The organism is Trinickia dabaoshanensis, from assembly GCF_002879885.1.
Classification (GTDB): Bacteria; Pseudomonadota; Gammaproteobacteria; order Burkholderiales; family Burkholderiaceae; genus Trinickia; species Trinickia dabaoshanensis.
The window spans coordinates 57,672-285,981 of record NZ_PNYA01000001.1; the positions used below are offsets into that span (position 1 = coordinate 57,672).

A 228,310-nucleotide genomic window follows, 5' to 3' on the forward strand; every position below is an offset into this window, starting at 1 on the left:
GTCGTTGGCAGCAAGCCGATACCGAGCTTTCGCAAGTGCTCGCGGCGCATCCGAACAATGCGCACGCGCATTATCTGTACGGACAGGTGCTCGCGAAAGAAGGCCGGTATGCGGACGCGCTCGCGCAAATCGAGCAGGCCAAAACGCTGGACCCGCAAATCCGCTTCGCGAGCCCGGGGCGCTTCGCGCAGGTCGAGGCAAGCATTCGTTCGATGGCGGGCCGCTCGAGCGCACCGACCTCACCGACCCTCAGCGGCGGCAATTCGATCGCCACCGCGTTGCCCTCGGCCCCCGCACCGGCTCATCGCGGTCCGTCGATGGGCATGTGGATCGGGTTGGCGGTTCTGATCGTCGCCGTCGTCTTGATTCTGCGCTGGACGCTGCGGCGTGCGCGTTCGAGCGAAGACGGCCGCGCCGGCGAAGAACGGCGCGCGCAACTGAAACGCGCCACCGAGTTGCTGAATGCAACGCGTTCGCTGAAGCTCGATGCGCGGCTATCGAGCGCTGCGGGCCATGAAACGCTGGCGAGCGAAATCGAAAACGTCGAGAACCAACTGCGCACGCTCGTTGAGTCGTTGTCGAACAACGGCAATCCGGTGCCCGCTTACCAGCTCGACGACCTCGCGCGGCAGCTCGAAAGCTTGCGCGCGCGCGCCGAAGGCCGCCCCGATCCGAACGCGCAGGCGCCCGCGGGATCCTCGGCTTACGCGCAAGAAGCCGAACGGCTGCAGCAACAGCAGGCCCAGCAACAGGCGCCTTACGGCATGCAGCAGCCCTATCCGCCGCAACAACAGCCGCCGATCGTCGTGCAACAAGGCGGCAGCGGTATGGGCGGGCTGCTCACGGGCGTGCTGCTCGGCGAGGCGCTCTCGTCGCACGGCCGCGATCGCGTGATCGAACGCGACGTCTATATCGACGAGGACGAAGCGCGCCGCCGGGCCGCGGAACGCGGCGACGCCGGCAATGTCGATTTCGGCCAGGGCTCGAACGACTGGAATGACGGCGACGGCGGCGGCAGCGATGGCGGCGTCGATTTCGGCAGCAACGATTCCGGTGGATGGAGCGATAGCTGAGCGTGAGCGGTTCGAGCAAGATCGGGCTGCGGGTAGCGATCGTCGGCAGCGGGTTCGCCGGTATCGGCATGGCCATTCGGCTGCGGCGCATGGGCGTGGCCTCGGTGACGGTCTACGAAGCGGCACCCGCGATCGGCGGCACTTGGCGTGACAACGCCTACCCGGGTGCCGCCTGCGATATTCCCTCGCACCTGTACTCGTTCTCGTTCGCGCCGAACCCGTCGTGGTCGCGCACGTTCGCCTCGCAGCAAGAGATTCTCGAGTACTTGCGGCGCTGCGCGCGGGAGCACGGCATCGAGCCGCTGATCCGTTGCAACGCGCGCGTCACCGCTGCCCGCTTCGACGACGCGGCGCGCATCTGGCGGCTCGACGTATCGACGAAGCGAGCAGCAAACGATACTTCCCCTACTCAGGAAACAGTTGAAGCGGACGTGGTCGTCGCGGCGAGCGGCCCGCTCTCGCGTCCGGCCTTGCCGGACATTGCCGGCATCGATCGTTTTCGCGGCAGGCTCTTTCACTCGGCGCGTTGGGACCACGACTATCCACTCGAAGGCAAGACCGTGGCCGTCATCGGCACCGGGGCGAGCGCCGTGCAGTTCATTCCGCATCTGCAACGGCACGTGGCGCAATTGCACGTTTTTCAGCGCACGCCGCCTTGGATCATGCCGCGGCCGGACCGGCCCATCGGGGAGCATGCCCGGCGTGCCTTTCGCCTCGTGCCGCTCGCGCAGCGGCTTGCGCGTTGGTCCATCTATTGGCGCCATGAGCTGCGCGCCCTCGCCTTCGTCGTCAATCCGGCATGGATGCAGGCGCCGATGCGCTTCGCGTCGAGCTATCTCGCGCGGCGCGTGAAAGATCCGGCGCTGCGCGCGAAGCTCACGCCCGACTACCTGCTCGGCTGCAAACGCGTGCTGCTTTCTAGCGATTACTATCCCGCGCTCACGCAACCGAACGTCGAAGTCGTCACCACGCCGATACGGGAAATCGTCGAAGACGGCCTCGTCACCGCCGACGGCCGCCATATCCGTGCCGACGCCATCGTCTGCGGCACCGGCTTCGAGGTAGCCGACGCAGGCGCGCCCTTCCCCATCGTCGGCGCCCACGGCGTCGAGCTCGACGCCCTCTGGCGCAGCGAAGGTCCTCAAGCCTATCTCGGCGCGGCCATCGCCGGCTTTCCGAACTTGTTCATGATGATCGGCCCCAACACCGGGCTCGGCCACAATTCGATGGTCTACATGATCGAGTCGCACATCGCTTACATCGCGAGTTGCCTGCGCACGATGAGCCGGCGCGGCGCGCGCACGATGCAGGTGCGCGAAGACGTGCAGCGCGCGTTCAACGAGCACTTGCAGGAAGCGTTTCGTAAGACGGTGTGGTCGAGCGGTTGCCGCAGTTGGTATCTGTCCAAGCGCGGCAGAAACACGGCCCTGTGGCCCGGTTTTACGTTCGCATTCCGGTGGCTCACGCGACGCGTGCGCGCCGGCGATTACCGGTTCGACCGATGAACCGGCGCCGCTTACCCGTCACGGCCGCGCATACCCGATTAGGCCTCGAATTCCCGCTCTAAAGCACGACAAGCGCTTGCGTTCGCCGACACAATAGCGAGCCGGTTCGGCACGATATCGACGTACGTTCGCTCGAGCACCACGGGTTCGAGCACAGGGAGAGAACCATGCAAGCCACGCCGTCTCGCGCCGCGTTGCCGCGGCGCTCCTGGCTCGAACGCTTGGGGATGATCAGCCTTAAGCGCGACGAGCTCGTTCGCCGTCATGGCCGTTCGAATTCGCGCTTCCTCTCGTTCATGGGCGCGCGTGTCCACTATCTGGACGAGGGCGCGAGCGCGGCCGGCGGCGCGCCCATCGTGTTGCTGCATGGATTCGGCGCGTCGCTCGATACATGGGACGGCGTGGCCGCGGATCTCGCGCGCGAGCATCGCGTGATCCGGGTCGATCTTCCGCCGTTCGGTATCACCGGCCCGCTGCGCTCGGCATCGGGGGAAATCGCCACGATGGACCTGCCCGCGTACCGGGCCTTCATCGATGCTTTCGTCGCGGCGCTAGGTATCGAAGAACGCGCGACCTTCGTCGGCAACTCCCTCGGCGGCCTCATCGCATGGGACTACGCGCTGCGTCATCCGAAGGGGGTCGATAAGCTCGTGCTCGTGGATGCGGCGGGCTTTCGCATGAGGGTGCCGAAACACATCGCACTGTTCACGCACCCGCTCGTACGGCTGACCGTGTCGCATTGCATGCCCGACGCATTCGTGACCGATGCGATTCGCTCGGTGTACGGCGATCCGGCCCAGCCCGATGCCGCCACGCTGCGCCGTTATGCCGATTTCTTTCACGGCGAGGGCACGCGCGAAGCCGTAGTCAAAATGGTGCCGACGCTCGATTTCGCCGCGCTCGACGTCGAAGCGCTGGCGCGCCTTCACGTGCCTACGCTCGTGCTATGGGGCGGCAAGGACCGTTGGATTCCGCTCGCGCATGCGAACGAGTTCGTCCGGCGCATTCGGGGCGCGCGCTCGGTGGTCTACCCCGAACTCGGTCATATCCCGATGGAGGAAGCCCCTGCGCGCGTCCTAGCGGATTTGCACGCGTTCTTCGAACGCACGACCGGCGCCGCGCTGGGCGTCGCCGGCTAACCCCGCGCGCCGAACAGCCCGGCGCCCGGCTGCGCGGACTCTCAGCCCGCCAATACGGGTTGAGCGCCGAACGGCTCGCGCGCGAGGCGCGATGCCGCGGTACGAGACGACTGCGCCGCATGCCCCTGCACATGGAAAGCCGCGACGGCGGCGTCCAGTTGCGCCGCTTGCTCTTGCAGCGAAGCGGCAGCCGCCGCGGCCTGTTCGACGAGCGCGGCGTTTTGCTGCGTGACCGAATCCATCTGCACGACAGCCAAATTGATCTGCTCGATGCCGGTCGATTGCTCGCCCGATGCCGCGCTGATCTTGCCGATGATGTCCGTCACGCGATGCACGGCGGCCACGACCTGATCCATCGTCTCACCGGCCCGGCCCACGAGCGCGCTACCGTTGTGAACCTTGTCGGCCGAGGCCGCGATCAGCGATTTGATTTCCTTGGCCGCGCTCGCACTGCGTTGCGCTAGGCTGCGCACCTCGCCCGCCACCACCGCGAAGCCCCGCCCTTGCTCGCCGGCACGCGCCGCTTCCACGGCCGCGTTCAACGCCAGGATGTTCGTCTGGAACGCGATGCCTTCGATGACGCCGATGATGTCGCCGATCTGATGCGAGCTCGACGCGATGTCCTCCATCGTGCGCACGACGTCGCCCACGACTTCCCCGCCGCGCGTGGCCGTATCGGACGCATCGCGCGCCAGGTCGCTTGCTTCGATCGCGTGCGCCGCGTTGAGCTTCACCGTCGCCGTCAACTGCTCCATGCTGGAAGCCGTCTCTTGCAGCGATGCCGCTTGCTGTTCGGTGCGCTGGGACAAATCGGCGTTACCGGTGGCAATTTCCCGGGCGCCGTGCATGATGGCTTCAGAGCCCGTACGCACACGTGAGACGGTTGCCACGAGCGCGGCCTGCATGCCTTGCAGCGCGACGAGCAAGCGTCCCATTTCGTTTTGCCGATCGACCGTGATCGAGCCCGTCAGATCGCCGGCCGCAATGCGCTCGAAATGCTTGATCACGACGCCGATGGGCCGCACGACGGCCGATAGCAGCGCCCCTCGCGCAATGAAGCCGATGATCAGCGCGAGCACGGCGATTGCCGCGCCGCCCGTGGCTAGGGCGTGAAAGGTCGATTGAGCCGCGGCGTAGCGCGCCTCTTGATGCGAGACTTGCAAGGCTTCGAGTTCGACGATCGCCTTCTCGTAACGCCCGTACAGTTCGTTCGCGGTTTGCCCCTGAATCGTGCGGAACGTGTTGAAGTCGTTCTGCTCGAGCGCCTGAAATTCCGGATTGATGGCCTGCTGCACGAGCGCGGTGCGTGCCGAGCCGACCGCATCGGCCAATCGGGACTCGTTTTCGTCACGCGGCTTGGCCAGGTAATCGCCCCATTGCGTATCGCTGTCCTTCAGGACGGCATGGGCTTTGGGCAGCAGATCGTCGCCCGCTTTCCCCATCGAAAACAGGGTCTCATAGCTGCCCAGCGCGAGCCGCACTTGCAGCATGCGCTCGGAGCTCGTCTTCAAATGGGTCAGCGCGGCCGTATCGATCGAATACATGTTCTTGAGCGCATCGTTGCTTTTTTGCAGCCCAAGCATGCCTGCGCCCATCGCCGCCATCAGGGCGAGCGTATAGCCCGCGATCGTGAGCGTCAGCCCCGCGCGAATAGTGAAACGTTTAAACATGGCATTGCCGCGCGCGCTCGACGAGCCGTCGCACGGTCCCCTCCGTGGTGGTGGTGAAGCGCGCACATGCGGCTCTCTGCGGAGCGTCGGATGGACCCGGCCTGCTGCGAGTGGTGTCTGATCGGGCGCGTCGTGCGTGCGAAGGTTCAGCCGAAATCTAAGCGTTTCCCGCCGATTGCGCAATGGCAAAAAGCACTATCGTCATACTATCGTCATCCCCACTCAAGTCGAGGCTCGGATCGTCCGTTAACACAAAGGAGAGCCTGTCGACACGAGCGGTCAAGCCTGGTTTTTACCGAGCGACGATCGCCCTTGCGCACACGTACAACGCGTAAGTCCCGCGTAAGCCCAATCGGATAGATATGGGCCGCGGCCGCCGTCGGATCGCGGCGACACACAATGAATGAAGCGCGCGGCAAAAACGAATTCGCGCGAAGGAGACAACATCATGCGTTTGACCTTGCGTCGGCCGGGCGCCGCGCGTTCGATCGTCGGAGATATCGCCGAACACGCCGGCAAGCTCGGCATCGAGATCTGCGACGTATCGGGTCATGTCGAGGAGGTCGCGAATCGCGTGGCCCAACAGGCGAACGTGTGCCGCGCCCTGCGCGAGTCGGCCTCGGTGACGATGCAAGGCAACCACCGGATCGCCCAGGCCGCGCAGCAAGTTCGCGTGGTCAGCCGCGAAGCGTCGAGCGCCGTCGAGCAATCGCGTCAAACGCTCGATGCCTCGTTGGCCGATATCCACGGCCTGGTCGAAGGCGTGACGAGCATCGCGACGCAGATCGAGGCGCTGCGCGAAGCGCTCGATCACGTCAGTACCGTCTCCGAGGAGATCTCGTTGATCGCGCGGCAAACTCATCTGCTCGCGATCAACGCGGCAATCGAAGCCGCCCGCGCCGGCGAATCGGGCAAGAGCTTCGCCGTCGTGGCGGCCGAGGTCAAGAATCTCTCGAGCAAAACCGCGCAAGCGACCGCTCAGATCGAGGCGACGCTCGCGCGGCTGACGCAACAAACGGAACAGCTCATCGCCGACGGCACCGAAAACACGGCGCGGGCCCATCGCGTCAAGGAAGGCTCGGCGACGATCGGCGGCATCGTCGAATCGACGGGCACCGCGATCAACCAACTGCACGAAGAAGCCGAGCAGATCGCCACGTTGACGGGGGAGATCGAAACGCAATGTCACCACCTCGAAGAACAGGTCGGCGACATGGCGACCGGCGTCGAGCATTCCAGCGCGAATTTCATGCAAGCGAAAGACCGGCTCTCCTCGCTGCTGTCGGTATCGGAGACGCTCATCGAGTTGACGGCGGCCACGGGCGTCGAGACACCCGACACGAGCTTCATCGCGGCCGCGCAGAACACCGCCGCGGCGATCGGCAAGCGCTTCGAACAAGCGCTCGCGCGCGGGGAAATCACCGAGGCGGCGCTGTTCGACGCGCAGTACGTGCCGATTCCGGGCACCGACCCGCGGCAGTTCATGACGCAGTTCACGGCGTTCACCGATCGCGCGTTGCCCGAGATCCAAGAGCCGCTGCTTGCGCTCGATGCGCGCGTGGCGTTTTGCGCGGCCGTGGACGTGCGCGGCTATCTGCCCACGCACAATCGAAAATTCTCGCAGGCGCAACGCCCGGGCGACGCGGTGTGGAACGCCGCCAACTGCCGCAATCGCCGCATGTTCGCCGATCGGACGGGGCTCGCGGCCGCGACGCACACCAAGCCGTTCCTGCTGCAGACGTATCGGCGCGATATGGGGGGCGGCGCGTACGCGATGATGAAAGATGCCTCCGCGCCGATCTACGTAAATGGCCGCCATTGGGGCGGCTTGAGGCTCGCCTATAAGAGCTGACGCACGCGCGGCGCGCGAAAATTCCCCCCGTGACGGCCGGCCCTTCGCTATCATGGCCGCGATGGCATGCGCCTTGCGCGATCCACGCGATTCGCATGCATTCCCGTCAAGCAAGGAGGAAGAACAATATGGGCATCGTCAAGGAATTCAGGGAGTTCGCCGTCAAGGGCAACGTGATGGATCTGGCCGTCGGCGTGATCATCGGCGGCGCATTCTCGACCATCGTCAATTCGATCGTCAAAGATCTCATCATGCCGATCGTCGGCACGGCCACCGGCGGCCTCGATTTCTCGAACAAGTTCATTCGGCTCGGCGATATCCCCCCGTCTTTCAAAGGGAACCCCGATTCGTTCAAAGACCTGCAAACGGCCGGCGTGGCCGTGTTCGGCTACGGCTCGTTCATCACGGCCGTCATCAACTTTCTGATCCTCGCCGTGATCGTATTCGGCATCGTCAAGCTCATGAATACGATGCGCAAGCGCGCTGAAGAAGCACCGGCGGCACCGCCTCCCACGCCGGAAGACGTGCTGCTCCTGCGCGAAATCCGCGACTCGCTCAAGCAACGATAGGCCGGGCCCCTCGCGCGCGCCGGCTAAGGGCCGGCTCGATGCAGCGCGCCGCTACCGCCCGAGCATTTTGTTGTCGGCCGCGCGTTGAATCAGCACCTCCAACTGCGCGAAATTGACGGGTTTGGTCAAATGCGCCGTAAATCCGGCGGCGAGGCAGCGGCGTATGTCTTCGTCCGATCCGTATCCCGTCAATGCGATGGCCGGTATCTGCGAATGCTGGCGCACCGCGCTGACGAAGTCGAGCCCGGTTCCATCGGGTAAGCCGACATCGCTGACGATCAAATCGAAGTGGCGGGCCCGGGTGGCCGCCAATGCCTCGGCCACCGATACCGCAACGGCCACATCGTGCCCGAGCGAGCTGATCAAGTGCGCCATGACATCGGCCGTATCCGCGTGATCCTCCACGAGCAAGATCGAAATGCGCTCTTTTCCCGCTGCCTGCGAGGACAGCGCCTCCACGGGCTCGTGCGCGGGCAAAGTCGTCGTCGGCAACGCGATCGTGAAGGTGGCGCCGCAATGCGGTCCCGGGCTACGCGCGCTCACGGTGCCGCCGTGCGCATCGGTCAATGCCTTGGTGATGGCCAGGCCCAAGCCGAGCCCGCCGAACTGCTGCGTCATTCGCTGGCTGCCCTGCTCGAACGCATTGAACAGTTTGCCGATCTGTTCGGGCGCGATGCCGATTCCGGTATCCTCGATTTCGATTTCGATGCGCATGCGCGAATCGCGCGTACGCACGTAGATGTGACCGCCGTCGGGCGTGAACTTCGCCGCGTTGCGCACGAGGTTCCATAGCATCTGCTGCAGCCGGGCCGGATCGGCGAGCACGTAGTGATTTTCGGCCCGCTTTTCCACGTGAACGTCGAGCGCCTTGACTTGAATCTCGGCGCGAAAGAGCTCTAGCACGCTATCGACGACGTCATGTACGTCGACCGTCTCGAGCGCGAGGCGCAGTTTGCCGTTCGCGACGCGAGTCAAGTCGAGCAAGTCGTCGATCAGCCTCGCCTCGAGTTCGATGTTGCGCCGTATCATCTTCACGCTCGATTGCGCCGCGGCCGGCAGATCGGGCATCGTCTCGAGCACGCGCGTGCCCGCGAGCACCGGCGTGAGCGGCGTGCGCAGTTCATGCGAGAGCATGGCGAGGAAACGATCCTTGGCGCGATTGGCCTCCTCGGCTGTCTGCCGGGCGCATTGCTCGGCCGCGAGCAAGCGTTCGCGCTCCTCCATGGCCTCGCGCTGCGATTGGATGTCGGTGCAACTCGCGAACCACTTGCCGACGCGCCCGTTCGCATCGCGCACGTCGGCAATACGCATGTCGAACCAGCGATAGGTGCCGTCGATCGCGCGCAGGCGCAACTCGTGCCGATACCCCGCACCGACCGCACCGCCCACGGCGGCGAGCCACGATTGGCGCAGCGCGTCGCGATCGTCGGGATGAACGGCGGCGAGCCAGCCAAGCCCGCGCGAAGCCGCCTCGTCGAGCCCCGTGTACGCGTACCACTGTTTGGAGAAGAAATCGCACTGGCCTTGTGCGTTGCTCGTGAAGACGAGGTGCGGCAACGCCTCGGACAAACTGCGGTAATGCGCCTCGCGATCGCGCAGCAATAGCGCCTCGGCGGACGCGCGCTGCAGCCGCACCTGCGTCAATACGCGCTCGACGGCCTCGGGTAAGTACTCCAAGTAGCCGCCCGACTTGGGCACGACGTCCGAGATCCCCGCGCGCAGCGCCTCGATGACACGCGATTCGTCGGTGAAGCCCGTCACGAGAATCGCGGGCAACGCAGTGCCTTCGTCGCGCAGGCGCCGAAAGAAGTCGAGCCCGGTTTCGGCGCTATCCAGTTGGTAGTCGAGCACGAGCAGATCGGGCGCATCGGCAGGCAACCGCTCATGCGCCGCTCTCGCGCTCGAATACGCGAACACGCGGCAGCCCGCGCGTTCGAGCGACTTGCGCGCAAGCCGCAAAATGCCCTCGTCGTCGTCGACGATCAGCACGCGGGCGGACTCTTGGCGAGAAACGTCGGTCATTACAGGTTTATGAGTTCGTTCGGCGCCGCGCGCGGCGCGTCAAGTCATCCGCAAGGGTTGCTCGGGCAAGGTCACGTAAAAGGTCGAGCCGGCCCCCTCCGTCGATTCGACCCACGCGCGGCCCCCGTGCCGCTCGGTCACGCGGCGCACGAGCGCGAGGCCGATGCCGTCGCCCTTGGCCCGATCGCCATGCAACCGTTGAAATGCACTGAACATTTTCGGCATGCAGGCATCGGGAATCCCAAGACCGTTGTCGCGCACGAAATATGTACGCATTCTAGGCGCTCGCTCGCCACTTTCGCGCGGGGCCTGATCGAGGGTACCGATTTCAATGCGGCCGGCGCGCGACGTGTCGAGATAGTTCACGGCGTTGCCGATCAGATTGGCGAAGATCTGTTCGATCGCCGTGGGATCGCCCCATACCGGCGGCAGTTCGCCGACGGACACGGTCACACCGCGTTCGGCGATGGCTTGGTGCAGCGATTCGACGACACGCGCCACCGCGCGGGCGACGCTCACGCGCTGCCATTGATATTCGAGGCGCCCCGCGCGCGAAATGCGCAGCAGCGCATCGATGATCGATGCCGAGCGGGCTACCGCTGTGCGCAAAAAGTGCAAGGCTTCGCTCAGATTGCCGTCGAGCACGCTCGTGATGCGCGTCCGTTCGGCTTCGGGCAAGCGCGCCGCATCGAGCATCGAACGCAGCTCTTCGCAAGAAACCTGCAGTTCGCGCGAGAACCCTTGCAGGTTCACGAGCGGCGAGCGCAGATCGTGCGACACGCTATAGATGAACATGTCGTTGTCTTGCTTTTGCTGACGCAGGTTATCGTTCACCTGGGTCAACTCCTGCGCGCGCGACTCGAGCGTGGCCTGCAGCGCGGCCTGGTCGTGCTCCGACTCGGTGAGCAACACGCTCGTCCGGTGCAGCGCCGCATCGAGATCGGCGAGCTCGTCGTTGCCCACGAGCGGCGGACCCAGCGCCTGCGCGCGGCCGAGCCGTTGCGCATTGGCCGTGAGCGTACGCAGGCGGCGCCCGATGTTGCCCGCAAAGGCCAGCGCCGCGATGGCCCAGATCAGCATCGAGCCCGCGATCGCCGCGATGAGCGCGTCGCGTTGCTGCTCGCGCGTTGCCGCCAACTGCGCGCTACGCTCGCCGTCGAGCCGCGATTCGTCGGCAATGAATGCGCCCAGCTCATCGCGAAAGGCGGCGATCGCCGGCGGCAGCGGCGTATCGTCGAACGAAGCGGGGACGACGTTCTTGCCTTCTCGTAGCGAAGCGTAGGCCTGTTCGGTTTGCGCGCGGAACGCATCCACGGCCTCGCGCATACGCCGTACGCGCTCCACTTGGAGGGGATCGTCCGCCACGAGCTTTTCGAGACGCGTCAGGCGATCGCGCAAGTCGACCCACACGACCTGGTGATCGACGAAGGAGGCATCACCGAGGATCAGGCCCGAGCGTACGCGCGCGGCCTCGCGCAAAAGCGGATCGACGATGACCGATGCTTCGTAGAGCACCTGTTTGCTGTGGGACGCCCATTGCGCCGCCTGTGTCGCTTGCTCTTGCGTTTTCGACAACATGCCGACGAGCGCGAGCTCGACCAAGCTCGGCACGGCAATCAGCAGCAGCCCCTTCGTGAATAGTTTCATGCGTCCTTGGCGGCCCCCCTCTCGAGTCGCGTGCCTTCGCGCTGGCGCGGCACGGCGCTTGCGTTGCAACGACGTGCAACAGTGAAACCGAACCATTATCCGTGCTGTTCCGAGATATTTCAACGGACGATATAGAGGCGCGTGTGCGCACAGAAGTTGGCATTTTTTATGAGTTAGGTCAGCACTTCGGCGAAACTCGGGCCTATTATTGCCATAGATGTCGAGTTCGATGCGACGCACGCCATGCACGGCTTCGACATGACTGCCTACGAACGCTGCGAATATGGCCGAAAGGTTGTTCGGTCGTGAATGCGACGATTTCGTATGCTATAAAAGATCGGACGTGCGGCGCGCGAGAGCCGGGAGTGGTCGCATGAGGACGCTGTGTTTCTTGCAACTCTTTTTCAGGCGAATGTTTATGTCCTTCCCGAGAAAGCGCAGGCGCGCGAGTGCGGACAGCAAAGAATCGTTTCTCGCCGTCCTGCGCCAGTTCAAGCCCTTTGTTCAGCTCGATACGAAAATCGCCCGCGCGCGCGCGCAGGACGAGCCCGTGCTCTATGAGCACGCGCTACCGGGCCTCGACGTCCTGCTGTGTACCGTGCGCGGCGCACAGCCGCCCTATCCCGATGTCGACGAACTGCGGCGCCGGTGCATCGAATCGATCGCCAACGCGCTCGAACAGCCGCTCGAGGGCCTCGAGAACGGCGGGTATTGGTACGAGACCAACGGGTTCGGCTTCCTGGTGTTCGCGAGCCGCGCGCGCGCGAAGATCTTGCCCGAATTCGGCGCGGGCGCCGTCGCCCGCGGCACGCGCAAACAGAACGCCGGCGACGCGGCACCGCGCTCGTTGCGCTGACGGTTCGCGCGCGGTGCGTGTCGGAACCGTTATCGCTCGCGCGGGGCCGGCCTCGCTTGCGGCCGCACGATGTCGATAAATGCCGCCAAATCGCCTTGGCCGAGCCCCATCGCCGCGCCCAGGCGCAGCACCTGTTGAACCGCGCCCACGACAGGCATCACGGCACCGGTCGAGCGCGCGGCATCGGCCACCGTGTCGATATCCTTCTGAAACGTTCTTAGCGAACCGAGCGGCGCATGACCTCGCTCGGTCATCCGCGGCACGAACGTCTGAAGCAGGACCGAGTCGGCCCAGCCGCCCGCCAACGCCTGCGTAAGCCGCGAAGCATCGATGCCCGCTGCTTGCGCGAGCCCCACGGCTTCGGCAATCCCCGCCACGGTCGCGCAGACGATAGCCTGGTTGCACAGCTTCGTCATCTGCCCCGCCCCCGCCTCGCCCATATGCGTGACGCGCGCGGCATAGCTGCGGATGACGGGCTCCAATTGCGCGATATCCGCTGCGTCCCCACCGGCCATGACGGCGAGCGTACCGGCCTGCGCGCCAGGCACCCCGCCCGAGACCGGCGCGTCGATCCAGCCGATGCCGCGGCGCGCCGCCCGCGCCGCATACCGCCGCGTGGCGTCGGGTGCGATGCTCGAATGGTCGACGATCCAACGCACCGTGCCTGCATCGGCCGCCGCGTCGCCCAGCAATCCGGCAGGCCCGAAGACGACCTCCTCGACCGCTTGCGTATCCGACACGCACAGAAACACCGCCTCGCTGTGCGCCCGCAGGTCGCCGGGGGTATCCGCTACGCGCGCGCCGTCGGCGGCGAGCGCCTGCGCCTTGGCGCGGGTGCGGTTCCACACCCACACGGCGTGCCCGGCGTGCAGCAGATGCCGGATCATCGGCGCCCCCATGAGACCCGGTCCGCAAAATCCTATATCCATCGATGTTTTCCCTCGCGATGAAGATGATGCCTGTCACGGCACCGAAGGGCCGAGCCCTCGACAGCGCGCGGCGATCGGCATGCTCGAGCGTCGTTGCCTATACTGGTCTTTCCATTCTCGCCGAGAAACGGAGAACACTGATGAACGACCACGTCTACAAGTACATTGAACTGACCGGTTCGTCGACCAAGTCTTGCGACGACGCGGTGCGATGCGCGATCGAGCGCGCCTCTAAGACACTGCGCAATTTGAACTGGTTCGAGGTCACGGAAACGCGCGGGCACATCGAAAACGGCACCGTCGTGCACTGGCAGGTCACGCTCAAACTGGGCATGAGGCTGGAGGATTGAAAACGGGCGGGCGGGCGCGCGCGCCGCCCGCTCGGATGCGTCAGTGCGGCAGTGCGTCAGTGCGTCAGTGCGGCAGCGTGCCGTCCACGCCTTCGACGTACCAATTCAGACGTTGCAATTCGGCGTCGGTGAGCGTCTTGCCCGCGGCGACCTTGACCGCACCGGTCTGATCTTTGATCGGGCCGGTGAAGACGTCGCGTTTGCCGCTCGCGATCGCGCTGTGCGCGCTCTTTTCGTCGGCCAGCGCCCCGGCGGGCACGGTCGTGCTCAGGTCTTCGAGATCGACGGCCTGCTGCGGCAGCCCCCACCACACGGGGTCATTCTTCCACTTGCCGTCGAGCACCTGTTGAATCGCGGCTCGATAGTAGACGCCCCAGTGCGCCACCACCGAACCGAGCGCCGCGTCGGGTCCGAACTTCTTCATATCCGAGTCCCAGCCGAACGCATGCACGTGCTTCTCTTGCGCGGTCGCGAGCGTCGCGCTCGAATCCGTGTTCTGCAAGAGCACGTCGGCGCCCTGGCTGATCAGCGTTTCGGCCGCTTGCTTTTCCTTGCCCGGATCGAACCAGCTATTGATCCAGATGACCTTCGTATGCACCTTCGGGTTCACCGAACGCGCGCCGAGCGTGTACGCGTTGATGTTGCGCACCACTTCGGGGATCGGCACCGACGCGACGAACCCGAGCGTGTTCGTCTTCGTCATGTGGCCCGCAACGATGCCGGCGAGATAAGCGCCTTGGTACATGCGCACGTCATAGGTGCCGAAGTTCTTGCCCTTCTTGTAGCCCGTCGCATGCAGGAAGACCGTATCGGGGAAGTCCTTCGCGACCTTCAGTTCGAAGTCCTGATAACCGAAGCTCGTTCCGAAGATGATCTTGTTGCCCTTGCTGGCGAGATCGCGGAACACGCGCTCGGAATCGGCCGACTCGGGCACGTCCTCGACGCGCGTGATCTTGATCTTCTTGCCGAACTGCGCTTCGGCCTCTTTCGAACCTTGATCGTGCGCATAGGTCCAGCCGGCATCGCCCGGGTTGCCCAAATACACGAACGCGACGCCGGGTGCGTCGGCCGCCCGCGCGGCGGGCGCGAGTGCCGCGCCCAATGCGAGCGCGGCACCGGCGGCCAGCGAGGTCAAGGTCTTTCTTTTCATTGAGCTTCTCCAGTGGTGTGGGGTGAAACGGTCGATCGGCGCATTGGCGCGTTGGCGCCCGATTCAGCTCGCCGCGAAAAACGGCTTGCCGAGCGATGCGGGGGCATTGAGCTTGATCGTATTCGGGTTGCGCGAGATGACGGCCAGCACGACGACGGTCGCCACGTACGGCAGCATCGCGAGAAACTGCGTCGGCACGGGGACGCCCACGGCCTGGGCGTAGAACTGCAAACCGGTGACCGCGCCGAAGAGCAGCGCGCCGACGAGCAGCCGCGCGGGCCGCCACGTGGCGAACACGACGAGCGCGAGCGCGATCCAGCCGCGCCCCGAGGTCAATTGCTCCTGCCACAGATGCAGATAAACGATCGAATAATAGCCGCCGGCCAGCCCCGCCATGCCGCCGCCGAATAGCGTCGCGCCATAGCGCACGCCGATCACGGGGAAACCCACCGAATGCGCGACGCTCGGCGATTCGCCGACCGAGCGCAGCACGAGCCCGCCGCGCGTGCGATAGAGGAACCACGCCACGAGAGCGAAGGCGACGAACGCGAGATAGCCGAGCGGCGTCAAGGAAAACAGCGACGGCCCGAGCACGGGCACGTGCGCGAGGCCGGGGATCGGCCATGCCTCGATGGTGGCGCTGACCGACGCGGAGGTGTAGGGCTTGCCGACATAAGCGGACAAGCCGGTGCCGAAGATCGCGAGCGACAACCCCGTAGCCACTTGGTTGGCGAGCATCGTCAGCGTCAGAAACGCAAACAGCAGCGCCATCGCGACACCCGCGCCGATGGCCGCCGCCACGCCGAGCCACGGATGCCCCGTGGCGACGGTCACGGCGTAGCCTGTCACGGCGCCCATCAGCATCATGCCTTCGACGCCCAAGTTCAGTACGCCCGATTTTTCGGTGACGAGTTCGCCGAGGCCGGCGAACATCAGCGGAATGGCGGCGACGACCGCGCTCGAGGCAAGCGATCCGGCTTGTTGAATATCCATGGTCGTTCTATTTCGATGTGCGAATCATTCGTTGAGCAGGCATGCGTTCGATCGTTCCGGCGCGTTCAGCCGTGCGCGACACGGGACACCCGGCGTACGCGGTAATTGACGAACAGATCGGCCCCCAGCAAGCAGAACAGCAGCAGGCCTTGGAATACGCCCGAGAGCGCCTGCGGCAGTTGCATCGACGTCTGCACCGCTTCGCCGCCCAGGTAGAGCAAGGCCATCAGCAAGCTCGCGAGGACGATGCCGATCGGATGCAACCGGCCGACGAAGACGACGATGATCGCCGTAAAGCCGTAGCCGGGCGACCACGTCGCCTGCAATTGTCCGATCGGACCTGCGATCTCCCCCATTCCCGCTAGACCGGCCAACGCCCCGCTGATCAGCAGCGAGGTCCATACCGTGCGGGAATCTGAAAAACCCGCGTAGCGCGCGGCGAGCGGCGCAAGGCCACCCACGTTCATACGAAAACCCGCGAAGCTTTTACGCATGAAGAGCCATACGGCCGGAATCGCCGCGAGCGTCAGGAAGACGGACGCATTGAGCCGCGTTCCTTGCAGCCAGTGCCAACGCCAGTCGCCGCCGAAGGTCGGATAAAGGGCGTCGCCCGAGAACATCTCCGAGATCGGGAAGTTCATGCCTTGCGGATCGCGCCAAGGACCGCTGACGAGATAGATCAAAAGCTGCGCGGCCACATAGGTCAGCATGAGGCTCGTCAGGATTTCGTTCGTGTTGAAGCGCGTCTTCAACCAGGCCGGGATCGACGCCCATAGCATGCCGCCGACGATGCCCGCGCCCATCATCAAGAACAAGATCCAGGCACCGCTCGCCTGATCGAAATGGATCGCGACTCCGCTCGCGGCGATGCCCCCGGCGAGCATCTGTCCTTCGGCGCCGATGTTCCATACGTTCGCGCGATAGCCGACGGCCAGGCCCAGCCCGATCAGACACAACGGCGAGGCTTTGAGCAAAAGCTCCGACCACCCATTCACGTTAGCGAGCGGATCGATGAAGAACGCGCGCATGGCTTGCACCGGATCGCGCCCGACGAGGCCGAAGATCAGAAAGCCGATAGCCAACGTCAGCAACGCGGCGACGACAGGCACGGCGAGCCGCATCGTGCGCGAGGGAGCCGGCCGGGCTTCGAGTCGATAGGGAAAATACATGGTCAATTCAAGCGTGGGTTATGCGCGTCCGAAGCGCTGGACGGAAATCGATCGGCTCGGGCCATTCCGGGGCGCGGCGAAGCGCGACCTGAGCGTGCCCGAAGCGGCGTCAAGCATGCACAGGCTGCTCGGCGGCAGGCGGCGCCGCGCCGTGTTCGCCGAACATGCCCGCCATCCACAAGCCGATCTCCTCCGCATTCGTCTCGCCGGTCTTGCGCGCGGGCGACAGCCGGCCGCCTGCGAGCACGGCGATCCGGTCGCAGATATCGAACAGCTCGTCGAGTTCTTCCGAAATCACGAGCACCGCGACGCCCTTCGCCGACAAGTCGAGCAAGTGTTGCCGGATGAACGCGGATGCGCCCACGTCGACGCCCCAGGTCGGCTGGGCCACCACGAGCACCTTCGGCGCTTGCAGCAGTTCGCGCCCGACGATGTACTTTTGCAGATTGCCGCCCGAGAGCGATTGGGCCAGCGCGCCCGGCCCGCCACAGCGCACGTCGAATGCGCTGATACAGTGGGTCGCGAATGCACGCATCGCTCGGGCGCCGATCCATCCGTGGCGCACCATGCCGGGTTGACGGTGCGCCGTGAGCAGCGCATTTTCCTCGAGCGACATCGCGGGCACCGCGCCGCGTCCAAGCCGCTCCTCGGGCACGAAGGCGAATCCGAGACGGCGCCTTGCGCCGGCCGAGAGCCGCGCGGCGCCCTTGCCGCAGATCGTCACGGCATCGGCCTGCGCCGCGATACGTTTCTCGCCCGACAACGCCGCGAGCAACTCGGCCTGGCCGTTGCCCGAGACCCCCGCGATGCCGAGAATCTCTCCCGCGTGCACCTCGAACGTGACGTTCCGCAGCGAAGTACCGAAGGGATCGTCGCTCGGCACCGACAAGCGGTCAACGCCGAGCAGCACCTCACCCGGCGCGTGCGCCCGCCGCGTGTAATCGGGCAGCGCGTGTCCGACCATCAATTGCGCGAGCGACGCATGAGTCTGCTCGCGCGGCTTGACGTGCCCCGTCACTCGGCCCCCGCGCATGACGGTGGCCGTATCGCAGAGCTCGCGAATTTCATCGAGCTTGTGGCTGATATACAGCACGCTGCATCCCTGGGCCGCGAGCCGCTTGAGCGTCTCGAACAATTTACGGACCGCCTGCGGGGTCAGGACGGACGTGGGTTCGTCCATGATCAGCAAGCGCGGATGCTGGAGCAGGCAGCGCACGATCTCGACACGCTGGCGCTCGCCCACCGTGAGGCTGTGGACGTGCCGCTGCGGGTCGATATCAAGGCCGTACTCGGCGGAGACTTCGCGAATGCGTTTGCCGAGCGCGGCGAGATCGAACGGCTCGTCGAGCGCGAGCGCGATGTTCTCGCCGACAGTCAGCGTCTCGAACAGCGAGAAGTGCTGGAAGACCATGCCGATCCCGAGCTTGCGCGCCTGCGCGGGGCTCGCGATCTCCACGAGATCGCCTTCCCACCGGATTTCGCCCGCGTCGGGCCGCACCGAGCCGTAGATGATCTTCATCAACGTGCTCTTGCCGGCTCCGTTCTCCCCGAGCACCGCGTGGATCTCGCCCGGCGCGACGACGAGGTCCACGCCGTCGTTCGCCTTCACGGACGGATATTGCTTACTGATACCTGTCAACGCGAGCCGCGGCACCAGAGGTGAACCGGCGCCCGCCCGGTCGGTGTGAAATGAGTGATCGCCCATGAGATCCGCCAAACCTGTCTACTTATCTACTCCGATGCGGCACGCCGATGCGTCGATACGCGCACCGCGCCCCCCGTTACCGGCGCCGCTTCGCGCCGTCCCACCGCGCGGCCTGGCCCGACGATACCCAAATCGCGCGCGAGCGTCGAGCCGACAATATCGTACGAATACTCGATTCGGCCGATGCGCCACACGGGTATGTGCGCCCTTGACGCGACTGCATGCACATATTAAAAGTCTGATACCCGCACCCCTCGTCCATCAGCCGCAACGTATACCGGAGCAATTCATGAGTCAGCAACGCGAGGCGATCGACACGTATCTTTTGCGCGTCTTGCACACCCTCTTGATGGAACGAAGCGTCACGCGCGCCGCCGTCAAGCTCAATCAATCCCAACCCGCGATCAGTGCCGCGCTGCGCCGCCTGCGCGACATCACGGGCGATCCGCTGCTCGTGCGCGGCAAGTCCGGCATGGTGCCCACCGAATACGGCCTGCGCCTGCTCGAGCCGGTGCAGAACGCGTTGCGCGAAATCGAGCGGATTCGCTTTCAGCAGCACAACTTCGATCCGGCCACCTCGATTCGCTGCTACCGCATCGGTTGTCCCGACTACCTGAACGTCCTGTTCGTGCCGACCGTCGTCGAACGCTTTCGGCAAGCCGCGCCGAACGCCCAGCTCGAATTTCATTCGCTCGGCCCTTCCTTCGACTACGAGCTCGCGCTCGAGGACGGCAAACTCGACGTCGTGATCGGCAACTGGCCGGAGCCCCCCGAGCAACTGCATCTGTCGAACCTGTTCGTCGACGAGATCGTCTGCCTGATGAGCAATACGCATCCGTTCGCCAAGCGCGGCACGCTCACGCTCGATCAGTATCTGAACGCCCCGCACCTCGCGCCGACCCCTTACTCGGTGGGCCAGCGCGGTGCGATCGACGTTCACCTCGCGCGCGAACGGCTCAAGCGCCACGTCGTCGTCACGTTGCCGTACTTCAATCTGGCGCCGTACGTCCTCATCAAGTCGGATCTCATCTTCACGACGACCCGCTTGTTCGCCGATCACTACGCCAAGTACCTGCCGCTGACGGTCCTGCCCGCCCCGCTCGACTTCCCGCCGATGCAGTACTACCAGCTCTGGCACGAGCGCTGCCATTATTCCGACGAAGTGCGGTGGCTGCGCAGCCTCGTCGCCGACGCGACGCGCACACTCGTGGATCGCGCCTAGGCGCGCGGCGCGCGCTCGCCGTCAGGCGCCGCGCGCGGCCTCGGCCAGCGCGCCGGCGAGCGCGTTGTGACGCTCGAGCAGCGGCACCAAATCGAGCGTGGCCAAACGCCCTTCCTGCACGACCACCTTCCCGTTGATGACGCTCAACGCGACCTGAGACGGCGCGCAAAACACCAGCGCCGCCACCGGATCGTGCAGCGCACCCGCGAAATTGGGCTGACGCAGATCGAACGCGACGAAGTCGGCCGCCATGCCCGGCGCAAGCGCGCCGATGTCGTCGCGCCCCAGCACCGCTGCGCCGCCGAGCGTCGCGAGTTCCAGCGCTTCGCGCGCGCTCATCGCATCGGGACCGAACCCCACGCGTTGCAATAGCATCGCCTGCCGGGCCTCGCCGACGAGATGCGCGCCGTCGTTCGATGCCGAGCCATCGACGCCGAGCCCCACGGGCACCCCTGCATCGCGCATGCGCCGGATCGGGGCGATCCCCGAGGCGAGCCGCATGTTCGAGCACGGACAGTGCGCGACGCCGGTGCGCGTGCGCGCGAAGAGCGCGATGCCGGGCGCATCGAGTTGCACACAATGCGCATGCCAGACGTCGGCCCCCACCCATCCGAGGTCCTCGGCGTATTGCGCGGGCGTCATGCCGAAGCGCTCGCGGCTATAGGCCACGTCGTTGACGTTCTCGGCGAGATGCGTGTGCATCGAGACACCGTAGTGCCGCGCGAGCGTGGCCGATTCGCGCATCAGATCGCGGCTGACCGAGAACGGCGAACACGGCGCGACGACCACGCGCAACATCGCGTAACGCCCCTCGTCGTGATAGGTTTCGATCAATCGCTGGGTGTCGGCGAGGATGGCGTCTTCACGCTCCACGAGCGAATCGGGCGGTAGGCCGCCGTCCTTTTGTCCGACGCTCATGCTGCCCCGGCTCGCATGGAAACGCATGCCGATGCGTGCCGCGGCGGCAATGCTGTCGTCGAGCCGGCTGCCGTTCGGATAGAGATAAAGATGATCGCTGGAGGTCGTGCAGCCCGACAGCAGCAACTCGGCCATCGCGGTGAGCGTCGACACCTCGATCATCTCCGGCGTCAAATGGGCCCAGATCCGATACAGACTGGTCAACCAGCCGAAGAGCTCCGCGTTTTGCGCCGCCGGGACGGCGCGCGTCAAGCTCTGATACATGTGATGGTGCGTATTGACGAGCCCCGGCATGACGAGGTGCCCGCGCAGATCGAGCACTTGATCGGCCGTGCTCGGCAGTTCACTCGTCGGGCCCACGGCCAAGATCCGGTTGCCCTCGATGTAAAGCCCCGCGTCGCGCAGTTCGCGGCGCGCGCCATCCATGGTCACGAGCACGTCGGCGTGCTTAACGAGCATCGTCTTGGGTCGCGCCGCACCGCTTGCGTGCATGGACTCGTCGTTCGTCATTCTTTATTCCGCATTCATGTGTGGTGAAGGATTGGCATAACGATCAGGAGCCAAAATACCGCTGGCAATGTACGATGGAGCGATACTCGCCTTCACCGTTTCGATATATTGGTCGCATTTTCGTCGGCCGCACCGGGCGATGCCGCCGCCGCGGCACCCTCGCCTCATGCGGCCGCCCTTATCTTTCCTATCGCGCACGCGCGGGGCCCCGCCAACTTCTTAGAATGGCGACACGGCGCTCGCATCAAAATCGCCGACGGGTATGTAGCCACGCGACGTGGAGCCTCGATCCGCCGCTTGCGTATTGGATCGGGTTGCCCACGCCACTTTTCGCGTTCATCAAAAGGAAAACTGCGAATGGGAAAGCTCACTACCCACGTTTTGGACACGGCGCACGGCCGTCCCGGCGCCGGTATCGCGATCGAGTTGTACAAGCTCGACGGCGATACGCGCAGCCTCATCAAGCGCTCGCTCACCAATGACGACGGCCGGTGCGACCAGCCCCTGCTCGAAGGCGAAGCATTGGTCGCCGGCGAATACGAACTCGTCTTTCATGCGGGCGAGTACTTCGCCGCGGCCGGCGTGAGCGTACCGCAGCCGCGCTTCGTCGATCGCGTGGTGCTGCGCTTCGGCATCGCCGACGCCACCGCGCATTATCACGTGCCGCTCCTGGTCTCGCCGTGGGCTTACAGCACCTATCGCGGCAGTTGACGCAACTTATACCAACGATCATCAGGAGTTTGGAGGCGTTTCATGGAAGGCTTTATCACCGACTGGCTGAATCTCGCGATTCGCTGGCTCCACGTCGTTGCCGCGATCGCGTGGATCGGCGAATCGTTCTACTTCGTCGCACTCGACAATAGCTTGAAGAAGCCGAAAGATCCGGCCCTTGTCGAGCGCGGCGTGTTCGGCGAGCTGTGGCACGTTCACGGCGGCGGATTCTACAACATGCAAAAGTACATGGTCGCGCCGGCGCAGATGCCCGAGGACCTGCACTGGTCGAAATGGCCGTCGTACACCACGTGGATGTCCGGCTTCGGCTTGTTCACCGTGCTCTATCTGTTCTCGCCGAGCACCTACCTCATCGATCCGAACGTGCTCGACATGGGACCCGTCGTGGCCGTTGCCGCGGCGCTCGGCTTCCTCGCCGCGGGATGGATCGTGTACGACACGCTATGTCGAGTACTGGGCCACAACGATCGATTGCTCGGCGTCATCGTGGGTCTGTACGTGCTCGTCGCGGCCTGGCTCGCCTGCCATATATTCGCGGGACGTGCCGCCTATCTGATCGTCGGCGCGATGCTCGCCACCATCATGTCGGCCAACGTGTTCTTCGTGATCATCCCGGGCCAGCGCAAGATGGTGAACGCGATGCTCAAGGGCGAAGCGCCGAACCCGATCTATGGCAAACGCGGCAAGCAGCGCTCGGTGCACAACACCTACTTCACGCTGCCGGTGGTATTCGCGATGCTCTCGAACCACTACGCGATGACGTACACGCACCCGTACAACTGGGCAGTGCTGGCCGTCATCATGCTGGCCGGCGCGCTGATCCGTCAGTTCTTCGTCATGCGCCATCGAGGCCAGGTGCTCTGGTATCTGCCGGTGGGCGGCATCGCGCTCCTCTCGCTGGCTCTGGCGGTTACGCTACCGAAGCCGGTCGTGCCGCAAGCGCAAGCGGCGAATGCGCCCGTCATGAAGCTCGCCGATATTCAGCCGATCTTGCAGCAACGGTGCGTCGCCTGCCATTCGGCGCATCCCACGCTGATGGGCAGCGCCCCCGCCGGCGTGTTGTTCGACACGCCGCAGGAAATCTCGACGAACGCGCAGCGGCTGTACGAGCAGGCGGTCGTGCTCAAAGCGATGCCGCTTGGCAACGTCACGAAGATGACGCCCGACGAGCGCGAAAAAATCGCGGCCTGGTTCAACTCGGGCAAGCAGCAATAACGGTGCTGGGCGGCCGCCGATTCAAAGCAGGCCCATCGCCGATGCTTTGAGCGTGGCCGCGGCCCGCGTGGAGCATTCGAGTTTGCGAAATACGCTCTCGACATGAGTACGCACCGTGCTCGGGCTGATCGCCAATTCGCGCGCGGCTTCCTTATTGCTCGCGCCGCGCGAGATCGCGCGCAGCACTTCAGTTTCGCGCACGGATAACAGCGAGTTTTGGGTCGCGCTTTTTTGAGGCCGCCCGACCGAGCGCCCCGCTTCCGCGATGAGCGCATCGACCACGTCGCCGCTTAGCCTGCCGCTCGCCACTTCATGACGTAGCGTCTGCAAGGCGGCGTCGGACGGCAACGCGGCGCGCCAAGGACGCGTCGAGCGCAACGCAACCCACGCGACCGAAGCGGCCAGAATTTGCGCCTCCAGCGACAGCGCTCTAGCATCGGCGCCGCGGAAGTATCCCGAGCCGTCTTGCCGCTCGTATGCATAAGAAGCCAGTTCGGCCGCTTCTCGGAGCGTGCCGGTCTGTTTGCCGGCGCGAGCCGTCCAATACGGCACGAGCCGCACCCTTTCCCAAGCACCGGCCGGCAACGCGCACGGCCGATTCCATACCGCGTTGGGCACGGCGGCCCTGCCCACCCCGTGGATGAGCCCGGCGCGATAGATGCATGCCTGCGCCGCTTCGTCGAGACCAAGCCGCGCGCAACACGCAAGCGCCGTCATCGCGACCGCGCGCGAAAAACCGGTCATCCACGGCAATTTCAGATCGATCACATCGGCGATCAATTCGGCGCGCGCGTCCCGCCGCATGCCGGATGTGATCAGCGCGGCGTCGAAATCGGCCAACGACGCCTCGTCCATTGCACAGGACCAGTCGCGCGCATTACGCGCGGCAACGTCGGCAAGGAAAGCGGGATATCGCTTGCCCGAGCGCTGCTCGATCAACTCCAGCGCACGCTCGAGGCCGTACACGCGATTGAAAATCTCGAGGTCGCCCGCTAGCGCAACGACGAACACAGGCACCGGCACCTCCTCGCGAGCGATGCTTGCGGGCAGGCCCGCCCCGTCCCATGTTTCGAAAATATTGCGTAACGCGGTTTCGGTCGAAGTGGAAAGGCCCAAGATCCGCGCGATCTCGCCCGACACCTCACAGTGAGTTTGCGCGAGCGGCCGCATCAGGGCAGCGGCATCACCGGGGGCTTCTCGTGCTTCGGCCCAGCCGGGGCGCGCTTCGAGCATCGCCAGCCGAACCGCGACGTCATCGCCGAACACGTCCGCGAAACCGGCTGCGTTCGCCGTGCACCCAGACCAGCGCAGCAGCGCCACTTCGCGGACCGTATCGCCGATGCTCGCGTCGAGTCCCGCCGCCTCGGCAATGCGTGCGGCAATCCATCCCGTGCGCAGCGAATGATCCGTCGGCTGCCCCATGCTCAAATCGCCGACGAAAGCAAGCGCTCGGACCGAATCGAACACCGGCAACAAAATCCCACCGGATTGAACATCCAACATAGGCATCTGGCGCTCAAGAACGTATGAAACGACACGGAATCATACGCCGGGCGCCGAATACGCGGCCGGCGTAAGCGCGGTACCTAGCGCCTCCCCGGGGTCGGTCATTCGACCGATACCGCCATGCCCGGCGAGGCGCCATCCTTGTGTTCCGGCCAGACGAAACGAGATTGCCTTGACGCACACCACGATACATCCCGCATGGGTTCGCATCTTCCATTGGGTCAATGCGGCCGCGGCCGTCGTCATGTGCTTGAGCGGCTGGCAAGTGTACGACGCTTCGCCCATCTTCAAAGCGATTCGCTTTCCCGCCGCGATCACGTTGGGCGGCTGGCTAGGCGGCGCGCTGCTTTGGCATTTCGCGGCGATGTGGATATTGGCCGCAAATTTTTCGGGGTATCTGGCGATCGGCATCATGACCGGACGTTTGCGCACGAAATTCTTCCCCCTTCGGTTCCGCGCCATCGTCAATGACTTGGCAGCCGCGATGCGCGGCACACTCAGTCACGACGATCTGAGTCGATACAACGCGGTGCAGAAGCTCGCCTATCTGTTCGTTCTCGCCGACATCGCAGTGCTCGTGTTATCCGGATTGGCGATTTGGAAGCCGGTTCAATTACCGCTGCTACGCCTGCTGATGGGCGGTTTCGACAACGCGCGCGTCGTCCACTTCGTTGCGATGAGCGCACTCGTGGCCTTCTTGGCGATACATGTCGTCATGGTCGCGCTCGTGCCGCGTTCCTTGCTCACGATGATCCGGGGCCGATAGTCATGAATCGACGCAAACTCATTCGCCCGCTCGATGCCGCGTCGATCATCAAGGACACGCGCAAGGAATTGCACTCGTCCGCCCGGCGCCTATTCGGCAAGCGGCTGCTGACTTTGGGCGGACTTGCGCTGCTCTCGGGCTGCGACCTGACGGACGACAAGTCGGTCAACACGATGCTGCGCCGCGTGTCCACATTGAACGACCGCGCGCAAGCGCTGCTGTTCGATCCGAGCAAACTGGCGCCGACCTATCCTGAATCGATGCTGACGAGGCCGTTTCCATTCAACGCCTACTACGACATCGACCAGGTACCCGAGATCGACGCGCAAACCTACCGGCTGGAGCTCAGCGGCCTAGTCAAGCGCAAACGGATCTGGACGCTCGACGAATTGCACGCGCTGCCGCAACTGAGCCAAATTACCCGGCATATCTGCATCGAAGGCTGGAGCGCCATCGGCAAGTGGGGCGGCGTGCGGTTTGCCGACTTTCTCATGCTCGCGGGCGCCGATACTCAAGCCAAGTACGTCGCGCTGCATTGCGCCGACAGCTATTGGACGAGCATCGATATGCCAACCGCGCTGCATCCGCAGACCCTGCTCGCGTTGACGTATGACGGCGACGTCCTGCCCGCCAAGTACGGCTTTCCAATGAAGCTTCGCATACCCACGAAGCTCGGCTACAAAAACCCCAAGCACATCGTAGCGATTACGGTGACCAACGAATTCCCCGGCGGCTACTGGGAGAACCAGGGTTACAACTGGTTCGGCGGTTCCTGAGTCAGACGCCACACGCAGTTGCCCACCAACACCCATTTATTGGAGCTGTCATGCCCACCGGTTTCAGACTTGCCGTTTCGTTCGCCGCACTCGCGCTCGCCACCACGGCGTTCGCCCAATCCTCCGCCGTCAAGCCCGAGCGTATCCGGGGCGAAATCGTGTCGTTCGGCGGCAGCACGTTGAAGGTGCATCGGCGCAGCGGCGAGACCGTGACGATCGACATGCAAGCGTCGTCGGCCGTCAATGCCGTCAAGGCAATCTCGCTGTCGGATATCAAGCCCGGTTCTTACGTCGGCGCGGCCGCCATTCCGGGCCCCGACGGCAAGCTCACGGCCAAAGAAGTGCTGCTATTTCCGGAAGCCGCGCGCGGCACGGGCGAAGGCCACTATGCGTGGGATCTCGGCGCCAATAGCACGATGACGAATGCAAACGTGGACACCGTCGTGCAAGCGACCAGCGGCCGCGATCTCAAACTGTCATACAAGGGCGGCACCAACACGGTCACCGTACCGGCTGACGCGCCCGTAGTGACACTGATTCCGGCCACGCGCGCCGAGCTCACGACGGGGAAAAAAGTGTTCGTGGTAGCCACGCCGGCAACGGGCGGAACCTATCAAGGTAAGTTCGTCGTCGTCGAGAAGGACGGCGTTGCTCCGCCGATGTAAAGACGGCGCGAAAAAGAAAAACCCCGAGTTGCGATCGATCGCAACCCGGGGGGACAGAAAGTAAGGGTATCGACGGCGGTTACGCAGCTTGCGCGAGCAGTTCCTGGACGTGCGGCGCGCGCACGGCGGGCGCCGCCAGCGTGGAGAGCATCGAGCGGTCGTTGAAACGGAAGAAGCAAACGAGCTGATCGCAAGCGGCCAGCTTCAGCAGTTGCGGCCCCGAGAGATCGGCAATGACGTCCGCCACTTGCGTCGATAGGCCGAGCCGCTCCATACCCGCGGCGCGGTCGGCCCGCAAGAGGCGCTGCGCCAGCGAAAGGTAGGAGAGGTTGATTTCGCGGATCGATTCGAGGTTTTCGGAGCCGTTCATGACTTTCTCTGTCAGGGGTTTCGTGATTCGAATTTAAAAATCGGCCGGTAAGCGGTGATCCCGGGTAGATCGCTGTAGCTTGCCGTTGCCCAAAACGCGTTAGCGTGTGAAACGTTTGCTCGAGCGTGCGATCAGCAGCCGCCGCGCTCGTCGGCCACGCCCGCCGCGATCAAGCTGCAAGCGATCTCGCGCAGCAGATGCTGCGTCAACGCACCGGAACCGCCGAGGCAAAGGCGTTGAAGTTCGATGAGGTCTTTGGCGAAGCGGCTCATGGCGATCTCTCCGTGGCTCAAGGTTTGAAACGTTCGCGCCGTCATTCGTGGTACGAATCGTTCTCCTGTGACGAAAGTATCGGCCAGAGCCCTTCGGAAACAAATCAGCCGCCGCTGAACCTCGCGTAATATCTGGCAGCGCACTTGTCAGTCTTTTCCTACATCGTGCGTGTGCCAGGGCTACGGCCAAAATTACATGCAAAAACGCCCGTGTGGATTCACACGGGCGTTTCAATCGGCTCAAACGACAACGGGTTAACGGGGCACGTTGTCCAGGGCTTCTTGCGTCAGCCACAGCGACTCGGGCAGCGTTTGCTCATCGCAGTTGTGGCCCTCGCCGCCGCGGTCGACGACGATGAAATCGCTGACTGCATCGAGCGCGATCAACGGATGGTGCCAGACCCCTTTTGCGTAATTGACGCCTTGCCAACCATGCGTCACGAACGCCCGAACAGCATTGGGCTCCAGTCGCCCGGCCGGCGCGACGACGACGAGGTACGGCTTATCCGTTAGCGGCACGAAAGCCTGGGAACCCAACGGGTGGCGCTCGAGCATCGTCACTTCGAACGGCAGCAGGCGCGGCTGGCCGCGAAATAGATTGACGAGTGGCCGCCCCCCGGCCTCCTCCACATCGATGCGGGCCAGATCGTGGAAGCGGATCGTCGTGCCGAGGTTGATCGGAATTTGCCGCGCGCCATCGAGCTCGATGACGTCGCCGAACGGCGCGAACGCCTCGCGCGTCAGCGGCTCGATCGTCAGCGCTTTCATGAGCGCGCCGCTCATGCAAGCACGCCCCAAGCGCGCAAGCGCGACACGCCGCCGTCCGGAATGATGTTCAAGCGCAGGTGCGTGACCGGGCCGATCGCGGCCAACTCGGCCTCGAAAAAGTGCTGCTTGTCCATTTGGAGCTTCTGCTCGCCAAGCAGCGTCGCCCAGAACATGGCCTGCGTAATCAGGGAGCTATCGGTGCCGCCTTTGACGTAGGCCGCTTGAATCGAGCAACGGTCGGGATAGTTGCCCTTGAAGAACGCCGTATCGACTTCGATCTTCGTGATGGTGCCGGGCTGCGCGAGCGCGATGATGGTCCAGTCGTTGCCCGGCTCGCGCCGGCGGCGCGTTTCCCAGCCGTCGCCCATGTTCACGCCGCGGCCCGGCATCAGCAAATTCGACGCGGCCCCAAAATGCTGATTGTTGGCGGCAACGATATAGGCCCCGTTTTCCATTGCCGCCAAATCGACGGGCGCGCTGCGGCTCGCGCTCGCCCAGTCGACCTGCGGCTGCCCATAGACGCGCAAGCGCGCGACGCCGCCGTCCGGATACAAGTTCAAACGAATGTGCGTGAAAGCGCCTCCTGCGGCCACCTCGACGTAATGATGCGTATTGCCTTGCAGCGTCGTGGACGGGACGATCTCCTCCCATTGCGTCGCGCCGCTGGGCTGCTCGCCGGCCGGTACGCGCGCCGCCTCGACCGAAGCCGCGGGCGGGAAGTTGCCGGTGAAATGGCTCGTGTCGATATCGAGCCCTTTGATCACGCCCGCGCGCGCGAGCTTCACGATGCACCAGTCGTAGCCGGTCGTGCGCTTGCGGCGCGTTTCCCAGCCGTCCATCCATTTGCCGTTGTCATCGTATTTACCGGGAATGAACACGGCGGGCTCGGGACTGAGCATGCGCTCCTTCGGCGCGAAAAATTCGTCGCTCGCCTCGAGCGCCTGTGCCCCCAAGCGCGGATCGGCCAGGTTGACGTAGCGGCGTGTGAAATCGGGCGCGTTGGGGTCGAGAATCGGGAGAGCCATCGTTGTCGTCCTTCGTGTCTGTCAGTTCGTATTGCGAATCAAACGTCGTATCGCCGCGTCAAGCCGGCGTCAAGCGGGCATGAATCGCCCCGCATCGATGCGCTCGGGCCATCAAGCCGTCACGAGATCGTCGATGCGAAACCTTGCGATGCGGTAAATCTGCTCCAAGCTCGCGCGGAGCTCTTCGTCGCGCGTGTTGTTCACGCGCGCCTCGAAATTGGCGATGATGCCCGCGCGATCGTAGCCGCGGACGGCGAGAATGAACGGGAAGCCGAATTTCTCGCGATAGGTCGCGTTCAAGCGGTGCAGCTTGTCGAATTCGTCTTGCGTGCATGCGGCAAGGCCCGCGCCGCTTTGCTCGCGCGTGGATTCGGCCGTCAACTCGCCGCGCACCGCCGCCTTGCCCGCGAGTTCCGGGTGGGCGTTGATGAGCGCGAGCTGACGGGCATCGCCCGATTGCGCGACGATCTCGCGCATCTTTGCGTAAAGCGCATCGACGCTCGCGAACGGCCGCGCGTCGGCCGCTTGCTCGGCCACCCAAGGTGAATGCTCGAAGATGCCCGACAGCGCCGCCCCGAACGCATCGCGCGGCATCGAATTGAGTTGTTCAAGCGAGTATTGCATCGGCTTCATGCGCGTGAGCTGTTCGTCTGTGACGGATAGGGATGGTGGGCGCGCCAATGGCGCGCGATGTCGACGCGCCGCGTCACCCAGACGCGATCGTGCCGTTCGATGTGATCGAGAAACCGCTGCAACGCACGGAAACGGCCGGGCCGCCCAAGCAACCGGCAATGCATACCGATCGAAAGCATCTTCGGCGCCTCGGCCCCTTCTTCGTAAAGCACGTCGAAGGCGTCGCGCAGATAAGTGAAGAAGTGGTCGGCCGTGTTGAAACCTTGCGGCGTCGCGAATCGCATATCGTTCGTATCGAGCGTGTACGGCACGATCAGTTGCGCCCGCGTTTCACCGCCCGAAACCGGCACGTCCATCCAAAACGGCAGATCGTCGCCGTAGTAATCGGAGTCGTACAGGAAGCCGCCGTATTCGGCCACGAGCCGATGTGTATTCGGGCTATCGCGCCCCGTGTACCACCCGAGGGGCCGCACGCCCGTCACGCGCTCGATCGCCTCCATGCCAAGCCGCATATGTTCGGCCTCGCGCTCGGGCGACATATCCTGGTAATGGATCCAGCGCCACCCATGACAGGCGATCTCGTGCCCCAACTCGACGAATGCGCGGGCGAGCTCGGGATGCCGTTCGATCGCCATGCCGACGCCGAATACCGTCAGCGGCAAGCCGCGCTTCTCGAACTCGCGCAAAATGCGCCAGACACCCGCGCGCGAGCCGTATTCGTAGATCGACTCCATGCTCATGTGCCGGGCCGGATAAGCGGCTGCGCCCACGATCTCGGACAAAAACTGTTCCGAGCCCGGATCGCCGTGCAGCACGCAGTTTTCGCCGCCTTCTTCATAGTTGAGAACGAACTGGACGGCGACGCGTGCGCGGCCCGGCCAATCGGCCTGGACCGGTTGCCGGCCGTAGCCGATCAGATCGCGCGGATAGCGGGAGTCGGATGTCATGGCAAAGATTCGAGGCAAACGTTGATGGACGTCCACGCGGCGCCGCGCCGGCTGCGCGCGCGTCGCCGCAATGGGTCAATTCGGTGGAATCAGTGTATAGAAAACGCCGTGGCGCGCCCATACAGGCAGGCCGATAACGGGGGTCACCGCCAACGTATGTCGGCCGCCCCTCCCGCCCGGCACCGCCGCGGCAGGCACCGCAGCGCAGCGCGCATCAAGCGTCGCGCGGGCTGAAATCGGCCAACGGGCCGTCATAGCGCTTCGCGAGCGGACGCGCGTACTCGCCTCGCTTGGCCGTGGCGAGGCCCAAGCCAGCCAGCGCCTCGACCCACTTGAGCGCCGCCGTCACGCCTTCGACGACGGGCACGCCGATCTCGTCCTCGATCGCGCGTGCGAGGTCGGCCATCCCCGCGCAGCCCAGCACGATCGCGTCGGCCCCGTCGTCCTCGAGCGCGCGGCGGCATTCGTCCGCGATCAGCCGCCGCGCCGCGCTGCCCGGCCGATCGAGATCGAGCACGGCCACGTCGGTTGCGCGCACGTTGCGGCAAAACCGCGTCATGCCGTAACGCTCCGCCAAATGCCACGCCATGCCCGTAGTGCGCGCGAGCGTCGTCACCACGGCAAAGCTCGGGGCAATCACGCTGGCGGCGTGCATCGCCGCTTCGGCGATACCGATGACCGGGCCGCGCGCCAGTTCGCGCGCCGCGAAAAGCCCCGGGTCGCCGAAGCAGGCAATGACGTAGCCGTCCATGCCCTCGCGCTCGCCGGCCGCCACCTCGGCGAGCAAGCCCGGCAGCGCGAGCGACTCGTCGTACCAGCCTTCGATCGAAGGCGGCCCCATGCTCGACGTCGCGGCATATACCTCGGTCCCCGCTCCCGCCACGGCGCGCGCGCAGATCGCCATCGTCTCGGTCATGCGCGCCGTCGTGTTCGGATTGATGAGCTTGATCTTCATCGCCAGACCCTCCTATGCCTAAAACGTTGCACGTCACTTACGGGCCGAACGCGCCGCGAGTGCGTAGAACGTCCCGCCGAGCGCTACGCCGATGAACCACGAGAAGTTCGCGAGCGAGGCCAAAGCGGGCGTCATGACGCACGCCACCGCGATAACGGCCGCGGCCAATACGGCCAAGACCGCGCGCCGGTTCACGCCACCGCGATACCAATACTTGCCCGTCTCGGACATCGAATAGAGATCGTCCAAGACCACGCGCTGGCGTTTGACGAAGAAGTAATCGACGATCAGGACGCCATACAGCGGCCCGATGAACGAACCCAGCACATCGAGCGTGTAATGAATCACAGCCGGGTTGTTGAACAGGTTCCAGGGCGTGATGAACACCGAGGCGACCGCGGCCACCATGCCGCCGGCACGCCAACTGATGTGCTTGGGCGCGACGTTCGAAAAGTCGAACGCCGGCGATACGAAGTTCGCGACGATGTTGATGCCGATCGTGGCGATCATGAACGTCAACGCGCCGAGTACGACCGCGAATGGATGATCGATACGCGCAACCGTCGCGACCGGATCGGTGATCAGCTCGCCGAACACGGGCAGCGTGGCCGACGTGGTCACCACGGTGACGAGCGAAAACGCGAGGAAGTTGACGGGCAGGCCCCAAAAGTTGCCGAGCTTCACGCTTCGATAGCTTTCGCAGTACCGCGAGAAATCGCCGAAGTTGAGCATCGGGCCCGAGAAATACGACACCACGAGCGAGATCGCCGTGATCGTGACGGGCAACGCCTCCCAGCCGTGATACTTCACGGTGCCCAGGTTCAGCCGAATGTTCGAGATACCGGCGCGCGCCACCATGTAGCCGGCCAAGATGAACATCACGACATAAACCGCGGGGCCGGCGAAGTCGATGAACTTCTTGATCGTCTCCATGCCGTTCCAAAACACGAGCGCCTGCAGCACCCAGAGCACCATGAATCCGGCCCAGCCGAGCGTCGATAAGCCGAGCCAGCCATGCTGGTGGACATCGGCGTACGGCATCAACTGCGGGGCAAACTTCAGCAGCACGATAACGAACGCGCTCGATGCGAGATACGTTTGGATTCCGTACCATGCGACGGCGATCAAGCCGCGAATCACGGCCGGGATGTTGGCCCCGAGCACGCCGAACGTCGCCCGGCAAATGACCGGATAAGGCACGCCGTTGCGTTGGCTCGATTTGGCGATCAAGTTTGCGAATACGTTGACGATGCCGATCCCGACGAGCAACGCAATCAGCACTTGCCAACTGGTCAGGCCCAACGCGAAGAGGCTACCCGCGAAGACGTATCCGCCCACGCTGTGCACGTCCGACATCCAGAACGCAAAGATGTTGTAACTGCCCCAGTGCTGATCGCGCAGCGGAGCGAGATCGGCATTGCACAAGCGGTCGCTGTAACCGGCGGGAAGACGAGAATCGGTGGGGACGGCCGATGGGCCGACGGCGCCGGCATCGGTTGGAACGGTCAAGTCAGGCATGAGCGTCTCCGGTGAAAGACAAGAGCGGGCTCGCGCGGCACCTCTCATGCCGACGCGCGGTTGGGCGCCTGGATCGACTGGCCGCAGCCGGCGCATCTTGCGGCCATCACTTCGACTCTTACTTAGTTGTACTAAGCAAATACAGGAGAGCGCGCGCTCGTCGACGCGAGCGCGGCTTAAGCGCCGAACACCTCGCGCAAATCGGCCGCGCCGCGCGCGGGCCGATCGAGCATCTTCAATTCGACCGTTTCCAAATGCCGCGCCATCAACTCCGAGGCGCGGACCGAATCGCCCGCGCCGATCGCCTCGACGATCTCGGCATGTTCGTCGAACGAGCATGGGCTGCGTCCGAGCGATTCGTACAACGCGGAAATCAACGTCGAGCGCGCCACGAGACCCGACAAGCAATCGCAAAGCACCTCGTTGCCGGTCAATGCCGCGAGCGAGGTATGAAATTCGCCCGACAACCGAATCCAGGCCCGAAAGTCGCGCTGCTCGAACGCACTGCGCTCGCGCTCGATCATTTTTGCGATCGCCTTCAAATGCCCCGCCCCTTGTCCGCCGCGATCCCGGCAGACGCGCTCGATCACCGCCCGCTCGATGATGCGGCGCATTTCGAAGACCTCATGCACCTGCTTGAGCGACGGGCTGGCGACGAACGCGCCACGATTCGGCTCCAGATCGACCAGATGCTCGCTGGCCAACAGCGAGAGCGCTTGGCGCACGCTGCCGCGCTTCACGCCGAACACCTCGCACAATTGCGCCTCGGTCAGCTTCGCGCCGGGCTCGAGCCGATGCTCGAGGATCGCGTCGCGGACGCGTTCGGCGATCGTCGTGGGCGTTGCGGACTCGGACATTTTCGGCTTCGGCATGTTGGGTATAGTAGGTTCGACATAAAGATTGTCAACAATTTATTTATCGCAGCGCTATGTCGTTCATACCGCAAACCACCCGACAAATCCACGTGTGGTGCATGAATGCGCCATCTGTGAGCATTCGGCGGTAGCCCATGCACCGAATTCCCGCACAGCGTGGCGAGATAAATTGTTAACAATTTGGATTGCCGCAACGTGGCGGGATCGAGCGCGCGCGTCGCGCCACGGGGGCTTCAGCGCAACGTGGGATGTCCGTTGACGGTCAGCGCGAAGCCGTCGCGCCCGGCTCGTAGCCGCGCCTGTGCACCAAAGGGCAGCGTGACGAGATCCGCGCCATGACCGAAGCGCAAACCTTGGACGATCGGCAGCCCGCTGAAGGCGCGGACCTGCTCGAGCATGGTCGCGAAGTCGTAGCCGTTGTCGTAAGGCGAGAGCTTGCCGCCCGTGAAATCGCCGAGGACGAGCGCCCGCTGACGGGCGAGGATGCCGGCGAGATGCAGTTGATAAAGCATCCGCTCTAGACGGTACGGATGCTCGTTGATGTCTTCGAGAAAGAGGATGCCGCCGTCGATCCGCGGCATATAGGGCGTGCCCGCGAGCGCGGCGATCATGGCGAGATTGCCGCCCCAGAGCGTGCCCTCGACGTCGATGGAGCCGGGTTGGGCGAGCGTTTCGCTCACGGTGAATTCGGGCGATTCGAGCGCTCGCCAAAAATGCTCGGTCGTGAAGCCGCTTAGCTCGGGTGCCCCGAAATTGCCGGCCAGCATCGGGCCGCCGAACGTCACGAGGCCCGCGCGCGCATAGAGCGCCAGTTGAATTGCCGTGAAATCGCTATGGCCGCAAATCGCGATGGGCGCACCGCTCAGCCTGTGCGAGAGTCCTTCGTAATCGAGAGAGTCCAGAATCCGCACCGCGCCGTAACCGCCTCGCACCGCAAGGACGATATCAGGCAGCGGACGGTCCGGATCGGCCAGCCGGTTCAGATCGTTCGCGCGCTCGGCGTCGGTGCCGCCGAAACGCAAATGGCGCCGCTGCGCGAGCTCGTCGCCAAGCACGCGGTGACCGTCCGCCCGCAGCCGCGCAACAGCGCGTTCGAAGGCGGGTACATCGGGCGGATAGCCGGAGGGAGCGACGATTTCGATGGTGCGCGAACGGGTCATGCACGGCATTTTAGCCGATGTATCGTCCGTGCCGCCGCGCGGCGCGCTTAGACCGGCTGATGCGGGATGCAGGCTGCCGAGGCTGCCGCGGCCGCCTCGCGTTCGGCACGAATCGTCTGGCGCCGATGAGCGAAGAACGACTTCAGTGTGTCGCCGCATTCAGTCGCGAGCACGCCGCCCGCGACTTCGGTGTGGTGATTGAGCTGACGATTGGCGAAGGCATCGACGACGCTGCCGCACGCGCCCGTCTTCGGATCATGCGCACCGAACACGACGCGCGCGATCCGCGCGTGCATGATGGCCCCCGCGCACATGAGGCATGGCTCGAGCGTCACGTACAGCTCGCAGCCGGGCAGGCGGTAGTTCCGCAGGGATTGAGCGGCTGCGCGCAAGGCGGCCATTTCGGCATGGGCGGACGGGTCGTGCCCGCCGATAGGATGGTTGAAGCCCGTGGCGATGACCTCGTCGCCGCGCACCAACACGGCGCCGACAGGCACCTCGCCCGCCGCGCGCGCCGACTCGGCAGCCTCCAGTGCGAGCGTCATATAGCGCCGGTCGCGCTCGGACACCGCTACTTCAGGCCGCGGCTCGGCGTTAGCCGGGACGGCGGTGTCCTGCTTCGGCGAAAGAGGCGCCGCGAGCGGTTGGCTCACGAAAGCCCCGCTAGCTGAGTGCTAGCCGCGCCGTCCTCGCCGTCCTCGCCGGCAGACACGCGCTCGGAAAGACGCTCGGCGATACGCCGGCAATATTCGCGCGGCACCACGGTCGGCTCCCCACGCAGCGATTCGAGCGCCATATCGAGCGCGAGCAGCTTCGCTTGCACTTGGCAACGCGTCGCGTGATCGCCGGCGGCGTCGAGTTCGTCCTTCAGATGCCGCAACGAGCGCAACTGCTCGACCGCCGGCGGCACGAAACCTGCGTTTTTCAAAATCCGATTGGCGACGCGGACTTCCTCGGGCACGAGCAAGTCATCGTCTAGTTCCTGCGGCGCCCCTGCACCCGGCAAATCGTCGAACTCGCCACGCGCGGCGGCGGCGGCAATGCGCTGTTCGACTAAGGCATCAAGCAATTTCATCTGCGATCCACTACATTGCGGCGAGCGCATTTTACCAGGGAGTCGAGGCCGGTTTGGTGGAGCGAACGCTCGGGAAGCGGCCGCCGGGGTCCGAACGAACCCGCCGAGCCTTACGGGGCGGCGAGTTCGCGGGCGCCGTGCGACGCTCACCGCGCTCCTACGTGCGCTTTTCCCGGAGACAGGTCACTTGCCGACTTTCGCCCGCATTTCGCGCGCCGTCTCCAGCAAACCTTCGTAACCCGCCCGGGTATGCTCCGGCAGGTCCGGGTCGCCCACCAAAGCGCCGAGCGTCTCGATAAGGCTGTAAAGAATTCCCTTGGCGGCGCTGACGGCGATATTGCCCGACGAGAGCAACGTATCGACGTGATTCAGCGCATCGTTCAGATGGGCGAGATCGGGTGTTTTCGGATCTTCTTGCGGCCGGTTCGGGTCGGGAGTCATGATGGCATTCCTGTCGGTCTGATTTTGGCGAGCCAAGCTCGTTCGACTCTTATATACCGGGCGGGCGCCATCGTCCACTGCTGACGGGCAATGGCGTATCCGGTCGCCGCGCCGTGGAACGCTGCCCGCACCGCTCTCGGCGAATGGGACATGCGACCGTTTGCCGCGCAAGGGGCTCGGCAACGCGACCTAACCGTTCCGAGGGTTTTTAAAGGAACGAGCGCTCGCGCGTTCGGTCCTCGCCTCGATCGCCTTCACGACGGACACCATGTCCTGCCCGCCGAGTCCCAACTCGCGCGCTTCGCGATACAGGCTATGACAGACGTCGAGCAACGGCGCAGCGATGTTCGCGCCGCGCGCGGCCGCGGCAATGAGCCGATTGTTGTCCAAAACGTTCTCGATGCTGGCTTGCTCGTCGAAATCGCCGTGCAGCAGCTTCGCGGCTTTTACGCGCGACACATCGCTCGCCATGGGCCCCGCATCGACGATCGCGACGAATTGCGCAAGATCCAAACCGTGCTCGCGCGCGAAATGCATGGCCTCGGCGAGCCCCGTCACCATCGTGATCAGAAAGAGGTTCACGGCTAGCTTCATCGTCAATGCCGCGGGCACCTCGCCGCAATACTCCGAACGTTTGGCCATCGCCTCGAATAGCGGCCGTACCGCGGCTACCGCCTCTTGCTTGCCGGCCAGCATCGCCACGAGTTCGGCAGCCTGCGCGGGTTTGCGCGAGCCCGATACCGGCGCCTCGACATAACGGCCACCCGCCGCGCGGACGGCCTCGTCGAGCCCCCGCGAGTAGGCCGGCGACGTGGTTCCCATATGCACGATCGTGCGCCCCCGCACACGGTGTCGAAATTGCGGCTCGCCGCGCGCGAGGACCAGGTCGATGGCTTCGGCGTTGGCAAGCATCAGCAACACGGTTTCGCATTGCTCGAAGACATGGGCGCAATCATCGGCCACGCGCGCGCCCGCCTCGGCCAAGACGGCGCGCTTGAAAGCCGAGCGGTTCCATACGAGAAGATCGACTCCCGCTTTGCGCAGGTTGAGCGCCATCGGCTCCCCCATGGCACCGAGCCCGATAAAGCCGATGGGCGTATTCGACTGAACCATTGCATCGTCCCTTTGTAACGTTCTCGATCTCGTTGCCGTCTCGTTCGCGACGGAGCCCATACTAGGGATCTGCTACTGTTCTGAAAATCGAAATGTTCGAAACTCCCACTTCAGGAAATCGAAATTGAGCCAGCCCCTGAACTTCGATATGGATGCGCTGCGCACCATGGTCGTCGGCGTGGAGTTGGGCGGTTTCGCGCATGCGGCGACGCGTCTGCATCGCTCGCCCTCGGCGGTCAGCATGCAATTGCGAAAGCTCGAAGCGCAAGCCGGGCAGCGGCTGTTCGAGCGGCGCGGCCGCGGACTCGCGCTGACCGACGCCGGCCTCGTCTTGCTGCAGTATGCGCGCCGCGTTCTCGCACTGAACGACGAACTCGGCAATGCGCTCGGCGCGGCCGATACGCGCGCGGCTATCCGTCTCGGTATCCCCCAGGATTTCGCCGACGTGATGTTGCAAGACTTGCTGATCCGATACGCCGCCTCGCGGCCGCACGCGCAGCTAGAGATCAAGGCGGGACGAAACTTCGAACTCGCGGCCGACGTCGCGTGCGGCAAACTCGATGTCGCCGTTGCCTTCTCCGTCGCGCCCACACTCGGCGCGCAACGAATTGCCACCGTTCCGGCTGTCTGGCTCGGCTGCGCCTCGATGCTGCCGAGCGCAGGCGCGAGCCCGACCGTACCGCTGGCCGTCTTCGACGGGCCCTGCTTATTCCGCGACATGGCGATCGACGCACTTTCGCGCGCGGGCATCGGCTGGCGTCTCATGATGACGACCCCAAGTCTCGCCAGCCTCTGGTGCGGGATGCAAGCGGGTCTCGGCGTGACGGTGCGCACGGCGCTGGCCGTGCCCGAGCGCCTGTCCGTCCTTGCCGGCGGACCTGCGCTGGGGCCCGTCGATATCGTCGTGCATCGAGCGAGCCGCTGCAGCGAGGACGCCCATGCGCTCGGCGATTTATTGCAAGCGTCGATCCGCAAGCATTACGCCGCGCAGCCGCGTTAGGGTTCGTCGCCGACGCGAAGCCGGCGCGCTAACCGACCTAGCCCGCGATGGCGTCGTCTAATGCGCGATGGCGATCTTGCCGAAGTGCTGACCGCCTTGCGCGAGATAAGCATAGGCCTGAGGCACTTCGTCGATGCCGAAAGTCGTATCGACGACGGGCGCGATCTTGCTCGCGGCAACGGCTCGCGCCACGTCCCGCAGGTCGGAGACGGGCCCCGTATTGTTGCCCTGCACGTTCAGCGCTTTCGTCATGATCGCCATTAGATCGGCGGACGCCGTGGCGCCCGTCACGAAGCCGATGACGAAGACCGTTGCGCCGACCGCGGCCGCGTTGACCGAGCGACCGAACGTTTGCGTGCCGCCGGTCTCGATGATCAAGTCGGCCCCCTCGCCGTTCGTCAGTTCGAGCACGGCTTCGTCCCACGCCGGCGTACGGCGATAGTTGATGAGATGATCGGCGCCGAGTGCCTTCGCGCGCTCGAGCTTCTCGTCGGACGAGGATGTGATGATCACCGTCGCGCCGGCCGCTTTCGCTAGCTGCAGCGCGAATACGCTCACCCCGCCGGTGCCGATCAACGCCACCACCGAACCGGGGCGCACGTTCGCGGCCCGAAGGCCGCGCCAAGCCGTCGTCGCCGCGATCGGCAACGTTGCGGCCGCCGTGTCGCTCAAATGCGCCGGCGTCGGAACGAGCCCGCTCGCCGGCAACACCACGTATTCGGCCAACGAACCGGGCAACACGACACCCCGTGTGGCCGCACTGACCGATGCGCGCGCTGGGCCGCCAACCCAAAGCGGCTTCGAATGGGGAATCACACGGTCGCCGATCGCGAATTCGCCGACCCCGGCGCCGATCTCCGCGACTTCGCCCGCGCCGTCCGCAACGGGAACGATCGGGAAGTGCGGCACCTTGTACCGGCCCGTGGCAACGGCGAGGTCGATGAAATTCAGACTCGCCGCGCGCATCCGCACCAAGACCTCGCCGGGCCCCGGATGCGGTTGCGCCAACGTCACACTGCGCAAAGCCTCGAGCGTCGGGGCGGAAAGTTCGATTGCTCGCATGGTCGTGCTCCTGAGTGGGTATGACGTCAGATTACTCGTGCACGTATGCGGTATAAACTATCCGCACCACACGACACTCATGCACCCCATGCAGCAATGGCCAGACGGGAACGAAGTAGCCGAGATCGCGGCGTTTGCCGCTGTCGCGGAGCAAGGATCCTTTGCCAAGGCGGCCGCGGTACTCGGCCGCGATCCGACCGTGCTATCGCGCCGAGTGCAGTCGCTCGAACAGCGGTTAGGCGTGCGGCTGTTCACTCGAACCACGCGCCACGTCGCGTTGACCGAAGCGGGTACCGGCTTTCTCGCTCGGGCCCAGGCAATCGCGGCCGCTTTTGACGAGGCGCGGGAAGAAGCCGCCACGCATGGCCGCGGCGAGCCCCGCGGCACGCTCAGGTTGGCGCTGCCCGGGACGTTCGGACGAATGTGGATCGCCCCTTACCTTCCGGATTTTTTAGCGGCGTATCCGCGAGTGCGGATCGACGCCTCGTATTCGAATCAATTCGTCGATCTCGTGGCGGAAGGATTCGACGCGGCCGTTCGGCTGGCGGAGCTCGCCGATTCCAGGCTCGTCGCGCGGCGCATCGCGCCAAGACGGCGGCTCCTGTGCGCCTCGCCCGCGTTCCTCGAACGCTATGGCGCGCCCACCCGGCCCGAGGACTTGCAGCAACTGCCTTGCCTGGTCTTCACGGGCTTGGCCTCACACCCGAACTGGACCTTCGGCAACGAGCAAGGCGAACGCGTGACGGTACGCGCGGACGGCCCGCTGGTGTCGGACGATGCTCAAGGACTCGTGCAGGCGGCGGAACGGGGATTGGGCATCATGTTGAGCACCGACTGGCTCGTGGGCCGTGAGCTTGCACTAGGGACGCTAGTACCCGTTCTCCCCGAATGGCTGCCGCGCGACGAAGGCGCGATTTATACCGTGGTACCGTCCAACCGGTTGCTACCGGCCAAAACGCGAGCATTCATCGATTGGATCGCCTCTCGATTTTCCCCGGTAGCGCCCTGGCGCGCGGGGCTCAGTGTGCCCACGGATCGATGACGGCAATACCGCAATCGACGAAATCCTTCACGTTGCGCGTGGCCAGCGTGGCGCCCGTTGAGCGCGCGACCGCTGCGATCATCGCATCGAACTGGCTGATTTGTTTGCCCGCGCTTCGACGGGAGACGGCGATCGTGGCATACAGATCCGCCGCATCGCTGTCGAACGTCAGCAGCCGTCCGGCAAAGTCCTCTTCGAAAATGGCTTCGACAGCCGTGGACAACGCTTGCTTGCGAGGGCCGTCGGCCAAGAGGCCGAGGCCATAAAGAATCTCCGCGCGCGTAATCGTCGTCGTGAACAGGGCCGCCCGGCGTTGAGCGCGAAACCATTCGATTACGCGGGGATCCGGTGCCGACCTCAACGTTTCCGAGAGGACGTTCGTATCGAGAACGATCATGCGCCGAAATCCACTCGATCCGGAATCGTCTCCCGAGCCGGCAAGGCCAGATCGACACCGCCAAGCGGCGACATGCGCGAACGAATGGAGTCGATCAAGCTTTGCCGCGCGGCATCGGCTTGCGTCGAGAGCGCGGCGCGCAAAATGTCCCGCGCCTCGTCCTCCATCGAGCGCCCGTGATGCGCCGCCTGCACGCGCAAGCGGGATTTGAGTTGTTCGTCGATGTTGCGAATCGTCATACTCGCCATGCCGGGGCCCTCCATTAATCATTGATTGCATTTTAATCAATGATTGCAAATAGGACAACCGAAGCGGTCCGCCGCGTCCTTCCCACTGCGTCCGGCGGACGGTCCACGATGCCCGCGCAGCCGCGCTGGGCGTGAGCGCCAGGCATAATCGCAGTCGCGTCGACGCGCCGACGTCCGCTCCCGTGTGGCGCGCTTGGACAACGGTTTTCATCTCGTATTTCATCGCTCAATCGATCCTTGCCGGGTTGGGTTCATCGTGCCGGCCCTGAGCCCTGAGTCGCGAAGCACACGAAAGCAATGAGCCGACAGCCGATTCTCGCCCTGCGGCATTCGGCTCGATAGCCGTCCGAACGGCTAACGCAGCGTTGCGCCGCCAAGCAAGCCGTCGCGGTTTCGGCAAGCATGCGGCGCACTGCTCGTCCGGGGGAACGAGCAAGGGCTAAAGGAAAAGGGGACGCGAGCGCGCCGGCCGGGCCTACGCCCTAACCCGCTCGGTATCGGAAATGTGGTATTTGCGCATCTTTTCCCACAGCACTTTGCGGCTGATGCCTAGGTACTGCGCGGTGTCCTGGCGACGCCAGCCGTTGGTCGCCAGCGCATCGAGAACTCGCGTTCGATCGGCCATGTCCCATCGCTGATAGTCTTGCGAGCCCAGGGACAGCGCGGCTTGCGTCCTTTGCACATGCCCCAGCAGCGCCTGCAGCCGCTGCGGATCCCACGCGCGCATCTGCTTCACCGTCACACCGATACGTTCGGCCAGATTGCGCAACTCCCGCACATTGCCGGGAAAGCGCATTTTCGCGATCGCCTCGGTCAGCCACGGCGGCACATCGGGCAGTGTCCCCGCGAGTTCATCGCCAAAGAGCGAACTGATCACGGAGCGGAAGATACCGATCTTCTCGGCACTACCGCGTTCTTGGAGCGACGGCACGTACATCTCGATCACCGCCAGGCGATAGTAGAGATCGGCCCGGAACATCCCCGCCGCCACGAGGCGCGGCAAATCCTTATTGGTCGCCGCGAGCACGCGCAGATTCACGCTCATGGGCACGGACGAGCCGACTCGTGTCACGCACCCATCCTCGAGCACCCGCAAAAGCTTCACTTGCTGATGCAAGGGCAGATCGCCAATTTCGTCGAGAAACAGCGTGCCGTGATCGGCGCGCTCGAAGTACCCCTCGTGCGCACCGACGGCCCCCGTAAAGGCCCCCTTTGCATGGCCGAAAAAATGCGATTCGAATAAGCCGTCCGGTATTGCACCGCAATTCACCGCGACGAAGGCGCCGTGGCTGCGCCTCGCGTGCTTCGTATGCAGCAGTTTCGCGACGCGTTCCTTGCCGACGCCGGTTTCGCCGCGAATCAACACGTTCGTATCGCAATCGGCAAACATATCGACTTCGTGCAGTAAGGCTCGCATGCATTCGGAGTGAGCGATGAATGCCGTGGCGCCGGATCGATCGGCGGGGTTAGCACTGACGCGGGTAGCCCGTTTCGCGACCAGAGCGCGCAACGCAGCGCCGGTAAACGCGAGCGGCAATACGTCGAGACCGGCATGTGTCGCGCGCTCGCCCAACGGCTCCAAGTCTCCGACCCAAATCACGGGCATCACGCTCGCCCGCTGGCATTCTTCGAGTGTGGGAGCCGAGCACCCCACGGCATCCGTGCTGATGATGGCCACGCACGCGCGCGAGGCGGCTTGCGCCGGCGCGATCGTCAAATCGTCGATAGGAATGACGTTCACATCGATTCGATCGAAGCAACGCCGCACTCGGCTGACTAGACCGGTGCCGCCATCTAGAACGTAAAGATCCAGCGAACCGTTTTTTTCGACGCCTTTCATCGTGTTTCGCCAGTTGTACGGACTCGCCCGAGGCAAGCGAACCCCGCGCCCGGTCGTTGCACCGAAGCGCGGATCCGATTCGTCCGCTAAAGGTGGATGATTCGCGAATGCCTACCGGTTCGATTCGCGATTCGCCAACGCGTGCAAGGCGTTAAAACGCGCCGACCGGTATTCGACCGGGCTCACCCCGAATTGCTTGACGAAGTGCTTGCGAAGATGGTCCCCATTGAATAGACCGCAATGGCGCGCGATCTTATCGACGGGAAGCGCCGTCGTGACGAGCAGCTTCCGAGCGTTTTCGAGCCGCACCTTCGACAAATACTCGTGCGGCGTATGGCCCATCTCCGCACGGAACCGTCGCAAAAAATTCCGCTCGCTCATCAGGGCGTGTTCGGCCATCGCCGATATCGAAATGCGGCTACCGTAGTGCTCGTTGAGCCACTCGACCGTGGACCTGATCCGTTCGCTAGCCGACGGCTGATCGATCAACACGCCCGCCGCCGACGTCTCGGCCGTCGTGTCGCTGGGTCTCGCGGCTTGCGCGCTGTCCCAGCCGGTCCGCTCCGGGGCGGCGTCGGAACTGGCATCCGGCTTGCCATGGGAAGGCAGCGTCTGCGCATCAGCCGGAGGATGGGCGGGCATCGTCCCTACGGGACACGCATCGATCGCTAGCCCGATGATCTTCGCGCCGGCGCCGGCGCGGGCCAGCCACGCGACGATTTCGGGCCGAGGTTCGGGTGTGCCGCTACCCCCTTTCGGAACGACGAAGTAGTTGAAGTCCTGCGGGTCGACATCGCGAATCGCCTCGCACCATACCGGCAGACGCGCATTCTCCCGCAGCACGAAGCCGCTGCGGCCCGCGATCATGGTAATACTGAGCTCGCCGCTCTTGTGCGCGGCGCTTTGCTCTTCGCCGAAGTGCTCGCACGTCTTTGCGAGAGCCTTCGCGACGTCGCTCGGCGAGCAATCGTCGCTGATCACGACGCCGATCCGGCACCCGCTCCCACTGTCCGCGACTGCGTCGCGAAATTCATTCGCCTTGTCTTGCGATAAGTGCTGCCCCCTTGGAGTCACCGGCAGCGGATCAGTGTTGCCCAGAAACATGACTCCTCCGGTCAAATCGTGAATTTGCGTTGCTGAGCGGCATCAGTCTAGCGTCCACCATTTCCTCTCTGGAAAATTTGTCCGAAGCGTAGGCCTCGTTGTCGCGATTTTCGGGGCGCGCAGGCGCCCGCTTCGACAAACACCGGCCAAGGCGACGCGTGCGAGCTACGCATCGCCTCCCATGGAATTTCGTTACGTGCAGCCTTGCGCCCGCAACCGGAGCGCTCCCGCGCCTTCGCGTCATCGTGTGACGGGCACCTTCACATCGCGGCGGGCGCGCGTCCCTCCTCGCTGATCGATAGGCTCTGCAGTTCGTCCACGCGCGTTCGGTAACGCGCGACAACGGCTTGGCGATCGCCAGTCGAATCGGAAATCGGATCGAGGTATATCCGGGGCATCATGTCGAAGGAAGAGTCGAATCGTTTTCGTGCTCGCGCGCCGTGGCCCGACGTAGCGCCGCCGCGACTCGAGTGGAAGTACGCGGCAAATATCCCGTTTTGCCGGGTGCGGCGCAACATGGACACCGGAAATTGGCGAATAAGTCCTAGGCTTGCGGCCGCCGCCGGGTGGAATTAGAACGCCGCCACAATTTGAACGACAACCCGATCGACTAACGCGAACAGGTTCCAACGTCAGGAGCCGGCCGGCGATAAATGTTTTTTTTAGCCGCCCGGCACCGGTCGATACGCCCACCAGAGCAATGTTCGGCAGGTCGGGATAATTCTCACGAGAGCGAACAAAAGAATCCTGATTTCGGGCGGGCATCGCGGGACCCGCCCTTGGATTTTGTTTATCGATATGGTTATTCCGTCGTCATCGCCGAAAAGGCGAACGCCATCCGCAATGGCGGTCAAAACGTGAACATCAAAGGGGCGGAACTGCGAAGAAACGCGTAAGCTGGGCCACTACTGCCTGTGGCGCCTCTTCCGGCATGTAGTGCCCGCAATTGTCGAATATGCCGCCTTCGACCTCGTCGGCAACAAGCCGCATGGTGGCCAAAAGTGCGCCGCCGACACCGCCGTCGGCGCCGTACGCGAGCACCGGCATCGTCAACTTGCGCGCGCCGCGTGCCCGGTTCTGTTCCAGCCCTGCCGCGCTGAAACCATACCGGTAATAAGACAACGCCGCGCGGGTCGCGCCGGGCGCCTCGTTCACGCGAACGTATTCGTCGAGATCGGCGGAGTCGATCGTCCAAGGCCTCACCGCCTTGGCGCGGAACAGCCAGGTGAGGAATGCGCGTTCGCGCCCTTGCAACAGCAATTCGGGTAGATCGTCGAGACGGTTGAAACCGAAGTGCCAACTTTTGACGTTAGCCTGCTCCGAAGGAATTCCGCCGGGCGGTGGCACGCTCACGCCAGGTAGCGCGGCATCGAATACGGCAAGCCGCCTCGCGTCCGTCGGCCAGTCGGCCGCGAGCGCATACGCGATCCAAGTACCGATATCGTGACCGACTACGTCGATGCCGCCCGTGCCCGCGAGACCGAGCGCGCCGATCAATCCATGCAGTTCCGCCGCGACGGTCCGCAAATCGTAACCGTCGGCGGGCCGGTCCGAGTCGCCCATGCCGCGCGGATCGACGGCGATGACACGCCGGCCGGCCGCGGCGAGAAGCGGCATCACGTAACGCCATACGTACCAGCTTTGCGGCCAGCCCGGCAACAGCAACACCGGTTCGCCCTGCCCGCCTTCCACGTAGTGCAGCCGCACGCCGTCGACGCTTGCCGTGCCGTGCCTGAACTGCGTCCAGAACGTTTCGGAATGAAAGCGGGCGCATGTGTCGGCGTCGGATGTGGGAATCGAATCGTGTGTCATGTGGACTCCAGGTGGGACTCTCAAATTTGGGAGCGATCGCTTCCAAATTGATCAAAAAAATTTCAGTCGAGCAGCGCGAGCGCTCGCTCGGCAACGCCCATCATTTCAGGCCCCGAACGGCCCGTTTTGCCGAGTACGCGCATACCCTGCACCATGCAAAGCAGCAAGCGCCCCGTCGTGCCCGCATCGACGCGCGCGGACACCGACCCGTCGCCCTGTCCTTCTTCGATAAGCTCGACCAGCCGCTGCTCGAGCGTCGCGAACTGGTTGCGCACGCGCTCGGCCATTTCCGGATCGGTACTGGCTAGATCGACGGCACTACCGACCACGAGGCAGCCGCGGCGCCCCTGCTTGCCCGCGCTATCTTCCGCATACGCCGCGAGGACCGCCTTGATTTTGTCGCGGCCGGTTTTCACGGAGGCCAGCTTGCGCGCCAGGCGTTCGCCGCGCAAGCGCTGATACCGCTCGAACGCGGCGAGAAAGACCCCGCGCTTGTCTTGAAAAGCTTTGTACAGACTGCCCTCGGCAATTTCCATTGCGCTCGTGAGTTTGCCCAACGAGGTAGCGTGATAGCCCGACTCGCTGAACACACCGATCGCCTTGTCGAGCGCCTGCTCGAGATCGAACTCGCGAGGACGGCCGGGGCCGCGCGATGCGGTAGAGGAACCAGTGGGTGCTTTCATCGCGCCATTATAGGAAGCAAACGCTTCCAAATCAACCGCATGCGCTGCACACATAGTCGATAAACCGCAATAACAAAGGATTCGTATCGGCGCTGCGCCAGCAGACACCGACAGGCCACTTCGACGCAGGGCCGGTCAAGGCTTGTTGGTGGGTGCGGTCGCCCAATGCTTGAACCCCGTGCCACGGCAAGAACGCAGCGCCCAACCCCGCGGCCACGATCGAATGGACGGTGAGGATATCGTCGGCTCGTTGGACGATACGCGGCTCGAAGTGGGCGCAGGCGCACCATTGAGCGATCTACCCGTCCAGCCCAGGCCCGCGCGATGGAGAAAGCGCGACGAAACCGAGTTCATTCCAGGCCGGCATCCGGCGCCGCGATGGGATCTTGACGTCGCGAGGAAGGACCAACGCGAGCCGTTCATCGAGGATTCGTTTGAAGGACAACCCCTCGATTCTTTCGGGCGCCCGGCAAAAACCCAGATCGAGCCGGCCATCGAGCAAGCGCTCGTGTTGCTCCTTCGACGGTAGATCGTTGAGTGTGATCTGACTCTCGGGGGTGGTCTCCCGGAAGCCGGCGATCAATTTCGGCGCGACGATCAGCGTGGAAATGCCAAAACCGATATCGAGATTACCGGTGTTGCCCGTAATGGCACGCTGCATTTTGACGTCGATCTCATCGCTCAACCGCAATAACGCGCGCGCTTCTTGCAAGAGCAGTTTTCCCAACGGCGTCAGCTTCGCACCGTGCCGGCCCCGTTCGAATAATGCACCGCCGACCGCGACTTCCAGCGCGTGCATTTGTTTGGACAGCGTGGACTGCGTGACGAACAGCTTCGATGCCGCCTTGCCGTAATGGCCCGTGTCGGACAGATGGACAAAGGCTTGCAACAGTTTTATATCCATTCGATATCCGACTTTTTTGCGTCGAAAAAGTCATTTTACGAAACGACCTTCGCATGGTCAAATGAGCTTCGACGGACTCGATAACGTTCCTGCGATCGCAGGATCAATGAACGAAGCAATTCGATCGCCGGCCGGTGTTCGTCACTTGCAAGAGCCGGTAATAAACCAAATCGGCCGACATCGTTCAACAGGATGACTTGCGCGGCGCGCATACGGTCGCCTGCCTGGATAAGCAGTCGAACTACCCTGACGCAATTGGCTTTGCCCTATCTCTTCCACTGGTTTCCGAAGTGAGTCGTCCAATATCGCCGGATCATTCGGCGTCAACCAGAAACACGAAAGAAAGGTGATCGAACCATGCCGAACGTCGCAGTGCTCACCAACGATTTGCAGTACGAGTTCACCCACAAGATATCCAAAGATCCGCACGACTTGAGCCGGCTGCTCAAGCAGTTCAATACGTTCCTCGACGGCATCCGCGCCGCTGGACAACTCGTCGTGCACCTGCAACTGATTCACGATCCGAACGACCCGCAAGTGCAGAGCCGTTATCGTGGACGCGCCATTCCCGCCATCGCGGGCACGCCGGGAAATCGGCTGATCGAAGAAGTGGTGCATCCGTCGGACCTCGTCGTGGTGAAGGGCCGCGACAGCGGCTTTTACGAGACCAAGCTCGACGATACGTTGCGCGAGCAAGGCGTGAAAACGGTCGTGGTGACCGGTCTGCAGACCCATGTGTGCGTCCAGACCACGGCCGCCGATGCATTTTTCCGCGGCTATAAGATCTGGGTGCCGAGCGACGGCGTGTTCTCGCCGAAGCCCGAAGACACACAGCGCGCGCTCGAATGGCTGGCCAGCTATTGCGCCGTCATCGCTCCCTCGTCCGAGATCCTCGAACGGCTGAAGGATCACGACGATCTGCCGGGCCGCGGCGAGGAGATCGCCGCATGAGCGCCGATCAAACGCTGATCGATCGCGTAACGGGCGGCGCCGCCCCGGTTGCCGCCACGGCGAATCCGAACGAAACGGTCGTGCTGGATCACGGTACCGGCGCAAAACTGAGCCGGGAGTTGGTGGAGCGCATCTCCGAAACGCTTGGCGACGTCTACCTGGGCGCGATGGAAGACAGTGCGCTGTTAGAGCTGCCGACCAACCGGATCGCCTTCACCACCGATTCGTTCGTCGTCACGCCGATCATCTTCGGCAACGGGGATATCGGCAAGATCGCGGTGTGCGGCACCGTCAACGACCTGGCGGTCAGCGGCGCGCGCCCGCTCTATCTCACGCTGAGCCTCATCATCGAGACCGGCATGCCGATGGACGAGTTGCTCACGATCATTGCGTCCGTGCGCGATACCGCTTGCGCCGCCGGCGTGAAGATCGTCGCCGGCGACACGAAAGTGGTCCGTAAAGGCGACGCCGGCCGGCTCTTCATCAACACCGCCGGTGTGGGCGTGTTGGAGCGTCCGCCCACTTCCATCCAGAGCGTTCGCCCCGGACAGAAGATCCTTCTATCCGGCTATATCGGCAACCATTCGATCCATTTGCTTTCGATTCGAGAAGGACTGGGCTTCGAACGCAACGTTCTGAGCGATTGCGCGCCGCTCAATCACATGATCGACGCGGTGCTGAACGGCGTACCTGCCGGCAAGATCGCTTCGCTGCGCGATGTCACTCGCGGCGGTCTTTGCGCAGTGCTCCACGAGCATGCGCGCGCGAGCGAATGCTGCATCCGCTTCGAACGCAACGCGCTACCGATTTTGCCGGAAGCCGCGATGGCCGCGGACATGCTCGGAATCGACGTCATCCATCTCGCCAACGAAGGTTGCCTGTGCCTGTTCGTCGAGCCCGACGCGGCCGACGACGTACTCGCCATCTTGCACCGAGATCCCGCCGGCCAGTACGCGGCAATCATCGGCGAGGTCGGCGCAGCCACCGGTGCGCAGGTGCGCCTTGTCGAAGCGGATGGCAGCGAGATCACCATCGCGGAACTCCATGGCGCCGAACTGCCCCGACTCTGCTGAATGCCTCGCGACGCCGCCGACTCGCCGCTACCGGGTCTGCGGCATCGTGCAGGGCGTCGGCTTCCGGCCCTTCGTGCATCGGCTGGCGCGCAGCTACGGCGCCAACGGCTGGGTGCTCAACGATTCGGAAGGGGTCCTGCTCGAGGTGCAAGCCTCCGACCAGGCCATCGACGGCTTCATCGACGAACTCGTCTCGAGGCCGCCTCCGCTCGCGCGGATCACCGATGTGCGACAGGTGGCGCACGACGTACCCGTGCCTTGCTACGAGGGCTTCGAGATTCGCAAGAGCGTCGATCTGGCGTATATGGACACCATCATTCCGCCCGACTCGAACGTCTGCGACGAGTGCCTGAGCGAAATGCGCGATCCCAACGACCGGCGTTACCGGTATGCCTTCATCAATTGCACGCATTGCGGGCCACGTTACTCGATCATTCACGGCATGCCCTACGACCGCGCGCAAAGCACCATGCGCGCGTTCACCCTGTGCCCGCAATGCCATCGCGAGTACGAAGATATCGAGGACCGCGGGTATCACGCGCAGCCGAACGCGTGCCCTGTATGCGGGCCCCACCTGCAGTTGACCGACCGCGATGGCGTACCGGTCGAAACCGGCGACGTCGTGCGCGACACCATCGCCAGGCTGCGCAACGGCGCCATCGTCGCGATCAAAAGCCTGGGTGGTTTCCATCTCGTCGTGGACGCCCGCAACGAAACGGCGGTGCGCGAGTTGCGCCGGCGCAAGCGGCGCGACGCGAAGCCCTTTGCGGTGATGGTCGCCGACGCGGACGCAGCCGCCCGATGGGCACACGTCAACCCGCACGAGCGAGCCCTCCTCGAGAGCCCGCAGCGTCCCATCGTCTCGCTGCGCAAACGCGCCGAGACGCTGCCGGAAGCGATCGCGCCGCGCAACCCGAATCTTGGCGTGACGCTGCCCTCCACACCGCTGCAGCATCTGCTGCTCGAGGACCCGGCGTTGAGTGTGCTAGTCATGACGAGCGGCAATCTATCAGGGCATCCGATCGCCTACGAGAACCAAGCCGCGCTCGACCAGTTGCGTGAAATCGTGGACGCCTTCGTGCTCAATGACCGGGATATTCGCACGCGCGTGGACGATTCGGTCGTCCGAGTCATCGTACGCGAAGACAAGCATGTTCCGCTGATGTCGTTCATGCGCCGCTCGCGCAGCTATGCGCCGTATCCGATCCATTTGCCGTATTCGGTCGGCTCGATCGTGGCGCTCGGCGCCGAACTGAAAACCACGGTCGGCATCGGCAAAGCCAACCAGGTCTTCATCAGTCAGCACATCGGCGACTTGAAGAACGACACCACCTTCAAATCCCACACCGATTGCGCCGCGCATCTGCAAGCGCTGCTCGCCGTGCGGGCCGACACGCTCGCCTGCGACATGCATCCCGCGTTCCGCTCGACGCGCGCGGCGGTCGAGCAAACCGAGATGCAGGTCGTGCAAGTCCAGCATCATCATGCGCATATGGTCTCGTGCATGGCCGAGCACGGTCTGTCGGGCACCACCATCGGCGTGATCTTCGATGGCGCGGGCTACGGCCCCGACGGCACGATCTGGGGCGGTGAATTTTTACTGGGCGATGCCGCCGGATTCGAGCGTGTGGGACATCTGCGGCCTTTGTTGCTGTTGGGTGGGGACCAGGCCGTCAAAGAGCCCATTCGCGTGGCCATCGCTCTGCTGGTCGATACCTTCGGCGAACACGCCGCGCAACTGGCCCTGCCCGCATTGCTCGCGGTGGACGAACAACGACGCGACGTGTTCGCGAAGATGGCGGCCCGCAGGATCAACGCGACGACCACGACCAGCATGGGTCGATTGTTCGACGGCATCTCGGCGCTGCTCGGCATCTGTTCCAGAGTCGAATACGAAGCGCAAGCGGCGATCGAGATGGAAGCCCTGCTGCAGCGCGATTTTCATCGCGCGCGGCCATTCGAATATGCCATCGAGACGCGCGGCGAATGCCTCGAAGTCGACTATCGCCCGATGGTCCGTGAGGCGGTCGCACTGCTCCTTGGGCCCGGCGCCGACCTCGCCGAACTGAGCCGGCGCTTCCATTCGACGGTGGTCGAGATCATCGGCGACATGTGCGAGCGCCTCGTCGCGCGTTTCGGGGTCGAGCAAATCGTGATGAGCGGCGGTGTCTTCAGCAACGAATTCGTGCTGGTCAATGCGCTAAGCGCGCTCGAGTCGCGTGGATTCAAGCCTTACTGCCACCAACTGGTGCCGACCAACGATGGCGGCATCTCGCTGGGTCAGGTGGTCGTCGCCGCCGCTCGAGCCACCGCGGGCAGCGAGCTCCAATTGATCGAGGAAATGAGATGAGCCAGATGAGCCATTACGCAGCCAACGTATCGGCCGTGCTGTTCGACATGGACGGCGTACTGGTCGATTCGCGAGCGGTGATCGAGCGCGCATGGCGCGAGGCCGCGCAGCTCTACGGCCGCGTGATCACCGAGGACGACATCCACCGGCATATCCACGGACAGCCCGGGCCGCACACCATTCGCGCGCTGTTCCACGACTTGCCGCGCATCGACCAGGAGAAGGTCCAAGCGCACGTCATCCACGTCGAGAACACGGCTGACTACGAAACCATTCCCGGCGTGGCTCGCCTCGTCTCGCGCCTCGGGGAGGCCGGCATCACGATCGGTGTTGTCACGAGCGGCTGGCGCTACAAGATCGATCGCGTGATCGATATGCTGCGAGCGAAATCGTACTTTTCGGTCATCGTCGAGCGTGACGACGTGGCCCGCGGCAAACCGCATCCCGATCCGTATCTCCTGGCGGCGCACCGTCTCGGCATACCCCCGTCGCGCACCGTGGTCTTTGAGGATGCCGGCAGCGGCGTCACCTCGGCAGTCACCGCGGGCGCCTATTGCGTCGGCATCGGCGGTGAGGAGTTGTTACGCAACGGCGCGCAGCTCGCCATCCCCGACTTCCAGGGTGTCGAACTGCACACGAACGGCGAGGATGGTTCGATTCTCTCGTGCCGGCCGGGGCATCGGCTTTTCGTTGAGCGCTTAACCGCCGTGCAGGCGTGACGGTCCAAGCGGCCGGTTCGCCGTCGCTGCAATCCTTGCTCCGCGGACATTCGGATGCCGCTCCGGAGCAACGCCCGAGGACGACCATGTACAGAACGACTCGCACCTGTGCCGCAGGCGCGGCCCCGCCCGCCGACAGCGGCGGCCGCCCCAGCGCGCTGGACTCGTTAGCGCCCGCGGTTGCCGGCATGCTCGATCGCATCCGTGCAGTGACTCCCGAACTGTTCGGCGACCATGCGCGCCGTATCTTGCCGACAGCCGAGGCCGTTCTGATTCTTGCGTGCGGCGGTAGCTATCACTTAGCGCTGGTGGCCAAAGGCTGGATCGAGAGCCTGGCCGCGGTGCCCGTGAACATCGAACTCGCGAGCGAGTTCCGCTATCGGGAGAGCGTAGCGAACCCGGGCTCCGTCGTGGTGGCGTTATCGAGGAGCCGCGATCTCGACGACGTTTTGGGGGCGATCGAGCTTGCCGTACGAATGGGGATGCCCAATACCCTCGGTATCTGCGATAGCTCGAACCAGACGCTCGCGAGCGCTTGCCGGTTGGGTTTCACGATGAACGCGATACCCGACGGCGCGATGACGTCTGCGCGAACAGGCACGATGCAACTGATCGCCCTTTTCCTGCTGGCGCTGGTGCTCGCCCGCTCGCGCCGCGCGCTGACCGCGCAGCAGGAGCAAAGCCATCTGCAGGCGCTACACGAGTTGCCCGAGGTCGTCGCCGAAGCCGTGACGCTCACATCGGGCATCCAGGCTTGGGCCGAACGCCTCGCATCGAGCGACGACATGTTGTTCCTCGGCCGTGGGATGCACTACCCCGTAGCGCAGGAAGGCGCTTTGAACATGAAGGAAATCGCACGCGTTCATGCGGAGGCCTTTTCCGCCGGCGAGCTCAAGCATGGCCCGCTTGCGTTGGTAAGCGCCGATATACCGGTCGTAGTGACCGCGCCGGGCGACCGGCTCGCGGAAAAGCTCAACTCCAATCTTCAGGAAGTCAGCTCACGCAACGGCAAACTATTCGTCTTCGCGGACACGGATTGCAACGTGCCGGCCAACCTCGGCATCGAAGTCATGCGCGTTGGCCGGCACCGCGGACTGCTGACCCCTATCGTGCACACGATCCCGATGCAGCTTCTCGCCAGGTATACCGCGCTCGAGCGTCGTTGCCGCATCGAGGGAACGCGCGACACCGCCTGCGCCATAGAGGCCGGATAGCGCTTGTCATCGACACGAGGGAAACGAATGTCCGCTTCCGACGAGGCAAACCTATACGTTCCGACCGCCGTGGCGCCGGTGATCTCGAACGTGCGTTTTTACGATACGGCGGATCGTATGTTGAAACGCGCCGACATCGAGATCCGCGATGGCGAGATCGTCGATATCGCGCCGCCGGGAACGTTGTCGGCACACGAGCACGTCGACGGCAGCGGGTTCGTGTGTTTGCCCGGCCTCGTCAATGCCTGTCTCGCGGCCGACATCGCCCGCGATGACGAGCCAGCGGACGCCGCCGAGCTTCGCATTGGACAGCTCGGCGACATCTTGCTTCACGCTGTATCGACCGGCGTGACCGCCGTCGGCATGTTCGGATCGCGAGTGCAAGATTGTCTCGCCGCCGCGGCGCGGGTGGGCTTGCGAGCGAGCTTGTATCGAACGTACACGGACCTATGGCTCGGACCGGAGCCAGGACCCGTCGCGTGGAATATGGCCGAATGCCCCTGATATCAACTATTGCGAGACTGAGCGATGCACCCAAACTCGACCCCGCCGCATTCGGCGTCACCGATCCGATTGACCGCGGCAGGAGCACGCCGTGCGTAAATCGACTGTCGACACGCGCAAAGACTCACCTGCTTGGTACCCGACGGCCGCCATGTTTTTCTTGAACGGCGCGCTGATCGGCATGTGGGCTACGCAAATCCCGGTCTTCAAGGAGCGCCTCGGCCTCGCCCCTTTCGTGCTGAGCCTCATCTTGCTGATGCTGGGAGGCGGTACCGTCGTGGCCATGGTATTCAGCTCATGGTTGATCCAGCGAATGGGGGTGTCGAGATCCATACGCATCAGTGCCATCGTGTATTGCTGCCTTGCCAGTCTGATTCCACTGGCACCGGACGTCGCCACGCTGGCCGCGATCGTGTTGCTGTTCGGCGCATCGGGCGGCACGATGAACGTCGCAATGAACGCGCACGCAAGTGACGTCGAAATGCGCTTCAAGCGACCGTACATGTCGTCATTCCACGGCATGTGGAGCTTGGGGGGCTTATTGGCCGCCGGTGTTGGGGCGGTGCTCATGCGCGCATCCACCCCGGCCATCGAAGCGCTGGCGATCGCCAGCGCCATGTTCGCCCTCTTTCTATGGGCGCAGCGCGGTCTTCTCCCCCGCCAACAAACGGAGCCCGGCGAATCGGCACCTGCAAGAACGCGGCTGGCCCTAGTCGGCCCAGCGCTGCTTCTTGGGGTAGTCGCGACGTTTGCATTCGCTTGCGAAGGCGTCGTGCTCGATTGGGCGGCGGTGTATATGCGGCAAACGCTTGGCGCCGCCAACGAAGTGGCTTTGATGGCCTACGCCGTCTTCGCCGGTTTCATGGCGGCCATGCGTTTCGCTGGGGATCTTATTCGCCGCAGGTTCAGTTCGCGCGCGCTCGTGTGCGCGGGCGGCCTGATCGCCGCCATCGGATTGATGGCGGGCCCGCTCAGCCGCGACGCCGTCGTCATGATTACAGGCTGTGCAATTGCCGGCGCCGGTCTCGCCAATGTCGTGCCGGTTCTTTTCAGCATGGCGGGGGCGCTTCCTCGGCCAGCCGTGCAAATCGCCACCGTATCGACGATGGGATTCGCCGGGCTGCTCTCCGCCCCGCCGTTGCTCGGCCTCATCGGCCAGCATTTCGGCCTGGGTGCCATCTTCTACACGGGCGCCGCCGCCGCGATCGCCATTGCCGTTCTCACCCTATCGGGGATTCATGCTTCGTTGCCCCGCACGCCCATCGACGCGCGCGTTCATTCGCAAGAGTGACGATCGCTTTGGCTTGCGCAACTGAAAAACCCGGCAATCCGCAGGACGAGGCGGCTAGCCGTCTGAAATGCCGATGCATTTCCCAGGAATAAAGAAAAATCATCGATATTGCAGCATCGCGGCACCCCAGCCCCTTCGCATGAGATCAATCAACACAAGAGACTAAGCGAATTGGTTTTATGCATTTCAATCCTTAATATCAGATGGGAGGAATCATGCCGGAATCGATTCTTCGCGTAGCGTCCATTCAATTTCAGCATCGCGCCGGCGACAAGCGGTATAACCTGGCTCGGATCGCGGAATTTGCCGGCGCGGCGGCGGCTCAAGGTGCTCGTCTGGCGATTTGCCCCGAGATGTGCATCTGCGGCTACTGGCACGTCCCGAAGCTCGATAGAGCGGAACTCGCTGCGCTGGCGGAACCGGTCGATGGACCCTCGATTCGGGTGGTGCGGGACATGGCGGCCCGATACGATATTGCAATCGGCACGGGATTGCTCGAGACGGCGCCGGATGGGCAGCTTTTCAACACCTACGTTCTATGCATGCCCAATGGCGAATTACACAGCCACCGTAAATTGCATGCGTTCGAGCACGAGCTGATCAGCAGTGGAAACCGCTTCACGGTATTCGATACGCAGTGGGGAATCAAAATGGGAATCCTCATCTGCTGGGATAACAATCTCATCGAAAACGTTCGTGCCACCGCTCTATTGGGCGCGACGATTCTCATCGCGCCGCACCAGACAGGCGGCACGAACTCCAGAAGCCCTCATGCCATGAAGCCGATCCCTTTGGACAAATGGCACGACAGACATCGGAACCCCGATGCGCTAGTCGCCGAATTTCAAGGGCCGAACGGGCGTGAATGGCTGATGCGCTGGTTGCCGGCACGCGCCCACGATAGCGGAATCTTCGTCATCTTCAGCAATGGCGTGGGGCAAGATGAGGATGAGGTCCGGACCGGCAACGCCATGATTCTCGACCCTTACGGCCGCATTGTTGCCGAATCGACTGCATGCGAGGATGCGATGGTGGTAGCGGATCTCGACTTGCAACTCGTCGCGGCGAGCACCGGGCAGCGATGGATAAGGGGCCGCCGCCCCGAGCTGTACGGTTGCCTCGCGCAAGTGCGCGGCGACGAACTGGGCCCACGCGATACGCACTTCTTGGAGGTGCCGACGAAAGCGACGTGAGCGTCGGTTGGCATGCGATTTACTCACGGCGGCGCAGCAGCGGCCCGATTCGTTAGCATTCCGTAAGGCGCCGGCACTTGAAAACCGAAAACTCCGGCGCATTTGGTTGACGTCCGATTCGATCATCATCATTATCCCGTCGAGAATTCTTCTCTTAGCGGCATAATCGAACGGCTTTTCCCTACTTGGGAAGAACTGCCATCCGTATTCCGGAATGTATTGCGCCAACCGAAGGCCCACGTATAATTCGCCGCAGCCCCGCTATTGCGGGAATTACCGCCAGCCAATATCAGAACGATCGCACCACACTCGCGACTTCCCAGCATGTCTTCCGACGAGACCTTGCGCCGCTGGCGGTTGATCCTCGGCCACTACGCCAACCGTTCGCTCACTGGGGCGGCATTCTCAGCCGACGACTGGAAACTCGACCAGACGCTCGAATATCTGTACGGCCGCGAGTACGAAGGTCGCGGGCTCGCGCGCGGCAAACCGGGCGCCGGCGGTTCGCTCGATCCGAGCCAATTGCGCGCCATCGATTGGCTGTCGCGCTCGCGCAAGCTTTTTCCGCGCGAGGTGTTCGAGCGCATGCAGACTCAGGCGATCGAACGCTACGAACTCACAGAAATCCTCGAAGACCCTGCTGTACTGCGCTCGCTCGATGCGTCGCCGGCCCTGACCCGCGCATTGCTCGGCATGCGCGGCCGGTTGTCCGCCCAGATGCGCGACGCCGTGCGGGAAGTCATCCAGAAGACGGTAGACGAGATTACGCGCCGGATCAAAGGCGAGTTCGTCAACGCGCTGACGGGTCGGCGCAATCGGTCGCGCCGCTCGCTGACCCCGAGCGCCCAGAACTTCGATGCCGGTGCAACCATTGCGGCTAATTTGAGGCACTACAGCGTGGAGCGCCGGCAGATCGTCATCGAACGGCCGCGCTTCAATTCGCGCGTCAAGCCGCATCTCCCATGGGATGTCGTGCTTTGCGTCGACCAAAGCGGTTCGATGGCCGACTCCGTGATTTACAGCGCCGTCATCGCCGGCATCCTGTCCGGGTTGCCCGCGGTGCGTGTCCGGCTCGTCGTATTCGACACGAGCGTGGTCGACTTAACGCACCTCGCACACGACCCTGCCGAAGTGTTGCTGACCGTGCAGCTTGGCGGCGGGACCGATATCGGCCGTGCGGTAAGCTACTGCGAATCGCTGATCGCCAATCCGCGGCGCACCGTATTCGCAATGATCAGCGATTTCGAAGAAGGCGCGCCGCCAGGGCCGCTGCTGGCGGCGGTGCGGCGCCTTGCCGAGGCCCGCGTAACGCTGCTCGGCCTTGCCGCGCTGGACGAGGCGGCAATGCCGGTCTACGACCGTCAAATGGCGCAGCGTCTCGCCGACCGCGGGATGCAGGTTGCCTCGCTCACGCCGACACACTTCGCGCAGTGGCTGTCCGAAGTGATGAGTTGAGCGCACAAACATGCCCTGGTTCGACATATACCGCGCCTACGACGACGACACGCTGACCGCGCTCGCCAATGCCGGCCTGCTGCGGCGCGCCGCCAAGGACGTGGACGCAGGGAAAGTCGGATGGATCGAGCAGGAAGAGGCGCATGGCGTCGTCGATGCCGATGGCCAGCGCGTGCAACTCGACACGCGCGGTCCGCAGCAGGCGCGCTGCGATTGCCCTGCTCCGGGCCTGTGCAAGCACATCCTCGCCGCCGTTCTTTGGTTGCGGGCGTCGCCGGCGGCAACCGTCGGGCCGGCAAACGATACGGCTCGGCCCGAATCGGCGATGCCGGCAGCCGATTCGCCTGCGCCCACACCGGAGCCGTCCCGACCACAGGTCGTTACAAATGACCCGCTGAACGAAGTACTCACCTTGCCGGTTCCCGCTTTATTCAGGGCGGCCGGAGCGGCAGCAGTTCGCCGGGCTGCTGCCACACCCGCGGGCCGCCTGGAATGGCGGCAGCAAGGCGGCGTCCTCATCATGGAACTACCCGATCTCGGTCAGAGTTGCCGATGGATAGCCGGGGCAGGCTTTTCCGGCATGGTGTCCGATGTCCCTGCCGCAGAGCGCAAAGCAGTGCATCTGATGGCGCTCGTCGCGCTGCGCGAGGTCCATGGCCTTGCACCGGAGTGGCCGGCCGACGCTCAGCCGCCGGCCGCCGAAGACACGGCCGCGCTCACCGCGCGCGAGCAGACATTTCTCACGCAAGTGGAATCCACGCTGGCGGAGCTGCTGACAGGAGGGCTTTCGCATGTCAGCGAACTGACGGCCGCGCGGCTTCTTGCACTGAACATGTCCGCACGGGGCGAGGGTTTGCCGCGCCTCGCCGCCCTATTGCGCAACCTCGGCGGCACAGTCGATCTGCTGGTGCGCCGCGATCATCGCGCCGACGAACGAGACGCCCTGGCCGCAATGGCACGCATTCACGCGCTATGCAACGCACTGCGCACCGCGGACGGCGCACTGGCCGGCGCGCTGCGCGGCCGGTTGCGCAGGCAATTCGCCCCATCGCAAACGCTAGAGCTGCTACCGCTCGGCGCGCATTGGTGGCAGACCCGCGGAGGCGCGCGCGGACTGACGCTCGCGTTCTGGGACCCGCAGGAGACTCGGCTATTGCAGGCCACGCTCGCACGTCCCGACGGCAGCGATCAGTCGTTCACCCGCCAGGGCGCCTGGACCTCGCAAGCGGTGTGGCCCGGCGCCGGCGCTGCGCAACGAATCTGCGAGGCCGCTTGGCGCATCGAACAACCGCGGCTTGCCGACGATGGCCGGCTCGCCCTCGGCGGCGCCACGCGGGCGCAGTCCGAGCCGCTGTGGCATCTGGACGACCCGCGTCTGCAAGACGTCGGATTTTACGACTGGGCCGAACTCGGCGAGCGCCTGCGTGCTGCCGTCGGACTCGCAGGCGAACCGCTCGACACCGTGCTGCTGCGTCCCGTCGACACGCGCCCCCCGCGGCTCGACGAGGTCCGTCAGCAAGTCGAATGGACCGTTGAGGACACGAGTGGCCGCTGGTTGACGCTTGTCGTTCCGATTTCTCCCGAGTATCAACGGCGAGCCGACAATCTCGATCGCCTCTGCGCGAGGCGAGCCGGCGTGCTGGGGGTGCTCGTGCGCGTGGAGCGCGGCGCAGCCGAAACGGCGTTCATCCCGCTCGCCATCCTCAGCCGCGATGCGAAAAACCGGCTGCAGGTCATCTCTCTCGATTTCGCCGAAGAATCCGAGCGGCCGACTTCATTGGCGAACCGCATTTTGCGCATGTTGGAATCGCGCCGCGAGCAGGCGCCCCCGGCCGCGGCCCCGACGCTCGCGGCACGGCTGCTGGCGCCGGTGTACGAACTGCTCGAAACCCAGGCCGCAACCGGCCGTCTCGCGACGACCGCGTCTCAGATCGAACGTGCCGAGCGAGCTTGCGAGTCGATCGATTCGGTCGGACTCTCGACGGTTGCCGCAGCCCTCTTATCGCATCTGCGCAACCCGGACGCTCACGGCATGCTACGGCTGTACCGGTTGTGCGAATTACTGACCGAGCTCGATGGGCTACCGGGCATCGGCCGCTAACAGACGAGGACAACCCGTCCCGATTGAGGAGAACGCGTGGGGATTTTGGGAAAGATACTGGGAGTAGTGACGGGTAAAGCCGACAAACGGACGGCCGAAACCGGGGCATACGGCGGCTTGACCCACATGCAGGTCCAGCACCTCCGGGAAGCCTTCAAACCGCTCGGCTCGGCCAACGCAACCCTGCCCGAAAGGGCCCTCGAATTCGTGGTCGACGGCGCAGACGTGGATGTACTAATCGCTCTGCAGCACGCCGCTGCGTCGGAGCCCGGCCAGTTGCTTGGGGCACCCGGCCGGTTGCGCTGGAAATTTCAGTCGTGGCAGAACAAACCGCTCGAAGCAGCCGGTAACGGCAGTCTCGAGAATCGCGCGCGTTTCTACGCCAGCCTCGACAGCCAAACGGTGCCGCTCGAGTCCCTGGTTAGGCTCGGCAAGCTCCTGGCCGCCGCTGACGCCGGCAAGTCGCTCGACAAGTCGGGCGCCCCCGTGCCAGATTGGCTGCAGTACCTCGTCAACGACGCGATATTTGCGTCCTTTAACGATCACCGTTCGCAGACCGATCTCGTCAAAACCAGGCCGGCCTGGGACATCGCGCTGGTTGCAAGACTGCTCGAGCACGAAGCGCTAGACCCTATGCTCGCTCTGCAACTGATCTTCGAGCGCCGGGATATGTCGAGCTATGCCCGTAATCGGTACGACGGTCTGACCAACCTTCCCGCGGTCGCCGAGTTCATGCGGGCACATCGCGAAGCGACGAGCGTCCTTCCCGGTCAACTCTCGACGGCGGGCCGCATCGCCCTTGCTCAGCGCATCGGCAGCGACACGGCGTTGCTCAACGACTTCGCGTCCCTGTTCGTCCGGCTCGCCGTCGATGGTGCCAAAGGCGTGCGCGCCGAGGCCATTCCTTACCTCGAAGGCATCGCGCAAGCCGAGCGGCTCGAGTTGCTCGCCGCGCTACTGACCACCGGCGACACCACCGAGCGGGCCCAAGCCGCCGAGTTGATGGCGCGGCTGCCCGTCGAAGCCACACGCGAGCGGCTCGAAGCCGCGCTCTCAGCCGATGGCAGCAATACCGTTCGGCACGCGATCCGTGCCGCACTCGCGCGCATCGACGCCGCCAGCGACGCAAGCAACGTCGACCTGCCGGATCCTCCCACGTGGGAGTCCATCCCCGACGCTGCGCTGGGTGACGAGGCGATCCCGCTGTTGAACGCAAGCCATACCGAACTGCTGGAGCTTACGCGCCGACGGGCCGAAGAGGAAGTCGAGCTGAACAAGACGCAGCCGTTCAAACGCAAGTGGGCGCAGGAAGCCTACAAGCGCTGTCAAAAGATTCGTGACGACGATCTACGGGCCGTCGTGCGCGTATACAACGGCCAGGCCGGCAAAGGCGATCGCGAGCGCATGAGGGATCCGTTAATCCGGCAAATCGCGACCTACGGCAATCGGCTGCATGCGCTGCCGGGGTTCGGCGCGGCACACGTCATCCGCTGGACGGCGGCCACGACCAACTGGTCGTTCTGGTTTGCCAACGACTTCCAGCTGTGGCTTGCCCGCCAGCCCGAGGGCAGCCTCGATCTTCGTGCGCTCGCCGAACTGCTGCAGCGCGCCGGTCAATCGATCGACGATGTGGCAGGCGCGGCGCTTGTCCCGCACTGGAATCGCCCCACCGCATCGAAGCTGTTACCGCCCGAGCGCGTTTGGCCATTCTTTGCCGAACATCCGGAATTCATCGACGAGGGGCTGGGGCTGGCCGCGCCGGTCGAGCGTGAGCACAGGCGCATGGCATTTCACCTCGGCGCCACGCTCGAGACGCTAGGCACGTTTCCTACGATGCCGCCGCGATGGCTGCCGCGGGTCATGGAAATCGCATTGGGCGAAGGCAAAACGCATCGGGCCGCGGCGCAGCAGGCGCTGTCGAGGCTGCCCGACATCGGCCGGCGCGTGATCGAATCGCTGACGCATTCGAAAAGCGAGGTACGCATCGAGGCAGCCAACTGGCTGGCGCAATTGCGCCATACGCCGGCAATCGAGGCACTCACGGCGGCGCTCGACAAAGAAAGCCGAGAAACGGTACGCGCCGCCTTCCTCACCGCGCTCGAAGCGCTGGGCGACGATATCTCGCCGCGCATCGCGCCCGCGACCTTGCTCGCCGAGGCACGCAAAGGACTGAAGGCCAAGCTTCCCACAGGCCTCGCATGGTTCCCCTTCGATGCCTTGCCAGCTTGCCGGTGGGCGAATACAGATGCGGTCGAGCCCGACATCATCCGTTGGTGGATCGTGCTCGCCTGCAAGCTCAAGGAACCCGGCGGCAACGCGCTGTTGACGCGCTATATCGGACTGCTCGACGCAACAAGCCGCGAGGCGCTGGGCGCCATGGTGTTGCGCCAGTTCATCTGGCGCGACACCCTGCATCCTTCGCTCGAAGATGGTATTGCGTACGCGCAAGCCACGGCGCCGCAACGCTGGCAGAACAATCAGCAGCGCTGGCAAAACGCCAAGCCGGAGCACAAACAGTTTTACGAGGCCGAATACAACAAGTCGCAGGATCAGGTGTTCGAGGAGTGCAAGCGCCAGAAGATGAGCGAGTACCTCGGCAGCGCCATCGGCGAAAAGGGCGTCTTGGCACTTGCCGCATTCGCTCCCGCGCACGAGGCGGTCACGCTGCTTCGGCAGTACATGCGCGACCACTACCAGCGCCGAGCGCAGCTCGAAGCGATGCTAGAGGCCACGGCGGCCGGCAACCATCCGCTCGTGATCCAGTTGCTGCTCAGCGTGTCACGACGATACCGGACTGCATCGGTGCAAGAGAAGGCACGCGTGCTGGTACAGGAAATCGCCGAGCGCAACGGCTGGTCACAGGAACAACTGGCCGATCGAACCATTCCGAATGCCGGCCTGGACGACACGGGCACCATGACGCTGCAGTATGGTGAGCGCGTCTTTACCGTCGTGCTCGACTCTGCCATGAAAACCGAGTTGCGCAATGCCGACGGCAAGGTGATCAAGACCTTGCCCGAGCCGCGTCAAACGGACGACGAAGCGCTGATCAAGGCCGCGAAATCGCAGCTTTCGGCGCACAAAAAGGAACTGAAGCAGGTGATCGAACTGCAGACGGCTCGCCTGTTCGAAGCGATGTGCGCCGGCCGGGCATGGCCGCAATCCGAATGGCGTGAGTATCTGCAGCGCCATCCGATCGCGGGCCGCCTCATCCAGCGTCTCGTATGGCTCGAACTCGACGGGCAAGGCCAGGTTCGCACCAGTCTGCGCGCAACGGAAGACGGCAGCCTGATCGACACACAGGACGACGAGATCGAACTCGCCCCCGACAGCATGCTGCGCCTCGCGCATGCTTCGCTGACGGACGCTGAAACGATCGCCGCCTGGGTGCGCCATTTCAAGGATTACAAGATCGCGCCGCTGTTCCCTCAGATGACGCGCGTTACGCCTGCGCTCGACCTGCGCGATGACGCTGGCCGCGACGTTACCGAGATTCGTGCCCGCCTCGGCTGGATCAGCGACGCATTCACGCTACGCGGCGCCTTTACAAAGCTTGGCTACCAGCGGGCGCAAGCCGAGGATGGCGGCTTCTTCTATCAATACACCAAAGACTTCTCGAGTGTTGGAGTACGGGTGGCGATCGAATTCTCGGGCAATACGCTGCCGGAAGAAAACGTGCCGGCCGCGCTCAAGACGCTTAGCTTCGAAAATAGCAAGGCCCGCAACTGGAACGAGCGTGTCTTGCCGCTCGGGAAGGTACCGCCGGTCCTCCTGGCCGAGGCTTATTCGGACTACATTGCCATCGCCGACGCCTGCGCGGGCTTCGACGCCGACTGGGAAAAGAAGATGCCGTGGTAGCACCGCATCGGCATCCGACTCATCTCCATTGACGACATCGCCATGACTGAATCTTCCGCATCCGTAACCGGCCACGCTGTTCGCCTTCCCGCCGAACGGCGCTACGCCGATGAACTGGCGCGTCTCGCCGCGGCCGATCATGATGCCCGTCCGCCCGGCTGGAACCTTTCGCCGCGCGCCGTACGGCGTTTCATCATCGGCGACGAGGCGCAGCAGATTAGCCGGAAGTTCTATGGCGACGATCCACTGGTCGATCGCGCCATCGTTACGCTCATGGGCCACCAAGGTCTCATGCTGGTCGGCGAGCCAGGTACCGCGAAATCGCTGCTCTCCGAGCTTTTAGCAGCCGCGATCAGTGGCGACTCGGGCCTGACCGTACAAGGCACGGCCGGCACCACCGAGGATCAGATCAAATACAGCTGGAACTACGCGTTGCTGCTGGCCGAGGGGCCGAGCCAGCGTGCCCTTGTACCGTCGCCGATCCATCAGGCGATGCAGGCAGGCCGGATCGTGCGCTTCGAGGAAATCACACGCTGTCCGCCCGAGATTCAGGACGTCTTGATCTCGCTCATGAGCGACAAGCAAATGATGATCCCCGAACTGGCCCGCAGCGCCGGCGAGGACGCGCGCTTGCACGCGCAGCGCGGCTTCAACATCATTGCGACGGCCAATCTGCGCGACCGCGGCGTGCATGAAATGTCGTCTGCGCTGAAGCGTCGTTTCAACTTCGAGACAGTGCATCCGATTCGCGATCACCAGTTCGAAGTCGACCTCGTAATGGCACAACTGAAGCGCGAACTGGCCGGCAACGAGGCGCAGGTCGAAGTGCCGCGCGACGTGGTGGCGCTGCTCATCACCGCGTTCCAAGAATTGCGCGCGGGCCAAACCAAGGAAGGCACGGCCATCAAGGGGCTGGATGCGGTGATGTCGACCGCGGAAACCGTCAACGTTGCCTACGCCGCGGCCCTGCAGGCGCAGCATTTCAACGACGGCCGGCTCACCGCGCGCGAGATTGCCGGACAGCTCCAAGGCGTAGTACTCAAGGATAGTCAGGAGGACATCAAGCGAGTGCGTCACTACTTCGAGACCGTCGTGCGCGAGCGCGCCCGCCGCGACGCGCAGTGGAAATCGTTTCACGAGGCAGCGCGCACGTTATGGCAATAGAGCATGCGGCGGCTACACTGCCGCCGGCGTTGATCGAAGCCGCGACACGTCTTTTCGACGGCGAGCAGGAGGTCTATTTCGCCGGCATCCGGCACCACAGTCCGGCCTGCGCGCTCAATCTGCGTGCCATGCTGCATGAGATCAAGCCGACGGCCGTTCTCGTCGAAGGTCCCGACGATCTCGATCACCTGCTGCCACTGCTGCAGCATGAAGACACCCGTCCGCCGGTGGCCTTGCTATGCCAGAGCAACCACGATCGTCCGGCGTTGCCCGGGAGTGAAGCCGGCGACGGAGGACGCGCCGAAACGCGCAGTGCTTTCATTCCGTTTTGCGACTACAGCCCCGAATGGATCGCCCTGCGCGAGAGCAATGCATTGGGCGCGCAGGTCGCGTTTATCGATCTTTCCTGGCAAGACAAGGCGTGGCGCGAGCGCCGTGCGGAGGATGGCAATGACGCCGCGCGCAGCCTGATGGAAGAACGTCATTTTGCGCACAGCCGTTATCTTGGCACGATGGCGCAACGGCTCGGCTGCGTCGACCACCACGAGTTGTGGGACCGTTTGTTCGAACTGCGCGCACCGGCGGCGCAGCCCAACTGGCGGGCGTTCTTTGCGGATGTTTTCCATTGGTGCGCCATGGCGCGGCTGGACTACGAGCACGAGGTGCTGGAGACCGAAGGCAGCCTGCCACGCGAGCGCCATATGGCCGCACATATTCGTCGCTGGCGGGCCCGGTGCAGCGGTCCGATCGTCGTGGTCACGGGGGGCTTTCATACGCTCGAACTCGTGCAGCAATGGCAGCGGACGGAACCCTTGTCCGCCCCCGCCAACGCGAAGAATAACGCCGCCGCGTGGCTGATTCGCTACAGCTTCGACCGGCTCGATGCATTGAATGGCTATGCCTCCGGCATGCCCTCGCCGGGGTACTACCAGCAGGTGTGGGAACAACTCAGTGGCGGCAGCGTTCCGGGCACGAGCGGCGAGAGCCCCTACGCGACAGTCGCCGTCGAATGCCTGACGCGCTTCGCACGGCACACCCGCGCCGAAGATTATGCCGACTCGGTTTCGACCGCTCTGGTGCAGGCCGCAGTCGCACAGGCGGCGCGGCTGGCCGCACTGCGCGGCAACGCGGGGCCCGGCCGGCAGGACCTGCTCGACGCAATCCGCTCTTGCTTCATCAAAGGGCCGATCGATGAGGGACAGCGTGGCTTCACCGCCGACCTGAGGCGGTTCCTGAGCGGCTCGCAGGTGGGTGACATCCCGCCCTCGGCCGGCTCGCCGCCGCTGGTCGAAGACGCACGGCGCCTCGCCCGCAAGGTCGGACTGCGCCTCGACGACAGCACGCCGCGCGTGTCCCGTCTAGATCTTTACCGCAAGCCCTTGCACCAGGTCCGCAGCCGCTACTTCCACGCGATGGCGTATCTCGGCGCCCCACTGGCAACATGGCTGACCGGGCCCGATTTCCTGGGCAACAGCCGGCTGCAGTTGATGTTCGAGGAGTGGCAAGTTGCATGGTCGCCATTGGTGGAGGCACGATTGATCGAGCTGGCCTCGACTGGCGTGACGGTCGAGGCAGCCTGCATGTCCAGGTTACGCCGAGACGAGGACGCGCTAGCCGAACAGGGAAGCGCGCGTAGCGCGAGCGCCGCTGTGATGTTGTTATTGCGCGCGTGTCTGATCGGTCTGCAGGCACGGCTGCCACAATTGTTGGTCATGTTGGCTACGCATCTCGAAGAGGACAGCAACCTCGGGTCGGTCATCGAATGCGGGCACCGGCTCGTGACGCTATGGCGCGCTCGAGAACCGCTTGGCGTACAGCAGCACCCGGCGTTGCGGGCATTGCTCGAACAAGTCTGGCCGGCAGCGCTGTTTTTACTGCCCAACTTGTCGCAGGTGGATGAAGCCGATGAGGCCAGAGCGGTCACGCAGCTTACGTCACTTCGGGAATTGGGGCGCCTGTTGGCAGCGCTCGATCCGCACGAACGGATCGATACCGACGATGCCCGGCTGCACGCACAGCTTGAACGGTTTGCCACCGCGGTCGACACGCCGCCCGCAGTATGCGGCGCGGCGGCGGCGTTCCTGTTTCTCGATGGCCGTTGGGACGAGCTCGCGCTCGGGAGCCTCCTAGGCCGGCATTTCGGCGTCGGCGCAGACGCTGGGCAAGCGGTGCGCTTCCTGAACGGCCTGACGACGGCCGCCCCCGAACTGTTGCTGCGCGTACCGGTCTTGCTCGAAGGACTCGATCGGCTGGTACACCTCTGGGGTGCCGACGCCTTCATCGCCCACCTGCCCGATCTACGTCAGGCATTCACGCGCCTCAAGCCGCAGGAGACCGCCGCGCTTGCTAGCCGGATAGCTCGGCTACATGGCTTAGACGACGGTGCGGCATCGCTCGTGCAGATGCATGACGATACCAGCGAAGAAGATCTGCGCACGGGCTTGAAACTCCAGTCCGCCCTGACGGAATGCTTGCGTCGCGACGGGCTCGCCGGCTGGCTGGGGCAATTTTGAATTTATAGCGAATCGCCAATAAGGACGACGCCCCTTCGCGGAAGCGATCAAGTCTGCGTTGGCGGCCTGACTATGGTGCCGCACGCGTCTGTTCGCGCGCATAGCGCGCCGGCGGTAGCCCGACATGACGGGCGAATGCGACGCTGAACGCACTCGCCGATCCGTAGCCCACGCGCTCCGCGATCTCGGCGATTGAGCGGTTGGTCCGCCTGAGCATGTTCTTCGCCAGCGCCATGCGCCAGTTCAGCAAATAGGCCATCGGCGCGAGCCCCACCGCGCGGCTGAAACGCTCGAAAAACACCGAGCGCGAAAGTGCCGCCTCCTTGGAAAGCTCGGCGACGGTCCACGCCTTGGCCGGGCTTTCATGCATACGGCGTAGCGTCACGGCAAGGCGCTCGTCGGCAAGCCCCCGCACGAGGCCCGGGCATGCCGGTGCCCCGGCCGTGGAGCGCAGCGCTTCGATCAGGAGCACTTCGACGAGGTGGGCGAGGATCACCTCGCGTCCCGCGCGCCGGTCCTGGAACTCGTTTCTGATCAATTGGACGAGGGTAGCGAGTTGCGGCTCGCCCCTGACGTGTACAACGCGCGGAAGCAACGACACCAACAGGTCCGCGTCGGGCGAGCCAAAGCTGCAATGCCCGGCCAGCATGCTTACATCGGGCGGCCCTGACGAATCTCCGATCCTGAATTCGCCGGCGCCCAAGGCGACCGGCATCGCCTCGGGCGCGCCGGGCGGAACCGGCACGGCACTCGACATCGCGCCACCGTACGCGTCAGGGACGAGAATGAAGTCCCCGGAGCACAGTTCGATCGCTTCGCTTCCGTCAATGGCAATCCGGCAGGCTCCCGCGAGAACGACGCAATAAAGGGGCTGCCCGGCGTCCGAACGACGGATGTGCCAGGCGCCGGCCCCGACGACGAGCTTCGAATGCCGGGCACTCGGCTGCAGCAGCGTGACGACGTCCGCGAGCGGGTCGATCATACCCGGACTCCCACTAATAAAATCAGGACTCGCGATTATAGATAGTCCACCCACGGCGGTCTATCGTCTGAGCCTTGTCAGCCACTCCTGGGAGTCACATGAAAACCGTTCTGATCACCGGATGCTCGTCCGGCTTCGGCCTCGAAACCGCCCAATACTTCGCCGAGCGCGACTGGAAGGTTCTGGCAACGATGCGCACGCCTCGGGAAGATCTACTGCCTGCCCACGAAAATTTGCGTGTGCTCTCGCTGGACGTGACCGACCCGGACAGTATCCGGAAAGCGGTCGAGACCGCCGGATCGATCGACGCGCTCGTCAACAATGCGGGCTTCGGCGCCGCGGCGCCTTTCGAGGTCACGCCGATACAAACGATACGCGAAGTCTTCGAGACCAACGCGTTCGGCACGATGGCCGTGACGCAGGCGGTCCTGCCGCAATTCAGGCAGCGCAAGACCGGCGTGGTCGTGAACGTCTCGTCGAGCGTAACGTTGAAAGCGATCCCGCTGATTGGCGCGTATGCGGCGAGCAAGGCGGCGGTCAACGCATTCACCGAATCGATGGCGCTCGAACTCGGCGCCTTCGGCGTGCGAGCGCATCTCGTGCTGCCCGGGCGGGCGCCCGATACGCGCTTCGCGGAAAACGGCCGGCCCCACATGCACGGTCTCGATCACGCGGCCTATGCCGGGCTCGTGCAGGGCTTCATGGCGGGATTGAATGAGCCAGGACCGGTCACGCACGCGCGCGACGTGGCCGAAGCGGTATGGCGCGCAGTGACCGACCCGTCATCTCCGTTACGTATTCCCGCCGGCGCGGATGCCGTGCTCTGGGCCCAGGGGGGTTGAGCCGGAGCCTGCCCTCACCTATATCGCGCGCAAAAGACCGCCCCGGCCTCGATGCCGGGGCGACGCGCCGTCGCTTATGGGTAGTCGTCGCTTATTCGTATTCGTCGACTACCCAGTAGCGGGCAGGCCAGAAATAGAGCGAGACGAGCCCGCGCCGGCTTCCTCGACGAACCGCGGACGCCTTGCGCCCCCGAAACAAAAACGTATTGGAAACGACGGCAGTACCCCATTTCAAGTGCCTATCGAGCAGATCGCCGACCCCGGGCATGACGGACGGCATCAAATAGCAAACGATCGCGTGGGCGCCGCGAAGATGACTGCGATGGAAGTTGCCCCATCTGAGCCTAACGTTCGGCAATCCAGACGCTCTCAGTCGCGATATCAAATACGGCAACAGCGATATCTCGATCCCTTCGATCGTCGCTTCGGGAAATGCGCGTGCGAGTGCGACCACCAACGCACCCCACCCGCTTCCGAGATCGATGATCACGGCAGACCGGGCAAGCTTCGCGTGTTTGAGCAACGCGATGACGTCGGCGGCTTCGACGCCTCTCGAGGAAAGCGTCGGCACGCCCGTCAGCGCCGTGAAAATCACGAGACTGAGGCCCGCGAGCAGCGTCAGGACGACGGCTGCATACGGCAGCAGCGTCATCATCGATGCGCAATGCGCGGCAGCAACAGGTACGACCGATGTTCCCCACCGGTCGCGACCGTGTTCGTCCCGCCATACAGCGTGGCGCTGCGGTTCGGGTGAGCGGCGAAAAAGAGCCCTGAATGATGGGCGTCGGGAAGCGCGTAATCGTCGGCATGCACGATGTTCGCATTCGGTCCGTATCCGAAATCCTGGCCTTGGATCGTCAACGCAAGTCGATAGCCCCTGGGAATGACGATACTCGTCGGCTCGGTAAATTCGACGTCGACGGGATAGAGCTGCCCGGGCGTCATCGGCTCCGAAGCGACATGAGGATGGAAAAGCTCGTATGGCGTCGACCTCGTCCGATCGACGGCGCGGTGCGATACGCGCAGATAGCCGAGATCCAACGGCACGTTCGGATCGCTGTTGCCCACGAAAGTGACGTCCCGCCCCTGCGGATCGATCAGCCTGAGCGCCGCGAAGATATCCATGTCCGCCGTCGAAGAACCCACCCACAGCCTCACGCCGATCGGGCCGGTGAATTCCGTCTCCTCGCTGAAGGGCTGCGTCGTAAAAGTCAGCCCGTCCCCAAGTCCGGCGTAGGATTTCCGAGCGGCCGCCAGATGTTCTAGACCCGGCGCCATCGAAGCGTTCGCCGCATCGAGATAGTAGCGTTGCCAGTGCGTGCCCGGCAGCGGCCACGCGGCAGCGCTCCTCCAAACTGTTCCGTTGGGCCGGCGCACTTGCACCGCGACGCGCGGCTCTTTCTCCCAACCATTGTCCAGGCCCTTGAGGAAATGATCGAAGAAGCGTTTTTGCAGCGCAAGCGCCTCGTCCGAATAGAAAGGCGTCAGATGGTCGCCGGTTTGAATCCGCAGCCATTTGTCCTTGCTGGCGGCGAAGCGGTAGCCTGCCGTGCTCCAGTCCGTCCAATTGGCAACATCGAGTAGCGGTACCTCGATCCGGCTCGCGTCGGGCGTACGCTCTCGGTAGTAGGCGTCGTCAAAGGGGTGCTGCGCGAAGGCTTCGACGGGGTCGACGCGGTTTTGCTGCAAGGCGTCCGCGGCAAGCGGCACACCCGTATCCGTGCCGCCGTTGATGGAATCGAACAACGGTGTTTGCGCATTACCGTTCTGATTGGGGACGACCTGATGAGTCCACCAGAACTCCCATGCAACGTTCAAGATGCCGCCGTAGTAGGCGATTTCTCGATATGGATCGAACGCGCCTTCCCAGGGCAGTATCGCCGCAAGGCCTTCCGGCTGTAACGCGGCCACTTGATACTGATTGATCGCATGGAACGACGTGCCGAGCAGACCGACCCTTCCCGAACTCCAGGCCTGGCGGGCAGCCCACGTAATCAGCGTCGCGTAGTCTTCGGTCTCTCGCGGCGAGAAGGGATCGAGTACGCCCGGGGATGCGCCGGCCCCGCGAACGTCGGCGTGAATGACGATGTAACCGTCGGCTACCCACCGCTCGGGATCGGGCGCCTCGAATCGGAGGTAGCGGCAAGAGGATTCCTTGCATAAATCCGGATACTTGGCCATCAACTTCGCCCACGATGTTTTGTAGGCCGGCGCGTCCGCCATGCTCGTATCCTTGCCGTAGGGACCCATCAACATGAGCACGGGATATCGGCCGGACTTTTCGGGGCGATAGATATTGACGCGCAACTGCTCGCCGTCGGTCATCGCGACCGGCACGTCATGGTCGAAGATCATCCCTGGAACGCCGCTATCGACCTGCTTCGCCAGACAAGGCTGGGCCAATGCGATGTGCAAGGCCGCGATCCACGGCGCGATTCGCGTAAGACGCATGATGAGATTTCCTCATTGATCGATACGGCAATTGCGCCGTGTCATCGCGGTTCGGTAACCGCGGCAGGATACGGTTGGCGATCAACGGCCCCGATCGCTCAACGCGGCCGCAAGGTCGTTCATCAATGGAGCATGCCGTGGGGTCCAGCCCAGGCGCTCCTGCGTGAGCTGACTGGAAACCGGATTGTCCGTAGCGGCAAACGGCGCGAGCCAGCCGAAATGCTTTGCGCAGTCTTTGGCGAGCAAAGGCACCACAGGGATGTCGAGGTGGCGTCCGATCGCATCGGCGATATCGCGGAACGGCATTCCCTCCTCGGCCGCGCCGTGATAGCGGGCACCGGGCTCCCCGTTTTCGAGCGCCAGTCGAAAGAGCCGCGATGCGTCCAGCCTGTGCACGGCGGCCCATCGGTTGAGCCCATCGCCGGGATAGGCGGACATCCGCTTTTTCCGCGCGATCTCGATCAACCGCGTGACGAGCCCGAGCTTCGTCTCGTCATGTACCGAGGGCGGTAGCCGAACGACGGTGGCGTTCACGCCGCTACGTACAAGACCCAATGCGGCCTGCTCGGAATGCGCCCTCGCGCCGCCAACGGCACGGCGATCGGCATCGTCGGTCTCTTGCGCGGGCCGCCCTGCTGCCATCGCCATCGTTGGAAAGGCGATGACGAGCGAGCCCTTCCGCATTCCGAGCGCCTCGCCGAAGGTTTCGATAGCGCGCTGATCCACACCGACCGCCGCAGCCGCGAAGCGCTCGACGATACGCGCCGGCGGCCCGCCGAACAGTATCCGCGCGCGAATGCCGAGACTGGCGTGCGACAACGCGTGGAAGAAGGCAGTGTGGATCACACCGTCGGCGAGCGCTGCCTCCTGGCGCAAGATATCGAGGTCCTCGATCGTCCCGCGACGTGCCTTCGCCCCCATGCGCTCGAGTGCGGCGGCTGCATGCGCCGAACGCACGAGGCCTGTCACCGCGTGGCCCGCGGTGACCAGTTCGCGAACGACGGCGGAACCGATGAAGCCCGTCGCCCCTGTGATGAATATCCGCATCGCACCTCTCCCGTTCAAATTCGGGTACAGCTTAGGGCGTTGAATCGGAACGATCTATGCCTTAAAGTTCGCTTTTAGTATTCATTCGTTCGAACGACATCATGGATCCACTATCAGACGTCTTGTCGCTTTTAAAGCTCCGCAGCTATGTGTCCGGCGGCTTCGATGCGAGCGGGGATTGGGCCGTGCAATTCGGTCCATTCGAGGGGATCAAGTTTCATGCGGTGCTTCGAGGCCGGTGCTGGCTCTGCGTCGATGGCGAACCTGAGCCCTTGGAGGTTGCCGAAGGCGAGTGCTTTCTACTTGCGCGAGGCAAACCCTTTCGCATCGCGAGCGACCTTGCGGCAGAGCCGGTCGCGTTCGGCACGCTGGTGCCGCCGGCCAAGGACGGCCGCATCGTGACCCACAACGGCGGCGGCGAATTCCTGAGCGTCGGCGGATATTTCACGCTGGCCGACGGTCAGGCCGATCTGCTGTTAGACGTGCTCCCCGCGGTCATCCACGTGCGAGAGGAACCAGGCCCGTCAACGTTGCGATGGTGTATCGAGCGCATGAGAGAGGAATTGCGCGAACCGCAGCCGGGCGGCGGCATCGTCGCGCAGCAGTTAGCTACCCTCGTGCTCGTGCAAGCGTTGCGGCTACAGCTTGCAGGCGGGCGTAACGAACCCGGCGGCTGGCTTTTCGCGCTCGCGGATAAACGGATGCGCGCGGTGATCGACGCGATGCACGAGACGCCCGGCGCGAAATGGACCCTGCAGACGCTGGCCGAGCAGGCTGCCATGTCGCGTACGAGTTTCGCGCTCCGATTCAAAGAACTCGTCGGCCTCTCGCCGATGGACTATCTGACGCGGTGGCGTATGACCTTGGCCGCCGCCAAGCTGACGCAGTCGCGCGACTCGGTTGCTGAAATCGGGCTCGCGCTTGGGTATGAATCGGAAAAGTCCTTCAGCACGGCGTTCAAAAGGATCATGAAATGCGCCCCGCGCCAGTATGGCCGCCGGCAAATCAATGGGGGTGTGTCGAATTGATCACCGCGTACCGGAAACCCTGGCCAGCGTCTCTTCCAAAAGACCACGGTCCGCCGCGCGCTTGGCATCGGTGCGCTGCGCCAGGTTGTGAAGCTTGCGCCGCACAGCCGGCAAATCGGCCGCTTGCGGAAGCTCGATCAGATTGAAGTCCGGCCGCTGATCCTCGATGGATCGCAGGAACGCACACGAAGGTTCATCCAGCCAACCGGCCACACGCGCCAGCAACCGTTCATGGATGTCCAGTAAGTCCCCAACTTCAATAGGTTCAGCCGTCATGCCTTTGAAGTGCGCGTCGAAGGTCACTGCAAAATCTGCGGGCACGCGAGGCGCCAGCATTTCCCAGGCAGGCTTGGGGCTGCACGTCAGGTAGACAAGAAAAGTCCGCCAGAGCACCCGATCCGCCCGTTCGTCCTCCAGCAACAACCCGACATCGAAGAGATCGCGGGGATGCTGCCTCGACAGTGCCGCAGCTAGCTTGCCTGCATAGAGGTCGGCGAAGTGCAACACCTGAACCGAGGCGAAGCCAAAGGCGTCCTCGACCCTCGGGCGCACCACCATGTTCCGCGCCGGATGCACGGCACCGCGCATAACCGGCGTCGTTTCGATCTGCACGCGCGCGCGGCCGCGACTGGCTACCAGCCGCGTGACGTTCGCGCCCTCGCCTGCCGACAACTGCACCTGCAGTTGCGAAGGCCGGCCACGCAGCACCGCAGCCAGCCGCCCGAGCGCTTCGGCGATGAGTCTTGCGTCCTCGGCATAGTCATGCACGGGCAACCAGGCCAGATCGATGTCCACTGACAATCGGGGCAGATCGTGCTCGAACAGGTTGATCGCCGTGCCGCCTTTGAGCGCGAAGCGAGGCTCTTGCGCCAGGGCCGGCAGAATCTCGACAAGCAGCCGGACGCGGTCGGTGTAGCGCCGATCCCAATGATCAAGCCAGGTGTTCATCGAGGTCTCCCGGCAAGGTGATTTGGTAGATCGGGTGCAGGCGGCCGCCCGGCACCAGCGCGCGCTTTCCCCGGCCCAAATCGACGTTATCCAGCGGCACGTGCGGCAGCCAAGCATGCCGATGGCGCTCGGCCAATGCAAGGAACAGTCGTTTGCTCTTAATGCTGCGGCAGTGGCGCAGCAACAGACCGATCCGCTGAGGCCGCAGCGTGGTCATGGCCTGCATGAGCGCATCCACCTCGTAGATCAAGGCGGCGTCCGAAACGTCATCGCACAACTCCAACATGGCCCGCTCCGGCGAGGAACAAACCAAGGCATCGGAGCCGGGGGCAGCCTGGTACCACGCCAGGCCCTGGTCGGACAGGGCTGTCGCGGGGACATCCACTGTGAACGACACGGGCGGCCAATCGAAGGGTCCCTTGCCGCGATACTCGAAGCATTGCGCCAAAGACAAATTGCCGAGCCATGCCGGTGGCCGCTCCGACCCGTACAAGGTAATCGTGCCGGCATTGCCTAGCCGCAAGTAGTGCTCGTGCCCCTGCAGACTTAACGCAAAGCGTCCTCCCACGTGCAGCGGAATGCCTTCCCCGACCTGCAGACTGCGAACCACGCCCTCCCACTGCAGGCGCCCACCCTTGCGCATGTACACGCCGCGTGCGGGCGATACCAGCCATCCGCTACTCACATAGCGCGCGACGAGGCTGTTGGAATAGCCGTGTGCCCGCAGCCAGCGACTCGATATTAGGCGTGTGTCACCCAGTTCGGCCAGCAGAAGGTTTAGTTTTCTTGAATTTTGATCACCCATAGTGTTCAAAATACAGTCTTTATAAACCGTTGCCAAGCCCTCGATGGTTTAGCAGAGTGAGAAAAAGCTCACTAACAGTGAGCTTTTTCTCGGAATGGCAAACCAGGACGTGCGCCGCCGAGCGACGAGCCAGGCGCAAAGATAAGTTGCAGATCCTCATCGGTTTCCTAGTCCCGCAGGATGCGCTCGGTGATTTGCAGCAGCCGCCCCAATTCGATGAGCGCGGGAACCCCGGCGGGCACCGGCGCTTCGAACTCGTGTTCCCCGCTCCAGCGAAACCGCAAGGCGCCCAGACGCGTTTCATCGGCTACGCCCAATAAATTCGCAGCGCGCCATTGAGATCAATGTAGACGTCAACATCAGCCATGGTCACCCTTTCCTTTCATTCGCGGCAGACGCACACGCTGCGGCAGTGCCGCAGTCGCCAGCGCCTGTCCCGTCGTATCCCGATCGGCGCCGGCGGACTCGCTTAGCCCGTCAAGGAGCCCCAGCGCCTGCAGCACGGCCGCATAGATGCCGATGCTCACACCCGGATCTCCCGCCTCGACCCGCTGTAGCGTTCCGCGTGACGTGAAAGCCCGCTCGGCAATTACTGTCATGGTCAACTTGCGGCGGCGGCGTGCATCATGGATATCGGCGCCCAGTTTTCGCAATGCCCGCCGGACGGCAGCGGAAGGCGTGTGGGGAGTCGGCATTCTGTTATCTTCGTAATACTTTAAGTGGCATTAATGTATTGCGAAGATGACATTGCGTTCGAAAGCTGTCTGCGGATGACACGAGCACAGCGGACGTTTCTGGCACCTCGTCGACAAAGTGTGCACAGTAAACTTGAAAGAGTCCGAAGGAATCCAGCAGGCCAGTATCGTCAACGTTACCGAGATTCCCGCTTGGCGCTAGACCGCGTTTGGTGGGCTGCTCACGGTTTGTCAGAAATCAACATGCTTACTTACATTTATGTTACGTTTTGACCAATGGAACCACAGATCAACAGCATCCAATTGCGTGCCCAACGCCTATGCAACGAATGCATGGCGTCTCACGGCGTTCCTTAATCAGGCGTCCCCAAAAAAGCTGGACGCCCTCTTCAGCCCCTGCGGTGCCGCAGCATAATTCCAATCATCTACTATCGTGCACGAGATAGAAGAGAGGAGCGTACCCTGTGCAGCCGAATGCAACTGCAGCAGAACTTTTCAGGCATTTGGGCGCCGAGAAGTCCACGTTCTATCGATGCATCATGGATGTCTTCGCCGCAGCCAAGCGGCAATACAGGCTCCAGCTCCGCCCCGACGAGGTTCTCGCTGAGGCGAACTGGTCCGAAGGGATACCACGTATCGAGGAAGTCAACGCTGCACTGACCCAACTGACTGAATGGGGGAATCTCGAATCCCAGCCGGATACGGCACGCGTTTCTTCGCTCAGCGACTTTTACCGCGCACGCTTCCTTTACCGGCTTTCTCATGGAGGCGAAGCCGTGGAGACGAGCCTTGCCGTGTTCTTCCAGACACTACAGCGACGAGCCGAATTGCAAAGCGTGGCGCTGGAGGACATTGCCAGCCGCCTGCAGGCTCTACGGCAGCTGATCGACGACGACACTCCCGAAAATGGACTAGACGTCGCCAAGACGCACCAGCTCCTGCGCGATCTGGTCGCCGTCTTCCATGACCTTGCCGAGAACGCACAGGCATTCATGGCAGGCGTCGCGCGAAGCCTGGAGCTTCGGCAAGCCGAAGCAAATGCCGTCGTCGCGTACAAGCGCCGCCTCATCGATTACCTCGATCGCTTCCTTGGGGATCTGGTCCGACGCTCCGACTCCATCGCTCGGCTCATCGAGGAACTGGCCCCCCGCATCGACTCGGTCTTCCTTCTGGTCGCGGACCGAGAAGCTCAGGATGCCGCTCCGGAAGACACACAGAATCAAGCCGACGAAAAATTGAGACGCTGGCAGGCTTGGCGCGAACGCTGGAAAGGCCTACGCGGCTGGTTTTTGTCGACGGGACAGGAACCACCCCAAGCCGAGTTGCTGCGTGCACGCGCACGCGCCGCCATTCCGCTACTCTTGGGCGCTATCGCCACGTTGAACGAACGCCGCAGCGGACGTAGTGATCGCTCTGCCGACTTTCGCGTGCTCGCCTACTGGTTCGCCGCATGCAACAGCGACAGCGAAACGCATCGGATGGCACGGGCAGCTTTCGCACTTCATCCCGCTCGGCACTATTCCCTGAATCCCCAGGCCGACGACGACTTGCCTGCCAGCACGCCTTGGGCAGATGCGCCCCCGCTCCAAATCAACCCCCGCTTGCGCGAGTATGGCGAGGCCGCCCCTCGGGGGCCGCTCCCGAAGGTACGTGACCGCAGCGCGGAGCGCGCGCTCATGGCAGAGCAGTTGGCAGAGGAATCGCGCCAGGTCGATGCCGCTCGGCAACGCTTGGCCACCGGGCGTCCAATCCGGCTTTCGGAGCTGGGTGACCTGGACGTCCACGCCTTCGCCCTGTTTCTCAATCTCCTGGGAGAAGCATTGACCGAGCAAGCGCGTCCCGACCAGACGGTCGAGCGCCAAACGGGCGACGGTCTGCTCTATATCCGAATGGAGCCGCTCGACGCCACCACCGAGGCTCGCATCACGACCCCTGCTGGCGTTTTCGCGGGTCGGGATCACCTTCTCACGATCAAGCTAACGCAAGAGCCAACATGACTGCACGCTCATCATGGGGACACGATCGTCAGCGAATCGGTGAACTCCAACGTGTCCAGCAGCAAGACGAATTTCGCCGAGCGCTCCGTGCCCTGCTGTTGCAGCCGCTGATGGCACCGGATCATGACGCTTTCCCGGCGGTACGCCGGCAAGCCGAACGATTGCGCGACTGGTTTGCGCGAGAAACCGGCTGGCCCCTGCACGTCGAACGCGATGGCGCCCGGCTTTTCAAGCGACCCGCGAACCTTGCAGACGATACGCGTGGGCTGCCGAACTACGACCGGCAGCGCTATGTCTTGCTCTGCCTCGCGTGTGCCGTGCTCGAGAGAGCTGATCCGCAGATTACGTTGCAGTTGCTCGGCGAACGCCTGATGCAGTTGGCGTCCGATCCAACGTTGGTTTCTTGCGGCTTCCAGTTCACGCTCGGTAGCGTTGCCGAGCGGCGTGACCTCGTTGCCGTGTGTCGCACCCTGCTCGACATCGGCGTCTTACAACGCGTCGCTGGCGACGAGGATAATTTCGTCCATGAAAATGGCTGGACGCAGTCGGACGCGCTCTACGATGTCCAGCGGCGCATGCTGGCGGGCATGCTTGCGGCCGTGCGTGGACCGTCGACGTGGCGTATCGAAGATACACCGATCGACTTTGAGCATCGGTTGCGCTCATTGGTTGCGGAGCACGTCGCGGACAGCGAGCAGGGACACCGCGATGCTCTACGTCACCATCTGGCACGCCGGCTTCTGGACGATCCCGTGATCTACGGCGCCTCCTTGGATCCCGAGCATCTCGCGTATTTCACCAATCAGCGCGGCGCGATGGCGACCCGCCTTTGCGAAGCCACTGGACTAACCGCCGAGCAACGAGCCGAAGGGCTCGCATTGACCGACGAGTCGGGAGAACTCACCGACATCTCGATGCCTGCAGAAGGGACTGAAGCGCACATTACGCTGCTAGTCGCCGAATTTTTGGCCTCACGCCTGCGAGAAGTGCCGGAAATTGCGTTGACATCCCAGGGCGCTGTAGCTGCCTTCCTGCGCGGCGCCGCGGAGCAATATGGTCGCTACTGGCGCAAATCGGCACGCGAACCTGGTGCTGAAACAGAGCTGGCAGAAATCGCACTCGACCGATTGGAGCGGCTGCAACTGATTGTCCGAATCCATCGCGAGATTCGACCGCTGCCGGCCATCGCACGCTTCGCTCTGGGCGATCCCGAAGGTCGTTCGAAAGCAACCGGCGACGTCACTCCAGAATTACTGCTTACTAACGCATGACCGACACCCTCTTCGATTCGCCCCAAGCACTGCGTCCAGTATTGCCGGAACCCCGACACGAGCGGTGGCAGCCTCTGCGGATCGGTCTCGTGGAACTTTTTCACTACGACAGTGAGGAATTTTGGTTCCGCGACGGCCATTTGCTGCTACGTGGCAACAACGGCACCGGCAAGTCCAAAGTGCTTTCTCTCACGTTGCCCTTTCTCTTCGATGCCCAACTGCGTCCGTCGCGCATCGAACCGGACGGGGACAACGGCAAGAAGATGGCCTGGAACCTGCTTATGGACGGCTATAAACGCCGAATCGGCTACACGTGGATTGAGTTCGGCAGACGGCAAGCCGACGGCATGGCGCGCTATTTGACTCTGGGGGCCGGGTTATCAGCGGTGACCGGCAAAACGCAGGTCGATAGTTGGTTCTTTTTGATCGAAAGCTCGTCAGGTGAGCAAGATCCGCGTATCGGTCAAGATCTGTGGCTCACGAACGAACAGCGGATCGTGTTGACCCGCGAGCGTTTGCGCGATCTCCTGGAAGAGCGCGGCCATGGCACAGTCTTTGAGAACGGTCGCAACTATCGCCGGGCTGTGGATGAGCGGCTCTTCCACCTTGGCGAAAAGCGGTACGAAGCGCTCATGGACACTTTGATCCAACTGCGCCAGCCTCAATTGTCGAAGAAGCCCGACGAATCGGGCCTTTCCCACGCACTAACGGAAGCGCTCCCCCCTATGCCACAGGAATTGTTGGCGGACGTGGCGGACGCGTTGAATCAGTTGGAGGCGGATCGTGAGCAGTTGAACAACGCTCGTCAGCTCGAGCAGGCAGTCAGGCATTTCGAGCAAAGATACCGAACGTACGCTAGCACATTGACTCGACGCCAAGCGCGCGAACTTCGTCAGGCACAGACCGCATTCGACAATGCCAGCGTGGAGCGCAACGATGCACAGAACGTATTGCACGCGGCGAAGGAAGCAGAGGCTGAAGCGATTCGCGCTCGTGACGCCGCGAAGCATGCATTGACCGCGGCGCGAGAACGCCTGGAAACGCTGCAAAGCGATCCCGCCAATCAGGATGCCAACCGCCTGAGCCAAGCCGAGAGAGATGTCAGGGACCGAAAGGAGGAAGCGGCCAAGGCAGAGGAACAGCGCGAGGAAGCTCGGCGGCAACTGGAACGCGAAAAGGAACGCAGCCAGGCGTCCAACCAACGGGTCGAGGCAGCACGAAGGGAAGTCGCGTCCGCGCGCACGCAATGCGCGTCCGACGCGCAAACCGCAGGCACGGCCGTCGCGCTGTCCCGCAATCCGCTCGTCGCTATCACCCTTGACGAGCTCGCCGAGCTACCGGTGACGCAGTTCACGTCCGCAGTGACCGAGTTGCGCGATGCCGCAAACACGCGCCGCAAGAACATCCGGTATCTGGAACGGCGCCATGCTGCCGTGGCTACCAAACGGTCGACGCTTCAGACATTGCAGACAGCCCAAAACGATTGCCAAGCAGAACTCGAGGAAGCGATAGAGCGGCGGGCCGAGGCCGATCTGGATGCGGAAACGACAGGCAATGCGCTGATCGACGCCTGGACGGAATATTGCGCCGGTCTGGAACAGCTACGTTTCCAACAACAGAGCGCACTATCCGAGCTTGCAGGCTGGACAGCCCGTCCTGAGGGCATCAATCCGGTTCACTCGGCGCTGAACACTGCTTACTCTCAAGCATTGGAACAGCTCGCCACTCGCCAAACCGAACTGGCAACGCGCCAGCGTGATCTCGACCAGGAACGTCGTGTTCTGGCCGACGAACGGGAACAGCTCGCGGCAGGCCAGGACGCCATTCCGCCCGTTCCCGGGACTCGAGGCTCGAACGTTCGCGAGGGACGGGCAGGTGCCCCGCTCTGGCAGCTGATCGACTATCACTCCCATGTCACGCCGCAACAGCGTGCAGGTCTGGAGGCATCGCTGGAAGCATGCGGCCTGCTGGACGCATGGGTCGCGCCTGACGGCGACGTGTGCGATACGGCGGGAAGACCGATTTGGGACACGCATTGGCGGCAACGTCCCGCCGTCGCGGGCGAGAATCTGCTGAGTCTGCTGTCGCCGGCGGCACCGGAGGATTGCACGGTAGATCCAGCGCTGGTGGAAGCCTTGCTTGCCAGCATCGCCTGCGGACCGGAAGACAATCTCGCCACCGAATCCTGGATCGCTGCGGATGGGCGCTTCCGGCTAGGTGCACTTACAGGTGCGTGGGATAAACTGGAAGCCGTATACATCGGCCACACGGCCCGGACGCAAGCCCGACAGCGCCGGATGCAGGAAATTGCGCTACGGCTTCGGCAACTGGATGCTGAAGCCGCTATCCTGTCGCAGGCAGTTGAAGCGCTTGCCGCCGATCGCGCGAAAAGCAAGGAAGAGTTGGACTGCGCACCTACCGATACCTCGCTCCGTCAGGCCATTCTTGCCGCAGCAAGCGCCGAGCGTGACGTGCTCCAAGCTCGCGCTCGACTCGATCAAGCAGACAACCGATGCCGAGCAGCAGAGACCGAGCTCTACGCGGCACGCGAAGCGCTCGAGAACGATGCCGCCGACCTGCAACTGCCGCTCGACCAGGCAGGCCTCGCTCCGATCGACAGTGCCCTGGACCGATTCACCGATGCGCTCCACACCTTGTCCCAAGCCGGCCGGGAGTGGCGCAGCGCCTGGCCGGACCACCTGAAACAGCAGGAGCGTGAGACCGAAGCCCAAACCGGACTGGAACGCCGAGAGGAAGAACTCGGCACTGCGAATGAACGGACGGAGAAAGCCTTCGCGCGCTACGCAGTCCTCATGGAGGCGATTGGCGCGAAAGTTGAAACACTGCGCCTGCAACTGAACGAGGCAGCCCGCAACGCAACCGAAGCCTCGACCAACGCCGACGACAAACAAGCGGTCTTGATCAAAGCAGCCGAAGCCCGCGCCGTAGCTGATACTGAAGCCACCACCGCTAATCGTGTGCTGGCCGAGCGCGCGGACATTCGCACACTGGCTGTCGAGCGGCTGCAACGCTTTACTGAAAGCACGCTGCTGGCCTCTGCGCTGCCCGACCTGTCCCTCCCGCCCGCCGGCGTGCCCTGGACCATCGATCCAGCGCTGCAACTGGCGCGCAGAGCAGAACAAGCGCTTGCGCACATCGGAGATGACGACGTCAGTTGGACCCGCATCCAGCGCCAGGTGTCGGAGGGCCTGACCGAACTACAACGCTCGCTCAGCGCGCTCGGCCATCAGGCAGCCTCCGAACCCAACGATTGGGGATTCACAGTTCACGTCAATTATCAGAACCGCCCGGAGCGACCGGACACACTGGCCGCTCACCTGGCTGACGACATTGCGCAGCGCAGCGAACTGCTATCAGCCAGGGAGCGGGAGATTCTGGAGAACCACCTGCAAGCGGAGATCGCTGCGGAAATTCAGCGCTTGATGCGTGCAGCAGACAAACAGGTCAACGCGATCAATGATGAGCTGTACAAACGTCCCACCACGACCGGCGTTCGCTACCGCTTGCAATGGCAGCCTCTTGCGCCGGAAGAAGGTGGGCCCTTAGGCCTCGAGATCGCACGCGAACGGCTGCTCAATACGAGTTCGGACCTTTGGTCCGCAGAAGATCGTCGCGTGGTAGGTGTCATGTTGCAGCAGCAGATCGCCGTGGAGCGAGCCCGTGCTGAAGACGATGCCACTGCGTCCGGTTTCAGCCTGAACGATCAATTGGCGCGAGCGCTGGACTACCGCCGGTGGCATCGGTTTCGCGTCCAGCGTCAAAGAGACAAAAACAGCAGTTGGCAAAAACTCTCCGGCCCCGCGTCGAGCGGAGAACGTGCGCTTGGACTGACCGTTCCACTTTTCGCGGCCATCGCCAGCTTTTATGGTCGAGGAGGCAACCCGCACGCGCCCCGCCTGATGTTGCTGGACGAAGCCTTCGCCGGCATCGATGATGCAGCCCGTGCGCATTGTATGGGGCTCATCCGAGAATTCGATCTGGATTTCGTCATCACCAGCGAACGCGAATGGGCATGCTATGCAGAACTGCCCGGCGTGTCGATTTGCCAGTTGCAACGGCGCGAGGGTGTGGATGCTGTCTTCGTTTCGCGCTGGACATGGGATGGGCGAGCCAAGCGGCGCGAAAGCGATCCCGACCGGAGATTTCCCGATACATGATGCGGACAACCGACACACCAGCCAGCCCCGACGCCCGGCTGCAACGTTTGCTAGGTGGTGCTCAGCTAAACTCGCTCCGCCAGCGTATGCGGCGCTACTTCGAACGCGTCGACAACGGCACGGCGGGAAGTAGCCTGCTGCTGTCCCAGCTCAGTCTCGCGGAACAAGAAGCTTTGGAGTTGCTTATCGGCCGACCATCTCGCATTTCCCGCTCTGTACGGGTCGACATTGAACGACTAGATAGTGCGCTGCGAGAGGCCGGCATCGCCGATTCGCTGCGAGCAGCGCTCGAACGCATCGATGGTCCGATCGTGAGTCGCGCCGCCGTCAGGGCAAACACCAGCGCGCAGTGGACAAGCATGATTGCACTTGACTCCTGGCACGGCGTACTGCGCACCTGGCTCACGACTCCTGCGGCGCTGGGTCTGCTCAAACGCCTTTCCCGACAGGATCCGATGACGGGACAGCAATTGCTCGGACGAGCAGATGCCACGCTGCATCGGCTGCCGGCCCACGGTATCGCACGCTCACAACTCGCCGCAGAGACCCTAGGCAACGCACATGCACTCGACGGCGGTGAACCTACGGCCACGATCGTATTGTCCGCCTGGCGGCACATGGAACGAACAGCCAGCTATGACGACAATATGCGCGACGCAAAAGGCAATCCGGTTGAGCCGCCGCAACTCGACGATCGCGCGCGCGACATTTGGGCACGGGCGGGCGTGCTTGTCAACGAGCTGTCCCGCCCCGCCCTGTTTCTGAATCTTCCCGTCACCGCTGGCGACCCGGTAGGAGAATCTCCCGGCGAGCCAGGCTACGCATCGTTGCGCAGATTGTTGCGAACACCGCCGGCGTGGTCCGTACGTGGCACCACGGTGTTCGTCTGTGAAAATCCGAACTTGGTGGCCATCGCGGCCGACCAACTGGGGGCAGCAAGTGCACCGCTGGTCTGCACAGATGGTATGCCAGCAGCCGCGCAACGAACGCTATTGACCCAGTTGGCGTATGCGGGAGCTCATTTGACGTATCACGGGGATTTCGACTGGCCAGGCTTGCAGATCGGAAACCAAGTAATGAGCACATGGCAGGCGAGTCCATGGCGATTCGCGACCCACGACTATAAGGCCGCCGTGACAAATTCCCCTCCCGTAACGCACGAGCTGAGTGGCGCTTCGGTATCAGCCTCATGGGATGAATCATTGGCTGATGTGATGCAAAGCCATGGCATCGCCATTGCCGAAGAGGCGATGGCGGCGGTATTGCTCGAGGATTTGAGTCAAAGGTGCCGGTAGAAATTTCTCATTTTCAGTGACTTACGGACAGAATCTCGCAATTTAGAATGCAGTCGCGATCATTCGGAAATAACCGTAAGTCACTAATTTTTAAATAAATCCAGTTCCCCCTTCACTCCCACTCGATCGTCGCAGGCGGCTTCCCGGAGATGTCATAGACAACCCGATTGATCCCTCGCACCTCGTTGATGATGCGATTGGACACCTGCCCGAGCAGTTCATGCGGCAGATGCGCCCAATGCGCGGTCATGAAATCGAGCGTCTGCACCGCGCGCAGCGCGACGACATACTCGTAAGTCCGCCCATCGCCCATCACGCCAACGCTCTTGACCGGCAAGAACACGGCAAACGCCTGACTCGTCAGGTCGTACCACGACTTGCCCGTTTCCTTGTCGATCGTGTTACGCAGCGTCTCGATGAAAATCGCATCGGCGCGGCGCAGCAGATCGGCGAAATCGCGGCGCACCTCGCCGAGAATCCGCACGCCAAGCCCCGGTCCCGGGAACGGATGCCGGTACACCATCCCAGGCGGCAAACCGAGCTTCACGCCCAACTCGCGCACTTCGTCCTTGAACAGCTCGCGCAGCGGCTCGAGCAGCTTCAAATTCAACGTCTCCGGCAGGCCGCCGACGTTGTGGTGGCTCTTGATCGTGTGCGTCGCCTTCTTGCCCTTACCCGCCGATTCGATGACGTCCGGATAGATCGTGCCTTGCGCGAGCCACTTCGCATCGGTCAGCTTGCCCGCCTCGGCCTGGAACACTTCGACGAACTCTGCGCCGATGATCTTGCGCTTTTGTTCCGGATCGGTGACGCCGGCCAGCTTTGAGAGAAACGCCTCGCTCGCATCGACGTGAATCACGCGCACGCCCAAATGGTCGGCGAACGTCGCCATCACTTGCTCGGCCTCGTTCAAACGCAGCAAGCCGTGGTCGACGAACACGCACGTCAATTGATCGCCGATCGCACGATGCAACAACGCCGCGGCCACCGACGAATCGACACCACCCGACAAGCCCAAAATCACGTGCTCGCTACCCACCTGCTCGCGAATCTTCTCGACGGCTTCGTCGATGTAATGGCCCATCTCCCAATCCGCCCGCGCGCCGCAAATCTGCAGCACGAAACGCTCGAGCATGGCCCGGCCCTTGACCGTATGCGTGACCTCGGGATGCCACTGCAGACCGTAAAAGCGCCGTGCCTCGTCGGCCATCGCGGCGATCGGGCACGATTCGGTCGAAGCCATCAACGCGAAACCTTCCGGCATCTGCGTGACTTTGTCGCCATGGCTCATCCACACCTTGAGCATGCCGTGCCCTTCGGGCGTCACGAAATCCTCGATCCCTTCGAGCAAGCTCGTATGGTTGCGCGCGCGCACTTCCGCATAACCGAATTCCCGGACATGACCCAAGTCGACCTTGCCGCCCAACTGCTCGGCCATGGTTTGCATGCCGTAGCAAATGCCCAGCACCGGCACACCGAGTTCGAAGACGGCTTGCGGCGCACGAGGCGCGTCGGCCTCGGTCACGGAGCTCGGGCCGCCCGAGAGAATAATGCCCTTCGGGGCGAATTCGCGAATGAACGCGTCATCGACGTCGTACGGATGAATTTCGGAGTAGACGTGGGCTTCCCGAATACGGCGCGCAATCAGTTGAGTGACTTGCGAGCCCATGTCGAGGATCAGAATCTTGTCATGCATGGCAGGCACGGATCGATAGTGAATAAATACGGACGCAGCACGTATCGCGCTGCGAATGAGAGGTCGAACACGAAGCGCCGCGCGAGCAGCGCGCATGCGCTAAACAGCGTCGAGTCGAAAGTGCGCACCGAGCGCGCTCAACCATGAAACGGTGGCCGTGGCGCGGACTGGGTCCCGCGCACATCGCCGCTCCCGCTCGCCGCGCCGGCACTTGCCGATGCATCCGCGGTGCTGACACCCGGCACCGGCGACGCCGTAAAAGCGCGCTCCGCATGCGGGCCCGCGCCCGTCACGTCGCCGCGTTGCAGCGGCTGGGACGGCTGAGGCGGCTGAGACGGCCGCAGTACCGGCTCGGCGGGCACCACGGTAGCCGGTGCGGCCGAGGCGCGCGCCTTGGCGCCGTTGCCCGCAGCCTGCGCGGCTTTGCCGATTTCGCGCCGTCGTACCGCCCCGGCGAAGCGTGCGCCGCCAAGCCCGATAACGACGAGAAAGGCACCGATGAGCAGATTCGGCACGATGCCGAGCGCGGGCAACCAGAGCTCGTGCGGCCCGATCGTCCACGCCAGCACCAGCGCACCGGCCAACCACGTCACATGACCGACGATCTTGGCCGCGCCCACCGTCATGGCGCCATCCAGCGCGCCACGCAGCGAGAGCCACGCCAACCCGAGCAACGCGAGGCCCAGCATTTGTCCGACCATCGCCGGCTCGATCGCGGTCAGCAGCAGCGCGCGCTGCACGCCGCTGAGCGGCGACAGCAGCAACGCGGCACCGGAGCTCAAATAAAGCCCCGCATCGACGATCAAAACGGCGCGCAGTAGCGGTTTCATCGGCGTTTAGTCGACGTGATAGTTCGGCGCTTCCTTCGTGATCTGGACGTCGTGCACGTGGGACTCGCGCATGCCGGCAGCCGTGATCTGCACGAATTGCGCTTTCTCATGCATTTCGTCGATCGTGCGGCAGCCGCAATAACCCATGCTCGCGCGTACGCCACCAACCAATTGGAACAGGATCGCGCCGACGGAGCCCTTGTAGGCCACGCGCCCTTCGATCCCTTCGGGAACGAGCTTGTCGATGTTCGCCGAATTGTCTTGGAAGTAACGATCGGCGGCACCGTCCTTCATCGCGCCGACGGAACCCATGCCGCGGTACGACTTGTATTGCCGGCCCTGGAACAGGAACACATCGCCCGGCGCTTCTTCGGTGCCCGCGAACATGCTGCCCATCATGACCGCGTTCGCTCCGGCCGCCAGCGCCTTGCTGACGTCGCCCGAGAAACGCACACCGCCGTCGGCGATGACCGGGACACCCGTGCCCTTCAAGGCTTGCGCAACGTTGGCGATCGCCGTGATTTGCGGCACGCCCACGCCGGCCACGATCCGCGTCGTGCAGATCGAACCGGGGCCGATGCCGACCTTCACACCGTCCGCGCCGTACTCGACGAGCGCGCGTGCCGCGTCGGCCGTCGCGATGTTGCCGCCGATCACCTCGACGTGCGGGAAATTCTTCTTCACCCAACGCACGCGCTCGAGCACGCCCTTGCTATGGCCGTGCGCCGTATCGACGACGATCACGTCCACACCGGCCGCGGCCAGCGCCGCGACGCGCTCTTCGTTATCGGCACCCACGCCCACCGCCGCGCCCACGCGCAGCTTGCCGTGCTCGTCCTTGCACGCATCGGGGTGCTCGGTTTGCTTCGTGATGTCCTTGACCGTCATGAGGCCGCGCAGCTCGAAGGCGTCGTTCACGACGAGCACACGCTCGAGCCGGTGGCTATGCATCAGCGCCTTCGCCTCGGCCAGCGCCGTGCCTTCCTTCACCGTGATGAGCCGTTCGCGCGGCGTCATGATCGTACGTACCGGCTCGTCGAGCCGCGTTTCGAAACGCAGGTCGCGATTCGTGACGATACCCACCAACTGAGCGCCTTCCACCACCGGGAAGCCCGAAATGCCGTGCTGCAGCGACAGAGAGATGACGTCGCGCACCTTCATCTGCGGCGGAATCGTGATCGGATCGCGCACCACACCCGATTCGAAACGCTTGACCTTCGCCACTTCGCGCGCTTGTTCGTGGGCCGTCAGGTTCTTATGGATGATCCCGACGCCGCCTTGCTGCGCCATGGCAATCGCGAGGCGCGCTTCTGTGACCGTATCCATCGCGGCCGAAACGAGCGGCATATTCAGGGAAATGTTGCGGGTCAGCCGGGTTTTGAGGCTGGTGTCGCGCGGCAGAACGTCGGAGAACGCCGGGACGAGGAGCACGTCATCGAACGTGAGTGCTTTTTGGATCAGACGCATGGCAAATCCTATGGGCGCAAAAGCGAATTATACGCGATACCTCCCTGGTTTTTCACTGTGCGAACAGCGAGTTAGCGTTTTTTCTGTTCGGGGCGGGTGTCCCGTTTCGCTTTCCGGTTCGCGCGGTGTTCGCAAAAGTTTCGTTTGCCCAAGGCGCGCGTTCGAGCCGCCTGCCCCGTCGCGGCGAAGCGACAGCGAGTGCCGCGATGAGCGCAAACGGCGTGCCGCCGATTGCAGAATCGAACAAGACGGCACGCTCGCTCGGGACGTAAGCTGGCTCATCCAATCCATTTTCGAAGGGGAACGAGTATGCGGCGTGGGGTGATGTACGGGGTGATGGCGGGCGCGATTTGGGGCACGGTCTTTCTCGTGCCGCGCCTGCTGCCCGATTTCCCGCCGCTTTGGCTCGGCGCGGCGCGCTGCATGATGTACGGACTCGTTTCGATCGCGGCGGCGCTACCCATGATGCGCCGGCTCGCCCGCAAGGCGACGCGCGAAGACTTGTTCGCCGTCGGCAAGCTCGCGTTCGTCGGCAATCTCGTCTACTACATCTTTCTGACCGCCGGCGTCCACAGGGTCGGAATCGGACCGACCTCGCTCATCGTCGGCATCTTGCCCGTCACCGTGACGCTGGCGGGCCGCCGCGACGCGGGGGCCGTGCCGCTTGGGCGTCTTTATTGGCCGCTATTGCTCGTCGCGGCGGGCATCGTCTGCATCAACGTGGACGTGTTCGCGGCCGCCCCCTCGCCGTCCGGCCCGGGCGGCGCGCTGGACAAGCTCGCCGGCATCGCCTGCGCGAGCGGCGCACTGCTGAGCTGGACGTGGTTCGCCGTGGAAAACACCCGCTACTTGCGGCGCAACCCGCACTTCGACGGTAACGAATGGTCGGTCTTGCTGGGCCTCGCAACGGGCCTGTTCGGGGCGATCGCCTGGGCCGGCTGCATGCTGACTGCCGGCGCGACGCATACGACAGTCCACCTGGATGCGCGTTGGACCGTGTTCTGGGTATTGAATTTGGGATTGGCGATCGGCCCGTCCTGGCTGGGTACGGGCCTGTGGAACGCGGCGTCCAAACGGGTGCCGCTTACGCTCTCGGGCCAGTTGATCGTATTCGAGACGCTCTTCGCCCTGCTTTACGGCTTCGTCTACGATTGGCGGTTGCCGCGTCCGCTGGAAGCCGCGGCGATCGCGCTTTTACTGGCCGGCGTCACGTGGTCGGTCCGGCGGCACGACGACGGCGGCGGCTTTGGGCAGCCGGCGCCGATCGAAGCTCAGCTCAGCGCGAATCCTTAGGCAGCCATTTGCGGCCCTCGATCGAGCCGGCGCGCCGCGTTTTTTCCACACGGCGCTGACGAGCCAGCTTCGGATCGACGATCAGCGGACGATAGATCTCGACGCGATCGTGATCGGCAAGCGGCGCATCGAGCGACGCGAGCTTGCCGAAGATACCCACCTTCATCGAAGCCAGGTCGATTTCGGGATGCTTGCGCGCAATGTCGCTCGCCTCGAGCGCCTCGCGCACCGTGGCGCCGGCCGGGATCGTCACGGCAATCCGTGTCTGAGCGTCGGCGCGCGCGTAGCACACCTCGATGCAAAGGGTTGCGCTCATGGGCGGCCGTAGCGCTCGTCGGCGCGTTTGACGAACGATTCGACGAACGTGTTCGCGATGTGATTGAACACGGGCCCGATGATTTTTTCGAGAATCACGCTCGAAAACTCGTAATGCAGCGCGAACTCGATCTTGCAGGCATCGGTGCGCAGCGGCGTGAAGCGCCAGTAGCCCGTGAACTTGCGAAACGGACCGTCCGCGAACTCCATGTCGATCCGCGTGGGCCTGTCCTGCGTGTTATGCGTGGCGAAGTGCTGCTTGATGCCCTTGAAATTGATGTCGATGCGCGCCTCCATCTCGTGCTCCTCCTGCCGGCGTATGTCCACGCCTCCGCACCAGGGCAGGAAGTTGGGGTAGTCGGCCACGTCGGTGACGAGATCGAACATTCGCTCCGCCGAGTGGCGGATCAAGACGGTTTTTTGAACATCTGCCATAAAGAAGCACTGCGCGCGGCGGAAGTGGGGCGAGCTTGGCGGGCTCGATGGGCGCCGCTTTGCTAAAATCGTGATTTTAAACGAGTTGGGCGCCTTCCATATTCATGAGCATCATCGACAACAGAAAAGCCTTCTTCGATTACTCGATCGAGGAACGCTACGAAGCAGGGCTCGTGCTCGAGGGATGGGAAGTCAAGGCGCTTCGCGCCGGGCGCGGTCAGATCAAGGAAGGCTACGTCGTCATTCGTGCAGGCGAGCTGTTTCTGATCGGCGCGCACATCAGCCCGCTACCCGAGGCATCGACGCACATCACGCCCGATCCCGTGCGTACACGCAAGCTGCTCTTGCACGCGGACGAGATCAAGAAGCTGATCGGCAAGGTCGAGCAGCGCGGCTACACGCTCGTACCGCTGAACTTCCACTACAAGGGCGGGCGCGTCAAATGCGAAATCGGACTCGCCAAAGGCAAGAAGCTGCACGACAAACGCGAAGCCGAGAAGAAGCGCGACTGGGAGCGCGAGAAGGCACGGATCATGCGTTCCAACTGAACGAGTCGGGCGCGGCCGATCTGCGTCAATCGGCCGCGCCCTTTCGCACGTTCATCGCCCTTCCGCCACCGCCGTGCTCTTGCCGCGATTGACGATCGCCAGCGCCGACGCCACCATCGAACCCAAATCCGACAGATTGCCCGGCACGATCAACGTGTTACCGGCCTTGGCGAGGTTGCCGAAGGCATTGACGTACTGCTCGGCCACCTTGAGGTTGACGGCATCCATACCGCCCGTCGATTGAATCGCTTCGGCGATTTTTCGGATGGCCTGAGCGTTCGCTTCGGCCACCGCTAAAATCGCGGCCGCCTGCCCTTGCGCCTGATTGATGGCCGCTTGTTTCTCGCCTTCCGACTTCTGGATCGCCGCTTCGCGCCCGCCCGAGGCGATGTTGATCTGCTCCTGCTTACGCCCCTCCGACGCCGCGATCAACGCACGTTTCTCGCGCTCCGCCGTAATCTGCGCCTGCATGGCATGCAAGATCTCCTTGGGCGGCGTCAAATCCTTGATTTCATAGCGAAGCACTTTGACGCCCCAGCTGGAAGCCGCCTCGTCCAGCGCGGAAACCACGCTGTGGTTGATCAAGTCGCGCTCCTCGAACGTCTTGTCGAGTTCGAGCCGGCCGATCACCGAACGCAACGTCGTTTGCGATAGCTGCGTAATCGCCTGCACGTAATTGCTCGAACCGTACGAGGCCTTCATCGCATCGGTCACTTGGAAATACAGCACGCCGTCGACTTGCAGTTGCGTGTTGTCGCGCGTAATGCAAATTTGGCCCGGTACATCGAGCGGGATTTCTTTGAGTACGTGCCGGTAGGCGACGCGATCGGCGAACGGCAACACGATGTTCAGGCCGGGTACGAGCGTCGCGTGATAACGGCCGAAGCGTTCGAGAACCCATGCATGTTGCTGAGGCACGATCTTGATCGTCTGCGCGGCGATCGCGATCACGACGATGAGCAGCACAACCCCGACGATAGTCATATCCATTGTTCACTCCTTCGTTGTCGATACGGGATGATGAGAAGCATGCTTGCGCGCGACCAGCACGAGACGATTCGCGCGGACGGCCGCGATCTCGTACTCGCGCGCGTCCTCACGCTCGCCCGGCGCAAGCTCGACATCCCACTCGGCCCCGCGGTACGGCACGCGCGCGCGGCGATCGCGCCAGGCGCTGACTTCAACCGGCGCGCCGACGTCCAACACGACGTCGGGGTTCGTCGAGGTATCGCGTCGCTGCCGGTGGCCGAAACGCGAACGGCGCAGTACGACGACGGCGGCCAGCGCGACGAGCGCCGCCCACACGCACTGCGCGGCCAGGCTCGCGCCGTTCAGCTTCACGAGCGCGCCGGCGAGAAAGCCAAGCGCGATCATCAGCAAGTAAAACGTGCCCGTGAGCAACTCGGCAACGATCAGCGCCCCCGCACCGATCCACCACAGAAAATCGTTCGGCGCCATAACGGTCTCCTCGAAAAAAAACGCCCCGGATACACCGGGGCGTTATAGCACGAAGCAGGGTCCGACTTGGTGGTCGGGCCCTCGACTTCGGACCGTTACTTCGTCGTTTTAGCCAACGCTTGCCACGTATCGATGATCGTGTCGGGGTTCAGCGAAATCGACGCAATGCCTTCATCCGCCAGCCACTGCGCGAAATCGGGGTGATCCGACGGGCCTTGGCCGCAGATACCGACGTACTTGTCCATACGGCGGCACGTTTCGATCGCGCGCTTGAGCAGGAACTTGACGGCCTCGTCGCGCTCATCGAAGTCGACCGCCAGCAATTCCATGCCGGAATCGCGATCGAGGCCGAGCGTCAACTGCGTCAAGTCGTTCGAGCCGATCGAGAAGCCGTCGAAGTGCTGCAGGAACTGCTCGGCCAAAATCGCATTGGACGGCACTTCGCACATCATGATCAGCCGCAAGCCCTTTTCGCCGCGCTTCAGGCCGAACTTCTCGAGCAAACCGACCACGCGTTCCGCCTGCTTCACGGTACGGACGAACGGCACCATGATCTCGACGTTCGTAAGGCCCATGTCCTCGCGCACACGCTTGAGCGCCATGCATTCCATCTCGAACGCTTGCGCGAAATCCTGTGCGATGTAACGCGACGCGCCACGGAAGCCGAGCATCGGATTTTCTTCGTCCGGCTCGTAGCGCGAGCCGCCGATGAGCTTCTTGTACTCGTTCGACTTGAAGTCGGACAGACGCACGATCACGGGCCGCGGATAGAACGCCGCCGCGATCGTCGCAATGCCTTCGGTCAGCTTGTCGACGTAAAACGCCCGCGGCGATGCATGCCCGCGCGCCACGCTTTCCACCGCCTTCTTCAAATCCTGATCGACGTTCGGATACTCGAGGATCGCCTTCGGGTGTACGCCGATGTTGTTGTTGATGATGAACTCGAGCCGCGCGAGACCCACGCCCGCATTCGGCAGTTGCGAGAAGTCGAACGCGAGTTGCGGGTTGCCGACGTTCATCATGATCTTGACCGGGATCGGCGGCAATTCGCCGCGCGAGACTTCGGTCACTTCGGTTTCGAGCAGCCCGTCGTAGATCTTGCCTTCGTCGCCTTCGGCGCACGAAACCGTCACGAGCGAACCGTCCTTGAGGACGTCCGTCGCATCGCCGCAGCCCACGACCGCCGGCACGCCGAGTTCGCGGGCGATGATGGCCGCGTGGCACGTGCGGCCGCCGCGATTCGTGACGATCGCCGCCGCGCGCTTCATCACGGGCTCCCAGTTCGGGTCCGTCATGTCGGCCACGAGCACGTCGCCCGGTTGCACGCGTTCCATTTCCGACGGATCGTGGATCACGCGCACACGGCCCGCACCGATCTTTTGCCCGATCGCCCGGCCCGTCGCCAGCACTTGCGATTGGCCGCGCAGCTTGAAGCGCTGCTCGACCTTGCCCGCGCCTTGGCTCTTCACCGTTTCAGGGCGCGCCTGCAAGATGAAGATCTTGCCGTCGCGGCCGTCCTTGCCCCACTCGATGTCCATCGGACGCTGGTAGTGCTTTTCGATGATGACGGCGTACTTGGCCAATTCGATCACGTCTTCGTCGGTGATCGAGAAGCGGTTGCGCTGCTCGTGCGATACGTCGATCGTCTTCACGCGGCCCGGCTCGCCCGGCTTCGTGAACTCCATCTTGATCAGCTTGGAGCCGATCGAACGACGGATGATCGGGTACTTGCCTTGTTCCAGCGTGGTCTTGAACACGTAGAACTCGTCCGGATTCACGGCGCCTTGCACGACCGTTTCACCCAGGCCGTAGCTCGACGTGATGAACACGGCGTCTTTGAAACCCGATTCGGTATCGAGCGTGAACATGACGCCGGCCGCGCCGACGTCGGAACGCACCATACGCTGAACGCCCGCGGAGAGTGCGACTTCGGCGTGCGTGAAGCCCTTGTGGACGCGATACGAGATGGCGCGATCGTTATAGAGCGACGCGAAGACGTGCTTCATGCGATCGAGGACGTCCTCGATGCCGACCACGTTCAGATAGCTCTCCTGTTGCCCCGCGAACGACGCGTCGGGCAAATCCTCTGCCGTCGCCGACGAACGCACGGCGAACGACAGCTCTTCGGGGGAGCTTTTTTGGAGTGTCTCGAATTGAGCGCGGATCTCGGACTCGAGGCGCGGCTGCATCGGCGCATCGACGATCCACGCACGGATTTCCTTACCGGCGGCCGCGAGCGCCTTGACGTCGTCGACGTCCAGCGTTTCGAGGCGAGCGGCAATCCGTTCGGTCAAATTGTTGTGCTTGAGGAAATCGCGGAACGCGAGCGCGGTCGTCGCGAAGCCCGTGGGCACGCGTACACCCGCCTCAGCCAATTGGCTGATCATCTCGCCGAGCGACGCATTCTTGCCGCCCACGATCTCTACATCGGTCATCCGTAGCTGTTCAAACGGAATTACATACGCCTGATCCTTCGCGATGTTTGCTGCGTTAGTCATACAAGCCCCTAAGTGTGAAAAAAATACTCAGTCGCGCGTGTGGGCTTGGTGCGCGCGGGCCATTGGAACCCGGTGCGCAGCACGCGCAACCTGTTGGAGAAGCAATCGCCGCGCGCGGCCGATCGCAATTGCTTATCCAACAGGTTGTCCGCTATTCTACCCTGCTTCTATCTCCGCGCTTGCTCCGGCACGACCGCGAGATGACAAAATGACCCGCTAGGGGCACCGTTGCACGCGAAAACGCGCGACAATCGCGTTTTCTCCCGCAGCGCCCGCGCTGCTTCCGACGCGTTTGCCGATGCCGCCTACCGTATTTATCGTCTCCGACGGAACAGGGATCACCGCCGAAACGTTCGCGCACTCGATCCTGTCCCAATTCGACCAAAAGTTCCGCCTCGTGCGGGTCCCGTTCGTGGACTCGGTCGACAAAGCCTACGCCACGATCGAAAAGATCTCCGAATCGGCCGAACTCGACGGGCGCCGCCCGATCGTCTTCACGACGCTCGTCGACAGTGCGTCGAACGCGATCGTCAAAAACTCGAACGCGCTCGTACTCGACATCTTCCAGCAGTTCGTCGAACCGCTGGAGCAGGAACTCGAGATGAAGTCGACCCACGCGATAGGGCGCGGGCACCAGAACGCCGATACCGACGAGTACAAGACGCGGATCGAAGCGATCAACTTCTCGCTCGCGCACGACGACGGTCAGTCGAACCGCAATCTCGCCGATGCGGATGTGATCCTCGTCGGTGTCTCTCGTAGCGGAAAAACGCCGACGAGCCTGTACCTCGCCATGCAATACGGCGTGAAAGCGGCCAACTATCCGTTGATTCCCGAGGATTTCGAGCGCGGCAAGCTGCCTACGCCGCTCATCGCGCACCGGGACAAGCTGTTCGGGTTGTCGATCGATCCGCAGCGGCTCTCCGAGATTCGTAATGAGCGCCGCCCCGGCAGCAAGTACGCCGCGCCGGAGAATTGCCGCTATGAAATCAACGAGGCCGAAGCGCTGATGCGCAGAGAAGGGATCAAGTGGTTGTCGTCGACGCATAAGTCGATCGAGGAGATCGCCACCACGATCCTGCAGGAAATCAAGCTCGACCGGCCGACTTATTGAGATTGAAAGCGCGAGCGGGCGTTAACCGCCGCGTTGCGTTGGGCTTGCCGGCGGATTTTCGAGCCGCCGGGGCGATTCACCTCGGTGGACTCTGGACTCAACGCGCGGCGCGCTGCTGGCGGCACTGTTCGAACAAACAGATCGCCGCCGCTGCGGCCACGTTCAGCGACTCCATGCCGCCCGGCTGCGGAATCGTCAGACGATGCTCGACGGCGGCGCGCCACGGTGCCGATACGCCCGCCCCTTCGTTGCCGAACACCCAGGCGATCGGGCCTGTCAGATCGCAGTCGTAGAGGGCCTGGGGGCCATGCGAATCGGTGATGGCGGCCGGTACGGCCAGTCGCTCGATCAGCGTGGCAGCGTCGATGTCTTCATGGATATCGAGCAGGAAATGGGCGCCCATGCCCGAGCGGAGTACCTTCGACGACCAGGCGTAGGCCGTGCCGGGCGCGCAAAACACCTGTTTGACGCCGGCCGCCGCCGCGCTGCGCAGGATCGAGCCGACGTTGCCCGCGTCTTGAACGCCGTCGAGCACGACACAGGTCACCGCGACCCGCTCGGGTAGCGACGCGGCAAGCTTGCGCACGACCAACAGCATCCCTACGCCGTGCACCACGCTCGACAATTGCCCGAACAGTGTATCGGGCAGTACGACGACGCGCTCGGCCTCGAGCCTTGCAACGATGGCTTGCGCCTCGTCATGGCGCAATGCCCCTTCCGTCACGACACAGGTTTCGGGCTGCCCCGCCACGTCGAGATAGGCGCTCGCCAAATGAAAGCCCTCCAGCAACGCTTGGCCGCCCTTCTTTTGCTGATGGGTGGATGCGGCTAGCGCCTTGAGACGCTTGTACAGGGGGTTGTCGCGCGAGGTGATCGCTTTCACGGAAATAGGCTGAAAAGTGGCCGCCTAGTGGCAGGCGACGCGTTCGGATTGATGGGTCTATTGGTCGGCGCTTACGCCGGCTGCGCCCGACGCAAACGGATCGTTCAGGATAGCTTGCTCGCCGAACGCATCTGAGCCGATTTCAATCTCGAGCGCAATGGCGCCCGCGCTTGCCGGCGCTGTCGTGCCGATGCCGAGGCGCGCGAACGCGGCCCGCACCGGCGCGAACGAGCGGCGATGATGCTCGCACGGCCCATGCTCGGCCAGCGCCGCCAAATGCTGCGGCGTGCCGTAACCGGCGTGCGCATCGAAGCCATAAGCGGGAAACTGCGCGTGAAGCTCGAGCAGCATCCGGTCGCGCGTGACTTTCGCCAGAATCGACGCCGCCGAAATCGCCGGCACGAGCGCATCGCCGCCGATCACCGCTTCGCTCCGGACGGAAAGCTCGGGGCACCGGTTGCCGTCGATACGCGCAAGCGTCGGGGTCAGCGACAGCCCCTCTACCGCCCGCTTCATGGCCAGCATCGTCGCGTGCAGGATATTGAGCCGGTCGATTTCCTCGACACTCGCCGATGCCACGCAATAGCTCAGCGAACGCTCGACGATCTTCTCGTACAGCGCCTCGCGCTTTTTCGCGCTCAGCGCTTTCGAATCGTCGAGACCACGGATGCGGCGCTTCGGATCGAGAATGACGGCAGCGGCAACCACCGGCCCGGCCAACGGCCCGCGGCCCGCCTCGTCGACGCCGCAAACGATATCGAGCGGCGAATTGAAATCGAGCGCCCCTTGCGGCGAGAGACTACCGCCTCGAGCGCGACTCGAACCGGGCGCGCTCGCCGAGGCGGCATCGACCCGGGGCTCGGCGGATGCGCGCTTTGCGCGCGGCGGTCGCGAACTCGTCATGGGCGCGGCTTCCTCGCTTCGATGACGCGCGCAACCGCCTCGGCCGCGCGCTCGGCCGTGTTCCTGCGCAGCGTCAAATGCATCTGCGTGAACACCTCCGTGAGCGTGCGCCGGTTTGCGTCGTCGTGCAACTGCACGAGCGTCGCGTCGGCCAGCGCTTCCGGCGTGGCGAAGTGCTGAAGCAGCTCCGGCACGACAAAGCGCTCCGCCAAGATATTCGGCAGGCCGACGTACGGCAAGTACCCTTGCCGGCGCATGATTTGCCCCGTCAGCCAAGGCACCTTGTAGGAGATCACCATCGGCTTCTTGAGCAACGCCGCTTCGAGCGTAACCGTGCCGCTTTTGACGAGCACGGCATCGGCCGCGGTCATCGCGCGTTGCGCATCGCCGTCGGTCAGCGTGAGCGCGAGTTCGGGGTGCGCCGCGACGAGCGGCTGCAGCAGCTCGCGCAACGCGGGCGTGGCGGCCGGCATCACGAATCGCAAACCCGGCTCGCGGCGCTGCATGATCGCCATCGCGGCGAAGAACGTCGGACCGATCAGCCCGATTTCGGAGCGCCGGCTACCGGGCAACACGGCAACGATGGGCCCCGAGGCAGGCAGGCCCAGCGCTGCGCGGGCACCGGCGACGTCGGGCTCCAGGGGGATTTCGTCCGCGAGCGGATGACCCACGTAGCTGGCCGATACGCCGGCTTTTTCCAGCAACGCCGTCTCGAACGGGAACACGCAGAGCATATGATCGACGGCCTTGACGATCGTCTTGATGCGTCCGCCGCGCCACGCCCAAATCGAGGGGCACACGAAATGAATCGTCGGGATACCGGCCCCGCGCAGTGCCCGCTCCAACCCGAAATTGAAATCGGGGGCATCGACGCCGATAAACACGTGCGGCGGCTCGGCCAGCAATTGATGCTTGAGCTCGTTGCGGATACGAAGGATTTCGGGGATGTGCCGCAGCGCTTCGACGTAGCCGCGCACGGCGAGCTTGTCCATCGGCCAATGGGCCTCGAAGCCTTGAGCGGCCATGCGCGGACCGCCAATGCCGTAGTACCGTGAAGCCGGCGGCAAGACGCGCGTGAGACCGCCGAGCAGCGAAGCCGCCAGCAAATCGCCGGACGGCTCGCCCGCAACCATCGCGATACGCAACGCTTTCGATTGCAACGTCATCGCTTAGCGGATGATGCCGCGCTGCGACGTTTCGATGAAGGCAATCAGCTTTTGCACGTGCTCATCGCCGTCGCCGCCGGCGGACGCCAGATCGGCGAGCTGCGTCTTCGCTTCCTCGAGCGACAAGCCGTTCTTGTACAGCAGCCGGTAGGCGCTGCGCAGCGCGGAGATCGCGTCGGCCGAAAACCCGCGCCGCCGCAACCCTTCGACGTTGATGCCGTGCGGCTCCGCCTTGTTGCCGGCCGCGATGACGAAAGGCGGGATGTCCTGCACGAGCGCCGAAGCCCCGCCGAGCATCGAGTGCTCGCCGATTTTCACGAACTGGTGCACACCGGACATGCCGCCGACGATCGCCCAATCGCCGACGATGACGTGCCCCGCCATCTGCGCGTTGCTCGACAAAATCACGTGGTTGCCGACACGGCAATCATGGCCGATGTGCACGTATGCCATGACCCAATTGTCGTCGCCGACCGTCGTCACGCCGCCGTCTTGCACCGTCCCGGTGTGGATCGTCGTGAATTCGCGAATCGTGTTGCGATCGCCGATTTCGAGCCGCGTCGGCTCGCCTTGGTACTTCATGTCTTGCGGACGGCCGCCGACGTTCGCGTAATGGCCGATCCGATTATCGACCCCGATCGTCGTATGTCCTTCGATGACGCTGTGCGAACCGACGCTCGTGCGCGCGCCGATCGTGACGTTCGCGCCGACGATCGCATACGGTCCGATCTCGACGTCCTCGCCGAGCTGCGCGCCCGGCTCGATGACCGCTGTGGGATGAATCCTGCTCATGCGCTTATCGCCCTTCTCTATGCTCAGTTGCGACGTTTCGGCCGCCTCGGCTCGCCATGGTTGGGCATGGGCCGAATGGGCGTCCGCGACCGGCTGCGCTGGCGCAGCCGCGTCACTCGTTCGTGTGCTTCACCGTACACATTAGTTCGGCTTCGGCGGCGGTCACGCCGTCCACTTCCGCACGCGCCTTGAACTTCCAAATACCGCGCATATAACGCTCGAACGTTACGTTCAGAATCAGTTGATCGCCCGGCTCGACGACACGCTTGAAGCGCGCCCCATCGATTCCGACGAAGTAGTACAGCGTCGTTTCGGGATCGTGCGGTTCCTCGGCGAACGTCAGCAAAGCCGCCGTCTGCGCGAGCGCCTCGAGAATCAGGACCCCGGGCATCACCGGGCGTTGGGGGAAGTGCCCCATGAAGTACGGTTCGTTGATCGAGACGTTCTTCAATGCCTTGATGCTCTTGTGCGGCTCGAGCTCGAGCACCCTGTCCACGAGCAGGATCGGATAGCGATGCGGCAGCAGCGTGAGGATCTTATGGATGTCGAGATTGATTTTTTCAGTGCTCATGGTGTGTCTGCTCCACGCAATGGTCTCGCGCGGGTGATTGACTGCGGATGCTGATCGCGGCGGCAGGTAGGCCGCCTGCCGGGGCGCCGCCTTGCCAGGCGCAGCCCCGGTGCTTGCTCAAGCGTTGTCACCTCGCTCGGCAAGCGTTGCTTCGAGTGTCTTGATGCGTTCGCGCATCTTGTCCAGATTGCGTACGAGCGCGGCGCTCTTGTTCCATTCGGCATGACCGACGGCCGGGAACGCGCTCGTATAGATGCCCGGCTTGAGCAGCGACTTCGAGACGCCCGACTTCGCCGTCACGATGACGAAATCGCCGAGCGTCACATGTCCGGCAACGCCGACGGCCCCGCCGATCATGCAATGACGGCCGATCGTCGTGCTGCCCGCTATACCGGCACAGCCGGCGATCACCGTGTACGCACCGATCTTGCAATTGTGGCCGATCTGCACGAGGTTATCGATCTTTACGCACTCCTCGATGATCGTATCGGCCATCGCGCCGCGATCGATCGTAGTATTTGCGCCGATCTCGACGTCGGCGCCGATCGCGACGCCGCCCACTTGGGGAATCTTGACCCAACTGCCCGTGCGCGCCTCGCCCTCACCCTCGAAATCGGGGGCGAAACCGAAGCCGTCGGAACCGATGACCGCCCCGGCATGCACGATGGCACGTGGCCCGATGTTGCAGCCATGATAGACGGCGACGTTCGGATACAGATGCGAGTCTTCGCCGATGCGGGTGCCGCGCCCGATCGTCACGTTGGCGTCGATCCGCGCACGCGCGCCGATGACGGCACCTGCCTCGATGACGACGTGCGGCCCGATGACGGCGTCCGGTGCGACCTGCGCGCTCGGATCGATGACGGCGCTCGGATGCACGCCCGCCGGCGCCTTCGGCGAGGCCAGGTCGATGAACCACTGCGCCACGCGCGCGAAATAAGCGTACGGGTTGGGTGTGACGATGAAGCTACGCCCCTCGCGCGAGGCGAGTTTGGCCAGATCGCCCGGCGCGATGAGGACGGCGCCGGCTTGCGTCGTCTCGACTTGCGACAAATATTTCGGATTGGCCAGAAACGCCAATTGATGAGGCTGCGCCTGATCGAGCGGTGCCAGCCCTGCCACCTTCAGGGCCGCGTCGCCTACGACTTCGCCGCCGAAGCGCTGCGAGATTTGCTCGAGCGTCAATGCCATTCGCGTACCACTCCGTCGTTCAGTTCGTGGCGCTGGGGCTCGAGGCGGCCAGCGCCTTCAGCACCTGATCGGTGATGTCGATGCGCGGGCTCACGTAGACGGCTTCCTGCACGATCAAATCATAGTGCTGCTGCTCGGCGATCTGCTTGATCACCTTGTTCGCACGATCCAGCACGGCCGCCAACTCTTCGTTGCGGCGCTGATTCAAGTCTTCGCGAAACTCGCGCTGTTTGCGCTGGAATTCCGTGTCGAGATTCGACAATTGACTCTGCTTGCTGGCGCGGTCAGTTGGCGATAGCGACGCGGCGTTCTTGTCGAGCTGGTCGGACAAGGTCTTCAGGCGGCTCGCCATGTCTTGCAAATCTTTGTCGCGCTTCGCGAATTCCGCCTCGAGCTTGAGCTGGGCGGCCTTCGCCGCCGACGATTCGCGCAGGATGCGATCCGAATTGACCGCCGCGATGCGGGCCTCTTGCGCTTGAGCGGCGCCCGCCACGAGCGCCCCCGTCAACGCCACCACGCCCACTACACGTTTGAAAAACGTACCGGTTTGCAAAATCTTCCTCTCGATGCTGGACAGGGTATGGCGCGCAGTTAGAACGCCGTCCCGATCTGGAATTGGAATTTCTGGTATTGATCGCCCGTGTGTTTCTGAAGCGGGAAGCCCAAGCTCACCTTGAGCGGGCCGATCGGCGAAATCCACGCGAGACCCAGACCGTAGCCGTAACGCAAGCCGTTCGCGCCGGTGCTCGAGCCTTCCGTACCCCAGACATTGCCGCCGTCGAAGAACGTGAAGACGCGCAGCGTCCGGTCGTAACCGGTGCCCGGCAGCGGGAACGTCAACTCGATATTGCCGACGACCATCTTCGAGCCGCCGATCGGATCGTTCGTGGTCGCGTCGCGCGGACCGAGCGAGCTCGGCTGATAGCCCCGCACGGAGCCGATACCACCCGCGAAGTAGTTCTTGAAGATCGGGAACGGCTTGCCGCCCATGCCGTTGCCGTACCCGCCCTGGAAGTTCAAGCCCAACACGAAGCCGCGCGCGAACGAGTAGTAGTACTGCGCCTGCAAATCGGCCTTGTAATACTGGGCCGCACCCACCGGCGTGCCGTACTCGGCGTTCGCCTGAGTGAAATAGCCGCGGCTCGGCACGAGCGCGCTGTCACGCGCATCGCGCGACCAGCCCACCGTCAACGGAACGTTGTTCGACACGCGGCCGAAGTTCGACACGTAGTCTTTATAGACTTGCGGCGTCGTGCTGTCGATGTCGAGACGGTTCTGCTCGAAACCGGCGCCGAAGTACACCGTATCGACTTCCGAGAACGGAATCCCGAACTTCAAATCGCCGCCCGCCGTGATGATGCGGAAGCTCGAACTCGTCGAGTAGTACAGCGGCTGCGTGGTGCGGTAGTAAACGTCGGTGATCCGCTTGATGCCGTCGACCGTGAAGTACGGATCTACTTGCGTGACCGTCAGCGTGCGGTACGAACGGGCCGTATTGATGTTCACGGCCAAGCTCGTGCCGGAGCCGAACACGTTGTCTTGCGAAATGCCGGCGGAGAGCACCACCTTATCCGTCGAGGAGAAACCGGCGCCGAGCGTGATCGCGCCCGTCGGCTTTTCCTTGACGTTCACATCGACGTCCACCTGGTCGGCCGTACCCGCCACCGGGGTCGTGGTGACGTCCACATCGGTGAAGTAGCCGAGGCGGTTGATCCGGTCTTTCGAGAGCGCAAGGCGGCTCGAGTCGAACCACGAGCTTTCGAGCTGACGCATTTCGCGTCGAATCACCTCGTCGCGCGTGCGCGTATTGCCCGTCACGTTGATGTGGCGGACATAGACGCGCCGGCTCGGATCCACTTGCAGCGTCAGCGCGACCTTGTGGTGCACTTGATCGATATCGGGCTGCGCATTGACCGTCGCGAACGCATAGCCGTACTCGCCGAGCTTGTTGACGATGGCTTTGGTGGTGGCTTGCAGCTTTTCAGCCGAGAAACGCTGCCCCGGCTTGATCGTGACGAGCTTGCTCAGCTCGGCTTCGCGATCAAGCAGGTTGCCGGCCAGCTTGATGCCCGAGACCGTGTACGGCTCGCCCTCATGCACCGTCAACGTCAGGTACATGTCCTTTTTGTCGGGCGAAATCGACACCTGCGTCGACTCGATATTGAATTCGAGATAACCGCGATTCAGGTAGAACGAGCGGACGTTTTCGAGATCGCCCGTCAGCTTGTCCTTCGAGTACAGATCGTTCTTCGTGTACCAGGAGAACCAGTTCGGCGTGGACAGCTGCATTTCGTCGCGCAGCGTGCTCGTGCTGAACGCCTTGTTGCCGATGAAGTTCACCTGGCGGATCTTCGCGCTCGGGCCTTCGTTCACGGCGAACAGAATCGACACGCGGCTGTTGTCGATCGGCGTAACCGTGGTCGTGACTTCGGCGGCGTAAAACCCGCGCGTCAGGTACTGGCGCTTGAGTTCTTGCTCCGAGCGATCGACGAGCGACTTGTCGTAGTAGCGCCCCGGCGAGAGCCCGACGCTCTTGAGCGCCTTCGTGAGCGCGTCCTTATCGAACTCGTGCAAGCCGGAGAAGTCGATCTCGCCGATCGCCGGGCGTTCGGCCACGTTGACGATGACGACGTCGCCGTCCGTCGCAATGCGCACGTCGCTGAAGAAGCCCGTTGCGTACAGGGCGCGGATCGCCTCCGACGCTTTGTCGTCCGTGAACGTATCGCCCCGTTTGATCGGCAAGTACGAGAAAACCGTGCCGGGCTCGACCCGTTGCAAGCCCTCGATCCGGATGTCTTTCACCACGAAAGGCGCCGTCGCCGCATGAGCGACGAGCCCGTGAGCGGCAACCGCCGCGATGGCAACCGTCTTAGGAACAAAGCGATGAGGTTTGAACAACGTGCATCCCCAGAGTTTTTAGCTACATCTGTCCGCCGCGGCCGCGCACTTGCGAACCGCCGGACACTTTAGAAATGGATTAAACGAGCCAGATCGTTGAAGAGCGCGATCGCCGACAACACGACGATGCACACGAGACCCGCCCTTTGCAAAACGAGCTGCCAGCGTTCCGACACGGCTTTGCCGGTTGCGGCTTCAACCAAATAATATAACAGATGCCCCCCGTCCAATACCGGAATCGGCAATAAGTTCAACACGCCGAGGCTGATACTGACCAGCGACAGGAACGAGAGAAACGGCGCCCAGCCGAGTTGTGCGCTCTTTCCGGCGTAGTCCGCGATCGTCACCGGGCCCGACAAATTCTTCAGCGATGCCTGGCCCGTCAGCATGCGCCCGAACATGCGCAGCGAGTATACGGCGATGTCCCAGGTGCGCCGCGCGCTGCGTGCAACGCTCTCGGCCGGGCCGTAGCGCACACGCGCGGTTTGCACGTGCGTCTCGAGCGCCGCGCCGATGCGGCCCGCGGTCACACCCGTTTGCACGTCCTCGCGGGCATCGGGGACGACCGTCAGCGTGAGCCGCTGCGCCGGTGCGCCGCGCTCGATGCCGAGCGCGATCGGATGCCCCGCGCGCGCCTTGACGTATGCGATGAATGCCTGTGCGCCATCGATTGGCGAGCCGCCGGCCGTGCGCAACAGGTCGCCGGCTTGCAGCCCGGCGCGTTGCGCCGCGCTGCCCGCTTCGACGGCGGCAACCGTCAACGTGCCCCCTTCATCGAAACCGAGCTTGGCCAGAAAATCGTCGTCGAGATCCTGGCCGCGCACATTGCGCAGGTCGACCTGAAAGTCGTACGTGCCGCGGCCGTCATGCGCTTGCAGCACGACACGCCGGTGGTCGAAAGCCGCGTCGAGCAGTTTCCAACGTAGATCCGACCACGAGCGCACTGCTTCGACGTCGGCGCCGTGTTCGTCGCCGATCGCGACGACCGTTTCCCCACCTTCGAACCCCGCTCGGGCCGCGACACTGCCCGCCGGCGGTGTCGCGAGCGTCGCGACCGGCTCGGTGACACCCGTCACGAATACGACGGAAAAAAGGGCAATGGCCAGCACGAAGTTGGCAAGCGGCCCCGCCAAGACGATGGCGATGCGTTTCGCCACGTGCTGACGGTTGAACGCATACGGCAGGTCCGACGCGGTAATGCCGGGACCGGGATCGCGCTCGTCGAGCATTTTGACGTAGCCGCCCAGCGGCAACGCCGAAATCGTCCACTCGGTACCGGTTTTACGGCCGGTCCAGCTCAGAAGCGGCCGCCCGAAGCCGATCGAGAAACGCAACACCTTCACGCCGCAAAGTCGAGCCACGCTGTAGTGGCCGTACTCGTGAACCACCACGAGCACACCGATCGCTACGGCGAATGCGGCGACTTCGATCAGCAGGTTCATCGACGTCTCACTGCACCGCGCGATCGACGGAGCCGGTGCGCTGTGCCGTTTGCGTGACGAAGGCCCGGCCGGCGATGAACTCGCTCGCCGCACGCCGTGCATCGGCATCGGCGGCGAGGACGTCGTCGAGCCCGTTCGGCGTGCGGTTCGACAAGCCCTCGAGCACGAAGCCGACCGTACGGGCGATATCCATGAAGCCGATGCGGCGCTCGAGGAACGCGTCGACCGCGATCTCGTTCGCCGCATTCAAGGCGGCGCTGGCCACACCGCCCGCGGCCAGTGCCTGCATCGCCAGCGCAAGGCAAGGGAAACGCTCGTAATCGGGTTTCTCGAATTGAAGCATCGCGATCTGGGCGAGGTCGAGCTGGGCGACGCCCGAATCGACGCGGTCCGGGAACGCGAGCGCATGCGCGATCGGCGTGCGCATATCCGGATTGCCCAGTTGCGCGAGCACGGAGCCGTCCGCGTACGAAACGAGCGAATGGATAACGCTTTGCGGGTGAATCAGGACTTCGATGCGGTCGCCGGCGAGGCCGAACAGCCAATGCGCCTCGATGACCTCGAGCCCCTTGTTCATCATCGTCGCGGAATCGACCGAGATCTTGCGGCCCATCACCCAATTCGGATGCTTGCATGCTTCATCGGGCGTCACGCCCGCGAGCGTCGCGGGCTCGCGCGTGCGGAACGGGCCGCCCGAGGCGGTCAGAATGATTTTGCTCACGCCGCCATGTTCGGCGGCATCGCGCGGCAAACATTGGAAGATCGCGTTGTGCTCGCTGTCCACGGGCAGCAGCGTCGCGCCATGGTCGCGCACCGCATCCATGAAGATCGCGCCCGACATGACGAGCGCCTCCTTGTTTGCGAGCAAGATGCGCTTGCCGGCGCGGGCCGCCGCGAGCGTGGGCTCGAGACCGGCCGCGCCGACGATCGCCGCCACCACCGTGTCGCACTGCTCGCTACGGGCCACCTGCACGAGCGCGTCGCGGCCGTAGGCGACCTGCGTCCGGCAGCCGGCGGCCTTCAACTGGGCCGCGACACTCGCCGCAGTCTGCGCATCACCGACGACCGCCACCTCGGGGGAAAATCGCAAGCATTGGGCGACGAGCTTGTCGCCGTTGCGGTGCGCGGTCAGCGCATAGACCGAGAAGCGGTCAGGGTGACGGCCGACGACGTCGAGCGTGCTGTCGCCGATCGAGCCCGTCGAGCCGAGCAGTGTCAGACATTTCTTCATATCTCAGATCCTTTGCGCTCTAGCCAATGAGCAACATGGCCAGCGGCAGCACCGGCAGCAGTGCGTCGATGCGGTCCAGCACCCCGCCGTGTCCCGGCAACAGCGCGCTGGAATCTTTCACGCCCGCCTGACGCTTGAGCATCGATTCGAATAAGTCGCCGACGATGCTGAATGCGACCAGCACCGTCAGCACGAGCAGCGTGCGCGCCGTACCGATACGCTCGCCGAGCGCCGATACGAGCGTGGGCGCGAATGCGTGCGACGCCATGACGGCGAGCGCGACGATCATGACGGCCAGCCAGCCGCCGGCCGCGCCCTCCCACGTCTTGCCCGGGCTGATCGCCGGCGCGAGTTTATGCTTGCCAAACGCTTTGCCGGCAAAGTATGCGCCGATATCGGCCAGCCACACCACCAGCAGAACGGACAACACGAACGATACGCCTAGAATGCGCGCGGCGACGAGCGCGTGCCAGCAGGCCACGAGAACGACGAGGCCCGCGACGACGAGAAAGAGCCGCCAGGCGCCATGGGCAAGCGTGGGCTTACGAATCAGCACATACGGCCCCGCTAGCACCCAGAAGACGGCTGCCGCCTCGAGCAGCGGCCGCGACGCACGCGAGCCGAGGCCCAGGCGTGTGCTGGCCGCTAACGCGAGCGCGGCGACGAGGGCATAGGCGAGCGGTGCGCGACCCGGCAGTTTGAGCAGGCGAGCCCACTCCCAAGCGCCCAGGACGAGCGCCACCGCGATCAGTGCGCCGAAGGCCGCCACCGGCGCGAACAGCGTGACCGGTAGCAGCACCGCCAGCAGCACCACGGCGGTGATGACGCGGGTTTTCAGCATGGAAGGGAGTCGGCGTCTTGCGATTGAGGTTCGAGCTGCGCGCTGGTGCGACCGAAGCGGCGCTCGCGGCGGGCATACGACGCGATCGCATCGGAGAGCGTTTTGGCGTCGAAATCGGGCCAGTAGGCGTCCGTGAAGTAAAGCTCGGTATAAGCGAGCTGCCACAGCAGGAAGTTGCTGATACGCGTTTCGCCGCCCGTGCGAATGAACAGATCGGGCTCGGGTGCGTAGGAGAGCGCGAGGTGCTCGGCGAAACTCGCTTCGTCGATGGGTACGGCCTGCCCCGCGGCGGCCGATTGCTCGGCGAGCTTACGCGCAGCTTGCAAAATATCCCAGCGGCCGCCGTAATTCGCCGCGATCGTCAACGTCAACCGCGTATTGCGCGCGGTCTTGGTCTCCGCGCGGCGGATGAGGTCTTGCACACGGGTATCGAACAACGAGAGGTCGCCAACCACGCGCAACCGAATGCCGTTGGCGTGCAGCTTGCCGACTTCGCGTTCGAGCGCGGTGACGAAAAGGCGCATCAAGAACGACACTTCGTCGACGGGACGGCGCCAATTCTCGGAGCTGAACGCGAACAGCGTCAGATACTCGACGCCGGCGCGCGCGCATGCTTCGACGGCCGTGCGCACGGCTTCGACGCCGCGCGTGTGACCGGCCACGCGCGGCAAGCGACGCTGCGTGGCCCAACGGCCGTTGCCGTCCATGATGATCGCGATGTGCCGCGGTACTGCCGCGACATCAGGCACGCGAACGGTAGAGCTTGTATAGGTCATGGCCGCCGAGACTCAAACTGCGAAAAAGTGAAGGACGCGTCGAGACGGTGAAGCCTCAGACGGTCATGATCTCGGCTTCTTTCGAGTGGACGAGCTTATCGATTTCGGCGACGTATTTATCGGTGAGCTTTTGCACCTCGTCGCCTGCGCGACGCTCGTCGTCTTCCGAAATCTCTTTGTCTTTGACGAGCTTCTTGAGCTGTTCGTTCGCGTCGCGGCGCAAATTGCGCACGGCGACCTTCGCCGTCTCGCCCTCGCTCTTGACCACCTTCGTCAGTTCGCGACGGCGCTCTTCGGTCAGCGCGGGCATCGGCACGCGGATCAAATCGCCTTGCGTGGCGGGGTTCAGGCCCAGATCCGATTCGCGGATCGCCTTTTCGACGATCGCGACCATCTTCTTTTCCCACGGCTGCACGCCGATCGTGCGCGCATCGATGAGCGTCAGGTTGGCCACTTGCGAGATGGGCACGTTCGAGCCGTAATAGTCGACCTGGATGTGATCGAGCAGTCCCGTATGCGCACGTCCCGTGCGGATTTTCGCCAAATCGTTCTTGAACGCTTCGATCGAACGCTGCATCTTCTGATCGGCGCCTTTTTTGACGTCTGCTACGCTCATTTAGACCTCCAAAACTTCATCATTGTGCGGCTTCGCCCGCGCGGCGCCGGCTGGGCGCCTCGGGCAAAACACGCCCCGCTTCTCTCACGGGAGTTTACACGTGGACGAGAGTGCCCTCGTCCTCACCTTGTACGATCCGCTTGAGCGCGCCGGGCTTCACGATCGAGAACACGCGAATCGGCAGCTTCTGGTCGCGGCACAGTGCAAACGCCGTCGCATCCATCACTTGCAGATTGCGGCCGATCGCCTCGTCGAAGCTGATCGTCGAATAGCGCGTCGCGGCCGGATCCTTCTTCGGATCCGCGGAGTATACGCCGTCGACCTTGGTCGCCTTGAGCACGACCTCCGCACCGACTTCCGAGCCGCGCAGCGCGGCGGCCGTATCGGTCGTAAAGAACGGGTTACCGGTGCCGGCCGCGAAAATCACGACCTTGCCCTCTTCGAGCTGGCGAATCGCGCGCGGACGAATATACGGCTCGACGACCTGATCCATGCGCAGCGCCGATTGCACGCGCGCCTCGATCCCGGCGTGACGCATCGCGTCTTGCAAAGCGAGCGCATTCATCATCGTCGCGAGCATGCCCATGTAGTCGGCCGTCGCGCGATCCATCCCGGCCGCGCCGCCCGCCACACCACGGAAGATATTGCCGCCGCCGATCACGACGGCAAGCTGGGTGCCGAGCCGAACGACCTCGGCAATATCGGCCACCATACGTTCGATCGTCCCGCGATTGATGCCGAACGAATCGTCGCCCATCAGAGCTTCACCGGAGAGTTTGAGAAGAACGCGTTTGTAGGCTGTGGGCATAGCGGTATCCGATCGCGCCGAAGAGATCACGACAATGTGGAACTGTAGGGGTGAAACATAGCGCGGGGCAAGCTCGGCCGCCGTCGCGATGAAACTCGACGGCGGCTCGGGTTAACCCCGATCGGTTCGCGAGGCGAACCTGCCGCGGACGAGCATGGCGCCCGCCGCGGGTACGGCAAACCGCAAACTTACTGTTGCTTCGCCGCGGCGACTTGCGCAGCCACTTCGGCCGCGAAATCGTCTTGGCGCTTTTCGATGCCTTCGCCCACCACGAACAGCGTGAACTTTTGCACCGACGAGCCGGCCGCCTTCAGCATCTGCTCGATCGTCTGCTTGTCGTTCTTCACGAATTGCTGGTTCAGCAGCGACACTTCCTTCAGGTACTTCTGCACGCTGCCTTCGACCATCTTGGCGACGATTTCGGCCGGCTTGCCCGATTCGGCGGCCTTTTGCTCGGCGATGCTGCGTTCCTTGGCGATCAGATCGGCCGGAACGTCGTCCGACGACAGCGACACCGGCTTCATCGCCGCGATATGCATGGCGACGTCCTTACCGACTTGCTCGTCCGCACCCGTGTATTCCACGAGCACGCCGATGCGCGTGCCGTGCAGGTACGCGGCCAGCTTGTTCGCCGTGTCGAAACGCGCGAAGCGGCGGATCGACAGGTTTTCGCCGATCTTGCCGACGAGCGCGAGACGCACCGAGTCAACCGTCCCGTCGTTCAGCGGCAGGGCCGACAGCGCGGCCACGTCGGCCGGGTTTTGGGCAACGACGAGCTCGGCCACTTGCTTGGCGAACGCGAGGAAATCGTCGTTCTTCGCGACGAAGTCGGTTTCGCAGTTCAGCTCGACGAGCGCGCCGGCGTTGCCGCCGATGAACGAGGCGATGACGCCTTCGGCCGTGACGCGCGAGGCCGCCTTGCTGGCCTTGTTACCGAGCTTCACGCGCAGCAGCTCTTCGGCGCGCGCCATGTCGCCGTCGGCTTCCGTCAGCGCCTTCTTGCATTCCATCATCGGCGCGTCGGTCTTCGCGCGCAGTTCAGCCACCATGCTTGCGGTAATTGCCGCCATCATTCGCTCCTTGAGTCTGTCTTTCACACGCCGCTCGCATTCGATGCGAACGGCAAGCATTCGTTCGCGGCGCATCGATCGCGCCACACGTTTCGCCGGCACTTAAAAAAAGGGGGCCTATCGAGAGCCCCCTTTTTTGCCGGCGACGGGGTTGCTTTACTGCTCCCCGCCCACCTCGACGAACTCGTCGCCTTCGGCGCCGCGCGCAGCTTGCACGACTTCGTTGACCGCGTTCGCACGACCTTCGAGGATCGCGTCGGCCACGCCTTCGGCGTACAGCGCGACGGCCTTGCTCGCGTCGTCGTTACCCGGGATCACGTAATCGATGCCTTCGGGCGAGTGGTTCGTATCGACCACGGCGATGACCGGCACGCCGAGCTTGTTCGCTTCGGTCACGGCAATCTTGTGGTAGCCGACGTCCACGACGAAGATCGCGTCCGGAATGCCGCCCATGTCCTTCACGCCGCCGATCGACTTTTGCAGCTTGGCGATTTCGCGTTCGAACAGCAGCGCTTCCTTCTTGCTCATCTTCTCGAGCTCACCCGCCTCGACCGCGGCTTCCATGTCCTTCAGGCGTTTGATCGACACCTTCAGCGTCTTGAAGTTCGTCAGCATACCGCCGAGCCAACGCGCGTTGACGTACGGCATACCGGCGCGCTGCGCTTCTTGCGCGATCGTGTCGCGCGATTGACGCTTCGTGCCGACGAACAGGATCGTGCCGCGATTAGCCGCCAATTGACGCGCGTACTTCAGCGCGTCGTTGTACATCGGCAGCGTCTTTTCGAGGTTGATGATGTGAATCTTGTTGCGATGGCCGAAAATGAAGGGGGCCATCTTCGGGTTCCAGAAGCGCGTTTGGTGACCGAAGTGCACGCCGGCTTCCAGCATTTGACGCATGGTGACTGCCATGTAATTCTCCGCAAGGGTTGGGTCTTAAGCCGGCTGCCGTACCGGCCGTGCCCGCGAACGCCACTGCGTTGCAACGGACCGCGGCTCGGCACCCTGGGTGCGCCGGCTTGCGAATGGGTACTTCCGGGTACTTCTAAATACTTCCAGCCTACTTCCAGCCGCACCCGGGCTCACAATCAAAGCCCAGCAACGACTAGCCAGAAAGTATACCACGCATCGGGGCACTCCCTCAAGCCGCACCGCCACCGGAGCAAACGCTTGCCGCTGCGGCGCACCATTGCGCACCAGTGGCAAGCGCCGCGCACGCGCGAGCGGCGAACCGCGACGCGCTGCCACGGGCCGCATATGGTGCGATAATCGCGGCATTCACGTCCGTACACACCGCTTTCAGGCCCGTACCCATGGCTATCACGATCAAGAACGAAGACGACATCGCGAAAATGCGCGTCGCATGCCGTCTCGCGAGCGAAGTGCTCGATTACATTACCCCGTTCGTCAAGCCCGGCGTAACGACCGCAGAACTCGACCGGCTCTGCCACAACTACATGCTCGACGTGCAGGGAACGGTTCCCGCGCCGCTGAACTACCAGCCGCCGGGCTATCCGCCCTACCCCAAGGCCACGTGCATTTCGGTGAACGACGTTATTTGCCACGGTATCCCAGGCGATAAGGTCGTCAAGAACGGCGATGCGCTGAACATCGACATCACCGTCATCAAGGACGGCTACTTCGGCGACACGAGCCGCATGTTCATCGCAGGCGAGGGCTCGATCCTCGCCAAGCGTCTGGCACAAACGACCTACGAATGCATGTGGCTCGGGATCGAGCAGGTGCGCCCGGGCGCCCGGCTCGGCGACATCGGTCACGCGATCCAGCGGCACGCCGAGGCGAGCGGCTACAGCGTCGTGCGCGAGTACTGCGGCCACGGGATCGGCACGGTGTTCCACGAAGATCCGCAAATCCTGCATTACGGCCGCCCCGGCACCGGACTGGAACTGCAAAAAGGCATGATTTTCACGATCGAGCCGATGATCAACGCCGGACGTCGCGAAATCCGTACGATGCCCGACCAATGGACCGTCAAGACGAAGGACCGCAGTCTGTCCGCACAGTGGGAGCACACGGTGCTCGTAACCGATACGGGCTACGACGTGCTAACCGTCTCGGCGGGTACGCCGGCTAAGCCGTCGATCGCGGTCGCGGCCTAACCGTCCGCCCGGCTTAGCCGCAATCCGCGCATCGCCGCTCGCCTCGAGCGGCGGCGCGCTCGTCCTTTCACGTATCCATCGGCTTTTCGCCGTTCGCCTTGCCTATGAGCGCCCCCGCCGTCACCGCCGACCCCGCGTCGGTCAAAGCCGACTACCGCGCCGCCAAAGCGGAACTGCTCGCGCGCTTCAAGACGGCCAGCCGCGTCGACGCGCTGATGCAAACGCTCTCGCGCACGACCGACGACGCGCTTCGGCGGGCCTGGGAGGCTTGCGAGTTGCCGGCGTCGAGCGCGCTAGTCGCCGTGGGCGGTTACGGCCGGGGCGAGCTCGCACCGTTCTCGGACATCGACATCCTCGTGCTGCTGCCCGACGGCGCGCCGCCCGAACTCGACGCGCGCATCGAGCGCTTCATCGGCATGGCGTGGGATCTCGGCCTCGAGATCGGTAGCAGCGTGCGCACGGTCGCGCAGTGCATCGAGGAAGCGGCCAACGACATCACCGTTCGCACATCGCTGCTCGAGGCAAGGCGTATCACCGGCAGCACCGCCCTCTTTCAGCGCGTCGTCCTGCGCTTGAACGAGGCGCTCGATGCGCGCGCGTTCTTCCAGGCGAAGGTGCTCGAAATGCGCCAGCGCCATGCGAAATTCCAAGACACGCCGTACAGCCTCGAACCGAACGTGAAGGAAAGTCCCGGCGGCTTGCGCGATTTGCAATTGATTCTCTGGATCGCGCGCGCGGCCGGTTTCGGGCGCAGTTGGCGAGAACTCGACGAGCGCGGCCTCATCACACCGCGCGAAGCACGCGAGCTGCGGCGCAACGAAGCGTTCCTGAAGACGCTGCGCGCGCGGCTGCATGTGATCGCCGGGCGCCGCCAGGACGTACTCGTCTTCGATCTGCAAACGGCCGCGGCCGAAAGCTTCGGCTACAGCGCCACGCAAGCGCGCCGGGCCAGCGAGCAGCTGATGCGCCGCTACTATTGGGCAGCGAAGGCCGTCACGCAACTGGCGACGATTCTGATCCAGAACATCGAGGCGCAACTGTTCCCGCGCACGAGCGGAATCACGCGGGTGCTGTCGGAGCGCTTCGTCGAGAAGCAAGGGATGATCGAAATCGCCAGCGACGACGTGTTCGAGCGCACGCCCACGGCGATTCTCGAGGCGTTCCTGCTGTACGAAACGACGCGCGGTACGAAGGGGCTCTCGGCCCGCACGCTGCGTGCGCTGTACAACGCACGCGAAATCATGGATTCGCGCTGGCGGCGGGCCCCGGAGAATCGTCGACTCTTCATCGAGATCCTGAAGCAGCCGCAGGGCATCACGCACGCACTGCGGCTGATGAATCAAACGAGCGTGCTCGGCCGCTATCTGTTGAACTTCCGGCGCATCGTCGGACAGATGCAGCACGATCTCTACCACGTCTACACGGTCGACCAGCACATCCTGATGGTGCTGCGCAACCTGCGCCGCTTCGCCTTGGCCGAGCATGCCCACGAGTACCCGTTCTGCAGCCAGTTGATGGCCAATTTCGAGCGGCAATGGGTGCTTTACGTGGCAGCGCTCTTTCACGACATCGCCAAGGGGCGCGGCGGCGACCACTCGAAGCTCGGCATGGCCGATGCGCGCCGCTTCTGCCGCGATCACGGCATGACGAGCGACGACACCTCGCTCGTGGTCTGGCTCGTCGAGCACCATCTGACGATGAGCCAAGTCGCGCAAAAGCAAGATACGAGCGACCCGCAAGTCATCAAGCAATTCGCCGAGCTCGTCGGCAACGAACGCCGTCTCACGGCGCTCTACCTGTTGACGGTCGCCGACATCCGCGGCACGAGCCCGAAAGTCTGGAATACATGGAAAGGCAAGCTGCTCGAGGATCTGTACCGGATGACGCTCGCCGTACTCGGGGGGGCGCGTCCCGACGAGCATTCGGAACTGAAGACGCGGCAAGAAGAAGCGCTTGCCTTGCTGCGGCTCGAAACGGTGCCTGAGAACGCGCATCGCGCGCTGTGGAACGAACTCGACGTCGGCTATTTCTTGCGCCACGACGCCGCCGACATCGCCTGGCAAACGCGCGTGCTCTATCGTCACGTACAGACCGACGCCCCGATCGTGCGGGCGCGGCCTTCTCCGATCGGGGAAGCGCTGCAAGTGCTCGTGTACGTGCCGGACCGCTCCGATTTGTTCGCCGGCATTTGCGCCTATTTCGACCGCAACAGCCTCTCGGTGCTCGATGCGCGCATCAACACGACACGCCATGGCTACGCGCTCGATAACTTCATCGTCGCGCGCACCGAAGACGACGTGCAGTATCGCGACATCGCGAACCTCGTCGAGCAGCAGCTCGCCGCGCGCCTGTCGTCTGACGCGCCGCTGCCCGAACCGTCCAAGGGCCGCCTCTCGCGGCTGTCGCGGACGTTCCCGATTACCCCGCGCGTCGACTTGCGAGCCGACGAACGTGGGCAGTACTACATCCTGTCCGTGTCCGCCAACGACCGGCCGGGTCTTCTTTATTCGATCGCGCGCGTACTGGCGGAGCATCGGATCGGCGTGCATGCGGCGCGGATCAACACGCTCGGCGAGCGCGTCGAGGACGTGTTCCTGCTCGACGGACGCGGCCTTTCCGACAACCGCCTGCAAATTCAGCTAGAAACCGAATTGCTGCGTGCGATCGCAGTGTGAGATTTTATGCGCGCCAAACTAACAGCCAAGCATCCGCGTCCGGCCTCGCCGAGCCGCGCCCCCGTTCGCGCCGGCAGCCCGTCGGGCCGCAAACCGCCGCGCGCGAGCACGGCCCCCGCAGCCCCCGCGACGAAGACGGCCGCGCCGCGCGCAAGGGCTAAACCCGGCGGGGCTGCATCGGCCGCCCCGCGACGCGATGGCGCAACCGCGAAGCCGCGCGACGCCCGAGGCTCGAGCGAGGGCCGTGGCGCCCGCGACACGCGTGATACGCGTAACACCCGCGGTGGCAGCGATGCCCGAGGTGCACGAGGCGCACGTGACGACAGCGGACGCGAGGACGCGCGGCGTAGCCCTCGCACGAGCGGCTACAAGGGCGCCGCGCCCGAGCGCCGGGCCGACGATGCACCGCGCCGCGCCCCCCGTACCCCGGACGAACGCGGCCCGCGCGCCCCACGTGAAAATAGCGAACGTGCTCCGCGCGCCCGCGCCGGCGATCGACCCGGCGGCTTCGGCCGCGCGGCAGGTAGACCTGGCGACGATGAAGCTCGCCGCGCACCTCGCGGCGACCGCGGCGACCGCCCCACGCGCGGCGCCACGGAACGTCCGGCGCGGGGACCCGCCGCACGCACGGCGGGCAACGACGACACACGTAAGTTCGCACGCCCGGTGAAGGCCGATGCTGCTTCGCCGGGTGGGCGGGCACCGTCCGCCCCCCGCCGCGAAGGCAGCCCGTCCCGCTTCGGCGCTGGAGCGAAACCGGGCAATCGCGAGGGCCGTGCGCCGTCCGACGCGCGCGCACGCCCGTTCGCGGGCAAGCGAGCGGATACGGCGGACCGGAAAACCGCCGCGCCGCGCGTCGACAAACCGGTGAAGACGGCCCCGGCCCGGGTCGCTGCCAGCGAGCATTCGGACACCGCCGACGGTACGGTTCGCCTATCGAAGCGCATGTCCGAACTTGGCCTGTGCTCGCGCAGAGAAGCGGACGAATGGATCGAAAACGGCTGGGTGCGAGTCGACGGCGAACGCATCGATACGCTTGGCTCGCGCGTGCGTCCCGACCAGCACATCGAAGTCACGCGCGATGCACAAGCGGCGCAATCGCGCCAAGTCACCATCTTGCTGCACAAACCCGTGGGCTACGTCTCGGGCCAAGCGGAGGACGGCTATGAGCCGGCCATCACGTTGATCACGGCCGCCAACCATTGGGACGGCGACCGTGCGACGACCCGCTTCGCGCCTAGCCAATTGCGCGCGCTGGCTCCGGCGGGCCGCCTCGACATCGATTCCACGGGCTTGCTCGTCCTGACGCAAGACGGCCGCATTGCCAAGCAGTTGATCGGCGAAAACTCGAGTGTCGAAAAGGAATATCTCGTTCGGGTCACTTACGGCGACCATTCGACCGACGTAGCCGAACACTTCCCGGCCGAGAAGCTGGCCCTGCTGCGCTTCGGTCTTTCGCTCGACGGCGCGGCACTCAAAGCTGCGAAGGTCAGCTGGCAAAACGGCGAGCAACTGAGATTCGTCTTGCGCGAAGGCAAGAAGCGACAGATTCGCCGCATGTGCGAACTCGTGGGCCTGCACGTCGTCGGCCTCAAGCGAGTTCGGATGGGCAGCGTCGCCCTCGGCGCGTTGCCGCAAGGGAAATGGCGGTATTTGCTGCCCGACGAAGCGTTTTGACCGGCCTGACCGGCCGATGAGTCTCTAAGCCGGCCCCACCGTCGTATATCGCACCTTTGCCCCGCGTGGCGAAGGTGTGCGCGCCGTCGCCGAAGTCGTGCCTGCGTTCCTTACATCAATCGTCGCTATTCGGATCGAGATCCGGGAACAAGACTTCGGTAAAACCGAACTTCGAGAAATCGGTAATCCGCATCGGATAAAGCTTGCCGATCAAATGATCGCACTCGTGCTGGACGACACGAGCGTGAAAACCCTCGGCGACACGGTCGATCGGCTGTCCGTATTGATCGAAGCCGTGGTAGCGGATCATCGAAAAGCGGTTCACGACGCCGCGCATGCCCGGCACGGATAGACACCCTTCCCAGCCCTCTTCCATGTCTTGCGACACAGGCGTGATCGTCGGATTGATCAGCACGGTCTCGGGCACGGGTGGCGCCTCGGGATACCGGTCGTTATGGCCGAACCCGAAGATAACGACCTGCAAATCGACGCCGATTTGCGGCGCGGCCAATCCCGCACCGTTCGCATGGTGCATCGTCTCGAACATGTCCGCGATCAGCGCGTGCAATTCGGGCGTATCGAAATGCTCGACGGTCTGGGCGATGCGCAATAAACGCGGATCGCCCATTTTGAGAATGTCACGAATCATGGCTCATCGCCCTCCAAGAGCTTGCGCATACCGTCTTCGTCGAGAATCGCGATGCCGAGTTCCTCTGCCTTCGCCAGCTTGCTTCCCGCCTCGGCTCCCGCCACCACGTAATCGGTCTTTTTCGACACCGAGCCGGCCACCTTGGCACCCGCCGCTTCCAGCATTTCCTTCGCTTGCTCGCGCGCGAGCGTAGGCAAGGTGCCGGTCAACACGATCGTCTTGCCGGCCAGCACGCCTTGCGGCGCGCGTGGCGCGGGCGGCCCCTCGGGCCACGTCACGTTCGCGCGTAATTGCGCGATGACCGTGCGATTGTGCTCCTCGGCAAAGAACTGATGGATCGATTCGGCCACGATCGGACCAACCCCTTCGACTTCCATCAACGTCTCGACCGACGCGTCCATCACAGGATCGAGCGAGCCGAAATGGCGGGCAAGATCTTTCGCCGTCGATTCGCCGACGTCCGGGATGCCCAGCGCGAAGATGAACCGTTCGAGCTTCGTATGCTTGGCCTTCTCGATCGAATCGATGAGGTTTTGCGCCGATTTGTCGGCGAAACGTTCGAGCGCGACGAGCGTGGAGAACCCCAGATTGAACAAATCCGCCGGTGTCCGGACGAGATTGTGTTCGACGAGTTGATCGATGATCTTCTCCCCGAGCCCGTCGATGTCGAGCGCGCGCCGTTGCGCGAAGTGCTCGAGCGCGCGCTTGCGCTGCGCCGGGCATACGAGGCCGCCCGTGCAACGCGCCACGGCCTCGCCGGGCAGCCGCTCGATGGCGGAGCCGCATGCGGGGCACTGCGTCGGCATGACGAACGCTTGCGCCCCCTGCGGACGGCGTTCGAGTACCGGACCCACCACCTCGGGAATGACGTCGCCGGCGCGGCGCACGATCACGGTGTCGCCGGCGCGCAGATCCTTGCGATGAACTTCGTCTTCGTTGTGCAGCGTGGCGTTCGTCACCGTCACGCCGCCGACGAAAACGGGCGCCAAACGCGCCACCGGCGTGATCGCGCCGGTACGTCCGACGTTCACGCCGATCTCGAGCAACTCCGTCAGCGCTTCTTCCGGCGGAAATTTATGGGCCAATGCGAAACGCGGCGCACGCGAAACGAAGCCGAGCGCATCTTGATCGGCTTTGCGATTGACCTTGTAGACGACGCCGTCGATATCGTACGGCAACGACTTGCGCTTTTCGCCGATACGCCGATAAAAGGCCAGCAGCCCCTCGGCGCCCTCTACCGTTTCGCGCTCGCTACACACCGGCAGGCCGAGTTCCACGTACCAATCGAGTACCGCATCGTGCGTGTCGGGCATGTCCATCCCCTCCAGCACCCCGATACCGTAGGCGAAAAACGACAGCGGCCGGTGCGCCGTGATGCTCGAATCGAGCTGGCGCAAGCTGCCCGCCGCGGCATTTCGCGGATTGGCGAACTCGCGTTGGCCCGCTTCGCGCTGATGCGCATTGAGCCGATCGAAGTCTCGCCGGAACATCAGCACTTCGCCGCGCACTTCGAGCACGCGAGGAATCCGATCGCCTTTCAAGCGCAACGGAATCGAGCGCACGGTACGCACGTTCTGCGTCACGTCCTCGCCCGTCGAGCCGTCTCCGCGCGTGGCGGCCTGCACGAGCCGGCCGTCCTCGTAGCGCAGCGAGATCGCAAGGCCGTCGAACTTCAGTTCGCAGGAATACTCGACGCTCGCGCGGCCGAGCCGGTCGCTCACGCGCTTGTCGAATGCCGTCACGTCCTCGTCGGCGAAACCGTTGTTCAGCGAGAGCATCGGCAGCGCATGGACGACCGATGCGAAGCCGGTCGCGACTTGACCGCCGACGCGCTGCGTGGGCGACTCGGGCGTGATCAGATCGGGATGCTCGGCCTCGATCGACTGCAACTCCGAGAACAGCCGATCGTATTCGGCATCCGGAATTTGCGGCTGATCGAGGACGTAGTACTGATAATTCGCCCGCTCCAATTCCGTCCGTAGCCAGATTGCGCGTTCGGCCGGATTGTCGGCGGGCGGAGGCGATTGCGCGTGGTTGCGAGCCATGTCGTTCGTATTGTTGTGGATCGGTTCTCTAGCGAACGCGCGTTACTGGCTAAAGAGCCGCCGCGTCGCGGGCGAGCCGGCCGGAATACCGGCCTCCTCGAGCCGAGCGTACAGCGTCATGAGCTGCTTTTCGATCGCGAGCAACGCCTGCTCGGGTAACGGCCGGCGCTGATCGTCGACCACGCGGCCCCCAATGCGCTCCGCCAGCGACTTCGCGTAATCGCACATGAGCCTGAACGGCAAGATGTCTTCCTCGGCCACGGGCACATCGAGGATCAGCGTGATCATCTGACCGCCCTTGTAGGTCAAATCGTCGCGCAGGAAATTCGTATCGCCGAACTGCAGCATGAAGACGGGGCTTTGCTTGGCATCGAGCTTGACGAAGCGCGTACCGTCGCGCGAAAGCAGCAAGCCGTCTTGCGATGCGACCGCCTGCACGTAATTGGCCGACCACGGCGCGCCGTCGGACAACACGTTGATCGACAACTGCGCGTCGCACTGCGCCGCAAAGCCGTCGAGCTCACGCGCCATCGACACGGTTTCGAGCATGTCGGGAAATTCGGGGGCGCCGTCGATCGCATCGGCCAATTGCTGCACGCCCGATACGAACTCCGAGAATTCGAGCTCGTTCAAGGGACCGCCTCGGTTCGCAAGCTGGACTGCCGCTCGCAACTCTTCGTAGCGCTCCGCGTTTTGCAGCAACTCCCAGCCGCTACCGCCTTCGGGCTTGCCCTCGATATAGACGGGCTTGCTGCCCGCCCGGCGCAAGCGCTGAGCGAGCGGCGACGCTTTCTCGCCCGAGATCGGGCCGGCCAGCCGAATCGGCACCACGCAATCGATCCGGCGATCGACGATGTGCGGCGGCGCGGCCGAAATCGTCGTGGCGGCGGGCGTCACGGCTTCCGTATCGGCCGATGCGGTGGCCGCCTCCGATTGCGGCTCCGGTGTGAAGCCGTTGGGCGTCGTGGCCTCGGCCTGGATATCGGCCGGAATATCGAGCGGCGCCGCGACGCCGAAGCTCGGTTCGATCCGTGCGGCTTCGCCGTCGGGCGCCGCGTCCGGCATCGCGCTCTCGCGCCGCGCGGCGCCGCGAGCCGGCTCGATGAACGGCCGCTCTTCCTCGTGATCGTGACGCGCGAGCCCTTGCTCGGCATCGGTTGGCATCGGGCGCGGCATCCTGCGGCGCACCTTCGCACCTTGCCACGCGTTGTATACGACCACCCCTCCCACCACGACGGCGCCCGCGCCGATCAATCCGAGTGTCAACTCGTCCATGCACGCTCCATGAAGCATTCCTGTAGCGCGGCCCGCGCCCGCATCCCGCGGCGCGGCGCCGCTCGTTAGACGATATTCTGGGCGAAACCCGCGGCGGTTTCCATGTCCACGGCCACGATGCGCGAAACCCCTTGCTCTTGCATCGTCACGCCGATCAGTTGCTGCGCCATTTCCATCGCGATCTTGTTGTGCGAGATGAACAGGAACTGCGTCTTGTCGGACATCGCGCGTACGAGGTTCGCGAAGCGCTCGGTATTGGCATCGTCGAGCGGCGCGTCCACTTCGTCGAGCAGACAGAACGGCGCGGGATTGAGCTGGAACATCGCGAACACCAGCGCGGTGGCCGTCAGCGCCTTCTCCCCACCCGAAAGCAGGTGAATCGTCGAGTTCTTCTTGCCGGGCGGCTGCGCCATCACTTGGACGCCCGCATCGAGGATTTCATCGCCGGTCATGATCAGCTTCGCTTGCCCGCCGCCGAACAGGCGCGGGAACAGCTCGCCGAAATGCCGGTTCACTTCGTCGAACGTGCCTTGCAGCAGCGTTCTCGTTTCTTGGTCGATCTTGCGAATCGCGTCTTCGAGCGTTTCGATCGCGCGCGTCAAATCTTCCGACTGCGCGTCGAGGAACGTCTTGCGCTCCTTGGCCGCCGAGAGTTCGTCGAGCGCGGCCATATTCACGGGCCCGAGCGCCGTGATCGCGTTGTTGATGCGCGTGACTTCGCCTTGCAGATACGAGGGCTTCATATCGGGCGAGAGCTTCGCCTGCAGTTGCGCCTCGTCCACGCCCGCCGCCTGCAATTGCTCGATGAACTGCTCGCCGGCGATGCGGGCCGCCTGCTCCTTCAGTTGCAGCTCGGTGATTCGATCGCGCAGCGGTTGCAGCGAGCGCTCCGCGCTCAAGCGCGTTTCGTCGGCGTGGCGCAGCTTCGCCGTCAAATCGTCGAGTTCGAGCCGCGCCGCCGAGAGCGCCGCCTCTTTCTGCGCCCGCACTTCGAGCGCTTCCTGCAAGCCCGTATGCGTCGTTTGCTCGTTAATCGTTTCGAGTTCGGCGCGCGCATCCTCGAGCGTGCCCGCGATCCGTTCGCTTTGTTCGTGCGCGACTTGGATGCTGCGCTTCAACTCGTCGATACGTGCCGCCATATTGCGCGCGGCAAAGCGCGCATCGGTGGCTGCGCGTTCGAGATCGCGCGCTTGCGTGCGGGCGGCCGAGAGCGATTCGTCGAGGGATTCGAACGCGAGTTGGTTCTCCTCGAAGCGCGCCTGCAATTGCGCAAGCTCGCCGTCGTGGTGCTCGAAATTCGCCTCGGATTCGGCCCGCTGCGCGCGCTGCTCTTCGATCTGAGCCGTGATCTCTTCGAGTTCTTCGCGAATCTGCGTGCTGCGCTGCGTGTAGCGCTCGTATGCCTGCGTGAGCTTGAGCACCTCGAGCTGCAGACCATGCACGCGCTGCGTCGCGCGCTCGACTTGCGCGCGTGCATCGGTCACCGCTTGCGAGGCCTGCGTGTACGCCGCTTCGGCGCGGATCGCGGCCGTCTTGGCCTCGTCGGCGAGCAGCGTCTGCGCGCGCAATTGACGCGTGAGATTTTCGATCTCCTGTTGGCGCGCCAGCATGCCGGCTTGCTCGGAATCGGCCGCGTACAATTGCACGCCGACGCGCGTCACGACGTGGCCCGCCTTGACGACGAGCATCGCCCCTTCGGGCAATTGCGCACGCATGGCGAGCGCTTGCGTCAGATCGTCGGCGACATAAGCGCCGCCCAGCCACTCGTTCAAAACGGCCCGCAAACCCGCATCGTCGATGCGCACCAGCGAGAGCAGCGGCGTGAAGCCCGCCGGCGCTGCGCGCGGCGCACCGGCCGAAGGCGGCGCATAAAAGGCGAGCTTCGCCGGCGGCGCATCGGTCGCGAATGCGCGCACCCAGTCGAGATTGGATATCTCGAGGGCGGCCAGCCGCTCGCGCAAGATCGATTCGAGCGCGGCTTCCCAGCCGGCCTCCACGTGAAGCTTCTTCCACAAGCGCGGCAATGCGCCGAGCTCGTGCTTGTCCAGCCAGGGCTGGATCTTGCCCTCGGTCTGGACGTTCTCCTGCAACTGCTTGAGCGCTAAGAGCCGGGCCTCGAACTGATGGATCTGCGCGCTCTCGCTTTGCACGCGCTCTTGCGCCTCGCGGCGCTCGGCCTCGGCACGCGGCAGCGTCTCTTGGGCCGCCGTGAGGCGATCTTGCGCGTCGCGCAAGATCTCTTCCTGCTCGGCCAGTTGCATCCGCTGCTCGTCGAGCTGCGTTTCGTCCGGCACGTCGAGCCCGCCCGCCTCGGCTTTGAGCCGCTCGTGACGCTGTTGCAACTGCTGCAATTGCTGATCGGCGTTGCGCTGGTGCGCGGCCTCGAGCTTGAGCGCCTGCTCGGTCTGAGCGATGCCGGCGCGCTCCTCGTTCAGTTGAGTTTGCGCGTCGCGCCAACGCGCTTCGAGCGCGGGCAACTCGTCGTGCTTGGCTGCCGCTTCGTCTTCCGCGAGCGCCGCTTTTTCCTCGGCAACGGCCAGTTGCTCCTCGGCCTGCTCGAGATCGTCGCGCGCTTTTTCCGCCTGTGCCTGCCATTGTTCGCGCTGCGCCGTGAGCGCGGCGATCTGCGCCTGCACGCGATTGCGCGACTCGATGACGAACTTGATCTCGGCCTCGAGCCGGCTCACCTCGGAATTGGCCTCGTACAGCGAGCCCTGCGCGCCTTGCATGGCGTCGCTTGCCGCATAGTGCGCCACGCGCAGCGTTTCGAGGTCGGCCTCGACCTCGCGCAGCTTCGCCATCTGCGCTTCGAGATCGATTTGCGCCTCGGAGATGGCGCGCTGCTGACGGGCTTGCTCGGCCGCCGCCTCGTTCTTGCGCAGCAGCCACAGCAAACGCTGCTTCTCTTCGCCGTCGGTTTGCAGTTCCTTGAATTTGGTGGCGACGATCGCCTGCGCCTCGAGCTTTTCGAGGTTCGCGCCGAGTTCGCGCACGATGTCCTCGACGCGCGTCAAATTCTCGCGCGTGTCGTGCAAGCGGTTTTCGGTCTCGCGGCGGCGCTCCTTGTACTTCGATACGCCCGCGGCCTCCTCGAGAAACACGCGCAGCTCTTCCGGCTTCGCCTCGATGATGCGCGCGATCATGCCCTGCCCGATGATGGCGTACGCGCGCGGGCCGAGGCCCGTGCCGAGGAAAATGTCTTGGATGTCGCGCCGGCGCGCGGGCAAATTGTTGATGTAGTAGCTCGAGGTGCCGTCGCGCGTGAGCACGCGCTTCACGGCGATTTCGCCGTACTGCCCCCACTGGCCGGCCGCCCGCCCTTCGGAGTTGTCGAACACGAGTTCGACGCTCGCGCGGCTGCCCGGTTTGCGCGCCGTCGAGCCGTTGAAAATGACGTCCTGCATCGATTCGCCGCGCAGCTCCGAGGCGCGCGACTCGCCCAGCACCCAGCGCACGGCATCGATGATGTTCGACTTGCCGCACCCGTTCGGACCGACCACGCCGACGAGCTGGCCCGGTACCTGAAAATGCGTGGGATCGACGAAGGACTTGAAGCCAGCGAGTTTGATCGAGGTCAGACGCACGGCGATATCGCTGTATTGATGAGGGTCGAACAAAAACGCGGCCGGCCGAGCCCACGCGCGAGCATCGCAACGGACGCAACCGCGCCGCCGCGACGCACGCGCGGCGAGCCGCCGCCGCGATGCTTTTGGTGTCGCGAGACGCATGCTCGGCCGAGACCGGGCACGCGAGCCGCGAGCAAGTGGCAATCATACCATCGCGTGCCCGCCGCGCCCGCGCCGGCGCTCGCCCGCCACGCTATAATGACGCCCTTTTCCCGCGCGGGGACGGCTTGCGAAAATCACACGCAAGACAAGCCCTCGCAAACGTGCCCGCCGAGCCCGCCGTGAATCCTTTACTCGACCGCCTCCAGCCCTATCCGTTCGAAAAGTTGCGCGCGCTGTTCAAAGACGCGACACCGCCCGCCGGCTTGCCGCATATCAGCTTCGGCCTGGGCGAACCGAAACACGCGACGCCCGCCCTGATCCGCGAAGCCGTGGTCGGCGCGCTCGACACGCTGTCGAACTACCCCGCAACGATCGGCTCGGCCGCGCTGCGCGAGGCCATCTGCGCCTGGACGATGCGCCGCTACGGCCTGCCGGCGCTCGATCCGGCCACCGAGGTGCTGCCCGTTTCGGGTTCGCGCGAGGCGCTGTTCTCGCTCGCGCAGACGGTCGTGGACGGCTCCCGGCCCGGCGCGATCGTCTTGTGCCCGAACCCGTTCTACCAAATCTACGAAGGCGCGACCCTGCTCGCGGGCGCGCAGCCGTATTTCGCCAACAGCGATCCCGAACGCAACTTCGCCTGCGACTACGCGGCCGTGCCCGAGGACGTATGGGCGCGCACGCAGTTGCTGTTCGTCTGCTCGCCGGGCAACCCGACCGGCGCGGTCCTCACGCTCGACGATTGGCGCGAGCTATTCGCCCTTTCCGACAAACACGGCTTCGTGATCGCGTCCGACGAATGCTATTCGGAGATTTATTTCGACGAAGCGAATCCTCCCCTCGGCGGCCTGCAAGCCGCGCACGAACTGGGGCGCGGCTTCGAGCGGCTCATCATGCTCTCGAGCTTGTCCAAGCGCTCGAACGTGCCGGGTATGCGCTCGGGCTTCGTCGCGGGCGACGCGGCGCTCCTGAAGCGCTTTTTGCTGTACCGCACCTACCATGGCTCGGCGATGTCGCCGGTCTACCAAGCCGCGAGCGCCGCCGCCTGGAACGACGAAGCGCACGTGCGCGAAAATCGCGCCAAGTACGTGGCCAAGTTTTCGACGGTCACCCCGATGCTCGCGGAGGTACTCGACGTGCGCCTGCCCGACGCCGCGTTCTACCTTTGGGCGAACGTGGCCCGCACGGGTCTGACCGATACCGAGTTCGCCCAGCGCCTGTACGCCGACTATAATGTGACGGTTTTGCCCGGCTCATATCTGGCGCGCACCGCGCACGGCGTGAACCCCGGCCGCGATTTCGTTCGCCTGGCGCTCGTCGCCGACGTGGACGAGTGCGTCGATGGCGCCAAACGCATCGTCGATTTCTGCCGCAGCCTGGCGCGTTGATCCGCGCCCGCGGCACGCGCCGGCCCGAGGCCGCGGCAGGCGCCCCGCACGCCCCTTGCACCGCACCGTCATCATCAGACTTCATTTAGCGAAACTACCGACATGTCGCAACACATTCAGAGCATCATCGACAACGCCTGGGAAAACCGCGCCGAGCTCTCGCCGAAGGCAGCGCCCGCCGAAGTGCGCGATGCCGTCGCACACGCGATCGAGCAACTCGACAAGGGTCTTTTGCGCGTCGCCGAAAAGAAGGACGGCCAGTGGGTCGTCAATCAATGGCTGAAGAAGGCCGTCCTGCTTTCGTTCCGCCTCGAAGACAACGCGCCGATGGCCGCCGGCGGCTACTCGCAGTTCTATGACAAAGTGCCCTCGAAGTTCGCGAACTACACGGCCGAAGATTTCGCCGCGGGCGGCTTTCGCGTCGTGCCGCCGGCGATCGCGCGCCGCGGCTCGTTCATCGCTAAGAACGTCGTGCTGATGCCGTCTTACACGAACATCGGCGCGTATGTGGACGAAGGCACGATGGTCGATACGTGGGCGACCGTCGGCTCGTGCGCGCAGATCGGCAAGAACGTGCACCTGTCGGGCGGCGTCGGCATCGGCGGCGTACTCGAGCCGCTGCAAGCGAACCCGGTCATCATCGAGGACAACTGCTTCATCGGCGCGCGCTCCGAAGTCGTCGAGGGCGTGATCGTGGGCGAAAACTCGGTCATCTCGATGGGCGTTTATCTCGGCCAAAGCACGAAGATCTACGATCGCGAAACGGGCGAAGTCAGCTATGGCTACGTGCCGCCGGGTTCGGTCGTCGTGGCCGGTAATCTGCCCTCGAAGGACGGCACGCACAGCCTGTATTGCGCCGTCATCGTCAAGAAGGTCGATGCCAAGACGCGCGCGAAAGTCGGCCTGAACGAGTTGCTGCGAGGCGACTGATGAGCGCGGCGCGCACCGTCGTCTACGGCATCCCGAACTGCGACACCGTCAAGAAGGCCCGCACGTGGCTCGAATCGAACGGCGTCGCGTTCGAGTTTCACGACTTCAAAAAAGCGGGGCTCACGGCTGCCGTCGTGAAAGACTGGCTCAAGGACGTCCCGCTCGAAGTCCTGCTCAACCGTCGCGGCACGACCTGGCGCGCTTTGCCCGACGACGCGAAGGCCGCCGCCGACACGCAGCAAGGCGCGATCGCGCTGATGATCGAAAAGCCCTCCGTCGTCAAGCGGCCGGTCGTCGTCGTGGACGGCCGCGTCAAGTCGGTGGGCTTTTCCGCCGACGAATACGCAACGCTTTTCGCATAGCGGCCGCACCCTGGCCATTCGGTAGATTAGCCATCGCCTACCGGTCGCGAGACAATACGAGCATCGCCTGCCGGCGTCTGAGCGCCGGCATTTTTTTATCAAGAACGAATCGGCCTTTGAACCCATGTCCGGCACCCTTGCCCTCACCGAAGAACTGATTGCCCGCGCCTCGGTCACGCCCGACGATCAACACTGCCAAAAGCTGCTGATCGAGCGGCTCGACGCAGCCGGCTTCACCTGCGAAACCATCGAGTCGCACGGCGTGACGAATTTGTGGGCCGTCAAGCGCGGCACGGACGGCGCACGCGGCAAGCTGCTCGCGTTCGCGGGCCATACCGACGTCGTGCCCACGGGCCCGTTGGAACAATGGGCCTCGCCGCCGTTCGTGCCGACGCACCGCGACGGCAAGCTCTACGGCCGCGGCGCGGCCGACATGAAAACCTCGATCGCGGGCTTCATCGTCGCGAGCGAGGAATTCGTGGCCGCGCATCCGAACCATCGCGGCTCGCTCGCGCTGCTCATTACGAGCGACGAGGAAGGTCCCGCCACCGACGGTACGGTCAAAGTCGTGGAAGCCTTGAAGGCGCGCGGCGAGACGCTCGATTACTGCATCGTCGGTGAACCCACCTCCACGCATACGCTCGGAGACGTGGTCAAGAACGGCCGGCGCGGCTCGATGTCGGGCAAGCTCGTCGTCAAGGGCGTGCAAGGCCATATCGCCTACCCGCATCTCGCGCGCAATCCGATTCATCTGATGGCGCCGGCATTGGCCGAACTCGTGGCCCAGCATTGGGACGAAGGCAACGAATATTTCCCGCCCACCACCTGGCAAGTGTCTAATCTCCATAGCGGCACGGGGGCGAGCAACGTCATTCCGGGGCGAGCGGAACTGTCGTTCAACTTCCGTTTTTCGACGGCCAGCACGGTCGAGGGCCTGCAACAGCGCGTGCATGCGATCCTCGACAAGCACGGGCTCGAGTATGAACTCGACTGGACCGTCAGCGGGTTGCCGTTTCTCACGCCCCGCGGCGATTTGTCGGACGCGCTCGCGCAAGCGATCAAGGACGAAACGGGCGTATCCACCGAGCTCTCGACCACCGGCGGCACTTCCGATGGGCGCTTCATCGCGCGCATCTGCAAGCAAGTGGTCGAATTCGGGCCGCCGAACGGCAGCATCCATAAGATCGACGAACACATCGAACTCGCGTTCGTCGATCCGTTGAAAAACATTTACCGGCGCGTGCTCGAGGCGCTGATCGCATGACCGAAATCCGCACAGCACGAGGAGATGCCGCGATGACCACGCCGTTTCGCACCGTTCGCGACTTGCTGCGTTATGCGGTGTCGCGCTTCAATCAAGCTCAGCTCGCGTTCGGGCACGGCAGCGCGAACGCTTATGACGAAGCCGCTTACCTGGTTCTGCATACGCTGCACCTGCCGCTCGATACGCTCGATCCGTTCTTGGATGCACGTTTGCTCGACGACGAAATCGACGCCGTCATGAAGGTGATCGAGCGCCGGGCGACGGGGCACGTTCCGGCCGCCTATATCACGCGCGAAGCGTGGATGCATGGGCTGCGCTTTTACGTCGACGAGCGCGTGATCGTGCCGCGTTCGTTCATCGGCGAGTTGCTCGAGGACGGATTGCAGCCCTATGTGGCCGATCCCGACGAAGTGAGCGCGGTGCTCGAGTTGTGCACGGGCTCCGGCTGTCTGGCGATCCTGGCCGCGCAAGCATTTCCGAACGCCGACATCGACGCTGTCGATATTTCGGCCGATGCGTTGGAAGTCGCGCACATCAACGTCGCCGATTACGCGCTCGACGATCGCATCGCGCTTTTCGAGGGAGACTTGTTCGCGCCGCTGCCCGAGCGGCGCTACGACGTCATCATCGCCAATCCGCCGTATGTGAACAGCAGCTCGATGGACGCGCTGCCGGATGAGTATCGCCACGAGCCCGAGCTTGCGCTCGCCGGCGGCGAGGACGGCATGGACGTCGTGCGCCGCATCATCAAAGAAGCGCGCAACTGGTTGACCGAGGATGGTCTGCTCGTCGTCGAAATCGGCAACGAGCGGCCCAACGTCGAGGCGGCCTTCGGCGGGCTCGATCTGGTCTGGCTCTCGACCAGCGCCGGCGACGATACCGTATTCCTCATTCAAGCCAGCGATCTGCCGGCGGTCTGATCGAGCCCATGTCCGTGCCCGAATCGACGCCCGCCGGGCCCAACGAGGAAAGCAAAGAAGACGCGGCACTTTCAAGCCGCGGCGCGCCGCTGGAAAGTGCCGCGTCGCAAACCCGGCGGCTTTGGATGGTCGCGGCCGGCGCCGCGCTGGCATACGGCGTATCGCTGCGAGGCGCGCCCTATCCCGATCAAGCCGCGGCCAAGGTGCTGATGTGCGCCCTGCTGTTTCTGGCGTGCGCGCGCCATGAGCCGCCCGGCGAACGGGTTCGCTTGATGGCGGCGCTGGCCGCCTCGGCGGCCGGCGATGCTTTACTCGCACTGCCGCAGCTCGCGTTTTCGTTCATGGGCGGACTCGGCGCGTTTCTAGTCGCGCACTTGGCATACTGCGCGCTGCTCGCGCCGCGCGCTTTCGGGCCGGCCGGACTGTGGCGGGGCGTGCCTTTCTGGCGGAGAGCGGCCGTCCCGTTGCTAGGCGCATGCGCCGCCGCGATGTATGCCGTCTTCTTCCCGCATCTGGGCCCGCTCGCGGTCGCCGTCGCCATCTATATGCTGGCGTTGTGCGCGATGGCGAGTTTGGCGCTACTGGCGAAGCCCGGCGGGATCGCGCTATCGCTGGGCGCGCTCGCGTTCGTCGCCTCCGATGCCATGATCGGCATCGATCGCTTCCTGAGCCCCTTCCAGGGCAGCGATTATGCGATCTGGTTTTCCTATGCCGCCGCGCAGCTTTCGCTGACAGCCGGCATCCTCCTCTTCGAGGCCCCTGAACGCCCGGACGGGTTTCCCACGGCCAATACCCCCGATTGATTCCGGATACCCCCTGCCGCCCAATCCGGCCCTTAGGTAAGATGCTGGCGGACGGCGTGCCCCGCGCGCCGCGCATCCGCATCGGACGCACGCCTCATCAACCGCTCATGCAATTCGACTGGCTTTCTCTAGGCAGCCTGATTTTCGCCGCGCACGCCTTGGGCGTGATCGCCGCCGGGCATGCCATCTTGAATACGCGCACATCGCAAGGCGCCATCGCCTGGGCCGTGTCGCTCGTGGCCGTCCCCTACGTCACCCTCATCCCGTATTTGTTTTTGGGGCGCAGCAAATTTTCGGGCTATGTCGACAAGCGCCGCATCGAAAGCGAATTGCTGCGCACGCGCGCGCATCCGAGCGCCTGGGATACCAGCGCTTCGTCCATGGGGCGTCCGGCCGATGCGCTCGGCCATTCCGTCGTGCGCGCCCTGACGCGCCTTTCGGGCATGCCGTTCCTGCCCGGCAACCACGTGCGCACGCTCGTGAACGGCGAAGCAACCTTCGCCGCGATCCTCGATGCGATCGTGCACGCGCGCCACTATGTCTTGATCCAGTTTTTCATCGTCCGCGACGACGAACTCGGCGAGCGGCTCAAAGCCTTGCTGCTGGCGAAAGCGGCGCAAGGCGTGCGGATCTGCTTCCTGTACGACAGCATCGGCAGTTTCGACTTGCCGCAACGATACATCTCGGCGCTTCGCGAGGGCGGCGTACAGATGCATCCGTTCGCGACCAATCGGCGCTTCGTCAACCGTTTCCAGTTGAACTTCCGCAATCACCGCAAAATCGTCGTGGTCGACGGGGAGCGCGCGTTCGTCGGCGGTCATAACGTCGGCGTCGAGTATCTCGGCGGTAATCCGCGCCTATCGCCCTGGCGCGACACGCACATCGAGTTGCGCGGTCCCGTGGTGGCGAGCGTGCAGTTCGTGTTCATCGAGGATTGGCATTGGGCGACGCAAAGCCTGCCGCGGCTCGAGCCTTCGCAAGCGGAGCAACCCGAACGCGTCGAAGACGCCGACATGCATTGCCTCGTCGTGGCGCCGGGACCGGCCGACAAGGACGAGACGGGTTCGCTGTTTTTCGTCGAGGCGATCAATGCGGCGCAAACGCGGATTTGGATCACCACGCCCTACTTGGTGCCCGACGAAGCGGTCATATCGGCGTTGCGTCTCGCCGTGATGCGCGGGGTCGACGTACGCATTTTGATCCCAAGCCGGCGCGACCACTACGTCGTATTCGAAGCCTCGAAGCTCTATGCGTACGATCTTATCCGAGCCGGCGTGCGAATCTTCCGCTACCGGCCGGGGTTCTTGCACCAGAAGGTGGTGTTGATCGACGACGTGGCCGCCGCGATCGGCAGTGCCAATCTCGACAACCGCTCCTTCCGCCTGAACTTCGAGATCATGGTGCTCACGATCGACCATGCCTTCGCCTCGGAGGTGGAGGCTATGCTCGCGCGCGATTTCGGCGAGGCATGGGAAGTCGAGCGCCACGAGTACCGCAACGCGTCGGCGCTGCGACGCATCGTGATGCATGTGGCGCGGTTGTTCTCCCCGATTCTTTGAAGTGCTAGCCCCCACCGGCCATTGGCCTGAAAAGGCTCGAAGGCCTCAAAGCAGCCGTTCGATGTCTGCCGCTATCGCCTCGGGAGGCGTCTTCGGCGCGTAGCGTTTGAGGACGTTGCCGTCGCGATCGACCAGGAACTTCGTGAAGTTCCACTTGACGGCCTTCGTGCCGAGAATCCCCCGTCGCTCCGCCGACAGATAGGCAAACAGCGGATGCGCGTGGGGGCCCTTCACGTCGATCTTTTCGAACATCGGGAACGAGATGCCGAAATTCTTCTGGCAGAAGCTGCCGATCTGCGCCGCGTCGCCGGGCTCCTGCTTGCCGAACTGATTGCAAGGGAAGCCCAGCACCTCGAAACCGCGCGCGGCAAACCGTTCGTGAAGCTGCTGCAACCCGGCATACTGCGGCGTGAACCCGCATTCGCTGGCCGTGTTGACGATCAGCAGAACCTTGCCGCGATAGCGCTCGAGGCCGAGCGCCTCGCCGCCTAGCGTGCGTGCGGAAAACGTGTAAACCGTGCTCACCGGGTTGCCTCCAATGGAAAACCGCAAGTCTATGCGAAAGCTTCGCGCGATGTCCGGCACAGACCGTGCTCGCGAACGTCTAAAATAGCGCTTTTCGTGCAGCCGGCCCCGCCCGTGATCCGTTTCAATCAATTCAGCCTCGCCCGCGGCGTCAAGCCGCTCTTCGACGCCACCACGTTCACGCTGAACCCGGGCGAAAAGGCCGGTCTCGTCGGCGCCAACGGGGCCGGCAAGTCCACCCTCTTTTCCGTGCTGCGCGGCGAGTTGCATCCGGACGCCGGCGACTTCTCGCTGCCGCCGTCGTGGCGCATCGCCCACGTCGCCCAGGAAACGCCCGCCGCGGAGAAAACCGCCCTCGAGTACACGCTCGACGGCGATGCGGCGCTGCGCGAGATCGAGGCCCAGATTGCGCAGGCGGAGGCCAGCCACGACGGCGAAGCGCTTGCGCACGCACACGCGGCCTTCGCCGATGCCGACGGCTACACGGCCCCGGCCCGCGCCGAGGCGCTATTGCTGGGCCTAGGTTTCACACTCGCGCAAACGCGCGAACAGGTGGCAAGCTTCTCGGGCGGCTGGCGCATGCGGCTCAATCTGGCGCAAGCGCTCATGTGCCGCTCCGATCTGCTGCTGCTCGACGAGCCGACGAACCACTTGGATCTCGACGCGATCGTCTGGCTCGAAGACTGGCTCGGACGCTATCCCGGCACGCTCGTAATCATCTCGCACGACCGCGAATTTCTCGATGCGGTCTGCAACGTCACGCTGCACCTCGAAAATCGCCAGGTAAAACGCTACGGGGGCAATTACTCGCAGTTCGAAATTTTGCGCGCGCAGCAGTTGGCGCTTCAGCAAAACGCCTTCGAAAAGCAGCAAAAGACGATTGCCCATCTGCAGAGCTTCATCGATCGCTTCAAGGCCAAGGCGACCAAGGCGCGTCAAGCCCAGAGCCGGATGAAAGCGCTCGAAAAAATGGAGCGCATCGCCCCCGCGCACGCGGCCTCGCCGTTCACGTTCGAGTTCCGCACGCCCGACGCCGCGCCGAACCCGATGCTCGTCATGGAAGACGTGCGCTGCGGCTACCGGACCGACGCGGGCGTTGAGATTCCGATTCTCGACGGCGTCACGCTGTCCGTGCAAAACGGCCAACGTATCGGCCTACTGGGGGCCAACGGCCAGGGCAAGTCGACGCTCGTCAAGACGCTCGCCGGCACCCTCGAGCCGCTCGGAGGCACCATGCGGGCGGGGCGCGGCCTCGTCATCGGCTATTTCGCCCAGCATCAGCTCGAAACCTTGCGGCCCGACGATTCGCCGCTCGCCCATCTCGCCCGCATCGCGCCGGACACGCGCGAGCAGGAATTGCGCGACTTCCTCGGCGGCTTCAATTTCTCGGGCGACATGGCGAGTTCGCCGATCGGCCCGTTCTCGGGTGGCGAAAAAGCGCGGCTCGCGCTTGCGTTGATCATTTGGCAAAAGCCGAATCTGCTGCTGCTCGACGAACCGACGAACCACTTGGATCTCGAAACGCGGCACGCGCTAACGATGGCGCTGGCGCAATTCGAAGGCACGCTGATTCTCGTCTCGCACGATCGCCACTTGCTGCGCGCGAGCACCGATCAATTCATGCTCGTCGCCAAGCATCGCCTGCAGCCTTTCGACGGCGACCTCGACGACTATCGCGACTGGCTGCTGCAGCATGCCGCCGAAACGCGCGCCGCGGCCAAGGCGGCAAGCCAAGCGGCAGCGCCTGGAGACGCCGCACGCGACAGCGAGGCGCCGGCCGGCAATCGCAAGGACCAACGGCGCCAGGAAGCGGAAGTTCGCCAAAAGCTTTCTCAGCTCAAAAAGCCGCTGCAAACGCGCATCGCCAAACTCGAAAAGGAGATGGATGCCTTGAACGCCGAGAAGGCGACGCTCGATGCGTTCGTCGCCGACTCGGCGAGCTACGAACCGGCCATGAAGACCAAGCTGACCGATGCACTCAAGCGGCAGGCCGAAGTCCACGCGCGTCTCGAAGCGCTAGAAGCCGAATGGCTCGATGCGCAAGAGGAACTCGAACAGATCGGCTAGGGTGCGCCGCGCGAAGCGGTGCTCGCGGCCCTTTCGCGCAAGGGCCGAGCCGTGACGGATCGACTGGAGGTGTACGTTGACGACCGACGCTCCGCTGCAAGGCTTGCGCGTACTCGATCTCTCGCGTTTGCTGCCGGGCCCGCTCGCGACGTTGCGGCTCGCGGAACTCGGTGCCGACGTGCTCAAGATCGAGGAGCCCGGCGCCGGCGATGGCGCGCGCGCGATGATGCAAGCGCCGGCCGATCGCGCGAGCGGCGTGCCGAGCAGCTTTTATCGTCTCGTCAATCGCGGCAAGCGCGAAACGCGGCTCGATCTAAAGTCCGAGACGGGCCGCACCGTCTTGCGCGCGCTCGTGCGCGAATCGCACGTTCTAGTCGAGAGCTTTCGCCCCGGCGTCATGGAAAAGCTCGGGCTCGACTACCGGAGCCTCGTCAAGGTCAACCCGAAGCTCGTCTATTGCGCGATCACGGGTTACGGCTCGAGCGGCCCATTCTCGCAGCGGCCCGGGCATGACCTGAATTATCTGGCTTACGCCGGGGTCCTCGATCAAATCGCCGCGCCGGACGGCAAGCCGGTCGTCCCCAACATCCAAATCGCCGATTTGCTCGGGGGCGCGCTGCCCGCGGTCACCCGCATCCTCGCCGCGCTGTGGCAAGTCTCGCGCAGCTCGGAGGGTGCCTTCATCGACATCTCGATGACGCATTCGATCCACGCGAGCAACATCGTGGCGCGGGCGACGCTCGAAAACGCCGATCGCGGCGCGCCGGCCGGTCGCGACGCACTGCGCGCGGGCAATGGGCTGCTCAACGGCGGCGTGCCCTGCTACAACGTCTACCAAACGGCCGACGGCCGCTGGCTCGCGGTAGGCGCGCTCGAGTTGAAGTTCTGGGAACGGTTGTGCGGGGCGTTGGGCCGCCCGGACTGGGCCGCGCGGCACTGGAGCCTGGGCCAGGTCATTGGCGGTCCCGATGCCGTCGCGCTGGCCCAAGAGATGGCCGAGCACATCGCCACTCATCGCCTCAAAACATGGATCGAGTTACTCGAACCCCGCGATTGCTGCGTAGCGCCGGTGCTCACCGTCGATGAGGCCCGCGAGCACGTGCTGTTTCAAACGGAACCGGACAAGCGCGCGCCGGCGGTGCCGCCGGCCCATCCGGCACCATCGAGCCGGCCCCGCGACGACGTTTGAGCGCGGCGCCCGCCCTTCGTTATTCGAGTTCCTTGATGCGGTCGATCGCTTGCTCGATACGATCGACGGCGAGCACCTGAAGCCCGTCGATCGGCTGTTTCGGCGCATTGGCCTTCGGGATCAAGGCGGCCGTGAACCCAAGCTTGGCGGCTTCTTTCAGCCGCTCCTGCCCCCGGGGCGACGGCCTGATCTCGCCCGCGAGCCCCACTTCGCCGAATACGATCAACCCCTTGGGCAAGGGCTTGTTGCGCATCGACGAATGAATGGCGAGCAGCACGGCCAAATCCGCCGCCGGCTCGGCGATCTTCACACCGCCCACGGCGTTCAAGAACACGTCTTGATCGAAACAGCCGATCCCGGCGTGCCGATGCAACACGGCCAGTAGCATCGCAAGCCGGTTCTGCTCGAGCCCGACGGCCAGCCGCCGAGGATTGGGCACCTGAGCCGTATCGACAAGCGCCTGGATCTCGACGAGCAACGGCCGCGAGCCCTCTTGCGTGACGAGCACGCACGAGCCGGGAACGATCTGTTCGTGCTGCGACAAGAACAGCGCCGACGGATTTGCGACTCCCCTCAGCCCGCGCTCGGTCATCGCGAATACGCCGAGTTCGTTGACGGCGCCGAAGCGGTTCTTGAACGCGCGCACGAGCCGGAACGACGAATGTGTATCGCCCTCGAAATAGAGCACGGTATCGACGATATGCTCGAGCACGCGCGGGCCCGCCAAGCTCCCTTCCTTCGTCACATGCCCGACCATGACGATGGTCGTGCCCGATTGCTTGGCGATGCGCGTCAGTTGCGCCGCGCATTCGCGCACCTGCGCGACCGAACCCGGCGCCGAGGTCAGCGCGTCGGAGTAGATCGTCTGGATCGAATCGACGACGGCAACGTCGGGCCGTTCAGCCTCGATCGCGGCTTGGATCTTCTCGAGCTGAATTTCGGCGAGCAGCTTGAGATCGGCCGCATGCGAACCTGGCTCGACCAAGGCCAGGCGCTGAGCGCGCAGGCCGATCTGCGCCGCCGACTCTTCCCCGCTGATGTAAAGCGCCGTGCGCTCTTGCGCCAGTGAAGCCAGCGATTGCAACAGCAGCGTCGACTTGCCGATACCCGGATCGCCGCCGATCAGCACCACCCCGCCCGCAACGAAACCGCCGCCCAACACGCGGTCGAACTCGCCGATGCCCGTCGAAAAACGCGGGACGTCGGCCGCCTCGATGTCGGCCAACCGCTGCACCGGCGCACTCTTGGCGAGCGACTGGAAGCGATGCGCGCCCGCGCTGGGCGCAGCGGCTTCGACCAACGTATTCCAAGCGTGGCACGAAGGACACTGCCCTTGCCACTTCGGCATCTGACCGCCGCATTCCGTACAGCTATAAACCGTCTTTTGTTTCGCCACGCGCGGTGCCTCACTCGGCCAAAACCGGCACGCGCTGCGCGACCGCGCACATCAGCTCGTAGCCGATCGTGCCGCAGGCGCGCGCCACGTCGTCGATCGGCAACTGCGCGCCCCAAAGCTCGACGCGCGAACCGACGTTCGCCGTAGGGCAAGGCGTCAAGTCGACGGTCAGCATATCCATCGAGACCCGCCCGACCAGACGAGTGCGCACCCCATCGACGATGATCGGCGTGCCCTCCGGCGCGCATCGCAGGTATCCGTCCGCATAACCGCAGGCCACGACGCCGATGCGCATCGGCGCCGGCGCCGTGAACATCGATCCGTACCCGACGGTCTGTCCCTTTGCAAGGGTTTGGACGGCGATGAGTTCGGATGCCAGCGTCATGGCGGGCTGCAACCCAACGTCTGCGACAGAGGCCGTCACACCGGACGGCGATGCGCCATACAGAATGATGCCCGGGCGCACCCAGTCGAAATGCGCGCGCGGATGCCAGAGCGTAGCCGCGGAGTTCGACAAACTGCGCGCGCCGGCGATGCCTTCCGCCCCGCGCTCGAACGCGTCGATCTGGTAGTCGATGCCACGCTCCCCGTCCGCATCCGAAAAATGGGTCATGAGCACGATTTGCCCGACGCCAGGACACGCGCGCGCACGCTCCCAGGCTGCACGAAACTTCTCCGGCGTGTAGCCTAGGCGGTTCATGCCGCTGTTCATCTTCAACTGGATATTGACCGGCTTGGACAAGCGGGCCATTTCGAGCATGCGCAACTGTTCGTCGCTGTGCACCGTCGTGGTCAGGCTATACCGGTCGATGACGTCGATGTCCGTCGGACGGAAGAACCCTTCCAGCAGAAGAATGGGACCGGCCCAACCGAGCTCGCGCAGCTTGACGGCCTCTTCGAGGTCGAGCAAGCCGAACCCGTCGGTCGCTCGCAAGCCGGGGAATGCCCGGGCGAGTCCGTGGCCATATGCGTTGGCCTTGACGACGGCCCACACTTTGGATTTGGGGGCGCGCTGGCGGACACAAGCGAGATTGTTGGCCAGAGCTGCGGTGTGGATGGTGGCGAGAAGCGGGCGCGGCATGACGTTTTCGTATGAGGCACGAGGCCATATCAGGATGGGATGGCGCGTAATCGGACGCAAGGCGGATAGCAATGCGCCGCTCGGGCGGCGCGCCGGCCGTCCGAAGCCACCTATTTTCGTGATATAAAGCCGTGCGCACAACCCATTTCGAACGGCCTAAGTCCTAACGCGTCACTCGCGTCCGGGGAGGACGCGCCGCAAAGGACCGCACCGCATCAGATGAAAAAAGGTTTTTACTCCATCATGGCCGCGCAGTTTTTCTCGTCGCTGGCCGATAGCGCCCTTCTGATTGCCGCCATTGCTCTGCTCAAAGACCTCCATGCCCCGAACTGGATGACGCCGCTGCTCAAGCTGTTCTTCGTCCTGTCGTACGTCGTCCTTGCCGCGTTCGTCGGCGCTTTCGCCGATTCGCGGCCCAAGGGCCGGGTCATGTTCGTGACCAACACGATCAAGATCGTAGGTTGCTTCTTCATGATGGTCGGCGCGCACCCGCTCGCGGCCTACGGTATCGTCGGCTTCGGCGCGGCCGCCTATTCGCCGGCCAAATACGGCATCCTCACGGAGCTGTTGCCGCCCGAGCGGCTCGTCGCCGCGAACGGCTGGATCGAAGGCACCACGGTCGCCTCCATCATCCTCGGCACGGTGCTGGGAGGGGCGCTGATCAGTCCGCACATCGCCGCGCACGTGCTCAGGCATCACATACCCCTCGTTCATACGCCGGCCGAAGCCGCGATGCTCGTCATCATGGGCATCTACGTCACCGCCGCGGTCTTCAACCTGAGCATTCCGGACACGGGTGCCCGCTATCCCAAGCAGCAACACGGGCCGATCAAACTCGTGACCGATTTCGCCGATTGCTTCCTGGCGCTGTGGCACGACAAGCTGGGCCAAATCTCGCTCGCCGTCACCACCCTGTTCTGGGGCGCCGGGGCCACGCTGCAATTCATCGTACTGAAGTGGGCCGAGGTGTCGCTCGGGATGTCGCTGTCGGAAGGCGCGATCTTGCAGGCAATCGTCGCCGTCGGAGTGGCCGGCGGCGCGATCATGGCGGCGGCGCGCGTGCCGCTAAAGAAATCGCTGACGGTTCTGCCGGTCGGGATCATCATGGGCCTCGCCGTGATGGCGATGGCGTTCTATACGCGGCAACTGATTCCCGCCAATTGGGGCTTTTATTTCGGCCGCTTGCACGTGCCGGGCTACTTGATCATCGCGTACCTATTCCTGATGTTCGTCGGCGCCCTGTCCGGCTTTTTCGTCGTACCGATGAATGCGCTGTTGCAGCATCGCGGGCACGTGTTGCTGTCGGCGGGCCACTCGATCGCGGTGCAAAATTTCAACGAGAACCTGTCGGTGCTCGTCATGCTGTGCCTGTATGCGGTGCTCGTGTGGCTCGACGTGCCGGTTTCGGTCGTCATCGTCTTGTTCGGTACGTTCGTCTGCCTCATGATGTGGGTTGTCATGCGCCGCCATCAGGCGAACCAGCGCGCGTTCGATTCGGTTGCGCTGATCGGCGAAGTCAAACACTGAGTCGCATGGCCGCACCGGCGGCCGCCTGCCATGACCCACCTCGTCCACAACGTATTGACGATCGCCGGCTCGGATAGCGGCGGCGGCGCCGGCATACAAGCCGACCTCAAGACGTTCTCGGCGCTCGGCGTGTACGGCGCTAGCGTCGTCACGGCGTTGACGGCGCAAAACACGCACGGCGTGCGCGCCGTGCATGCTCCTGATGGCGCGTTCGTCTCGGCGCAGCTCGACGCCGTATTCGAGGACATCCGTATCGATGCCGTCAAGATCGGCATGCTGGCGAACGCCGGCATCGTTCGCGCCGTCGCGGCGGCGTTGCGGCGCTATGCCCCGGAGCGCGTCGTGCTCGACACCGTCATCTTGTCGAAGAACGGTCACCCGCTGCTCGGCGCCGACGCGGTGGCGGCCCTGCGCGAAGAGCTGATCCCGATCGCGGCGCTCGTGACGCCGAATCTTGACGAAGCCGCGGTGCTCGTCGGCGCCGACGCCCTGGCCGCCGACGAAACCGCCATGCGGCAACAAGGCGAGGCCCTGCGCGCACTGGGCGCGCGGGCTGTCCTCATGAAAGGCGGACATCTCGGCGGGTCGCAAAGCCCCGATTGGCTCATCGACGAAACCGGCCATCACCGCCTAGGCGGCGAGCGCATCGACGTGAAAGATACGCACGGCACCGGCTGCACGCTATCGGCCGCGATCGCGGCGCTCAGCCCGCAACGGCAGGACTGGCTCAGCGCCGTCACCGATGCGAAGGCCTATCTCGCCCAGGCGCTACGCGAAAGCACCCGGCTTCAAGTCGGCAGCGGTATCGGCCCGCTCCATCATTTTCATCGTTGGTGGTGACGGCGGAGCGCCGCCAGAGTACGAATTACACGACGGCCCGCGCGTAGGCCCACGCCTGCTCGGGCCATTCGTCCGGTACGACGAACCCCCGATCCGTCTCGCGCCAATGACCGAGACCAGGCGGCTGGCGCTCGAACGCGGCAATCATGATCGGCCCGGTTTGCTGCGCCAGCCGTTCGGTCAGCGCATCGGCGGTCGATAAACCCGCGGCATCGGCGTCCTCGTGCGCGACGGGCGGCCGACGAGCGAGCCACGCCAGGCGCGGCAGCACGGCCCAGCGAGCGCCGGCGCGGCTTGCGCCGAGCGCCGGCCATTCGGCGCGCGAAGCCCAAAATCCCCGGCAATGCGAAGGATCGACGGCTTGCGCGATCGGCGGCGCATCGTTCCAGCGGTAGAACAACCAGCCTTTGACGAACATCTGGGGATGCCAGGGCCCCATGTGACCGAGTGCCGCGAACTCCTCGCGCGCCGAGAGCGGCAACTGATGTCCGAGCAAATGCGTGAGTTTGAGATCGAATCGATCCTGCAAATTGGGGCCGACGTAATCGGCCAATTCGGCACGATCGCCGCCTGCGTGCAAATAGCATTTGACGGCGAGTTCCCAGTGCAGCCTGCGTCCGCTCGCACTCTCCACGAGGAAATCGCATTCGCCGATCGTTCTGCCGGCGAGCCGCAGCGCGACATTCGCGGCGACGAGCCGCGCCGCCGGACCATATTGGAGAAAAAAGCCCAGCAGACACTCGGCGTAACGTCCGAGGCGGGCAATGCGCGTAGCGGTGACCGCTTGCCTTAACGCGCTCGGATCGCGATCGAGTTCGCGCAGCCAAGCCACCGCGGCAACGCTTTGCTGCCGCGTTTCGAACACGGTCGCCAATTCGCCGACAGGCGCAAACGCCCGCAGCAAAGGGCTGCTCGCGAGCAGCCAAGTCAGATCGCGAACGGTGGGATCGGACAACGCGTCTTGCAGCGCATCGAGCGCGGCGGCACTTTCGGCAGCCGGCTCGAGCGCGCTCATGACGTTGCCTCGTCCTCGGCCAGCGCTTGCCGGTAGGTATCGTGAGCAAGGCACAAATCGACCCATGCCTTGGCCTTGTCCGGTAAGCTGCGCAGCAAGTACGCCGGATGGTAAGTCACGATGACGGGCACGTCCTCGTAGCGATGCACGCGACCGCGCAGCGACGAAATGCTCGCATCGGTCTTGAGCAGATTTTGTGCGGCGACGCGACCCAGCGCAATGATGAGCTTCGGTTTGACGAGCGCCACTTGCCGCTGCAAATACGGTTCGCAGCGCGCCACTTCATCGGGCTCGGGATTGCGGTTGCCGGGCGGCCTGCATTTGACGACGTTGGCGATATAGACGTTCTCGCCACGCGCGAGCGACACCGCGCGCAGCATGCTGTCGAGCAGCTTGCCGGCCTGGCCGACGAAGGGCTCGCCTTGCTTGTCCTCGTTTTCGCCGGGACCCTCGCCGATCAACATCCAATTGGCCGCGCGGTCGCCGACGCCGAACACCGTGTTCGTGCGCTTCTCGCAGAGCCGGCAGCGTTCGCACGACGACACGCGCTGCTCGAGAGCGTCCCAATCGAGCGTGGCGATCTCGCCGGCGCCGCCCGGCGCTTGCTGCAATTCGCGCTCGCGTGGCACGGGTTCGGCTATCGCGACCTCGGCGACCTCCGCAACTTCGGCAACTTCGGCAACTTGCGCGCGCGCCGCCGAGCGTTCGGCGTCAAGCGCCATTACGCTCGGCTCATCTAGCGCGGGTTCGTCCTCGGCGAGCGCTTGGCCGCCGGGCGCCCCGCGCCGCACCCACATCGTCCCGAGACCGAGGGTCTCGAGCGCGGCTTGATCGAGCGGCATCAGTCGCCCTCCTTCGCAAACGTATAGCGCATGACGAGCGCGTCCTCGCGGCCATGACGCCGCGCCGGGTAGTAGTTCTTGCGCCGGCCGATCGTCGCGAATCCGAAACGCTCGTACAAACGCAGGGCGCGCAGATTGGACGGCCGCACCTCGAGCAGCAGCCCGCTCAACCCCTTGCCCTGCGTGATGCGCACGGCCTCGCGCAACAAGGCGAGACCCGCCCCCGAGCCTTGCGCCCTCGGCGCGACGCATAGATTGAGCAAATGCATTTCGTCGACCACGGGCATCAGCACGCAATAGCCGACGAGCACGCCGGTCAAGTGACGCATGCATATCCCGAAATAGCCGTTACGCAGAGAATCTTCGAAATTCCCGCGTGACCAGGGGAACTCGTAGGCTTCGCGCTCGACGGCCGCGACCTCGTCGAGATCGGCTTCCGTCATGGGCGACAAGTAGCGTTCGGTCAACAGCACCCCGCTCATTGCGCCTCCCGCGCACCTCGCGCGGCGCGTTCGGCCAGCCGTTCGGCACTCGTTTGGGCGACTTTGTCGCGCACGTATTCGGGCGCCGCGTGCTCGGGCGCGACGGTACGTCCCGCTCGATACGCGCGCAGTGCCGCCCACGCCAGGGGTTCCGCGTGCGGCAGCGCTGCGCGATCGACGCTGCGCGCCAGCCCCGCCACATCGAGGCGCTCGCCGAATGCGTCGGCGGCGTTGCCGGCGAGCGCGAACGGCGCCGGCGGAGCGACCAACGCTTCGGGCGCTCCGAGGGCGGGCGGCGAGAGCGTTTGCCATTCGCCGCTCGCGCCGTCCCATGCGTATTCGGCCCAATAGACTTCGTCCATGCGCGCATCGAGCACGGCCAGCACGTGCTCGATCGACGGATCGCGCCGCCGCGCGTGCTCGGCGCATACGAGCAGCGTACTGACCGGCACGACGGGCACTTGGAGTCCGAAGGCGAGCCCTTGCGCCACGCCGGTGGCAGTGCGCAAGCCCGTGAACGAGCCCGGGCCCGATCCGAACGCCACTGCGTTGCATTGCCCGATGGAAAGGCCCGCTTCGTCGAAGAGTTCGCGCACGGCAGGCAGCACGCGAGCACTGGACACGGCGCCGGTCATTTCGTGGCGCGTCCAAACGCGCGCAGCCGCGGGGTTGGAGGCGGCTTGCGACGCCTCGGCGCAAAGCAAGGCGACCGAGCAATATTCGGTCGATGTATCTAGAGCAAGCAGCACAGTTGATGTCATGGGCGCTATTGTAATGCGGGTCATGCGCGAATCCGCCGCCTAGCGTGGGTCCGTTGCGTTTGGAAGCATCGCTCGAGCTTTCGGGCGCGAACGCTTGTTATGATCGGCAGCCTTGATATCGTCGCACTGGAGAAATGGATCGTGAGCACCGTCGATGCGCAGTTCGAGCAAGCCCAAGTAGACGTAAAAGCCCTGCCCGAAAAGCCGGGCAACATGACGCTGCTGCGTCTTTACGCCTTGTTCAAGCAAGCCACGGAAGGCGACGTCCACGGCGATAAGCCCGGGTTCGCCGATATCGTCGGCAAGTACAAATACGATGCGTGGGCCGCGCTCAAGGGCACCGCGCAAGAGGTCGCGAAGCAGCAATACGTGGAACTCGTCGAGTCGCTGAAAAACGGCACGGCGAGCTGAACCCAGCGCCCCGGGCGGCACCGCCCGGCTCGTCCCGCTCCGGCGTGCGACGGGCCGCGGCCGCCATGCGTATATGGGGTGACGCATATAGAGGGTGGCGCGCTGCAGCAAAAACCCTTATAATGCGGTCTGCGTTTCACCTGCCGGCTAGATTTTGGCGCGTGCGGCGCACCGTAGCGTTTTGCTCCAATCTAGTTTAGAACCTGTCCCCTTCCGCCTAGGCCCTCACAGGCCGTCTCATACCAGGCTGACGGCGAGGCCATAAAGGCGTCCCGTATCCGATACAGCTTCTAACGAAAAGCTCGCACCGATTTGCGAGCTGCCCCCGTTTTTCGATTTGCTCGCGTGCGCCCGTGCATGCTGAATCCGACGACTTGGGTGATGCCGATTGGCGCCGACGCCTTATTTGCCGTCTTCTTAGGATTCTCATGACTTCGAGCTTCGATTCCAGCCCGCTAAACGCCATTGCCGATCTCGCTCTCGGCCTTCCCGCCGAGGCCGCCGCTACCGATGCAGCAGCCCCCGTGGACGAAACGGCCGCGGCGCCGTCGGGCCCCACCTTCGCCTCGCTCGGCCTGTCGCCCGAAATCGTTTCGGCGCTGACGGCCGCGGGCTACGCAGCTCCCACCCCGGTCCAGCAGCGTGCGATTCCCGCCGCTATCGCCGGTCGCGACCTGCTCGTCTCGAGCCCCACGGGCTCGGGCAAAACGGCAGCCTTCATGCTGCCGGCCATCGAACGATTCGCCCAAGTGCAAAAGACGCAAGCCGCCCAACCGCGCGACGCCGGTGGCGATCGCCGTCAGCGCCGCGGCCCGCCCGTTGCCCGTCCCGGTCTGCTCGTGCTGACGCCGACGCGCGAACTCGCCATGCAGGTCACGACCGCCGCTTCGACGTACGGCAAGCATCTGCGCCGTCTGCGCACGGTCAGCATCCTGGGCGGCGTGGCATACGGCCAGCAATTGATGTTGCTCGCGAAGAACCCTGAAATCCTCGTGGCCACGCCGGGCCGCCTGCTCGATCACCTCGAGCGTGGCCGTATCGACCTGTCGGAATTGCAAATGCTCGTGCTCGACGAAGCCGATCGGATGCTCGACATGGGCTTCATCGACGATATCGAAACGATCGTCGCCGCCACGCCCGCCTCGCGCCAAACGATGCTGTTCTCGGCCACGCTCGACGGCAAGATCGGCTCGCTCACGAACCGGCTGTTGAAAGATCCCGAGCGCATCGAAATCGTGCAGCGCCTGGAATCGCGCACGAACATCGCTCAGACCGTCCATTACGTCGACGACCGCGATCACAAGGATCGCCTGCTCGATCACCTGTTGCGCGACTCGGCGCTCGATCAAGCGATCGTTTTCACGGCCACGAAGAGCGATGCCGACCAATTGGCCGGCCGTCTCGCCGATGCCGGCTTCTCGTCGGCCGCGCTGCACGGCGACCTGCCCCAAGGCGCGCGTAACCGTACGATTCGCGCTCTGCGCGAGCGTCGCGTGCGTGTGCTCGTCGCGACCGACGTCGCGGCGCGCGGCATCGACATCCCGGGCATCACGCACGTCTTCAACTACGACTTGCCGAAGTTCGCGGAAGACTACGTGCACCGTATCGGCCGCACGGGCCGCGCGGGCCGTTCCGGCATCGCCGTGAGCCTCGTGCATCACGCCGAACAAGGCGCGCTCAAGCGCATCGAGCGTTTCGTTCGCTCGCCGCTGCCGGTCAACGTCGTCGAAGGCTACGAGCCGCGTAAGGCACCGCCGGCACGCACGGGTAACGGCCGCGGCCGTCCGGGCGGCAACAGCAACGGCGGCCGGCGCTTTGGCTCGGGCGGCGGCACCGGCGCTCCGCGCAGCAACGGCGATAGCCGTGGCGGCAACGGCTACGCCGGACGCAGCTCGAACGGCTCGAACGGATCGCGTGGGTACGGCTCGCGTGACGGTTTCGGTTCGCGCGAGGGCTACGGCGCTCGCGACGGCCAAGGCCGCCGCCCAGACGGTCAACGCAGCGGCGCACGTCGTAGCAGCGGGCAGTAATCCGCTAGGCGCCATCGCGTCAGTGTGAAAAACCGGTGCTCGCACCGGTTTTTTTTCGTCCAAATCAAACGACTCACCGGGCGGTACGTCGCGTTTCCGCCCCTTTTTCACGATACGAAAAGTTTTTTTGCGTCGTAAAAATCTGTGTTGCGTGGCACAACGGGAGGCGTTGCAACATGGGAAATGCCATTTCTCATCGTGAGATGAAAATCATAAATATTTGATTTTGAAACACAAAATACATCTAAAAAACGTTTGAATGGCCCTATTCCGAGGGCTTCGAATTGCCTAGACTCTTATATAAGAGTTCGCGACCAAAACGGTTGCGACAAGCGAGATCACGCCCTTCTCTCTTTTAGGTACCAAGGAGTCCACCATGTCACGCCAACAGCAAGCACAGCAACTGCAACAACAATGGGAAACCGATCCGCGCTGGAAGGGGATCAAGCGCGGCTATACGGCCGAGGACGTCGTTCGCCTGCGCGGATCGATCCAGCCGGAACACACGCTTGCCAAGCGCGGCGCCGAAAAGCTGTGGAACCTCGTCAACAACGAGCCGTTCGTCAACGCGCTTGGCGCGCTGACGGGCAACCAGGCGATGCAACAAGTGAAGGCCGGCCTGAAGGCCATCTACTTGTCGGGCTGGCAGGTGGCAGGCGATGCGAACGTGGCCGGCGAAATGTACCCGGACCAGTCGCTGTACCCGGCCAACTCGGTGCCGCTCGTCGTCAAGCGTATCAACAATACGCTGACGCGCGCCGACCAAATTCAATGGTCCGAAGGTAAGAACCCCGGCGACGAAGGTTATATCGACTTCTTCGCCCCGATCGTGGCCGATGCCGAAGCCGGCTTCGGCGGCGTGCTGAACGCGTTCGAACTGATGAAGGCGATGATCGAGGCCGGCGCATCGGGCGTGCACTTCGAGGATCAACTGGCGTCCGTCAAGAAATGCGGTCATATGGGCGGCAAAGTGCTCGTGCCGACGCGCGAAGCCGTTGCAAAGCTGTCGGCAGCGCGTCTCGCGGCCGACGTGTGCGGCGTGCCGACCGTGCTGGTGGCACGTACCGACGCCGAAGCGGCCGACCTGATCACGTCCGACGTCGATGAAAACGATCGTCCGTTCCTGACGGGTGAGCGCACGGTGGAAGGCTTCTTCCGCACGACGCCGGGTCTCGAACAAGCGATCTCGCGCGGTCTCGCCTATGCCCCGTACGCCGATCTGATCTGGTGCGAAACGGGCAAGCCGGATCTCGAGTACGCCAAGAAGTTCGCCGAGGCGATCCACAAGCAATTCCCCGGCAAATTGCTGTCGTACAACTGCTCGCCGTCGTTCAACTGGAAGAAGAACCTCGATGATGCGACGATCGCGAAGTTCCAGAAGGAGCTGGGCGCGATGGGTTACAAGTTCCAATTCATCACGCTGGCGGGTTTCCATGCGCTCAACTACTCGATGTTCAACCTCGCGCACGGCTATGCCCGTTCGCAGATGAGCGCATTCGTCGAACTCCAGCAAGCCGAGTTCGCCGCCGCCGAAAAGGGCTTTACCGCGGTGAAGCATCAGCGCGAAGTCGGTACGGGCTACTTCGACGCCGTGACGCAGACGGTCGAGCGCGAAGCCTCGACGACGGCGCTGCACGGCTCGACCGAAGACGAGCAGTTCTTCGACACGAAGAAGGTTGCCTAAACGAAGGGCTAAACGAAGGGACTCGCGAGAGGGGCCAGGGGGGACGCGAGCCCCGCATGCGATCGGCATGCGGGGCTCGGCGTTTCATCGTCGAAAGCAGGAAAGCGTGCAACCCGCGCGGGCTCAGCCGGGCTCAGCGATAGACGATCACGGGTATCTTGGTATGGGTGAGCACGCGTTGCGTCTCGCTGCCGATCAATAGGCTGCCGAGCCCTTTGCGCCCGTGCGAGGCCATGAAGATCACGTCGCATCCCCCGCTCTCCGCGGCTTCGATGATGCCGAGATACGGTGACGGATGCACGCTGGTTCGACTCGTACACACCACCCCGGCGCGCTGCGCGGCCTGCTCCACTTCAACGAGATGCTCGCGCGCTTCGCGCTCGCTGCGCTGCAGAAAGTCGACGGGTTGTTCGACGACGACCTCCGCGAACGGCGAGTACGGATACTGAGGCAAGCAGGCATATGCGGTGATGCGAGCGCCGACTGTACGCGCGAGATCGATCGCACCGTCGATCGCCTTTTGCGACAGCTCGGAGCCGTCGGTCGGGACCAGGATGTGCTTGAACATAACGCCCCTCCTCGACATAAGCCGTATTTGGCACCCAACCTCGCTCATGGGCCTGCGGCGCGACGCTCGGCGCGATCGTGCGGTGCAGCGCGAGCGGACTCAAATCGATTGTAGTGCCGCCCGCGCCACGCGGCGAGCGCGCCTCGGGTGTGTCCGCATATCGGAAACCCGCGCGTGGCCGCCGCGCCGGTCATTGCCAGTAGCCGGGACGCTCATACGTATGTTTAAGGAAATCGAGAAAAAGCCTCACACGCAGCGGCAAATGCCTGCGCTGCGGAAACACGGCGTGGATCCCGATCGGCGGCGCGGCGAACGCATCGAGCACCGTGACGAGCCGGCCGGCGGCGATATCTTCCCCGGCTTCCCACGCCGAACGCCAGGCGAGACCATGCCCCGCGAGACACCATTCGTGCAAGACGGCGCCGTCCGAGCATTCGAGCGTGCCCGATACCTTGATCGACACCACTTTGCCGTCTTCTTGGAACGTCCAGCCGCGCTGCTGATTCACGCCCGCCGCCAGGGCCAGACAATTGTGATGGGCGAGGTCGGCCAACGTTCGAGGCATGCCGTGGCGCTCCAGATAAGCGGGCGCGGCCACGCAGACGCGGCGGTTTTCCGCGAGCCGCAACGATACGAGCGAGGAATCGGGCAATTCTCCGAAGCGCACGGCGCAGTCGAAGCCCTCGTTGACGAGATCGACCATCCGATCGGACAAATCGAGCGCGATCGACACTTCGGGATGCGCCGAAGCGAACGCGGGGATCACCGGGGCCACGTGCTTGCGACCGAACCCGGCGGGCGCCGAAATCCGCACATGACCGCTCGCCTTCACCCCACCCGCGGAGACGCTCGATTCGGCGTTTTGCATGTCGTTCACGATCCGCTGACAGTCCTCCAAGAACGCCGAGCCCTCGAACGTAAGGGTCAGCTTACGCGTGGTGCGGATCAGGAGCTTCACGCCGAGCCGCTCCTCCAGCGCATCGAGCCGGCGGCCGATAACGGCGGGCGCGACGCCCTCGGCTTGCGCGGCGGCCGAGAGACTGCCCTTCATCGCCACGGCCACGAAAGTTTCGATTTGTTTGAAGCGCGACATGCGGCCCGTCCGAGGGAAAACGATCGATCGGCCGATTATGTACTAAAAAGTCAAAGATCAAGTGACAATGCGTGCCTTTTTCGATCCATCAGGTCACAAATAGAATACGGTACTGACCTTAAGTACAGGGGGATGCGGCCATGACATCGTTACGACGTTTTCCGAAAGCCGTGCTGTTCGACGCGTACGGCACGCTGTTCGACGTGCACTCGGTGGTGGCCGCCGCGGAGCAGTTGTTCCCCGGACAGGGTGACGCGCTCTCGCAGTTGTGGCGCCTCAAGCAGATCGAATACTCGCAATTGCGCACGTTGGCCGATCCGAACGGCTCTCACTACAAGCCGTTCTGGGACGTGACGCTCGATGCGTTGCGTCACGCCGCGCGCCGATTGCGCTTGCCGCTGGACGCAGCCGGCGAGAAGCGCCTCATGGATCAATACGCGTGCCTCTCCGCTTTTCCCGACACCGCCCCGGCACTGCGCGCGCTGCGCGAGTACGGCGCTGCGCCGGACGGCCGTGCGCTCGGGTTGGGGATTCTGTCGAACGGCAATCCGGGGATGCTCGAAATCGCCGTTAAAAGCGCCGGGATCGCCGACTTGTTCGATCACGTCCTCTCGGTGCACTCGGCCCATGCTTACAAGCCGGCACCCGCCGCATACGCGCTCGGTACGCGCGCTTTCGATGCGAGCGCGCGCGAGATCGTCTTCGTCTCGTCGAACGGCTGGGATGTAGCCGGTGCCGGCTGGTTCGGCTACACCACTTATTGGATCAATCGATCCGGCGCGCCGCTCGAGGAACTCGGATCGAAACCGCGCGGCATCGGCACCGGCATGGCCGAACTCGTCGATTTCGTCAAAACCCTCGCATTGACCGAAAAGGATTGAAGCGCATGGTCTCGCCCGCCCTTGCCCCGACGTGCGAGAACGTCGCCCCTATCGTTGCCATCTGACCGACCAAAAGGAGACTTTCCATGGCGAACACGTTGTCGTTGCCCCAAGGCATGCAAATCACCGGCGCTATCGAGCCCGGCTTCGAAACGATCCTGACGCCCGAGGCGCTGGCGCTGGTCGCCGATCTGCACCGGACGTTCGAGGCCCGCCGCCGCGAACTGCTGCAAGCGCGCATCGAGCGCACGAAGCGGCTCGACGCCGGCGAGCGCCCCGATTTCCTCGCGCAGACGAAGGCCGTGCGCGACGGCGATTGGACGATCGCACCGCTGCCGAAGGATCTCGAATGCCGCCGCGTCGAAATCACGGGCCCGGTCGAGCGCAAGATGATCATCAACGCGCTGAACTCGGGGGCGGACTCGTACATGACCGACTTCGAGGATTCGAACACGCCCAACTGGCACAACCAGATCACGGGCCAACTGAATCTGAAAGATGCCGTGCGCCGCACGATTTCGCTCGAGCAAAACGGCAAGACGTACAAGCTGAACGATAAGGTCGCGACGCTCGTGGTGCGCCCGCGCGGCTGGCATCTCGACGAAAAGCACGTGACGGTGGACGGTCAGCGTGTCTCGGGCGGCATCTTCGACTTCGCGCTGTTCCTGTTCCATAACGCGAAGGAATTGCTCGCGCGCGGCAGCGGCCCCTACTTCTATCTGCCCAAGATGGAAAGCCATCTCGAGGCGCGCCTGTGGAACGACATCTTCTTGGCGGCGCAAGAGGCGGTTGGCGTGCCGCGTGGGACCATCCGCGCGACGGTGCTGATCGAGACGATTCTCGCGGCGTTCGAGATGGACGAAATCCTCTATGAACTGCGCGAGCATAGCGCGGGCTTGAACGCGGGACGTTGGGATTACATCTTCTCTGCGATCAAGAAGTTCAAGAACGACCAAGCGTTCTGCCTGGCCGACCGTTCGCAAATCACGATGACCGTGCCGTTCATGCGCGCTTATGCGCTGCATCTGCTCAAGACCTGCCATAAGCGCAACGCGCCCGCGATCGGCGGCATGAGCGCACTGATCCCCAACAAGAACGATGCGGCGGCGAACGAGAAAGCCATGGCGGGCGTGCGCTCCGACAAGAAGCGCGATGCCACCGACGGTTACGACGGCGGCTGGGTGGCGCACCCGGGCCTCGTGCCCGTGGCGATGGAAGAGTTCGTCGCCGTGCTCGGCGACAAACCCAATCAGATCGGGAAGCAGCGCGAGGACGTGCAAGTCACCGCCAAGGATTTGCTCGACTTCCGTCCCGAAGCGCCGATCACCGAAGCCGGGTTGCGCAACAACATCAACGTCGGCATCCACTACCTCGGCTCTTGGCTCACGGGCAACGGCTGCGTGCCGATCCACAACCTGATGGAAGATGCCGCCACCGCGGAAATCTCGCGCTCGCAAGTGTGGCAATGGATCCGCTCGCCGAAGGGCAAGCTCGAGGATGGCCGCAAGGTCACGGCCGAGCTCGTGCGCGCGCTGATCGCCGAGGAACTGCCGAAGGTGAAGCAGGCGGTCGGCGGCAACACCGACTCGTACGATCGGGCCGGGACGATCTTCGAGAAGATGTCGACGTCGGAAACGTTCACCGACTTCCTGACGCTGCCGCTTTACGAAGAAGTCTAAACACATTGGAAACAAAACGGCGGCCCGCATCGATGCACGGCCGCCGCCTTGGCCGGGCCGTCGCGAACGCGATGCTCCGGCCGCTCTTCCCGTGGAACGCTGCTAGTCGCCGTAGTTAGTGGCCGTATTCCAGCATGGCGACCGAGTCGCGCGCGAGGCGATAACTGATCCAATCGCCCGCTTCGATTCGAGTGCGACCGCTCACGGACACATCGTCGACCGGATAGAAAAAGCAGCGCAGCTCGCGATCGGCGACGGTCACCGTCAACTCGCGCGATTTGAAAACACCCTCCCCCCCGGGCTCGATACCCTCGATCCGATCGAGCACCGGTACCAGCGCATCGTCGATTTCATAGACATCTCCACGCACCGGACCCGCCGCCTCGTCTTGCACGAGTCCCGGATAGTCGCCCAGATCGTATAGCCGCCCCGTTACCGCCGCCCGGCCCACCAGCCGTGGCGTGCTGATTCCATTGCGCGCGGCGGCCGCCCCGATGTCGTTGATTTCACCCGCACGTAGCGTGCCGTAAACAAATACGTGTTTCATTTGCCCTCGTCCTTTTGTTGTATGGATTTGCGCGTCGCCGATTGCATGGCTCGGTTCCATGCTTTTAACTTCGCCGGCGATCGTTAGGCACCGGCACGACGCGGCGACGAAGCTCGTCCCGCCCATGCCCGGCAAGCGCATTATGCATGTCGAATGAGCCGTCCGCGAGCGTGGTGCGCAAGCCGTTCGACAGCGTCGCCGCGCGCTGGCCAGCGCGAAGCCGGGCCGGCAGGTCGTCTCCGTCGTCCGGGCAAGAGAGCGAGACGCACATACAATATCGATCGCCGTCCGCTTTGTTGATGCGGGCATCGTTAAATCTTTCATTTTGCCTACGAAGCGCCGCCGTGAACCCGAACGAACTCGCCGCGCCGGCGTCCACCGCGCGGGTGCGCCTGATCGATATCCCCGCGTCAGTCGCACCCACTGCCACGCATCCGATTCGCGTGCGGGCTCGGCCCATGCCGGCTGGGGAAAGCATCGCCCTGCACCTGCATGCGTGGGCGCAACTCGCGTATGCCTCGCGCGGCGTCATGCGCGTCGCCGTCGAAAGCTGCACGTGGATGGTGCCTCCGTCCCGCGCGATCTGGGTCCCGCCCCACGTGCCGCATGAAGTCGTCATCATCGAGGACGCCTACCTGCGTACGCTGTATATCGACGAATCCGTGGTGCCCGCGGGACTCGATGCCTGCCGCGTCGTCGACGTGTCCGGCCTGCTTCGAGAAGCGATCGCCGCGCTCGATGCCGACGAGTTGGACTCCTCGCGCGAACGGCTGCTCGGCGCGCTCGCGCTCGATGAGATCACGCGCTCGGAGCCGCTGCCGCTGTCGGTGCCCATGCCGGCGGAAAAACGCTTGCGGGCGCTTTGCGAGGCGCTGTTGAAAGATCCCGGCAGCAACGATTCGCTCGAGTACTGGGCCGAAAGCGTCGGCGCGAGCACGCGCACGATCGCACGGCTGTTTCGCCAAGAACTCGGCTTGAGCTTTTCACAGTGGCGCCAACAGGCCGTGCTGGCGCGAGCGATCCCGCTGCTCAATCGCGGCCGGGCCCTATCGCAGATCGCTCATGAACTCGGGTATCAAAGCCAAAGTGCCTTCTCGGCGATGTTCCGGCGTGCGTTCGGGGAAAGCCCGCGCGCATTCATGATGCGCGACGGCGAGGCAGCCCCTGAACGGTCGGGCACCGACGATGATTGAGACGCGCTTGCGCCGCCTGACAATCCTTGAATGCCTCGAGCCCCGGTACGATAGCCTCGTCGCCGCGCCTTGGATACAGCGCATCAAACTCGGCGCGTCATATGGCGGATGGCACTGAGTTGACCCAACCGGGGCCCCGCCACGCGATAGCCCATACGCAGGTACAAACGCGCGGCGGGGTTATCGACGAATACACGCAATTGCAATTCTTGTAGGCCGCGCTCGCGGGCCCACTGGTGCGACGTCTCGAGCAGGAACGTCCCTGCCCCTTCGCCGCGATGCCCTTCGGCGATTTGTACATCGCGGATATGCAGCGAGTCCCCTTCCTCGGTCAGCCGCAAGACGCCGATCGGCTCGTTATCGATTTCGAGGATGAAGTTTTCGGATTCCTGCCAGCTCGCCAAAAACAAATCGGCTCTCCAAGCCAACCGATGCCGCTCGTAGTAGCGGCCCATGTTGGTGCGGGTCAACGCCTCAGCGAAGGCGAAATCGCTCATCGATGCTTGGCGCAGGTGGAACGGCGATGGCGCGTGGCGTGAAGGCGCGTCGGTCGGATCGAACATCGTAGCCGGAACGAAGAGAAACCGTGATCACAGTAAGGCAGCATCGTACGACTTGCAATGGCGGATTGTCCGGGCGCGCACGAAGAGGCGACTGTCCGTCTGAAGCGACGCTGCGGGCGAGGCATGGGGAGAAGAAAAAAGCCCGTTCGAATCAGATTCGAACGGGCTTCTTATTTGGCGGAGTGGACGGGACTCGAACCCGCGACCCCCGGCGTGACAGGCCGGTATTCTAACCGACTGAACTACCACTCCAGTCTTGCATCTTCGCTCGCGAACGTCGGTTGTTTCCGCAAGCTGCAGCGCTTCGATCACGAAGCACCGCCGATGTTTTGGCGTCCCCTAGGGGATTCGAACCCCTGTACTCACCGTGAAAGGGTGATGTCCTAGGCCTCTAGACGAAGGGGACAACAGGTACTGCTCAATATACTGCTTACACTTTTATTAAAAAAGCCCGTTCAAGGAACCCTGAACGGGCTTTGTCTGGCGGAGTGGACGGGACTCGAACCCGCGACCCCCGGCGTGACAGGCCGGTATTCTAACCGACTGAACTACCACTCCATAACAACTCATCATACTCACGAGCGTCGGTCTCGTCTCGTAAGCTGCGATGCTTCTTCACCGAAGCACCGCCGATGTTTGGCGTCCCCTAGGGGATTCGAACCCCTGTACTCACCGTGAAAGGGTGATGTCCTAGGCCTCTAGACGAAGGGGACAAAATCTTTTCACTACCGCGATTCGCTTTTCAACTTTCGTCAACAGCGAAGAACGCTATTCTAACTCGTCGATCAGCGTTTGTGAAGTTTTTTCTTTCAGTCACTGCACTTCGAAAGCACTTCACAACCGCCTTCCGACCATATCGCGCAATATACCGCTAAACGCGACACCTCGAACAGCAGAGCCTCGCATTATACGCATACGTCGCACGGCCATGCAAGCGGTTTTCATTGGGGATGGCTAAAGTATGGAAGGAATGTCTAGCGGAAGCTCGTTGAAGTAAGTCAACGTTCCGATGTGTGCCGCCTTCGGCGCCGGTTGGATGTCCGCTCTCCCGATGACCTTGCGAGCGAGCGAGCGAGCGATCGATCGATTCGGCAGCGACACCACTTGGGCACAACGGCGGAAACAGGAGGGAGGAAATCTACGAGCCGTAGAAAAAGAAAAAGCCCTGGAAACCAGAGCTTTTCTTTGATTCTGTCTGCGATGTTTGGTGGAGGTAAGCGGGATCGAACCGCTGACCTCTTGCATGCCATGCAAGCGCTCTCCCAGCTGAGCTATACCCCCTTGCAGAACAGAAATGAGATTATATGGACCCTTTTCCGTCTTGTAAATACCCTTCCCTGATCTTTTTGCATTTTTTCGCGAGGCGATCAGGAATGCCGCGGCAATGACCGCCGGTCAGATCGAGAGCCCCGCTTCGATACGGCTCACGACACACTCGCGCCCGAACAACACCAAGACCGCGTCGATCGACGGCGTATGCGTCGTGCCGGCCACGAACAAACGCACGGGCATCGCCAGTTGCGGCATCTTGAGTTTGTGCGCGGCCAGGGTAGCCTTCAGCGCGGCGGCCACGCCCTCCTTCGTCCACTCACACGTGCGCAGCGCGGCGGCGAGTTCGGCGAGCGCCGGGCGCACCGCATCGGTCACGTGCTGTGCAAGCGCTTCGGGTTCCGGTGCCGGAGCGCGATAGAACATCGCCGCGTTTTCGACGATCTCCTTGACGGTCGTCGCGCGATCTTTCATCAGCCCGATGACCGATGCCGCGTCAGGACCGCTAGCAAGCGCGGCATCATCGATACCGAGTTCGGCAAAGAACGGCACCGCCAACTGCGCGAGCCGTGCGTTGTCCGCCTCTTTGATGTAGTGATTGTTGAGCCAGTTCAGCTTGCTGTGATCGTACTGCGCGGGCGACTTGCCCAGATGCTCGAGGTCGAACCACTCGACGAACTGCTCGCGCGAAAAGATCTCGGCGTCGCCGTGCGACCAGCCCAGACGCGCCAAGTAGTTCAGCACCGCCTCGGGCAAATAACCGGCATCGCGGTAGCCCATCACGCTCATGGCGCCGTGCCGCTTGCTCATCTTCTCGCCCGCTTCGTTCAGCACGGTCGGCAAGTGCGCGTACACGGGCGTTTCGCCGCCGAGCGCACGCAGGATGTTGATCTGCCGCGGCGTGTTGTTGACATGATCGTCGCCGCGAATCACGTGCGTGATGCGCATATCGAGATCGTCCACCACGACGCAGAAGTTGTAGGTCGGCGTACCGTCGGGACGCGCGATCACCAAGTCGTCGAGCTCGTCGTTCGAGATTTCGACGCGCCCTTTGACCGCGTCGTCCCAAGCAACGACGCCGTCGAGCGGATTCTTGAAACGGATCACCGGCTCCACGCCGGCGGGCGGCGCCGGCAGCGTCTTACCCGGCTCCGGACGCCACGTGCCGTCATAGCGCGGCTTCTCTCCCGCGGCACGCTGGCGCTCGCGCAAAACTTCGAGCTCTTCCATCGACATATAGCAGCGATACGCGAGCCCTTGATCGAGCATTTGGGCGATGACCTCGCGATACCGGTCCATGCGCTGCATCTGATAGAACGGACCTTCGTCGAAGTCCAGACCGAGCCACTTCATCCCTTCGAGAATCGCATCGACCGACGCGGCGGTGGAGCGCTCGACGTCCGTATCCTCGATGCGCAGGATGAACGCGCCATGCATCTTGCGCGCGAACGCCCACGGATAGAGCGCGGAGCGGATGTTGCCGAGATGGATGAAACCGGTGGGACTCGGAGCGAAGCGGGTACGGACGGTGGTCATAGATAGCGTCGATGGTTCGATGGCGTGTACGCGGGCGGCATGCCGTCGAGCGAACAGAAATAGAGCGCAATTATACCCGGCGCCTCGCGTTGCTCGCCCGGCGACGGCCAAGCGGCGAGCGCCGCGTCCGAACGCTTTGCCGTATGATGTGCCCGCGCCGCCTTCGCGAGCGGCGTGCCGGCGGGTGCACAGGTCCCAGTCCGGCGATCGATGCGCGCCAATCCCGGCGCGCCGCTGGAGATATCGTTGAAACCGTCTTCCCCTCGCCTCACCCGCCGCGGCTTTTCGATTGCTTGCGCATCGGCCCTCCTCGCCGCCTGCGCATCGCCCGCCACGCGTACGAACGAATCGAACATCTCCCCGGCTCAGCCGCCGGCCGCGCCGCCCAAACCGCTTCGCATCGGACTCGCGCTCGGCGGCGGCGCCGCCCGCGGCTTCTCGCATATCGGCGTAATCAAGGCGCTCGAGGCACGTGGCCTACAGATCGACATCGTCTGCGGCACGAGCGCGGGCTCGGTCGTGGGCGCGCTTTACGCGTCGGGAATGAGCGGCTTGCAAATCAACAAGCTCGCGTTGACGATGGACGAAGCGTCGATCAGCGATTGGGCCATGCCGTTTCGCACGCGCGGGTTCTTGCAAGGGCTCGCGCTGCAGAACTACGTGGACACGACGCTGCAGCATCGCACGATCGAGAAAATGGCCAAGCCGCTCGGCATCGTCGCCACCGATCTTCGCAACGGCCAGCCGATCCTGTTCCAGCGTGGCGATACCGGTATCGCCGTGCGCGCTTCGTGCAGCGTTCCGTCTATCTTCGAGCCGGTCAAAATCGGCGGCCACGAGTATGTGGACGGCGGCCTCGTCAGCCCCGTGCCGGCCTCGTTCGCGCGCAAGATGGGCGCAGACTTCGTCATCGCCGTAGATATCTCGGCCAATCCGGAAAGCGCTGCGACGCAGAACTCGTTCGACGTACTGCTACAAACGTTCACGATCATGGGTCAGACGATCAAGACGTATGAACTCGAGAAGTACGCCGACTTCGTCATTCGCCCGAACCTGGCGGCCATGAGCGGCAGCAACTTCGGCCAACGCAACGAAGCGATCCTCGCTGGTGAAGCAGCCGTCGCGCGGCTGTACCCCGAACTGCAACGCAAGCTCGCCGAGCGGCGCGCGGGCGTGGCAGCGGCCGCTTGACCGCGCGAAGCCTCGGACCCAATAGCAAAAGCCCGCTCTAAGGCGGGCTTTCTAGCGGCAAGGACGAAATCCATACCGCGTCGTTCGATTGCCGGACGTATTCACGCCCGGCCGGATGCCGCTCAGTTGCTGCCGGTGCCGGTCCCGGCGGATGCGTCGCCGCCCATCGTCGCACTCACGCGCTTGCGCAGATCTTCGACGTTCACGGGGAACTGCGTTTCGATCCGCCGCGCGCCCGTGAAGCGCTTCTCCCAATAGCCGTCATCGAGATCGTCGACACGGATCGTGCTGCCCGTCGAGGGCGAATGCACGAACTTGTTGCCGCCGATGTAGATGCCGACGTGCGAGAACGTACGGCGCATCGTGTTGAAAAAGACGAGATCGCCCGGTTTCAAATCGGCCATCCGGACCTTTTCTCCCACGCGGCTCATTTCCTCGGCACGGCGCGGCAGCGCCATTCCGAGCGTGTCTTGGAACACGTAGCGCACGAAACCGCTGCAATCGAGACCCGAATCGGGCGAACTGCCGCCCCAACGGTAGCGCACGCCGATCATGTTCAGCGCGCCGACGACCACGTCGCCGGCCTTGCCCGCGACGCCCGAGAGGAACGCCTTGGCACGACCGCTCGTGCTCGTATCCGCTGCGGGGAGGTTGCTCGTATTAGAAGCGAGAGAAGAAGACGATGCGGAAGACGACCCATCCGACTCGAGGTGAGCCGGAATGGGGGAAGCGATTTGCGGGGAGCTACTCGTTTCGTCTGCGAACGCGCCGGTAGCTGCCGTCATCAACACGCCAATGAACATCCCGGCGACGACGCGCGTACAAGCCTGGGCAAAATTTCGGTGCTGCATTGGTCGGTAGGTTTTGCTTAAGAATCAGAGAACTGCGGAAAGTTTGGACGATACTAGCCACGATATAACTGATTGTCAAAACAAATTAAAAAAAACAATCGGGGTACCGTCATAATTGCCGGGATTCACCCTTGCAGGCTCGCATTCAAGAGTTTTCGCGTATACGGATGGGCCGGATTGGAGAAGATTTTTTCGACGTCCCCTGTTTCGACGATGACCCCGTTTTGCATCACGGCAACGCGGTGCGCCATCGCGCCGATGACGGCCAGGTCATGGCTGATGAATACGAAACCGAGGTTGTACTTGTGCTGCAGTGTCGCGAGCAGGGTCAGAACCTGCTGCTGAATCGAGACGTCGAGCGCACTCGTCGGCTCATCGAGCACTAATAAGCGAGGCTCCAGCACGAGCGCACGGGCAATCGCGATCCGTTGCCGCTGACCGCCCGAGAACTCGTGCGGATAACGCGTGAGTGCCGTACGATCGATCCCCACTTCTTTCAATACCGTGGAGACCTTTTCGCGCCGAGCCGCCGCATCGAGCTGCGGCCGATGCAACGCAAGCCCCTCCCCGACGATGCGCTCGATCGTCTGCCGAGGCGAAAGCGAACTGAAGGGATCTTGGAAGACGACCTGCATATTCGAGCGCAACGTCGTCTGCTCCCGCCCCCGGTAGCTCGCAAGCGGCCGGCCCTGGAACTCGATCGACCCGCCGGCCGTGCGTTGCAGACCGAGCAGCGCCATCGCGAGCGTCGATTTGCCCGAGCCGGATTCCCCGACGACGCCAAGCGTCTCGCCCTGCCGAACGTCGAGCGTGGCATTCGAGACGGCTTCGAATCGGTCGGAGCGAAACCAACCGCGAATACCCGGCGCTTGCGTCGGGAACGACACCGACACCTCGCGCGCATCGAGCAGCACCGGCGCGATCGGCAACACGGGCGTCACCTGCCTTCGCGGACGGCTGGCGATCAGCTTGCGCGTATACGGATGCTGCGGCGATTCGAAGATGCGCTCCACCGGACCGCTTTCGACGAGCACGCCCCGCTCCATGACCGCGACGCGCTGCGCGAAGCGCTTGACTAGGTTCAGATCGTGCGTGATCAAGAGCACGGCCATGCCGCGCTTTTGCGCTTCGTCGCGCTGGATTTCGAGCAGCAGATCGACGATTTGCGCGCGGATCGTGACGTCGAGCGCGGTGGTCGGCTCGTCCGCCAGCAACAAACGCGGACGGCAAGCGAGGGCCATCGCGATCATCGCTCGCTGGCGTTGACCGCCCGAGAGCTGATGCGGATAGCTCAGAACCCGCTTTTCCGGTTCGGTCACCCCCGTTCGCGCCAGTAACTGGACGGCGCGAATGCGGCCCTGCTGCGGCGAGACGCCCTCATGCGCGACGATCGTCTCCGCGATCTGCTCCCCGACCGTGAAGAGCGGATTAAGGGCCGTCATCGGCTCCTGAAAGATCATTGCGATATCGGATCCGCGCAGGCCCTGCATGGCCCGCTCGCTTTTCCCGAGCAGGTCCTCGCCGGCAAAGCGCACCGCCCCCGTCACGCGCGCCTCGCCAAGGAGGCGCAGGATCGCGAGCGCGGTGACCGTCTTGCCCGAACCTGATTCGCCCACGAGCGCCACCCGCTCGCCCTGCTCGATCGCGAACGTGAGGTCGTCGACGGCAACCGTCTCGCCGAACGTCACGTGCAGATGCTCGAGCTCGAGCAACGGAGCGCCTCCGCTTTCGCGAGCGTCATGAGCCGTCGTCGATGCGTTCATTGGTTGCCCCCTGCGCGCATCGCGTCCGCGATCCGCGTGTCCATCGCGTTACGCAATGCGTCGCCCATGAACGTGAGCAAGAGCAGCGTGACGACCAGTACGCCGAACGTCGAGAGCGAGATCCACCAGGCATCGAGATTCGCTTTGCCCTCGGAGAGCAATTCGCCGAGGCTCGGCGTGGGCGCCGGCACGCCCAAGCCAAGGAAATCCAGACTCGTCAACGCGAGAATCGATCCGCTCATGCGAAACGGTAGGAACGTGATGACCGGCGTCATACTGTTGGGCAGCACATGCCGCCAAATGATCTGCCAATTCGATAGCCCGATGGCCCGCGCGGCGCGCACGTAGTCCTGGGAGCGATTGCGTAAGCATTCCGCGCGGACGTAATCGGACAAGCCGATCCATCCGAATAGCGACAACAGCACCACGAGGAGCAAAAAACTCGGCTCGAAGATCGATGCGAAGATGATGAGCAGGTAAAGCTCGGGCAGTGCGCTCCAAATTTCGATCAGACGCTGCCCCACGATATCGATACGGCCGCCGAAGTACCCTTGCACGGCGCCCGCGGCAATGCCGAGCACGCTGCCGATCAGCGTCAGCACCAAGGCGAATTCGACCGACACGCGAAAGCCGTACAACAGCCGGGCGAATACGTCGCGCCCTTGGGCATCCGTGCCCAGCCAGTTCTCGCGTGAAGGTGGCGCCGGGTTGGGCGCGCGCGAGAAGTAGTTCAGGGTATCGTAGTAGTAGTGGTTCGGCGGGTACAGCGCGAAATTGCCCGGCAACGCGAGCCGCTGGCGAACATAGGGGTCGAGGTAGTCGGCCGGGGCCGGGAAATCGCCGCCGAACGTCGTTTCGGCGTAGGTCTTCGCGATCGGAAAGTAATAATGGCCGTCGTATCGAACGACGAGCGGCTTGTCGTTCGACCAGAGGGGGCCGGCCAAACTCGCGGCGAATGCAACGACGAACAGGACGAGACTCCAATAGCCGAGGCGCTGCGCCTTGAAGCGTTGCCAAACGCGCCGCATGGGCGAGCGCGAAGCGAGGACGCTAGGCAGCGCGCTGCGCGCCACGGCATCGGCCCCGGTTCGGGGACGGGCTTGACTCAACGTTAGCGCTCCAGTCGTTCGAATTGAATGCGCGGATCGACCCAGACGTAGCACAAGTCCGAGACGAGCTTCGTCGCGAGCCCGATCAGCGTGAAGAGGTACAGCGTGCCCAGCACGACGGGATAATCGCGGCGCACGACCGATTCATAGGAAAGCAGCCCGAGGCCGTCGAGCGAAAACAGCGTTTCGATCAGCAAGCTGCCCGTGAAGAACGCGCCGATGAATGCGGCCGGGAAACCCACCACGAGGGGCAACATCGCATTGCGGAATACGTGTTTCCATAGCACGCGTTTTTCGCTCAAGCCTTTGGCGCGCGCCGTCAGCACGTATTGCTTTTTGATCTCGTCGAGAAACGCGTTCTTGGTCAGCATCGTCACGACCGCAAAGCTGCCGACGACCGACGCCGTCACGGGCAGCGCGATGTGCCAGAGGTAATCGACGATCTTGCCGGGCACGCTCAACTGCGCGAAGTTATCGGAGACCAAACCGCGCAGCGGGAAGATCTGCAAGAACGAACCACCGCCGAAGAGCACGAGCAACAACACGCCCAGCACGAAGCCGGGTATCGCATAGCCCACGAGCACGATCAGGCTCGTGGCGACGTCGAATGTCGAGCCGTTGCGGATCGCCTTCGCGATGCCGAGCGGCACCGAGATGAGATAGGTCAGAAAGAACGTCCACAAGCCAATGCTGATCGAGACGGGCAGCTTCGATACGACGAGCGACCATACGCTTTGATGATGGAAGTAGCTTTGCCCGAGATCGAACCGCGCGAAACGCGACAGCATGAGCCCATAGCGCGTGAGCGGCGGCTTATCGAAGCCGTAGAGCGCCTTCAATTGAGCGAGTTGCTGCGCATCGACGCCCGAATGGGCGCGCAAACCGAACGGCGGGGCCTGCCCTTCCAACTGCGTGCCCTTGCGCAATTCGTAGGCCGCCTGCTCGACCGGGCCGCCCGGCACGAACTGAATGACGACGAACGTCACGGTCAGCACGCCGAGCAACGTCGGGATCATCAGCAGCAGCCGTTTGAGGATGTAGCTCCACATTGTCGTGCACCCGTGGATAAGCGAAAACCATGCATGAAATGGCCGCGACAGGCCGCGGCCCGCGATTAGCGCTGCGCGGCGCCTGCCCCCGACCACCACGTCGAGACGATCCAATCTTCCGCCGAATAGTACAGCGGCAGCGTGGCCGGATAACGCAGCGCTCGTTTGTACGCGATCCGATGCGTGGTGCTATACCACTGCGGCACGACGTAATAGCCGTGCATGAGCACCCGATCGAGCGCGCGCGCCGTATCGACGAGCTGCGCCTTCGTCTGTGCATGAACGAGCGAGCGCAAGATCGCATCGATGGCCGGCGACTTGAGGCCCATCAGGTTGTCCGAGCCCTGCTCGTCGGCCGATTTGCTGCCGAAGCGCGAGACCTGTTCGGTGCCCGGCACCTGCACGCCGGGGTAACGCAGCATCGTCATGTCGAACTCGAACGCGTCATAGCGCTTTTGGATCAAGGCGAAGTCGACCGCGCGATAGGTCGCTTCGATGCCGAGCTTGCTCAGGTTGCGAATATAGGCGCTCATGATCGGCTGGGTTGCCGCGCTTTGTCCCGAGTCGTCGAGAATCTCGAACCTGAACGGCTGCCCTTGCGCGTTGCGCAATGCGCCGTCGCGATAATGCCAGCCGGCCTGGGCGAGCAGCGCTCGCGCCTGCAGCAGATTGGAGCGCAACGATCCGGGAGGATCGGTGTCGGGCTGCACGGTCATCGGCCCGAACACCGCCGGGTCCAGTTGCGCGCGCAACGGATTCAAGACGGCGAGCTCCCCCTCGCTCGGCATGCCCGTGGCTTGCAGCGGGCTGTCGGCGAAGTAGCTGTCGAGCCGCGTATAGGCGCCGAAAAACAATTGCCGGTTCAGCCACTCGAAGTCGAACGCGAGGTCGAGCGCCCGGCGCACGCGCACGTCCTGAAACAGCGGCCGCCGCAAGTTCATGACGAGACCTTGCATGCCCGCACCGTTGTGCTGGCGGAACTCGCGTTTGACGAGTTCGCCGTTATCGAAGCGCTTGCCCACGTCGCGCCGCGCCCAATTGCGCGCGACATATTCGACGAGCGCGTCGTACTTGCCGGCCTTGAACGCTTCGAGCCGCGCCGTGCTATCGGCGTACAGCTTGTAGGTGATGTAGTCGAAGTTATCCGTGCCGACACGCACCGGCAGCGCCGCGCCCCAGTACGCCGGGTTGCGTCGATAGGTGATCGTATGGCCGCCGTCGTATCGATCGATCAGGTACGGGCCGCTGCCGATCGGCTGTTCGAACGCGAGTTGATCGAGCGGCACGTGCGTGCCGTCGGGCTTGAGCCCCCATTTGTGCGAGAAGACCGGGATCGCCCCCGCGATCAGCGGCAATTCCCGGTTCGGCTGCCGGAACTCGAAGCGGATCGTCGCCGGATCGACGACGACCGCGCGCGCGATCTCGCTATAGAACGCGGCGAATTGCGGCGCCGCCCGCGGGCTCTTGAGCGTGTCGAACGAGTATTTGACGTCGTCGGCAGTCACCGCATCGCCGTTCGAGAACCGCGCGCGCGGATTGATGTGGTACGTGACGGAGAGTCGATCGGGCGCGATGCGGATATCGTCCGCCAAGAGCCCGTAGGCCGAGGCCACCTCGTCGCTGCTGCCCGTCGTCAAGCTTTCGAACAGCATGTCGACGCCGGGCGCCGTATTTCCGCGCAGCGTGAACGGATTGAACTTGTCGAAGCTCGTGAGCCGGCTCGGATTGGACAGCACGAGCGTGCCGCCTTTCGGCGCATCGGGATTCACATAGTCGAAATGCTTGAAATCGGGCGCGTATTTCGGCTCGCCGAACTGGGCGATCGCATAGACGGCATGGGCCGGCGTGGCGCAGCCAAGCAGCCAAGCGAGACAGCACGCCAACAGCAGGGGCCGGGGCCCAACCGCGCGCTCGCGGGGCGGCGCGGGTGTGTGCCTAACAATCGTCGTCGCCTTCATCAGGAGTTCGGGAGTGGCAATGTGAGAGAATTCTACCCAAACCCGTACCCGCCCCCCGTGTGCAGCGCCTCCGCGCGCGGCGGGAGGCACCGATAACGCTAGGAGAATTCATGGGCTTTCTCGCTGGAAAACGCATTTTGCTGACCGGTCTGCTGTCGAACCGCTCGATCGCCTACGGCATCGCGCAAGCTTGCAAGCGCGAAGGCGCCGAGCTCGCTTTCACGTATGTCGGCGATCGCTTCAAAGACCGCATCACCGAATTCGCCGCGGAATTCGGCAGCGAACTCGTCTTTCCGTGCGACGTCGCCGACGACGCGCAAATCGAAGCGCTCTTCGCCTCGCTGGGCCAGCACTGGCCGAAGCTCGACGGCCTCGTGCATTCGATCGGCTTCGCGCCGCGCGAAGCGATTGCCGGCGATTTCCTCGACGGCATGACGCGCGAAAACTTCCGCATCGCGCACGACATCTCGGCCTACAGCTTCGCGGCTTTGGGTAAAGCCGCACTGCCGCTGCTCTCGGAAAACGCTTCGTTGCTGACGTTGTCGTACCTCGGCGCGGAACGCGTCATTCCGAACTACAACACGATGGGTGTCGCCAAGGCCTCGCTCGAAGCCTGCGTACGTTACATGGCAAGCTCGGTCGGCCCGAAGGGCATGCGCGTCAACGCGATTTCGGCCGGTCCGATCAAGACGTTGGCCGCGAGCGGCATCAAAGGCTTCGGCAAGATCCTCGACTTCGTCGAAGCGAACGCTCCGCTCAAGCGCAATGTGACGATCGAGCAAGTGGGCAATGCGGCCGCCTTCTTGCTGTCGGATCTGGCGAGCGGCGTGACCGCCGAAGTCATGCACGTCGACAGCGGGTTCAGCACCGTCGTCGGCGGCATGGTGCCCGAAGCGGCCGAGTAAGCCGCGCCGGCATGCGCCCGCGCGGCTCGCCGCACACCTGCGCGAGGTCACTGCGGGCCACGCATAACAAAAAACCGCCTTGGCAAACGCCAAGGCGGTTTATTTTCGTTGTCTCGTTGCGTAGCGCTACGCCTTCCCTGATTGCCTGTCGTTAGGGATCCTAACGATACTTCGATACCACCTTCGCTTTAGTGATCCCACCCGTGACCATGGCCGTGGTCATGGTCACGTCCCCAGCCATGGCCGCGATCGTGATCCCATCCGCCATGGTGCCGCCATTCGTCGCGATCCCACCAACGGCGGCCGTCCCAATACCGGTCGCCATGCCAGCCGATGATGACTGCCGGTGCCACATAGACCGGTGCCGGCTGATAGACGACCGGCGGCGGCGGCGGCGGCGCATAAACGGGTGCCGGCGCGACATAGACTGGCGCCGGAATGCCGATGTTGACTCCGATGTCCACCCGCGCCATCGCCGTGGTGGAAACGCCGATGGCAAGCGCGCCGACGGCCAGAGCAGCGAGATGTGCAAGCGATTTCATGGTGTCACCTTCGAATACATAGCGTGGTTGCGTGCAACTATAGCGCGCGCTATCCGATAGGCGTATTTCAAACTTGTAACTGTTGCTGCAGAACATCCCGAGCACGCGAATACCGTACAAATACGCGTGCTCCGTAGTCAACGCGCCGTGCGTCGCAATACCGCACCACCGCTGGCATTCGTCGAGACCGTGACGAGTGCGTCGTTATCGAACAGCGCCGCACTGGCGTTTTCCCCGATCTGTCGCGACGAGGCCACATCGCCGGTTGCCAAATCGATGCCGAGCAGCAGCGTCGCATGCTCGTCCTTGCACGACTCGCCCACGACTTGCAACGCGGCGCCTTCGATTCCGAGCGCATCGACGCCGCAGATCATCTTGGGTCGGGCAAATCGGTTGGCGACGTGCCCCGACGAATCGAGCAGCGAAACGATTTGCTGACGATCGCTCAAACCGATGAAAACGGTCCGGCCATCGGGCAAAAAGAGCGCGTCCACGGCTTCGGTCTTCGCCGGATAAACCCGCGTCGACCAGACATATCGCGCGTTGCGCAGATTGATCTTCGAGACCGCGTACCCCGCGTTCGCCGATGCGGCCGTACCCTCGTTCGGCAGGAACTCGCCCGCGATTGCGAGGTTCTCGCCGTCGCGCTTCGCACGCGTCCCGCTCCAAAACGCGCCGGTCGGCAACACCGTCAGTTGCTTGCGCGCAAGATCTCGATCGAACACAGTCCAAAATAGGCTTCGCTTGCCGCTCTGGTCGAGCGATTGCGTGCTCATTCCCCCCACGATCGACAGCCCGTCGGGTCCCGCCTCGAACTGGTTCGCCCAAACGTCGACATCGATATCGACATGCTGTTGCTTGATCAGCCTTCCCGTTGCGGCGAGACGATTCAACACGAGTTCGGTTCGATTTTGGTTCGCGAAGGAATCGGTATGCTCCTCGGTGAGGACGTAGTACGCATCCCCGTCCCGCAGACACGACGTAGCAACGTTTTCGAAATGATCCTTCGCATACGGAATGTCCGTCTTCCATACGACGCGACGCTCGCGACTATCGACGAGCATCGCCAACGCGCTTTCGTTGGGCACCTCGTCGTGATAGACGGAGCCCGTCACGCAATAGAGCCCCGGACCGACGCCTGCGATCGCGCGAGCCGTGAAGGGTTGCGACACGTTCAGCGCGATATCGGCCGACGGCGGCGGCGCGCCGATGGCCCCACCCGCGGCGAAGGACGCGAGCACGCCGAGCATCATCCAAGTTGATCGTTTCATGTCCTCTTTCTCTTTGTTCTCGCGAAGGTGGTCGTGATTGTCTCGTCCGCCTTGCGCCGTCAGTCTTGCGCGGGCTTCGTCAAAGCGGTGGCGTAGCGGCCGACCGCATTCGCGATTCGCTCCGACATCGCCGGGTCGCGCACGGCACGCGCGAGCGTCACGCCGCCCGCGAGTAGCGAAAGAAGCGCGATCGCGCGGTCGTCGTGATCGTTGCCGGGCAGATCGCCAAGGCCGGAGGATACCTCGTCGATGATGGACGAGAGTATCTTTTCAAACGCCTCGCGCGTCTCGTCGTCGGCGCGCATCACCTCGGGCGTCAAGCTTTGAAGCGCGCAGCTTTCGCCCAGCTCGCAGGTGCGACGCTGGCCGAGATAAAACGTCACGAACGAGCCGCGCCAGCGCTTGCCCTGCTCCGCCTTCAGCGACGCAATCGCGTCCCGCAACTGTCCCATGCCCGATACCACCACCGCGCGAAACGCTTCGCTCTTCGACTTGAAATGGCCGTAGAACGCGCCGTTGGTCACGCCGGCTTCCTTCGTGAGCGGCCCGATGCCGGACCCGCCGTAGCCCTCGCGACGAAAAAGCCGCGCGGCCGCGTCCAAAATCCGCTCGCGGGTTTCGTGCTTGTGTTCGATCGTATAGCGCATAAAAAAACCTAACGGAGCATCTGCTCTCTATTGCATAGAGAGCAAGTGGTATGTATTCTATAGAGAGCGATCGCTATTTATAACATGTCCCAGTCAACCGACCTGGAGGTATTGCTATGCCGATCACACTAACCGTACCGGAAGACGTTCTCGATCGCGAGACCGAGGCGAAAGTTTTCGCTCAGTTGACCGATACCCTACTCGACATCGAAGGGCTGCGAGATAACGCGTTCATGGTGCCCAACGTAGTGGGAACGCTGCACACGCTGCCGCGCAACCGGATTTTTTCAGGAGGGGCCGCCGCGCTGGCGGCTTTCGTGGAGCTCAAACTACCGGCCGTTGCGCTGGCCTCGTCCGACTCGAAGCGACGCTTCATCGAACGCGCCACGCAGATCGTCGCGCGAGCGTCGGGCGGACAGATCCCGCCCGAACGCGTATGGGTCAATGTCGTTTATGCCGCCGATGGCGCGTGGGGCATCGCCGGGCAGGCCTATGACAACGCGGCATTGGGCGATGCGATCGGGGCGGCCGCGATCGCGCGGTAACGTCTAACCGCCCGGGCGCGCTTTGCATATCTTCGCCCGTCGTTCGGCGGCGAGAATGAGTGCGCCCTGCAACGCAGCGCCGGCCCCGAACGTCGAACGCTCGACCTCGGGAGGAAAAGGCACGGCCTGCGCGAGTGCTGAGCGAATCGCTTCGTGGATTCGAACGATATGCGACATACCGCCGCCGATCACGATCTTCGATGGATCGAGCAGCAACGTGTCGTTGGCCCGTTTGGGCATTCCCGCGCTAATCGCCAACGATCGCGATCACGCCCAGCACGACGAACAGCGTGCCAGCGAAAAACTGGCCGAACCGCAGCGCCTGGGCGCCCGGCGACAAGCGGGCGCGCAACGGATGAGCGAGCACAATGCAGAACACGTCGGCGGCGGAAAACAGGAGGTTCGCGCACGCGCCGAGCAGGAACAATTGCCAGCCGAGCCCAAGCGACGCGTCCGGATCTGTGAATTGCAGCAGGAACGAAAAATAGAACAGCGCCGACTTCGGATTCGAAGCCTCGATGAATGCGCTCGACGACACGACGTTGCGCGGCACGTCGATCACCTCCCCCTGCCCGACGGGCGCGCGGATGCGCAGAATACCGAGCCACACCAGATAGGCGCCGCCGACCACCTTGAGCACGTGATACAGCATCGGGGACGTCTTCAGCACGGCGACCGCACCGAGCGCCACGATGCATATCTGGAAAAAGGCGCCGAGATGAATGCCGAGCGCGGATAGGAGGCCGGCCCGCCGCCCGTGCTGCAGCGTCAACGACACCGTCTGCAGCAGCGCGGGCCCCGGGATGAAACCGAAGCCGATACAGGTCAAGCCGAAAAACAGCGCTTGCTCGGGCGACATCAGAGATCGTTGCCGACCACGATCGCGATATGCGAATCGATGGATTTGACCGCGCGGGCGATCCTGATCGCGGCTTCGTAATTGGCCGTGATCACGCTGAGGCAGACGGCAAGCGTACGATTGGCCCGCTCGCGGACAGCCGCGAGGATACGGCCGAGCGAATGAATCACACCATCGACGTAATAGCCTTCGAAGCGCGGCAACCGATCGACATGAGAAGCCAGCGACAGGATACCGAGATGCGGGAAATTGGCCCAGTCGGTATGTTGAATGCCCTTCGATACGACGATGTCATTCGCTTCGCCCACGCCGCCCGCATCCAGATCGTTGCTGTTCGGCGGATCGATGAAAAATACGATGGCCCTCGGCTCGCTCATGAGGCGGTTCTCTCCGTATTGTGGATCTGGTCTGGCAGAACAATCGGCCGGCGCACGCCTTTGCAGGAAGGGCCACCCTCGATTTCGCTAATGTAAGAGAAAGCCCTTGAACCGGAACCTATCAGTTATGCCGGGTTCGGAAACCGGATATCTCGCGTAGGGCTCGCGTCATTTTCCGTACAACGACAGTTCACCCGTTTCACCGGACATTTTTGCTGTTTGACGGAAAGCTTGGGCTGCTCGCCCCACACGCCTAGGCGCGAGGGCGCCCTTTGGACATCGCCGCCCGTCGTTCGGCGGCGAGAATGAGCGCGCCCTGCAACGCAGCGCCGGCCCCGAACGTCGAACGCTCGACCTCGGGAGGATAAGGCACGGCCTGCGCGAGTGCTGAACGAATCGCTTCGTGGATTCGAACGATATGCGACATACCGCCGCCGATCACGATCTTCGATGGATCGAGCAGCAACGCCATATTGGCGACCTGCACGCCAAGGTAGCTTAGCGTTTCGTCGATGAGACTCGCGAAGCGTGCGTCGTCACGACTCAACTCGAACGCCTCCCGCGTGCCGATCGGCCGGCCGGCGATCGCGCTCGCACGGTCGCTGATCGCGCGGCCGGATGCCACGTTTTCGAACGGTGCGCCGCCTTGCGCGAACGGCACTTCTCCGTGCGTCCCGCGACATTGGTAGGCGATCTCGCCGGCCGCGCCATGCGCGCCCCTCAGCACCTGCCCGCCGATCACGGCCGCGGCGGCAAGACCGGTCCCGAGATTGAGGTACAGACCGCAATCCACTCCTGCGAGTGCGCCCTTGCGCGCCTCGGCCAGTGCCGCGGCTTTGACGTCGGTTTCCACGCCGATGCTTTGAACCTCGAATCCTCGCCGCAAAACGTCGGCGAGCGCCAATCGATCCCAGCCGGGATTGTTCGGTGCGAGCTTGATGCCGTGCGCTTCGACGATTCCGGGCGTGACCGCCGCCACCGCAACGAGCGTAGTGCCGGCGCGCGCAACCGTCTCGGCAACGAGCGCCTTCGCCGCGTCGAACATCCGACTGATGACCGCGTCGGCGCCTTCATGCGCCTCGGTGGGAATGTGCGCTACGTCGAACACATCGCCCTCGACGCTCGCCGTCGCCATGGCGATCTTGGTTCCGCCGAAGTCGATCCCGAGCACGCATCCGCTCGAAGCGGCGCAGGTGCCGGCATCGGCATGCTCGACCGGAGAGAGTTCAAGTTCGAGACGATCCATCGTATTCGCAGGTGTTAGCGGCTGCTCGCATCTTGCCGCTCGACGAATACTTCGCGGATGTCTTTCGGGCCGAACGGCCATTGACGCTGGACCCGAGCCCAGAAAAGAAACGCCACGAGTCCGATCGCCAGCCATGCGCTCGATAAGACCTGCGACTGCCGGTCCGTCGCGTAGAGCACATAGAGCCAGCCGACCAACGCAATCACGCTCGGCAACGGGTAGAGCCACTGCCGATAGGGCCGCGCGAGTCGAGGCTGGCGCTTGCGCAACACGGTGAGCGCCGCGATCTGCGCCACCGATTGCAGCAGCACGGAGACCGCGACCAGCATGTTGATCACGGTGGTCAGATCGAAGAACGTACCGGCCGCTGTCACGAGACCCATGGCCAGCAGCGCGACATGCGGGAAATCGTGTTTTGGGTGCAGCTTGCCGAATGCCGATAGAAACACGCCGTCACGCGCCGCGTAGAACGGCACGCGCGAGCCCCCGAGCAGCCCCGCGAACACCGAGGCGAAGGCGGCCACCAAAATCAACGCAGTCACGATCGATGCGGCCGCATGGCCCCAGTTGCGCGAGACGACGAGCGAGGCCACCGAGGTCGACTTCGCGACGTCTTGCCACGGCACCGTGCCGATCACCCCGATGTTCATCGCCAGATAAAACACCATCATGGCGATGATCGAAATGATGATCGAGCGCGGCATGACCCTGCCCGGATTCTTCAATTCGTCGCCCATGTAGGCCGTGGTGTTGTAGCCCGCGTAGTCGTAAATGGCAATGATGAGGCCGGCGCCCAGTCCGGTGAAGAACTTGCCCATATCGCCCGATTGCGCGGGCAGCGTCATGGCGAGAACGAGGTGATAGTCCGAATAAGCGGCCGCCGTCGTGAGACCTACCGCAAGCACCATAACGATCCAAAGGCCGGCGCTCAACGCGCGAATCGATTCGATCCGCCGATACAGGGCGAATACGACGAACGCCACCACGACCAGTCCGATCACATGAGACTGCAGCGCAGTGAGCCCCGGCAAGAAGAATCCCAGGTACTGCACGAACCCGATGATGCCCGTGCTCATGATGAGCGGGATGGAGAGCATCGCCGTCCAGACGAATAAAAACGGCATCAGCTTGCCGGTGCGGTATTGGAAGGCTTCACGCAGATAGAGATACGTGCCGCCCGCGCCGGGCATCGCCGCGCCGAGTTCGGCCCACACCAGACCGTCGGCCATCGCCAGCACGGCCCCCAAGATCCAACCGATGACGGCAAGCGGCCCGTTCATGACGGCCACGATCGTGGGGATCGTGAGGAACGGCCCCACCCCGCAAATCTGAATCATGTTGATCGCGATCGCCGGCGCCAGTCCGATCGAGCGGCGAAAGTGCGTAGTGGATTCGGCGGCTGCTGCTGCGGCTGCGCGCGGCCGCGCGCTGTCCGCCCCTTCCGTCAGTGCGGGGTCACTCATCGGGTGTCTCCATGCGGCGAATGCCGCGTTCTCGTCGATGCCGTACTCGGGTTCGCGCGGGTCTTCGCCGCCGTTGGGAACGAATGATAGGAAAGATTCTTTACGAATACAAATCTCTGTCAAAATTCCGTCGAGCCCACGATGTTTCTCGACCGCGTATGAACGACCCGAGCAAGCCCGACCTTCGTCCCGCCACCGTCACGCGGGGCCCCGCGTTCGTGCGGCAAGGCAATGAGTGGGCAATCTATCGGCACCTTTTGTCGCTCGCCCCTGCTTCAAGCCCGCAACTCGCGCAAAGCACCGGCTTGTCGAAGGTGACCGTGACCGCGGCGCTCGGCAACATGGAACGTCTAGGGCTCGTCGAGCAAACGGGCGTACGCGCGGGCAATGCCGGCCGTTCGCCGCGGCTCTATGCGCCGCGGGCGCGCGCCGGATTCGTCGTTGCCGTCGATGTGGGCGCCGAGTGGATTCGCGTTGCGGTGGCCGATCTCACGGCGTCGATCGTCGCGCGCGTGGAGCGCAGGACGCCCGCGCGAGCCGCGCAGTTGGTGGACAAAATCGTCGAACTCGTCGAGTCGGCGCTTGCGGAGACCGGCGCGCCCCGCCACGATGTACTCGTCACGGTGCTGGGCTCGCCCGGGGTGCTGGACGCCGCGAGCAATCGCTTGCGGCTTGCGCCTAACCTGCCGAATTGGGAACGGTCCGATTTGATTGGGTCGCTGCGCGAGGCGCTCGGCGCGGATCTCGTCTTCGAGAACGACATCAATCTCGCTACGCTTGGCGAGCAGACGCACGGCGTCGGGCGTGAGGTGCAAAACTTCGTTTTTATGTCTGTGGGCACGGGCATCGGGCTCGGTATCGTGGCCAATGGTCGCCTATACCGCGGCGCGCGCGGCTTCGCGGGAGAGATAGCGATCATGCCCCCTGCACGGCCGCGCGACGGTCGGTCGAACGATCCAACGCCCGCCAACTTCGAGGCATCGGCCGCCGCGAAGGGCATCGTGGCATCGGCTCACGCGCTCGGGCTCACGGTGGACACCGCTGAAGCGGTTTTTGCGGGTGCTAAGGCGGGAGACGCAAAAGCGCTGGCCTGCGTTGCCGAGGAAGCGCGACAAATCGCTTGGGGGCTCGCCTCGATCATTCCTGTGCTCGACCCGGCGCTCGTCGTATTCGGCGGCGGTATCGGCCGCAGCGCATCGCTTTTGCTACCGGCGGTGCAGGACCATTTGACGCAATGGCTGCCGATCGAACTTCCGCGATTCGCCGTTTCGACGACAGGCACTGATGCCGTCTTGCTCGGGGCCATCGTGCACGGCATCGAGCGTGCACGCACGAAGGCGTTCGAGCGCGTGGGGTATGCGCCGTGAATTGGCTCGGCCGTCCTAATGCTCAGGCCCGTCGATGGCGATCCGATCCATCAATCCAAGCTCGTCGGCCATTGCTGTCGGCGGTGCGCTGGTCTTTGCCCTATCGCGGCAGCGCTGACACGCTTCACACAGAGAATTCCCGATACATCCTCTGAAGTCGCCTTCTTCATGGCTAGGCCGATATCTTCGTAGCACGCCTCTCATTTGTGTCTCGATGCATGGCGGCATCGGCGGGCTGCCGCCAGTTTTCCACCAGCGACAACAACCCCGGAAAGCGCGCGTCGATATCTTCGCGGCGCAGCCGACTCCGCCGTTCGAGCCCATATTGCCGCTGGCGGATGACTCCGGCTTCCCGCAGCGCCTTGAAATGGTGGGTCAACGACGACTTGGGTCGATCGAGTCCGAACCAGCCGCAAGGATGGTCGTAGGCATCGGACTCCACCATCAGCTTGTGGACGATGAACAGTCGCAGCGGATCGGCCAGCACAGCCAGAACGTTCTCGAGCCGCAGATCTTCGACGGCCGGCTCGTCCAGCGGCGGCGGGAGTTCGGCCGACGTGACAGGCAGCGCCCCTGCTCGGAGCTTCGTGGTTTCTTTCCTCATGGTGCGTCACACTATAGCACCTGTACGAGTTTTTTCGAACTAAGATATAGTACGAAAAAACTCGTACAAGAGGATCGTCATGCCAATTTCTTCCACTTCCGCTTGCGCACGCTCATCGCGCGTTCCCGCTCAATCCCCGGCACGCATGTGGCCGGTGGCCTGGATGATCACCGCCGTTTTCATGTTGTCGAATTCGACCACGCCGCTTTACGTCCATTGGCAGGAGCGGTTGGGGTTTTCCTCCGGCATGCTGACTGTGATCTTCGCCCTCTACATAGTCGGCCTGCTGGGGACCCTGCTGGTTGCCGGCCAGTTGTCGGATCACTACGGGCGCAGGCCGGTGCTGCTTCCCGGCTTGCTTGCGGCGCTGGTTGCCTGCGGCCTGTTCGCCTGTGCCAGCTCAATCGCCATGCTCGCAGTGGGTCGACTGCTGGCGGGTGTCTCCGTTGGGGTCATCGTCTCGGCGGGCATGGCGGCGGTCGTCGACGCAGGCGGCCCGGAGCGCAAGCCGAAGGCGGCCTTGTTGGCGTCGATCGCCATGGTGCTGGGCGCTGGTCTCGGACCGTTGTGCGCGGGCGCAGCGGCCCAGTGGCTGGCGCACCCCGTGCCGCCCATCTTCGCTGTGGAGGCGCTGATCTTGTTCAGTGCGCTGGGGGTGGCGTCGCGTTTGCCGGCACGCCGCAAGGCAGATAGTCCGCTTCGGTTGCGTCTGCCGTACGTGCCGGTCTCGAACCGACGCCACATCCTAGGCGGCATCGCCACGTTCGGTCCGGGTATCACCGGGACATCGTTCGTGCTTGCGTTGGGGCCGTCGTTGCTGGCCCGGCTGCTCGAAATCCGCAGCCCGTTGCTGGCGGGCAGCATGGCCTGCGCGATGTTCCTCACCGCGGTCGGCGTGCAGTTCGCCGTACGGAAATGGCCAGTCGCTCGCGTTTTTGCGGCGAGTGCGTTGGCCACGATCTTGTCGATGATGTGCCTCGTGCTGGCGATTCACGCTTCGCTGGTTCCGGCATTGATCGCATCCGCATTGCTTGCCGGCGCCGGGCAGGGGCTCGGGCAATTGGGCGGATTGACGCTGATCGGCCTGCACGTGCCCGATACCCATCGAGCACAGGCCAATGCCGTACTCAACATCGGCGGCTATATTCCCGCAGGCCTGCTGCCGGTCGCGACCGGTTATCTGATCGACCACGTGGGATTGGCATCCGCCGGGACCTCGTTTGCACTGGTGCTGGCCGTCACCGCATTGGTTGGAGGCACGTGGGCGATGCGTCGAGCCGAACAGCACGACGCATAATCGTTTCGTTGGCGGGACCGGGGTGCTTCTCGTGCGCCATGAGCTTGCGAACAGATCCGATGCTCACTGTTTCAACGCAGCCGTGGGAGGTACAAGAACAGCCCTCGCATTGGATGCTCCCCGATAGGCCAGTGCGGCATCGATCTCCTCGAAACGAAACGCCCTGCCGATGCTCGTGCGGAACAAGGGATCTGCGATGACATCGCGCAGGTCCGCCATCGCCGCAGCGAGCCGTGCCGGGTCCTTGGCCGTGGCGCTGTTGAAATTACTGAATCGTCTCACGGCCAAATTCCTGCTCAGGAAGAGCCGCGACGGAATCGTCACCGGCACGGAGCCATCCAGCGTTCCGTAGATGTAGACCGAGGTATTCATCGGCACATGCGGCGCAATTCGGTTAATCAGGGCGCCGCCCAGCCCGTCGAAGACCGCTGTGGTTCCGAGGGTTTCGGCCGCTTGTCCCAGCTTGTCCTCGAACCCTTCGCCATCCGTCGTTATGACATGTTCAAGACCCAGCCGTCGCATTTCCTCGTATTGCGCTTCCGAGCGCACAAGATGGATCACCGGAACCCGGCGTTTTTTCGCCAGCGCGGCCAGCGCCAGTGCGGTCGCCGAGGCTCCCGCCGTTGCGATCACGCCGCGATGGCCCGCCGCCGCGATTTCCTCCAAGAAGGCATAGGACGTGAACGCATTGACCAGGGAGCCGCAGTAGTCGCGCGCCGGCACATGATCGGGCAGGACCACGCAACTGGTGTAAGACACCTGCGCCTTTTCAGACCACACGCCGACCGTCCAGGCACTTGTGTCGAGTGAGCGATAGAGCGCCACGGACTTCCCGAGGAACGACGCAGGGACGCCCTCGCCGATCGCGGCCACTTTGCCGGCCGCGGATACGCCCCACGCCCTGTTCGATCCATTGAGCGCGCCGCCTGCCGCACCGGGCATCGCTAAGAACAACTTGTCGCCGTGGTTGATGCCGCAGGCCTCGATATCTACGATCACATGACCGGGCGGCGGCGTATCGGGTGCGGGCAGGTCCAGCACCTCCAGCCTACGGCTGGATGCGTTGATGCAAATGGCTTTCATACAGGTTCCTGATGTACCGGCGTAGCGGAGGAGAAAAATGCCGGGGCTGGATACATGAGAAACCAGACACTTACTTTTTACAAGTACGGAATTATTTGTTAGTGTAGCAGCTATGAAACTTGAAACGAAATGCCCTGTGGCATTCACCTCACGCATTCTGGGCGGCAAATGGAAAGCCCGAATCGTGTGGGCGCTAATCCGGAATGAGCCATTGCGGTTCTCGGAAATTCGACGAGCTTGCCCACCCGTCAGCGATCGCATTCTGACCAAGGAACTGCGAGAACTGGAGCACTGCGGCCTGATCTCGCGCGAAGAGTTCCCCGTGATTCCGCCGAAAACGGAATATCGACTGACCGCCTTGGGTCAGACGCTTCGTCCAGTCATGGCGGTAATGGCGGACTGGGGCAACGCCAATCGCGAGAAAGTGATCGAACCTTCGAGAGACACCGATCCTGCCACGTCTTCTCAAGGCCGGAAATGACGCGTGACGATGCGGCATTCGGCATGATCTGTGGAACGCAAAGGGAAGCACTAACAGAAAATTCCGCACTTGTGGATGACTAGCCCACGGCTTTATCTTCCGGATGCCATTCGGGTCAAAAAACGGCCCCCACTCTCGTTTGCCCCGCTGCGATCAATATGAAACAGATTCTGGTGTACGCCGACTCGCTATCTTGGGGCATCGTTCCCGGAACCCGTCAACGCTTGACGTTCGACGCCCGCTGGCCCGGCGTGATGGAAAACACTCTACGGGTGCGAGGAGTCGCGACACGCGTGTTCGAGGACTGCCTGAATGGCCGCACGACAGCATGGGACGATCCTTTCAGGCCCGGACGCAACGGCATCATGGGCATTGAGCAAGTGATCGAGATGCATTCTCCTCTCGACTTGGTGATCGTGATGCTGGGCACTAACGATTTCCAGACGGGCCGCGCCCACGCCGCACGGCATTCGGCAGAAGGCATCGGTGCATTAATCGATTCGGTCCGCCGCGCCCCGGTAGAACCGGGCATGCCGATCCCCCCCGTGCTGATCGTTGTCCCGCCGGCGATTGCCATGCCCGACGGTCCAGTCATGCCAAAGTTCGTCGGCGGCCAAGACCGCTGCGTCGGTCTGGCAGCGGCGTATGGCGATATCGCACGAGCTCACGGCTGCTTGGTTTTCGACGCGGGTACGGTGACGACAACTAGCCGCCGAGACGGCGTTCATCTCGATGCCGATCAGCATATCGCGCTCGGTGAAGCCATTGCAGACATTGTGCAGGCCATGCTGGACCGGGAAGAAAGCGAGTCGATCGCCGCCGAGATCCCCGCGACGAGATCGTCCGACGTCAGCAGTCGATAGGCCAATAGCTACTTGGGTGAGCCAAAAAAGAAAAAGCCCCACGAGTCCTAAAACTCGCGGGGCTTTGTCACCGCCTATTGGCGGAGACGGAGGGATTCGAACCCTCGATCCAGGTTTTGGCCCAGATGCTCCCTTAGCAGGGGAGTGCCTTCGACCTCTCGGCCACGTCTCCCAAAATCGCCGTTGCACCGGGAGGCAGTGCAACGAGACCAAGATATTAACGGGAATGATTACGTAGGTCAAATGATGCGGCGCATTTTTTTATCGCCCCGCCAATTTGCCCCACCCGGCCGCATCGGCCCACTCCCGTTCGGCGGCTACCTTACGCCTGCTCGAGCTCGAACGCTTTATGCAGCGAGCGCACGGCCAGCTCCATATACTTCTCGTCGATCAACACCGAAATCTTGATTTCCGAGGTCGAGATCATCTGAATGTTGATGCCCTCTTCCGACAGCGTGCGGAACATCTTGCTCGCGATACCGACGTGCGAGCGCATGCCCACGCCGACGACCGAAACCTTCGACACGCGCGGATCACCCACGACTTCCTCGGCATTGACGTGACCCTTCACGTGATTGACGAGGATATCCATCGCGCGTTGGTAATCGCCGCGGCCCACCGTGAACGTGAAATCGGTCTTGCCGTGCACGCTCTGGTTTTGAATGATCATGTCGACGTCGATGTTCGCGTCGGCAACCGGGCCGAGGATCTGGTAGGCGATGCCCGGCTTGTCGGGCACGCCGCGCACGGCGATGCGCGCTTCGTCGCGTTGGAACGCGATGCCGGAGATGACTGCTTTTTCCATGGTCTCGTCTTCTTCAAAGGTGATCAGCGTGCCCGATTTCATTTCTTCCTGGACCGGAATCATCGGGTCGGTCAGGCTCGATAGCACGCGCGTTTTCACACGATACTTGCCTGCGAATTCGACCGAGCGGATCTGCAGCACCTTCGAGCCGAGGCTGGCCATTTCCAGCATTTCCTCGAAGGTGACGCGATCGAGCCGGCGCGCCTCTTCCACCACGCGCGGGTCGGTCGTGTACACGCCGTCCACGTCGGTGAAAATCAAACATTCGTCCGCTTCGAGCGCGGCCGCCACCGCCACCGCCGACGTATCCGAACCGCCACGGCCCAGCGTGGTGATATGGCCTTCGGGATCGACGCCTTGGAAGCCCGTGATCACCACGACCTTACCTTCGTCGAGATCGCGCATCACGCGTTCGTCGTCGATCTCGCTGATACGCGCCTTCGTGAACGCGCTGTCGGTCTTGATCGGCACTTGCCAGCCGGCATAGCTCACGGCTTGCACGCCGATCTCTTGCAACGCGATGGACAACAGCCCCACGCTGACTTGTTCGCCCGTCGCCGCAATGACGTCGAGCTCGCGCGGGCTCGGTTGGCTCGAAATCTCTTTGGCGAGACCGAGCAAGCGATTGGTTTCGCCCGACATCGCCGAGGGCACGACGACCATCTTGTGCCCGGCCTGATGCCATTTCGCGACGCGCTTGGCGACGTTCTTGATGCGCTCGACCGAGCCCATCGAAGTGCCGCCGTATTTATGTACGATGAGTGCCATTGTCGTTCTGAACTGGAGGAGAAACCGCACCGATGCGTCAGGAGCAGAACCGCAAGACTGCCGTTCGGTCTCGCGGCCTCGTGAGCACTACGACGACGAAGGATGGCTGCGAAAGCGTGAGCGCAGCGTGCGCGGATTGCCCAGATGCGAAGCGCCTGCTGCTGGAGCCGATTGCCGGTGCGGGTAGCGCGGCAATAAGCGACGAATGCGCAAGACGCGCGCAAACGGCTGCGAAAGCGGATCGGGCGAGCCTTCGAGCGTACTTGATCGAGGGCGAAAAGACAAGCGTGGGAAGCCGCCGGTGTCAATCGGGCGCGACGACAAGGGGACGCATCCCGATAGCGGCAGGCAAGGCACCAGGGCCGAGCAAGGGAGCGCCGAGTACGACGCCGCTAGATCGGCCGAAGCGCTAGGCGATCAGCAAGTCCTCGCGCCACTCGAGCCGCCAGCGCGCGCCGCCGCGGCGCGACGACGCGAGCGCCTGCTCGGCGGCGCCGTTCACTCCCACGCGCGGCACGTAAAGCAGCGCGTCCCCCACGTAAATCAGCGGCACGTCGCGCTCCCAGGCGGGCACGCCAAGCTCCTGGAACAGGTTCTTCAAGGTGCGCGCCGCGCCCCCCGGCATCCGTTGCATGCGCTCTCCGCCCGTGCGGGCGCGCGCCGAGAGCGGTGCACTAGCGAGCAACGCCTCGGGCACCGTCTCGGGGCCGGTGTCGTCGTCGGCCGCTTGCACGAATACGATCGACCCGCGCCATTGCGGCAAATGCCAGACTTGCTGGCCATTCCAAGCCAGCTGCTCGGTGCGCTTCATCGCCTCGCCCATTTCGAGCCCCGCGTCATTCATATCGAACGCCCCGTTGCCTCCCTCGCCGTCTTGCCGCGCGGGACGCTCGCCGGGCCTTATCGGCCGCAGCGCGCGTTCGACGGAACGCTTCTCCCAGTAGATCTTGTCCCGATACATTCGCAAGCAGGCGCCGGCATGCATCGCGCTGAGCCCGTGCCCGTCGCGCGCCTCACGCAACTGACGCAACATGTCGGCCAAGCGCGCGGCCGATGGCGCCGGCAATGCAGACGAGCGAATCCAGACCCGCATGACATTGGTCGCACGCGCATCGTCGAGCGCCATCAACGCCTTGCGCGAAAGCCCATCGTCGCGCGCGATCGTGCGCAGATCGATCCGCGCCAAATCGTCGAGCAGACGCTGTGCCGTGGCGGCATGACGCGCCGTACGCGCGAGTGCGTCGCGAAAGCCCGGAAAGCGCGTACTCAACGCCGGCATCACCTCGTGCCGCAGCGCATTGCGCGCGTAACGCGTATCGGCGTTCGACTCGTCCTCGATCCAGCGCAAGCCGCGCACGAAGGCGTAGCGTTCGAGTTGCGCGCGCAGCAGCGGAAGAAAGGGGCGCATGCGCCGCGCGGCCGAAGACTCGTCGACCCGCTGCGGGGCCATCGCCGCGAGCCCCGCCACACCGGCACCGCGCAGCAGTTGAAGCAGCACCGTCTCGGCTTGATCGTCGGCGTGATGTGCGAGGCAAAGCACCTCGGCGCCGTCTCGTGCGCACATCGCGTCGAGCGCGCGATAGCGAGCCTCGCGCGCAGCCGCCTCCAGGCTCTCGCCATTCTCACGCCGCACGCGTACCTGTTCGACGTGAAAGCGCACGCCCATCGAAATCGCCGAGGCCTCGCAATGGGAGACCCACCGATCGGCGTTCGGACTGAGACCGTGATGCACGTGCAAGGCGACACAGCGTGCCGCACCCACGACCCGAACGGCCGCATCGAGCAGCACGGTGGAATCGAGCCCGCCGCTGTAGGCGATCGCAATGGTCGCGCCGGGGGCAACCGCGGAAAGCACGCCGCCGAGGGCATCGAGAACGATGCGCTCGGCGGCGATATCGACGGAGACGTTCACGTCAGGATTAAGCAGTGGAAGCCGCACTCGGCAAAGCATGCCGGGCGCGGCCCCGGGCTCGGCTTACGCACCCGGGAACGATTCCTTGTATTTGCCATAGCTCATCAGGCGCTCGAAACGGCGTTGCCGCAAGTCGGGCACGCTCATGCCCTGGAACTGGCGCAGCGTATCGGCCAGCGCACGGCGCAGCAGCGCCGCCATGCCCTTCATGTCGCGATGCGCGCCGCCGAGGGGCTCGTTGACGATCTTATCGATGAGGCCGAGCGCCTTCAATCGATGCGCCGTCAAGCCAAGCGCTTCCGCTGCCTCGGGCGCCTTTGTCGCGCTCTTCCAGAGGATCGACGCGCAACCCTCGGGCGAGATCACCGAGTACGTCGAAAACTGCAGCATCAGCACACTGTCGGCCACGGCGATCGCGAGCGCACCGCCCGAACCGCCCTCGCCGATCACCGTCGCGATGATGGGCGTCTTCAACTCTGCCATGACGTACAGATTGCGGCCGATCGCCTCCGATTGCCCCCGCTCCTCGGCGCCGACGCCGGGGTACGCACCGGGCGTGTCGATGAACGTAAAGATCGGCAAGCTGAACTTTTCGGCAAGGCGCATCAGCCGCTCGGCCTTGCGATAGCCTTCCGGACGCGGCATGCCGAAGTTGCGCGCCGCGCGCTCTTTCGTGTCGCGGCCCTTCTGATGGCCGATCACCATGCACGGATGACCGTTGAAGCGAGCCAAGCCGCCGATGATCGACAAGTCGTCCGCATACGAGCGGTCGCCGTGCAACTCGTGGAAATCGGTGAACAGTTCGCTCACGTAATCGAGCGTGTAGGGGCGCTGCGGGTGTCGCGCGATTTGCGATACCTGCCACGGAGACAGATTCGCATAGAGGTCTTTGGTGAGCTGTTGGCTCTTCTTCGACAACCGCTCGATCTCTTCCGAAATATCGACCGCCGAGTCGTCTTGCACAAAGCGCAATTCTTCGATTTTCGCTTCGAGCTCCGCGATGGGCTGTTCGAAATCCAGAAAGGTCGTTTTCATATGTTCGTTCCTAGAATCTTGCGGCAGCGCGTATTCTAACCGCGCGGGCCCCGTTCTCAATCGAGCAAATCTATCGGATATAAAAATCGATAGACTATTCAGCCAGCCCGTCGAGACTGCGCCACATATACCACGTTGCTACCGTGCGCCAGGGCTCCCAGTTGGCCGCGACTTCTCTCGCTTCGCTGCGCGTCACCGGCTCGCCGCTGAAATAATTCACGCTGATCGCCCGGATGAGGCCGAGATCGTCGAGCGGCAACACATCGGGGCGCGAGAGGTTGAAAATCAAGAACATCTCGGCCGTCCATCTGCCGATGCCGCGAATCTGCGTGAGCTCGGCGATCACGGCTTCGTCGTCCATCGACATCCACTTGTCGACGTGCAACGCGCCCGACAGGAAATGCTCCGCGAGGTCGAGCAGATAGTCCGACTTACGTTTGGACAACCCGCAAGCGGCGAGCTTTTCCTGTCCGAGCTTTTTGAATTGCTGCGGCGATAGTTTCGGGCACGCCGATTCGATGCGCTCCCACACCGCTTGCGCGACCTGAACCGAGACCTGCTGCCCCACGACGGAGCGCGCGAGCGTCACGAACGGATCGCTGCCGTTCACGAGGTGCACGGGGCCGAACTTCGGGATGAGCCGCTTCAAAATCCGGTCGCGTTTCACGAGATCCGCGCACGCGCGATCCCAGTACGCGGGCCGAGTGACCGCGGGCTCGAGCCCGCCGATCTGAACAGGCGCCGCGGCGCCGTTCGGCTTGGCCGCGACACCACTGTCCTTCTTCGTGCCGGCGGCGCGCTTGGCGGCCGCCTTCTCGGTCGTATCACTCGGTGCCGACGCCACCGTCGCGCGCGTGTCGCCCTTGCGACTGGCGCGTGCGGGCGCCTTCCTGGCCGTTGCCATCTTGCCTCCTGCCTGGCGAGTCGATCAGCGCGACGTGCGGTGCACGGTCGTCATACGCGGCGCCATTCGGTCAGCCCGCCCGGTTTGTCTTCAAGCGCAACACCGGCATCGAGCAATTCGGCTCGAATCCGATCTGCCTCGGCGTAGTTTTTCGCATGCTTGGCGGCGGTGCGCGCGGCGATCTTCGCTTCGATCGCGGCCGCATCGAGCCCTTCGGCCTCGAGCGAGCCCGCTCCCGTCTGCAAAAATTCGCGCGGCTCGCGCCCAAGCAATCCCAAAATCCCCGCGAGCGCGCGCAGTTGTCGTGCCAAGCCCGCGTCGCGCGTGCGATTGACCTCGGTGGCGAGTTCGAACAGCACGGCCACGGCAACGGGCGTATTGAAGTCGTCGTTCATCGCTTCGCGGAAACGCAGCGCATGCGCCTCGCTCCAATCGAGCGGCGCGCTATCGGGCTGCACGTCTTTCAACGACGTGTACAGCCGGGTCAGCGCGGCACGCGCATCGTCGAGATGGACGTCGCTGTAATTGATCGGCGAACGGTAATGCGCCCGTGCGAGGAAAAAACGAACGACCTCGGGATCGTACTTCGCGATCACCTCGCGAATCGTGAAGAAGTTGCCGAGCGATTTCGACATCTTCTCGTTATCGATCTGCACGAAGCCGTTGTGCATCCAATAGTTGACGAACGTTTGCCCCGTCGCGCCCTCGCTTTGGGCGATCTCGTTCTCATGGTGCGGAAACTGCAAATCCTGCCCGCCGCCATGCAGGTCGAAATGCTCGCCGAGCAGCGCGCATCCCATCGCGGAACATTCGATGTGCCAGCCCGGCCGCCCGGGGCCGTATTTCGAATCCCACGTGCATTCGGGCGGCTCCCCTTCTTTCGCGTGCTTCCACAACACGAAATCGAGCGGGTCTTGCTTCGCGCCGCTCGTCGCGACACGCTCGCCCGCGCGCAGGTCTTCCAACGACTTGCCGGACAGCGCGCCGTAATGGGCGAATTTGCGCACGGCGTAATTGACGTCGCCGTCCTTGCCTTGATATGCGTAGCCGTTCGCCACGAGCGCGTCGATCATGCCCAGCATCTGCGGAATGTAATCGGTGGCGCGCGGCTCGATATCGGGGCGCATGACGCCGAGCGCATCGGCATCTTCATACATCGCCGCGATGTAGCGATCGGTGACCGTCTTGATCGTCTCGCCGTTTTGAACGGCGCGCCGAATGATCTTGTCATCGACGTCGGTAATGTTGCGCACGTATGTCACACGATAGCCGAGCGTGCGCAGCCAACGCTGCACCAAATCGAATACGACGAGCAACCGCGCGTGCCCGATATGGCAGTAGTCGTAGACGGTGATCCCACAGACGTACATCCGCACTTCGCCTGCACGGCGCGGCACGAACGATTGCTTGTCACGCGCGAGCGTGTTGTAGATGCGCAGTGATTCCATAGAGACGATGCGTGAGCCTTGAGCAGTCCGCACTCGGCGCCGCGCGCTTCGCATCACCTTCGCGATGAAGCGCAAACGGTTTGCGCGGTGCGAATGTCTTCGCGCGACGAATGCTTCGAGCGAGCGGCGCGAAAGGCGACCACGACGGGCGGAGGACCGTTTGCCGTTGGAGGAAACCAGCAAACGTTTTGTTAGAATGGGCCGGAGTATAACACCCTGACACGAGCCTATGAAACCTTCCAGCGGCCGCACGCACCGTCGCGCGGCCCTCTTCGCCGCCTCTGTTCTGAGCCTTGCGCTCGCGGCTTTCACGAGCCCGCCGGCCCATGCGCAAACCTCGACGGCGGTGGCCGACGGCACCCCGCAAATCGACGCCTCGATCGCCGCCCATAACTGGAGCGCGGCGCTCGTCGAACTCGATGCGCGCATCGCCTCGCACCCGCGCGATACCCAAGCGAAATTCAAGCGCGGCACCGTGCTCGCCCGCCTGAATCGCGACGACGATGCGATCCGGCAGTTCACCGAACTCACGCAGTTGTACCCCGAGCTGCCCGAGCCGTATAACAATCTCGCCACGCTCTACGCCAAGCAAGGGCGCTATCAGGACGCGCTCACCGCGCTCGAAACGGCCGTGAAGGCCAACCCGAGCTACGGGCTCGCCTACGAAAATCTCGGCGACCTTTACCTGCATTTGGCCGAACAATCGTATCGTCGCGCCCAAAGCCTGGGACAAGCGAGTCCGGCGGCCGCGCAGCGCGTCGCGCAAATCGATAAGATCGTGTCGCCGCCCGCTTCCACGCCCGCTGCCGCCCCCGCCGCGGCGCCCAACAAAGCCGCGGTGACCGAGCCGCGCGAGGTGGTGCCCGCACTGAGCTCGCCGGCCGTCGAATTCGGCGGATCGAACGGTCCGTTCCCCGCTCAGCCTTACGTCGCGCCGTCGAACTAGCGCGTCTTTCGCTCCGATCTCATCCACGTTGAGGACACACATGAAAAGCTTTTGGTTGGCGCTCGGCAGCGCCGCTCTCATCGCGAACGCACCCGCCTTCGCGCAAACGAATGCCGCTGCCGCGCACCCGCAAGTGCTGCTGAAGACGACGGACGGCGACATCAAGCTCGAGCTCTATCCCGAGCAATCGCCCAAGACGGTCGCGAACTTCCTCGACTACGTGAAATCCGGCCAATACAGCGGCACGATCTTTCATCGCGTGATCAAGGGCTTCATGATCCAGGGCGGCGGCTACACGGCGAGCTACGCGGAAAAGCCCACGCGGGCGCCGATTCCGCTCGAAAGCCGCAACGGCTTGAAGAACACCCTGGGCACGATCGCGATGGCGCGCACGAGCGATCCGAACTCCGCGACGGCGCAGTTCTTCATCAATACGGTCGATAACGCCGGGCTCGACTATCCGAACCCGGACGGCAACGGCTATGCCGTGTTCGGCAAGGTCGTATCGGGCATGGACGTTGTAAAGAAGATCGAGGCGACGCCCACCACGTCGCGCGGACCGATGTCCGACGTGCCGCAGCAGCCGATCGTCATCGAATCGGCAACCGTCGTTTCGAAATAACGCATTCCGGCGCCGGCGCGAGCCAGGCCGGCCCGGCTCTTCATCCAGTTTGGATAGTCAGAAAGGAAAGGAATTCATCATGGTCGAACTGCATACGAACCACGGCGTGATCAAGATCGCGCTCGACACCGAAAAGGCCCCGAAGACGGTCGAAAATTTCCTCAATTACGTGAAGAAAGGTCATTACGACAACACGGTGTTTCACCGCGTGATCGACGGCTTCATGATTCAGGGCGGCGGTTTCGAGCCCGGCATGAAGCAAAAGCCGACGGACGCCCCGATCGACAACGAAGCGAACAACGGCCTGAAGAACGTCAAGGGCTCGGTGGCGATGGCGCGCACGAACGACCCGCACTCGGCCACGGCGCAGTTTTTCATCAACGTGAACGACAACGACTTCCTCAATCACACGTCGCCGACGCCGCAAGGCTGGGGCTACGCGGTGTTCGGCAATGTCGTCGAAGGCCTGGACGTCGTCGAGAAGATCAAGAAGGTCCGCACGGGCTCGAAGGGCTTTCACCAGGACGTGCCGCTCGATGACGTCGTCATCGAGAAAGCGGTCGTGGTCGATTGAACACGAGCATCATCCGAGATGCCGGCATCTCGGCGCGGCAAGACGCGGGGCCTCGCAACGTCGAGGCCAGCGTGCCGCACGAGCACGGCCACGCGCGCCCTCATGCGCCGCGGCCGCTCTTGCTCATCTCCGATCTGCATCTGAGCACGTCGATCCCTCGCACGGTCGACGCGTTCGAGCATTTCATCCGCGTCACCGCGGACAGTGCCGATTCCGTGTTCGTTCTGGGCGATTTGTTCGAATACTGGATCGGCGACGATATGCTTCGGGCCGATCCGTTCGCCGCCCGCATCGCGGCGATATTGCACACGTTGTCGGAGCGCGGCATCGCGCTGTACGTCATGCACGGCAATCGCGATTTTCTGCTTGGCAAACGCTTCATGAAGGCGGCCGGCGCCATTTGGCTGCCCGACCCGTTCGTGATGACGGCATTCGGCGCGCGCATCGTACTCGCGCATGGCGACGCCCTTTGCACGGCCGATCGGAAGTATCAAACGTTCCGGCGCGTTGCACGCTGGCGCGCCGCGCAGCTTTTATTTCTCGCTTGGCCGTTCAGATGGCGCCACGCGCTGGCCGAACGCATGCGCGCCTCGAGCGAGGAAGGCCGCACGCGGCCGCCCTCGCCGCTTTACGACGTGACGCATCAAGGCGTTGAAGCGCTGTTTCGCACGAGTCATACGACGACGATGATCCATGGGCACACGCACAAGCCCGCACGTCATTTGGAAACGAGCGGCACGCGCTGGGTCCTGCCCGATTGGGATCTCGATCACGGTACGCGCCGCGGCGGCTATCTGCGCATCGACGCCGAGGGCATCCACGCGTTCCCGCTCGATTGAGCGCGCACGGCCCCTATGAGCATCGAGGGCAACGATCGACGCGTTGCCCTCGCCGCCTGTTCACGTAAAGCCTGGAAGCCGCGATCGATCTTCGCGTCAGCCGACGCTTGTGCGTGCCTCGGCGGACGCATGCGCGGCGCCTTGGATCGCGGCGGACAGGCGCTGCAAGTCCACCACCGCATCGGCGCCTTGTAGCGCCTCGAGCCGAGCGCCCAAACGCTCGAGCGCCGCGACGATCTCGTCCACGCGCTGCTTCTCGTTCGCCGCGTGATCGATCAACCCATGCAGCGCGAGAGAGACGGGATCTTCGGCATTGGGTGTGATCCCATACGCGCAAAACGCCGCGTGTTCGGGTGAGCGCTTGCGATCCGCGGGTTGGACGACCCGGGCCGGGTTGCCGACCGCCGTAGCGCCGGCGGGCACCGGTTTGACGACGACCGCATTCGAGCCGATTTTCGCGTTTTCGCCGATCGTGAAACCACCGAGCACCTTCGCTCCCGCGCCGACGATGACGCCGCGCTCGAGGGTCGGGTGGCGTTTCGCGCCGCGCGTGAGCAACGTGCCGCCCAGCGTCACGCCTTGGTAGATCGTGCAATCGTCGCCGATCTCGGCCGTCTCGCCCACGACGACGCCCATGCCGTGATCGATGAAGACGCGCCGCCCCACGGTGGCGCCCGGGTGGATTTCGATTCCGGTCATGAATCGGGCCACTTGCGAAATGAACCGTGCGAGCCAACGCCGGCGCGCGCGCCAGCAAGCGTGCGAGAGCCGATGGGCCACGAGCGCGTGCAGCCCCGGATAACAGGTGAGCACTTCCCAAGCACTGCGAGCGGCGGGGTCCCGCTCACGAATCGTGGCAATGTCTTCGCGAAGTCTCTCGAACATAGTGGGGCTCGCTAGGTGAAGGGCCGTTGGTTGGACGCGACAGTGGGCACGTCGATATGACGTTGCGCGATTTACTTATTCGGCGCCGTTCGATTGTAGGAGCTAGACGCGAAACGTGCAGAGGGTATGACGATCCACCCTGCCCGCAACAGGGACATTGGCGGCCGCAATCGCCAACCTTCGGTGTTTTTCAGCCGCCCGGCGCCTCAGGACGAGGAGGAGCGGTCTCCGGCGCGCGCCTTGAGCAGGATGTGCTTGGCGATGCCGCGCACGATGTTGACCTCTTCTCGTTCCAGGCCAGAGCGCGCGAACAGCCGGCGCAAGCGCGACATCAGCTTCTTCGGATTGGCCGGATCGAGAAACTCGAGCGCGATCAGGGCGTTTTCGAGGTGGACGTACATGCGCTCGATGTCGTCGTTCGGCGCCCGGCTGCTGGCGAGTTCGGCACCGGCCGGCGCGGCCGCCGCCGGCGCGGATTCGGGCGCCAAATACGCGATGCGTAGCTCGTAAGCCAGCACTTGGATCGCCTGCGCGAGATTGAGCGAGCTATAGGCGGGATTGGCCGGAATGTGAGCAAGCGCGCTGCAGCGCTCGACGTGCTCGTTGGACAGACCGGTGCGCTCGTTGCCGAAGACGAATGCGATGTCGCCGCCCTGCGCATGCCGGCGAGCCTCGCTTGCGGCCTCGCGCGGCGCGAGTTGCGGCGGCCCGTATTCGCGCATGCGCGCCGTCAGCGCGACGGACCACGTCACACCGGCCAGCGCATCGGCAATGGTGGGGACGATGCGCGCCGAGGCGAGCACGTCCTCCGCGCCGCTTGCCATGGCAATCGCTTCGGGATCGGTTTGCACGTGAGCGAGGCGCGGCGCGACGAGCACGAGCCGCGAAAAACCCATCGTTTTGAGCGCGCGCGCGGCCGCGCCGACGTTGCCGGGATGGCTGGGCTCGACGAGCACGAACAACGTCGAGGTGAAACCGCCCTGGGGGCCCGACGCACAGGTATGGACGGTGACCGACGGCGAATGCGAGATTGACTGATTCAAGGTGACTGACTGGATGAAAACCGGAAACGGGCAATGGCGTAAGTACGCGCTACCGCCATAGTATCGCGCCCGCCCCTCCGATGCGAACGGCGGGCTCGATGGACGCCGGCGACCCGCGGGCCGCGGCGGACCGCCCCGTCCCCGACGTTCGAGCCGGGAAGGCCCGGACTCAGGTAAAATCCCGGTATTCGTGTCTTGCGCGCGTGCAATCGTCCGCCGCGCGCACGCACATTGCTCTTCTTCAATTCGCTTTCGTCGACGGAATGCCCGCGCATTCCGGGCGGTTTGGCCCACCCGTCGCAGCGCTTGCAACGCCGCGGTACAAGGAATCCGTTTTATGCACCCGATGCTCAACATTGCAGTCAAGGCCGCCCGCCGCGCCGGACAAATCATCAACCGCGCCTCGCTCGATTTGGAACTGGTCCAAGTCAGCAAGAAGCAGCACAACGATTTTGTGACGGAAGTCGACAAAGCAGCCGAAGCGGCCATCATCGATACGCTCAAAACCGCCTACCCCGATCATGCGATTCTGGCGGAGGAATCGGGCCGCTCCGAAAACGAATCCGATTACGTCTGGATCATCGATCCGCTCGACGGCACCACCAACTTCATCCACGGCCTGCCCTATTACGGCGTGTCGATCGCGCTGGCGCACCGCGGCGTCGTGACGCAAGCCGTCGTCTACGATCCCAACAGCAACGATCTGTTCACCGCCTCGCGCGGCCGCGGCGCCTATCTGAACGACCGGCGTATTCGTGTCGGCCGGCGCGATCGTCTCGGCGACGCGCTGATCGGCACGGGCTTCCCGTTCCGCGAAGACGATCGAATCGAAGCGTACTGCCGCCTGTTTGCCGAAATGACGCGCGCATGCACGGGGCTGCGCCGCCCCGGCGCGGCGGCGCTCGATCTTGCCAACGTCGCGGCCGGTCGCCTCGACGGATTCTTCGAACAAGGTTTGAGTCCGTGGGACATGGCGGCAGGCAGCCTGCTGATCACGGAAGCCGGCGGTCTCGTCGGCAACTACACGGGCGACTCGGAGTTCCTGGAGGTCGGCGAAATCGTCGCGGGCAATCCCAAGATCTATGCGCAGATGGTGCAGATCTTGAACGCCTACAGCCGCACGGTGCAGAAGGACTAAGCGCTGCCCACGAACGGGCGGCCCGCGCTCGCCGCATGACGCGAGCGCGGCGCGGTGCATGACCAAAGGCGGCTCAGGCCGCCTTTTTCCTTACGAGTCTTCCTTTTTTTCCGAGCGCCCTCACGGCTCGGCCCGTCGGATGAAAAAAGGCTTTTACACCATCATCGCCGCGCAGTTCGTTTCGTCGCTGGCCGACAACGCACTGCTGATCGCCGCGATCGCGCTGCTCGGCGCGATGCATGCGGCCAATTGGTTCACGCCCCTGCTGCAAATCCTGTTCACGACGTCGTACGTCGTGCTGGCGCCGTTTGCGGGCGCGTTCGCCGATGCCATGCAAAAGCGCCACGTGATGTTTGCGGCCAACGCGCTCAAGGCGCTCGGCTGCGCGATGATGCTCGCGGGCGTGCATCCGATGCTCGCGTACGGCGTGGTCGGTATCGGCGCGGCCGCTTATTCGCCCGCCAAGTACGGCATTCTGACCGAATTGCTGCCTGCCGCACGGCTCGTCGCCGCCAACGCGTGGCTCGAATCCGCGACAGTGTTGTCGACGATCCTCGGCACCGCGCTCGGCGGTGCGCTCATTAGCCCGATCGCGCAGCGTCTAGTGAGCGGACGGCATTGGCCATTGGTTCACGACGCCCCCGATTTCGCGATGTTCGCGGTCATGCTCGTCTACGCGCTCGCGGCGCTCATCAACATCGGCATTCCCGATACCGGCGCGCGCTACGCGAACCGCCTGCGCGAGCCGCAGCGGCTCGTGGGCGAGTTCGTGGACTGCTTCAACTTGCTGTGGCGCGACGAGCTCGCGCAAATCGCGCTATGGGTCACGACGCTCATGTGGGGTGCCGCCGTCACGCTGCAATTGCTCGTGCTGAAATGGGCCAACGTGAATCTCGGGCTGTCGCTCTCGAAGGCCGCGCTCATGCAAGGCGCCACGGGTATCGGGATCGCGCTCGGCGCGGCGGCCGCCGCAGCCCTCGTGCCGCTCGCGCGCTCGTTGAAGGTCCTGCCCGTCGGCATCGCGGCGGGCGTCGTCGCGGGGGCCATGGCGTTCTACGGCAAATGGCTGTTCCCGCCCACGGCCGGGCTTCATGTGGCCGATCACTTCATCGCCGCGTATATCCTCATGGCCTACCCGGTCATGATCGCGCTCGGCGGCTTGGCCGGGTATTTCATCGTGCCGATGAACGCGCTGTTGCAGCATCGCGGGGCCACGCTCATCACGGCCGGGCACTCTATCGCCGTGCAAAACTTCAATCAGAATCTCGCGGTGTTGTTGATGCTCGGCGCGTATGCGTTGCTGTTGCGCGCGAACATGCCGGTGCAATGGATCATCGTGACGTTCGGCACGTTCGTCTGCACGATGATTTGGCTCGCCAAACGGCGCAGTACAGTCAACGCGAGAAAGGTCGACGTGCGGGCGATGATCGGCGAGTGAGGAGGCCCACGCGGTTCAAAACGCGGATTGTCCGATTAGGACCATCTCGGAAATGTTCTTATCGCTCCGCAATCACGTCGCAAGCCGATAGCCCCACCCCGACTCGCTGTCAGCCCAAGGACCGCATCCCGCGCCGCTCAACGTCAGTCTCCCGCCATAATGCGCATCGCTAACCAGCACAGGGGCCAAGCTACGGCTTCGGTCACCACCTCTTGCGCCAAAATATCACCTTGACGTAATATCACGCGGAGATGATTATTGAATCCAGACAACTGGACTGTCGTGTTCCACGAGGAATTCGAGCCCGAGTTTCGGCGACTTGATCCGGCAGTACGAAGAGAGCTGCTCTCGACCGCGTTGGCGGTCCAGCAAATGGGTCCGGAAGCCGGCAGGCCTTACGTGGGAACGCTGTCCAACGCTAAGCATCCGAACATGAAAGAACTGCGTTTCATCGCAAACGGCGCAGTAGAGGTTTGGAGAGTAGCGTTCGCTTTCGATCCAATGCGCAAGGCCATCATGCTGGTTGCGGGAGACAAGCAAGGTATCAACGAAAAGTTGTTCTACAAAAGGCTGCTCCAAGTCGCGAACGCTCGATTCGATCGTCATTTGGCCAGTTTGATCAACGTCGGGAAGGCGGCCAACGTGGCAGTGAAACGGCCCGCTTGAATGCAAAAAAGGGAAGCGAAGATGGGACGGACACTGAACGAGATACTGAACGAACTGCCCGAAGCGGAGCAGGCCGAAATCCGTGCCGCAGCAAACAGCAAGATCGAAGAAATGCTGCGTGAGGCAGGCAATCTGGGCGCCATCCGCAAGGCCTTGGGCAAAACCCAGGTGCATGTGGCAGAAAAGTTGGGCGTCAAGCAAAACGCTATCTCCCAACTAGAAAAGCGCCAGGACATCTATCTCTCGACGTTCAAGAAGTTCCTCAAGACGCTGGGAATGGAACTTGAAATGGTCCTCGTCGCGAAAAACGGGGACCGTTATGCGCTGACCAACTTCGATCCATCGAAAGGCATCGAGAACCTCCTCGCTGAAAATGGCGGATCGGCCCAAGCGAGCGTCCGGCGCGCGCCGCCCAACTCCACCGTTCGCAAAGCGGCTGCGGCGACCAAACATGCTCCGCGTAGGCGAGCCACCACCTCCGCGACTCCCGCGAAAAAGAAAGTAACCGCTCGACGCGCTCGTTGATCATCTAGCCGCCAGCACAGGTAACCGTCTCCTGCGGGCGCAATAGTCAGCAACCCTTCCGGGACTGGATGCCGCTCTGGGCGGCGCGCCCTATCGGCCAGTTTGGGCGCCAGGGCAAAACCAAGGTTCTCGATCCTCGAATCCCCTAAAATACGGATCTTGCTCTGGACCTCGCTTCGACCACCGGCGCCTAACCTGTTCGATCGCGCGCCTGCGTTCACCCGCAAGGCAAAGATAGGCCGTTCGAACGACTACGGCTCACGCCAGCGAAGAAGTAGAGTGAGTCGGATTGCCCCGCCCATCGCCCACTCGCCACACCGTCGAGCGCGCAAGCCCGAACATCGAAACCGAGAGTCCGCATCCGAACACGTTTTTCCGATAGCTACGAATGAAAACCGAAACCAGCGTCGATGCTCCGGCGGAATCCACGCTCGCGAAGCACACGCCCTACATGCAGCAGTACTTGCGGATCAAAGCCGATCACCCCGGCACGCTGCTGTTCTTCCGCATGGGCGACTTCTACGAGCTCTTTTTCGAAGACGCGGAGAAAGCCGCGCGCCTGCTCGACCTCACGCTCACGCAGCGCGGTGCATCCGCGGGCAATCCGATCAAGATGGCGGGCGTCCCCTATCACGCCGTGGAGCAGTACCTCGCCAAGCTCGTGAAGTTCGGCGAATCGGTCGCGATCTGCGAACAGATCGGCGATCCTGCCACGTCCAAAGGGCCGGTCGAACGCAAGGTCGTGCGCATCGTCACGCCGGGCACGCTGACCGATGCCGCCCTGCTCTCCGACAAAAGCGACGTCTACCTGTTGGCCGCCTGCCCCGCGCATAACAAGCGCGGCGTCGTCACGGCGATCGGCCTGGCTTGGCTCAACCTGGCAAGCGGCGCGCTGCGGCTCGCGGAAGTGGCCCCCGGCGAAGTCGGCGCTGCCCTCGAGCGCATCCGTCCGGCCGAAGTGCTCGTGGCCGATGGCGCAGGCGAAGCGCTGGCGGGCATCGCAAGCGGCATAGTCACGCGCGTGCCGGTATGGCACTTCGACGTCGCCTCGGGCGTGCAACGGCTCTGCGACCAGTTGAACGTCGCGAGCCTCGACGGCTTCGGCGCCGAAGGACTCACGAGCGCCTGCGGCGCCGCGGGTGCCGTCCTGCTTTACGCAGCCTCGACGCAGGGCCAGCAGTTGCGGCACGTGCGCAGCCTGAAAGTGGAAACCGAGTCGGAGTACATCGGCCTCGATCCGGCCACGCGCCGCAATCTCGAGCTCACCGAGACATTGCGCGGGGGCGAATCGCCGACGCTGTGCTCGCTGCTCGATACCTGTTGCTCGACGATGGGTAGCCGCTTGTTACGCCACTGGCTCCATCACCCGCCGCGTGCGTCCGTCATCGCGCAAACGCGCCAACAAGCGATCGGCGCGCTGCTCGATGCGCCGCACGGTGCCAGCCTCGATATGCTGCGCGGCGCGCTGCGCAAGATTGCCGACGTCGAACGTATCACGGGCCGCCTCGCCCTGCTCTCGGCGCGCCCGCGCGATTTGTCGAGCCTGCGCGATACGTTCGCCACATTGCCCGCCTTGCGCGAACTCGTCATCGCGATGGCGGCCGGCACGCCGGCGCTCGAGCGCATCGGCATGGGGCTCGAGCCGCCGGCCGGCTGCGTCGATCTGCTCACGCGCGCGGTTGCCGAAGAGCCGGCCGCGATGGTGCGCGACGGCGGTGTAATTGCACGCGGCTACGATGCCGAACTCGACGAGCTGCGCGACATATCGGAAAACTGCGGACAGTTCCTGATCGATCTCGAAGCGCGCGAGCGCGCTCGCACGGGCATCAACAACCTGCGCGTCGAGTACAACAAGGTCCATGGCTTTTACATCGAAGTCACGCGCGGCCAAACGGACAAAGTCCCCGACGACTATCGCCGCCGCCAAACTCTGAAAAACGCCGAGCGTTACATCACGCCCGAGCTCAAAGCGTTCGAGGACAAAGCGTTGTCGGCACAAGAGCGCGCGCTTGCTCGCGAGCGCGCGCTGTACGACGCGCTGTTGCAAACGCTGCTGCCGTTCATCGAAGACTGCCAACGCGTTGCGGGCGCCCTTGCCGAACTCGATTTGCTCGCGGCCTTCGCGGAGCGCGCGCAAGCGCTGAACTGGGTCGCGCCGGAATTCACCGAAGACGGCGGGATCGACATCGAGCAAGGCCGCCATCCGGTCGTGCAAGCCCAAGTCGAGCAGTTCGTCGCCAACGATTGCCGCTTGAACGCGGAGCGCAAACTGCTGCTGATCACCGGCCCGAACATGGGCGGTAAGTCGACCTTCATGCGGCAAACGGCGTTGATCGCACTGATGGCCTATGTCGGCAGTTACGTCCCGGCGCAGCGTGCCTGCTTCGGGCCGATCGACCGCATCTTCACGCGCATCGGCGCGGCGGACGATCTGGCGGGCGGCCGCTCGACATTCATGGTGGAAATGACCGAGGCCGCCGCGATCCTGAACGACGCCACCGAGCGAAGCCTCGTGCTGATGGACGAAATCGGCCGGGGCACCTCGACGTTCGACGGCCTCGCGCTCGCTTGGGCCATTGCGCGGCACCTGCTCTCGGCCAACGGCTGCTACACGCTGTTCGCGACGCACTACTTCGAGTTGACGCAGTTGCCCGCCGAGTTCGCGCAAGCGGCCAACGTCCATTTGTCCGCCGTCGAGCATGGGCATGGCATCGTGTTCCTGCACGCGGTCAGCGAGGGGCCGGCAAGTCAAAGCTACGGCTTGCAGGTCGCCCAATTGGCCGGCGTCCCGACGGCCGTCATCCGCGCCGCGCGCAAGCATTTGGCCCACCTCGAACAACAGTCGGTCGCGCACAGCACGCCGCAGCTCGACTTGTTCTCCGCGCCGGTCTATGCCGAAGACGCATCCGACGACCATGACGCGCCTACCGGCGCCCACGCATTCGCCGAACATCCCGCACTCGAGCGGCTCAAAGGCATCGATCCGAACGAGCTGCGCGCCCGTGAGGCGCTCGATCTCATCTACGAACTGCATGAGCTCGCGACCGCCGCGAACGAGCGCGGCGTCGGGGAGGTCGAGCAGTGACGAAGCGCCGGCAGGCGCTTGCGCGGTGGGGGCAACTGGCCATCGCCTCTTTCGGGCTGGCACTCGCCTCGGCGCAGCCCGTGCATGCCGCCGAGCCGCGCTTCGCGTTCGCCGTCGTCTCGGGCGTGATGTCGAGCACGGCGGACGAGCCGTCGGCGCAGCGTCTGATCGAAGCGATCGGGCTCGATCAGCGCCTGTCGTTCATGGTGTACGACGGCAATATCAAGGGGCACGCCGAGCGCTGTGCCGATGCCCTGTTCGCACGGCGCCAGCAATTGCTCGAGGCCGCGGCGGTACCGGTCGTCGTCATCCCCGGCCAGTATGATTGGGCCGACTGCGCGAGCGCCGCCGGCGGCCGCTACGACGCGGCGGAGCGGCTGGATTTTCTGCGGCAAACGCTCTATTCGGACACGGCCTCGCTAGGCCGCCCGACGTTGACGTTGACTCGCGAAAGCGAGGTGGCCCGCTTCCGTGCATTTCGCGAGAACGTCCGCTGGGAAGCGAACGATACGGTCTTCGTCGGATTGAACGTGGTGGGCGGCAACAACCATTACTCCGATGCGGGCGGACGCAACGGCGAATTCGACGATCGGGCGATCGCCTCCGCATTTTGGCTCGAACACGCGGCTGAATACGCGAAGCGGCGGCACGCCAAGGCGCTCGTAGTTTTTGTCGAGGCCGATCCGAATTTCTCGCGCTACGAAGAGCACGTCGATCGGTTTCCGTGGCTGCGCTTCGCTCGGCGACGCAAGCCCGACGGCTACCTGGAATTCAAGCGCAGCTTGGTGAAAGCCACGCAAACGTTCCGTGGACCGGTCGTCGTGGTCCATCACGACACGTACGCGCTCCCGAGCGGGTTCGCCATCGATCAACCGTTGTACGACGATAAGGGCGAGCGCATCGCCAATTTGACGCGCATTGCCATTGCTCCGCGCGAACCCGCGACGCAATGGATCGTGGTGGATGTGAATTACGGGCGGCCCGCGCCGTTTCGCGTAAGCGTGCGCGTCATACCGAAGATGCTGCCGATTGCACCGACCGCACCGAGCGCACCGGCCGCGCCGGCGAGTCCGACGCAAGCCCCCGGGCCGGCGAGCAGCACGCTGGGCCCTTTGAACGAACCGCTTCCGGGGATCCAATACGTCATGCCTGCACCGCCTGCATCGGCACCGCCCGCGCAGCAGCAGGAGCCGCCGTTGCTGCCGGATGCGGCCAGCGCGGGGTCGGCACCGACTCTGCCGACGCAGCCGGCACCCGCGGCGCCGGCGTCGCCCGCCTCTCCCGCTAATACATCGCCGGCGCCCGACGGCACGGCGCCGGGCGCCGGACGTTACTCAGTGCAGGGTGGGGGCTCCTGACGCGCTCGGCTCATCGTCGTCGTCTTCATCGACGACTTCGATGCCTTCGGCACCATGCACGTGCGCATGCTCGATCTCGTCGGCCGTCGCTTCACGCACTTCCTTGACCGTCAGCGCAAAGCGCAAGGCCATACCGGCCAACGGATGATTGCCGTCCAGCACGACTTTGTCTTCCGCCAAATCGGTGACCGTGTAGATGAGCGAATCCATCTCGTCGTCGCCGTCCTCGGGTGTGCCTTCGAATTGCATGCCGACTTCGAGCGGCTCGGGGAAGCGGTTGCGCGGTTCGATCTTCACGAGTTCGGGGTCGTATTCGCCGAACGCGTCTTGAGGGTCGAGCTGGATCTGCGTCTCGAAGCCCGCCTCGTGCCCATCGAGCTCTTCCTCGATTTTAGGGAACGTGCCATCATAGCCGCCGTGCAGATAGACCATCGGCTCGTCGCTTTCCTCGATGAGATTGCCCTGGGCATCCGAGAGCTTGTAAGCGACCGAAACAACGGTGTTCTTTGCGATTTTCATTCGAGTCTCCAAAATACGGTTCCATTATACGATGCCCAAGCGGCCCCTCGACGATCGGGCCGGTACGGCCGCCACGTCCACCCCATCCGTGGCGCTCGCCGCGCCCCCTTCCCCCGACGTGCCGACGCCGCTGCTAGGCGGTCTGACGCCGTCGCAATTCATGCGGCGTTATTGGCAAAAAAAGCCTCTGTTGATTCGTGGCGCCATCGCGGATGTCACGCCCCCGCTCTCGCGCGATGCCCTTTTCGAACTCGCTTGCGGCGATGATGCCGAAGCACGCCTGATCTCTCAGGTGCGCGGCCGCTGGAGTCTCGAACACGGCCCGTTCGATCTCGACGCGTTGCCGAGTATCAAGCGCCGCGAATGGACGCTGCTCGTTCAAGGCGTCGATCTTCACGACGATCGCGCCCGCGCCCTGCTCGAACGCTTTCGCTTCGTACCCGACGCCCGCCTCGACGATCTGATGATCTCGTATGCGACGGACGGTGGCGGCGTAGGCCCGCATTTCGATTCGTACGACGTCTTTCTGCTGCAGGTGCACGGCAAGCGCCGCTGGCGCATCTCGGCCCAGCGCGATTTGACGTTAAAACCAGGACTGCCGTTGAAGGTTTTACAGCATTTCGAAGCCGACGAGGAGTGGGTGCTCGAGCCCGGCGACATGCTGTACCTGCCACCGCACATCGCGCATGACGGCGTGGCCGAGGGCGAGTGCATGACCTGCTCGATCGGCTTTCGCGCGCCCTCGGCGAACGAGTTGATCGGCCAGTTTTTGTACTATTTGGCGGAACGAGGCGAGGTTGCGCATTCGCAAGCAGGCGAGCGGCTCTATCGCGATCCCAAGCAAGCCGCCGTCGCGCATCCGGCCAAGCTGCCCGGTGCCATGGTGGAGGAACTTGGCGCGATCCTTGCGAGGCTGCGATGGACACAACGCGACTTGGTTTCGTTCCTCGGCAGCTATCTGAGCGAGCCCAAGTCGCAAGTGGTGTTCGACGCGCCCGATCGGCCGCTTGCCGAAGCGGCATTCATCCGGCGCGCGCAAGCGTCGGGCATCCGGCTCGACAACAAGACGGCGCTCCTGTATGGCGAGCGGACCTACTTTATCAACGGCGAGGAATCGGCCTTTGGGCATAGCCGAAAATGGCTCTGCGAATTGGCCGATGTTCGGCGCATTGAGGGGAAACGCTTTGTAACACTCTCGGCCGATCGATCGATGACAGCGTTGCTATACGAGTGGTATCGTGCCGGCTGGGTTCGAGTCGGCGCAATTTCATGAAGCTGGCCGCCCCAACCTATCGATTACGGTTAAATTCTGTATGAGAAAGGCAACGTATTGACCCTGCTTTGTCGACGGTCGGTACGAAAGTGCATATAATTTCCGCCCAAGCCGTGGGGAAGATTCACGCTCTGAAGTGCATCCCACCAGCGGCCTAGGTTGGTGTTGGAGCACATTACCGGTATTATTTCGCGCTGTTGCTTACCTTTAACCATAAAAGGACGTGATCATGAAGAAATCCCTCCTCGTAGCATCCCTGTTGGCTGCTGTAGCACTTGCTGCGTGCAACAAGAGCAGCGACCAAAACGCTGCCGCTCCGGCTAGCGACGCCGCTGCTGCTTCGGCTCCCGCCGCTGCCGCTTCGGACGCAGGCACGGCTGCTTCGGGCGCTGCTGCTGCTGCGAGCGATGCCACGGCTGCTGCGAGCGATGCTGGCGCTGCTGCTTCGAGCGCTGCTGCTGCTTCGGACGCTGGCGCTTCGGCCGCTGCTCCTGCTTCGGGCGCAAGCCAGTAAGCATCTGCCTGTTTCAAGGCAACAAAAAACCGGCCATGTGCCGGTTTTTTGTTGCCCGCTCGTTCCTCACATACGCTAAAACCGCCTGCCGCTCCCTTCCCCCGCCCTAGCCTGCGCCACAACCGAGCCAGTCGAACCCGAGCTCCTGCGTCGCAACCATGACCTCTTCGGTCGCGGAACCCAATACGTGCGCGAGCGCGGCTTGCGCGAGCTCAGGCGAATTATTTTGCTGACTCAAATGAGCGGCGACGACGTGCGTCAGTCGCGTTCTATCCAACGCCGACAAAATTTGCGCCGCGGCATCGTTGCTCAAATGCCCGTGATTGCCGCCGATACGCGCCTTCAGCGACTGCGGATAACGGCTCGTGGCGAGCATGCGCGTATCGTGATTGCATTCGAGGACGAGCGCATCGCAACCAGTCAGCATCGCCGTGATATGCGGCGTGGAGGTACCGACGTCAGTCAGGACTCCTAATCGACGCGCGCCGTCGGAGAAAACGAATTGGAGCGGCTCGCGGGCGTCGTGAGGCACGGTGTAGGGCCGCACCTCGAGATCGCCGATCGAGACCGTCTCGTCGCCCCACAGCACGTGCAAATCGATATCGGCGTTGTCCGCGCCGACCGCTTTGGCCGTGCCCCAGCTCATATAGAGCGGCAACGACCACTTGCGGGCGAGCGTGAGCGCGCTGCCGATATGGTCGCTATGTTCGTGAGTGATGACGATGGCATCGAGCGCGTCGATGCCGTATTGGAGCCGCGCTAGGCGCCGCTCGAGTTCCTTTGCGGAGAATCCGCAATCGAGCAGCACGCGTGTGGTGGTGTGGCCGCTGGCGGCCTCGACGACGAGGGCATTGCCCTCGCTACCGCTGCCGAGGCTAGCAAAACGCATGGCGTGGAGATTAGTTCAATTGCGCGTGAAGCAGCGAGATGATGTTTTTGGCCTCGGCCGACGCGTCGATCTGGCCATTGGCGTCGAGCACCGATACCTCGGTGCCGGACCCGTTGCCGCGCACGTTCACCAGGAATTCCTTGCCGGTCTTTTGCTTCGGCGCGCTGCTGAAGAACAGCTTGCCGAACAGCCCATCGCGCTTGAGTTCTTCCGTCGAGTCGGCGTAACGAACGTAGTAGAGGCCCTTTTCGCGATCGCGATTGTCGACCGTGAAGTTCGTGCGATCGAGCGCAAGACCCACGCGCAACCAGGCGACGTCGAATCGATCGGCGAGCGCGAGCGTCGTTGCCCCGCCGCTCATATCGACCGTGGCAGGCGCCGACGCGGACCGCGCATCGGTCAGCAACTGCTTCGATTGCGCATCGGTCAAGCCGAATTGCTCCATCAGCTTGGCGAGGAACACGGCTTCGAGCACCGGGTTGCGCGGACGCTCGACCCAGCGCGAGGAATCTTTGTCCTGCCCCGTCAACATCTCTTCGAGCGCGCTATGCGTGATCGAGATATCGGTCGAGCCGTCGGCCCCGCGTACGACCAGGGTACGGAAGCGGTCGCGCGTGCCAGACGAGTACGCGAAATCGATCAAGTGGCCGATCGTGCGGCGGAACCAGTCGTCCGGAATGTTGGCGCGGTTCTCGGCCCAATCGGTCGTCATGATGCCCGTTGCCGGGGTATCGGTCTTGAGCACGAAGCCGTTGTTCTTCCAGAACTCTTCGAGCTGCGGCCACAACTGCTCGGGCGAGCGCCCGTCGACGACGAGCCAACGGCGATCGCCGTCGCGTTCGACATGCATGCCGAGCGGATCGTGCGCCGTCGGCACACCCTCGCTCGAATTGCCGGCCGCGGTGACGTTACGCGTGGGCGCGCCGCCCAACGCGGCGCTGACCGGCGGCGCGGTGTACTGCGGCTGCGTCTTCGCTTCTTGCAGGTCGCTCGGCACCTTCAGCGGCGGGGCCGAACCCGTCGTCTTGTAATCGACGCGGTCGGAGGCGAACCAATCGTTGAGCGTATCGCAGCCCGCGAGCGAGGAAATCGCGAGCACGAGCGCGGCTGCGCGGATGGCATGGATGGAGAAAGCGGAACGTTTCATGAGGTCCTTCGTGATGCGCAACCGACGGCGCCGAGCGTATGACTCAGACACGGTATCGACGTCGATGAATGCAATGAATCCGATGCGGCCGCGACGCTGCCCGCTCGGCCCTGTTAGGCCAACAGGCCCGCTTCGGCGAGCGCGGCGCGTACCGTCTCGTGGCACCGCGAATCGAGCGGCGTGAGCGGCAGCCGAATGCCGCCCTTCATCCGCCCCATCTGCTCGAGCGCCCATTTCACCGGAATCGGATTCGATTCGATGAACAGGTGCTTGTGCAGCGAGAGCAGCTTGAAATGAATATCGCGCGCCGTCTTCACGTCGCCCGCGAGCGCCGCCTTGCACAGCTCGCTCATCGCGCGCGGCGCGACGTTCGCCGTCACGGAGATGTTGCCGTGCCCGCCCAGGAGCATCAGCGCGATCGCCGTCGGGTCGTCGCCGCTGAAAATCGAGAAATGCGCGGGGGCGGCTTTGATCAGTTGCGCCGCGCGGTCGATGTTGCCCGTGGCGTCCTTGATACCGATGATGCCGGGCACTTGCGCGAGGCGCAGCGCCGTCTCGTTCGACATATCGGCAACGGTGCGGCCCGGCACGTTGTACAGGATGACGGGGAGATCGACCGATTCCGCGATTTTCGCGAAATGGCGATAGATCCCCTCTTGCGTCGGCTTGTTGTAGTACGGCACGACTTGCAGCGTGGCATCCGCGCCGACGGCCTTCGCTTGTTTCGTCAGCTCGACCGCCTCGACGGTCGAATTGCCGCCCGCGCCGGCGATGACGGGGATGCGCCCGGCCGTATGTTCCACGGCCGTCTTGATCATGAGAATGTGCTCTTCGACCGACAACGTGGCCGATTCGCCGCTCGTTCCGACGACCACGAGCGCGTCGGTCCCTTCGTCGATATGCCAGTCGATCAGCTTGCGAAACGCCGGCAGATCGAGCCCGCCGTCTTCGAGCATCGGCGTGACGATCGCAGGAATGCTGCCGCGAATGCGCAGGCCGCCTTGGGTGCCGCTGGATGTGCCGTTAGCCATGAAACGCCATGAATTCAAACGTGAAAGCGCGATTGTAGCGGATTAGCCGCCCAAATCGTAACGTGCGAGCGCCGCGCCTTCGATCGCGCTCTCGCCGCGCGGCAGAACCGGCAGCGCGGCGCAGATGCGCTGGACGAAAGCGGGCCGCGGCAATGCCACGTAACCGTCTTCGTACGCGACGACCGTCAACTGCCCGTGAACGGCTTCCAGCAACTCGCCGGGAGCCAGCAAGAACGCCGGATTCGACGGCTTTCCGAGCGTCTCGTTGCCGCGGGCGAACGTCTCGTAGAGCAAAATCCCGCCCGGCGCCAGCCACTGAGCAAGCCGCGGCAGCAGCGGCCGGTACAGGTAGTTCGTGACGACGACCGCCGAAAAGCGCTGCGCCGGCGGCAGCGGCCAAGCGCTGCCGTCCTCGAGGTCGGCGCAGACGGTATGCACGCCGTCGATCGAGGCCAGCGCGGCGAGCGCGGGCTGTGCGCGATCGATCGCGACGACCGGATGCCCTCGGCTCGCGAACCAGCGCGCATGGCGGCCGCTGCCGGCCGCGATATCGAGCACCGCGCCACCCGGCGCGACGAGGTGGGACCAGCGCGCGATCCACGGCGAAGGCTCGCTCCCGCCTTCGTTAGGCGAGCGCGGCGCGCTATCGTGAATACCGGGGATGTCGTGCGTGGCGCTCATCCGCGCCCGCTCCCGCCTCGCTGCCCCCGCGACGGCCTCATGAGTACGACAGCCCCATCGCCTCGCGCACGTCGCGCATCGTTTCCGTCGCGAACTTGCGCGCCTTGTCGCAGCCGTCGGCGACGATCGCGCGAAGCAAAGACGGATCGTCCATGTATTTCTGCGCGCGTTCGAGCATCGGCTGTTGTTCGCGCAAAATGCCTTCGATCACGGGCTGCTTGCATTCGAGGCAGCCGATCCCGGCTGAGCGGCAACCCTTTTGCACCCATTCGTGCGTCGATTCGTCGGAATAGACCTGATGCAGTTGCCAAACCGGGCACTTGTCCGGATCGCCCGGATCGGTGCGGCGCACACGCGCCGGGTCGGTCGGCATCGTGCGGACCTTCTTCGTGATCGTCTCGGCATCCTCACGCAGACCGATCGTGTTGCCGTAAGACTTCGACATTTTCTGCCCGTCGAGACCCGGCATGCGCGACGCCTTCGTCAGCATCACTTGCGGCTCGACGAGGATGATCTTGCGCGAACCTTCGAGATAGCCGAACAGCCGCTCGCGATCGCTCATCGACAGGCTTTGCGACTCTTGCAGCATCGCGCGTGCTTGCTCGAGCGCCTCGTCGTCCCCGTCCTGCTGATACGCGACGCGCAACTCGTGATAGAGCTTGGCGCGCTTGCCGCCGAGCTTTTTCGCCGCTTCGAGCGCCTTTTCCTCGAAGCCCGGCTCGCGCCCATACAGGTGGTTGAAACGGCGGGCGATCTCGCGCGTCATCTCGACGTGCGGCACCTGGTCCTCGCCCACGGGCACGAGCGAAGCGCGGTACAGCAAAATGTCGGCGGCCATCAGCACCGGATAGCCGAGGAAGCCGTACGTGGACAAGTCTTTGTCCTTGAGCTTCTCCATCTGCTCCTTATAGGTCGGCACGCGTTCGAGCCAGCCAAGCGGCGCGCTCATGCCGAGCAGCAGCGCCAGTTCGGCGTGCTCGGGCACGCGGCTCTGGATGAACAGCGTCGCCTGCGCCGGATCGATACCGGAGGCCAGCCAATCGATCAGCACTTCCCAAACGTTCTTTTCGATGACCTCGGGCGTTTCGTAGTGCGTGGTGAGCGCGTGCCAATCGACGACGCAAAAGAAACACGGGTATTCCGATTGGAGCCGGACCCAGTTCTTGAGGACACCGTGGTAGTGGCCGAGGTGGAGCGACCCGGTGGGGCGCATGCCGGAGAAGATGCGGTCTGGAAACATGGTGTCAGTTCAGAAGCGAAGCAAGAGGAGTCAGGATGGTCGTGACGGCATCGTAGCCGATCGATACGAGCGGACGCAGCCAAATCTTCGTCAACAGGCCCGTCATGACGAGCGCCATGACGATGAAAAACCCGTACGGTTCCAAGCGCGCCAGCGCGATCGCGGGGCGCGGCGGCAACAGCGCCGTCAGCACGCGCCCGCCGTCGAGCGGCGGCAGCGGAAAGAGGTTCAGCACGCACAGCACCAGATTGACGACGACACCGGCCTCGGCCATGCGCGTGAAAAACGGCTCGTCGACGCCGGCCGCGATCAGCAGCACGCCGAGCAAGCGCCACAAAAGCGCTTGAATGAAGTTGCAAAGCGGTCCGGCCAGCGCGACCCAAAACGTGCCCCAGCGCGGATTGCGCAGATTGCGAAACGCGACGGGAACGGGCTTCGCATACCCGAACATGAATGCGCCGCCCGTGGCGAAATAAAGCAGCAGCGGGATCGCGATCGTACCGAGCGGGTCGATGTGCCGCATCGGATTGAACGAGACGCGCCCCATCAGATAGGCGGTGTTGTCGCCCAACATGCGCGCGACGTAACCATGCGCGGCCTCGTGCAGCGTAATCGCGAAGATCACCGGCAACGCGTAGACGACGATCGTCTGGATCAAAGAAGGATTCATGGGAGCATTGTAACAAGCACCGGGTCGCGTCCCGCCGCCGGGCTCACTTCGCCACCAGCCCGAACGGCTCGAGCGCCCCGCGTCCGGCCCGCACCAGCATCGGTTCTTCGCCCGTCAGATCGATAACGCTCGACGGTTCGCGCGGACAGGCGCCACCATCGATAACGAGATCGATCTGCTTTTCGAGACGAGACCGGATCTCTTCCGGATCGTTGAGCGGCTCTTGCTCGCCGGGCAAGATCAGTGTGGTCGCGATCAAAGGCTCGCCCAACGCCTCGAGTAGCGCGAGCGTGATCGCGTGATCGGGAACGCGCAGGCCGATCGTCTTGCGCGACGGGTGCGAGAGACGCCGCGGCACCTCTTTTGTCGCCAGCAGGATGAAGACGTAAGGGCCCGGCGTGACGGACTTGATAAGCCTGAACTGGCGATTGTCGACCATCGCGAACGTGGCAAGCTCCGACAGATCGCGCACGAGCAGCGACAAGTTCTGCCGCTCGTCGAGCCCCCGAATGCGCCGCAAGCGCGTCACGGCGTCTTTATCGTCGAGCCGGCACGCCAGCGCGTAGCTCGAATCGGTCGGCAGCGCGATCACGCCGCCATCCTTCACGATTTGGATGGCCTGCGCGATCAGCCGAGGCTGCGGATTGTCTGGATGAATCCTAAAAAATTGGGACATGAGCGAGCAGTCGGTGAGCCGGCGGAAATCGCGACGCCCGGGTATGGGCCTCGCGCGGCGTGGCAACCGATCGAGCGGGCCACGCGCGCTTCTCGAGCGAAGGCGTTAAAGCCAACGCTCCCAAACCGGCGTGAGATCGGACGGCAACGACGGCAGCTTGCCGAGTTCGGTGCGCCCTTCCGACGGCGCGTGGAAGTCGGAGCCGCGCGATGCCTCGAAACCGAAGCGGCGCGCGACGTCGGCATATTCTCGGTATTGATCGGGCGTATGGCTGCCCGTGACGACTTCGATGGCCTTGCCGCCCAAATCCAGGAATTGGCCGAACAGCGTGTCGAACTCGAGCTGCGTGTATTTATAGCGGCCGGGGTGGGCAATCACGGCCACGCCGCCCGCGGCATGAATCCACCGCGCGGCGTCTTCGAGCGTTGCCCACCGATGCGGCACGTAGCCCGGCTTGCCTTCGCCGAGGTAGCGGTCGAAAACGTCGGGCGTCGAGGCGGCATACCCGCGCTCCACGAGGAAACGCGCGAAGTGCGTGCGCGAAATCAGCTCGGGATTCGACACGTAACGCAGCGCGCCCTCGTAGGCGCCCTCGATTCCGAGCTCGGCAAGCGCATCGCTCATGGCCCGCGCGCGCGCGCCGCGTCCGTTGCGCGTGGCATGGAGCCCCGCGAGAAGTTCGGCGCACGACGGATCGATACCGAGGCCGACGACGTGCAGGGTGCGCGACGCCCACGTGACCGATATTTCGACCCCGCACACGTAGCGCATGCCGAGCGATTCGGCTTCGCCGCGCGCCTGCGCCTGCCCCGACACCTCGTCGTGATCGGTCAACGCCCACAGCGTGACCCCGCCCGCGTGCGCGCGGCGCGCGACTTCGGCAGGCGTAAGCTGACCGTCGGAGACGTTCGAATGGCAATGGAGATCGGCGTTCATGCTGTAGGGATCGAGTGATAACGCTATTTTACCCGCAACGCCCGAAATCAGCCGCTAGCCATTCTGTCGACGACGCGCCGCGACGCGACGCGAAATGCCACCCCACCGGCCTCGTCGCTTTCCTTATGCGCAAAAAGCCTCGATCAGTGCTGCCACTTGCTCCGGTTGATCGTGGTGAACCATATGGCCGGCATCCTCGATCAATTTTTCCCGCCAGTCGGGGAACGCCGAGAAACGCGCTTTGTACTCGGGCAGCGGGATGGCGCCGGCCAACATCGCCAAGGTCGGCGAGGCGACGGCCTCGACGTGCAGCACTTTCGCGGCAACGCGCGACCACACCGCCATGACTTCGTCCAAGCGGTACAACATCGGCCCATGATGTTTGTGCGCCGGATCGGCGAGCAACATATAGCGGCCGTCCTCGCCGAGCTTGGACCAGTGGCGCGCCAAAAACAGCGCGCGTTCGGGGGCGAGCCTCGGATTGGTCTTCATCAAGCGCGCGGCCACTTCGTCGAGCGTGGCGTAGGTCTTGAGACGGGCAGGCTCGCGGATATCGTCGAGCCAGCTCGCCAAGCGGCGCGGCCATTCGCTCGGGTGGGCGGGCGCCAGCCCGAACCCCTCCAAATCGACGACCCGCCGCACGCGCTCGGGACGCGCCCCCGCGTACAAGCAGACGACATTGGCGCCCATGCTGTGCCCGACGAGGTTGACTTGTCCCGAAGGCGCGTAATGGTCGAGCAGCGCATCGAGGTCGGCCAGATAGTCGTGAAACCAGTAATGGCCGCCGCCCCGCTCGGCCACCGGCCAATCGGACAACCCGAAGCCCCGCGCGTCCGGCGCGATGACCTGCCAATCGCCGCCGAGCGCGTCGACGACGAATTGGAACGACGCCGAAACGTCCATCCAGCCGTGCAGCATGAAAAGCGCGGGCGCGTCGGGGCTTCCCCAACGCCGAACGTGAAGCTTGACGCCACGGACGGTGACGAAATCGGATTGCGGGTGGTTCATGGGCAGTGTCGACGAACATCGAAAAAAAGAATGATCGTTCGATTATAGCGCCGCGCTCGGATCGTGCGCCGCCAAGGCCGCCAGTTCCACTTCGTCGAACCCCGCCTCGCGCCGCGCGTCGAAATTGAAAGGGCCGCGCAACCGGGGCGCGCGGTACGTCTCGGAGAGCCGCGCATAGGTCGCATGCGGCTCGAGCCCTCTTTGGTCGCACAAGTACCGGAACCAATGATTGCCGATACGCACGTGCCCGATCTCGTCGCGCAAGATGACATCCAAAATCGCCGCGGACGCCTCGTCTCCGGCCTGCACGAGGCGTGCGCGGATCGGCGGCGAAGCGTCGAGCCCGCGTGCCTCCAACGTGCGGGGCACGAGCGCGATCCGCGCGAGCACGTCGTCGCGCGTGCGCGCGCACATGTCCCACAACCCGTCGTGGGCCGGGAAATCGCCGTAGCAGTGGCCGAACTCGAGCAATCGTGCTTGCAGCAATCCGAAATGGCGCGCTTCCTCGGCGGCGACGCGCAGCCAGTCGGCGTAAAACGCGTCCGGCATGCCGGCAAAGCGCCAGATCGCGTCGAGCGCCAAGTTGATTGCATTGAATTCGATATGCGCGATCGCGTGCAGCAAGACGGCGCGCCCCGCTTCCGTTTGCATGCCGCGGTGACGCAGCGACCGCGGCTCGACAAGTTCGGGCTTCGCGGGGCGCCCCGGCAAGCCGGGCGGCTCCTCGAGCGATACCTCCGGCAGGCACACCGCTCGCCCGGCCCGATACCGGTCGTGCAACGCCTCCACGGCGGCGATCTTGGCGCCGGGTTCGCTTTCGCCAAGCGCGGCCAGCGCCGAGCGGCGCAGGTCGGAATCGTCGAGAGGAACAGGGGTGGAGCGAGGGCGATTCATCGATAAAGGATCACGTAGCGGGATACAGGGCAAGATTCGGGGCGACGGCCGGCGCGCGGATAGCGGCGCGAGCGCAACGAGGCATGAGCGGACCGTTTACAATATGCGATTCGACACCTGCGCGTGGCCGGGCCGATGCCGCGGCATTGTACCGCCGAGCCCCGCCCGACCAAGGAGATATTGTGCCGATCTACAAGCTGGGAGAACACGCCCCGACGATTCATGAAAGCGTCTTCGTGGCCGATACCGCCACGATCGTCGGCAAGGTAACGCTCGAGGAAAACGCGAGCGTGTGGTTCGGCGCCGCCATTCGCGGCGACAACGAACCGATCGCAATCGGCTGCGGCAGCAACGTGCAAGAAGGCGCGGTCCTGCACACCGACCCCGGCCGACCGCTGTCGATCGGCCGCGACGTGACGGTCGGACACCAAGCCATGCTGCATGGATGCACGATCGGAGACGGTTCCCTAGTGGGTATTCAAGCGGTGGTCTTGAATGGAGCGGTGATCGGCCGCAACTGTCTGATCGGTGCGGGCAGTGTCGTCACCGAAAACAAGACGTTCCCCGAGCGTTCGCTGATTCTGGGCGCGCCCGCGCGCGTGGCCCGTGAATTGACGGACGAGGAGGTCGAACGCCTCGCCCAGAGCGCCAAAAGCTATGTCGAACGTCGCGAGCTGTTCAAGGCACAGCTCGTGCGGATCGGCTGATACGAGGCGCCGCTTCGCCGCCGATCTTTCGGCGGCATCGATGATTGAAGGATGAGTTGTGGACGATCAGCTGCAAAAATTTCTGTTCGCCGCCGCGCCCGTGCGCGGTGAAATCGTGTCCCTGCGCAACACCTGGCAGGAGGTACTCGCACGCCGGCAATACCCCACGGCCGTGCGCGAGATTCTCGGCGAGATGATGGCGGCGTGTGCGCTGCTGTCGGCGAACCTGAAGTTCGACGGCACGATGATCATGCAGATCTTCGGAGACGGACCGATCAAGATGCTCGTCGTGCAATGCAGCTCGTCGCTTACGATGCGTGCGACGGCAAAGATTTCGACCGAGTTCGATCCGACGCTCAGCGAAAGCCTGTCATTCGTCGAATTGCTCAACGCGAGCGGCCACGGCCGGTGCGTGATCACGCTCGATCCAAACGACAAATTGCCAGGCCAACAGCCGTATCAAGGCATCGTGCCGCTGAACGGCATGGACGGCCCCTTGGCATCGATCGCGCAAGTGCTCGAGCACTACATGCATCACTCCGAACAGCTCGATACGCGGCTATGGCTCGCGGCCAATACCGAGCGTGCCGTCGGCATGCTGCTGCAAAAGCTGCCCGGTGACGGCGGCATCGTCCCCCATGCGGGCGAGCACGACGCCGATACCTGGGAGCGCGTTTGCGTGCTTGGCGGCACGCTCTCGCAAGACGAGTTGCTCAAGGAAGAACCGCAAACGCTGTTCCGGCGCCTGTTCTGGCAAGAGAACGTGCAGCACTTCGCACCGACGCTCACGCGCTTCGAATGCAGCTGCTCGCGCGAACGCGTGGGGTCGATGCTCAAGTTGCTGGGGCGCGGCGAAGTCGACAGCGTGATCGTCGAACAAGGCCGAGTGGAAATCCACTGCGAATACTGCAATCAGCGCTACGAGTTCGATCCTGTCGACGTCGCGCAATTGTTCGCAGCCACCGAGGTTGCCTCCGGGGTCGCACCGGTTCAGTCGCAGCGGCACTGAGCGCTGGCTGCCCACACGTTGCCTCTGTCGGGTACGCCCAAGTTCACATGAGTTCGCATCCGGAGTTCGCCCTATGAATGCTTCGCTCCGTCCGCTTCACTCGTTCGCGTCAGCGCTTGCGCTCGCGCCAAATCGCATTGGCATGCGGGCCGCCGGCGCCGTCGTCGTCCTTGCGTTGTCGGGGTGCGTCGTCGCCCCGCCGCCCGGGCCCATTTTGAGCCGTCTCGCGCCCGGCCAGCCCGGCGCGGCCGAAAGCGCCCACCCGCTCAGTCCCGAGGAGCAAAAGCGCTACGCCGAGATCGACAAGCAAGTGATCCGCGAGCAAAACGAGGCGATCGCCGCCGATGCATGGGTGCGCTACTACGCACCGAGCTACTACTCGGCGCCGGTTACGTTCGGCGGGTATTACGGTGGATATGGCGGATGGAACAGCGGGTGGGGAATGAGTTACTACAGCCCCGGCTACTATCCGGGCTGGTGGTGGTGAGCGGTAAACCGTAGCCGCGGCGCACTCCAAGCGCGCTTCGATCGCGCGCCGTTCCACGGTCGACGCAAAACACCCTAGCGGTGCTTCGGTTCGGCACCGTGCTTTGCCTTCTCGGCAGCGTGCTTCTTGTCCCCGCGTTTCGGCTTCTCGCGCGAAACGGGATTAGGCACGACACTGACGGGTGCGGCCGATACTTCGCCGCGCGTCGAGGTATTACTCGGGACGAGCGTGGCCGGCACACTCGAGTTGGCGTTCGGCGAGACGAATTGAACGAACACTTCGCCGCCCTTCACCATCCCCATCTCATAGCGCGCGCGCTCCTCGACGGCGGCCGTGCCGTTTTGCAAATCTTGAACTTCACCCTCGATCCGTTCGTTACGCAGTTTTTCGTCCGCGTTCTTTTGTAGCTGGGCCGCCAATTCGCCGCGCAACTCGTGAACACTCAACCATCCGCCGTGGCCCCACCAAAGCGGATACTGAATCATCGCGAGCAGAGCGAGAAGGACAACAGTGACGATGCGCATTCGAAAGGCCGCGGATTCAAAATCGCCCCGGCTGCCCCGAAGGATATCCCCTCGGGGGTCGAGCACGGGGCGCAATGCTAAACGAACGAGCTAGGCTGCGAGCGCGTCAACGCAAGTTATAGAACGTCGACTTGCCCGGGTAGCTGGCGATATCGCCGAGATCTTCCTCGATACGCAGCAATTGGTTGTACTTCGAGATGCGATCGCTGCGCGAGAGCGAACCGGTCTTGATCTGGCCGGCATTCAGGCCCACGGCGATATCGGCGATCGTCGAGTCTTCCGTCTCGCCCGAACGGTGCGAAATCACGGCCGTGTAGCCGGCGCGCTTGGCCATCTCGATCGCAGCGAACGTTTCCGTCAGCGTACCGATTTGGTTGATCTTGATCAGGATCGAGTTCGCGATGCCCTTCTCGATGCCTTCTTTCAGAATGCGCGTGTTCGTCACGAACAGATCGTCGCCCACGAGCTGAATCTTCTTGCCGAGCTTGTCGGTCAGGAGCTTCCAGCCGTCCCAGTCGCTTTCGTGCATGCCGTCCTCGATCGAGACGATCGGGAATTTGTCGGCGAGCGTGGCGAGGTAATCGGTGAACTCGGCCGACGACAGTTGCAGGCCTTCGCCCGCCAACTGGTACTTGCCGTCATGGTAGAACTCGCTGGCCGCGCAATCGAGCGCGAGCAGCACGTCTTCACCGGCGCGGTAGCCAGCCTTCTCGATCGCTTGCAGGATCGCCGACAGGCATTCGGCGTTGCTGCCGAAGTTCGGTGCGAAGCCGCCTTCGTCGCCCACCGCCGTGCTCATGCCGCGGTCGGACAAAATCTTCTTCAGTGCGTGGAACACTTCCGCGCCGCAACGCAGCGCTTCGCGGAACGTCGGCTGGCTGACCGGGACGATCATGAACTCTTGAATGTCCAGGCTATTGTTCGCGTGCGCGCCGCCGTTGACGATGTTCATCATCGGCACCGGCAATTGCATCGCGCCCGAACCGCCGAAGTAACGGTAGAGCGGCAGGCCTGCTTCTTCGGCGGCAGCCTTCGCAACCGCCATCGACACGGCCAGCATCGCGTTCGCGCCCAGGCGCGACTTGTTGTCGGTACCGTCGAGCTCGAGCAGCGTCTTGTCGAGGAACGCTTGCTCCGATGCGTCGAGCCCCATGATCGCTTCGGAAATCTCGGTGTTGATATGCTCGACCGCCTTGAGCACGCCTTTGCCGTTATAGCGGCCGGCTTCGCCGTCACGCAACTCGATCGCTTCGCGCGAGCCCGTGGACGCGCCCGACGGCACGGCCGCACGGCCCATCGTGCCCGATTCGAGCAGCACATCGCATTCGACGGTCGGGTTGCCTCGCGAATCCAAAATCTCACGGCCGATGATATCTACGATTGCACTCATGATTTCCTCTTAGATAACGATGACTTCTCTTCTTTCTTGACGGGTGCAGTCAGTTGAAATCGCGCTCGATGAACGGAGTGCGTTTCACGACGGTATCCAAAGCGACCAGCGTCTCCAGCAAGTCGCTCATGCGCCGCAGCGGAACGGCATTGGGGCCGTCCGACAGCGCGCAGGCGGGATCGGGGTGCGTCTCCATGAACAGGCCCGCGACGCCCACGGCCACGGCCGCGCGCGACAGCACGGGCACGAACTCGCGCTGGCCGCCCGAGCTCGTACCCTGCCCGCCCGGCAACTGCACCGAGTGGGTGGCGTCGAACACCACGGGCGCGCCCGTCTCGCGCATGATCGCGAGCGAACGCATATCGGAAACGAGATTGTTGTAGCCGAACGAGACGCCACGCTCGCAGGCGAGGAAGCGGTCTTCCGACAGACCGGCGTCACGCGCCGCATCGCGCGCCTTGTCGATCACGTTCTTCATGTCGTGCGGCGCGAGAAACTGGCCCTTCTTGATGTTCACGGGCTTGCCCGAGCGCGCGCAAGCATGGATGAAATCGGTCTGGCGGCACAGGAACGCCGGCGTTTGCAGCACATCGACGACCGAAGCGACTTGCTCGATCTCGTCGATGGCGTGCACGTCCGTCAGGACGGGCACCGCCAGCTGGCGTTTGACCTCGGACAGAATGCGCAGACCCTCGTCCATCCCGAGTCCGCGGAACGACTTGCCCGAGCTGCGATTGGCCTTGTCGTACGAGGATTTGTAGATGAACGGGATGCCGAGCTTGGCGCAAATCTCCTTGAGCCGGCCCGCCGTATCGATGGTCATTTGCTCGGATTCGACGACACAGGTGCCCGCGATCAGAAAAAACGGCTTATCGAGGCCGACCTCGAAGTCGCACAGCTTCATGCCTTCTCCTTGCGCGCTTCGTGACAGGCCAGTGCCGCTTCGACGAACGACTTGAACAGCGGATGGCCGTCGCGCGGCGTCGACGTGAATTCGGGGTGGAACTGCACGCCGACGAACCAGGGATGCATGCTGCGCGGCAGCTCCATCATTTCCGGCAAGTCTTCGCTCGGCGTGCGCGCGCTGATGATAAGGCCGCCGGATTCGAGTTGCGGCACGTAGCGGTTATTGACTTCATAACGGTGGCGATGGCGCTCGTTCACATCCTTGCCGTAAATTTCCTCGGCGAGCGTGCCGGCCTTGACCGGGCAACGTTGGGAACCCAAGCGCATCGTGCCGCCGAGATCCGAGTCGTCCGAACGTTTCTCGACACGGCCTTCGCGGTCGTACCATTCGGTGATCAGCGCAACGACGCGGTGGGCCGTGGCGGCATCGAACTCCGTGCTGTTGGCGCCTTGCAGACCGACGACGTCACGGGCGAATTCGATGACGGCCAATTGCATGCCGAGACAGATGCCGAGATACGGCACTTTCGCTTCACGCGCATAGCGGATCGCCGCGATCTTGCCTTCCGTGCCGCGACGGCCGAAGCCGCCCGGCACCAGCACGGCGTCGAGGTGCTTGAGGCTATCCACGCCCTGCGCTTCGATCTCTTCCGAATCGATGTACTCGATATTGACCTTCGTCGACGTATGCACCGACGCATGGCGCAGCGCTTCGATCAGCGATTTGTACGATTCGGTCAGATCGACGTATTTACCGACCATGCCGATCGTGACTTCGTGCTTTGGATGCTCGAGCTTGTCGACGATCGACGACCACATCGTCAAATCGGCCGGCTTCGGTTGAAGCTTCAGTTCGTCGCAAATAATGCTGTCGAGCCCCTGGTCGTGCAGCATTTGCGGAATCTTATAGATGCTATCGGCGTCCCATACCGAAATGACGGCTTCTTCGGGCACGTTCGAGAACATCGAGATCTTCTTGCGCTCGTCGTCCGGAATCGGTCGATCGGCACGGCACAGCAGCACGTGCGGCAAGATCCCGATCTCGCGCAGCTTTTGCACGCTGTGCTGGGTCGGCTTGGTCTTGAGCTCGCCGGCCGTCGCGATGAACGGCACGAGCGTGAGGTGCACGAAGCAGGCGCTATTGCGGCCCAGGCGCAAGCTCATTTGGCGCGCAGCCTCGAGGAACGGCAACGATTCGATGTCGCCCACCGTCCCGCCGATTTCGACGATCGCCACGTCGGGCTCGCCGCACGTGGCCGATGCCGCGCCGCGCTCGATAAACGCCTGGATCTCGTTCGTGATGTGCGGAATCACCTGCACCGTCTTGCCGAGGTAATCGCCCCGGCGCTCCTTGCGGATCACCGATTCGTAGATCTGCCCGGTCGTGAAGTTGTTCGCGCGGCGCATCTTCGTACTGATGAACCGCTCGTAGTGGCCGAGGTCCAGATCCGTCTCCGCGCCGTCTTCGGTCACGAATACTTCCCCGTGTTGGAACGGGCTCATCGTGCCGGGATCGACGTTGATGTAGGGATCGAGTTTGAGGAGGGTGACTTTCAGACCGCGCGATTCGAGGATCGCGGCGAGAGAAGCGGCGGCAATGCCCTTGCCGAGGGACGACACTACGCCGCCGGTGACGAAAACAAATTTGGTCATCGCTGGATGCTCGCGGGAAAAACGGATTATACCTTAGGGTCCGCCCTCAGTTGGAACACACGTGCGTTGTCCCGAGAACACAGTTCCGAGCCCGCTTGCACGTTGAGCACCCGCTGCCCTACTGCGCCTCGCGCAGCGCCCGCAGCATCCGTTGCAACGCTCGCGCCGTCTCGATCGGACGCTCCATCGGGAACAAATGGCTACCCTCCATCCATTCGATACGGCCGCGCGCGGCACGCTGCGTCGCGTCGAGCCCGACCTGGCGAATTTCCTTCGAATGGGTGCCCGCTATAAAGCCGAGCGGCACCGGCGCGCCGTGCGCAAGCCGCGGGCCGAGCGTCCGGGGCAATGTCCGGTAAATCCGGTATTCGATGTCCCGATCGAACGCGAGTGTGCGTTTGCCGTCCGGCGAGCATGGCGGAATGCCGAAATCGATGTAATCGGACAACACGCGCTCGTCCCAACGGGCGAAGGCGCTCTTCGCATGAAAATGGCGCCACGCCTCTTCGCGGCTCGCCCAGTGGGTGCGCCGCTTGCGCGTGGCCGCCGCCGGAGAGAGCCGCTCGTCGAGCCCCGTCCATTGTGTGAAACGCAGCACGTTCGCGCGCCAGCCGGCGATGACCGGCGAGTCGAGCATGACGACCCCGCGTACCCATTGCGGATGCTTGAGCGCGGCCATCAGCGACAGATACCCGCCCAGCGAATGGCCGACGAGCCACACGGGACGCTCATAGCGCCGGCCGATATCGGCCAGCAATTCCTCGACGAGATGCGGCCAATCGCTCGTGACCGGATAATGGGGATCGTGGCCGATTCGCTCGATGTAGCGAAGCTCGTAATCATCGGAGAGTTCGGCGAACATCGTCCGGTAGATCGACGCCGGAAAACCGTTCGCATGCGAAAAGTGGATGATGTCTTTCAAGCGTCGCCGCCTCCAGGTTCGTTGGTCTTTTATCGGCCCATCCAATAGCGGGCGTGCGACGTTCGGTAGCGCTCGAGCATCAGCCGGCCGTTGCTCGATGCAATCCGCACCGCGCCGTCGCGATCGGTCCGCGCAAGCGCGATGCCGCGCGCCTGAAAGCGAGACCAGACGCCCGGATGGGGATGGCGAAAGCGATTGCGATAGCCTACCTGAAATACGGCCACGCGCGGATCGACCGAGTCGAGGAAAGGCTCGGTCGACGAAGTCTTGCTCCCGTGATGGGCGACAAGCAATACGTCCGCGCGCAGCGCCTCGGGCGCGCGGCGTACCAACACGCGCTCGGTGGGCGCGCCGATGTCGCCCGTCAGCAACGCGCTCATGCCCGGGGCGCTGATCTTCAGCACGCACGATTGCTCGTTCGAGCGCCGCGGCAGCGGGCCCGGATCGGGCCAGAGCACCTCGAAATCCACGCCGTCCCAATGCCAGCGCTGGCCCGCCGCGCACCGCAGGTGCCCGGCGCGTGCCTCGCGGGCCTTGTCCCACACACGGTGCCGGCCCGGCAATGCTCCCACCACTTGCGCGACCTCCGAGGAGTCGAGCACCGCGGGTACGCCGCCCGCATGGTCGGCGTCGCCATGGCTCACCATCAGCGCATCGAGCCGAGCGACGCCATCCGCGCGCAGATAGGGCACGACGATACGCGCGCCCGCGTTGGTCGATTCGGGTCCCGTGCCCGCATCGAACAACAGAGTGCGGCGCTGTGTCTCGACGACGATCGCCGCACCTTGGCCGACGTCGAGCGCCGTGAGCCGAAATGCGCCCTGCTCGACGCCGGAAGGCGGCGGCACGGCCAGCGGCAGCCATGCAAGCGGCGCGGCCCAGCGCAACGGCCACCCACGCGGCATCAAACAAAGCGCGACGCCGGCGAGTGCCGATGCGAGTGCCCAAAGCGACGGCTGCGGCGGATACACCTCGGCCCACGACGCTTGCGCAAGCGCGGTCAACAGCCGCATCAGCGGCACCAAGAGCGTATGCGCAAGCTCGTAGGCGAGCGCATCGAGCGGCGCGGGCAGCGCCAACGCGACCAGGATGACCGGCACGACGAACACGCCGACCCACGGCACCGCCACCGCGTTGGCGAGCGGGCCGGCCAGCGAGACTTGCGAGAACCAAAACGCCGTCAGCGGCGCCAAACCGATCGTCACGGCCCATTGCGCGCGAGCCGCTTCGCCGCCTCGTCGGCGCACGGTCGCGAGACGGCGGCGCCACGACGCTCGCGCGCCCCGATCCGAGCGCGCGAGCGCCAGCGGCCAAGCCGGGTCCGTCGCACGGGCGGATTCGCAGGCGTCGTCGATCCCCTGCTCTTGCTCGCGCAGGCGCAGCCGGCCCCGCATGGCGAACGCGATGCACGCTACCGCGCCGAACGACAACCAGAACCCGGCCGCCGTCACCGCCCATGGATCGACGGCGAGCACGAGCGCCGCCGCCCATGCCAACACGAGAGAGAAGGCGACGCCCCGCCCCAGCAAAAACGCCGCGTTCACGACGACGAGCATCCAAAGCGCGCGCTGCGCCGGCACGTTGAATCCGGCCAGCGCGGCATAGCCCGCCGCGCTGGCCGCGGCAGCCACGGCCGCGACGATCGGCGTGGGCACGAGCAGCGGCCATTCTCGCGCGCCGCGACGGGCGAGCATCGCGCCCAATCCGCACGAGCGGCGCCAGACCCATGCTGCGAGCGCGGCGCAAAGCCCCGCGACGAACCCGATATGCAATCCCGAAACCGCGACCAAATGGCTCGTTCCCGTGCGGCGCAATGCAACGCGATCGGCTTCGGCGATCATGTCCTGCGCGCCGATGGCGAGCGCCGTTACCATACCGCGATGCGGGGCATCCGCGAGCGTCTGCGCCACCCGCTCACGCAACGCGAAGCGCAGGCGGTCGATGGCCGCGCCGCCGCCTGCGGCGTCCGGCAGCCTCCGCGTGCCGGCGCTCGCCACGACGTAGCCCGTTGCGCGAATACCGCGCGCGAGCCATGCGGCCTCGGCGTCGTAGCCGCCGAAGTTCGCGTAACCATGAGGGCGTTTGAGGCGGACCGTGAGGCGCCATCGGTCGCCCGGCTTCAATAGCGGCACGTCGCGCGCACCGGCGCGGGCCCAACTGAGTTGCACCATCGACGGAAAGCGTTCGATGCCCGTCGCGCGCCGAACGTCGTCGAGGTCGTGCGCATCGAGGACGAACGAGAATCGCGTGCTCCCAGCGCCCTGCACCGGCAGACCACGTACGTGCCCGCTCAGCGTGAGATCACGCAATTCCCAGGCACTCGGCAGCGCTTCGGCGATCCGCAGTTCGGCGCGCATCGCGGCGTAGCCGTAACCTGCGATGACGGCGGCAGCGAAGAGCGCGGCGCCCATCAAGCGCGATCCCGACCGCCCCCACGCATACCGGGCCGCTCCCAACGCGGCAGCGAGCGACGCGCCGAGCACGATCCATTGCCCCTGCCCCGGCAATGCCGCGCACTGCTGCAGCCCCATGATGCCGAGCGCGAATCCGATCAGCATCGCCCGCATTTGCCTCCCCTTCGATCAACGCGCCGGCATGCGAAATCGCCCCGTGAGCCGCGGCCCGGGGTTCAATGCATCGAACGGCGCGAACGAAGGTCGATTATGCGCAAGCGAGCGCGAGACGGGGCAACGCACCATGAGCGTTGGCCATTGTGCCTACCGCAAGCTCATCGATCGCCATGTCGCGCAATTCGGCGATCACTGCGCCGATGCGCGGTACTTGATCGGGCGTGTTGCGCTGCTTATAGAGCCAGGAGGGGGAAATATCGGGCGCATCGGTTTCCACGACGATCGCCTCGAGCGGCAGTTGCGCGGCGAGCCGCCGGATTTGCCGCGAACGCTCGAACGTCACATTGCCGCCGAAACCGAGCCGCATACCTTGATCGATAAACGCGCCCGCTTGCTGAAAGCTGCCGTTGAACGCGTGCGCGATGCCGCCTTTGACCGCGTACCGGCGCAAGCCTTTGAGCACGAGATCCTGCGACTTGCGCACGTGGCAAATAACGGGCAATTCGAACTCGCGCGCCAGCTTCAGTTGCGCATCGTAGAAATAACGCTGGCGGGTATCGTCGAGATCCGGCACGAAGTAGTCGAGGCCGATTTCTCCGATGCCGACGAAACGCGAATCGGACAAACTCGCCTCGATCTCGCTACGCAATATATCGAGATCGGCCTCGTTCGCGTGCCGGGTAAACAGCGGATGAATGCCGAGTGCGTAGACGCCGCCCGCCGTCCGATGCGCGAGCGCGCGCACGACCGAGAAATTCTCGCGCGACACCGCCGGAATGACGATGCGCGCGACACCGCTCGCCTGCGCCGCCAGTGCGACCGCTTCACGATCGCCGTCGAACTCGCCGGCGTCCAGATGACAGTGCGTATCGATCCACATGGCGGCTATCGCGGCGGGCGGGTTAGACGGGCACGGACGGCTCTTCGTGGAGAAGCCCGTCGCGCAATCGCATGATCCGATCGCAACGTGCGGCCAAGTCCACGTCGTGCGTGACGATGACGAAGCTCGTCTCCAGCGTGGCGGAGAGCTCGAGCATGAGATTGAAGACGTTGTCGGCTGTGGCGCCGTCGAGATTGCCGGTGGGCTCGTCGGCCAGCACGCAAGCGGGCTTCGTCACGAGCGCACGCGCGATCGCCACGCGCTGCCGCTCGCCGCCCGAAAGCTCGCCCGGCCGATGCTTCGCGCGGTGCGCTAGACCCACGCGCTCGAGCATCGCGAGCGCTTCGCGGCGCGCTGCCTCGGGGGCGAGGCGGCGAATGCGCAACGGCATCGCGACGTTGTCCAGCGCGCTGAATTCGGCAAGCAAATGATGAAACTGATAAACGAAGCCGAGCGCGCGGTTGCGCAGATCGTTGCGCTCGCGTTCGCCCAGTTCCGTGAACGGCCGCCCCAAGATGGACACCCTGCCGGCGCTCGGCTCGTCGAGGCCGCCCAGTACGTGCAACAGCGTGCTCTTGCCGGAGCCCGACGCACCGACGATCGCCAGCTTCTCGCCGCGCCGCACGCAAAGGTCGGCGCCGCTGAGCACCGGTACGTTGAGCCCGCCTTGTACGAACGCCTTCGAGATGGCGTGCGCCTCCAAGACATATTGCGACGATTGCGGCGATTGCGGCGATTGGCCGGATTGTCCGGATTGCGGCGTGCTCGATGCGGCGCGTCGCTGGTCGATCATGAATTCGTTACTCATAGCGCAATGCCTCCGCCGGACGCACCTTCGCGCCGCGCCAGCTCGGGTACAGCGTAGCCAGGGCCGACAAGACGAATGCGATGACGCCGATCCTCGCCACGTCGGCCGGGACGAGCTCCGAGGGCAGCTCGCTGATGAAATAGACCGACGGCGGCAAGAACTGCACGCCGAGCAGATGTTCGATCATCGGCACGAGCCACGGAATGCTCCAGGCGATCAGGCAACCGAGCGCGACGCCCGAGGCCGTTCCCACGAAGCCGATCGTGATCCCCTGCACGAAAAAGATCTTCATGATCGAGCCGGGCTGCGCACCGAGCGTGCGTAGGATCGCGATATCGGCCTGCTTGTTCGTCACGGTCATCACGAGCGACGAAACGAGATTGAACGCGGCCACGGCAATGATCAGCGTCAGGATCACGAACATCATGCGCTTTTCGATCTTGACGGCCGAGAACCAGGTCTTGTTCTGCTGCGTCCAGTCGCGAATGTAAAGATCGCCCGAGAGCGTATGCGAGAGTTCGCGCGCGACGCGCGGCGCCTCTTGCATATCCTTGAGCCTCAGTCTCACGCCCGTGGGCGCGGCGGTGCGAAACAGCACCTCGGCATCATGGATGTTGATGAGCGCCAGCGAGCTGTCGTATTCGTAGTGGCCCGATTGGAACACCCCGCTCACGTTGAACTGCTTCAAGCGCGGCAACATGCCGGCCGGCGTGAGCGAACCCTCGGGTGCGACGAGCGTGATCTTGTCGCCGACCGCCACGCCGAGATTAGCCGCCAAATCGGCCCCGAGCACGATGTTGAACTGCCCTGGCATCAGATCCGTCAAGCGGCCGGCTTTCATATCCTTGCCGATGTCCGATACCTGCGGTTCGAGCGAAGGCTCGACCCCGCGCAGCGCCACACCGCTCACGGCGTCCTGACGCGTCAGCAGCGCTTGGGCGTCGACGTAAGGGGCCGCGCCGATCACGGCGGGATTGCGGCGCGCCTCGAAGGCGGTGCGCTGCCAATCGGGCATCGAGCCGGTCGGCGAAAAGATCTCGACGTGCGCAAGCACCGAGAGCATGCGGTCGCGCACTTCTTTCTGAAAACCGTTCATGACGGAAAGCACGACGATCAGCGCCGCGACACCGAGTGCGATACCCGACATCGACACGAGGGCGATGAAAGAAATGAAGCCGTTGCCTGTCGTGCGCTTGCCGGCGCGCGTATAGCGCCAGCCGATTTGCCATTCGTAAGGGAGTTTCAAGCGAATCCTTCAATTTTTTGCAGCCACCGCAGCCAACACACGCACCGCCGGGTAAGCGGCGCGCCGACCGGCTCGCAATGCGCGTGCCGCGCGAGCGCGGCGCCGATCAAGCGCGCAGTTTGCCATACAATGCGCACCATCATGCATCCCAACCGTCTTCATCTCCTGTTGCCGTTCGCGCTGCCCGCGGCGGCCGATGCCTCCAGCGCGCTGCACGAATTGCGCAGCCCGGCGCTCGACAAACTGCTGGCGCGCGCCACGCTCGTCGAGCGCGTGGCCGGCGAGGACTTCCAGCGCACGTTGCCCCACGAGCGATGGGTCGCCCGTCAATTCGGCGCCGTTGCCTCGAACGCGGCCGACGAAGCGCCGCTCGCGCCCTATATGCTACTCGCCGACGGCGGCACGCCCGGCACCGCCGAGTGGGCCTGCGTCGAACCCGTGCACGTACGCATTGCGCACGACCATCTCGTGCTGATCGATCCGTCGGCGCTCGATCTGTCAGAGCAGGACGCCGGCGCGCTGCTTGCCGTGGCCAAGCCGTTGATCGAGGAATTGGGGGTGCGCATCGAGGCGCCCAGCGCCCGCCGCTGGTACCTCTCGGGCGACGTACTCGGCAAGCTCGCGGGCGCTTCGCCGCTGCGCGCGAGCGGCCGCAGCATCGAGATCTGGCTGCCCCACGATGCGCATTCAGGGCAACGCTCGCGCATGTGGATGAAGCTGCAAAACGAAGTGCAGATGGGATGGTTCGAACACCCCGTCAACGAGGCGCGGGAGGCGCGCGGCTTGCCTGCCGTCAATTCGATCTGGCTGCACGCGCAAGGCACCGAGCAAGCGGTGCGCAGCCCGTTCGCCCGGGTGCTCTCCGATGCACCCGCCACGCGCGGGCTCGCGCTGGCCGCCGCCGTCGAAAATGCCGCCGCCCCGGGCTCGTTCAAGACCATGCCGCCGCTCGGCGCCGGTACGACCCTCGTCGAATTGAACCCGTTCGCGGCGCCGTTCATCGCCCAGGACTGGGCAGCGTGGCAAGCGGTGCTCGACCGGCTCGAGGACGAGTGGTTCGCGCCCGCGCTCGCCGCGCTCGACGCGGGTACCCTCGGCGCACTAACCTTGACGTTGGCGAGCGACACCGGCTCGATTACGCTCGCGGCAACGCGAGGCGACCTGCGCAAGTTTTGGCGCCGGCGCGTGCTCGCGTCGCTTCTCGAATGACGCCGCCCGCCTCGCTGTACGGCCGGACGCCGCCACGCGCGGCCCGGCACCGAGCGCCCCTCCTTCCGACTTTGCCTGCATGACTCGAATCGTCAACCGCCCGTGTTCGCCCGCCGATGAAGCCGCGCTGATCCGCCACGGCCTGCACCCGATTTTGGCTCGTCTTTATGCCGCCCGCGGCGTACGGCTGCCCGATGAGATCGAAACCGCCCTCACCCGGCTCGTGCCGCCCGTCGAACTGAAGGGGACGGACGAGGCGGCCGCGTTGCTAGCCGATGCGATCGCGCAAAGAAAACGCATGCTCGTCGTGGCCGATTACGATTGCGACGGCGCAACGGCTTGCGCGGTTGCCGTGCGGGGCCTGCGGATGTTCGGCGCGCACGTCGACTATCTCGTGCCGAACCGATTCGAATACGGCTATGGCCTCACGCCCGAGATCGTCGAGCTGGCGGCGAGCCGTAAGCCCGATCTCTTGATCACGGTGGACAACGGCATCGCCAGCGTGGACGGCGTGGCCGCGGCCAACGCACGCGGCATCGACGTGCTCGTGACGGATCACCACTTGCCCGGCGAGACGCTGCCCGCCGCGCGGGCGATCGTCAATCCGAACCAACCGGGCTGCGCCTTTCCGAGCAAGTGCATCGCCGGGGTGGGCGTCATGTTTTACGTGCTGCTCGCGCTACGGGCGCGGCTGCGCGAGAGCGGCGCGTTCGCCGCGGGCGGCCCGGCCGAGCCTCGGCTCGACGGCTTGCTCGATCTCGTCGCGCTCGGCACCGTTGCCGACGTCGTCAAGCTCGACGGCAACAATCGCGTGCTGGTGGCGCAAGGGCTCACGCGTATTCGCCGCGGCCGCATGCAGCCGGGCATCGCCGCTCTCTTCCGCGCGGCCGGGCGCGATGCGCGCAACGCCTCGGGCTTCGACCTCGGCTTCGCACTGGGGCCGCGCTTGAACGCCGCGGGGCGGCTCTCGGACATGTCGCTCGGGATCGAGTGCCTAACCACGGACGACGTCGGCCGCGCCTGGGAGCTCGCGCAACAACTCGACGCCATGAACCGCGAGCGGCGCGAAATCGAAGCCGGTATGCAACAGCAGGCGCTCGAAGAAATCGCCACGCTCGATCCCGATGGCCGTGCGACGATCACACTATTCAACGAAAGCTGGCACCAAGGCGTGATCGGCATCGTCGCGGGCCGCCTCAAGGAAAAATATCACCGGCCGGCATTCACGTTCGCGCTCGCGGACGATAAGGGAGAACTCGTCAAGGGTTCCGGCCGCTCGATCCCGGGATTTCATCTGCGCGACGCCCTCGATCTGATGGCCAAACGCGAGCCCGATCTGCTCGCCAAGTTCGGTGGTCATGCGATGGCGGCGGGCGTGACGCTGGCCGCGCGTGACGTGCCGCGCTTCGCGGCCGCGTTCGAGGCGGTCGCCCGTGACGCGTTGGACGAGGACGCCCTCGCCCGCGTCGTCGTAACGGACGGCGAGTTGGAGGAAGCGTATTTCACGCCGCAAATCGTCGAAATGATCGACGCCGCCGTCT

General features: G+C 63.9%; 201 protein-coding genes, 6 tRNA genes and 2 pseudogenes (2 of these 209 only partly in view). 81 read left to right on the top strand and 128 right to left on the bottom strand.

The features are described 5' to 3' along the window. The 3 genes from C0Z18_RS00250 to C0Z18_RS00260 form a co-directional block, all read left to right on the top strand. Positions 1 to 1,073, top strand: partial view of a tetratricopeptide repeat protein gene (locus C0Z18_RS00250; RefSeq protein ID WP_102643367.1) — the 3' portion only. Its footprint begins 103 nt before the window's first position; the window shows 1,073 of its 1,176 coding nt (coding positions 104-1,176); the start codon falls outside the window, past its left edge; the stop codon is at positions 1,071 to 1,073. A gap of 2 nt (positions 1,074 to 1,075) precedes the next feature. After that, a complete protein-coding gene (locus tag C0Z18_RS00255) occupies positions 1,076 to 2,578 on the top strand; it encodes a flavin-containing monooxygenase (RefSeq protein WP_233216762.1) in 1,503 nt (500 codons plus the stop codon). Positions 2,579 to 2,745: 167 nt separating this feature from the next. Continuing rightward, a complete protein-coding gene (locus tag C0Z18_RS00260; protein ID WP_102643368.1) occupies positions 2,746 to 3,717 on the top strand; it encodes an alpha/beta fold hydrolase in 972 nt (323 codons plus the stop codon). Positions 3,718 to 3,758: 41 nt separating this feature from the next. Here C0Z18_RS00260 and C0Z18_RS00265 read toward each other — a convergent pair whose 3' ends face one another. Continuing rightward, a complete protein-coding gene (locus C0Z18_RS00265; RefSeq protein WP_102643369.1) occupies positions 3,759 to 5,387 on the bottom strand; it encodes a methyl-accepting chemotaxis protein in 1,629 nt (542 codons plus the stop codon). A 448-nt stretch (positions 5,388 to 5,835) separates the two neighbouring features. Here C0Z18_RS00265 and C0Z18_RS00270 point away from each other — a divergent pair, with 448 nt between their 5' ends. Continuing rightward, positions 5,836 to 7,239, top strand: a complete 1,404-nt coding sequence (locus C0Z18_RS00270; RefSeq protein ID WP_102643661.1) for a methyl-accepting chemotaxis protein — start codon at positions 5,836 to 5,838, stop codon at positions 7,237 to 7,239. 128 nt (positions 7,240 to 7,367) lie between these two features. Then, positions 7,368 to 7,808 (top strand): large conductance mechanosensitive channel protein MscL, encoded by a 441-nt coding sequence (mscL, locus tag C0Z18_RS00275; RefSeq protein WP_102643370.1) that lies wholly within the window; start codon positions 7,368 to 7,370, stop codon positions 7,806 to 7,808. A gap of 51 nt (positions 7,809 to 7,859) precedes the next feature. Here mscL and C0Z18_RS00280 read toward each other — a convergent pair whose 3' ends face one another. After that, positions 7,860 to 9,830: a hybrid sensor histidine kinase/response regulator gene (locus C0Z18_RS00280; RefSeq protein ID WP_102643371.1), complete on the bottom strand. Its 1,971-nt coding sequence runs from the start codon at positions 9,828 to 9,830 to the stop codon at positions 7,860 to 7,862. Between the two features lie 39 nt (positions 9,831 to 9,869). Further along, positions 9,870 to 11,477 carry a sensor histidine kinase gene (locus C0Z18_RS00285; RefSeq protein ID WP_102643372.1) on the bottom strand — a complete coding sequence of 536 codons (1,608 nt, stop codon included), beginning with the start codon at positions 11,475 to 11,477 and terminating at the stop codon, positions 9,870 to 9,872. 373 nt (positions 11,478 to 11,850) lie between these two features. Between C0Z18_RS00285 and C0Z18_RS00290 the strand changes: the two genes are divergently transcribed. Beyond that, on the top strand, positions 11,851 to 12,333 hold the full coding sequence (locus tag C0Z18_RS00290) for a hypothetical protein (protein ID WP_102643662.1): 483 nt from the start codon (positions 11,851 to 11,853) through the stop codon (positions 12,331 to 12,333). Between the two features lie 29 nt (positions 12,334 to 12,362). On the opposite strand, the gene C0Z18_RS00295 is transcribed toward C0Z18_RS00290, so the two are convergent. Further along, positions 12,363 to 13,262, bottom strand: coding sequence for an NAD(P)-dependent oxidoreductase (locus C0Z18_RS00295; RefSeq protein WP_102643373.1), 900 nt, complete (start codon positions 13,260 to 13,262; stop codon positions 12,363 to 12,365). A 140-nt stretch (positions 13,263 to 13,402) separates the two neighbouring features. On the opposite strand from C0Z18_RS00295, the gene C0Z18_RS00300 reads away from it, so the two are divergent. Next, positions 13,403 to 13,612: a dodecin gene (locus C0Z18_RS00300; RefSeq protein ID WP_102643663.1), complete on the top strand. Its 210-nt coding sequence runs from the start codon at positions 13,403 to 13,405 to the stop codon at positions 13,610 to 13,612. A gap of 64 nt (positions 13,613 to 13,676) precedes the next feature. On the opposite strand, the gene C0Z18_RS00305 is transcribed toward C0Z18_RS00300, so the two are convergent. The 4 genes from C0Z18_RS00305 to C0Z18_RS00320 form a co-directional block, all read right to left on the bottom strand. Then, entirely contained in the window at positions 13,677 to 14,762 is a 1,086-nt protein-coding gene (locus tag C0Z18_RS00305) for a BMP family ABC transporter substrate-binding protein (protein WP_102643374.1), read from the bottom strand. A 63-nt stretch (positions 14,763 to 14,825) separates the two neighbouring features. Continuing rightward, a complete protein-coding gene (locus tag C0Z18_RS00310) occupies positions 14,826 to 15,755 on the bottom strand; it encodes an ABC transporter permease (protein WP_102643375.1) in 930 nt (309 codons plus the stop codon). A 65-nt stretch (positions 15,756 to 15,820) separates the two neighbouring features. After that, positions 15,821 to 16,924 carry an ABC transporter permease gene (locus tag C0Z18_RS00315; RefSeq protein WP_102643376.1) on the bottom strand — a complete coding sequence of 368 codons (1,104 nt, stop codon included), beginning with the start codon at positions 16,922 to 16,924 and terminating at the stop codon, positions 15,821 to 15,823. Positions 16,925 to 17,033: 109 nt separating this feature from the next. Continuing rightward, positions 17,034 to 18,629: an ABC transporter ATP-binding protein gene (locus tag C0Z18_RS00320; RefSeq protein WP_102643377.1), complete on the bottom strand. Its 1,596-nt coding sequence runs from the start codon at positions 18,627 to 18,629 to the stop codon at positions 17,034 to 17,036. Between the two features lie 289 nt (positions 18,630 to 18,918). Between C0Z18_RS00320 and C0Z18_RS00325 the strand changes: the two genes are divergently transcribed. Beyond that, positions 18,919 to 19,851 carry a LysR substrate-binding domain-containing protein gene (locus C0Z18_RS00325; protein ID WP_102643378.1) on the top strand — a complete coding sequence of 311 codons (933 nt, stop codon included), beginning with the start codon at positions 18,919 to 18,921 and terminating at the stop codon, positions 19,849 to 19,851. Between the two features lie 21 nt (positions 19,852 to 19,872). On the opposite strand, the gene C0Z18_RS00330 is transcribed toward C0Z18_RS00325, so the two are convergent. Further along, positions 19,873 to 21,279 carry an 8-oxoguanine deaminase gene (locus tag C0Z18_RS00330; RefSeq protein ID WP_102643379.1) on the bottom strand — a complete coding sequence of 469 codons (1,407 nt, stop codon included), beginning with the start codon at positions 21,277 to 21,279 and terminating at the stop codon, positions 19,873 to 19,875. Between the two features lie 357 nt (positions 21,280 to 21,636). Here C0Z18_RS00330 and uraH point away from each other — a divergent pair, with 357 nt between their 5' ends. Together uraH and C0Z18_RS00340 are read left to right on the top strand one after the other, a co-directional pair. Then, on the top strand, positions 21,637 to 21,990 hold the full coding sequence (gene uraH, locus C0Z18_RS00335) for a hydroxyisourate hydrolase (RefSeq protein ID WP_102643380.1): 354 nt from the start codon (positions 21,637 to 21,639) through the stop codon (positions 21,988 to 21,990). Between the two features lie 42 nt (positions 21,991 to 22,032). Further along, positions 22,033 to 23,226, top strand: coding sequence for a urate hydroxylase PuuD (locus tag C0Z18_RS00340; protein ID WP_102643381.1), 1,194 nt, complete (start codon positions 22,033 to 22,035; stop codon positions 23,224 to 23,226). A 21-nt stretch (positions 23,227 to 23,247) separates the two neighbouring features. Here the strand turns inward: C0Z18_RS00340 and C0Z18_RS00345 are convergent, their stop codons facing one another. Then, the gene (locus C0Z18_RS00345) at positions 23,248 to 24,729 is read right to left on the bottom strand and encodes an HD domain-containing phosphohydrolase (protein WP_102643382.1); all 1,482 of its coding nucleotides are present in this window, start codon (positions 24,727 to 24,729) and stop codon (positions 23,248 to 23,250) included. Positions 24,730 to 24,904: 175 nt separating this feature from the next. Here C0Z18_RS00345 and C0Z18_RS00350 point away from each other — a divergent pair, with 175 nt between their 5' ends. From C0Z18_RS00350 to C0Z18_RS00360, 3 genes are read left to right on the top strand one after another with little or no spacing between them, the layout of a single operon-like run. Next, complete coding sequence (locus tag C0Z18_RS00350) at positions 24,905 to 25,498, top strand: cytochrome b/b6 domain-containing protein (RefSeq protein ID WP_102643383.1); 594 nt, start codon at positions 24,905 to 24,907, stop codon at positions 25,496 to 25,498. 2 nt (positions 25,499 to 25,500) lie between these two features. Further along, a complete protein-coding gene (locus C0Z18_RS00355) occupies positions 25,501 to 26,274 on the top strand; it encodes a molybdopterin-dependent oxidoreductase (RefSeq protein ID WP_102643384.1) in 774 nt (257 codons plus the stop codon). Positions 26,275 to 26,324: 50 nt separating this feature from the next. Further along, positions 26,325 to 26,939, top strand: a complete 615-nt coding sequence (locus C0Z18_RS00360) for a hypothetical protein (RefSeq protein WP_102643385.1) — start codon at positions 26,325 to 26,327, stop codon at positions 26,937 to 26,939. A gap of 79 nt (positions 26,940 to 27,018) precedes the next feature. On the opposite strand, the gene flhD is transcribed toward C0Z18_RS00360, so the two are convergent. From flhD to C0Z18_RS00430, 14 genes and pseudogenes are all read right to left on the bottom strand, one after another. Next, entirely contained in the window at positions 27,019 to 27,309 is a 291-nt protein-coding gene (gene flhD, locus C0Z18_RS00365) for a flagellar transcriptional regulator FlhD (protein WP_102643386.1), read from the bottom strand. A 131-nt stretch (positions 27,310 to 27,440) separates the two neighbouring features. Further along, positions 27,441 to 27,581 (bottom strand): hypothetical protein, encoded by a 141-nt coding sequence (locus C0Z18_RS33120; RefSeq protein ID WP_162878237.1) that lies wholly within the window; start codon positions 27,579 to 27,581, stop codon positions 27,441 to 27,443. Positions 27,582 to 27,836: 255 nt separating this feature from the next. Further along, complete coding sequence (locus C0Z18_RS00375; RefSeq protein WP_102643664.1) at positions 27,837 to 28,349, bottom strand: ureidoglycolate lyase; 513 nt, start codon at positions 28,347 to 28,349, stop codon at positions 27,837 to 27,839. Between the two features lie 11 nt (positions 28,350 to 28,360). Further along, positions 28,361 to 29,374, bottom strand: coding sequence for an allantoicase (gene alc / locus C0Z18_RS00380; protein WP_102643388.1), 1,014 nt, complete (start codon positions 29,372 to 29,374; stop codon positions 28,361 to 28,363). Between the two features lie 111 nt (positions 29,375 to 29,485). Beyond that, complete coding sequence (gene uraD / locus C0Z18_RS00385) at positions 29,486 to 30,007, bottom strand: 2-oxo-4-hydroxy-4-carboxy-5-ureidoimidazoline decarboxylase (protein WP_102643389.1); 522 nt, start codon at positions 30,005 to 30,007, stop codon at positions 29,486 to 29,488. Beyond that, a complete protein-coding gene (puuE, locus tag C0Z18_RS00390; RefSeq protein WP_102643390.1) occupies positions 30,004 to 30,954 on the bottom strand; it encodes an allantoinase PuuE in 951 nt (316 codons plus the stop codon). Before puuE ends, uraD begins: the two co-directional genes overlap by 4 nt. A gap of 217 nt (positions 30,955 to 31,171) precedes the next feature. Then, positions 31,172 to 31,909 (bottom strand): annotated as a pseudogene (locus C0Z18_RS00395) (aspartate/glutamate racemase family protein); the annotation flags it as partial. Positions 31,910 to 31,942: 33 nt separating this feature from the next. Further along, positions 31,943 to 33,427 carry an NCS1 family nucleobase:cation symporter-1 gene (locus tag C0Z18_RS00400; protein ID WP_102643392.1) on the bottom strand — a complete coding sequence of 495 codons (1,485 nt, stop codon included), beginning with the start codon at positions 33,425 to 33,427 and terminating at the stop codon, positions 31,943 to 31,945. Between the two features lie 176 nt (positions 33,428 to 33,603). Beyond that, on the bottom strand, positions 33,604 to 34,284 hold the full coding sequence (locus tag C0Z18_RS00405) for a GntR family transcriptional regulator (protein WP_233216764.1): 681 nt from the start codon (positions 34,282 to 34,284) through the stop codon (positions 33,604 to 33,606). Between the two features lie 251 nt (positions 34,285 to 34,535). Then, entirely contained in the window at positions 34,536 to 35,462 is a 927-nt protein-coding gene (ldcA, locus tag C0Z18_RS00410; protein WP_102643394.1) for a muramoyltetrapeptide carboxypeptidase, read from the bottom strand. A 47-nt stretch (positions 35,463 to 35,509) separates the two neighbouring features. Next, positions 35,510 to 36,115, bottom strand: a complete 606-nt coding sequence (gene tadA, locus C0Z18_RS00415) for a tRNA adenosine(34) deaminase TadA (RefSeq protein ID WP_102643395.1) — start codon at positions 36,113 to 36,115, stop codon at positions 35,510 to 35,512. Further along, positions 36,112 to 36,537 carry a DnaJ family domain-containing protein gene (locus C0Z18_RS00420; RefSeq protein ID WP_102643396.1) on the bottom strand — a complete coding sequence of 142 codons (426 nt, stop codon included), beginning with the start codon at positions 36,535 to 36,537 and terminating at the stop codon, positions 36,112 to 36,114. Before C0Z18_RS00420 ends, tadA begins: the two co-directional genes overlap by 4 nt. A 183-nt stretch (positions 36,538 to 36,720) precedes the next feature. Next, positions 36,721 to 36,978 (bottom strand): hypothetical protein, encoded by a 258-nt coding sequence (locus tag C0Z18_RS00425; RefSeq protein WP_102643397.1) that lies wholly within the window; start codon positions 36,976 to 36,978, stop codon positions 36,721 to 36,723. A gap of 189 nt (positions 36,979 to 37,167) precedes the next feature. Beyond that, on the bottom strand, positions 37,168 to 38,091 hold the full coding sequence (locus C0Z18_RS00430) for an NAD(P)-dependent oxidoreductase (protein ID WP_102643398.1): 924 nt from the start codon (positions 38,089 to 38,091) through the stop codon (positions 37,168 to 37,170). 124 nt (positions 38,092 to 38,215) lie between these two features. Here C0Z18_RS00430 and C0Z18_RS00435 point away from each other — a divergent pair, with 124 nt between their 5' ends. Beyond that, complete coding sequence (locus C0Z18_RS00435; protein ID WP_146013900.1) at positions 38,216 to 39,091, top strand: LysR family transcriptional regulator; 876 nt, start codon at positions 38,216 to 38,218, stop codon at positions 39,089 to 39,091. 57 nt (positions 39,092 to 39,148) lie between these two features. On the opposite strand, the gene C0Z18_RS00440 is transcribed toward C0Z18_RS00435, so the two are convergent. Beyond that, complete coding sequence (locus C0Z18_RS00440; protein WP_102643400.1) at positions 39,149 to 40,153, bottom strand: zinc-dependent alcohol dehydrogenase family protein; 1,005 nt, start codon at positions 40,151 to 40,153, stop codon at positions 39,149 to 39,151. Between C0Z18_RS00440 and C0Z18_RS00445 the strand changes: the two genes are divergently transcribed. Further along, positions 40,152 to 41,195 carry a LysR family transcriptional regulator gene (locus C0Z18_RS00445; RefSeq protein ID WP_199189358.1) on the top strand — a complete coding sequence of 348 codons (1,044 nt, stop codon included), beginning with the start codon at positions 40,152 to 40,154 and terminating at the stop codon, positions 41,193 to 41,195. The two genes, C0Z18_RS00440 and C0Z18_RS00445, sit on opposite strands and share 2 nt — an antisense overlap. Here C0Z18_RS00445 and C0Z18_RS00450 read toward each other — a convergent pair. The 7 genes and pseudogenes from C0Z18_RS00450 to C0Z18_RS00485 all read right to left on the bottom strand — a co-directional run bounded on the left by C0Z18_RS00450 (position 41,173) and on the right by C0Z18_RS00485 (position 48,183). Then, a complete protein-coding gene (locus tag C0Z18_RS00450; protein WP_102643401.1) occupies positions 41,173 to 41,592 on the bottom strand; it encodes a type II toxin-antitoxin system VapC family toxin in 420 nt (139 codons plus the stop codon). The genes C0Z18_RS00445 and C0Z18_RS00450 overlap by 23 nt on opposite strands. Continuing rightward, a complete protein-coding gene (locus tag C0Z18_RS00455) occupies positions 41,589 to 41,840 on the bottom strand; it encodes a FitA-like ribbon-helix-helix domain-containing protein (protein ID WP_102643666.1) in 252 nt (83 codons plus the stop codon). The genes C0Z18_RS00450 and C0Z18_RS00455 overlap by 4 nt, the downstream gene beginning before the upstream one ends. Before the next feature lie 475 nt (positions 41,841 to 42,315). Beyond that, positions 42,316 to 43,680: a sigma 54-interacting transcriptional regulator gene (locus C0Z18_RS00460; protein WP_102643402.1), complete on the bottom strand. Its 1,365-nt coding sequence runs from the start codon at positions 43,678 to 43,680 to the stop codon at positions 42,316 to 42,318. A gap of 111 nt (positions 43,681 to 43,791) precedes the next feature. Then, on the bottom strand, positions 43,792 to 44,784 hold the full coding sequence (locus C0Z18_RS00465; RefSeq protein WP_102643403.1) for a helix-turn-helix domain-containing protein: 993 nt from the start codon (positions 44,782 to 44,784) through the stop codon (positions 43,792 to 43,794). A gap of 864 nt (positions 44,785 to 45,648) precedes the next feature. After that, the gene (locus C0Z18_RS00475; RefSeq protein WP_102643405.1) at positions 45,649 to 46,596 is read right to left on the bottom strand and encodes an alpha/beta fold hydrolase; all 948 of its coding nucleotides are present in this window, start codon (positions 46,594 to 46,596) and stop codon (positions 45,649 to 45,651) included. Between the two features lie 62 nt (positions 46,597 to 46,658). Beyond that, complete coding sequence (locus tag C0Z18_RS00480; RefSeq protein ID WP_102643667.1) at positions 46,659 to 47,279, bottom strand: TetR/AcrR family transcriptional regulator; 621 nt, start codon at positions 47,277 to 47,279, stop codon at positions 46,659 to 46,661. 31 nt (positions 47,280 to 47,310) lie between these two features. Continuing rightward, positions 47,311 to 48,183 (bottom strand): annotated as a pseudogene (locus C0Z18_RS00485) (LysR family transcriptional regulator). A gap of 357 nt (positions 48,184 to 48,540) precedes the next feature. Between C0Z18_RS00485 and C0Z18_RS00490 the strand changes: the two are divergent. The 13 genes from C0Z18_RS00490 (at position 48,541) to C0Z18_RS00550 (ending at position 68,569) form a co-directional block, all read left to right on the top strand. Then, positions 48,541 to 49,134 (top strand): cysteine hydrolase family protein, encoded by a 594-nt coding sequence (locus C0Z18_RS00490; protein WP_102643406.1) that lies wholly within the window; start codon positions 48,541 to 48,543, stop codon positions 49,132 to 49,134. Then, complete coding sequence (gene hypE, locus C0Z18_RS00495) at positions 49,131 to 50,207, top strand: hydrogenase expression/formation protein HypE (protein WP_102643407.1); 1,077 nt, start codon at positions 49,131 to 49,133, stop codon at positions 50,205 to 50,207. Before C0Z18_RS00490 ends, hypE begins: the two co-directional genes overlap by 4 nt. Next, a complete protein-coding gene (hypF, locus tag C0Z18_RS00500; RefSeq protein ID WP_102643408.1) occupies positions 50,179 to 52,557 on the top strand; it encodes a carbamoyltransferase HypF in 2,379 nt (792 codons plus the stop codon). Before hypE ends, hypF begins: the two co-directional genes overlap by 29 nt. After that, positions 52,554 to 53,276: an HAD family hydrolase gene (locus C0Z18_RS00505; protein ID WP_199189360.1), complete on the top strand. Its 723-nt coding sequence runs from the start codon at positions 52,554 to 52,556 to the stop codon at positions 53,274 to 53,276. The genes hypF and C0Z18_RS00505 overlap by 4 nt, the downstream gene beginning before the upstream one ends. 86 nt (positions 53,277 to 53,362) lie before the next feature. Continuing rightward, entirely contained in the window at positions 53,363 to 54,490 is a 1,128-nt protein-coding gene (locus C0Z18_RS00510) for an SIS domain-containing protein (RefSeq protein ID WP_146013901.1), read from the top strand. Between the two features lie 27 nt (positions 54,491 to 54,517). Beyond that, positions 54,518 to 54,994: an amidohydrolase family protein gene (locus tag C0Z18_RS00515; protein WP_102643410.1), complete on the top strand. Its 477-nt coding sequence runs from the start codon at positions 54,518 to 54,520 to the stop codon at positions 54,992 to 54,994. 91 nt (positions 54,995 to 55,085) lie between these two features. Continuing rightward, positions 55,086 to 56,285 (top strand): MFS transporter, encoded by a 1,200-nt coding sequence (locus C0Z18_RS00520; protein WP_102643411.1) that lies wholly within the window; start codon positions 55,086 to 55,088, stop codon positions 56,283 to 56,285. 215 nt (positions 56,286 to 56,500) lie between these two features. Next, positions 56,501 to 57,478 (top strand): nitrilase family protein, encoded by a 978-nt coding sequence (locus C0Z18_RS00525; RefSeq protein ID WP_102643669.1) that lies wholly within the window; start codon positions 56,501 to 56,503, stop codon positions 57,476 to 57,478. A 324-nt stretch (positions 57,479 to 57,802) separates the two neighbouring features. Continuing rightward, the gene (locus C0Z18_RS00530) at positions 57,803 to 58,933 is read left to right on the top strand and encodes a VWA domain-containing protein (protein ID WP_102643412.1); all 1,131 of its coding nucleotides are present in this window, start codon (positions 57,803 to 57,805) and stop codon (positions 58,931 to 58,933) included. Positions 58,934 to 58,943: 10 nt separating this feature from the next. Then, positions 58,944 to 61,034: an SWIM zinc finger family protein gene (locus C0Z18_RS00535; RefSeq protein ID WP_102643413.1), complete on the top strand. Its 2,091-nt coding sequence runs from the start codon at positions 58,944 to 58,946 to the stop codon at positions 61,032 to 61,034. Between the two features lie 36 nt (positions 61,035 to 61,070). Then, on the top strand, positions 61,071 to 64,892 hold the full coding sequence (locus C0Z18_RS00540) for a DUF4132 domain-containing protein (protein ID WP_102643414.1): 3,822 nt from the start codon (positions 61,071 to 61,073) through the stop codon (positions 64,890 to 64,892). 42 nt (positions 64,893 to 64,934) lie between these two features. After that, positions 64,935 to 66,056 (top strand): ATP-binding protein, encoded by a 1,122-nt coding sequence (locus tag C0Z18_RS00545; RefSeq protein ID WP_102643415.1) that lies wholly within the window; start codon positions 64,935 to 64,937, stop codon positions 66,054 to 66,056. Continuing rightward, the gene (locus C0Z18_RS00550; protein WP_102643416.1) at positions 66,047 to 68,569 is read left to right on the top strand and encodes a DUF5682 family protein; all 2,523 of its coding nucleotides are present in this window, start codon (positions 66,047 to 66,049) and stop codon (positions 68,567 to 68,569) included. The genes C0Z18_RS00545 and C0Z18_RS00550 overlap by 10 nt, the downstream gene beginning before the upstream one ends. Positions 68,570 to 68,639: 70 nt before the next feature. Here C0Z18_RS00550 and C0Z18_RS00555 read toward each other — a convergent pair whose 3' ends face one another. Next, positions 68,640 to 69,551 carry an AraC family transcriptional regulator gene (locus C0Z18_RS00555; RefSeq protein ID WP_102643417.1) on the bottom strand — a complete coding sequence of 304 codons (912 nt, stop codon included), beginning with the start codon at positions 69,549 to 69,551 and terminating at the stop codon, positions 68,640 to 68,642. Positions 69,552 to 69,649: 98 nt separating this feature from the next. Between C0Z18_RS00555 and C0Z18_RS00560 the strand changes: the two genes are divergently transcribed. Beyond that, on the top strand, positions 69,650 to 70,393 hold the full coding sequence (locus C0Z18_RS00560; protein ID WP_102643418.1) for an SDR family oxidoreductase: 744 nt from the start codon (positions 69,650 to 69,652) through the stop codon (positions 70,391 to 70,393). Positions 70,394 to 70,484: 91 nt separating this feature from the next. Here C0Z18_RS00560 and C0Z18_RS00565 read toward each other — a convergent pair whose 3' ends face one another. The 3 genes from C0Z18_RS00565 to C0Z18_RS00575 form a co-directional block, all read right to left on the bottom strand. After that, a complete protein-coding gene (locus C0Z18_RS00565; RefSeq protein WP_146013902.1) occupies positions 70,485 to 71,048 on the bottom strand; it encodes a class I SAM-dependent methyltransferase in 564 nt (187 codons plus the stop codon). Further along, positions 71,045 to 72,844 carry a CocE/NonD family hydrolase gene (locus C0Z18_RS00570; protein WP_102643420.1) on the bottom strand — a complete coding sequence of 600 codons (1,800 nt, stop codon included), beginning with the start codon at positions 72,842 to 72,844 and terminating at the stop codon, positions 71,045 to 71,047. The genes C0Z18_RS00565 and C0Z18_RS00570 overlap by 4 nt, the downstream gene beginning before the upstream one ends. Positions 72,845 to 72,925: 81 nt before the next feature. Continuing rightward, positions 72,926 to 73,891: an SDR family oxidoreductase gene (locus C0Z18_RS00575; protein WP_102643421.1), complete on the bottom strand. Its 966-nt coding sequence runs from the start codon at positions 73,889 to 73,891 to the stop codon at positions 72,926 to 72,928. 101 nt (positions 73,892 to 73,992) lie between these two features. Here C0Z18_RS00575 and C0Z18_RS00580 point away from each other — a divergent pair, with 101 nt between their 5' ends. Further along, on the top strand, positions 73,993 to 74,919 hold the full coding sequence (locus C0Z18_RS00580) for an AraC family transcriptional regulator (protein WP_102643422.1): 927 nt from the start codon (positions 73,993 to 73,995) through the stop codon (positions 74,917 to 74,919). Here C0Z18_RS00580 and C0Z18_RS00585 read toward each other — a convergent pair whose 3' ends face one another. The 4 genes from C0Z18_RS00585 to C0Z18_RS00600 all read right to left on the bottom strand — a co-directional run bounded on the left by C0Z18_RS00585 (position 74,920) and on the right by C0Z18_RS00600 (position 77,367). Then, positions 74,920 to 75,867 carry a nucleotidyl transferase AbiEii/AbiGii toxin family protein gene (locus C0Z18_RS00585; protein WP_102643423.1) on the bottom strand — a complete coding sequence of 316 codons (948 nt, stop codon included), beginning with the start codon at positions 75,865 to 75,867 and terminating at the stop codon, positions 74,920 to 74,922. Continuing rightward, on the bottom strand, positions 75,851 to 76,672 hold the full coding sequence (locus tag C0Z18_RS00590) for a type IV toxin-antitoxin system AbiEi family antitoxin domain-containing protein (protein WP_102643424.1): 822 nt from the start codon (positions 76,670 to 76,672) through the stop codon (positions 75,851 to 75,853). The genes C0Z18_RS00585 and C0Z18_RS00590 overlap by 17 nt, the downstream gene beginning before the upstream one ends. A gap of 167 nt (positions 76,673 to 76,839) precedes the next feature. Then, positions 76,840 to 76,989, bottom strand: a complete 150-nt coding sequence (locus C0Z18_RS00595; protein WP_199189361.1) for a hypothetical protein — start codon at positions 76,987 to 76,989, stop codon at positions 76,840 to 76,842. 42 nt (positions 76,990 to 77,031) lie between these two features. Continuing rightward, the gene (locus tag C0Z18_RS00600) at positions 77,032 to 77,367 is read right to left on the bottom strand and encodes a helix-turn-helix domain-containing protein (protein ID WP_102643425.1); all 336 of its coding nucleotides are present in this window, start codon (positions 77,365 to 77,367) and stop codon (positions 77,032 to 77,034) included. 464 nt (positions 77,368 to 77,831) lie between these two features. Between C0Z18_RS00600 and C0Z18_RS00605 the strand changes: the two genes are divergently transcribed. Genes C0Z18_RS00605 through C0Z18_RS00620 form a run of 4 tightly spaced genes read left to right on the top strand, consistent with a single transcriptional unit; the run spans position 77,832 to position 86,108 of the window. Beyond that, on the top strand, positions 77,832 to 79,364 hold the full coding sequence (locus C0Z18_RS00605; protein ID WP_102643426.1) for a TIGR02677 family protein: 1,533 nt from the start codon (positions 77,832 to 77,834) through the stop codon (positions 79,362 to 79,364). After that, positions 79,361 to 80,635: a TIGR02678 family protein gene (locus tag C0Z18_RS00610; RefSeq protein WP_102643427.1), complete on the top strand. Its 1,275-nt coding sequence runs from the start codon at positions 79,361 to 79,363 to the stop codon at positions 80,633 to 80,635. Before C0Z18_RS00605 ends, C0Z18_RS00610 begins: the two co-directional genes overlap by 4 nt. Next, complete coding sequence (locus C0Z18_RS00615) at positions 80,632 to 84,813, top strand: TIGR02680 family protein (RefSeq protein WP_102643428.1); 4,182 nt, start codon at positions 80,632 to 80,634, stop codon at positions 84,811 to 84,813. Before C0Z18_RS00610 ends, C0Z18_RS00615 begins: the two co-directional genes overlap by 4 nt. Further along, positions 84,810 to 86,108, top strand: a complete 1,299-nt coding sequence (locus tag C0Z18_RS00620) for a TIGR02679 family protein (RefSeq protein ID WP_233216766.1) — start codon at positions 84,810 to 84,812, stop codon at positions 86,106 to 86,108. The genes C0Z18_RS00615 and C0Z18_RS00620 overlap by 4 nt, the downstream gene beginning before the upstream one ends. 112 nt (positions 86,109 to 86,220) lie before the next feature. On the opposite strand, the gene guaA is transcribed toward C0Z18_RS00620, so the two are convergent. The 3 genes from guaA to guaB all read right to left on the bottom strand — a co-directional run bounded on the left by guaA (position 86,221) and on the right by guaB (position 90,101). Next, positions 86,221 to 87,804 (bottom strand): glutamine-hydrolyzing GMP synthase, encoded by a 1,584-nt coding sequence (gene guaA, locus C0Z18_RS00625; protein WP_102643429.1) that lies wholly within the window; start codon positions 87,802 to 87,804, stop codon positions 86,221 to 86,223. 137 nt (positions 87,805 to 87,941) lie between these two features. Next, on the bottom strand, positions 87,942 to 88,634 hold the full coding sequence (locus tag C0Z18_RS00630; RefSeq protein WP_102643430.1) for a hypothetical protein: 693 nt from the start codon (positions 88,632 to 88,634) through the stop codon (positions 87,942 to 87,944). A gap of 6 nt (positions 88,635 to 88,640) precedes the next feature. After that, on the bottom strand, positions 88,641 to 90,101 hold the full coding sequence (gene guaB, locus C0Z18_RS00635) for an IMP dehydrogenase (protein WP_102643431.1): 1,461 nt from the start codon (positions 90,099 to 90,101) through the stop codon (positions 88,641 to 88,643). 309 nt (positions 90,102 to 90,410) lie between these two features. Here guaB and C0Z18_RS00640 point away from each other — a divergent pair, with 309 nt between their 5' ends. Then, positions 90,411 to 91,394: a DMT family transporter gene (locus tag C0Z18_RS00640; RefSeq protein WP_102643432.1), complete on the top strand. Its 984-nt coding sequence runs from the start codon at positions 90,411 to 90,413 to the stop codon at positions 91,392 to 91,394. On the opposite strand, the gene C0Z18_RS00645 is transcribed toward C0Z18_RS00640, so the two are convergent. Next, entirely contained in the window at positions 91,378 to 91,710 is a 333-nt protein-coding gene (locus C0Z18_RS00645; protein ID WP_102643433.1) for an RnfH family protein, read from the bottom strand. The genes C0Z18_RS00640 and C0Z18_RS00645 overlap by 17 nt on opposite strands. Then, on the bottom strand, positions 91,707 to 92,144 hold the full coding sequence (locus C0Z18_RS00650; protein ID WP_102643434.1) for a type II toxin-antitoxin system RatA family toxin: 438 nt from the start codon (positions 92,142 to 92,144) through the stop codon (positions 91,707 to 91,709). The genes C0Z18_RS00645 and C0Z18_RS00650 overlap by 4 nt, the downstream gene beginning before the upstream one ends. Before the next feature lie 104 nt (positions 92,145 to 92,248). On the opposite strand from C0Z18_RS00650, the gene smpB reads away from it, so the two are divergent. Continuing rightward, positions 92,249 to 92,692 (top strand): SsrA-binding protein SmpB, encoded by a 444-nt coding sequence (gene smpB, locus C0Z18_RS00655; RefSeq protein ID WP_102643435.1) that lies wholly within the window; start codon positions 92,249 to 92,251, stop codon positions 92,690 to 92,692. Between the two features lie 51 nt (positions 92,693 to 92,743). Here the strand turns inward: smpB and C0Z18_RS00660 are convergent, their stop codons facing one another. The 3 genes from C0Z18_RS00660 to ppsA form a co-directional block, all read right to left on the bottom strand. Further along, entirely contained in the window at positions 92,744 to 93,682 is a 939-nt protein-coding gene (locus tag C0Z18_RS00660) for an SPFH domain-containing protein (protein WP_102643436.1), read from the bottom strand. Between the two features lie 3 nt (positions 93,683 to 93,685). Further along, positions 93,686 to 94,150: an NfeD family protein gene (locus tag C0Z18_RS00665; RefSeq protein ID WP_102643437.1), complete on the bottom strand. Its 465-nt coding sequence runs from the start codon at positions 94,148 to 94,150 to the stop codon at positions 93,686 to 93,688. Positions 94,151 to 94,245: 95 nt separating this feature from the next. Next, positions 94,246 to 96,648: a phosphoenolpyruvate synthase gene (ppsA, locus tag C0Z18_RS00670; RefSeq protein ID WP_102643438.1), complete on the bottom strand. Its 2,403-nt coding sequence runs from the start codon at positions 96,646 to 96,648 to the stop codon at positions 94,246 to 94,248. A gap of 298 nt (positions 96,649 to 96,946) precedes the next feature. Here ppsA and ppsR point away from each other — a divergent pair, with 298 nt between their 5' ends. Next, on the top strand, positions 96,947 to 97,762 hold the full coding sequence (ppsR, locus tag C0Z18_RS00675; protein ID WP_102643439.1) for a posphoenolpyruvate synthetase regulatory kinase/phosphorylase PpsR: 816 nt from the start codon (positions 96,947 to 96,949) through the stop codon (positions 97,760 to 97,762). 97 nt (positions 97,763 to 97,859) lie between these two features. On the opposite strand, the gene C0Z18_RS00680 is transcribed toward ppsR, so the two are convergent. From C0Z18_RS00680 to rpsB, 16 genes are all read right to left on the bottom strand, one after another. After that, positions 97,860 to 98,645 (bottom strand): TrmH family RNA methyltransferase, encoded by a 786-nt coding sequence (locus tag C0Z18_RS00680; protein ID WP_102643440.1) that lies wholly within the window; start codon positions 98,643 to 98,645, stop codon positions 97,860 to 97,862. A gap of 57 nt (positions 98,646 to 98,702) precedes the next feature. After that, entirely contained in the window at positions 98,703 to 99,548 is an 846-nt protein-coding gene (rnhB, locus tag C0Z18_RS00685) for a ribonuclease HII (RefSeq protein WP_102643441.1), read from the bottom strand. Then, on the bottom strand, positions 99,545 to 100,714 hold the full coding sequence (gene lpxB / locus C0Z18_RS00690; protein WP_102643442.1) for a lipid-A-disaccharide synthase: 1,170 nt from the start codon (positions 100,712 to 100,714) through the stop codon (positions 99,545 to 99,547). The genes rnhB and lpxB overlap by 4 nt, the downstream gene beginning before the upstream one ends. A 3-nt stretch (positions 100,715 to 100,717) precedes the next feature. Next, complete coding sequence (lpxA, locus tag C0Z18_RS00695) at positions 100,718 to 101,506, bottom strand: acyl-ACP--UDP-N-acetylglucosamine O-acyltransferase (RefSeq protein WP_102643443.1); 789 nt, start codon at positions 101,504 to 101,506, stop codon at positions 100,718 to 100,720. 112 nt (positions 101,507 to 101,618) lie between these two features. Beyond that, a complete protein-coding gene (fabZ, locus tag C0Z18_RS00700) occupies positions 101,619 to 102,077 on the bottom strand; it encodes a 3-hydroxyacyl-ACP dehydratase FabZ (protein WP_102643444.1) in 459 nt (152 codons plus the stop codon). A gap of 117 nt (positions 102,078 to 102,194) precedes the next feature. Then, a complete protein-coding gene (lpxD, locus tag C0Z18_RS00705) occupies positions 102,195 to 103,268 on the bottom strand; it encodes a UDP-3-O-(3-hydroxymyristoyl)glucosamine N-acyltransferase (protein WP_102643445.1) in 1,074 nt (357 codons plus the stop codon). 19 nt (positions 103,269 to 103,287) lie between these two features. Beyond that, entirely contained in the window at positions 103,288 to 103,821 is a 534-nt protein-coding gene (locus tag C0Z18_RS00710; protein WP_199189362.1) for an OmpH family outer membrane protein, read from the bottom strand. Between the two features lie 38 nt (positions 103,822 to 103,859). Next, complete coding sequence (gene bamA / locus C0Z18_RS00715; RefSeq protein WP_102643446.1) at positions 103,860 to 106,166, bottom strand: outer membrane protein assembly factor BamA; 2,307 nt, start codon at positions 106,164 to 106,166, stop codon at positions 103,860 to 103,862. Between the two features lie 68 nt (positions 106,167 to 106,234). Beyond that, complete coding sequence (rseP, locus tag C0Z18_RS00720) at positions 106,235 to 107,608, bottom strand: RIP metalloprotease RseP (RefSeq protein ID WP_102643447.1); 1,374 nt, start codon at positions 107,606 to 107,608, stop codon at positions 106,235 to 106,237. A 7-nt stretch (positions 107,609 to 107,615) separates the two neighbouring features. Further along, the gene (locus C0Z18_RS00725; RefSeq protein WP_102643448.1) at positions 107,616 to 108,839 is read right to left on the bottom strand and encodes a 1-deoxy-D-xylulose-5-phosphate reductoisomerase; all 1,224 of its coding nucleotides are present in this window, start codon (positions 108,837 to 108,839) and stop codon (positions 107,616 to 107,618) included. 19 nt (positions 108,840 to 108,858) lie between these two features. Further along, on the bottom strand, positions 108,859 to 109,680 hold the full coding sequence (locus tag C0Z18_RS00730; protein ID WP_102643449.1) for a phosphatidate cytidylyltransferase: 822 nt from the start codon (positions 109,678 to 109,680) through the stop codon (positions 108,859 to 108,861). Then, a complete protein-coding gene (gene uppS, locus C0Z18_RS00735) occupies positions 109,674 to 110,456 on the bottom strand; it encodes a polyprenyl diphosphate synthase (protein WP_102643450.1) in 783 nt (260 codons plus the stop codon). The genes C0Z18_RS00730 and uppS overlap by 7 nt, the downstream gene beginning before the upstream one ends. A 55-nt stretch (positions 110,457 to 110,511) precedes the next feature. Then, positions 110,512 to 111,072, bottom strand: a complete 561-nt coding sequence (gene frr / locus C0Z18_RS00740) for a ribosome recycling factor (protein WP_102643451.1) — start codon at positions 111,070 to 111,072, stop codon at positions 110,512 to 110,514. A gap of 94 nt (positions 111,073 to 111,166) precedes the next feature. Continuing rightward, a complete protein-coding gene (pyrH, locus tag C0Z18_RS00745) occupies positions 111,167 to 111,880 on the bottom strand; it encodes a UMP kinase (protein WP_102643452.1) in 714 nt (237 codons plus the stop codon). Between the two features lie 188 nt (positions 111,881 to 112,068). After that, positions 112,069 to 112,950 (bottom strand): translation elongation factor Ts, encoded by an 882-nt coding sequence (tsf, locus tag C0Z18_RS00750; protein ID WP_102643672.1) that lies wholly within the window; start codon positions 112,948 to 112,950, stop codon positions 112,069 to 112,071. A gap of 156 nt (positions 112,951 to 113,106) precedes the next feature. Further along, the gene (gene rpsB, locus C0Z18_RS00755; RefSeq protein ID WP_102643453.1) at positions 113,107 to 113,859 is read right to left on the bottom strand and encodes a 30S ribosomal protein S2; all 753 of its coding nucleotides are present in this window, start codon (positions 113,857 to 113,859) and stop codon (positions 113,107 to 113,109) included. A gap of 401 nt (positions 113,860 to 114,260) precedes the next feature. On the opposite strand from rpsB, the gene map reads away from it, so the two are divergent. The 3 genes from map (at position 114,261) to C0Z18_RS00770 (ending at position 119,419) form a co-directional block, all read left to right on the top strand. Continuing rightward, positions 114,261 to 115,067 (top strand): type I methionyl aminopeptidase, encoded by an 807-nt coding sequence (map, locus tag C0Z18_RS00760; RefSeq protein WP_102643454.1) that lies wholly within the window; start codon positions 114,261 to 114,263, stop codon positions 115,065 to 115,067. A gap of 104 nt (positions 115,068 to 115,171) precedes the next feature. Next, the gene (locus C0Z18_RS00765; protein ID WP_102643455.1) at positions 115,172 to 117,742 is read left to right on the top strand and encodes a [protein-PII] uridylyltransferase; all 2,571 of its coding nucleotides are present in this window, start codon (positions 115,172 to 115,174) and stop codon (positions 117,740 to 117,742) included. 6 nt (positions 117,743 to 117,748) lie between these two features. Continuing rightward, positions 117,749 to 119,419, top strand: coding sequence for a pseudouridine synthase (locus C0Z18_RS00770; RefSeq protein WP_102643456.1), 1,671 nt, complete (start codon positions 117,749 to 117,751; stop codon positions 119,417 to 119,419). A gap of 115 nt (positions 119,420 to 119,534) precedes the next feature. On the opposite strand, the gene def is transcribed toward C0Z18_RS00770, so the two are convergent. From def to smc, 4 genes are all read right to left on the bottom strand, one after another. Beyond that, entirely contained in the window at positions 119,535 to 120,068 is a 534-nt protein-coding gene (gene def, locus C0Z18_RS00775) for a peptide deformylase (RefSeq protein WP_102643457.1), read from the bottom strand. Continuing rightward, the gene (gene ligA / locus C0Z18_RS00780; protein ID WP_102643458.1) at positions 120,065 to 122,113 is read right to left on the bottom strand and encodes an NAD-dependent DNA ligase LigA; all 2,049 of its coding nucleotides are present in this window, start codon (positions 122,111 to 122,113) and stop codon (positions 120,065 to 120,067) included. Before ligA ends, def begins: the two co-directional genes overlap by 4 nt. A 42-nt stretch (positions 122,114 to 122,155) precedes the next feature. Continuing rightward, complete coding sequence (locus tag C0Z18_RS00785) at positions 122,156 to 123,388, bottom strand: cell division protein ZipA C-terminal FtsZ-binding domain-containing protein (RefSeq protein WP_102643459.1); 1,233 nt, start codon at positions 123,386 to 123,388, stop codon at positions 122,156 to 122,158. 65 nt (positions 123,389 to 123,453) lie between these two features. Further along, complete coding sequence (smc, locus tag C0Z18_RS00790; RefSeq protein ID WP_102643673.1) at positions 123,454 to 126,972, bottom strand: chromosome segregation protein SMC; 3,519 nt, start codon at positions 126,970 to 126,972, stop codon at positions 123,454 to 123,456. Positions 126,973 to 127,295: 323 nt separating this feature from the next. Here smc and dapC point away from each other — a divergent pair, with 323 nt between their 5' ends. The 7 genes from dapC to cls all read left to right on the top strand — a co-directional run bounded on the left by dapC (position 127,296) and on the right by cls (position 134,339). Beyond that, positions 127,296 to 128,501, top strand: a complete 1,206-nt coding sequence (gene dapC / locus C0Z18_RS00800) for a succinyldiaminopimelate transaminase (protein ID WP_408646955.1) — start codon at positions 127,296 to 127,298, stop codon at positions 128,499 to 128,501. Positions 128,502 to 128,603: 102 nt separating this feature from the next. Further along, positions 128,604 to 129,431, top strand: coding sequence for a 2,3,4,5-tetrahydropyridine-2,6-dicarboxylate N-succinyltransferase (gene dapD / locus C0Z18_RS00805; protein WP_102643462.1), 828 nt, complete (start codon positions 128,604 to 128,606; stop codon positions 129,429 to 129,431). After that, complete coding sequence (locus C0Z18_RS00810) at positions 129,431 to 129,793, top strand: ArsC family reductase (RefSeq protein ID WP_102643463.1); 363 nt, start codon at positions 129,431 to 129,433, stop codon at positions 129,791 to 129,793. The genes dapD and C0Z18_RS00810 overlap by 1 nt, the downstream gene beginning before the upstream one ends. 124 nt (positions 129,794 to 129,917) lie before the next feature. Further along, positions 129,918 to 131,057: a succinyl-diaminopimelate desuccinylase gene (gene dapE, locus C0Z18_RS00815; RefSeq protein WP_102643464.1), complete on the top strand. Its 1,140-nt coding sequence runs from the start codon at positions 129,918 to 129,920 to the stop codon at positions 131,055 to 131,057. 32 nt (positions 131,058 to 131,089) lie between these two features. After that, complete coding sequence (gene prmB / locus C0Z18_RS00820; protein ID WP_102643674.1) at positions 131,090 to 131,977, top strand: 50S ribosomal protein L3 N(5)-glutamine methyltransferase; 888 nt, start codon at positions 131,090 to 131,092, stop codon at positions 131,975 to 131,977. 125 nt (positions 131,978 to 132,102) lie between these two features. Further along, the gene (locus C0Z18_RS00825) at positions 132,103 to 132,780 is read left to right on the top strand and encodes a lysoplasmalogenase (RefSeq protein WP_233216817.1); all 678 of its coding nucleotides are present in this window, start codon (positions 132,103 to 132,105) and stop codon (positions 132,778 to 132,780) included. A gap of 107 nt (positions 132,781 to 132,887) precedes the next feature. Continuing rightward, a complete protein-coding gene (cls, locus tag C0Z18_RS00830; protein ID WP_102643675.1) occupies positions 132,888 to 134,339 on the top strand; it encodes a cardiolipin synthase in 1,452 nt (483 codons plus the stop codon). A 45-nt stretch (positions 134,340 to 134,384) separates the two neighbouring features. Here the strand turns inward: cls and C0Z18_RS00835 are convergent, their stop codons facing one another. Continuing rightward, positions 134,385 to 134,864, bottom strand: coding sequence for a glutathione peroxidase (locus C0Z18_RS00835; protein ID WP_102643466.1), 480 nt, complete (start codon positions 134,862 to 134,864; stop codon positions 134,385 to 134,387). A gap of 114 nt (positions 134,865 to 134,978) precedes the next feature. On the opposite strand from C0Z18_RS00835, the gene C0Z18_RS00840 reads away from it, so the two are divergent. Together C0Z18_RS00840 and C0Z18_RS00845 are read left to right on the top strand one after the other, a co-directional pair. Then, complete coding sequence (locus tag C0Z18_RS00840) at positions 134,979 to 136,931, top strand: ATP-binding cassette domain-containing protein (protein ID WP_102643467.1); 1,953 nt, start codon at positions 134,979 to 134,981, stop codon at positions 136,929 to 136,931. A gap of 76 nt (positions 136,932 to 137,007) precedes the next feature. After that, the gene (locus C0Z18_RS00845; protein ID WP_102643468.1) at positions 137,008 to 138,120 is read left to right on the top strand and encodes a CaiB/BaiF CoA transferase family protein; all 1,113 of its coding nucleotides are present in this window, start codon (positions 137,008 to 137,010) and stop codon (positions 138,118 to 138,120) included. 19 nt (positions 138,121 to 138,139) lie between these two features. Here C0Z18_RS00845 and radA read toward each other — a convergent pair whose 3' ends face one another. Beyond that, a complete protein-coding gene (radA, locus tag C0Z18_RS00850; RefSeq protein WP_102643469.1) occupies positions 138,140 to 139,516 on the bottom strand; it encodes a DNA repair protein RadA in 1,377 nt (458 codons plus the stop codon). A 10-nt stretch (positions 139,517 to 139,526) separates the two neighbouring features. Then, positions 139,527 to 140,597: an alanine racemase gene (alr, locus tag C0Z18_RS00855; protein ID WP_102643676.1), complete on the bottom strand. Its 1,071-nt coding sequence runs from the start codon at positions 140,595 to 140,597 to the stop codon at positions 139,527 to 139,529. A gap of 219 nt (positions 140,598 to 140,816) precedes the next feature. Between alr and lplT (C0Z18_RS00860) the strand changes: the two genes are divergently transcribed. Together lplT (C0Z18_RS00860) and thiD are read left to right on the top strand one after the other, a co-directional pair. Beyond that, the gene (gene lplT, locus C0Z18_RS00860) at positions 140,817 to 142,124 is read left to right on the top strand and encodes a lysophospholipid transporter LplT (protein ID WP_102643470.1); all 1,308 of its coding nucleotides are present in this window, start codon (positions 140,817 to 140,819) and stop codon (positions 142,122 to 142,124) included. A gap of 30 nt (positions 142,125 to 142,154) precedes the next feature. Beyond that, entirely contained in the window at positions 142,155 to 142,964 is an 810-nt protein-coding gene (gene thiD / locus C0Z18_RS00865; RefSeq protein WP_102643471.1) for a bifunctional hydroxymethylpyrimidine kinase/phosphomethylpyrimidine kinase, read from the top strand. A 25-nt stretch (positions 142,965 to 142,989) separates the two neighbouring features. Here thiD and C0Z18_RS00870 read toward each other — a convergent pair whose 3' ends face one another. From C0Z18_RS00870 to tsaB, 4 genes are read right to left on the bottom strand one after another with little or no spacing between them, the layout of a single operon-like run. Beyond that, positions 142,990 to 143,979 carry a DUF1853 family protein gene (locus C0Z18_RS00870; RefSeq protein WP_102643472.1) on the bottom strand — a complete coding sequence of 330 codons (990 nt, stop codon included), beginning with the start codon at positions 143,977 to 143,979 and terminating at the stop codon, positions 142,990 to 142,992. Then, positions 143,976 to 144,821, bottom strand: a complete 846-nt coding sequence (locus tag C0Z18_RS00875; RefSeq protein WP_102643473.1) for a uracil-DNA glycosylase — start codon at positions 144,819 to 144,821, stop codon at positions 143,976 to 143,978. Before C0Z18_RS00875 ends, C0Z18_RS00870 begins: the two co-directional genes overlap by 4 nt. After that, a complete protein-coding gene (gene rimI / locus C0Z18_RS00880; RefSeq protein WP_102643474.1) occupies positions 144,821 to 145,303 on the bottom strand; it encodes a ribosomal protein S18-alanine N-acetyltransferase in 483 nt (160 codons plus the stop codon). Before rimI ends, C0Z18_RS00875 begins: the two co-directional genes overlap by 1 nt. Next, positions 145,300 to 146,064, bottom strand: coding sequence for a tRNA (adenosine(37)-N6)-threonylcarbamoyltransferase complex dimerization subunit type 1 TsaB (gene tsaB / locus C0Z18_RS00885; protein ID WP_102643475.1), 765 nt, complete (start codon positions 146,062 to 146,064; stop codon positions 145,300 to 145,302). Before tsaB ends, rimI begins: the two co-directional genes overlap by 4 nt. A gap of 99 nt (positions 146,065 to 146,163) precedes the next feature. Between tsaB and C0Z18_RS00890 the strand changes: the two genes are divergently transcribed. From C0Z18_RS00890 to aceA, 3 genes are all read left to right on the top strand, one after another. Beyond that, positions 146,164 to 146,475 (top strand): acyl-CoA-binding protein, encoded by a 312-nt coding sequence (locus C0Z18_RS00890; RefSeq protein ID WP_408646956.1) that lies wholly within the window; start codon positions 146,164 to 146,166, stop codon positions 146,473 to 146,475. Positions 146,476 to 146,903: 428 nt separating this feature from the next. Beyond that, positions 146,904 to 148,505 (top strand): DEAD/DEAH box helicase, encoded by a 1,602-nt coding sequence (locus C0Z18_RS00895; protein WP_102643476.1) that lies wholly within the window; start codon positions 146,904 to 146,906, stop codon positions 148,503 to 148,505. A 376-nt stretch (positions 148,506 to 148,881) separates the two neighbouring features. Next, positions 148,882 to 150,189 carry an isocitrate lyase gene (aceA, locus tag C0Z18_RS00905; RefSeq protein ID WP_102643478.1) on the top strand — a complete coding sequence of 436 codons (1,308 nt, stop codon included), beginning with the start codon at positions 148,882 to 148,884 and terminating at the stop codon, positions 150,187 to 150,189. Positions 150,190 to 150,322: 133 nt separating this feature from the next. Here the strand turns inward: aceA and C0Z18_RS00910 are convergent, their stop codons facing one another. Both C0Z18_RS00910 and C0Z18_RS00915 read right to left on the bottom strand, forming a co-directional pair. Then, positions 150,323 to 150,757, bottom strand: coding sequence for a universal stress protein (locus C0Z18_RS00910; RefSeq protein ID WP_102643479.1), 435 nt, complete (start codon positions 150,755 to 150,757; stop codon positions 150,323 to 150,325). A 190-nt stretch (positions 150,758 to 150,947) separates the two neighbouring features. After that, complete coding sequence (locus C0Z18_RS00915; RefSeq protein WP_102643480.1) at positions 150,948 to 151,850, bottom strand: LysR family transcriptional regulator; 903 nt, start codon at positions 151,848 to 151,850, stop codon at positions 150,948 to 150,950. 140 nt (positions 151,851 to 151,990) lie between these two features. On the opposite strand from C0Z18_RS00915, the gene C0Z18_RS00920 reads away from it, so the two are divergent. Both C0Z18_RS00920 and aceB read left to right on the top strand, forming a co-directional pair. Continuing rightward, on the top strand, positions 151,991 to 152,731 hold the full coding sequence (locus C0Z18_RS00920) for a haloacid dehalogenase type II (protein ID WP_102643481.1): 741 nt from the start codon (positions 151,991 to 151,993) through the stop codon (positions 152,729 to 152,731). Positions 152,732 to 152,817: 86 nt separating this feature from the next. Continuing rightward, the gene (gene aceB / locus C0Z18_RS00925) at positions 152,818 to 154,410 is read left to right on the top strand and encodes a malate synthase A (protein ID WP_102643482.1); all 1,593 of its coding nucleotides are present in this window, start codon (positions 152,818 to 152,820) and stop codon (positions 154,408 to 154,410) included. A gap of 115 nt (positions 154,411 to 154,525) precedes the next feature. Here aceB and C0Z18_RS00930 read toward each other — a convergent pair whose 3' ends face one another. Then, entirely contained in the window at positions 154,526 to 154,957 is a 432-nt protein-coding gene (locus C0Z18_RS00930; RefSeq protein ID WP_102643678.1) for a gamma-glutamylcyclotransferase family protein, read from the bottom strand. Between the two features lie 344 nt (positions 154,958 to 155,301). On the opposite strand from C0Z18_RS00930, the gene C0Z18_RS00940 reads away from it, so the two are divergent. Further along, on the top strand, positions 155,302 to 156,150 hold the full coding sequence (locus tag C0Z18_RS00940) for an AraC family transcriptional regulator (RefSeq protein WP_233216768.1): 849 nt from the start codon (positions 155,302 to 155,304) through the stop codon (positions 156,148 to 156,150). A gap of 83 nt (positions 156,151 to 156,233) precedes the next feature. Here C0Z18_RS00940 and C0Z18_RS00945 read toward each other — a convergent pair whose 3' ends face one another. From C0Z18_RS00945 to gltX, 7 genes are all read right to left on the bottom strand, one after another. Further along, positions 156,234 to 156,713, bottom strand: coding sequence for a GNAT family N-acetyltransferase (locus C0Z18_RS00945; protein WP_102643484.1), 480 nt, complete (start codon positions 156,711 to 156,713; stop codon positions 156,234 to 156,236). A gap of 175 nt (positions 156,714 to 156,888) precedes the next feature. Continuing rightward, a tRNA-Asp gene (locus C0Z18_RS00950) sits at positions 156,889 to 156,965 on the bottom strand. Between the two features lie 78 nt (positions 156,966 to 157,043). Continuing rightward, positions 157,044 to 157,119: transfer RNA gene (locus C0Z18_RS00955), tRNA-Glu, on the bottom strand. Between the two features lie 75 nt (positions 157,120 to 157,194). Further along, positions 157,195 to 157,271, bottom strand: a tRNA-Asp gene (locus C0Z18_RS00960). A gap of 79 nt (positions 157,272 to 157,350) precedes the next feature. Then, a tRNA-Glu gene (locus C0Z18_RS00965) sits at positions 157,351 to 157,426 on the bottom strand. A 492-nt stretch (positions 157,427 to 157,918) separates the two neighbouring features. Next, positions 157,919 to 157,994: transfer RNA gene (locus tag C0Z18_RS00970), tRNA-Ala, on the bottom strand. 114 nt (positions 157,995 to 158,108) lie between these two features. After that, complete coding sequence (gltX, locus tag C0Z18_RS00975) at positions 158,109 to 159,518, bottom strand: glutamate--tRNA ligase (RefSeq protein WP_102643485.1); 1,410 nt, start codon at positions 159,516 to 159,518, stop codon at positions 158,109 to 158,111. A gap of 210 nt (positions 159,519 to 159,728) precedes the next feature. Between gltX and C0Z18_RS00980 the strand changes: the two genes are divergently transcribed. Continuing rightward, complete coding sequence (locus C0Z18_RS00980) at positions 159,729 to 160,709, top strand: patatin-like phospholipase family protein (RefSeq protein WP_102643486.1); 981 nt, start codon at positions 159,729 to 159,731, stop codon at positions 160,707 to 160,709. Positions 160,710 to 160,831: 122 nt separating this feature from the next. Here C0Z18_RS00980 and C0Z18_RS00985 read toward each other — a convergent pair whose 3' ends face one another. The 5 genes from C0Z18_RS00985 to C0Z18_RS01005 form a co-directional block, all read right to left on the bottom strand. Beyond that, positions 160,832 to 161,560 (bottom strand): C40 family peptidase, encoded by a 729-nt coding sequence (locus C0Z18_RS00985; protein ID WP_102643487.1) that lies wholly within the window; start codon positions 161,558 to 161,560, stop codon positions 160,832 to 160,834. Between the two features lie 125 nt (positions 161,561 to 161,685). Next, positions 161,686 to 163,323 carry an ABC transporter ATP-binding protein gene (locus C0Z18_RS00990; RefSeq protein WP_102643488.1) on the bottom strand — a complete coding sequence of 546 codons (1,638 nt, stop codon included), beginning with the start codon at positions 163,321 to 163,323 and terminating at the stop codon, positions 161,686 to 161,688. Beyond that, the gene (locus C0Z18_RS00995) at positions 163,320 to 164,351 is read right to left on the bottom strand and encodes an ABC transporter permease (RefSeq protein ID WP_102643680.1); all 1,032 of its coding nucleotides are present in this window, start codon (positions 164,349 to 164,351) and stop codon (positions 163,320 to 163,322) included. Before C0Z18_RS00995 ends, C0Z18_RS00990 begins: the two co-directional genes overlap by 4 nt. An 83-nt stretch (positions 164,352 to 164,434) precedes the next feature. Next, complete coding sequence (locus tag C0Z18_RS01000; protein ID WP_102643489.1) at positions 164,435 to 165,481, bottom strand: microcin C ABC transporter permease YejB; 1,047 nt, start codon at positions 165,479 to 165,481, stop codon at positions 164,435 to 164,437. A 65-nt stretch (positions 165,482 to 165,546) separates the two neighbouring features. Then, entirely contained in the window at positions 165,547 to 167,439 is a 1,893-nt protein-coding gene (locus tag C0Z18_RS01005) for an extracellular solute-binding protein (RefSeq protein WP_102643490.1), read from the bottom strand. Positions 167,440 to 167,549: 110 nt separating this feature from the next. Here C0Z18_RS01005 and fabI point away from each other — a divergent pair, with 110 nt between their 5' ends. Then, positions 167,550 to 168,344, top strand: a complete 795-nt coding sequence (fabI, locus tag C0Z18_RS01010; protein WP_102643491.1) for an enoyl-ACP reductase FabI — start codon at positions 167,550 to 167,552, stop codon at positions 168,342 to 168,344. A 188-nt stretch (positions 168,345 to 168,532) separates the two neighbouring features. On the opposite strand, the gene C0Z18_RS01015 is transcribed toward fabI, so the two are convergent. The 3 genes from C0Z18_RS01015 to C0Z18_RS01025 all read right to left on the bottom strand — a co-directional run bounded on the left by C0Z18_RS01015 (position 168,533) and on the right by C0Z18_RS01025 (position 170,804). Continuing rightward, positions 168,533 to 168,886 (bottom strand): hypothetical protein, encoded by a 354-nt coding sequence (locus C0Z18_RS01015; protein WP_102643681.1) that lies wholly within the window; start codon positions 168,884 to 168,886, stop codon positions 168,533 to 168,535. 137 nt (positions 168,887 to 169,023) lie between these two features. Beyond that, entirely contained in the window at positions 169,024 to 170,157 is a 1,134-nt protein-coding gene (locus C0Z18_RS01020) for a hypothetical protein (RefSeq protein WP_146013903.1), read from the bottom strand. A gap of 59 nt (positions 170,158 to 170,216) precedes the next feature. Further along, the gene (locus C0Z18_RS01025) at positions 170,217 to 170,804 is read right to left on the bottom strand and encodes a TetR/AcrR family transcriptional regulator (RefSeq protein WP_102643493.1); all 588 of its coding nucleotides are present in this window, start codon (positions 170,802 to 170,804) and stop codon (positions 170,217 to 170,219) included. 116 nt (positions 170,805 to 170,920) lie between these two features. On the opposite strand from C0Z18_RS01025, the gene C0Z18_RS01030 reads away from it, so the two are divergent. Next, on the top strand, positions 170,921 to 171,349 hold the full coding sequence (locus C0Z18_RS01030; RefSeq protein WP_102643494.1) for a tautomerase family protein: 429 nt from the start codon (positions 170,921 to 170,923) through the stop codon (positions 171,347 to 171,349). Between the two features lie 3 nt (positions 171,350 to 171,352). Here C0Z18_RS01030 and C0Z18_RS01035 read toward each other — a convergent pair whose 3' ends face one another. The 5 genes from C0Z18_RS01035 to C0Z18_RS01055 all read right to left on the bottom strand — a co-directional run bounded on the left by C0Z18_RS01035 (position 171,353) and on the right by C0Z18_RS01055 (position 175,294). Continuing rightward, positions 171,353 to 171,589: an ROK family protein gene (locus C0Z18_RS01035; RefSeq protein ID WP_102643495.1), complete on the bottom strand. Its 237-nt coding sequence runs from the start codon at positions 171,587 to 171,589 to the stop codon at positions 171,353 to 171,355. 7 nt (positions 171,590 to 171,596) lie between these two features. Then, entirely contained in the window at positions 171,597 to 172,208 is a 612-nt protein-coding gene (locus tag C0Z18_RS01040; RefSeq protein ID WP_102643496.1) for a LysE family translocator, read from the bottom strand. Continuing rightward, positions 172,208 to 172,585 (bottom strand): hypothetical protein, encoded by a 378-nt coding sequence (locus tag C0Z18_RS01045; RefSeq protein ID WP_233216776.1) that lies wholly within the window; start codon positions 172,583 to 172,585, stop codon positions 172,208 to 172,210. Before C0Z18_RS01045 ends, C0Z18_RS01040 begins: the two co-directional genes overlap by 1 nt. Positions 172,586 to 172,838: 253 nt before the next feature. Continuing rightward, positions 172,839 to 173,831: an ROK family protein gene (locus tag C0Z18_RS01050; RefSeq protein WP_158244182.1), complete on the bottom strand. Its 993-nt coding sequence runs from the start codon at positions 173,829 to 173,831 to the stop codon at positions 172,839 to 172,841. A 14-nt stretch (positions 173,832 to 173,845) separates the two neighbouring features. After that, entirely contained in the window at positions 173,846 to 175,294 is a 1,449-nt protein-coding gene (locus tag C0Z18_RS01055) for an APC family permease (RefSeq protein ID WP_102643498.1), read from the bottom strand. A gap of 158 nt (positions 175,295 to 175,452) precedes the next feature. Between C0Z18_RS01055 and C0Z18_RS01060 the strand changes: the two genes are divergently transcribed. Next, complete coding sequence (locus C0Z18_RS01060) at positions 175,453 to 176,661, top strand: ROK family transcriptional regulator (RefSeq protein ID WP_158244183.1); 1,209 nt, start codon at positions 175,453 to 175,455, stop codon at positions 176,659 to 176,661. 172 nt (positions 176,662 to 176,833) lie between these two features. Here C0Z18_RS01060 and C0Z18_RS01065 read toward each other — a convergent pair whose 3' ends face one another. After that, a complete protein-coding gene (locus C0Z18_RS01065) occupies positions 176,834 to 177,265 on the bottom strand; it encodes an ArsR/SmtB family transcription factor (protein ID WP_102643500.1) in 432 nt (143 codons plus the stop codon). A gap of 163 nt (positions 177,266 to 177,428) precedes the next feature. Between C0Z18_RS01065 and C0Z18_RS01070 the strand changes: the two genes are divergently transcribed. Next, entirely contained in the window at positions 177,429 to 178,562 is a 1,134-nt protein-coding gene (locus C0Z18_RS01070) for an MFS transporter (protein ID WP_199189363.1), read from the top strand. 63 nt (positions 178,563 to 178,625) lie between these two features. On the opposite strand, the gene C0Z18_RS01075 is transcribed toward C0Z18_RS01070, so the two are convergent. Next, entirely contained in the window at positions 178,626 to 179,645 is a 1,020-nt protein-coding gene (locus C0Z18_RS01075) for an alcohol dehydrogenase catalytic domain-containing protein (protein ID WP_102643502.1), read from the bottom strand. A 112-nt stretch (positions 179,646 to 179,757) separates the two neighbouring features. On the opposite strand from C0Z18_RS01075, the gene C0Z18_RS01080 reads away from it, so the two are divergent. Then, positions 179,758 to 180,126, top strand: a complete 369-nt coding sequence (locus C0Z18_RS01080; RefSeq protein ID WP_102643503.1) for a winged helix-turn-helix transcriptional regulator — start codon at positions 179,758 to 179,760, stop codon at positions 180,124 to 180,126. Between the two features lie 158 nt (positions 180,127 to 180,284). Further along, positions 180,285 to 180,989, top strand: coding sequence for an SGNH/GDSL hydrolase family protein (locus C0Z18_RS01085; RefSeq protein WP_102643504.1), 705 nt, complete (start codon positions 180,285 to 180,287; stop codon positions 180,987 to 180,989). Between the two features lie 78 nt (positions 180,990 to 181,067). On the opposite strand, the gene C0Z18_RS01090 is transcribed toward C0Z18_RS01085, so the two are convergent. The 6 genes from C0Z18_RS01090 to cysS all read right to left on the bottom strand — a co-directional run bounded on the left by C0Z18_RS01090 (position 181,068) and on the right by cysS (position 187,861). Next, positions 181,068 to 181,161 (bottom strand) — tRNA-Ser (locus tag C0Z18_RS01090). A gap of 150 nt (positions 181,162 to 181,311) precedes the next feature. After that, positions 181,312 to 182,562 carry an aspartate kinase gene (locus C0Z18_RS01095; RefSeq protein WP_102643505.1) on the bottom strand — a complete coding sequence of 417 codons (1,251 nt, stop codon included), beginning with the start codon at positions 182,560 to 182,562 and terminating at the stop codon, positions 181,312 to 181,314. 409 nt (positions 182,563 to 182,971) lie between these two features. After that, a complete protein-coding gene (gene tilS / locus C0Z18_RS01105; RefSeq protein ID WP_233216783.1) occupies positions 182,972 to 184,474 on the bottom strand; it encodes a tRNA lysidine(34) synthetase TilS in 1,503 nt (500 codons plus the stop codon). Between the two features lie 63 nt (positions 184,475 to 184,537). Then, positions 184,538 to 185,509 (bottom strand): acetyl-CoA carboxylase carboxyltransferase subunit alpha, encoded by a 972-nt coding sequence (locus tag C0Z18_RS01110; RefSeq protein ID WP_102643508.1) that lies wholly within the window; start codon positions 185,507 to 185,509, stop codon positions 184,538 to 184,540. Between the two features lie 94 nt (positions 185,510 to 185,603). Further along, on the bottom strand, positions 185,604 to 186,413 hold the full coding sequence (locus C0Z18_RS01115) for a DNA-3-methyladenine glycosylase family protein (RefSeq protein ID WP_102643509.1): 810 nt from the start codon (positions 186,411 to 186,413) through the stop codon (positions 185,604 to 185,606). A gap of 50 nt (positions 186,414 to 186,463) precedes the next feature. Next, on the bottom strand, positions 186,464 to 187,861 hold the full coding sequence (cysS, locus tag C0Z18_RS01120; protein WP_102643510.1) for a cysteine--tRNA ligase: 1,398 nt from the start codon (positions 187,859 to 187,861) through the stop codon (positions 186,464 to 186,466). A gap of 229 nt (positions 187,862 to 188,090) precedes the next feature. Here cysS and C0Z18_RS01125 point away from each other — a divergent pair, with 229 nt between their 5' ends. The 4 genes from C0Z18_RS01125 (at position 188,091) to C0Z18_RS01140 (ending at position 190,842) form a co-directional block, all read left to right on the top strand. Continuing rightward, positions 188,091 to 188,807, top strand: a complete 717-nt coding sequence (locus C0Z18_RS01125) for a tetratricopeptide repeat protein (RefSeq protein ID WP_102643511.1) — start codon at positions 188,091 to 188,093, stop codon at positions 188,805 to 188,807. 40 nt (positions 188,808 to 188,847) lie between these two features. Further along, entirely contained in the window at positions 188,848 to 189,429 is a 582-nt protein-coding gene (locus tag C0Z18_RS01130) for a peptidylprolyl isomerase (protein WP_102643512.1), read from the top strand. A 79-nt stretch (positions 189,430 to 189,508) separates the two neighbouring features. Further along, positions 189,509 to 190,003 carry a peptidylprolyl isomerase gene (locus C0Z18_RS01135; RefSeq protein ID WP_102643513.1) on the top strand — a complete coding sequence of 165 codons (495 nt, stop codon included), beginning with the start codon at positions 189,509 to 189,511 and terminating at the stop codon, positions 190,001 to 190,003. A gap of 26 nt (positions 190,004 to 190,029) precedes the next feature. Beyond that, positions 190,030 to 190,842, top strand: a complete 813-nt coding sequence (locus tag C0Z18_RS01140; RefSeq protein WP_102643682.1) for a UDP-2,3-diacylglucosamine diphosphatase — start codon at positions 190,030 to 190,032, stop codon at positions 190,840 to 190,842. 96 nt (positions 190,843 to 190,938) lie between these two features. Here C0Z18_RS01140 and cysE read toward each other — a convergent pair whose 3' ends face one another. Together cysE and C0Z18_RS01150 are read right to left on the bottom strand one after the other, a co-directional pair. Continuing rightward, a complete protein-coding gene (gene cysE / locus C0Z18_RS01145) occupies positions 190,939 to 191,727 on the bottom strand; it encodes a serine O-acetyltransferase (protein WP_102643514.1) in 789 nt (262 codons plus the stop codon). Positions 191,728 to 191,933: 206 nt separating this feature from the next. Then, the gene (locus tag C0Z18_RS01150; RefSeq protein ID WP_233216819.1) at positions 191,934 to 192,758 is read right to left on the bottom strand and encodes an RNA methyltransferase; all 825 of its coding nucleotides are present in this window, start codon (positions 192,756 to 192,758) and stop codon (positions 191,934 to 191,936) included. Positions 192,759 to 193,107: 349 nt separating this feature from the next. On the opposite strand from C0Z18_RS01150, the gene C0Z18_RS01155 reads away from it, so the two are divergent. The 6 genes from C0Z18_RS01155 to C0Z18_RS01180 all read left to right on the top strand — a co-directional run bounded on the left by C0Z18_RS01155 (position 193,108) and on the right by C0Z18_RS01180 (position 200,980). Then, positions 193,108 to 193,908: an inositol monophosphatase family protein gene (locus C0Z18_RS01155; protein ID WP_102643516.1), complete on the top strand. Its 801-nt coding sequence runs from the start codon at positions 193,108 to 193,110 to the stop codon at positions 193,906 to 193,908. A 139-nt stretch (positions 193,909 to 194,047) separates the two neighbouring features. Further along, complete coding sequence (lplT, locus tag C0Z18_RS01160) at positions 194,048 to 195,346, top strand: lysophospholipid transporter LplT (protein WP_102643517.1); 1,299 nt, start codon at positions 194,048 to 194,050, stop codon at positions 195,344 to 195,346. Between the two features lie 258 nt (positions 195,347 to 195,604). Then, the gene (locus tag C0Z18_RS01165) at positions 195,605 to 196,012 is read left to right on the top strand and encodes a type II toxin-antitoxin system RelE/ParE family toxin (RefSeq protein WP_102643518.1); all 408 of its coding nucleotides are present in this window, start codon (positions 195,605 to 195,607) and stop codon (positions 196,010 to 196,012) included. Between the two features lie 21 nt (positions 196,013 to 196,033). Further along, a complete protein-coding gene (locus C0Z18_RS01170) occupies positions 196,034 to 196,537 on the top strand; it encodes a helix-turn-helix domain-containing protein (protein WP_158244184.1) in 504 nt (167 codons plus the stop codon). Positions 196,538 to 196,925: 388 nt separating this feature from the next. Beyond that, positions 196,926 to 199,622 (top strand): DNA mismatch repair protein MutS, encoded by a 2,697-nt coding sequence (gene mutS, locus C0Z18_RS01175; RefSeq protein WP_102643520.1) that lies wholly within the window; start codon positions 196,926 to 196,928, stop codon positions 199,620 to 199,622. After that, positions 199,619 to 200,980, top strand: coding sequence for a hypothetical protein (locus C0Z18_RS01180; protein ID WP_102643521.1), 1,362 nt, complete (start codon positions 199,619 to 199,621; stop codon positions 200,978 to 200,980). Before mutS ends, C0Z18_RS01180 begins: the two co-directional genes overlap by 4 nt. Here C0Z18_RS01180 and C0Z18_RS01185 read toward each other — a convergent pair. Then, a complete protein-coding gene (locus C0Z18_RS01185; RefSeq protein WP_102643522.1) occupies positions 200,957 to 201,499 on the bottom strand; it encodes an FKBP-type peptidyl-prolyl cis-trans isomerase in 543 nt (180 codons plus the stop codon). The genes C0Z18_RS01180 and C0Z18_RS01185 overlap by 24 nt on opposite strands. A 31-nt stretch (positions 201,500 to 201,530) precedes the next feature. On the opposite strand from C0Z18_RS01185, the gene C0Z18_RS01190 reads away from it, so the two are divergent. Together C0Z18_RS01190 and C0Z18_RS33350 are read left to right on the top strand one after the other, a co-directional pair. After that, positions 201,531 to 202,772, top strand: coding sequence for a cupin domain-containing protein (locus tag C0Z18_RS01190; protein WP_102643523.1), 1,242 nt, complete (start codon positions 201,531 to 201,533; stop codon positions 202,770 to 202,772). 229 nt (positions 202,773 to 203,001) lie between these two features. Next, positions 203,002 to 203,286 carry a hypothetical protein gene (locus C0Z18_RS33350; RefSeq protein ID WP_102643524.1) on the top strand — a complete coding sequence of 95 codons (285 nt, stop codon included), beginning with the start codon at positions 203,002 to 203,004 and terminating at the stop codon, positions 203,284 to 203,286. A gap of 106 nt (positions 203,287 to 203,392) precedes the next feature. On the opposite strand, the gene C0Z18_RS01205 is transcribed toward C0Z18_RS33350, so the two are convergent. The 10 genes from C0Z18_RS01205 to C0Z18_RS01250 all read right to left on the bottom strand — a co-directional run bounded on the left by C0Z18_RS01205 (position 203,393) and on the right by C0Z18_RS01250 (position 212,458). Beyond that, entirely contained in the window at positions 203,393 to 204,175 is a 783-nt protein-coding gene (locus C0Z18_RS01205) for an MBL fold metallo-hydrolase (protein WP_102643525.1), read from the bottom strand. Positions 204,176 to 204,185: 10 nt separating this feature from the next. Next, positions 204,186 to 205,322 carry an outer membrane protein assembly factor BamC gene (gene bamC, locus C0Z18_RS01210; protein WP_102643683.1) on the bottom strand — a complete coding sequence of 379 codons (1,137 nt, stop codon included), beginning with the start codon at positions 205,320 to 205,322 and terminating at the stop codon, positions 204,186 to 204,188. 113 nt (positions 205,323 to 205,435) lie between these two features. Next, on the bottom strand, positions 205,436 to 206,353 hold the full coding sequence (gene dapA, locus C0Z18_RS01215; RefSeq protein WP_102643526.1) for a 4-hydroxy-tetrahydrodipicolinate synthase: 918 nt from the start codon (positions 206,351 to 206,353) through the stop codon (positions 205,436 to 205,438). Positions 206,354 to 206,395: 42 nt separating this feature from the next. Further along, positions 206,396 to 207,034, bottom strand: a complete 639-nt coding sequence (locus tag C0Z18_RS01220) for a class I SAM-dependent methyltransferase (RefSeq protein WP_146013905.1) — start codon at positions 207,032 to 207,034, stop codon at positions 206,396 to 206,398. A 37-nt stretch (positions 207,035 to 207,071) separates the two neighbouring features. After that, the gene (locus C0Z18_RS01225; RefSeq protein WP_102643527.1) at positions 207,072 to 208,274 is read right to left on the bottom strand and encodes a tryptophan--tRNA ligase; all 1,203 of its coding nucleotides are present in this window, start codon (positions 208,272 to 208,274) and stop codon (positions 207,072 to 207,074) included. A gap of 4 nt (positions 208,275 to 208,278) precedes the next feature. After that, positions 208,279 to 208,944 carry a site-2 protease family protein gene (locus C0Z18_RS01230; RefSeq protein ID WP_102643528.1) on the bottom strand — a complete coding sequence of 222 codons (666 nt, stop codon included), beginning with the start codon at positions 208,942 to 208,944 and terminating at the stop codon, positions 208,279 to 208,281. A gap of 43 nt (positions 208,945 to 208,987) precedes the next feature. Next, positions 208,988 to 209,620, bottom strand: a complete 633-nt coding sequence (locus tag C0Z18_RS01235; RefSeq protein ID WP_102643529.1) for an L-threonylcarbamoyladenylate synthase — start codon at positions 209,618 to 209,620, stop codon at positions 208,988 to 208,990. Positions 209,621 to 209,725: 105 nt separating this feature from the next. Continuing rightward, positions 209,726 to 210,556 (bottom strand): 3',5'-nucleoside bisphosphate phosphatase, encoded by an 831-nt coding sequence (locus C0Z18_RS01240; protein WP_102643530.1) that lies wholly within the window; start codon positions 210,554 to 210,556, stop codon positions 209,726 to 209,728. Between the two features lie 123 nt (positions 210,557 to 210,679). Beyond that, the gene (locus C0Z18_RS01245; protein WP_102643531.1) at positions 210,680 to 211,564 is read right to left on the bottom strand and encodes an alpha/beta fold hydrolase; all 885 of its coding nucleotides are present in this window, start codon (positions 211,562 to 211,564) and stop codon (positions 210,680 to 210,682) included. A 42-nt stretch (positions 211,565 to 211,606) separates the two neighbouring features. Continuing rightward, entirely contained in the window at positions 211,607 to 212,458 is an 852-nt protein-coding gene (locus tag C0Z18_RS01250; protein WP_102643532.1) for a ferritin-like domain-containing protein, read from the bottom strand. A 182-nt stretch (positions 212,459 to 212,640) separates the two neighbouring features. Here C0Z18_RS01250 and C0Z18_RS01255 point away from each other — a divergent pair, with 182 nt between their 5' ends. From C0Z18_RS01255 to C0Z18_RS01265, 3 genes are all read left to right on the top strand, one after another. Continuing rightward, positions 212,641 to 213,165: a gamma carbonic anhydrase family protein gene (locus C0Z18_RS01255; protein ID WP_102643684.1), complete on the top strand. Its 525-nt coding sequence runs from the start codon at positions 212,641 to 212,643 to the stop codon at positions 213,163 to 213,165. Between the two features lie 58 nt (positions 213,166 to 213,223). Next, positions 213,224 to 214,174 carry an Hsp33 family molecular chaperone HslO gene (hslO, locus tag C0Z18_RS01260; RefSeq protein ID WP_102643533.1) on the top strand — a complete coding sequence of 317 codons (951 nt, stop codon included), beginning with the start codon at positions 213,224 to 213,226 and terminating at the stop codon, positions 214,172 to 214,174. A gap of 142 nt (positions 214,175 to 214,316) precedes the next feature. Then, positions 214,317 to 214,661, top strand: coding sequence for a hypothetical protein (locus tag C0Z18_RS01265; protein WP_102643685.1), 345 nt, complete (start codon positions 214,317 to 214,319; stop codon positions 214,659 to 214,661). Positions 214,662 to 214,735: 74 nt separating this feature from the next. Here C0Z18_RS01265 and ftsB read toward each other — a convergent pair whose 3' ends face one another. The 9 genes from ftsB to C0Z18_RS01310 form a co-directional block, all read right to left on the bottom strand. Beyond that, positions 214,736 to 215,185, bottom strand: coding sequence for a cell division protein FtsB (gene ftsB / locus C0Z18_RS01270; protein ID WP_102643534.1), 450 nt, complete (start codon positions 215,183 to 215,185; stop codon positions 214,736 to 214,738). A gap of 106 nt (positions 215,186 to 215,291) precedes the next feature. Then, on the bottom strand, positions 215,292 to 216,575 hold the full coding sequence (gene eno / locus C0Z18_RS01275; protein ID WP_102611888.1) for a phosphopyruvate hydratase: 1,284 nt from the start codon (positions 216,573 to 216,575) through the stop codon (positions 215,292 to 215,294). 49 nt (positions 216,576 to 216,624) lie between these two features. After that, positions 216,625 to 217,479, bottom strand: a complete 855-nt coding sequence (gene kdsA, locus C0Z18_RS01280; protein WP_102643535.1) for a 3-deoxy-8-phosphooctulonate synthase — start codon at positions 217,477 to 217,479, stop codon at positions 216,625 to 216,627. After that, a complete protein-coding gene (locus C0Z18_RS01285; RefSeq protein ID WP_102643536.1) occupies positions 217,476 to 219,134 on the bottom strand; it encodes a CTP synthase in 1,659 nt (552 codons plus the stop codon). The genes kdsA and C0Z18_RS01285 overlap by 4 nt, the downstream gene beginning before the upstream one ends. A gap of 118 nt (positions 219,135 to 219,252) precedes the next feature. Continuing rightward, positions 219,253 to 220,056 (bottom strand): alpha/beta fold hydrolase, encoded by an 804-nt coding sequence (locus C0Z18_RS01290; protein ID WP_102643537.1) that lies wholly within the window; start codon positions 220,054 to 220,056, stop codon positions 219,253 to 219,255. Positions 220,057 to 220,085: 29 nt separating this feature from the next. Then, positions 220,086 to 222,623, bottom strand: a complete 2,538-nt coding sequence (locus tag C0Z18_RS01295) for a DNA internalization-related competence protein ComEC/Rec2 (protein WP_102643538.1) — start codon at positions 222,621 to 222,623, stop codon at positions 220,086 to 220,088. A 94-nt stretch (positions 222,624 to 222,717) separates the two neighbouring features. Continuing rightward, a complete protein-coding gene (locus C0Z18_RS01300) occupies positions 222,718 to 223,506 on the bottom strand; it encodes a TatD family hydrolase (RefSeq protein WP_102643539.1) in 789 nt (262 codons plus the stop codon). 22 nt (positions 223,507 to 223,528) lie between these two features. Then, positions 223,529 to 224,314 (bottom strand): ABC transporter ATP-binding protein, encoded by a 786-nt coding sequence (locus C0Z18_RS01305; RefSeq protein ID WP_233216798.1) that lies wholly within the window; start codon positions 224,312 to 224,314, stop codon positions 223,529 to 223,531. After that, complete coding sequence (locus C0Z18_RS01310; protein WP_102643540.1) at positions 224,307 to 225,560, bottom strand: lipoprotein-releasing ABC transporter permease subunit; 1,254 nt, start codon at positions 225,558 to 225,560, stop codon at positions 224,307 to 224,309. The genes C0Z18_RS01305 and C0Z18_RS01310 overlap by 8 nt, the downstream gene beginning before the upstream one ends. 129 nt (positions 225,561 to 225,689) lie before the next feature. Here C0Z18_RS01310 and C0Z18_RS01315 point away from each other — a divergent pair, with 129 nt between their 5' ends. Further along, positions 225,690 to 226,769, top strand: coding sequence for a regulator (locus C0Z18_RS01315; protein ID WP_102643541.1), 1,080 nt, complete (start codon positions 225,690 to 225,692; stop codon positions 226,767 to 226,769). 79 nt (positions 226,770 to 226,848) lie between these two features. Further along, positions 226,849 to 228,310, top strand: partial view of a single-stranded-DNA-specific exonuclease RecJ gene (gene recJ, locus C0Z18_RS01320; protein WP_102643542.1) — the 5' portion only. Its footprint extends 242 nt past the window's final position; the window shows 1,462 of its 1,704 coding nt (coding positions 1-1,462); its start codon is at positions 226,849 to 226,851; its stop codon lies off the right edge, out of view.

Excerpts from the sequence above, each read along its gene's own strand:
- lpxD (WP_102643445.1), bottom strand. The coding sequence starts at position 103,268 with ATGGCATTGACGCTCGAGCAAATCTCGCAGCGCTTCGGCGGCGAAGTC.
- C0Z18_RS01030 (WP_102643494.1), top strand. The coding sequence starts at position 170,921 with ATGCCGATCACACTAACCGTACCGGAAGACGTTCTCGATCGCGAGACC.
- def (WP_102643457.1), bottom strand. The coding sequence starts at position 120,068 with ATGATTCGTGACATTCTCAAAATGGGCGATCCGCGTTTATTGCGCATC.
- C0Z18_RS00320 (WP_102643377.1), bottom strand. The coding sequence starts at position 18,629 with ATGGGCGATCACTCATTTCACACCGACCGGGCGGGCGCCGGTTCACCT.
- C0Z18_RS00620 (WP_233216766.1), top strand. The coding sequence starts at position 84,810 with ATGATGCGGACAACCGACACACCAGCCAGCCCCGACGCCCGGCTGCAA.
- eno (WP_102611888.1), bottom strand. The coding sequence starts at position 216,575 with ATGAGTGCAATCGTAGATATCATCGGCCGTGAGATTTTGGATTCGCGA.
- C0Z18_RS00360 (WP_102643385.1), top strand. The coding sequence starts at position 26,325 with ATGCCCACCGGTTTCAGACTTGCCGTTTCGTTCGCCGCACTCGCGCTC.
- cysE (WP_102643514.1), bottom strand. The coding sequence starts at position 191,727 with ATGTTCGAGAGACTTCGCGAAGACATTGCCACGATTCGTGAGCGGGAC.
- C0Z18_RS01115 (WP_102643509.1), bottom strand. The coding sequence starts at position 186,413 with ATGGCAACGGCCAGGAAGGCGCCCGCACGCGCCAGTCGCAAGGGCGAC.
- C0Z18_RS00770 (WP_102643456.1), top strand. The coding sequence starts at position 117,749 with ATGCGCGCCAAACTAACAGCCAAGCATCCGCGTCCGGCCTCGCCGAGC.
- cls (WP_102643675.1), top strand. The coding sequence starts at position 132,888 with ATGCAATTCGACTGGCTTTCTCTAGGCAGCCTGATTTTCGCCGCGCAC.
- kdsA (WP_102643535.1), bottom strand. The coding sequence starts at position 217,479 with ATGAAGCTGTGCGACTTCGAGGTCGGCCTCGATAAGCCGTTTTTTCTG.
- C0Z18_RS01035 (WP_102643495.1), bottom strand. The coding sequence starts at position 171,589 with ATGCCCAAACGGGCCAACGACACGTTGCTGCTCGATCCATCGAAGATC.
- C0Z18_RS01045 (WP_233216776.1), bottom strand. The coding sequence starts at position 172,585 with ATGAGCGAGCCGAGGGCCATCGTATTTTTCATCGATCCGCCGAACAGC.
- C0Z18_RS00645 (WP_102643433.1), bottom strand. The coding sequence starts at position 91,710 with ATGAGCGCAACCCTTTGCATCGAGGTGTGCTACGCGCGCGCCGACGCT.
- C0Z18_RS01185 (WP_102643522.1), bottom strand. The coding sequence starts at position 201,499 with ATGAAAATCGCAAAGAACACCGTTGTTTCGGTCGCTTACAAGCTCTCG.
- C0Z18_RS01050 (WP_158244182.1), bottom strand. The coding sequence starts at position 173,831 with ATGGATCGTCTCGAACTTGAACTCTCTCCGGTCGAGCATGCCGATGCC.
- C0Z18_RS00480 (WP_102643667.1), bottom strand. The coding sequence starts at position 47,279 with ATGAAAGCACCCACTGGTTCCTCTACCGCATCGCGCGGCCCCGGCCGT.
- C0Z18_RS00590 (WP_102643424.1), bottom strand. The coding sequence starts at position 76,672 with ATGGGTGATCAAAATTCAAGAAAACTAAACCTTCTGCTGGCCGAACTG.
- C0Z18_RS00465 (WP_102643403.1), bottom strand. The coding sequence starts at position 44,784 with ATGTTTCTGGGCAACACTGATCCGCTGCCGGTGACTCCAAGGGGGCAG.
- C0Z18_RS01225 (WP_102643527.1), bottom strand. The coding sequence starts at position 208,274 with ATGTTTCCAGACCGCATCTTCTCCGGCATGCGCCCCACCGGGTCGCTC.
- C0Z18_RS00285 (WP_102643372.1), bottom strand. The coding sequence starts at position 11,477 with ATGAAACTATTCACGAAGGGGCTGCTGCTGATTGCCGTGCCGAGCTTG.
- rimI (WP_102643474.1), bottom strand. The coding sequence starts at position 145,303 with ATGAGCGGGGTGCTGTTGACCGAACGCTACTTGTCGCCCATGACGGAA.
- C0Z18_RS00920 (WP_102643481.1), top strand. The coding sequence starts at position 151,991 with ATGACATCGTTACGACGTTTTCCGAAAGCCGTGCTGTTCGACGCGTAC.
- C0Z18_RS01125 (WP_102643511.1), top strand. The coding sequence starts at position 188,091 with ATGAAACCTTCCAGCGGCCGCACGCACCGTCGCGCGGCCCTCTTCGCC.
- C0Z18_RS00545 (WP_102643415.1), top strand. The coding sequence starts at position 64,935 with ATGACTGAATCTTCCGCATCCGTAACCGGCCACGCTGTTCGCCTTCCC.
- mutS (WP_102643520.1), top strand. The coding sequence starts at position 196,926 with ATGAAAACCGAAACCAGCGTCGATGCTCCGGCGGAATCCACGCTCGCG.
- ldcA (WP_102643394.1), bottom strand. The coding sequence starts at position 35,462 with ATGACCCGTTCGCGCACCATCGAAATCGTCGCTCCCTCCGGCTATCCG.
- alc (WP_102643388.1), bottom strand. The coding sequence starts at position 29,374 with ATGGCTCTCCCGATTCTCGACCCCAACGCGCCCGATTTCACACGCCGC.
- C0Z18_RS00490 (WP_102643406.1), top strand. The coding sequence starts at position 48,541 with ATGCCGAACGTCGCAGTGCTCACCAACGATTTGCAGTACGAGTTCACC.
- C0Z18_RS00355 (WP_102643384.1), top strand. The coding sequence starts at position 25,501 with ATGAATCGACGCAAACTCATTCGCCCGCTCGATGCCGCGTCGATCATC.
- dapA (WP_102643526.1), bottom strand. The coding sequence starts at position 206,353 with ATGGCTAACGGCACATCCAGCGGCACCCAAGGCGGCCTGCGCATTCGC.
- C0Z18_RS00725 (WP_102643448.1), bottom strand. The coding sequence starts at position 108,839 with ATGAAGAAATGTCTGACACTGCTCGGCTCGACGGGCTCGATCGGCGAC.
- C0Z18_RS00990 (WP_102643488.1), bottom strand. The coding sequence starts at position 163,323 with ATGAACGCATCGACGACGGCTCATGACGCTCGCGAAAGCGGAGGCGCT.
- C0Z18_RS01190 (WP_102643523.1), top strand. The coding sequence starts at position 201,531 with ATGCCCAAGCGGCCCCTCGACGATCGGGCCGGTACGGCCGCCACGTCC.
- C0Z18_RS00535 (WP_102643413.1), top strand. The coding sequence starts at position 58,944 with ATGCCCTGGTTCGACATATACCGCGCCTACGACGACGACACGCTGACC.
- gltX (WP_102643485.1), bottom strand. The coding sequence starts at position 159,518 with ATGACCACCGTCCGTACCCGCTTCGCTCCGAGTCCCACCGGTTTCATC.
- C0Z18_RS00330 (WP_102643379.1), bottom strand. The coding sequence starts at position 21,279 with ATGACGAACGACGAGTCCATGCACGCAAGCGGTGCGGCGCGACCCAAG.
- lplT (WP_102643517.1), top strand. The coding sequence starts at position 194,048 with ATGAAAAAAGGCTTTTACACCATCATCGCCGCGCAGTTCGTTTCGTCG.
- C0Z18_RS00325 (WP_102643378.1), top strand. The coding sequence starts at position 18,919 with ATGAGTCAGCAACGCGAGGCGATCGACACGTATCTTTTGCGCGTCTTG.
- hypE (WP_102643407.1), top strand. The coding sequence starts at position 49,131 with ATGAGCGCCGATCAAACGCTGATCGATCGCGTAACGGGCGGCGCCGCC.
- C0Z18_RS00555 (WP_102643417.1), bottom strand. The coding sequence starts at position 69,551 with ATGATCGACCCGCTCGCGGACGTCGTCACGCTGCTGCAGCCGAGTGCC.
- C0Z18_RS00375 (WP_102643664.1), bottom strand. The coding sequence starts at position 28,349 with ATGAAAGCGCTGACGATCGAGCCGCTGACGCGCGAGGCGTTCGCGCCG.
- fabZ (WP_102643444.1), bottom strand. The coding sequence starts at position 102,077 with ATGAGCACTGAAAAAATCAATCTCGACATCCATAAGATCCTCACGCTG.
- C0Z18_RS00525 (WP_102643669.1), top strand. The coding sequence starts at position 56,501 with ATGCCGGAATCGATTCTTCGCGTAGCGTCCATTCAATTTCAGCATCGC.
- C0Z18_RS00265 (WP_102643369.1), bottom strand. The coding sequence starts at position 5,387 with ATGTTTAAACGTTTCACTATTCGCGCGGGGCTGACGCTCACGATCGCG.
- C0Z18_RS00450 (WP_102643401.1), bottom strand. The coding sequence starts at position 41,592 with ATGATCGTTCTCGATACGAACGTCCTCTCGGAAACGTTGAGGTCGGCA.
- guaB (WP_102643431.1), bottom strand. The coding sequence starts at position 90,101 with ATGCGTCTGATCCAAAAAGCACTCACGTTCGATGACGTGCTCCTCGTC.
- C0Z18_RS00295 (WP_102643373.1), bottom strand. The coding sequence starts at position 13,262 with ATGGATATAGGATTTTGCGGACCGGGTCTCATGGGGGCGCCGATGATC.
- C0Z18_RS01300 (WP_102643539.1), bottom strand. The coding sequence starts at position 223,506 with ATGTGGATCGATACGCACTGTCATCTGGACGCCGGCGAGTTCGACGGC.
- C0Z18_RS01065 (WP_102643500.1), bottom strand. The coding sequence starts at position 177,265 with ATGAGGAAAGAAACCACGAAGCTCCGAGCAGGGGCGCTGCCTGTCACG.
- lpxB (WP_102643442.1), bottom strand. The coding sequence starts at position 100,714 with ATGACGTTGCAATCGAAAGCGTTGCGTATCGCGATGGTTGCGGGCGAG.
- frr (WP_102643451.1), bottom strand. The coding sequence starts at position 111,072 with ATGAGCGTAGCAGACGTCAAAAAAGGCGCCGATCAGAAGATGCAGCGT.
- C0Z18_RS00650 (WP_102643434.1), bottom strand. The coding sequence starts at position 92,144 with ATGGCAGATGTTCAAAAAACCGTCTTGATCCGCCACTCGGCGGAGCGA.
- C0Z18_RS00890 (WP_408646956.1), top strand. The coding sequence starts at position 146,164 with ATGATCGGCAGCCTTGATATCGTCGCACTGGAGAAATGGATCGTGAGC.
- ppsA (WP_102643438.1), bottom strand. The coding sequence starts at position 96,648 with ATGACTAACGCAGCAAACATCGCGAAGGATCAGGCGTATGTAATTCCG.
- C0Z18_RS00530 (WP_102643412.1), top strand. The coding sequence starts at position 57,803 with ATGTCTTCCGACGAGACCTTGCGCCGCTGGCGGTTGATCCTCGGCCAC.
- C0Z18_RS00930 (WP_102643678.1), bottom strand. The coding sequence starts at position 154,957 with ATGAAACACGTATTTGTTTACGGCACGCTACGTGCGGGTGAAATCAAC.
- C0Z18_RS00340 (WP_102643381.1), top strand. The coding sequence starts at position 22,033 with ATGGAAGGCTTTATCACCGACTGGCTGAATCTCGCGATTCGCTGGCTC.
- C0Z18_RS01130 (WP_102643512.1), top strand. The coding sequence starts at position 188,848 with ATGAAAAGCTTTTGGTTGGCGCTCGGCAGCGCCGCTCTCATCGCGAAC.
- C0Z18_RS00945 (WP_102643484.1), bottom strand. The coding sequence starts at position 156,713 with ATGTTCGATCCGACCGACGCGCCTTCACGCCACGCGCCATCGCCGTTC.
- aceA (WP_102643478.1), top strand. The coding sequence starts at position 148,882 with ATGTCACGCCAACAGCAAGCACAGCAACTGCAACAACAATGGGAAACC.
- C0Z18_RS33120 (WP_162878237.1), bottom strand. The coding sequence starts at position 27,581 with ATGAGCCGCTTCGCCAAAGACCTCATCGAACTTCAACGCCTTTGCCTC.
- C0Z18_RS00985 (WP_102643487.1), bottom strand. The coding sequence starts at position 161,560 with ATGCAGCACCGAAATTTTGCCCAGGCTTGTACGCGCGTCGTCGCCGGG.
- C0Z18_RS00290 (WP_102643662.1), top strand. The coding sequence starts at position 11,851 with ATGAGGACGCTGTGTTTCTTGCAACTCTTTTTCAGGCGAATGTTTATG.
- C0Z18_RS01110 (WP_102643508.1), bottom strand. The coding sequence starts at position 185,509 with ATGAAAACGACCTTTCTGGATTTCGAACAGCCCATCGCGGAGCTCGAA.
- C0Z18_RS00810 (WP_102643463.1), top strand. The coding sequence starts at position 129,431 with ATGAGCGCGGCGCGCACCGTCGTCTACGGCATCCCGAACTGCGACACC.
- uraD (WP_102643389.1), bottom strand. The coding sequence starts at position 30,007 with ATGAAGCCGATGCAATACTCGCTTGAACAACTCAATTCGATGCCGCGC.
- C0Z18_RS00875 (WP_102643473.1), bottom strand. The coding sequence starts at position 144,821 with ATGCCGCTCGATCAAGCCGCGCTCGAGACCCTCGGTCTCGGGACGATG.
- puuE (WP_102643390.1), bottom strand. The coding sequence starts at position 30,954 with ATGACATCCGACTCCCGCTATCCGCGCGATCTGATCGGCTACGGCCGG.
- C0Z18_RS00510 (WP_146013901.1), top strand. The coding sequence starts at position 53,363 with ATGTACAGAACGACTCGCACCTGTGCCGCAGGCGCGGCCCCGCCCGCC.
- rnhB (WP_102643441.1), bottom strand. The coding sequence starts at position 99,548 with ATGACGAGTTCGCGACCGCCGCGCGCAAAGCGCGCATCCGCCGAGCCC.
- lplT (WP_102643470.1), top strand. The coding sequence starts at position 140,817 with ATGAAAAAAGGTTTTTACTCCATCATGGCCGCGCAGTTTTTCTCGTCG.
- C0Z18_RS01155 (WP_102643516.1), top strand. The coding sequence starts at position 193,108 with ATGCACCCGATGCTCAACATTGCAGTCAAGGCCGCCCGCCGCGCCGGA.
- C0Z18_RS01220 (WP_146013905.1), bottom strand. The coding sequence starts at position 207,034 with ATGAGCGCCACGCACGACATCCCCGGTATTCACGATAGCGCGCCGCGC.
- C0Z18_RS01095 (WP_102643505.1), bottom strand. The coding sequence starts at position 182,562 with ATGGCACTCATCGTACATAAATACGGCGGCACTTCGATGGGCTCGGTC.
- C0Z18_RS00640 (WP_102643432.1), top strand. The coding sequence starts at position 90,411 with ATGCGGCGTGGGGTGATGTACGGGGTGATGGCGGGCGCGATTTGGGGC.
- thiD (WP_102643471.1), top strand. The coding sequence starts at position 142,155 with ATGACCCACCTCGTCCACAACGTATTGACGATCGCCGGCTCGGATAGC.
- C0Z18_RS01025 (WP_102643493.1), bottom strand. The coding sequence starts at position 170,804 with ATGCGCTATACGATCGAACACAAGCACGAAACCCGCGAGCGGATTTTG.
- lpxA (WP_102643443.1), bottom strand. The coding sequence starts at position 101,506 with ATGAGCAGGATTCATCCCACAGCGGTCATCGAGCCGGGCGCGCAGCTC.
- C0Z18_RS01075 (WP_102643502.1), bottom strand. The coding sequence starts at position 179,645 with ATGAAAGCCATTTGCATCAACGCATCCAGCCGTAGGCTGGAGGTGCTG.
- C0Z18_RS00280 (WP_102643371.1), bottom strand. The coding sequence starts at position 9,830 with ATGACCGACGTTTCTCGCCAAGAGTCCGCCCGCGTGCTGATCGTCGAC.
- C0Z18_RS01060 (WP_158244183.1), top strand. The coding sequence starts at position 175,453 with ATGAACGACCCGAGCAAGCCCGACCTTCGTCCCGCCACCGTCACGCGG.
- C0Z18_RS00915 (WP_102643480.1), bottom strand. The coding sequence starts at position 151,850 with ATGTCGCGCTTCAAACAAATCGAAACTTTCGTGGCCGTGGCGATGAAG.
- C0Z18_RS00870 (WP_102643472.1), bottom strand. The coding sequence starts at position 143,979 with ATGAGCGCGCTCGAGCCGGCTGCCGAAAGTGCCGCCGCGCTCGATGCG.
- tsf (WP_102643672.1), bottom strand. The coding sequence starts at position 112,950 with ATGGCGGCAATTACCGCAAGCATGGTGGCTGAACTGCGCGCGAAGACC.
- aceB (WP_102643482.1), top strand. The coding sequence starts at position 152,818 with ATGGCGAACACGTTGTCGTTGCCCCAAGGCATGCAAATCACCGGCGCT.
- guaA (WP_102643429.1), bottom strand. The coding sequence starts at position 87,804 with ATGCATGACAAGATTCTGATCCTCGACATGGGCTCGCAAGTCACTCAA.
- C0Z18_RS00455 (WP_102643666.1), bottom strand. The coding sequence starts at position 41,840 with ATGGCGAGTATGACGATTCGCAACATCGACGAACAACTCAAATCCCGC.
- C0Z18_RS00475 (WP_102643405.1), bottom strand. The coding sequence starts at position 46,596 with ATGACACACGATTCGATTCCCACATCCGACGCCGACACATGCGCCCGC.
- C0Z18_RS01205 (WP_102643525.1), bottom strand. The coding sequence starts at position 204,175 with ATGCGTTTTGCTAGCCTCGGCAGCGGTAGCGAGGGCAATGCCCTCGTC.
- dapD (WP_102643462.1), top strand. The coding sequence starts at position 128,604 with ATGTCGCAACACATTCAGAGCATCATCGACAACGCCTGGGAAAACCGC.
- C0Z18_RS00995 (WP_102643680.1), bottom strand. The coding sequence starts at position 164,351 with ATGCGGCGCGTTTGGCAACGCTTCAAGGCGCAGCGCCTCGGCTATTGG.
- C0Z18_RS01245 (WP_102643531.1), bottom strand. The coding sequence starts at position 211,564 with ATGAACCACCCGCAATCCGATTTCGTCACCGTCCGTGGCGTCAAGCTT.
- C0Z18_RS01170 (WP_158244184.1), top strand. The coding sequence starts at position 196,034 with ATGGGACGGACACTGAACGAGATACTGAACGAACTGCCCGAAGCGGAG.
- C0Z18_RS00575 (WP_102643421.1), bottom strand. The coding sequence starts at position 73,891 with ATGCGGATATTCATCACAGGGGCGACGGGCTTCATCGGTTCCGCCGTC.
- rpsB (WP_102643453.1), bottom strand. The coding sequence starts at position 113,859 with ATGGCAGTCACCATGCGTCAAATGCTGGAAGCCGGCGTGCACTTCGGT.
- C0Z18_RS33350 (WP_102643524.1), top strand. The coding sequence starts at position 203,002 with ATGAAGAAATCCCTCCTCGTAGCATCCCTGTTGGCTGCTGTAGCACTT.
- C0Z18_RS01295 (WP_102643538.1), bottom strand. The coding sequence starts at position 222,623 with ATGCGGGCGATGCTGATCGGATTCGCGCTCGGCATCATGGGGCTGCAG.
- C0Z18_RS00730 (WP_102643449.1), bottom strand. The coding sequence starts at position 109,680 with ATGCTGAAAACCCGCGTCATCACCGCCGTGGTGCTGCTGGCGGTGCTG.
- C0Z18_RS00445 (WP_199189358.1), top strand. The coding sequence starts at position 40,152 with ATGGTCGTGCTCCTGAGTGGGTATGACGTCAGATTACTCGTGCACGTA.
- C0Z18_RS00615 (WP_102643428.1), top strand. The coding sequence starts at position 80,632 with ATGACCGACACCCTCTTCGATTCGCCCCAAGCACTGCGTCCAGTATTG.
- C0Z18_RS00400 (WP_102643392.1), bottom strand. The coding sequence starts at position 33,427 with ATGCCTGACTTGACCGTTCCAACCGATGCCGGCGCCGTCGGCCCATCG.
- bamC (WP_102643683.1), bottom strand. The coding sequence starts at position 205,322 with ATGAAACGTTCCGCTTTCTCCATCCATGCCATCCGCGCAGCCGCGCTC.
- C0Z18_RS00660 (WP_102643436.1), bottom strand. The coding sequence starts at position 93,682 with ATGGATATGACTATCGTCGGGGTTGTGCTGCTCATCGTCGTGATCGCG.
- uraH (WP_102643380.1), top strand. The coding sequence starts at position 21,637 with ATGGGAAAGCTCACTACCCACGTTTTGGACACGGCGCACGGCCGTCCC.
- C0Z18_RS00300 (WP_102643663.1), top strand. The coding sequence starts at position 13,403 with ATGAACGACCACGTCTACAAGTACATTGAACTGACCGGTTCGTCGACC.
- ppsR (WP_102643439.1), top strand. The coding sequence starts at position 96,947 with ATGCCGCCTACCGTATTTATCGTCTCCGACGGAACAGGGATCACCGCC.
- C0Z18_RS00305 (WP_102643374.1), bottom strand. The coding sequence starts at position 14,762 with ATGAAAAGAAAGACCTTGACCTCGCTGGCCGCCGGTGCCGCGCTCGCA.
- C0Z18_RS00910 (WP_102643479.1), bottom strand. The coding sequence starts at position 150,757 with ATGTTCAAGCACATCCTGGTCCCGACCGACGGCTCCGAGCTGTCGCAA.
- C0Z18_RS01055 (WP_102643498.1), bottom strand. The coding sequence starts at position 175,294 with ATGAGTGACCCCGCACTGACGGAAGGGGCGGACAGCGCGCGGCCGCGC.
- C0Z18_RS00515 (WP_102643410.1), top strand. The coding sequence starts at position 54,518 with ATGTCCGCTTCCGACGAGGCAAACCTATACGTTCCGACCGCCGTGGCG.
- rseP (WP_102643447.1), bottom strand. The coding sequence starts at position 107,608 with ATGAACCTGCTGATCGAAGTCGCCGCATTCGCCGTAGCGATCGGTGTG.
- fabI (WP_102643491.1), top strand. The coding sequence starts at position 167,550 with ATGGGCTTTCTCGCTGGAAAACGCATTTTGCTGACCGGTCTGCTGTCG.
- map (WP_102643454.1), top strand. The coding sequence starts at position 114,261 with ATGGCTATCACGATCAAGAACGAAGACGACATCGCGAAAATGCGCGTC.
- C0Z18_RS01080 (WP_102643503.1), top strand. The coding sequence starts at position 179,758 with ATGAAACTTGAAACGAAATGCCCTGTGGCATTCACCTCACGCATTCTG.
- ftsB (WP_102643534.1), bottom strand. The coding sequence starts at position 215,185 with ATGCGCATCGTCACTGTTGTCCTTCTCGCTCTGCTCGCGATGATTCAG.
- C0Z18_RS00315 (WP_102643376.1), bottom strand. The coding sequence starts at position 16,924 with ATGTATTTTCCCTATCGACTCGAAGCCCGGCCGGCTCCCTCGCGCACG.
- C0Z18_RS01235 (WP_102643529.1), bottom strand. The coding sequence starts at position 209,620 with ATGTCCCAATTTTTTAGGATTCATCCAGACAATCCGCAGCCTCGGCTG.
- C0Z18_RS00550 (WP_102643416.1), top strand. The coding sequence starts at position 66,047 with ATGGCAATAGAGCATGCGGCGGCTACACTGCCGCCGGCGTTGATCGAA.
- C0Z18_RS00345 (WP_102643382.1), bottom strand. The coding sequence starts at position 24,729 with ATGTTGGATGTTCAATCCGGTGGGATTTTGTTGCCGGTGTTCGATTCG.
- mscL (WP_102643370.1), top strand. The coding sequence starts at position 7,368 with ATGGGCATCGTCAAGGAATTCAGGGAGTTCGCCGTCAAGGGCAACGTG.
- C0Z18_RS00310 (WP_102643375.1), bottom strand. The coding sequence starts at position 15,755 with ATGGATATTCAACAAGCCGGATCGCTTGCCTCGAGCGCGGTCGTCGCC.
- C0Z18_RS01240 (WP_102643530.1), bottom strand. The coding sequence starts at position 210,556 with ATGAACGCCGATCTCCATTGCCATTCGAACGTCTCCGACGGTCAGCTT.
- C0Z18_RS00560 (WP_102643418.1), top strand. The coding sequence starts at position 69,650 with ATGAAAACCGTTCTGATCACCGGATGCTCGTCCGGCTTCGGCCTCGAA.
- C0Z18_RS01040 (WP_102643496.1), bottom strand. The coding sequence starts at position 172,208 with ATGTCGCCCGAGCAAGCGCTGTTTTTCGGCTTGACCTGTATCGGCTTC.
- prmB (WP_102643674.1), top strand. The coding sequence starts at position 131,090 with ATGACCACGCCGTTTCGCACCGTTCGCGACTTGCTGCGTTATGCGGTG.
- C0Z18_RS00420 (WP_102643396.1), bottom strand. The coding sequence starts at position 36,537 with ATGAAATTGCTTGATGCCTTAGTCGAACAGCGCATTGCCGCCGCCGCC.
- C0Z18_RS01285 (WP_102643536.1), bottom strand. The coding sequence starts at position 219,134 with ATGACCAAATTTGTTTTCGTCACCGGCGGCGTAGTGTCGTCCCTCGGC.
- C0Z18_RS00260 (WP_102643368.1), top strand. The coding sequence starts at position 2,746 with ATGCAAGCCACGCCGTCTCGCGCCGCGTTGCCGCGGCGCTCCTGGCTC.
- alr (WP_102643676.1), bottom strand. The coding sequence starts at position 140,597 with ATGCCGCGCCCGCTTCTCGCCACCATCCACACCGCAGCTCTGGCCAAC.
- C0Z18_RS00460 (WP_102643402.1), bottom strand. The coding sequence starts at position 43,680 with ATGAAAGGCGTCGAAAAAAACGGTTCGCTGGATCTTTACGTTCTAGAT.
- C0Z18_RS00580 (WP_102643422.1), top strand. The coding sequence starts at position 73,993 with ATGGATCCACTATCAGACGTCTTGTCGCTTTTAAAGCTCCGCAGCTAT.
- uppS (WP_102643450.1), bottom strand. The coding sequence starts at position 110,456 with ATGACCTATACAAGCTCTACCGTTCGCGTGCCTGATGTCGCGGCAGTA.
- C0Z18_RS00565 (WP_146013902.1), bottom strand. The coding sequence starts at position 71,048 with ATGATGACGCTGCTGCCGTATGCAGCCGTCGTCCTGACGCTGCTCGCG.
- hypF (WP_102643408.1), top strand. The coding sequence starts at position 50,179 with ATGGCGCCGAACTGCCCCGACTCTGCTGAATGCCTCGCGACGCCGCCG.
- C0Z18_RS00610 (WP_102643427.1), top strand. The coding sequence starts at position 79,361 with ATGACTGCACGCTCATCATGGGGACACGATCGTCAGCGAATCGGTGAA.
- C0Z18_RS00665 (WP_102643437.1), bottom strand. The coding sequence starts at position 94,150 with ATGGCGCCGAACGATTTTCTGTGGTGGATCGGTGCGGGGGCGCTGATC.
- C0Z18_RS00270 (WP_102643661.1), top strand. The coding sequence starts at position 5,836 with ATGCGTTTGACCTTGCGTCGGCCGGGCGCCGCGCGTTCGATCGTCGGA.
- C0Z18_RS01005 (WP_102643490.1), bottom strand. The coding sequence starts at position 167,439 with ATGAAGGCGACGACGATTGTTAGGCACACACCCGCGCCGCCCCGCGAG.
- dapE (WP_102643464.1), top strand. The coding sequence starts at position 129,918 with ATGTCCGGCACCCTTGCCCTCACCGAAGAACTGATTGCCCGCGCCTCG.
- C0Z18_RS01250 (WP_102643532.1), bottom strand. The coding sequence starts at position 212,458 with ATGAATCGCCCTCGCTCCACCCCTGTTCCTCTCGACGATTCCGACCTG.
- C0Z18_RS00430 (WP_102643398.1), bottom strand. The coding sequence starts at position 38,091 with ATGGTTCAGTCGAATACGCCCATCGGCTTTATCGGGCTCGGTGCCATG.
- C0Z18_RS01230 (WP_102643528.1), bottom strand. The coding sequence starts at position 208,944 with ATGAATCCTTCTTTGATCCAGACGATCGTCGTCTACGCGTTGCCGGTG.
- tsaB (WP_102643475.1), bottom strand. The coding sequence starts at position 146,064 with ATGACATCAACTGTGCTGCTTGCTCTAGATACATCGACCGAATATTGC.
- C0Z18_RS00600 (WP_102643425.1), bottom strand. The coding sequence starts at position 77,367 with ATGCCGACTCCCCACACGCCTTCCGCTGCCGTCCGGCGGGCATTGCGA.
- C0Z18_RS00765 (WP_102643455.1), top strand. The coding sequence starts at position 115,172 with ATGAGCGCCCCCGCCGTCACCGCCGACCCCGCGTCGGTCAAAGCCGAC.
- C0Z18_RS01135 (WP_102643513.1), top strand. The coding sequence starts at position 189,509 with ATGGTCGAACTGCATACGAACCACGGCGTGATCAAGATCGCGCTCGAC.
- C0Z18_RS00570 (WP_102643420.1), bottom strand. The coding sequence starts at position 72,844 with ATGCGTCTTACGCGAATCGCGCCGTGGATCGCGGCCTTGCACATCGCA.
- C0Z18_RS00980 (WP_102643486.1), top strand. The coding sequence starts at position 159,729 with ATGCGCGCCAATCCCGGCGCGCCGCTGGAGATATCGTTGAAACCGTCT.
- C0Z18_RS01085 (WP_102643504.1), top strand. The coding sequence starts at position 180,285 with ATGAAACAGATTCTGGTGTACGCCGACTCGCTATCTTGGGGCATCGTT.
- C0Z18_RS00785 (WP_102643459.1), bottom strand. The coding sequence starts at position 123,388 with ATGGACGAGTTGACACTCGGATTGATCGGCGCGGGCGCCGTCGTGGTG.
- cysS (WP_102643510.1), bottom strand. The coding sequence starts at position 187,861 with ATGGAATCACTGCGCATCTACAACACGCTCGCGCGTGACAAGCAATCG.
- smpB (WP_102643435.1), top strand. The coding sequence starts at position 92,249 with ATGAGCATCATCGACAACAGAAAAGCCTTCTTCGATTACTCGATCGAG.
- C0Z18_RS00895 (WP_102643476.1), top strand. The coding sequence starts at position 146,904 with ATGACTTCGAGCTTCGATTCCAGCCCGCTAAACGCCATTGCCGATCTC.
- C0Z18_RS01015 (WP_102643681.1), bottom strand. The coding sequence starts at position 168,886 with ATGAAATCGCTTGCACATCTCGCTGCTCTGGCCGTCGGCGCGCTTGCC.
- C0Z18_RS00440 (WP_102643400.1), bottom strand. The coding sequence starts at position 40,153 with ATGCGAGCAATCGAACTTTCCGCCCCGACGCTCGAGGCTTTGCGCAGT.
- C0Z18_RS01000 (WP_102643489.1), bottom strand. The coding sequence starts at position 165,481 with ATGTGGAGCTACATCCTCAAACGGCTGCTGCTGATGATCCCGACGTTG.
- C0Z18_RS00825 (WP_233216817.1), top strand. The coding sequence starts at position 132,103 with ATGGTCGCGGCCGGCGCCGCGCTGGCATACGGCGTATCGCTGCGAGGC.
- flhD (WP_102643386.1), bottom strand. The coding sequence starts at position 27,309 with ATGAACGGCTCCGAAAACCTCGAATCGATCCGCGAAATCAACCTCTCC.
- C0Z18_RS00425 (WP_102643397.1), bottom strand. The coding sequence starts at position 36,978 with ATGACTCCCGACCCGAACCGGCCGCAAGAAGATCCGAAAACACCCGAT.
- C0Z18_RS00505 (WP_199189360.1), top strand. The coding sequence starts at position 52,554 with ATGAGCCAGATGAGCCATTACGCAGCCAACGTATCGGCCGTGCTGTTC.
- C0Z18_RS00585 (WP_102643423.1), bottom strand. The coding sequence starts at position 75,867 with ATGAACACCTGGCTTGATCATTGGGATCGGCGCTACACCGACCGCGTC.
- ligA (WP_102643458.1), bottom strand. The coding sequence starts at position 122,113 with ATGGCTCGCAACCACGCGCAATCGCCTCCGCCCGCCGACAATCCGGCC.
- C0Z18_RS00405 (WP_233216764.1), bottom strand. The coding sequence starts at position 34,284 with ATGTCCGAGTCCGCAACGCCCACGACGATCGCCGAACGCGTCCGCGAC.
- C0Z18_RS01265 (WP_102643685.1), top strand. The coding sequence starts at position 214,317 with ATGCGGGCCGCCGGCGCCGTCGTCGTCCTTGCGTTGTCGGGGTGCGTC.
- C0Z18_RS01305 (WP_233216798.1), bottom strand. The coding sequence starts at position 224,314 with ATGAGTAACGAATTCATGATCGACCAGCGACGCGCCGCATCGAGCACG.
- C0Z18_RS01315 (WP_102643541.1), top strand. The coding sequence starts at position 225,690 with ATGCGCACCATCATGCATCCCAACCGTCTTCATCTCCTGTTGCCGTTC.
- C0Z18_RS01070 (WP_199189363.1), top strand. The coding sequence starts at position 177,429 with ATGATCACCGCCGTTTTCATGTTGTCGAATTCGACCACGCCGCTTTAC.
- C0Z18_RS00630 (WP_102643430.1), bottom strand. The coding sequence starts at position 88,634 with ATGAAACCGCTACTGCGCGCCGTTTTGATCGTCGATGCGGGGCTTTAT.
- C0Z18_RS01020 (WP_146013903.1), bottom strand. The coding sequence starts at position 170,157 with ATGAAACGATCAACTTGGATGATGCTCGGCGTGCTCGCGTCCTTCGCC.
- pyrH (WP_102643452.1), bottom strand. The coding sequence starts at position 111,880 with ATGCCCACAGCCTACAAACGCGTTCTTCTCAAACTCTCCGGTGAAGCT.